Source organism: Klebsiella sp. MISC125, from assembly GCF_051131775.1.
GTDB lineage: Bacteria > Pseudomonadota > Gammaproteobacteria > Enterobacterales > Enterobacteriaceae > Klebsiella.
Genome location: NZ_CP180448.1, coordinates 3,378,349 through 3,609,034, shown reverse-complemented (window position 1 = coordinate 3,609,034; position 230,686 = coordinate 3,378,349). Strand labels below are relative to the sequence as shown.

Below are 230,686 nucleotides of genomic sequence, written 5' to 3'. Positions count from 1 at the left end.
AAGCTAAGTCAGTGCTGGGGTTTAATAAGTGGGCGTCGATTAACCACTACACCAAGTCCTTTGATTTTGACTGCGAAAACTGGCACGTCAGCAAGACATTTGCACTTATTGCCGATCACCTGAAGCTGGATAAAAAGCATCTGGAGTCCTATGACCTGCATATTCCGCAGGATACCTATCAGCAAGTTCGCGAGTATCTGGCCGGTTTGGATGGGCGTAAGGTGGTGATTAATATTTTTGCCGGGCATCAGGACCGCAGTTTGTCGCAGGAACAACTCGCGTCAATCATTGAAAAATTACGCTCAGAGTATCCTGATATAAACATTGTCTTGCTCGATCATCGCAATGAGATCCGTATTCCTTTGCCCGAAAAGGTGAGGGTGAATCCGTTTAAAACGCTGCACCATACTATGGCGCTGATTGCACAAGCTGATTTGGTTATCTCACCGGATACTTCCGTTGTGCATATGGCGGCGGCATGGAAAAAACCGCTGATCGCCATCTATAAAGATGTGCGCATGAACAATCGGCTTTGGGCTCCGGGCTATGACAACGCGCGGCAGATCATTGTCCAGTGCGGTAAGGTGCATCAGAAGCAGAACCTCGCCAGCCTGATTATGGCTGAGATTGATTCTGACCTGCTGCCACTGACGCCGGAGTGTGAACGAGTTGGCTAAGTGAGGGCGGAAACAGCCAGCAACAACGCGTCGCTGGCTGTTTTGGATTGACTAACTGTCGGTTTTTGACGTCTGCTTGTGGAACAGTTCGCGGAACACCGGATAGATATCCTCCGGGTCGCGGATATGTTGCATGGCAAAGTTCTCGAACGTTGACTGCAGGTGCTCATATTCGCGCCACAGCGTCTGATGCGCGCGTCGGGTTATCTCGATATAGCTGTAGTAACGCACTACCGGTAGAATTTTCTTCGCCAGCAATTCGTGACATAACGGCGAGTCATCAGCCCAGTTATCACCATCCGATGCTTGTGCGGCGTAGATATTCCACTGCCCCGGGTCGTAACGCTCCTTGACCACTTCATCCATCAATTTCAGGGCGCTGGAGACAATCGTGCCGCCGGTTTCCTGCGAATAAAAGAATTCGTGTTCATCGACCTCTTTAGCTTGCGTATGGTGGCGTATATAAACGACATCCACGTTTTTATAGGTCCGGCTGAGAAACAGATACAGCAGGATGTAAAAACGCTTGGCCATATCCTTGGTTGCCTGATCCATCGATCCGGAGACGTCCATCAGGCAGAACATCACCGCCTGGCTTGAAGGCTCTGGTCGCTTTTCATAGTTCTTGTAGCGTAGGTCAAAAGTGTCGATAAACGGTACGCGGTCGATTTTCGCCCGTAGCTCGGCAATCTCTTTACGCAGGCGTTCCTCTTCCAGCAGCTGTGCCGGTTCGCTTTTGCTGATGATATCCAGATCTTCTTCCAGCGCGTGCAGTTGCCGACGCTTACCCGCTGTCATTGCAGTACGCCGCGCCAGCGAGTTTTGCAGCGAGCGAACGACGCTGATATTAGCCGGTACCCCGTTGGCGGTATAACCTGCACGGTGGCTCTTAAACTCTGTCAGCTGCCGTTGCTGATTTTTTTTCAGGTTTGGCAGGGCCAGATCTTCAAATAACAGATCCAGATATTCATCTTTCGAAATCTGAAAGACGAATTCATCTTGTCCTTCGCCGTCGGCGCTGGCTTGTCCCTGACCGCTGCCACCACCGCCACCGCCGCCCTGTGGGCGTTCGATGCGGTCGTTTTGTACAAAGTGATCGTTACCCGGGTGCACGCGATTGCGCAGCCCGCCGCGACCCTGATGAAACATCGGCTCGTTAATATCGTCCGTTGGGATGGAGACGGACTCTCCGCTCTGAATATCAGTCACCGAGCGCTTATTGATGGCCTCGGAGATCGACTGTTTTATCTGCGCTTTATAACGGCGCAGAAAGCGCTGCCTGTTGACTGCGCTTTTGTTTTTCCCGTTCAGGCGTCGGTCTATGAACCAGGTCATATGCCCTCCTGTACTGCATTTGCCAACTGATGCCCTTGGTCATTCCGGCGGGAGCGTGTGCCCCGCAGCAGAATGTCACTGGGTATACGCAGTTTTATTAGCCCGGCAGTTATTGCCTGTCGGGCTGGTCTATCAGGATGATTTACGGACCCGCAGATACCATTCGCACAGCAGACGAACCTGCTTGCGGGTATAACCTTTCTCCATCATGCGGTCGACAAAATCATCGTGTTTCTTCTGCTCATCGGTTGACGTTTTCGCGTTGAAGGAAATAACCGGCAACAGCTCTTCGGTATTGGAGAACATTTTCTTCTCAATAACCGTGCGCAGTTTTTCGTAGCTGGTCCAGTTTGGATTACGCCCGCTGTTATGTGCTCTGGCGCGCAGCACAAAATTGACGATCTCGTTACGGAAGTCTTTCGGATTACTGATCCCGGCCGGCTTCTCGATTTTTTCCAGTTCCGCATTCAGCGACTCGCGGTCAAACAACTGACCGGTATCCGGGTCGCGATACTCCTGATCCTGAATCCAGAAGTCGGCGTAGGTGACATAACGGTCAAAAATGTTCTGCCCATACTCAGAATAGGATTCAAGGTAGGCAGTCTGGATCTCTTTACCGATAAACTCAGCGTATTTCGGGATCAGATAGCCTTTGAGGAACTCCAGGTAACGCTCGGATTGCTCCTGCGGGAACTGTTCGCGCTCGATTTGCTGTTCCAGGACGTAGAACAGATGTACCGGGTTAGCAGCGACCTCCGCGTGGTCGAAGTTGAATACCCGCGAAAGGATCTTAAAGGCGAAGCGGGTGGACAGGCCGTTCATCCCTTCGTCGACACCGGCATAATCGCGATACTCCTGGTAGGATTTCGCTTTCGGATCGGTATCTTTCAGGCTCTCGCCATCATAAACGCGCATTTTTGAGTAAATGCTCGAGTTTTCCGGCTCTTTCAGGCGCGACAGAATTGAGAAGCGCGATAGCGTTTCCAGGGTGCCTGGGGCGCAAGGCGCATGGGTCAGTTCACTGTTGTTAAGCAGTTTTTCGTAGATACGGATCTCTTCCGAGATGCGCAAGCAATAAGGTACCTTGACGATATACACACGGTCGAGGAAGGCCTCATTGTTTTTGTTATTACGGAAGGTAACCCATTCCGATTCGTTGGAGTGGGCAAGGATAATCCCGTTGAACGGCAGGGCTGAGATCCCTTCGGTCCCGTTATAGTTCCCTTCCTGAGTGGCGGTCAGCAGCGGATGCAGCACCTTAATTGGCGCTTTGAACATCTCCACAAACTCCATCAACCCCTGGTTGGCACGGCACAGGGCGCCGGAATAGCCGTAGGCATCCGGGTCATTCTGCGCGTAGTGTTCCAGCTTACGGATATCCACTTTCCCCACCAGCGCGGAGATATCCTGGTTGTTCTCGTCACCCGGCTCGGTTTTGGCGATGGCAACCTGTTCCAGTATGGATGGCCAGACTTTGACCACGCGGAATTTAGTGATATCGCCGCCGAAATCATGCAGACGTTTGGCCGCCCATGGCGACATGATAGTCCCCAGATAGCGGGTAGGCACGCCGTACTCTTTCTCAAGAATCTGCGCATCTTCCTGCGGATTAAAAAGGCACAGCGGGTGATCGTTAACCGGGCTGCGCTCCCCGTTGGCGCTCAGAACGTAAATCGGGACGCGCTGCATTAAGGACTTCAGGCGTTCGGCAAGCGATGATTTACCGCCGCCCACGGGTCCCAGCAGATACAGAATTTGTTTCTTCTCTTCCAGCCCCTGAGCGGCGTGTTTTAAGTAAGAAACAATCTGCTCAATGGCATCTTCCATACCGTAAAACTCTTCAAACGCCGGATAGCGTGCGACAACCCGGTTTGAAAAGAGACGGGATAGCCTGGGTTCCAGGGCCGTATCGACCATGACCGGCTCACCGATGGCCATCAGCAATCTTTCTGCTGCGTTAGCATAAGCACTGCGATCTTGCCGACAGATGGTAAGAAACTCCTGCAGTGTGAACTCTTCGTCCTTGGCAGCTTCATAACGCTGGCGATAGTGATCGAATATATTCATGGCATGCCGTCCTTTCGTATTTAGCACAGGTTGAGAGCCGTTCATATGAATAGTGGGAGCTCCCGGAAGAGGTAAGCCGCACAACGTTCACTGATTCTCCAGCAACCCTTATGCCAGGTTGGCGAAGTCTCTGGATAACGTGCCCCGCAATTACTTCTTCTAAATTAAAGCGTAGATGCATTTGGAAAACTTGCATGGCACAGAAAATCAATTTCAATGACATATCAATAACTCATCAAGAAAAGCGACGGCTTTACTCACGTCTTGTCAACGGGCGTCATCACGCTGTCATTTTGTTGTCAGCCTGCAGTCATCTGAGGATGAGAAATTAGTTAGTTTAGTGTAATGACAGGTAAAGAATTTGAGGCATGACGTTTACAACGTTAAACTGCCTGCGCTGATTATTTGACAACAGGAATATGGATCGTGACTAAAATCAAACTTCTGGCACTTGGTGTGTTGATTGTGACTTCAGCATCCGTCGTACACGCTGAAGGGAAGTTCACTTTGGGTGCGGGTGTGGGTGTCGTCGAACATCCTTACAAGCAGTACGATGCTGATGTTTACCCGGTGCCTGTTATTAATTATGAGAGCGATAACTTCTGGTTTCGTGGTTTAGGTGGTGGTTACTACCTGTGGAATGATACCAATGATAAGCTCTCGATTACCGCCTACTGGTCGCCGATGTACTTTAAGCCGGGTGATAGTGACAGCCAGCAAATGCGTCGCCTGGATAAACGTAAATCTACAGTGATGGCCGGGCTTTCTTACGAACACCATACACAGTACGGTTTCCTGCGTACCGCCCTGGCAGGCGATACGTTGGATAACAGTAACGGCATTGTGTGGGATCTGGCCTGGCTGTATCGCTATACCAACGGTAACCTGACGCTTACGCCGGGTATTGGCGTGGAGTGGAATAGCGACAATCAGAACGAGTACTACTATGGCGTTTCGAAGCATGAATCAGATCGCAGCGGTATGCGTAGCTACGATCCGGATAGCAGCTGGAACCCGTACCTGGAGCTGTCGGCAAACTATCGTTTCCTCGGCGACTGGAGCGTATACGGCGTTGCGCGCTATACCCGCCTGTCTGACGAAATCACCGATAGCCCGATGGTGGACAAATCCTGGAGCGGTGTGATTTCTACCGGGATCACTTACTCCTTCTGATTGTGCTTCTTTACAAGGCAATTCGTGCATCAAAACAGGGCGTAATGCCCTGTTTTGCATTACGGTGGTGCAATCAAACGACAGGAGGAATTTATGGCAGAAAGGACAATACGTTTTGGTGAGCATGATGCAGTCCCGGTAATTGGTCAGGGTACCTGGTATATGGGCGAAAATCAGGCGCTGCATGCTCAGGAGGTCGCTGCACTACGTGCGGGCATCGATCTGGGGCTGACGGTTATCGACACGGCGGAAATGTACGCTGATGGCGGTGCGGAAGAGGTGGTGAGCGAAGCGATTCGCGGGCAGCGTGACCGTGTAGTGCTGGTTTCCAAAGTCTATCCCTGGAATGCTGGTGGGCGCAAAATAGCCAGCGCCTGCGAAGCCAGCCTGCGCCGCCTGAATACCGACTATCTTGATCTGTATTTGCTGCACTGGCGCGGCGATTATTCATTGCAGGAAACGGTTGAAGGCATGGAAGCGCTGGTGGCGCAGGGGAAAATTCGTCGCTGGGGCGTGTCGAATCTCGATTACGATGATATGCAGCAGCTCTGGCAGACGGACGGTGGCGATCAGTGCGCGACCAATCAGGTGCTCTACCACCTGGCTTCCCGCGGTATCGAGCATGACCTGCTGCCGTGGTGCCAGCAGCAGCGGCTGCCGGTGATGGCCTACTGCCCGCTTGCTCAGGCCGGACGCCTGCGCAATGGACTTTTAAATCATACCGTTGTGAAAAATATCGCTGAAGTTCGAGGCGTCACCGCCGCACAAGTGCTGCTGGCGTGGGTGATTAGCCATCAGGGTGTGCTGGCTATCCCAAAAGCAGCAAGCATCGAGCACGTAGAGCAAAACGCTGCGGCGCTGGAAATTGTGCTCAGTGCCGAGGAGCTGGCGCTTCTGGATAAAGCCTATCCGGCACCGGGAAGAAAAACGCCGCTGGATATGGTTTAAAGAAAAACCCCGACTCAGCGGGGCTTAAGTACAGTAGGCCGGGCAAGGCGTTGGCCGCCGCCCGGTACAAATACAAGACTATCCAATCTGGATCTTAGCGTTTCACCACGCGAATGGTTTGCGCCAGGCGCGAAGGTTTCTCTTCGCTGGCCTTCTGTGGCTCGATCGCGCAGCAGCTTTCTACACAGACGAAGGTTTTATAACCATCGTCAGGCATATCGCCCATGCTGATAGAAAGCGCCGGTCCTGGGTTCCAGCCTACCACGTTGCTGTTATGGTGATGGATAACGTCGATGTTGCGGTTCAACGCGTCGTCATGAATTACGCTGCAGGCATCCGCATTCAGATAAACGCGGTCGGTACGGTCAGGGAACGTCTGTACGCCGTCGCTTAATACACCCTCTTCGGCATTATTGACTTTATCAACGTAACGATCGCCAAGGCCGCTCACTTTCACCGCGGCGATATCACCAACGTTGAAGTAGGTGTGCAGGGCGGAAGTGGTTTCAAATTCGCCGTGTGCTTCCAGCTCAATCTCACAGGTTTTACCCAGTTTGAAACGGGCTAATAGCGTGAATTCGTGCGGCCAGTACTGGCGAGTCGCATCGCTGCTTTGCAGTTCAAAGGTCAGCACCGCGCCGTTGTCGTCTTCTTTATGCGCTTTCAGCGTCCACGGCAGATTGCGCGCGAAGCCGTGTGAAGGCAGGCCTTGCTGTGCCGCTGGGCCAAACCACGGCCAGCAAATCGGCACGCCGCCGCGCAGGGCAACGCCATTTTTGAACGGTGTGTTACCGCTGAGCCACAGAACTTCTTCTTCTCCGGCAGGTCTCCAGGAGAGCAGGTGAGCGCCCTGGAGGGCAAAGGAGGCTTTAACCTGCGGATGGTCAACGACGATTAGCTCAAGGTCATCAAGCTGACGGCGGGAGAGGACAGGGGTAAGCTGTTCGATAATCGGGAGAGCAAAAATTTTATCAATCATTACGCAATCCTTTAATGCTCAGATAAAAAAAAGAGCGACCGAAGTCGCTCTTACAGATTACTTTCTCATCTCAACTTATTTGGAGATGTGAGCAATCAGGTCCAGAACCTTGTTGGAGTAACCCGTTTCGTTGTCGTACCAGGAAACCAGTTTCACAAAGTTGTCGTTCAGAGCGATACCTGCTTTAGCATCGAATACTGAAGTGCAAACTTCGCCGTTGAAATCGGTAGATACAACGTCGTCTTCGGTGTAGCCCAGAACGCCTTTCATTGCGCCTTCGGAAGCAGCTTTGATTGCTTTCTTAATTTCTTCGTAAGAAGCAGCTTTTTCCAGACGAACGGTCAGGTCAACAACAGATACGTTAGGAGTCGGAACGCGGAACGCCATACCGGTCAGTTTGCCATTCAGTTCTGGCAGTACTTTACCTACAGCTTTAGCAGCACCGGTAGAGGACGGGATGATGTTCTGAGCTGCGCCACGACCGCCGCGCCAGTCTTTGTGAGACGGGCCATCAACGGTTTTCTGAGTTGCGGTGGTCGCGTGAACGGTAGTCATCAGACCTTCGATGATACCGAAGTTGTCGTTGATAACTTTAGCCAGCGGAGCCAGGCAGTTAGTGGTGCAGGATGCGTTAGAAACGATGTCCTGGCCTTCGTATTTGTCAAAGTTAGCGCCTTTAACAAACATCGGAGTGTTGTCTTTGGACGGGCCAGTCAGAACGACTTTTTTCGCGCCAGCAGTGATGTGTTTACGAGCAGTCTCGTCAGTCAGGAACAGACCAGTTGCTTCAGCAACTACGTCAACGCCTACTTCGTTCCACTTCAGGTTAGCCGGATCACGCTCAGCGGTAACACGGATTTTTTTACCGTTAACGATCAGATGACCGTCTTTCACTTCAACGGTACCGTTGAAACGGCCGTGAGTGGAGTCATACTTCAGCATGTATGCCATGTAGTCAGCGTCTAACAGGTCGTTGATTGCAACGATCTCGATGTCAGAACGTTCCTGAGCAGCACGGAAAACAATGCGACCGATACGGCCAAAACCGTTGATACCTACTTTGATAGTCATATATTCCACCAGCTATTTGTTAGTGAATAAAAGGTTGCCTGTAAAATTACAAAAACCTTACGCAGCGTCAAGCGGAATCGTGTCAATCATTGCGACAAATCAATCCTCAGCATACCTTTGCGCGATTGATTTACCCCACTTTCCCTTTGAGCCCAATTCCATATGGGGGCTGCGCCCGGAATTTTAAAGGGCATTAAAGATAAAAACGTGATCTTAATCACAATTGCGTAGCTGCCTTTTGGCATCGCCTAAGTTTAGAACAAAAGTTCACGCTTCATTGTTAATATTTTGTTAGAATTGACGCGAAAAGTTGTCCTTTACACAGCGAGAAGCAAGCCAATGTCGAATAAACCCTCCTCGGACGAGCTCAAAAAAGATTTGAGCGAGATGCAGTTTTACGTGACGCAGAATCACGGTACTGAACCGCCGTTCACCGGGCGGCTACTCCACAACAAACGCGATGGCGTCTATCACTGCCTGGTGTGCGATGCAGCGCTGTTTCACTCGCAAACCAAGTATGATTCAGGCTGTGGTTGGCCGAGTTTTTATGAGCCAGTCAGCGAGGACGCGATCCGTTATCTAACGGACTACTCCCACGGTATGCAGCGCACTGAAATTCGCTGCGGAAAATGCGATGCTCATCTTGGACATGTGTTCCCGGACGGTCCGCAACCCACCGGCGAGCGTTTTTGTGTTAATTCGGCGTCTTTAAGCTTCACCAATGATGAAAATGGTGAGCAAATTAAAGGTTGAAAAACCGATTCAGCAAATTATTCCAAAGCGGGGCTGGCGGAAGATGGAAATTGAACAAATTATCGATAGCATGACGCCGGAAGTTTATCAGCGTCTGGCGACGGCAGTGGAGCTGGGGAAATGGCCGGATGGCGTGGCGTTAACGGCGGAGCAGAAGGAGAACAGTCTGCAACTGGTTATGCTCTGGCAGGCCCGACACAACGTTGAAGCGCAGCATATGACTATCGACACCAACGGACAAATGGTGATGAAGAGCAAGCAGCAGCTAAAGGTTGAGTTTGGCATTACGCCTGAACCGATTGCGACGTTTAAATCCTGATAGCCTGGCCCGGCTGTTGAACGCCGGGCGCTGAAGCGTAATGAGCGCCTGGCGTTACTTCTTATTCATCATTGCTTTCAGATCGGCAAATGGGTTGTATTTTGCTTCGCCGATGTCTTTCTGCGCATCTTCGCCCGCCACCACCGTGGAGCCATACTGATCGGCTTCAGTGTATTTGGAATGTTCATGGTCGTGGCAATACAGGCACAGCATCTCCCAGTTGCTACCATCTTCCGGGTTATTGGAGTGATCGTGGTCGATATGGTGCACCGTTAACTCACGCAGGTTCGAATAAACAAATTCGCGCGAACAGCGCCCGCAGACCCAGGGAAAAATTTTTAGCGCCTTTTCGCGATAACCGACTTCAAGACGGGCGTAGTTTTTGGGGATAAAAGCCATAAGACCCCATGCCTCCTATAGAAAATGAAAAACTGCGCCAATGTCTGGCGCAGCGGATGGTGATAATCATAACCTATTGTGCCTGGCATGGCACAGAGTCGATCAGTGCTTGATCCCTAACGTCTCTGCGAGCTGTTTCGCTAACTGGTTTTGATCGTCCGCGCCGTACTCCCAGAACATCGCGCCTCCCAGGCCCTTGCTCTTGATGTACTCCGCTTTGATAGCCACCGAGCGTGGGTTCTCGTAGGAGAGGGCGAACAGCGCTTTACCGTCAGCCGACTGCACCGACAACCACGGGACCTTCGCTTCATCATCCCAGTGCTGAGTAAAACGCTTCTGCGGATCGTTGATTAGCTTCGCCACAATGTCGTTGTATTTCACATAGGTATCTTTGGTCAGATCAAAGCCTAACGACTTGAACAGCTCAACTTGCTGTGCTTCGAAGTAAGGCTGCGTCGCCGGATTTTTCTGTGCATCAGGTTTGCTCCAGTCGATGCCCGGCTCGACGGCGCGTTTAGGCACCCGGCCATAGAAACCAATTCCCAGGTTCATCTGGCTCGGTTTTAGACCAGCGGCAAGATAGTTATTGACTACAAAATCGGCGCTGTATTTATCCGCCGCCGCCACCGTCGGCCACTGCGTCGAGTCATACAGGTTGGAGTTGAAGTACTGGGTGCCGTACGCCATGTCGTATGTCATCAGGTTGATGTAATCAAGCGACGGGGCAATCGCTTTCACATCCACCCAGCTTTTCGGACTCTCCGCGTTTGCGCCCACGGCAATGGTGACCAGCTTGTTATGCCCAAAGGCCGCCCGTAGCTCTTTCAGCAGGGCAGTAAAGTTATCCCGGTCGGCCGGTTGGCTGGCGACCAGCCCCCATGCGCCGTTGACCGGATACTCCCAGTCGAGGTCGATACCATCAAGACCATATTTTTCAACAATACCCTGTGCTGACTGAATAAATACCGCACGGGTCTCCTTCGTTGCCGCTGCGCCAGAGAAGCCGCGTGCCCCCCAGCCGCCGACGGAAAGCAGAACTTTCAGATTCGGATTCTGCTTACGCAATGTGGGAATTTTCTGCAAATCAGCCTGCACTTTCGGTGATAGCCAGATTTGATGCAGCTTGCTGGTGTCTTTTAGAGCGTCGTTGGTTTCGTCTTTTTCGTCGTTATAGACCAGACCAAACGAGTAGTTGAGATGGGTAATCTGGCGCACGTCCAGTTTATCGATATCGCCGCCGGGACCGGCAGTGACGTCACCACCGCCGTTAAAGTAGCCGACGGACATCAGTGAGTTAGCGGAAACAACGCTCGCGCAGAGCAGGGGTAATGCTGCCAACAAAGGCAAAAGTTTCATATCTGATCCTCTTTGACTAAAAAAGACATTAAAAACAAACACGCCACGGAAATGGCGTGGCGAAAAAACAACCTTAGCAGGCTAGCATCATCCACAGTACAAAACTGCGAAGGTGTTCACGGCTGTACGTATAAGCGCAGCGGCACGCCTGTCGATTTTTCTTTCTTCCAATCCTCCACCTTCATGTAGCACCCATTTCGCGGTATTTGTGATCTAAGTTGTGAAATGCAGATCATTATCTGTGTTTTAAAGATTTAATGTTGACCTTGAAGATATTGTGGTTAAGTATTGGTGCCACTGATGCAAACTAAACACAAAGGAAGACGCAATGAAAGCACTGGCAAGATTTGGTAAGGCCTTTGGCGGCTATAAGATGATTGAGGTTCCGGAACCGGTATGCGGTCCGGATGACGTAGTGATTGAAATCAAAGCGGCGGCCATCTGCGGCGCGGACATGAAGCATTACAATGTCGACAGCGGTTCCGACCAGTTCAACTCCGTTCGTGGCCATGAATTTGCGGGCAACATTGTGCGGGTGGGGGAAAAGGTCAAGGACTGGAAAGTTGGCCAGCGGGTGGTTTCTGACAACAGCGGACACGTCTGCGGCGTTTGTCCAGCCTGCGAACAAGGTGATTTTCTGTGTTGCACAGAAAAAGTGAATTTGGGTCTGGACAACAATACCTGGGGCGGTGGATTTTCGAAATACTGTCTGGTGCCGGGGGAAATCCTCAAAATTCACCGTCACGCGCTGTGGGAAATTCCGCAGGGCGTTGATTATGAAGAAGCGGCAGTGCTGGATCCCATCTGCAACGCCTACAAATCTATCGCCCAGCAATCTAAATTCCTTCCAGGCCAGGATGTGGTGGTCTTTGGTACCGGTCCATTGGGCCTCTTTTCGGTCCAAATGGCGCGCATTATGGGGGCCGTCAATATCGTGATGGTCGGGCTGGAAGAGGATGTTGCTGTACGCTTCCCGATCGCCAAAGAGCTGGGCGCGACAGCTGTTGTTAACGGTTCCACCGAAGATGTGGTCGCGCGCTGCCAGGAAATCTGCGGTAAAGACAATCTGGGGCTGGTCATCGAATGCTCCGGTGCCAATATCGCCCTTAAACAATCGATCGAAATGCTGCGCCCGAATGGTGAAGTCGTTCGCGTCGGCATGGGCTTTAAACCTCTCGATTTCTCCATCAACGACATCACTGCGTGGAACAAAAGCATCATTGGTCATATGGCCTATGACTCCACGTCCTGGCGCAACGCCATCCGCCTGCTGGCCAGCGGCGCGATCAAAGTTAAACCAATGATCACTCACCGTATCGGCCTGTCGCAATGGCGAGAAGGCTTTGACGCCATGGTCGATAAAACCGCGATTAAAGTGATCATGACTTACGACTTTGATGAATAACCCCATTTATTAAAGGAAGGTTCCCGGATGGAACAGATAGCAAAACCGCACTGCGGCGCCAGGCTGGACAGGCTGCCTGACTGTCGCTGGCACTCATCGATGTTTGCCATGGTCGCCTTTGGATTACTGGTGTGCTGGAGTAATGCCGTCGGCGGATTAATTCTCGCGCAGTTAAAAGAACTTGGCTGGACCGATAATTCCACCACCGCTACGTTTTCCGCCATTACCACGGCGGGAATGTTTCTCGGTGCGCTTGCCGGGGGAATTATCGGGGATAAAACCGGGCGCAAAAATGCCTTTATCCTGTATGAAGCGATTCATATTATCGCCATGGTCGTGGGGGCGTTTTCGCCAAATATGACCTTCCTTATTGCCTGCCGTTTTGTGATGGGGGTGGGATTAGGTGCGCTGTTGGTGACTCTGTTTGCCGGGTTCACCGAATATATGCCTGGCAGAAATCGCGGTACCTGGTCCAGTAGGGTCTCGTTTATCGGTAACTGGTCTTATCCGCTGTGCTCGCTGATTGCGATGGGACTGACGCCGTTAATCAGTGCTGAATGGAACTGGCGCGTGCAACTGCTGATCCCGGCGGTGCTATCGCTGATTGCCACCGCCATTGCCTGGCGCTGGTTCCCCGAGTCGCCTCGCTGGCTGGAGTCTCGTGGACGTTACGCGGAAGCCGAAAAAGTGATGCGGGCAATAGAAGAGGGCGTGGTTCAGCAGACCGGTAAGCCACTGCCGCCAGTGGTGATAGAAGATGACGGCAAGGCACCGCGCTCTGTTCCGTATTCGGCTTTATTAACCGGCGTATTACTCAAGCGCGTTATTTTAGGTTCCTTTGTTCTGATTGCCATGAACGTCGTGCAGTACACCTTAATTAACTGGCTGCCGACGATATTTATGACCCAGGGCATTAACCTGAAAGATTCCATTGTCTTAAATACCATGAGTATGTTTGGTGCGCCGTTTGGAATATTTATCGCCATGCTGGTGATGGATAAAATTCCCAGAAAGACCATGGGGGTGGGCTTATTAGTATTAATCGCCGTGCTGGGATATATCTACTCGCTGCAAACCAGCATGCTGCTGATTACGTTAATAGGCTTCTTCCTGATTACCTTTGTGTATATGTACGTTTGCTACGCCTCAGCGGTATATGTACCGGAAATATGGCCAACCGAAGCGAAACTGCGTGGCTCCGGACTGGCAAATGCGGTGGGGCGTATCAGCGGCATCGCTGCGCCTTACGCGGTCGCAGTATTGCTTAATAGTTACGGCGTGACGGGAGTGTTTGTACTGCTCGGGGCGGTCTCCATTATTGTCGCCATTGCCATCGCTACTATCGGAATTGAAACCAAAGGTGTCTCTGTCGAAAGTCTCGGTATTGATGCAGCCACCAGCAAATAATATTGATGGGAAAGAAAATGCAAAATTCAAAAGCAATATTAAAAACGCCCGGCACGATGAAGATTATCACCGCCGATATGCCGGTACCGAAAGAGCATGAAGTGCTGATTAAAATTGAATACGTCGGTATTTGCGGCTCAGATGTTCATGGTTTCGAATCGGGTCCTTTTATTCCGCCAAAAGACCCCAACCAGGAAATTGGCCTCGGGCACGAATGCGCGGGTACGGTGGTGGCGGTAGGGAGTAGGGTATCCAAATTTAAACCTGGCGACCGGGTCAATATTGAGCCCGGCGTGCCGTGCGGCCACTGTCGTTATTGTCTGGAAGGTAAATACAACATCTGCCCGGATGTCGATTTTATGGCTACCCAGCCAAATTATCGCGGTGCGCTAACCCACTATCTGTGTCACCCGGAGAGCTTCACCTACAAGCTGCCCGATAATATGGACACCATGGAAGGGGCGCTGGTAGAGCCTGCGGCGGTAGGGATGCATGCCGCGATGCTGGCGGATGTTAAACCAGGGAAGAAAATCGTCATTCTGGGGGCCGGTTGTATCGGTTTAATGACTCTGCAAGCCTGTAAGTGCATGGGGGCAACCGACATTGCGGTGGTGGATGTGCTGGAAAAACGCCTGGCCATGGCCGAGAAGCTTGGGGCGACGACCGTCATCAACGGGGCAAAAGAGGACACGGTAGTCCGCTGCCAGCAATTCTCAGGCGAAATGGGGGCCGATATTGTTTTTGAAACCGCCGGTTCAGCCATCACCGTTAAGCAGGCCCCTTATCTGGTGATGCGTGGCGGCAAAATCATGATTGTCGGCACGGTACCCGGTGATTCGGCGATTAATTTCCTCAAAATTAACCGTGAAGTCTCGATTCAGACCGTCTTTCGCTATGCCAACCGCTATCCGGTCACCATTGAGGCCATCTCCTCCGGTCGTTTCGATGTGAAGTCGATGGTGACGCATATTTACGATTATGAAGATGTTCAGCGCGCGTTTGATGAATCCGTTAATAACAAACGCGACATTATTAAAGGCGTTATTAAAGTTAATCATTAATTAATTGAAAAGGGAGAAATAACCATGCTAGCAGATATTAAATATTGGGAAAACGATGCCCAGAATAAACATTATGCTATTGCCCACTTTAACGTGTGGAATGCGGAAATGTTAATGGGGGTGATTGATGCGGCGGAAGAGTCGAAATCGCCGGTAATTATCTCGTTCGGCACCGGGTTTGTCGGCAATACCTCGTTTGAAGATTTTTCGCATATGATGGTTTCTATGGCGAAAAAGGCCTCGGTACCGGTCATTACCCACTGGGATCACGGACGCAGTATGGAGATTATCCATAACGCCTGGACCCACGGCATGAACTCGCTGATGCGTGATGCTTCCGCTTTTGATTTCGAAGAAAATATTCGCCTGACCAAAGAGGCGGTCGATTTCTTCCACCCGCTGGGTATTCCGGTCGAAGCAGAGCTGGGCCATGTGGGGAATGAAACGGTCTACGAAGAGGCGCTGGCCGGTTATCACTACACTGACCCAAGCCAGGCGGCTGAGTTTGTCGAGCGTACCGGCTGTGACTCGCTGGCGGTAGCGATTGGTAACCAGCACGGCGTCTACACCTCCGAACCGAAACTGAACTTTGACGTGGTTAAACGCGTGCGCCAGGCGGTATCCGTTCCGCTGGTGCTGCATGGTGCCTCCGGCATTAGCGATGCGGATATTAAGAAAGCCATTTCATTAGGCATTTCGAAAATCAATATTCACACCGAACTGTGCCAGGCCGCGATGGTGGCGGTGCAGGAGAACCAGGACCAGCCGTTCCTGCACGTAGAGCGTGAAGTACGTAAAGCCGTAAAAGAGCGCGCGCTGGAGAAAATCAAATTGTTTGGTTCAGACGGTAAAGCGGAATGACAATATGGATAAGATCGAGGTTATTTGTATAGGGGCGGCTATTGTTGATATTCCCTTGCAGCCGGTGAGTAAAAATATCTTTGATGTAGATTCTTATCCCTTAGAACGTATTGCCATGACCACCGGGGGAGACGCGATTAATGAAGCGACGATTATTTCTCGTCTCGGTCATCGTACTGCGTTAATAAGCCGGGTAGGTGACGATGCTGCGGGGCATTTTATTGTCGACCACTGCCGTCGGGAGAATATGGATATTCAGAGCCTGAAACAGGATGCGGATATTGATACTTCCATTAACGTGGGTTTAGTCACAGCCGATGGTGAACGCACCTTTGTCACCAACCGCAACGGCAGCCTGTGGAAACTGAATATTAACGATGTTGATTTTGACCGTTTCTCGCAGGCAAAGCTACTGTCGCTGGCAAGCATCTTTAATAGTCCCTTGCTGAACGGCAAAGCGTTAACGGCTATTTTCACTCAGGCGAAAGCGCATAAGCTCATTATCTGCGCCGATATGATTAAACCGCGGCTGAATGAAACCCTGGACGACATCCGTGAGGCGCTGAGCTACGTGGATTATCTGTTTCCCAATTTTGACGAGGCAAAACTGCTCACCGGGAAAGAGACGCTGGATGAAATCGCCGATAGTTTCCTGAGCTGCGGTGTGAAAACGGTAGTGATTAAAACCGGCAAGAGAGGCTGCTTTATCAAGCGTGCTGATATGAAAATGGAGGTCCCGGCGGTGTCGGGAATTACCGCCATCGACACCATCGGCGCGGGAGATAATTTCGCCTCGGGGTTTATCTCTGCGCTGCTTGAAGGCAAACCGCTTCGCGACTGCGCGCTGTTTGCCAACGCGACGGCGGCGATATCGGTACTCAGCGTGGGTGCCACGACGGGCGTGAAAAATAGAAAGCTGGTTGAACAACTTCTCGACGAATACGAAGGGTAATAGCGGCAGATGAAAATGATTCCTTTAGGCAGTACGGATATTACGCTCTCCCGCATGGGGCTGGGCACCTGGGCCATCGGCGGCGGTCCGGCATGGAATGGCGATCTTGATTTGCAGGTGTGTATCGACACCATTCTTGAAGCGCACCGTTGCGGCATTAATCTGATTGATACCGCGCCGGGCTACAACTTCGGTAATAGCGAAGTGATTGTTGGTCAGGCGCTGAAAAAGCTGCCGCGCGGCGAGATCGTTGTTGAAACCAAATGCGGCATTGTCTGGGAGCGGGAAGGCAGCCTGTTTAACAAAGTGGGCGACCGCCAGCTGTATAAAAACCTTACGCCTGAGTCGATTCGCGAAGAGGTGGACGCCAGCCTGCAACGGCTCGGTATCGACAGCATTGATATTTATATGACCCACTGGCAGTCGGTAGAGCCTTGCTTTACGCCCATTGCGGAAACCATGGATACGCTTAACGCGCTCAAGAAAGAGGGGAAAATCCGCTCTATTGGCGCGGCGAATGTGGATGCCGGGCATATCAAGGAGTATCTCAAGCACGGCGAGCTGGATATCATCCAGGCCAAGTACAGCATCCTTGATCGGGCGCTGGAAGCTGAACTGCTGCCGCTATGCCAGCAGAATGGCATCATCGTGCAGGTCTACTCACCGCTTGAGCAGGGGCTGTTAACCGGAACCATCACGCGGGATTATGTCCCTGGCGGTGCGCGGGCCAACAAAGTCTGGTTCCAGCGGGAAAATATGCTGCGGGTGATTGATATGCTCGAGCAGTGGCAGCCACTGTGCGATAAATATCGTTGCTCGATCCCGGCGCTGGCGCTGGCGTGGATTTTAAAGCAGAGTGATTTAATCACCCTGTTAAGCGGGGCGACGGCACCAGAGCAGGTACGTGAGAACGTCGAAGCCCTGACGATCTCGTTAACCGATGATGATTCATTATTGATGAGGCGAATGGCAGAGGCGTTGGATACGAAATAAGAGTGATGTTACTAACCTCTGTTTCTGTGTAAAAGAGTATTTAAATCTGTGATTCAGACATGTTCTTTTGAAAATAAACATAGCCTGTGAGATACTAAGGTCTTATTATTACTTTGCAGGAAACAGAGGTGTCATCGTGGCGGCAAAAGATAGAATTCAGGCCATTAAGCAAATGGTGGCTAATGATAAAAAAGTGGCGGTCTCTAATTTAAGCTCAATTTTTCAGGTGACTGAGGAAACCATTCGCCGCGATCTGGAAAAGCTCGAAGATGAAGGTTTTTTGACCCGAACGTATGGCGGGGCAGTATTAAATACTACTGCGTTGTCCGACAATATTCATTTTTATAAGCGCGCAAAGTCTTTCTTTGAAGAAAAACAGATTATTGCTCACAATGCATTACCGTTTATTAAAAATAAAACCACTATGGCTGCTGACTCCAGCAGTACCGCCATGGAATTATTAAAGCTGCTCAAGGAAAGAAACGACCTCACGTTATTAACCAACTCGGCGGAAGCATTTCATGAGCTTGCGCAGTCGGAAATTAAAGTGGTTTCTACCGGCGGTGAGCTGAATAAGAACACGCTATCGTTACAGGGGCGGATCACCAAAGAGATTATCAGCCGCTATCATGTTGATATCATGGTGATGAGCTGCAAAGGCCTGGACATGCAGAGCGGGGCACTTGACTCTAATGAAGCGGAGGCGGAAATCAAGAAAACGATGATCCGTCAGGCGACAGAAGTGGCCCTGTTGGTCGATCACTCTAAGTTCGATCGTAAAGCCTTTGTCCAGTTAGTCGATTTTAGTCATATTAATTATCTTATAACCAATAAGGCACCGGGTGCGGAGTGGATTGCATTTTGCAAAGAAAATAATATTCAACTTGTCTATTAACGTCAGGCTGGGTGGTATTATTTAAAATCGCATCGGGTTAATGCCAAAAATTAATGATGATGGATGGCGCGGCAAGTTTTACTCTGCCGCGATCGCCATACTTTATATTTTAGCTGAATTTGAGGCATCCAGATGGAACATTGTGACCCTATCGGCGCAAGATTAGATCGCTTACCCTTATCTCGATTTCATTTTCGTATTTTCGGCATTATTAGTTTCAGTTTATTAGTCACCGGTTTTCTTAGCTATTCCGGGAACGTGGTGCTGGCAAAATTAGTCAGCAACGGCTGGTCAAATAATTATCTTAATGCCGCATTTACCTCGGCGCTGATGTTCGGCTATTTTATCGGCTCGCTGACCGGCGGTTTTATTGGCGATTATCTTGGGCGGCGCAAAGCATTTCGCATTAACCTGCTGATTGTCGGGATCTCCGCAAGCGCGGCCTCTTTTGTCCCTAACATGTACTGGCTAATCTTTTTCCGCTGCCTGATGGGCACGGGAATGGGGGCGCTGATCATGGTCGGTTACGCCTCATTTACTGAATTTATTCCGCCCGCCGTTCGCGGCAAATGGTCCGCACGGTTGTCATTTGTTGGCAACTGGTCGCCGATGCTATCAGCGGCAATTGGCGTCGTGGTTATTGCTTTTTTAAGCTGGCGGATGATGTTCTTGCTCGGCGGAGTGGCAATGCTGCTGGCCTGGTATCTGTCCGGTAAGTATTTTATTGAATCTCCTCGCTGGCTGGCGGGAAAAGGGCAGCGAAGCGCCGCGGAAAAACATCTCCTGGAAGTGGAAGCGCAAATCGAGAAAGAGAAGAACATTATCTTGCCAGATTTCCAGAATAGCGAACTGAAGGCGGACGAGTACCCGGAAAGTGGTTCCTTCTGGCTATTGTTTAAAGGGCAGATGCTGCAACGCACGCTGGTGGCGATTACCGTGCTGATCGCGATGAATATTTCGCTTTATACCATTACGGTGTGGATCCCAACGATTTTTGTTAATTCGGGGATCGATGTGACAAAATCTATTTTAATGACGGCGATTATTATGATTGGCGCGCCGGTGGGGATTTTTATTGCCGCGCTGGTTATTGACCGTTTTCCGCGGCGATTATTTGGCTCATCGCTGCTGATTATTATTGCGCTGCTCGGTTATTTCTATTCAATACAAACCGAGGAGTGGGCCATTTTGAGCTATGGCCTGGTGATGATCTTTTTCCTCTACATGTACGTTTGTTTTGCCTCGGCGGTTTACGTGCCTGAACTGTGGCCGACGCATCTTCGGCTACGTGGTTCGGGCTTTGTGAACGCCGTAGGGCGAATTGTCGCGGTGTTTACGCCCTATGGTGTGGCCGTGTTGCTGACCCGCTATGGTTCAATCACCGTTTTCATTGTTCTCGGCGTGATGCTGGTGCTCTGCGCGCTAATTCTGTTTTGCTTTGGTATCGAAACGCGCAAAGTGTCGCTGGAGGAGATTTCGAGCATCGGGTGATGCTTTGCCGGTGTCCCGGAGGCGATGCCGCGCATCTGTCCGGGCTTGTATGATGACTCCATCAGAAAGAACCGGCCAGTTCTCTCTGATGGCGGTCCGGATGCCGTGTCCGGGCTTAGGCTTTCGCGCCTGTTCCGTAGATCTTTGCACCGGACTGCCGTTCTTTCTCATGTGATAAACCGGACAGTATCATGGACCGGCTTTCACCGGTAACCCGTATTCGCAAGGTTGGTTTCACTATGGAAAATGAACTGTACTTCATCGGCATTGATGTAGCCAAAGCTAAGCTCGATGTTGATATCCTGCGCCCTGATGGTCGACATCGCGGTAAAAAATTCGAAAATACGCCCTCCGGACATGAAGCGCTTGTCCGCTGGCTTCGCAGCCATGATGTGAACCATGCCCATGTCTGCATGGAGTCCACCAGTACCTACATGGAAGAGGCTGCCGCGTATCTGAGTGATGCCGGTTATACCGTCTCCATTATCAACCCCGCCCTGAGTGCCGCCTTCGCCCGTAGTGAAGGGTTGCGCAGTAAAACCGACAAAGTCGATGCCCGTATGCTGGCGCACTTCTGCCGGGAGAAACGTCCGTCAGCATGGGAGGCACCGCACCCGACAGAGCGAGCCCTGAAAGCGCTGGTGTTACGGCATCAGGCGCTGACAGAGATGCAGACGCAGGAGAAAAACCGTCAGGAAACAGCCCCGGAGGTCCAGTTAGCGAGCATCGATGTGCTCCTGGAGTGCCTGAGTGCTGAACTGAAACGTATCGAAAAACAGATAAAAGACCTGACGGACAACGACCCGGATATGAAGCAACGGCGGAAGCTGCTGAACAGCATCCCGGGTATCGGCGAGAAAACGGCGGCGGTCCTGCTGGCGTATACGGGACTGAAGCTGAGGTTTGCCACAGCGCGGCAGTTCGCCGCGTATGCAGGGCTGACGCCGGTGCAGCATGAGTCAGGCAGTAGCGTGATGCGGGCGAGCCGGATGAGTAAAGCGGGTCCGGTTCAGTTGCGCAGAGCATTATATATGCCAGCAATATCAGCGCTGTATCACACGGCGTGGGGAAAAGCGTTCAGAAAGAGACTGGAAGGGAATGGCAAACGCGCGAAAGTTATCATAGGGGCGATGATGCGCAAGCTGGCGCAGGTGGCGTACGGAGTGCTGAAGTCAGGGGAGCCGTTCGATGCGTCACAACATGGAATAGCGGTAGCGTAGGGACGAAAAGACTGCGGGAATAGAAAAACAGCACCCAGAGGGTGCTGTCGGTGGTGTGTCTGTCATCCAGAAACCGGAGAGAGCCCCGCAACTAAAAATGGTTGCCGATGCTCACAGTATCTACCAAAGCATGTGGGCCGGTAGCCCGGGCAAGGCGCTTTGCGCCGCCCCCGGGAGAAAGATCGCACGGTGTTAATATTGAGGTCTGACGCCGACAGGGTTACGCCTGAGTTTCTTCCCAGTCTGCCAGCGTATACAGCGTCGCGCCCGCCGCCGCCATTTCCATAAACGCGTGTGCGCTGTCCTGTAGCTGAATATTTACCCCGCGACAGCCGTCGGTAATCACGTTGACGGAATAGCCCAGATTCAGCGCATCAAGCACGGTAAACTTCACGCAGTAGTCGGTTGCCAGGCCAAGTACGGTTAGCTCGTCAATCCCGCGCTCGCGTAACCACGCGTCAAGCTGCGTTTTCTGCCGATGACCGTTATCAAAAAAGGCGCTGTAGCTATCAATGACCGGGTTTTCGCCTTTATGGAACACGGCGGCAATATCCTGCTGTTTAAGCAGCGGATGCAGCGCCGCGCCTTCGCTATTCTGGATGCAGTGATCCGGCCAGAAGGTTTGCGCCAGGCCATCAAGTTCGCCCTGGGTATAGGGTTCAACCTGATGCTGGCTGGCAAAGCTGCCGTGATTCGCCGGGTGCCAGTCCTGACTGGCGACCACCGTTTCACCTCTCGGCAGACTCCATTCAATAAGCCGATTGGCGATGTCCACCGTACTATCGCCCTGCGGGACGGCAAGCGCACCGCCGGCGCAAAAATCGTTCTGTAAATCGACCAGTAACAGCGCGCGCTGGGTCATGTGCATCTCCTTACTCATCGGGGGTCAGTTCGCCACGCAGGTTTTCCTGCATTGCGCTACGGATAGCCTCAACGTCCAGATTCTGGCTCAGTAAATAGTGTAGCTTGGTCAACGTGGCTTCAACGGTCATATCGAAACCGCTAATCACGCCTGCTTGCGCAAGGGCATTACCGGTGGCATAACCGCCCATATTCACTTTGCCGGACATACACTGAGTCAAATTTATCACCACGATGCCGCGCTGGCTGGCTTCGGTCAGCACCTGGATAAACTCGCCGTTTTGCGGAGCGTTACCTACACCATATGAGCGCAGAATGAGCGCCTTTACCGGCTGGAGCAGGAAGTTGCGTACCACATCGGCGGAAATACCGGGATAAATCGTTACCACGCCAATCGGCTGCGGGGTAATTGGGTGTACGATTAGCTCGCCCACGCCGTGCGGGGCCGGAGGCGTACCGAGGCGGCGGATATGGATCCCCGCTTCCAGCAGCGGCGCGAGGTTCGGCGACGCGAAGGCATTAAAACCATCGGCATGAGCTTTGGTGGTGCGGTTACCGCGATAGAGGCGGTTATTGAAGAACAACGACACTTCATTAATCGGGTAGTTGGCGGCGACGTACAGGGCGTTGAGCAGATTAATCTGTCCGTCAGAGCGCAGCTCGGCCAAAGGGATTTGTGACCCTGTCACAATGACTGGTTTACCCAGGTTTTCCAGCATGAATGACAGCGCCGAGGCGGTAAACGCCATGGTATCCGTGCCGTGCAGGATAACGAAGCCATCGTACTGGTCATAATGGTCACGAATGTCGTCAGCGATATGCTGCCAGTCCTCTGGCGTCATATCGGAAGAGTCCATCAGCGGGGCGTATTCGTGAATGGTGAAGTCCGGCATCTCCGGGCGGTGGAACTCGGGCATTAAAGCCAGCTGACGCTGTAAATGGCCGGAAACGGGAATGTAGCCGTGTTCAGAACGCTGCATACCAATGGTACCGCCGGTATAGGCAACGTAAATAGATTTCTTCTGCATAGCATCGCTTAGGTTATATATGGACCGGCGAAGTATATACCCGACACGCCGCAAGTTGCAGGGGCGTTGGCTGCTTTTGTGTGTAATGGATGAAGTGTAAAAATGCCGCCCCGTGATTGGGGCGGCAGAGGATTAACGTATATTGGCGCAGGTTAAACAGAACGCGTAACGGTTTTGCGGATCGTTGAATGCCGCCATCTTGTCGCTTTCCGCTTTCACCGCGTTAGCCGCAGCAGCCACGGGCGCAGGCAGATACGCTTGTACCGCTGCCGGCAGCGCCGCGCGGACCGAACCGGTCAGGCTATCTACCATCATTGAGAAGAAAGTGGGATCTTCCTGATAGTAATTGATATGCCACTGTTTCAGCTTCGCCAGCTCTGCAGCTTTCGCCACTGCGTCGTCGAAGTCGCCGAGGCCATCGACCAGGCCGTTAGCCTTCGCATCTTCACCCGTCCAGACGTGGCCCTGAGCGATTTGGTCAATTTTCTCAGGCGTGCTCTTACGCGCGGTCGCCACCAGGGTGATGAAGCGCTTATAGCCATTTTCGATGGTCAACTGCATCAGCTGCTGCACTTCTGGCGGCAGCGCTTTGGTGGTGGAGACGTCGGCCAGCGGTGAGGTTGCCACACCGTCGGTGTGTACGCCAATCGACCCGAGCGTATTCTCGACGGTATTAATCACCCCAAAGATACCGATGGAGCCGGTGAGGGTGCTTGGGTTCGCCACAATGTAATCCGCCGGGGTTGAGATCCAGTAACCGCCGGAAGCCGCCATACCTCCCATCGACACAACGACGGGTTTACCTGCCGCTTTTGCCGCAGCCAGCTCTTCGCGAATCACCTCTGAGGCACTGACGCTGCCGCCAGGGCTGTTGACCCGCAGCACGATAGCTTTAACTTTCGGATCCAGACGCGCGTCGCGGATCTGCGCAGCGGTCGTATCGCCACCAACGTTACCCGGCGTTTCTTCGCCATCCATTATCGCGCCGTTAGCAAAGATAACGGCGATCGCGGAGCCCTGATCGGCAGGCGTTTTCACCGTGTAATCGTAGTAGCTGATAGCGCTGTAGTTGTTATCCGCTTTGCTCCAGCCAAACTGCTTGGTCAGCGCTTTTTCCACATCCGTGGAGGTGCCCAGCTCATCAACCAGCTTGTTATCCAGCGCGTATTTTGCCGTGTCGCCATCGACTTTACGCAGTCCGTCAATCACGCCCTGAGCACCTGGGAACAGCTGCTGAGCGGTAATCTGGCGGTTGGCGGCGATGGTGGTGAGGTAGTTCTGCCACAGCTCGCCAATCCAGCGGCTGTCCGCTTCGCGGGCTGCCGGAGACATATCGTCGCGAATAAACGGTTCTACCGCTGATTTATAGGTGCCGACGCGGAACACGTGGGTAGAGACTTTGAGTTTGTCGAGCAGCGATTTGTAGTACAGACCGTTGGTGGCAAAGCCGTGCAGATCCACTTCGCCCTGCGGTGAGAGCCAGATTTTATTGGCGAAGCTAGCCAGATAGTACTGACCCTGGCTGTAGCTGCTGCCAACGGCATACACTGGCTTACCGCTGTCGCGGAATTCGCGCAGCGCTTTGCCGATATACTGCATCGACGGCTGATCGCCGCCAGCAAAATTCTTCAGATCCAGCACGATACCGGTGATGTTCCGGTCATCTTTCGCCTGACGAATGGTTTGCACAATATCGAACAGTGAGTTTTCCTGCAGACGATCGGAGCTGGCGCCAAACAGCTGACGACCAATAACCCCTAGTTTGCTGCTGGCCGAAGGTTTATCGACCACCACGCCGGTGATATCCATCAACAGCGCGCCGCGAGTGGTGTGCTCTGTTGTACTGCTGCTGAACTGGGCCCAGATGCCGACGCAGGCCAGCACCAGCACCAGGAAAACCACGTTCAGTGCGAGCTGGCGAATGAAGTTGAGTACTCGCCATGTCCATTTAAAAATTCCGGCGAGCAGTCGCCAAAGAGTTCGCATGTATTCTCCCTAAGCATTATCAAAAATGGGCGGACATCAGGGGCCGCCGCGTCTGGCTATCCTAAAGAGAGTGCCGACGGTTGTCAGCAGGAATCACCCGTTGGGCTGTAACAAAATCCTTGTGCATGTTAATTTTATGAAAAATCACATCACAGGAGTTATACAGATGGATGCTCTCGAACTACTGGTTAATCGCCGCAGCGCTTCACGTCTGACCGACCCGGCTCCGGCGGGTGAACAGCTGGAAAATATTCTCCGTGCAGGCCTGCGCGCGCCGGACCATGGGACGCTACAGCCGTGGCGATTCTTTATTATTGCCGATGAAGGGCGTGAGCGCTTTAGCCAGCTACTGGAAAAAGGTGCGGTGGCGGCAGGGGCAGATGAGAAGGCGATTGAAAAAGCCCGCAGCGCGCCGTTTCGTGCACCGCTGATTATTACCGTAGTGGCGCACTGTGAAGATCATCCAAAGGTGCCGAAATGGGAGCAGGAGATGTCGGCGGGCTGCGCGGTGATGGCCATGCAGATGGCGGCCGTCGCACAGGGCTTTAACGGTATCTGGCGCAGCGGTGCGTTAACCGAGAGCCCGGTGGTGCGTGAAGGATTTTCCTGCCGTGAGCAGGATAAAATAGTCGGTTTTCTCTATCTGGGCACGCCGCAGCTCAAAGCTTCAACCAACATAGCGCTGCCGGACACCGCGCCGTTTGTGACGCACTTCTGAGTCAGGCCGGGTGGCGGCTAGCGCCTGACCCGGCCTGTGCTTTAAGTCCGTAACCCGGACAAGGCGCATCAAGCGCCGCCTCCGGGGATCCAACGGCGACGAAGTTACTTCTGCTGTTTAGCGAATGTCCCGTAAACCCTCGTCCAATGCGGGCGGGGATATAAGGGGCCCTAACGTTGTTTTGCATCAAAATTTACCCACAAAAATACTGTATAAATAACCACTTTATTTCTGACGGTATTGAGATGAAGCGAGCGACCAAAGTACGCATTTACCCGACCGACGAACAGGCCGCATTCTTAAATGCGCAGTTCGGCGCGGTTCGGTTCGCGTATAATAAAGCCCTGCATATCTGCCGCCACCTGTACCAGCGTCACGGCATTTCTCTCAAACCAACACGCGATATAAAGCCGTTGCTGGCCGTGGCGAAAAAATCCCGCCGCTATGGCTGGCTCAAAGACTACGACTCCCTGGCGCTACAGCAAGCGGTGATCAATCTGGACAGGGCATTTGCTAATTTCTTTCAGAAGCGCGCTAAATTCCCTGCCTTCAAAAGCAAGCACGGCAGGCAATCCAGCTACCATCCCAACGGAAAGGTACTCACTGACGCTATCCAGTTGCCGAAAATCCCACCTGTCCGGGCGAAGGTCCACCGTGAGATTGTTGGTAAGGTTTCCAGCATCACCATCACCCGCAACGCAGCGGGCAAATACTACGCCTCAATACTTGCAGACGATGGACAGGAAGCGGCAGCAAAGCCGACTTATATCACCACCGTGGTGGGCTATGATTTGGGGCTATCGCACTATTTAATTGGCAATGACGGCGGCAAGGTGGCTAATCCTCGCCATCTGGTCAACGCATACCGCCGTTTACGCCGCGACAGCAAGGCGCTATCCCGCAAGAAATTGGGGAGCGCAAACCGCCGTAAGGCGCGCTTACGCCTTGCCGCGCAGCATGAGCGGGTAGCCAGTGCCCGCGCTGACTTCCAGCACAAACTTTCCAGACGAATTATCGACGAAAATCAAGCGGTGATTGTGGAAACGCTGAAGTCAGCAAACATGATGAAAAACCGTCGCCTTGCCCGTCATATCGGGGATGCTGCATGGTCCGGGTTTGTGGCGAAACTCGCCTACAAAGCGGAGTCGGCAGGAGTTCACCTGGTCAGACTGGATCAGTGGTTCGCCAGCTCGAAAACGTGCCATTGTTGCGGCTATAAGATGGTGGAAATGCCGCTGAAAGTACGCGAATGGACTTGCCCCGGCTGTCATGCTGACCATGACCGCGATATCAACGCGGCGATCAACATCCAGCGCAAGGGCATAACAGAATTAATGGCGGCAGGACTTGCCGTCAAAGCCCATCGAGGCTTGCGTCAGTCTGGCGTTGTGCCAGTGGCAGCCTGAGAAGTGGGAAGCCTCGCCGTTTACTGTGGGGAGTAGTCACCGAATTCGTCTTTCGCTTTCTGCAACTGTTGCTGGAAGGCCGGATTGGTATGCAGCGTGGCAACCACTGCTGAGCCGACAATCCGCGCCGCGTCTACGTCGCTCTGCCAGTGATAACCGCAAATGACCCGGCTCTCACCCAGCTCAAATCCGCGTTTAAGAATTTCGTTTTGCCGCTGTGGATTGACCTCAGCCAGCACCAGCGCCGTTGCCCAACCGATAGACGTATGCCCGGAAGGATAGGAACCATTTTTCGACAGCGCATCCTGCTCGGTGGTGTTGCAGGTGGCGACACCATAAAACGCAAATGGCCGAATGCGCATATACTTCTCTTTCGCGCCGCGCGTCGCCAGGTCACCAGCATCTTCAATCATATTGGTCAGTAACTTATGCAGCTCCGGCGCATCTTTCGCGGTGATGGGCGAGCCGAAGGCGCCGGAGAAGGCATTGGCCACGCCGCCGCCGCTCAGGTTTGCGTCTTCCACGGCTAATTTACCGCGCTCGGTGCCGCGCAGCAGACGGCCTTTTTCATACATTGCCTGATCGTTTAAAAACGCGATGCTTCCTACTTCCGGTGGCGGCGGCAGCAGCGCCAGGCTATCAATGGCCTGGGCATTGGTCAGATAGTAGAGATCGGGTTTAGTGGTGACGTCGTTACCGGCTGGAGCCAGGGCGAAAGCGTTAATGGAGAAGAAACTGGCCAGGCAAAGGGCGAGAACGCGCTTTTTCATTAAAATTTCCTTACGTTGTTATATGTCCAGATGAAACAGAATTATTTTTGTCACATTTCTGTCATCTTTTAGTAAAGGTTAAAATGGCGTTAAAAAAAGGGTTCTGTATCGCAAAATCGGTTTTTTGTCTGCTTAATGAGCAACTATGCGCGATTTAGGACTGTCGTACTTATCACCTTGGCATTTGGGCGCTACCATAGCGGGATTGCAATGACAGGAGATGTCCATGAGCGAGCAAGCTATTCGTTTAACGCAATACAGCCACGGAGCCGGTTGCGGGTGTAAAATTTCCCCTAAAGTGTTGGAAACGATTCTGCAGAGTGACCGGGCGAAGTTTATCGACCCGAACCTGCTGGTGGGCAATGAGACCAGCGATGATGCCGCCGTCTATGACCTCGGTAACGGCACGTCAATTGTCAGCACCACCGACTTTTTTATGCCGATCGTCGATAGCCCGTTCGACTTCGGACGCATTGCCGCGACCAACGCCATCAGCGATATTTTCGCGATGGGCGGTAAACCGATCATGGCGATTGCCATTCTCGGCTGGCCGATTAATACCCTGGCACCGGAAATCGCCCGTCAGGTCGTCGATGGCGGGCGCTTTGCCTGCCAGCAGGCGGGTATTGCCCTTGCGGGCGGCCACTCGATTGATGCCCCGGAACCTATTTTCGGCCTCGCGGTGACCGGCGTGGTGCCGACCGAGCGGGTAAAGAAAAACAGCACCGCTCAGGCCGGCTGCAAACTGTATCTCACTAAACCGCTGGGTATCGGCGTGCTGACTACCGCCGAGAAAAAATCGCTATTGAAGCCTGAGCATCAGGGGCTGGCGACGGAAACCATGTGCCAGATGAACCTCGTTGGTTCAGCGTTTGCCAACATTGAAGGCGTAAAAGCGATGACCGACGTCACCGGCTTTGGGCTGCTTGGCCACCTGAGCGAAGTGTGCCGTGGCGCGGGCGTGCAGGCGCAGCTAACTTACGCGGATATCCCGAAACTGCCTGGTGTGGAAGCGTATATTGCCGCGGGCGCGGTACCCGGCGGTACCGGGCGTAACTTTGCCAGCTACGGTCATCTGATGGGCGAAATGCCGCCAGAGTGGCGCGATTTGCTGTGCGACCCGCAAACCTCCGGCGGTCTGCTGCTGGCGGTAACGCCGGATGCGGAAGCTGAGGTTCAGGCCGCGGCGGCTGAGTATGGTATTACGCTTGCCGCCATCGGCGAGCTGGTCACCGCCCGCGGCGGTCGCCCAATGATCGAGATCCGTTGATTTCATGCGGCTGTTTATTGCGGAAAAACCAAGTCTCGGTCGCGCCATCGCTGAGGTGTTGCCAAAACCACATCGTAAAGGCGACGGCTACATTGAGTGCGGTAACGGACAGGTGGTCACCTGGTGTATCGGCCACCTGCTGGAGCAGGCGCAGCCTGACGTCTATGACGGGCGCTATGCGCGCTGGAACCTGCTCGACCTGCCCATCGTGCCTGAGAAGTGGCAGCTTCAACCCAAACCGTCTGTGACCAAACAGCTTAACGTGATTAAGCGCTTGCTCGGCGATGCCCAGGAAGTGATTCACGCGGGTGACCCGGACAGGGAAGGTCAACTGTTGGTAGATGAGGTACTGGATTATCTGCAGCTGGCGCCGGAAAAGCGCCAGCAGGTACAGCGCTGCCTGATTAACGACCTTAACCCGCAGGCGGTGGAGCGGGCGATAAATCGCCTGCGTGCCAACAGTGAATTTATTCCGCTGTGCGTCTCGGCGCTGGCCCGCGCCCGCGCCGACTGGTTGTACGGGATCAACATGACTCGTGCCTATACTATTCTCGGGCGTAACGCGGGTTATCAGGGCGTGTTATCCGTCGGGCGCGTGCAGACCCCGGTGCTTGGCCTGGTGGTGCGCCGCGATGAAGAGATTGAAAACTTCGTCGCTAAAGATTTCTTCGACGTGAAGGCGCATATCGTCACGCCGAAGGATGAACGCTTTGTCGCTAACTGGGTGCCAAGCGAAGCCTGTGAGTCATATCAGGACGAAGAGGGGCGCTTGCTCCATCGTCCGCTTGCCGAACACGTTGTTAAGCGCATTGAAGGCCAACCGGCGACGGTGACTGCTTATAACGACAAGCGGGATTCCGAGCCTGCGCCGCTACCGTTCTCGCTTTCCGCGCTACAGATTGAAGCCGCGAAGCGCTTTGGTTTTAGCGCGCAGAACGTGCTGGATATCTGCCAGAAGCTGTATGAAACCCACAAACTCATTACCTATCCGCGTTCGGATAGCCGCTATTTGCCGGAGGAGCATTTTGCCGGTCGTCATGCGGTGCTTAACGCCATTAGCGTGCACGCGGCAGACCTGCTACCGCAGCCGGTAGTGGACCCGGAGATCCGCAATCGCTGCTGGGATGATAAAAAGGTCGATGCGCACCATGCCATTATTCCCACCGCGCGCAGTTCGCAGGTTAAGCTCAGCGACAACGAGGAAAAGGTCTACGGCCTGGTTGCTCGTCAGTACCTGATGCAGTTTTGCCCGGATGCGGTGTTTCGCAAATGCCAGATCGATCTCGATATCGCCAACGGCAAATTTATCGCCAAAGCCCGTTTCCTGGCGGAAGCCGGTTGGCGAACGCTGCTGGGTAATAAAGAGCGCGATGAGGAAAACGACGGGACGCCGCTGCCGATAGTCGCGAAAAACGACGAGCTGCTGTGCGAAAAGGGCGAAGTCGTGGAGCGTCAGACTCAGCCGCCGCGTCATTTCACCGACGCGACGATCTTGTCGGCGATGACCGGGATAGCCCGCTTTGTGCAGGATAAGGATCTGAAGAAGATCCTGCGCGCGACTGACGGTCTGGGTACGGAGGCAACCCGCGCCGGGATTATCGAGCTGCTGTTTAAGCGCGGTTTCTTGACCAAGAAGGGGCGCTATATTCACTCAACCGAGGCCGGGAAGGCGCTGTTCCATTCGCTGCCCGAAATGGCAACCCGTCCGGATATGACTGCCCACTGGGAGTCGATCCTGACGCAAATCAGCGAAAAGCAGTGCCGCTATCAGGACTTTATGCAACCGCTGGTAGGCACGCTGTTCCAGCTTATCGACCAGGCGCGCAGTACCCCGGTTCGCCGCTTCCGCGGCATTGTCGCGCCGGGCGACGGCAAGAAGAAGAGCGCTCCGCGTAAACGTACGGCGAAAAAATCACGGCCAGCAGATGAGGCGGGCGGAGAGGCAACTGCGTGAGTTTTCTGCCCCGGGAAGGTGTAAATCGCCGGGGCGGAAAACAGAGACCAAAATAGCATCCAATTTGTAAAATGCCCCATTTTTAAATATTCACTTCCCTCAACTTCAAATTACTATTCTTAATGATATATTCTTCTCGTTAATATATTAAATGGTCGGTTTTCTATTGCCTGGGTTCTTATGTGTAGAATTAAAGGTTAGTCATTGCCAAATGCTTTAGTTTATTCTCAAAAACTTTATGATGGATTAGTATTTAGCGCTGACAAACTTTTTCTGGTCTATATAAACAGGGATGATAAATGATTATTGGAATAGATTTAGGTACAACAAACAGTTTGGTTGCGGTCTGGCAGGAGGGAAAAGCGGTATTAATTCCCAATGCGTTGGGTAAATTGCTCACCCCGAGCGTGGTGAGCGTCGATGATGACGGCATGGTGCTGGTGGGCGAAGCGGCCCGCGACCTGCAACTGGTGCGTCCGGCAAACTGCGCGGCGAACTTCAAGCGGATTATGGGCACCTCGCAGACCATTATGCTGGGGAAACAGGCGTTTCGCCCGGAGGAGCTTTCCTCACTGGTATTGCGTCAGCTAAAAGAAGATGCCGAGAATTTTTTGGGCGAACCGGTGACGGAGGCGGTGATTAGTGTTCCCGCCTACTTTAGTGACGTGCAGCGTAAAGCGACCAAAATCGCCGCCAGCATGGCCGGGTTGACCGTTGAGCGCTTAATTAACGAGCCGACTGCTGCCGCGCTGGCCTATGGCTTACACAATCAGGAAGATGAACATCAGTTTTTAGTCTTCGACCTGGGCGGCGGTACGTTCGACGTCTCTATTCTGGAATTATTCGACAATATTATGGAAGTGCGCGCCAGCGCCGGGGATAACTTCCTCGGCGGTGAGGATATCGTGGATATTCTGGTCGAGGCCTTTCGCCATCAGCAGGAATTCCCGGAAGAGATCGAATGGCGGGAGCCGACTCTACAACGGCAGCTACGAGTAGAAGCCGAACGGGTTAAGCGGGCACTGAGCCTGCGTGAAACGGCGGTTTTCAGCGTGGAAATCGAGAGTGAGCGTTATCAGTGGCAAATTACCGAGGCGGATTTTGAATTGCTGCTGGAATCTTTTTTCGCCCGCATTCGGGAACCTCTGGAAATGGCGATTCGCGATGCCCGACTGGATATCTCGCAGTTGGACCAGATTGTTCTGGTAGGCGGAACCACGCGGATGCCGCTAATTCGCAAGCTGGTGGCGCAGCTCTTTGGCCGCTTGCCTGCGATGCATCTGAACCCGGATGAAGTGATTGCCCAGGGAGCGGCGATTCAGGCTGCGCTCAAGGCTCGCAATCGTGAACTTGAGGATGTGGTGGTCACTGATGTTTGCCCTTACACCCTGGGCGTCGATACCTCAAGGTCGCTGGGTCACACGCGAGAGTCGGGCTACTTTGCGCCAATTATTGAGCGCAACCGTAGCATCCCCTGTAGTCGGGTGCGGAATTTTTATACCGTTAATGACGACCAGACTAATGTGGATTTTAAAATCTACCAGGGCGAGAGCCGGATGGTGGAGGACAATATCTTTCTGGCCGAAATGTCTATTGCCGTGCCGCCAAAACCGGCGGGGCAGGTGGAAATACAAGTTCGTTTTACCTACGATATTAACGGGCTGCTCGATGTTGATATTCATGTACCGTTAACCGGCAACCGCAGCAGTCTGCTTATTCAACAGCATCCGGGCACTTTGACGGAAGATCAGATCCAACAGTCGCAGGCCAAACTCAGCACGCTGAAAATTCACCCACGCGATGAACAGGCGAACCAGGCGCTGATGGCCCGTCTCGATCATCTCTATCAGTTGAGCCTTGGCGATGCACGTGAATGGGTCAGCGAGTGCTCGCGGAAGTTCAGCTATCTGTTGGAAAAGCAGGAAAACGATCAGATCATCGCCTTCCGCGAACAGGTTAATCAAATTCTCGACGGTATAGATACGGACCGCCTGCTATGAACTGCTGGCAAATATTAGGCCTGGAGCCGGGAACCGGGGCGCGCGAAATTAAGCGCCGCTTTGCGCAGTTGGTAAAGGTTAACCGCCCTGAGGACGATCCGGCTGTCTATCAGAGATTACGCGATGCCTACGAGCAGGCGCTGGCTTGTACGGATGATCACAGCTCGCAGCCACACGTTGAACCTTGCACTACCGCGGGCGTCAGACCGGTTGTTTTGCCGCGCGTCACGCCCGTTAGCCCACCACCTCCGGTTACCCGGGAGAATGGCTGGGCTGACGTGCTGGAGGCTCTGTTGGTGGAAAATAAACACCTCCCGGAAGCTGTCGACTTGCAGCTGGAGCGGGCGCTGGTGGATCTCGTCGCATTTGACCTGCAATCCCGGCTACAGTTTGAAACCACTCTGATGGCAAAGCTGGCGCGGGACCATCGTCCTTTGTTGATGCTGACGGCGGCGGAAAAGTTTAAATGGCATCTGGTGACGGATAAGGATGATACTGGTGCGCGAAACACCATTAATGACCATTGCCTGATCTATCGGCGCATTGAGCGGGATATTGCGCCGCTTTTCTTTAACGGCATGAGCTGCATTGAGGAAGTAGAGTGCGGCGAAAAGCTCTACGCTATTTTTGCCGCACTGGAGCACGATGCGCAAAGCCTGCAATGGTTTGATATCGCCGTACTGCTGAAAATAGCCGGGCTTGTGCTCTCTGCTGATTATCTGGGCATGATAAGTGAAAAAATCAGGTGGACGACGCAGACGGAGAAAATACAGAGAGCCCAAAGTTTAGATGAGGAAAAGTCGGTACTGGTCTGGAATCTGAATGAGCGATTCCGTGCTCTGGCATCTATTCATCAATCCGCGTATCAAAAAGTCGTGCGCGCGCTTCAGCTGGAATCGGATGGTTATCAAGTCTCGAAAGTCTTGTCTGCGCGTCTTAAAGCTGCTGAGCAGGGCGATATCGAAGCCTGTTTTTCCATCGGAAAAATGTATTACGGTGGTTTTGGCGTTCCGCAAGATGAGTCGCAGGCTATGCACTGGTATCTACGCGCCGCAGAGCAGGGACTGGCGCCCGCTCAGTATCATCTTGCCCAGCTTTATGAACGAAAACGTAATAACAACGCGGCGTTTCAATGGTACAGCAAGGCAGCGGAGCAAGGCCATGCGAGCGCGCAGTATGCGCTGGGTCGTTTATACACAGGCGGTTTTGGGGTCACCCGAAATCGTCAGCAGGGAATTTTATGGTTTTCCCGAGCGGCGGAACAGAATGATGATTATGCGCAATATGCGCTAGGCGTTATCTGTCTTGTCGGCGACGGTATCGACACGGATTGCCTGCGGGCATTTGGACTTTTTCGTCAGGCTGCGCTACAGGGGAATACCGCGGCGCAGCTTGAGCTGGCGCATCTGTATTACAATGGGCAAGCGGTAGAACGCGATGTGCAGCAGGCGCTGGTCTGGTATACCAAAGCCGCAGAGCAGAATAACGGCGACGCGCAATATTGGTTAGGTAAAATCTATAATGAAGGGGAATTAGCGCCCCCCGATCGTCAAAAAGCATTGACCTGGTACAGCAAAGCGGCGGAGCATGGATCTGGCGAGGCGATGTTTGAGCTGGGGTGTCTTTATTACCGCGGTGAACATATTGCCGCTGATATTGAGCAGGCGGTTCACTGGTTTTCGGAATCGGGTCAGCGGGGCGTGGCGCAAGCGGCATTTATCCTCGCAGAGATTTATGCCGCCGGCAAAGATGGTGTAAAAAAAGACCAAAATAATGCCTTCTACTGGTATGAAAAAGCGGCCAGATTAGGTTTCGTCCAGGCTCAGGGAAAATTTGCAGCGATGTATGCCCTCGGGACGGGTAAAGAGCAGAGCTATCTTGAGGCCTGGGCGTGGATCATTATTGCCGGAGGCGATAATCCCTATATCGATAAAGAAACCGTGCGGCAAAAATTATCCGCTGAGGAGATGACGGAAGCGCAAGCGATGGCTGCAAGGTATCGGCGGATATTTCAGCTTAAATAAAGATGAAAGAAGAAAAGGAGTTCTGAGATGACGTGCTGGGAAATATTAGGCCTGGAGCCAGGAGCAGAGCCTCGTGAAATTAAGCGCCGCTTTGCGCAGTTAGTGAAGGTCAATCGTCCGGAGGACGATCCGGTTGTCTATCAGAGGTTACGCGATGCCTACGAGCAGGCGCTATCTAGTGAAGAGAATCCAATTAGAGATGGCGATGTGTGGGACGATGAAGAGCCGGTGTCGAAGCGCGCCACGCCCACGCGTATTAGATTTCCGACAGTAAATATATCAGCCCGCATCCATCATCAAAATCCCATCGTGGTAAGCGCGACGCTAAGCTGGCAAAGCGTGCTTGACGATCTATTCTTAGTCAACGAGAGCAAGCCTCAGCAGGCTGAAGCCCAGTTAACTGAGGCTGTCGCCAGGCTTTCTTCTTCCGACCTGAAAGCACGTTTACAGTTTGAGGAACATCTGGCTTTAAATTTGAGTCGGGTATTTCGTCCTTTGCTGACGCTGGCGGCGGCAGAAAAATTTAAATGGTATTTGACATCCGGGGGCAATCATCAGGCTGCCTGCTGCGCGATTAATGACAAGCGTACGCTTTGGTTACTGAATGAAGCGGAAATTGCACCGCTGTTTTTTGCTGATATGTCGGCTATTGATGAAATTGAAAGCGGCGATCGGCTTAAACGTATTTATCAGAACTATGCTGATGATGCGGAAAACAGACCGTGGTTTGATGCAGCGGTATTAATGCAAATCGTCAGATACGATCTCTCCAGTGCATTTCTGGGTTTTATAGTTGAGAAGCTTGAATGGTCAGTTAAGCCAGATAAAAGCATTCGTTGCTGGTCGCTTTCTGAACGTTTTCACGCGTTAGAGATAATCCACCCGCTGGGGTATGAAAAACTGTGCGCTGCTATCAGCGCAGCCGACGGCGTTTACCATACATCGAAAACATCAGTGAGTTATGCCAAAGCGGCGGAGCAAAAGCATGCGATATCACGCTATAACCTCGGACTGCTCTATGAGCAGGGAGAAGATGTCGAACAGGATGATAATCGCGCTTTCTTCTGGTTCTCCTGTGCAGCAAAGCAGGGGCATGCCGATGCACAGCATTCATTAGGCGTTTGCTACCGCGAAGGTAAGGGGACAAATCAGGATTTTCAACAGGTTATATATTGGCTTATGAAGAGTGCAGTGCAAGAAAATGTCTATGCACAATACGATCTTGGTCGAATTTATATCTGCGAAACCTCGGATATGCAAGATTATGTAAAGGCATTTTATTGGTTCCAGAAAGCGGCGCAGCAGGGATTTGCTCATGCCCAAAACCATCTGGGTTGGTTGTATTATAACGAAACAACAGGCAGCCGAAATTACCAGCAGGCGTTGAGATGGTTCACTTTGGCCGCTGAGCAACATTGTGATGTTGCCCAATATAATCTAGGTATATTGTATCGTGATGGCCTGTCTGGCCCGATTAACTATCAATTGGCCTATGATTATTTTCTTAAAGCCGCACGGCAAGGATATGCACCTGCACAGAATGAAGTCGCAATGATGTATTATCACGGACGTGGCATTGAGCAAAATTATCAGATGGTTATTGAATGGTACTCCAAATCCGCAGAGCAAGGAGATGCTATTGCCCAATATAATCTTGGGCAGCTATACAGTGATGATGAAATAATGCAGCCAGATTATGCAAAGGCGCAATATTGGTTAATGCAATCGGCCGAGCAGGAATATGGCGATGCTCAGTTTAAATTAGGCTTTATGTATTTTGAAGAAACTGGAGTACCCCGAGATATACAGAAATCCATATTCTGGTTTACGGCTGCCGGGCAGCAGGAGAACGTTGATGCGGCAGTCATGCTGGGGAAGATCTACATGCGCGGGGAGGGTATAATAGGAAAAGATTACAGCTCCAGCTTATTTTGGTATGAAAAAGCCGCTAAGCTCAATCACGCAGGAGCTCAGGAGGTGGTTGCATTTATGTATGCTAACGGTTTTGGAACCGATACTAACTATATTTTGGCTTGGGTCTGGATAATTATTTCGTCGACTCCACATCCTGAAATAGATAAAGGCAAGATTCGTCGTAAATTATCCGCCAGAGAATTAGCTGAAGCGGAAGATATTGCTCATCAATATATTAGAAGATATCAGTTAAGGTAAATACGGTAATATCGAGGTATAGGTACTGAGCCATGGAAGGGAGGTTTGCAGGTATGACGTGCTGGGAAATATTAGGCCTGGAGCCGGGAGTCGAGCTGCGTGAAATTAAGCGGCGCTTTGCGCAATTAGTGAAGGTCAATCGTCCGGAGGACGATCCGCAGGCGTATCAGCGGCTACGTAACGCCTATGAAGCGGCGCTGAGCTGGGAAGAGGTGGACGATGTCTTTCCAGATGAAGAAGAACACACCGAACGGGATAATATCAATATTCGTCAAGATATTGTTGATATGCCTCAGCCACGAATACGAATCCAGCGCCGATCTCCGGGCGCGGTGAGCGCGTCTTTGAACTGGCAAAATGTTCTGGAGCGCCTGTTTCTGGCGAATGAAAAGCTCCCGGAAAATGCGCAGAAGCAGCTAGAAAGCGCTTTGAATGAACTCGAACTTCTGGACCTCAAATCGCGCATACGTTTTGAGGAGGCGTTGCTGGTCAACCTGCACCAGATATCGCGCCCGTTACTGGTATTAGCCGCGGCAAAAACCTTTCGCTGGCATCTGGTTGCGGGGGGCGCTCAGGCCAGTATCCAGACGGCGATAAACGAAGGCTGTATTCTGTATCGTAATATTGAAAAAGAGATTGCACCTTATTTCTTTGCCGAGATGTCGGCTATTGATGAAGTTGAATACGGCGATAAAATTAAAGATAGCTATTATTCCTTACGGGATAACGAGAAAAGTAAGAAGTGGTTTGATTTTGCGCTGCTGATGCAGATTGATCAGCTTTCGCTGTCGGTATCATTTTTACGTCAGCTCACAGAATTGGTTGAATGGTCATATAAACCGGATAAAGAACGCCGTGCGTGGTCTTTGTCCGACCGTTTTCATGCACTGGCGGCGGTGCATAAACAAAGTTATCGCAAGCTAATTAACGCGCTGAACGTACAGAATAATGGTTACGCATCATCAATGGTGGTTAGCAGTTATCTAAGCGCCGCAGAACAAGGCCATGTTTTCTCCTATAACAAGCTCGCACAAAAATATTATATTGGTGCTGATGTCGAAAAAGACGATACCCAGGCGGCGTACTGGTTTACCCGCGCGGCGGAGTCAGGGCATATTTCTGCCCAGCACAACCTTGGAACCCTGTATCGCGATGGCGTTGGCGTTGAGGCAAATACGCAACAAGCGTTTAAATGGTTTATGCAGGCCGCGCTGCAGGGCGATGACAAGTCGCAATATTCCGTGGGATTTATGTATAAGTCAGGTTCCGGTATTGAGCAGAATCAGATGTTGGCGTTTGAGTGGTATCTGAAAGCCGCTGAACAGGGACATAACTGGTCACAGCTTGAAGTGGCAAAGATGTTACGTAACGGGACGGGTGTTGAAGCGGATCTGGCTAAGGCTTTTGCTTGGTGCGTTAAAAGTGCAGAGAGTGGTTATGATTTCGCGCAAAGTGAACTGGGAATCATGTACTTTCATGGCTGGGGCGTCGCGCAGGATTATCACCAGGCCAGGGCGTGGTATATCAGGGCCGCTGACCAGGGTGAAAGCACCGCGCAACATAATCTGAGTATTCTCTACCGGGATGGGCTGGGGGTGGAAAAAGATCAGCAAAAATCGTTTGAATGGTGTTATCAATCGGCCATACAGGGCTTTGTTAATGCGCAAAATGAACTTGGGCATAAATATTATTACGGGCAGGGTATCCCGCAGAATTACACCCTGGCATATGAATGGTTTAGTAAAGCCGCTGAACAAAATGATTCTTGTGCGCAATTTTATCTTGGTGATATGCATCGGCTCGGGGAAATTACCAACAGCGATGCGAAACAGGCGTTTTATTGGCTAAGTCTCGCGGCCGAACAGAACTACAGCCATGCACAATTTGCCCTTGGGATGCTCTACCTTGATGGTGTTGGTGTGGAGCAAAACAGTCGTATGGCTTTTCATTATATCCATGCCTCTGCGTTGCAAGGGATCGCAGCAGCACAAAATAGAGTGGCCATTATGTTTGAGGATGGAGATGGTGTGAATCAGGATTCCCATCAGGCATGCAAATGGTACACGCTCGCGGCAGAACAGGGCGATAAGGATAGCCAGTTTAACCTTGCGCAGTTGTATAAAAATCACCTTTCTGATTATCGCCAGGCTGTTTACTGGTTTACGCAGGCCTTTGAACAAGGCGAGGATACCGATGCGGCATTTATGCTGCATAAGATCTATCTGGAAGGCGGCGAGGGCGTGGAGAAGGATGAGGAACAGGGCTTTACCTGGTGCGCGCGGGCGGCGCTCAGGGGGCACAAACAAGCTCAGGATGCGCTTTCTACGCTGTATCACCGTGGATGCGGGACCGAGAAAAGTAACGTCGATGCATGGGCATGGGCGCTTATTTATGGCCCGGCAGGGATGAAGTTGAGAATAAAGCGAGCGATGTCACCTGAGGAAATTGCAGAGGCGCAAGCGTTGGCAAAACAGTTAATCACGCAGTGTGGTCTGGAAAGCAGCTATTACCCATTGCCGTAAAGAAGTTTAGTAACAAAAAAGAAACGCCCCACCTGTTTCAGTGAGGCGTTATCGGTGTCTTAAATCACACCCTGAGCCAGCATGGCGTCAGCGACCTTCACGAAACCGGCGATATTCGCGCCGCGAACGTAGTTGGTCTGCTTCGCTTCACCGCCGTATTCCACACAGGCGTGGTGGATGTCCAGCATGATGTGGTGCAGACGCGCGTCAACTTTCTCCGCTTTCCAGCCCATGCGCGCGGCGTTCTGCGCCATTTCCAGGCCAGAGGTTGCCACGCCACCGGCGTTAGCCGCTTTACCCGGCGCGAACAGGACGCCCGCTTCGAGGAACAGGTCGGTTGCCGCGATAGTGGTTGGCATGTTGGCGCCTTCCGCGACGGCCTTCACGCCGTTAGCAATCAGCTGACGGGCAGCATCGACGTCCAGCTCGTTCTGCGTTGCGCACGGCAGCGCGATATCTGCCTGTACGCCCCACGGCTGCTTGCCTTCAAGATAGGTCAGGCCGAACTCGCGGGCGTAATCGGCTACGCGACCATGGCTGCGCTCTTTAATATCGATCAGGCGGGCCAGTTTTTCTTTGGTGAAGCCAGCTTCGTCAACCACGGTGCCGTTAGAGTCGGAAGCCGTAATAACACGCGCGCCAAGCTCCATCGCTTTCTCAATGGCATATTGCGCGACGTTGCCCGAGCCGGACACCGCGACGCGAGCGCCTTCAAAGCCTAAACCGTGGCGTTTCAGCATTGCTTCGGTAAAGTAGATCAGGCCGTAACCGGTTGCTTCCGGACGAATCAGGCTGCCGCCGAAGGAGAGGCCTTTACCAGTGAACACACAGGCGCTGTTGTTGGAGAGCTTGCGCATCATCCCGGCCATAAAGCCCACTTCACGACCGCCTACGCCGATATCACCTGCCGGAACGTCGGTATCCGGGCCAAGATGACGATACAGTTCGGTCATCAGCGCCTGGCAGAAACGCATCACTTCGCCATCGCTCTTGCCTTTAGGATCGAAGTCGCTACCGCCTTTACCGCCGCCCATAGGCAGGGTGGTCAGGGCGTTTTTGAAGGTTTGTTCAAAACCGAGGAATTTCAGAATCGACAGGTTTACCGATGGGTGGAAACGCATACCGCCCTTGTACGGGCCGATAGCGGAGTTGAACTGCACGCGCCATGCGCGGTTTACCTGAACCTGATTACGGTCATCAACCCAAACAACGCGGAACTGGATAGCACGCTCTGGTTCAACCAGACGTTCAAGCAAATTCAGCTGACGATAGCGCGGATTTTCCTCAAGGAAAGGCCACAGGGTAGTCATCACCTCGCGGACTGCCTGAGCAAATTCAGTTTGATTTGGATCGCGCTGTTGAACGCGGGCGAGAAAACCTTCCAGAGTGCACGTCTGATCCATTGATATAAGTTCCCCTTATGATTGTGATTGCATTTATTTATTATGATTCGGCTCTTGAAAAGGCCGATTTTCCGACTATACCACCGGTAATCGTTAGTTAAGCAAGGAAAAATTGTCCAGAAAGCAAAATTTATAATTAGGCTTTGGTCATAATCAAAAACGATGACAATAGCCTGACAAAATTAGCGGGAAAGGAGAGATGCACGTTGGGCGATAAAGGCTTCCAGCAGGGGGATGTCGGCTGGCGCAAGATTGAAGGTTAAGGCTTCCTGCGGCGAGCACCAGCGTAGCTGGCTGTGGTAGTGGGCTGTTGGCTCGCAGCTAAATTGCGGGACCCACCAGGCGTGAAGGTGAATCAGGCGGGCGGAGACTTCGCGCTGATGGCTGGCGATATAGCATTGCGGTTGGGCGACGATCCCGAGTTCTTCCTGAAGCTCACGGGTCAGCGCCTGAGCTTGTGTTTCGCCTGGCTCGACTTTACCACCGGCAAATTCCCACATCCCCGGCTGGTCGGCGTGCGCAGGCCGTTGTGCCAGCAAAATTTGCCCGTTGCGTTCGATAATGGCGGCAACAACATCAATGGTTTTTAGCATGTGAATCATCGCTCTGTGCGGGATAATGGCCTATTATCACCGCCTTCCTGCCGTTCAAACAACCCTAAACCCGCTGGAGAGACTCCGTGCTTGACCGCCATTTACATCCTCGACTTAAACCCGTGCTCAACGCCATCGCCGCGCTGCTGGATCGCCCTGCAATTTCTCCCGATGGCCTGACGTTGTTTGGTTTTGCGATTGGCGTGCTGGCGCTGCCGTTCCTGGCGCTGGGCTGGTATCAGGCGGCGCTGGCGGCGATAGTATTCAATCGCCTGCTGGACGGTTTAGACGGCGCGCTGGCCCGGCGGCGCGGGCTGACCGACGCGGGCGGCTTTCTGGATATTTCGCTCGATTTCCTGTTTTACGCGCTGGTGCCGTTTGGCTTTATCCTCGCCGACCCGACGCACAATGCGTTGGCGGGCGGCTGGCTGCTGTTTGCTTTTATCGGTACCGGCAGCAGCTTTCTGGCCTTTGCCGCGCTGGCGGCGAAGCATCAGATAGATAATCCAGGCTATGCCCATAAATCGTTTTATTATATTGGCGGACTAACGGAAGGGACGGAGACCATCGCGCTGTTTGTGCTGGGCTGCCTGTTTCCGGAATGGTTTGCCTGGTTGGCGTGGATTTTTGGCGCGCTGTGCTGGCTGACGACCTTTACGCGGGTGTGGAGTGGTTATGTCACACTTAAACAGGTGGGAGTTTAGTGAGCATGTTTGATGCCGGGCGGCGGGTTCACCGTCGTCTGCGGTCCGGTAGCCCGGACAGATGCGTAGCATCGCCTCCGGGAAATGTGTTGAGTCTGATTCGCTGGCGCTGTTTCCACCCGGCTCGCGCTGCGCTTAGCCGGGCTATGGGTTCTTACGACCTTTACGCGGGTGTCTGACTCTAAAAGAAAATGAGAGCGCTGGTGGTACGGCGAATCAGGAGTGAATTAGTTTGTAAGACTGGCCAGCACCAGGCCAAAACCTACTACAGCGCTAATAACTATCGTCAGGATTGCATTGCGCCATACGCGCCAGTGTTTGCCGAAAGTGTCGGGATCGGACTTATGTTTATACCAGGTTTGCCATGCAACAGCTACGGTGGCCACAATGGGTAAAACCACCATGAATGTCAGAATAAGATTCTCGATATAATCGGTATTAATGGTCAATTTCATCGTCCTTTGTTGTTAGCGTGCCGGGCAAATCCCTCGCCCGGCATCAAAACCACGATATCACTCCGGTTTGCGATCGCCAGTTTCAACCGGGTTTTTCGGATTACTGCTCCACTCGTACCAGCCGCCGTCGTACACCGAGACGTTTTGCCAGCCCATTGCCCGGGCGTACATAAACGTTTCTGAGGCGCGCCAGCCGGTGCCGCAGTAGAAAGAGACCTGCTGGCTTGGCAGAATATTCCATGATTTCCACATGGCGGCGATATCATCGGCGCTGCGCATGGTACCGTCAGGGTTATGGAAATCCTCCATATGGGTAGAGTCGCTTCCGGCGTGGCCCCAGCGGGCACCGGCAATCTCACCCATCGGCTTGATGTAGCTGTAGCCGCTGGTGGTGCCAATAAACTCCGGCCAGGAACGAATGCTTACCAGCGAAGCGTCCTGACGATGCAGAAGGGCGCGAGCCTGTTCGGTATTGAGCATCAGCTGTGGCTGACCCGGAATCGTCGTGCCGAAATCCGGCTCGGATTTCTGTTTCGGCGGCGTTCCGCGCTCGACCGGCAGCCCGGCATCGGACCAGGTTTTCCAGCCGCCATCGAGCAGGCGCACATCTTTTACCCCAGCATACAGCATGATCTGCGCCACGCGGGCTGCGGCATACACGTCTCGACCGTACAGAATCACCGTGGTGTCATGGCGAATACCGTGTTTTGCCAGCATCGCTTTAAGCTGCTCGTCGGAGACTTTATTCCACAGCGGCTCGCTTTCAACCTCGTTGGTGTCGATATAACCGGCACCCGGAATATGGTTGAGCAAATAAAACTTCGGCGCGCCCCAGGCGGCTTCAAACACCTTCCATTGTCCGGCAGGGGCGGCGGTCACCTTTTTACCCTGCTGAAGGTCGTGCAGCCACTGCGGATAAATCAGTTGCTCAAAATGCGGCAGCTTTTGCAGACGATCTGCCTGGCTCAGGGCATCGCCGAGCGTGCTGAGATGGGTAAATCCGGCGGACTGAAGCCGTGCTGCGACTTTGGCGTTGTCGTCCGCATTGCCGTACAGCGCAATCGGCGTTGCCGCCTGTAAATTATGTTGCTTAGCCCAGTCGCTGATTTGCTCGTCGCTCATGGCGCTAAGCCAGTTGGCGGAAAGATTCAGCGCCTGCGGCTCATGGCCTTGCGTGCCGTTGGCGTTTTGCGGCCAACCGTTATAGAAAGCGCTGAGACGGGTATCAATGGTGACGCCATTCTGCTGTTGCAGGGTGGAAAGCGCGAGCGTTGGCATGGTTTCAGCGGCGAGGGTGGAAGTAGCAGCAAGCCCCATCAGTAGGGCGAGTGCGGTCAATTGAGAAACACGTTTCATCGAAATGCCCGACAGTAGAAAATTGAGCGGCAATTCTCCGCGTTATCAGTGAATAATTCTTTGCGATAGCGCAGGCTTTCAATGCCAGAGGCTCATATGCAAACAGCGCCCCCCAATGGGAGTATCCTGGCTGTCATGGGTGACCAGTACCGCAGGGATCGCCAGACGTGTCAGTTCGTCGAATACCCACTGGCGAAAGTCGGCGCGTAGGTCAACGTCGAGGCGATTAAACGGTTCATCCAGCAGCAGCGCTCGCGGTCGGGCCAGCAGGGACCGCAGCAGGCTGACCCGCGCGCGCTGGCCGCCGGAAAGTGTCGCCGGATCGCGGGAATAGAAACCCGCCAGCCCGGCGCGCTCCAGCGCCTGTTCCACCTGCGTTTTTCGCTGCATCCCTTTAATGTCTGCAGGAAGCGCTAGCAGCAGATTTTGCCCCACACTGAAGTGGTCGAACAGCAGCGCGTCCTGAAACAAAATACCGATGCATCGCCGCTCGATTGGCAAATTATCGCAGCGCTGGTTATCCAGCCACAGTTCGCCGCAGGCGCGGAAATTCTCTTCCAGCACACCCACCATCCAGGCAAACAGGGTCGACTTTCCGCTACCGGATGGCCCCATCAGCGTCAGGACTTCACCGGGAACCACTGAAAAATCCACATTGTGCAGCAGCGACTGTTTATCGAGCTCCAGGGTTAAGTTTTTGACGGTCAACATTAGCGTAATCCTTGTCGATAGCGGCCCGTCAGCCAGGCCAGCAGGGCGGTGAGGGCAAAGAAAATCGCCGGTAAAAGAAGCTGCCATAACGCCTGGGCGGCGAGGGTTGCCGTATCGCCGCCGCTGCTCAGGGCCACGGCTTCGCTGGTGAGCGTTGGAATACGTCCGGCCCCCAGCCACAGAGTTGGCAGATATTGCGCGATGCTCACTGAAAAGCCAACCGCCAGCGCGGTCAACAAAGGGCGCGTTAGCGAGGGCAGAGTGACCAGCCAGAAAATGCGCCCCCGTTGCCAGCCGAGGGTTCGCGCAACCAGCACCGTGCGCGGGTCGAGACTACGCCACGCCGGGCGCAGGATAAACAGCATCCACGGCACCACCCACAGCAGATGTCCCCACAAAACGGTGAGCCACTCGCCGTCCAGCCATGCATACAGCGCCAGCTGATATTGCCCGTCCGCCAGCGGTAACGCGGGCAAAACCAGCGGTAGCCAAATCCATCCACTGACGCGGGAGGGGCCAAGCTCCAGCCATAGCAGGCAAATCACCGCTCCGATAAGCGCTGAGCATAGCCCCAACCATAAACTATTGCTGATGCTCTCGCTGACCGGCTGAGTATTTTGCGCGACGGCCGCGAGAAACAGGGCGCAGACCACGCCGCACAGTGGCAGGAAAATGGCGAACGTTTTCCCCGCCAGCGCTCGTGGCTGGGGTTGACGCATTCCCTCAACGCGCGGTATTCGCCGACGCCAGAGACGCCACGCGCCATATGCCCCGGTCGCCATAACGGCGAGGATCAACAGCAAGACCAGGCTGGTGATAGCGCCTTTGGCCTGCTGCGCATCATCGCCCTGGTTTAGCCATTGCCATGCCAGCACCGCCAGCGTCGGCGGGTTGCCGGGGCCGATCACCAGCGCGACGTCCACCACCGAAAGGCTCCAGGCGGTGGTCGCCAGCAGCACTATCGACAGCGACGGAAGCAGCATCGGTAAAACCAGCCATTTCAGACACTGCCAGCGACCATAACCGAGGCTTTTTAATACCGTGGCCTGCCCGGCCAGACGCTTCTCACCCAACAGGCCATAAACCACCCACAACAGAAAACCGCTCTCTTTAACCGCCATCGTCAGGCCCAGACCGATGCCGTAGCGGTCGACCGTGGGGGATAAAAAGGGGCAGAGGCGATAGAGCCAGCCGCCCTCGGCAAACAGCAGCAGAGCAGCGGTGGCGAAAGCGATGTGGGGTACCGCCAGCAGCAGCGGAAGCCTTCTCACCAGCCGTTGCCAGCCAGTCGATGGCCAGAGTGCGGCAACAACAGTGGCGGTGATAAGCAGCGCGCCGCCAACCGACAGCAGCGTCGAAACCAGAGTTGCCGTTAACGCCTGAGTGAACTGTGGATCGGCAAACAGCGCCTGCCAGCAGGAGAGGCGCAGTGCTGGCAGCGCCATCAGTGAAGCCGCAGGGAGCAGTGGTAAATAGATCAGCGCCACCGCTCCCCAGGTTAGCAGCGTTAGTGCGTACCGTAGCGGCGCAGCCATTCCTGCTCCAGCGCATCAACCCAGGCAGCGTGCGGTTCGCCCAGCATCGGCGGCATATTCTGCGGCACAACGGCGTTAAAGGCCTGGCGCTGAGTATCCGTTAAACTCGCCGGATCCAGCACGCTGGGGTCGCCCCATATTGCCGGGTCAGCTTTGCGCAGTTGCGCTTCGGGCGAGAGCAGGAAATTGGCGACCACTTTTGCGCCCGCCGTGGCGCGTGCGTTGGCTGGGATCGCCACAAAGTGGACGTTACCGAGCATGCCCTTCGTGAAGCCAAAACCGTAGCTGTCCTCTGGTAGTTCGCCGCTGGTTGCTTTTTGCTGCGCGTGAAGCGGGTTGAAGGTCAATGAAAGCTTAAGCGTACCGCTCGTCAGCATCGTATCCATACGGGCGGGCGAAGCCGGGAAGTCGCGGCCCTGACGCCACAGCAGAGGGTGAAGATGGTCGAGATACTGCCACAGCGGCGCGGTCACGGCGGCGAAGGTGGCCTCCTGCGGCGGCTGGCTCAGGGCATCGGGCTGTTGGGTCAGCGTCAGCAGCAGTTGTTCGAGAAAAGCGGTGCCGGTGAAATCTGGCGGGCGCGGATAGGTGACGCTGCCGGGATGCGCGGCGGCGAACGTCAGCAGTTCCTGCGCATTCTTGGGGGCATCAGGCGTTTGTGAGCGGCGGGCGATAAAGGTGAGCTGCGCGCCGCCCCACGGTGATTCCGCGCCGTCGGTGGGAATGGAGAAATCTTCACGTACCGGTTTTTGCGTATCGACAAAGCGCCAGTTGGGCAGCGTTTCCGCCCATTGAGTTTGCAGTAGATTTGCGCTTTTCAGAGTGCGGAAGTTTTCGCCGTTGACCCACAGCAGATCGATGGAACCACCTTGACTGCGCCCGGCCCGGGCTTCGGTCTGGATGCGTTTAACCGCGTCTGCGGCGTCGGCGATATGCACGATGCGCAGGTCGATGGCGTAATCACGCTTTACTTCGCCGCTGACCCAATCGAGATAGCGGTTGACCGCCGGATCTCCACCCCAGGCGTTAAACCATACCGTCTGACCGCGGGCTTCTTGTTGTGTGGATTGCCAGTTGGCGCTGGCGGTCAATGGAGAGAGCAATAGTAAAGCCAGGATCAACAAACTGCGCATAACCACTCCTTATGGTTTTGAATCGGTTGGGATCTGGCATAGCCCCTGTGCGGGGATCGCCATCGCCGAGTTAAAGCGCGCCGACAGGTTCTGTAAACCGATAAGCGCCGTGAGTTCGGTCAGCGCCTGGGCATCAAATTGCGCGGCCATTTTACTGCGCAGCGCATCGTTGACGACCGGAGGCGTCATGCTGGCGGCTTCGGCATACTCCAGTGCCAGCCGCTCACGCTCGCTGAACAATGCGCTGTTTCGCCAGTCGGCGACTGCCAGTAGCTTGTCACTGCTGCCGGTACGTTCCGCCAGCTTCATATTGGTAATATCAATACAAAACTCGCACAAGCAGAGTTGCGCAATGCGGGCGCTGACCAGCGATCGCAGTACCGGGTCGAGGGGTGAGCGTTTGCGCTCCAGATAGCCGACGAACATCGACACCAGGTAAAACACCAGCGGAATGCGCCCCCACCAGCGGATAGGGCTGAGTACTTCGCCGTAGTGGCGGCGGTGCAGCCAGGCCTGCGGGCGTAAGATCAGGGGAATTGACTTCAGGGGCGGTAAGCTCATCGTGAACTCCTCTTTTGCTGTTCAAGATAGAGGGCTTTTGCGACGACCACCACAATTGCCAGCGCAAATAGAATCGATAAACCGGTCACCAGCCAGAAGGTGCCGCCGGTGAGCAGGCTACCGGCCCAGGAGTAGACAATTGTCGCGGGTAGCTGGCCGACACCGGTGGCCAGCATAAAGTGGCGAAAGCGTATCGATGTGAGTCCGGCGGCGTAGCTCACCGGGTCGAAAGGGACGAACGGCAGCAGGCGGCAAATTAAGATGGTGTGTTTGCCGTAGCGGGTAAAAAAGCCATCCATACTCTGCAACACGCTTTTACCGGTGAGTTTCTCCACCACCTCGCGACCCAATACCCGGGCGATAAAAAAGCATAGCGCCGCGCCGGTCATGGAGCTCACCCACGAGAGCACGCCGCCCCAAAAGGCGCCGAACAGCGACGCGTTGGCGAAGGTGATCAGGAACGCGGGAAGCGGGGCGATGATAGCTTGCAGAACCATCAGTGCGAAGGAAACGAGCGCCGCCTGTGGACCCCAGGAGTCGATAAAGCGCTCAATCGCCTGCTGATCGAGTGTGGCAAAAGCCGCGAGGCTGTGCTGCATAAACGTATTTACGCCAGGTACCAGCCACCAGGCCAGCAGGGCGACGATCAGCACGATGCCGATCGCCGCCCGATAGTACGCGTTATAATTTTTCATCGTCAGCCTGTCGTTGTTCGGTATCGATTCGCCGGTAGCGGGCGTATCTTTTCGCCGCCTGTATCAGGGCAAATAAGGCCAGACCTGCGAGAGTCAGTTTAAGCACAAAGAGGAGCGTAATACCGTCGCGGAGAAGCTCGCTGGCCATCAGCGTATATATAAATATGCCGGGTAAGGTAGTGATGGCGGAAATAAAGGTAAATGACCAGAACGGAATAGCCGTCAGGCCATAGGCGTAATTTTGAATATTATAAGGGAATAACGGGATCAGCCGCGTCAGAATTAAAAAATCGGTTCCACTACGAGCGATACCTTTTTCGATTGCCTGAAATATCGCCGTCCGTCCGACATATTTTAACAGTAGATCGCGGCCCAGCCAGCGGGCAAACAGAAACGAAAGCGAAGAGGCGACGGTCGCGGCAAGCAGCGATAGTACGGTGCCCAGCAGCGGGCCAAAAATAATCCCTCCGGCAATAACCAAAATACTTCCTGGCATCAAACACAAGGTTGCGATAATAAACAGCAGAATATAGAGCGTATAGCCGAAGGTTCCGCTCTGAAGGATAACCTCGCGCAGATGATGAAAATGAGTCACCAGCTCGGTGAAACCCGACTGCTGAATAATACAGGCGACAATGCTCAATACGACCACAACAAAAAGCAGCTTATATTCTGCTTTATGACGGCTTCTTTTGCATTGGGTTCTCCTGTCTTGCGCGGGCAGTAAAAGTGCGCGCGACAGTATAATAGTTTGCCGCCGTTCACAATCTATTACCGCGGCTTTTTTGATATGGCTCAGGCTCTCCGGGGCAGAGAGCCTGATGCAGGGAGAGATTTACGGTTTGAAGGTTGCCCAAACCGGCGCGTGGTCGGACGGTTTTTCCATGCCACGAATCTCATAGTCAATGCCGGTTTCGATACAACGCTGCGCCAGCGGATTACTCGCCAGCAGCAGATCGATACGCAGGCCGCGGTTGTCATCAAAGCCCTTCGAGCGGTAATCGAACCACGAGAAATGCTCGTTGTCCTGCGGGTTGGCATGGCGGTATGTATCGACCAGACCCCAGCCCAACAGGCGCTCCATCCATTCACGCTCTTCCGGCAGGAACGAGCATTTACCGGTACGCAGCCAGCGCTTGCGGTTCTCTTCGCCGATACCGATATCCAAATCGGTGGGGCTGATATTCATATCGCCCATGATCAGCACCGGATTTTCTTTATTCAGCTCGGTATCCAGGTAGTTTTGTAGATTTTGATAAAACGCCGCTTTCGCCGGGAATTTGGTTTCATGATCGCGGCTTTCACCCTGCGGGAAGTAGCCGTTAATGACCGTGACGTTGCCAAATGGGGAAGGGACTTCCGCCATGATAATGCGGCGCTGGGCCTCTTCACCGTCGTTTGGGAAACCGCGACGCACGGAGACAGGCGTTTCTTTGGTCAGAAGCGCGACGCCGTAATGACCTTTCTGCCCATGATAAAAAACGTTGTAGCCAAGCTTCGCCACGTCTTCAAGCGGAAACATATCGTCGTGAACTTTGGTTTCCTGCAGGCCGATGACGTCGGGCTGGTGTTTGTCGATGATGGCGGCCAGCTGATGCGGGCGGGCACGCAGGCCGTTGATATTAAAGGAGACAAATTTCATAGTTGCTGCCACTGTGCAAGGTGAATAGTGCAGGGATGGTAGCAGAAATTCGCCGGTCTGGCTGCGCTTAGACGTTTTATCAATTTGCGCGTAAGACCTCGCCCAATCGGGGGGGGGATATAAGCGCGGTAACTGCGTAATTTTTGTTGACCTTCGTCAACATCGCTTATATTTTTCAGCGTATTTTATTAGCCCTATGAAACGCGCCTATAAATATCGATTCTATCCAACACCCGATCAGGTTGAGCTTTTGGCTCAAACGTTCGGGTGCGTGCGTTTTATCTATAACAGCATCCTTCGCTGGCGCACTGACGCGTACTATGAGCGCCAGGAGAAAATCGGCTATACGCAAGCCAGCACCCGCTTAACAGCACTGAAAAAGGAGCCAGAATTTGCCTGGCTCAACGACGTTTCCAGCGTGCCGCTACAGCAAGCCTTGCGCCACCAACAAGCCGGATTCTCAAACTTTTTCGCCGGACGTGCCAGATACCCGACATTCAAAAGCAAACGCCATAAACAAGCCGCTACGCTCACCGATGCTGCGTTTAAATACCGTGATGGCAAGTTGTACATGGCAAAGAGCAAAGCGCCTTTAGACGTGCGCTGGAGTCGCCCTTTGCCATTTGTCCCTTCCACGGTCACGATCAGCAAAGATACCGCCGGGCGGTACTTTGTTTCGTGCCTCTGCGAGTTTGAGCCTGTATCACTGCCGATCATCGCTTCCATGGTCGGCATTGATGTTGGTTTAAAAGATTTATTCGTCACCGATACCGGATTCAAGTCCGGCAATCCCCGCCATACCGCTAAATACGCGGCACGCCTGGCGCTACTCCAGCGCCGTTTAAGTAAAAAGGCCAAAGGCTCGAAAAATCGCGCCAAAGCCCGCTTAAAGGTGGCCCGACTCCACGCGAAAATTGCCGATTGCCGAATGGATGTCTTGCACAAGGCCACCCGCAAACTGATTAACGATAACCAAGTCGTTTGCGTCGAATCCCTCAAGGTGAAGAACATGCTCCGCAACCCGTCGCTATCTAAAGCGATAGCAGACGCAGGCTGGGGTGAGTTCACGCGCCAGCTGGCATATAAGGGCGAATGGGCCGGGCGTTCAGTGGTCGCAATCGACCCGTTTTTCCCGTCCTCAAAACGCTGTAGCTGTTGCGGTTTCACCCTGCAAAAGATGCCTCTTGATGTTCGTAAATGGCACTGCCCAGAATGCGGCGCAGACCATGATCGTGACGTTAACGCGGCCCGTAATATCAAAGCTGCCGGGCTGGCAGTGTTAGCCCACGGAGAGCCTGTAAATCCTGAATCGCATAAAGCGGCTTAGGTTCGGTTCCGTGAAGTGGGAATTCTCGCCCTTTAGGGCGGGGAGCAGTCAATCTGCCAATTGCTGTGGTCGGTAGCCCATAGCCTGTTTGCACAAACTGTGCACCATTCTGGAACGCGATGCGCCAAAAAAGGGCGAATATTACCGATAAATTTCGTAGAGGATCACAATTACAGAATTATATCTTACCTCTGCATAATCTTTCTTTTTTTTCCACTGCAAAAGGCTCGCGTGGCATTTTTATTCACTTTTTATGCATTTTGTGTGAATAAGTGACTTTTGTAACTTGTTGATATTTCGTTATTGACCTCGATTTATGCATTTTTTCCTCTGGCTGGCACGAACCGTGCAATCTACATTTACACCGTGATAACCATATTTATTAACATTATTTAAACTTTTTATTTACCGGAAGAGGTCGATATGTCTCAGTCAATTACGCGTAGCCACTTTGATGAATGGATGATGCCTGTTTACGCGCCAGCGGCTTTTATTCCGGTACGCGGCGAAGGTTCACGCCTGTGGGATCAGCAGGGGAAGGAGTATATCGATTTTGCCGGCGGTATTGCGGTTAATGCCCTCGGTCACGCGAATCCGCAACTAGTGAAGGCACTGACCGACCAGGCGGGGAAATTCTGGCATACCGGCAACGGCTATACCAATGAACCGGTATTGCGCCTGGCTAAACAGCTGATTGATGCCACCTTTGCCGACCGGGTCTTTTTCTGTAACTCGGGGGCTGAAGCCAACGAAGCGGCGCTCAAGCTGGCGCGTAAATACGCCCATGACCATTTCGGTAGCCAGAAAAGCGGCATCGTCGCGTTCAAAAATGCCTTCCATGGCCGCACGTTGTTCACCGTTTCCGCTGGCGGCCAGCCCGCCTATTCTCAGGACTTCGCGCCGTTGCCGCCGCAAATTCAGCACGCTATTTACAACGATCTTGATTCGGCAAAAGCGCTGATTAATGACGATACCTGCGCGGTGATTGTTGAGCCAATGCAGGGTGAAGGCGGCGTAGTGCCTGCCGATCCCCATTTCCTGCGCGGTCTGCGCGAGCTATGCGATGCGCATAACGCACTGCTGATTTTCGATGAAGTGCAGACTGGCGTCGGGCGCACCGGTGAGCTGTACGCCTATATGCACTATGGCGTCACGCCGGACGTGCTTTCGACCGCCAAAGCGCTGGGCGGCGGTTTCCCGATTGGCGCGCTGCTGGCTACGGAGCATTGCGCGAGCGTAATGACCGTCGGTACCCACGGCACCACCTACGGCGGCAACCCGCTGGCCTGCGCGGTGGCTGGAGAGGTGTTATCCATCGTCAATACCCCAGCCGTGCTCAACGGCGTTAAGCAGCGCCATCAGTGGTTCAGTGAACGACTCAACGCCATTAACGCGCGTTACGGCCTGTTTAAAGAGATCCGTGGTCTGGGGCTGCTGATTGGCTGCGTGCTGAAAGAGGAATATGCCGGGAAGGCAAAGGCTATCAGCAACCAGGCGGCGGAAGATGGGCTGATGATCCTGATTGCTGGTGCGAACGTGGTGCGCTTTGCGCCCGCACTAATTGTCAGTGAAGAAGAGGTTAACTGCGGGCTGGATCGCTTTGAGCTGGCCTGCAAACACTTTCTTGCGGGGGTCTCATCATGATGGTGATCCGTCCTGTTGAAAAAGGGGATCTGCCGGGGTTGATGACCCTGGCGGGCGAGACCGGCGGCGGCCTGACGTCGCTTCCGGCTGACGAGGCAACGCTTGCTGCGCGGATTGAGCGCTCGCAGATGACCTGGCGCGGTGAGCTGCCGAAAAGTGAACAGGGCTATGTGTTCGTACTTGAGGATTGCACCAGCGGCGCGGTAGCGGGGATTTGCGCTATCGAGGTTGCCGTTGGGCTGAACGATCCCTGGTACAACTACCGCGTCGGGACCCAGGTCCATGCTTCGAAAGAGCTTAACGTCTATAACGCCTTGCCGACGCTGTTTCTCAGTAACGACCATACCGGCAGCAGCGAACTGTGTACGCTGTTTCTCGACCCGAAATGGCGCAAAGAGGGCAACGGCTACCTGCTGTCGAAATCGCGCTTTTTGTTTATGGCCGCGTTCCGCGAGCGCTTCAACGAAAAAGTGGTGGCGGAGATGCGTGGGGTTATCGATGAGCATGGCTATTCGCCGTTCTGGGAAAGCCTCGGCAAACGTTTCTTTGCGATGGAATTTTCCCGCGCTGATTACCTGTGCGGCACCGGACAAAAGGCATTTATTGCCGCGCTGATGCCGAAGCATCCGCTGTACATCGACTTTCTATCCGATGAGGCGCGCGCGGTGATCGGCGAGGTCCATCCGCAAACGGCCCCGGCCCGTGCGGTGCTGGAGAAAGAGGGCTTCCGCTATCTTAATTACGTCGACATCTTCGACGGCGGTCCGACGCTGGAGTGTGAAATTAACCGCGTCAGGGCTATCCGCAAAAGTCGGCTGGTCACCGTCGCAGAAGGAGAGCCAGCGCCTGGAGAGTGGCCAGTGTGTCTGGTCGCCAATGAGCAATATCAGCAGTTTCGCGCCATGTTAGTTCACGCCGACCCGGAAACCGATCGCTTAATGTTAAGCGCGCGCGAACTCGATGCCCTGAAATGCCACGTCGGCGACCCGGTCAGACTGGTTCGCCTGTGCCCCGAGGAGAAAAAATCATGAGTTTATGGATTAATGGCGATTGGCAAAGCGGTCGCGGCCCGGCCCGAACTAAAAACAATCCGGTGAGCCAGGCGCTGCTGTGGGAGGGTAATGATGCGGATACCGAGCAGGTTACGCTGGCGGTGAGCGCTGCCCGTCAGGCGTTTCCGGCCTGGGCGCGTCAGCCCTTCGCTACGCGTCGGACGATAGCGGAAAAGTTTGCCGCGCTGCTGGAGGCGAACAAGACGGAATTAACGGCGATCATTGCTCAGGAGACCGGCAAGCCGCGCTGGGAAGCGGCAACGGAAATCACTGCGATGATCAATAAAGTGGCTATTTCAGTGAGTGCTTATCATAGCCGTACGGGAGAGGCACAGACCGCGATGGCCGACGGAGCCGCGACGCTGCGCCACCGTCCGCATGGCGTACTGGCAGTGTTTGGCCCCTATAATTTTCCCGGACATCTGCCTAACGGGCATATTGTTCCGGCGCTGCTGGCGGGCAATACCGTGGTTTTTAAACCCAGTGAGCTGACCCCGCAGAGCGGTGAGGCGGTGGTAAAACTGTGGGCCGAGGCGGGCCTGCCGCCGGGCGTGCTTAACCTGCTGCAGGGCGGCCGTGAAACCGGCGAGGCCCTGAGCGGGCAGGCGGATATCGACGGCCTGCTGTTTACTGGCAGCTCGCATACTGGTTTCCAACTGCATAAACAGTTGGCGGGCCAGCCGGAAAAAATTCTCGCCCTCGAAATGGGCGGCAATAATCCGCTAATTGTCGATGAGCCGCAGGATATCGACGCCGCTGTCCATCTGACGATCCAGTCGGCGTTTATTACCGCCGGACAGCGCTGCACCTGCGCGCGTCGTCTGCTGGTTAAACGCGGTGAGGCGGGCGATGCGTTTCTGCAACGGCTTGTGACAGTGTCACAAAAACTCATCCCCGATGCGTGGGATGCTGACCCACAGCCGTTCCTCGGTGGGTTAATTTCAGCGCAGGCGGCGCAAAAGGTCCATCAGGCGTGGCTGGCGCATGTGGCAAACGGTGGCAAGACGCTGCTGGAGCCGCGCTTGCTGCAGGCCGGAACGTCCCTGCTGACGCCCGGCATCGTCGAGATGAGCGAGGTGGCGCAGGTGGCTGATGAAGAGGTGTTCGGCCCGCTGCTTTGTGTCTGGCGTTATGACGACTTTGACGAGGCGATTACCCTTGCCAACGCGACCCGATTTGGGCTCTCGTGCGGGCTAATCTCCGCTGAACGCGAGAAGTTTGACCGTCTGCTGCTGGAGGCGCGGGCCGGGATTGTTAACTGGAACAAACCGCTGACCGGAGCTGCCAGCACCGCGCCGTTTGGCGGCACCGGCGCTTCCGGCAACCATCGCCCTGGTGCCTGGTATGCCGCAGACTATTGCGCCTGGCCGATGGCGAGCCTGGAGTCACCGGATTTGTCGCTACCGGCAACGCTAAGCCCTGGGCTGGATTTCCAGCAGGAGCCAACCCAATGAAAGCCTGGGAAGTGAACTTTGATGGGCTGCCGGGTCTGACCCACCACTATGCGGGATTATCGTTTGGAAACGAAGCCTCGACCAAACATCGCTATCGGGTATCGAACCCGCACCTGGCAGCGAAGCAGGGGCTAAAGAAGATGAAAGCCCTTGCTGACGCGGGCTATCCGCAGGCGCTGATCCCGCCGCAGGAGCGACCAAATTTGCCACTGCTCCGCCAGATTGGCTTTACCGGCAACGATGAACAGGTGCTGGAAAAAGCGGCGTGCCAGGCCCCCGATCTATTGTCCTCGGTCAGCTCCGCCTCATCGATGTGGGTGGCGAACGCCGCCACGGTCTCGCCGTCCGCTGATTCCCTGGACGGGCGGGTGCATCTGACCGTCGCCAATCTGAATGATAAATTCCACCGCGCCAGCGAAGCGCCGACCACCGAAGCGCTGCTGCAGGCTATTTTCCCTGATGAACAGCACTTTGCGGTACACGGTGCGCTGCCTCAGGTCTCGCTGTTCGGCGACGAGGGGGCGGCAAACCATAATCGCCTCGGCGGCGAATATGGTGCGCCGGGCGTGCAGCTGTTTATTTATGGTCGCCAGCAAGGGGGCGAAAGCCACCCGCAGCGCTACCCGGCGCGGCAGACGCTGGAGGCCAGCCAGGCTGTTGCCCGCCTGAACCAGGTTAATCCCCGGCAGGTGATTTTCGCCCGGCAAAATCCGGCGGTGATCGATAAAGGCGTTTTTCATAATGACGTCATCGCGGTGAGCAATCAGCAGGTATTGTTCTGCCACGAGCAGGCGTTTGTTGATCAGCCGCAGCTGCTGCAACAGCTGGCGCAGCAGGTTCCTGGATTTACGCCTCTCGTCGTATCGGCAAGCCAGGTATCGGTCGAAGACGCGGTGGCAACCTATCTGTTCAACAGCCAACTGCTGAGTAAAGCGCAAGGCGGAATGCGGCTGATTCTGCCGCAGGAGGCGCAAGAACACGAAGGTGTCTGGCGCTATCTTAACCAGCTGGTGGCTGAGGATAACCCCATTGACGAGCTACAGGTCTACGATCTGCGTGAAAGCATGGCCAACGGCGGTGGCCCCGCCTGCCTGCGCTTGCGGGTGGTACTGAACGAAAGCGAGCTGAAGGCAGTCAATCCGGCGGTCATGATGAACGACGGGCTGTTCGTGACGCTTAATGACTGGGTGGACCGCTACTACCGCGATCGTCTGACTCAGGCGGATCTTGCCGACCCGCAGTTGCTGCGCGAAGGGCGTGAGGCGCTGGATCGCTTAACGCAAATCCTGCGCCTCGGCTCGGTCTATCCGTTCCAGCAATAAGGAGGCGTTGTGGATGACTTTCTCGCATTAACCCTGGCGGGGCGTTTGCCCCACCATTTTCATGGCCAAACCGCGCACTTTCGCTGGCACTGGCTTGACTGCGGTATTTTGCAGCTTATCCCCCATGAGTCCTGCGATCGTTCGCTGGTGCTGTCAGCCGGGCTTCACGGTAATGAAACCGCACCGGTTGAAATCACTGATTTACTGCTGCGTCAGCTATTTCGCGGAGAGCTACCGCTACGCTGGCGGCTGCTGGTGATCCTCGGTAATCCACCGGCTTTGCGAGCGAACAAGCGCTATGTGCACAGTGATATCAACCGTATGTTTGGTGAGCGCTGGCGAGCGTTTAGTCCCAGTGATGAAACCGCTCGCGCCAGGCAGTTAGAACGTGCAGTGACGCGGTTTTATGCCGCAAGCCCGGGGGAACGCTGGCATTTGGATTTACACACCGCCATTCGCGGCTCGCTCCATCCTCGATTTGGCGTGCTTCCGGCGCGGGATAAACCGTGGGATGACGATTTTCTGCGCTGGCTGGGCGCGGCGGGTCTGGAAGCGCTGGTGTTTCATCAGCAACCGGGCGGCACCTTTACCCATTTCAGCTGTGAACGTTTTGCTGCGCTTTCCTGTACGCTGGAGTTAGGCAAGGCGTTACCGTTTGGCGACAACGATCTGAATCAGTTTGCTGCGACCCAACATGCGTTGGCACGTCTACTGGCGGGGGATATGACGCTGGAGGAGGGGCAAACGCCGCTGCGCTACCGGGTGATACAGCAAATCACCCGCAGCAGCGAACTGTTTCGACTGCATATGTCGGCGCAGACGCTCAACTTCACGTCGTTCACCGCCGGTACGCTGCTGGCCGAAGATGGCGATATCCGCTACGTGGTGGAAAGAGCGCAGGAATATGTGCTGTTTCCCAACCCTGGCGTTGCTTTTGGCCAGCGGGCCGGGCTGATGCTGGAGCGGTTCTAGATATTCCGTCGTCCGGTCGGGCGGCGGGGTATTGCGTAATTGGCTTTCCGCCTTAATCTTATTTTTTTGTGCGCTGAAGATTGATTGCAGATTATTCCTGGTTAAATGCTTTGTTTTTAATCTTTGCTGATTTATAATCTCCATAATTTCTCGATAAAACAGCCTGTTAATTATTTATCCTTGCAATTATCTCCTTATTTTTCATATTTTCTCCACAATTGGCGAGAAAATGTTTTTTACACTTTCATTGTTTTACGCTTGCTCTGACTAATTGACGATAAACGTCGTAAAGTTTATCTCGTCAACACGGCAACGCGCCGTAAGAATAACGCAAAGTAAGGATTGAACTATGAAGAAGATTACTGCACTGTTTGTTGCCTCTACTCTGGCTCTGGGCGCGGCTAACCTGGCTCACGCGGCAGACGCTACCGCCACTCCAACCGACAGCAAGCCGATGATGCATCATAAAGGCAAAGGCGGCCCGCACGAAATGATGTTCAAAGGTCTGAACCTGACCGATGCGCAGAAAACGCAAATTCGCGACATCATGAAAGGCCAGCGTGAAAATATGAAGCGCCCGTCTCTGGATGAACGCCGTGCGATGCATGAACTGGTCGCCAGCGACACCTTCGATAAAGCAAAGGCGGAAGCGCAGATTGATAAGATGGAAGCCCAGCACAAAGAGATGGCGCTGGCCCGTCTGGAAACCCAGAACAAGATTTACAACATTCTGACGCCGGAACAGAAAAAACAGTTTAATGCCAATTTTGAGAAGCATCTGACAGAACGTAAAGCGCCTGAAGGTAAAATGCCTGCACCAGCTGAATAACTCAGCGCGCTGACTTAAGACCGCCGGTCTTGCCCAATAATGCCAACAGGCTTTGGGCAGGGCCGGCGGTTTTTTCTTTATATATAGCCGGTTAACCGAAAAATGCCCGGTTAGTTAAACCCGATTTACCCCACAGGGTCGAGTGTGTCAGGATAGATACCCTTGGTATCATTGCAGGTGCATGCAAAATATTAATGCTGCCTGCTATTTTATGGATTTAACATATGGAAATGTATATCGGTCTGGCCATTATCGTTGTGGTACTCGTCTGGGTCGTCATGACCTATAACCGCTTTATCTCCCTGCGGCGTTTCAAAGATGAGGCCTGGAGCGGCATTGCCGTACAGCTCAAACGTCGTCACGACCTGGCGCCTAATCTGCTAAGCCTGGTGAAACGCTATGCGCAGCATGAAAAGGAACTGCTGGAAGAGATATCCCGCCAGCGTGGCGAACTGGTGGGCAATACTCGTCAGATAGCGGATAACGAGCGCAGCTACGCTGGCACGATTGGGCGCATATTTGCGCTCGGCGAAGCTTATCCTGAGCTCAGAGCCAGCGAAAACTTTCTCTCCCTGCAACAATCCCTCAGCGAAATAGAAGAGCAGTTGCAAATGGCTCGCCGCTACTTCAACGGTACGGTACGCGATTTCAATATTCTGGTGGAGTCTTTCCCCAGTCTGCTGCTGGCGCGGCTGTTTAATTTTAAAACAGAATTGTTTTTTGAACTGGACTCTCCCGAAGAGGCCAAATCGCCTCGGATGGAGTGATTGCATGTTCAATTTGTCCACCCGCCTGCTGCGCGTTCTCGGGCTGCTGCTGTCTTTGGCCAGCCCTGCCATATTCGCTTCAGATAACGTGATTATTCTCAAGGATGCCTCCCAACTCCCGACAGGCGCGATCCCGGCGTATGAACATATTCTTTCTTTCGACTCCCGGGCGCGTTTTAACCCCGATGGCAGCATGGAGATGCAAGAAAATATTAAGGTGCTTGCGCTGGGAAAAGAGATCCGTCGGGGAATTTTTCGCACGCTGCCCCTGACCTGGAATCGTCAGGACGGCAAGATTTTCAGCGTCGATTATGAGATTAAATCGGTTTCGCGCGATGGTGAATATGAGCTCTATAGCCTTGATAAAGAGGCCAAAACGCTGACGTTGCGTATTGGGAGTGCACAACAAACCCTCAGGCCGGGGATCTACAATTATGAGATTCGCTATCAGATCAGTAACCATTTCAGCCGCTTTCCCGAGTGGGATGAGCTTTACTGGAACGTGACGGGAAATGACTGGGCCTGGCCGATAACCAGGGCCAGCTTTCGTCTGGAGCTGCCGGGAGCAGCCGATAATCTCAATGTAGATTCCAAAGACGCCAGGCTGCGTTCTATTGACGTGTATACCGGATTCGCAGGGGCCAAGGAGCACAATGCGGAAGTTCTGCCCGACGGTAGCGTGCGTACTCTGCGACCGCTGGCAAAAGGGGAAGGGCTGACCGTTGTCTATACCTGGCCGCGGGCGATTCTTGCTGCCGCTCCGGCACCGGAAGCCGCGTTGCCGCTGGTGCATCTCCTTATTCCGACGCTGAAGACCAGTGTGATATGGCTGCCGTTGCTGATGATGGCGTTGTACTACGGCCTTTGGTGGCGGAAACACGTGACCAAAGCAGGACTGAGGAAGCCGCCGGTCGTACCGCTCTTTTCGCTGCCTGCCGGGATGTCGCCGGGCTATCTGCGTTTTCTCATCCGGCGTAAATATGATGATATTGCTTTTAGTAGCGACCTTTTGGGGCTGGTAGCGAAGCGCGGGATGGCGGTGAAGGGGGACGAAAATCAATCCCATAGTCCCTGGCTTTCAGACTCGGGCGGAAAACAGGTGCTGACTCGTTTGCCCGTTGAGGGGAACAGCCGCTTAAACAGCGATGACCTGCAGCTATTAAGCACGCTATTTAAAGGTAAAAGAAAGAATATCGACCTCAGCGTGGCCCATCAGAAGTCGATGCAGAATGGCCGCGATCGGCAGGATAAACGCTGTGAAGCGCTACGCCCTAAACTGTTTCGCAAGTGGGCGCAACCGCTGCGACGCTGCATCTATATTGCACTGCTGATACCGGTGATTTGCGGTATCTGGGTTAACGTTGAAGTTGCGCTGCTCACCATCCCGGCGGCGCTCTTTATGCTGATCGGCGCAACGATGTTGACGTTTCTGCTGCGCTTTTTATGCCATCCGCGGGAAATGTGGCGCGCCTGGGGGGCGGGGCTGCTATTTTTTGCTGTCATCTTTGGTCCTTTCGCGACGCTGGGGGGAGGGCTTTTTCTCTTCGGGATATTGCCTGTAACCCAGCTTCCTGCCGGTTATATCGGCGCGCTGCTGGCCGCGATCGTGCTATGCATTTTTGCCGGCTGGAAAACGCCTCGTTATACGCAACAGGGGCTGGATGAGCTGGCGATCGCCAAAGGGTTGCAACTGTATCTCGGTACCGCTGAAAAGCATCGTTATCAGATTATCTATCCGCCCGCACAGATGATTACCCACTTTGAAGAGCTGCTGCCGGTTGCGCTGGCGCTCGGGGTGGGGAAAACCTGGGCCGATACCTTTGCGCACTATCTGAGCAGTACCGGCGCAATGTCGGCGGCGTTTGCCAGCGCCGACTGGGGGAGCGTAAGTCACTTCAGCGAGTCCTGCCGAACGTCTTCGATGCCAACGCCCAGCAGCAGTTCAGGATCTGGCTCATCAGGCTCGAGCTACAGCGGTTCGGGATCTTCCGGCGGCGGCTCGTCCGGCGGTGGTTCGGGCGGTGGAGGCGGTGGCGGCTGGTAAATGCGGGGAAATAGCCCCGGCATAAACCGGGGTTTAAACTCCGCTCATAGCGGATGAAGCTTATAGCTGCCGCTGAGCAGCGGTTTGCACAATATTTTATAACCGTCATGATCAAATTTGGCCGACAGGCGCGTTAACGCTGACGCTTGCGGTAGAGAATCGACGGCACCCAGCCACAGCCAGTTGTGAATGATGTGATATTGCGTCATGTCGCCACTGCTTTCTTCCAGTGCGACCGCGCCGGGCCACGGCCAGCATACCAACTGCATTTTTTGCATATTTTCACGCAGTCGTTGATGGTGCGCGTCTGTGCTTTCTTTACCACAGCAGGCACCCGCGCAGCGGCCCAGCGCGGAACGAAAGCAGGCGCGGCCACGGTTGAGCGGTTCCAGCCCCATAAGCCCGTAACAGAGGCGATGTTCATCGGCGATTTTTTGCAGCGCCTGGAGCGCTGCGCGGCGGTTTGCAAACAGACCATAGAGATCGTTTTGCTGTGAGAAATCCAGTTCGCTCGCGTAGACCACCTGCGGGCGGGAGTCCGTCAGACGTAACGAACACAGCTGGCGGTTTTGCCGCAGGCGTTTATTAAACAAAGGCTGCTGCTCTTTGATGAGCTGCGCTTCTAATAATAAAGCGCCGAGTTCGCCCGCCGTGCGTTGCCAGGTAATACGCCGCGCCTGGCGTAGCATTGCGGCTTCGTTCGGTGTGCGCAGGTGAGACAGCACCCGACTGCGGATATTGACGCTTTTCCCGATATAAAGCGGCAGAGTCTCGCTTTCACCGTGAAACAGGTACACCCCTGGCTGCTTTGGCAGCGCTTCAAGCCATGGACGCAGGTGTTCGGGATATTCATAAATTGCTGCCGCTTCAAATTCGAGACGCGGTGCGGATTGCCTTCTTGCCACTATCACTCCTGATGCTGTTTATTTATCCAGTATAGCAGTTGCAATAAAAGGCGAGAAGGGCAAAAAACAACCCCGACCTGAGCCGGGGTGAAAGGAGAGGGGCGTTACTTTTTCCAGAAGTCGTCGAAAACGGTAATCGGCGGCCGACGTTTATGTTCGGTTTTGAGATACCAGCCTTCGATGGTTTTGGCGATTTTCTCGTCCAATGTTTTGCCTTCCAGATAGTCGTCAATGTTGTCGTAGGTCACGCCCAGCGCCACTTCGTCCGGCAGGGAGGGGCGATCGTCTTCAAGATCGGCGGTCGGCAGTTTTTTATACAGATGTTCCGGACAGCCTAACTGCGCCAGCAGCTGTTTGCCCTGACGTTTGTTGAGACGGAAAATGGGGTTAATGTCGGTACCACCATCACCGTATTTGGTGAAGAATCCAGTAATCGCTTCCGCAGCATGGTCGGTCCCGACCACCACGCCGTGGGTCATCCCCGCAATACTGTACTGCGCCTTCATACGTTCACGGGCTTTTTCATTGCCGCGAACAAAGTCGCTAAGTTCGATGCCCGTTTCACGCAGTGCCTGTTCGCTGGCCAGCACAGCGCCTTTAATATTGACCGTTAATACGCGATCCGGCTGAATAAAGGCGATGGCATCCTGGCAATCCTGCTCATCCGCCTGCACGCCGTAGGGCAAACGGACGGCAATAAATTGCAGGCTGCTATCGCCCGTTTCGGCACGCAGGTCGTTGATGGCCATCTGGCACAGTTTGCCGGTCAGCGTTGAGTCCTGTCCGCCGCTGATGCCAAGAACCAGTGATTTAATAAAAGGATACGTTTGCAGGTAAGACTTGAGAAAGTCTACGCTGCGGCGTATCTCGCCTTCGACATCGATCTGGGGTTTTGCGCCCAGCGCCTGAATAATTTCTTGTTGTAGCGTCATCGCGCCCTCCGGGAAGTGAATCTGTTTGGCAATCAGCAAGGGTTTAAGCTACCTCTTTGACGGTAAAACGACAAGGATCACAGTTTTGAGTGACGCAAAAGCATGCAACCTCAAGGACATAGCTTTTATTATTGGAAAGCTCTTAATTTTTGCTCATTTCCACCTTCGGCTTGAAAAATAACGATATTTATTCCAGGCTTATTAACACGCCAAAAAAAAGAGGATGGTATATGAACAAGAATTTTGCAGGATTTCTGGGCGCAGCAGCAGTATTGACCATGCTGGCAGGGTGTACGGCCTATGACCGTACCAAAGATCAGTTCACGCAGCCGGTGGTTAAAGACGTTAAAAAAGGTATGACCCGTGCTCAGGTAACGCAAATTGCCGGTAAACCTTCATCTGAAGTCACCATGATTCATGCGCGTGGTACCTGCCAGACATACATCCTGGGTCAACGCGATGGTAAAATTGAAACCTATTTTGTTGCCTTAGACGATACGGGACACGTTATCAATTCTGGCTATCAGACCTGCGCAGAGTACGACACGGATCCGCGCAACAGCAAGTAAGATACCGCCGTATTGCTGATTTCTACGTAAGCCCGACCAGTGGTCGGGCTTTTTTATGATTTGTCATGCTTATTTAATTGCGCGAATTATTTGAGGGAAATGTGAGGGTAGTCAAAACGTAAGGTCAATGAGAGACAATTTTGTTCAAGGAGGAATTATCCTGCTGCCAGGTGATGCCGTATACTCAATGCATAAACAATACTAATTGAAAGAAAACATGTCTTACCCGGCTCTCAGGCATCAGGATGCAGAGAGCGCAGGTCACACACATTGAGGAAGCGTTCATGGAAAAGAAACATATCTACCTATTTTGTTCCGCCGGGATGTCTACATCGCTGCTGGTTTCTAAAATGCGCGCTCAGGCCGAGAAATACGAAGTGCCGGTCGTTATTGAAGCATTCCCGGAAACGCTGGCCGGTGAAAAAGGGCCTGAAGCCGATGTCGTACTATTAGGCCCGCAGATCTCTTATATGCTGCCAGATATTCAACGTTTACTGCCAAATAAACCCGTGGAAGTCATTGACTCGGTTTTATACGGTAAGATCGATGGTTTAGGTGTTTTGAAAGCGGCCGTTGCGGCCATTAAGAAAGCTGCTGCACAATAATTTTATTTTAAAACTCGACATATTTCGGATAGCAATGCTAACAACTTCGTAGGGGTAGTTTTAGCCACTTTGCTGTCCGGAGTATCGAGAGTTTATTTTCCCGTCAAAGAGTAATTTCATCCATCATCGCCGTAATAATTATATTACGGCCTTAAAGGGTATTTATTATGAGTAAAGTGATTGATTCGCTTGAAAAGGTACTCCTTCCTTTTGCGGTCAGAATAGGAAGACAACCTCACGTCAATGCAATTAAGAACGGCTTTATTAAGTTAATGCCATTGACGCTAGCTGGGGCAATGTTTGTTCTAATTAACAACGTATTTCTGAGCTTTGGCGACGGCTCTTTCTTTTATTCAATGGGCATTCGTCTGGATGCTTCTACAATTGAAACCCTCAACGGTTTTAAAGCTATCGGCGGTAACGTTTATAACGGTACGCTGGGTATTATGTCGTTGATGGCGCCTTTCTTTATCGGTTCCGCGTTAGCTGAAGAGCGTAAAGTGGACCCGATGGCGGCAGGCTTACTGGCCGTCGCGGCATTTATGACCGTTACGCCTTATAGCGTGGGTGAAGCCTACGCCGTTGGCGCTAACTGGTTAGGCGGCGCTAATATTATTTCGGGTATCGTGATCGGCCTGGTCGTTGCCGAGATGTTCACCTTCATCGTTCATCGTAATTGGGTGATTACGCTGCCATCCAGCGTACCGGCTTCGGTTTCCCGCTCATTCTCGGCGGTCATTCCTGCCTTTATTATCCTGTCGATCATGGGGATTATCTCCTGGGCGCTGACCCACTGGGGCACTAACTTCCACCAGATCATCATGGATACCATCTCCACGCCGCTGGCCTCAATGGGTGCCGTCGTTGGCTGGGCGTATGTGATTTTCACCTCGCTGCTGTGGTTCTTCGGTGTACACGGTTCGCTGGCGCTGTCGGCGCTGGATAGCGGAATCATGACGCCGTGGGCGCTGGAAAACATCGCCACCTACCAGCAGTACGGTTCTGTCGAAGCCGCGCTGGCAGCAGGTAAGAGTTTCCATATGTGGGCCAAGCCGATGCTTGATTCCTACATCTTCCTTGGCGGTACCGGTGCGACTCTGGGCTTAATCATCGCTATCTTCATCGCTTCACGTCGTGAGGATCATCGTCAGGTTGCGAAGCTGGCGCTGCCGTCAGGCATCTTCCAGATTAACGAGCCAATCCTGTTCGGTCTGCCGATTATTATGAACCCGGTGATGTTTATCCCGTTCATTCTGATTCAGCCTCTGCTGGCGGCTATCACCATGACCGCTTACACCCTGGGTATCATCCCGCCGATTACCAACATCGCGCCGTGGACCATGCCGACCGGTTTAGGTGCCTTCTTTAACACTAACGGCAGCGTTGCTGCACTGTTACTCGCACTTTTCAACCTGGGTATAGCCACGCTGGTCTACCTGCCGTTTGTGATAATTTCCAACAAAGCGCAGGGCGTCATTGAGCAGGAAGAGAGCGAAGAAGATATCGCTAACGCACTGAAATTCTAATATCGAGCGGTGCGGGAGGTTTCCCGTACCGCCTGAGCAACGAGGGAATGATTATGTTTGATCTGGATAATATCGCAGCAGAAGACACGCCGATAAACGACCTCGAAGAGGTGGTGATGGGGTTGATTATCAACTCCGGGCAAGCACGCAGCCTGGCCTATGCCGCACTGAAGCAGGCGAAAAAGGGTGACTTCGATGCAGCGAAAACCATGATGGAGCAGTCAAGGGTGGCGCTGAGCGAAGCGCATCTTGTACAGACGCAGCTGATCGAGAGCGATGAGGGTGAAGGCAAAGTGAAGGTGAGCCTGGTGCTGGTTCATGCGCAGGATCATCTAATGACCTCAATGCTGGCTCGTGAGTTGGTTGCCGAATTGATTGAGCTGCACGAGAAGGTACAATAGGTCATCGACACGATGAGGCAACCAAAGATGATGACCACTGAAATCAGTACCGCCCGGGAGCAACAACTGTTCAACGGCAAAAACTTTCATGTGGTCATTTATAACAAAACGGAGAGCGTGAGCGGGCTTCACCAGCATGATTATTACGAGTACACCATCGTTTTAACCGGCCGCTATTATCAGGTCATTAATGGTAAGCGGGTGCTGCTGGAGCGCGGGGATTTTGTCTTCATCCCGATGGGGTCGCATCACCAGAGTTTTTATGAATTTGGCGCGACACGCATTCTTAACGTCGGCATTAGCAAAAGTTTCTTTGAGAAACACTATCTGCCGCTGATACCGTTTGGTGTGGTTGCTTCTCAGGTCTACGGCGTCAAAAGTACTTTTCTCAGTTACATTGAGTCGGTTATTGCATCGCTGAATTTTCGCGAAACTGAATTTGACGAATTTATCGAACTGGTCTCGTTTTACACCCTTAATCGTTTACGGCATTACCGCGAGGAACCCGTGGAAGATGTGATTCCGCAATGGTTGAAAAATGCCGTCGAGGGGATGCACGATAATCTTAAGTTTGGCGAGTGCGCACTGGAAAATATGGTTGAGCTCTCCGGAAAAACTCAGGAGTACTTAACCCGAGCGACCCAACGTTATTATGCAAAAACGCCGATGCAGATAATTAATGATATTCGTATCAACTTCGCCAAGAAACAGTTAGAGATAACCAACTACTCGGTGACCGATATTGCCTATGAGTCGGGGTACAGTAGCCCAAGTTTGTTTATTAAAACATTCAAAAAGCTGACTTCATTTACTCCCAGCAGCTATCGGAAACACCTCACCAGTATTAATTAAGCGGGCGCGGAATATTCCGCGCGGTCTAAATATTCAAGTTAACTGTCCGTATTTAAACGGAGAGTGGGGTACGTATATGCGTAGTCCACAAGGGAGAAAATAATGAGCCAGAAATTGAAAGTCGTGACTATCGGTGGCGGCAGCAGCTATACCCCGGAATTACTGGAAGGGTTCCTGAAACGTTATCATGAACTGCCAATTACCGAACTGTGGCTGGTGGACGTCGCAGAAGGGCAGGAAAAGCTCGATATTATCCACGCCCTGTGCCAGCGCATGGTGGAAAAAGCCGGCGTGCCGATGAAAGTCTATAAAACCCTCGATCGCCGCGCGGCGCTGGAAGGGGCGGATTTCGTGACCACCCAACTGCGCGTTGGCCAACTGAAGGCGCGTGAGAAAGACGAACGCATTCCGCTGAGCCATGGTTATTTAGGCCAGGAAACCAACGGGGCGGGCGGTTTGTTTAAAGGCCTGCGCACTATTCCGGTCATTTTTGACATCGTAAAGGATGTGCAGGAAGTCTGCCCTAACGCCTGGGTGATTAACTTTACCAACCCGGCAGGTATGGTGACCGAAGCGGTCTATCGCCACACCGGCTTTAAGCGCTTTATCGGCGTGTGCAATATTCCAATCGGCATGAAGATGTTTATCACCGACGTGCTGAAGCTGAGCCCGAGCGATGAGCTGAACATCGATCTGTTTGGTCTGAATCATCTGGTGTTTGTCCGAGACGTGCTGGTTAACGGCGTTTCGCGCTTTGACGAACTGCTGGACGGCGTGGCTTCCGGTCGCCTGACCGCAAACTCAGTGAAAAATATCTTTGATTTGCCGTTTAGCGAAGGGCTGATTCGCTCACTGCGCCTGATTCCGTGCTCCTATCTGCTCTACTACTTCAAGCCAAAAGAGATGCTGGCGATTGAAATGGGTGAGTACTATAAAGGCGGTGCGCGCGCACAGGTTGTGCAGAAAGTTGAGAAACAGCTGTTCGAGCTGTATAAAAATCCGGATCTGAACATCAAACCGAAAGAGCTGGAGCAGCGCGGCGGGGCATACTACTCAGACGCAGCCTGTGAAGTGATCAATGCCATCTACAATGATAAGCAGGCCGAGCACTACGTGAACGTGCCGCATCATGGCCACATTGATAACATCCCGGCCGACTGGGCGGTGGAAATGACCTGCACGTTGGGCCGTGATGGCGCGAAACCGACACCGCGCATCACGCATTTCGATGAGAAAGTGCTGGGGCTGATTTACACCATTAAGGGTTTTGAAGTGGCGGCCAGCGAAGCGGCAATCAGCGGCAAGCTGGATGATGTCCTGCTGGCGCTTAACCTGAGCCCGCTGATCCACTCCGATCGTGATGCCGAAAAGCTGGCACGGGAGATGATCCTCGCGCACGAGCAATGGCTGCCAAACTTTGCGGCGACTATCGAAAAACTGAAACAATAAAGGGAGCGGCTCATGGAACGCGTGTTGATCGTGAATGCCGATGATTTTGGCCTCAGCAAGGGGCAAAACTACGGTATTGTCGAAGCTTGCAAAAATGGTCTGGTAACCTCCACGACGGCACTGGTCAACGGCGCGGCGATCAGCCACGCCGCCCAGCTCAGCCGCTGTGTACCGGAGCTGGCGGTCGGAATGCACTTTGTCCTGACGCTGGGCGAACCGTTGTCGGCGATGCCGGGCTTAACCCGCGAAGGGCGTCTGGGTAAGTGGATTTGGCAGATGGCGGAAGAGGATAGCCTGCCGCTTGATGAAATCGCGCACGAGCTGGAGTGCCAGTATCGCCGGTTTGTCGAGCTGTTTGGCTATGAGCCGACGCATATTGATAGCCATCACCACGTGCATATGATTGCGCAGATCTACCCCATCGTGGCGGCGTTTGCACGTGAGAAGGGCGTGGCGATGCGTATCGATCGCCAGCTAGCGACCCTTTCCGGGCTGGAGCAGGATGCAGCGCGCAGCAGCGAGGGATTTGCCAGTGAATTTTATGGTGAAGCCGTTTGTGAAGGGTTGTTTTTGCAAACTCTGGAAGCATCCATCCAGCGTGACGAAAAGTCGCTGGAAGTGATGTGCCACCCGGCTTTTGTCGATAACACCATTATGGGCAGCGCTTATTGTTACCCGCGTCTGACCGAGCTGGACGTGCTGACATCTGATTCGCTGAAGTACGCGATAGCCGAACGCGGCTATCGGCTCGGAACCTATCGCGACGTATGACAGGTAAAGAGGCCCGGCATTTATGCCGGGCCTGAGACTGATGACAAACCAGGTTTAAAGATTGTGCTTGCGTTTCCGCCGGGCGGCGGCTGACGCCTTGCCCGGCCTACAAAACCCACAGTATCAATAAATTGTGCATTCTTCGTAGGCCCGGTAAGGCGCTAGCCGCCACCGGGCAATTCCAGCCATGGGCACTTTGTCAGCAATCTGAGGCCCGGCATTTATGCTGGGCCTTGTTTTTTATGCAGGAATTGCGGCGATTTTAGCGCTTCTTGGCCACACCCGATGTGCCGCCATCAGGGTAATCAGTTCATCCATGGATTTGCCATCTATCGCGTCCGTTTCAACAATCCCTTCTTCACCCTGACTGGCGACCTGAAGCGACGTTTTACACGGTCTGGCATCACCTGCCAGCAGAATCGGCTTCAGATGTTTGTAGCCTTCCAGCAGGTAATAGTGGAAATCACCGTTGTTGCTCAGGCTTTGCAGATCGCCGCCGGGAACGATGACCGCATCTACGGTTAATGAAGGCGACCCGGCAAAAGTCCCGGCAACCGGCAGAGTGGTACCATCGTCGGCCTTCACCTCACCCATACGGGAATAGAGTAGTTTGGCATGCACCCCCTTTGCCTTGAGCGCTTTCAGCAGCACCAACAGCTCTTTGGCGACCGGACGATCGTTAAGTAACACCGCCACCACACGACCCTTCACGTCTCCACTGGGAATAGCGTACAAGCTCAGGGTAGGGTCCTTTTTCAGGCCATTAACATCCGGCGGCGGCGTGATGCTACGTTGGTCGTCAGTGAGTTCGATACCGAGATTTTTACCCACAGCCTGAGCCAGCTGCAGGTCGATATGCGCCAGTTGATCGACAACCCTCTCGCGGATCCACTCCCTGACGACTTTGCTCAGCTCAAAACTAAAAGCGTCGATAATATGCTGCTGCTCAAGTGGCGTCTGGCTGCGCCAGAACAGTAGAGGCTGAGAGTAGTATTCGCCGAACGACGGGCTGCGCTGGCGAATTTTTTCGCCGTCTACCCGCTCGGCGTAGGATTCGAATCCTCCGCGTTTAGCGGCTGGCGGCGTCTCGCGAGGCCAGTTATCGTTGATTGAGTTAGGTTCATAGTTTGCCGGGTTGGTATCAATATCCATGCGATGCATACCGTCGCGCTGGAAATTATGATACGGGCAGGTGGGCTTATTAATAGGAATCTCATGGAAATTAGGCCCGCCAAGACGGCTAATCTGCGTATCGGTATAGGAAAATAAACGGCCCTGAAGCAGCGGATCGTTGCTGAAATCTATCCCCGGCACGATGTGCCCGGGATGAAACGCAGCCTGTTCATTTTCGGCAAAGAAATTATCCGGGTTGCGATTGAGGACCATTTTCCCGACCCGTTGAACAGGGACCAGCGCTTCCGGGATAAGCTTGGTGGGGTCCAGCAGATCGAAGTCATAGGCAAACTCATCCTCCTCGGGGATGAGCTGTAGCCCCAGTTCATACTCGGGGAAATCTCCCGCTTCAATAGCTTCCCATAAATCGCGACGATGGAAATCAGGATCGCGACCTGTCAGCTTCTGCGACTCATCCCACACCAGAGAGGCCTTGCCCGCTACTGGTTTCCAGTGAAAACGTACAAAGGTTGCTTTGCCTTCGGCATTTATCAGGCGGAAGGTATGGATACCGAACCCTTCCATCGTGCGATAGCTGCGGGGTAAACCGCGATCGGACATCGCCCACATTACGTTGTGCAGCGTTTCTGGCTGTAGTGATACGTAGTCCCAAAAGGTGTCATGTGCACTTTGCCCTTGCGGGACGGCCCAATGAGGTTCCGGTTTTACCGCATGGACGAAATCAGGGAATTTGAGCGCGTCCTGGATAAAGAAGATGGGGGTGTTATTGCCGACCAGATCAAAAATGCCCTCGTCGGTATAGAACTTGGTGGCGAAACCGCGAATGTCGCGCACCGTATCGGCGGACCCTGCACCGCCCTGGACAGTAGAAAAGCGCACGAACACCGGGGTTTTCTTCTCCGGGTCGGAGAGAAAATCGGCTTTGGTGATGTCGCTCAGGTTTCTATAGGGCTGAAAGTAGCCGTGCGCTGCGGAGCCTCGGGCGTGGACGATCCTCTCGGGGATGCGTTCATGGTCAAAATGGGTAATTTTCTCGCGCAGGATAAAATCTTCCAGCAGCGTGGGGCCACGTTTGCCCGCACGCAGCGAGTTTTGATCGTCAGCGATACGTACGCCCTGGTTGGTGGTGAGCGCAAAATCCTCGCCGCCTTTACGGTGATTATCCAGCGCGTCAAGCTTACCGCTATGCGTATTCGGGGCTTTTATACTGCCAGGCGCGGTCGGCTCTTCACCCGGAGCGGTGGGGTGCGGCGTGGGTCGCCAGTTCTGGTCATTGGGTGCTAAAGAATCGAGACCTGGTTTCGCTTCCCGGTCATCGTGAACCGGTGACTGGTGGGTTTGTGGTTTATGGTGTTTCTCTGACATTGCTCGCTCCTGTTTTCATTACTGAAAATGGTCGTTGCTGAACCAAAACCCTTCTAACTATAGAACATCTGTTCCAGCAGATTTTATTCCAGGACTTTTACCTTTTAAGGATAATAAGCAGGGGGCGACGAAAGGGGGCGCTTTCAGCTATGATAGGGGTTTATGTTTCCCGCTTTGTTTAGTGAATCTATTTGTGATGAAACCACATCGCCAACAAAATCGTCAGGTCATTAGCTACGTGCCTCGAGTGGAGCCAGCGCCGCCGGAACACGCCGTCAAAATGGACGGTTATCGCGATGTCTGGGTGCTGCGCAATAAGTACGTCGCCTTTGTGCTGGTGGACGAACATTTTCGCCGTTCACCGCCGTTTAACGTGCCGGAAGCGGCGCAGCGCTGGGCGGAGCAGATGAGGCAGGAAGGCGAGATAGATGCCTGAGGGCGCGCGCTAAAACAAAAAAACCGCTGAGGTCATCAGCGGTTTTTTATCTCTGAAGGCTTTATGGCCCTCTCAGATTAGCGGTGGGCCAGTTCGGCATCCTCTTCGCTATCAAGAATGGTTTTGTCGGTTTGACGCAGCCACTGGCTGGTCAGGGTACCGGCGGTCATTGAACCGCTGACGTTCAGCGCGGTACGACCCATATCAATCAGTGGTTCAACTGAAATTAACAGCGCCACCAGCGTCACCGGCAGACCCATTGCCGGCAGAACGATCAGCGCAGCAAAGGTTGCGCCGCCGCCAACGCCCGCAACGCCTGCGGAACTGACGGTGACAATGCCCACCAGGGTGGCAATCCATAGCGGATCGAACGGGTTGATACCGACGGTCGGAGCGACCATGACTGCCAACATTGCCGGGTAAAGACCCGCACAACCGTTCTGACCAATGGTCGCGCCGAATGATGCTGAGAAGCTGGCGATAGATTCTGGTACCCCCAGTCGGCGGGTTTGCGCTTCGACGTTCAGCGGAATAGACGCTGCGCTGGAACGACTGGTGAAGGCGAAGGTCAGCACCGGCCACACTTTGCGGAAGTACTTCAGCGGGCTCACGCCGTTCACTGCCAGCAGCAGGCCATGCACCACGAACATAATGCCCAGGCCGAGATAGGAGGCGATAACGAAGCTGCCGAGCTTGATGATGTCCTGCAAGTTAGAGCCAGCAACCACTTTGGTCATCAGCGCCAGCACACCATACGGCGTTAACTGCATAACCAGACGCACTAACTTCATAACCCAGCTTTGCAGCGTGTCGATGGCGGTGAGCACGCGCTGGCCTTTGGCAACGTCATCTTTCAGCAACTTCAGCGCCGCGACGCCCAGGAAGGCCGCAAAGATAACCACGCTGATAATCGACGTTGGGTTCGCGCCGGTCAGATCGGCAAACGGGTTCTTCGGTACGAAAGAGAGGATCAGCTGCGGGACGCTCAGGTCCGCCACTTTACCGGCATAGTTGCTCTGAATGGCGTTAAGACGAGCGGTTTCCGCGCTGCCTTGCACCAGCCCTTCAGCGGTCAGGCCAAACAGATTGGTAACCAGAACACCGACCAGTGCTGCAATCAGCGTGGTGAAAAGCAGGGTGCCAATGCTCAAAAAGCTGATTTTACCCAGCTGTGAAGCGTTATGCAGACGGGCGACCGCGCTCAGGATAGAGGCGAAGACCAGCGGCATAACGATCATTTGCAGCAGTTGAACATAGCCGTTGCCGACGATATTGAACCACTGGATAGAATCCTTCAGCACCTGGCTGTCGGAACCATAGATAAATTGCAGCGCCAGGCCGAAAATAACGCCGATAACCAGACCGACCAGTACTTTTTTAGCGAGGCTCCACTGTTTGTGGCGGGTTTGAGCCAGCGCCAACAGCAAAACCGCGAACACGATAACGTTCGCTATTAATGGAAAATTCATCCCCGTTCTCCTGATATCTTTTTTACCGGGTTGGTCAATAACCAACTCTTATGACGGCAAGGGTAGCAGAAGGCGTTATTCGTTACTTATATTCAAATGGAATTGATTATAACTAAATGGATAATTCGCTTGTTTATTGTCCTGCCTGGTGACTAATAAATCGATTAAAGGTGGTTTGCAGCGTGTTAATCATGCTTGATGACCAGCGCACGGCGCTATTATCGGCAAAAGTCTGCGGCATCCACACCGCATAGATGAAGAGCGCCATACACAGCGCGCGCTCTAGCTGGTTGCCTTTACGTGGTGCGAGGATAGGTAAGCGAAAGCGCCAGCGGCATGGCCAAAGCAGCGGCACTCCCGCAGGAGTCAGCATGTCGGCAAGGATATGGCTGAGATAGCCCAGCACCAGCCCCTGGACAGCGTCCGCCGGGATTATCCAGCCATCGGGCACTTTTAACGAGAACAGCGCAAGAGCGCCGAAGACTACCAGCAGGCTATGGGTGAAGCCGCGATGACCAAAGGCGCGGGCTATCGGTTTTGAAATCCAGCGTAAACGCTGCCCGAGAAATGACTTAGGGTGATCGATGTCGGGCAGCAGGCAGGTCAAAATTGCGGAAGGGACAATATGCCACCAGTCCCCCTGGGCCAGAACGGGGGTTAATTCCGCGTTTTTCGCAAATACCGCACAGGCGATAGAAAAGAGAAGGTGACCTTCCGCCGTCATGATAAGAAACCCTAAACTGTCAATTCATACAGTATAGGGTTTTTATACAGTGTGCGGAAGAGGTGACGGTGTAACTCTTTGTCACAAAACCATCAACGTGCCAGCCAGCCTCCGTCAACCGCCAGAGTATAGCCACTGACGTAATCTGCTGCCTTAGAGGCGAGGAATACCACCGGCCCTTGCAGGTCATCCGGAACGCCCCAGCGCCCGGCAGGAATGCGGTCGAGGATCTCTTTATTGCGCTCGGCATCATCACGTAATTGCTGAGTGTTGTTGGTCGCCATATATCCCGGCGCGATGGCGTTAACGTTGATGCGATGTCCCGCCCATTCATTAGCCATCAAGCGAGTAATGCCGAGAACGCCGCTTTTTGAGGCAGTATATGAAGGCACTCTAATGCCGCCCTGAAAGGAGAGCATTGAGGCGATGTTAATAATTTTTCCGCCATCGCCTTGCTGAATAAACTGCCGGGCGACCGCTTGCGAAAGAAAAAAGACCGATTTCAGATTCAGATTCAGGACGTCATCCCAATCTTTTTCTGAAAAATCGAGTGCATCGGTGCGGCGGATTGTGCCAGCGTTGTTGACCAGAATATCGACTCTGCCCATCGCAGCAACGGCCTGAGTGACAATCGAGCCAATCTCATCCTGGTGACTCAAATCGGCCTGGATAGCTGTGAAGCGTCGGCCCAACGCCTGAACCTTTTCCGCCGTTTCATGGGGAATTCTACGATTGACCCCGACGATATCGCACCCGGCCTGCGCAAGGCCCAGCGTCATGCCCTGGCCGAGCCCGGTATCACAACCCGTTACGATAGCGACCTTACCCGTAAGGTCAAAGGCGTTCAGTACCATATGCACCTCTGTATGCTGATTTCATGCGTTAAATAACGCCATTGAGGACAAGCATAGAGGGAGGAGGAAGAAAAAACAATTAAAAATGAAACGGTGTTTTAATTTTGTGATAATGGGATAGGGATACCATCCCATTATCACCGGATGGCTTAACCGAGCAGGTCGGTCAGGGTGAGGGATTTCAGGCTCGTTAGCTTCACATCGGCCAGCACAAAGCGAGGATCGCGGCTATTCTCTTCTTCAGGCACGACAATAGAGCGCATCCGCGCCGCTTTGCTGGCAATCATGCCGTTGACAGAATCTTCCAGCGCCACGCAGTTCAGCGGGCTGACGCCAAGTTTTTCCGCACAGTTCAGATAAACCTGTGGATGCGGTTTGCTGAACGGCAGCATTTCGGCGGAAGCGAGTGCATCAAACTGGTCGCGCAGTTCAAACATGGTGAGGACTTTTTCCAGCATCCGCAGCGGCGATGCTGAGGCCAGGCCGATTTTCAGCCCCTGCGCTTTACACATCGCCACCGCTTCCCGCGCGCCGGGCAGGAGCGGGCGCGCTTCTTCAACCAGTTGGATAGCGCGGTTGATAATTCGCGCGGTCACTTCGGCGCGATCCGGGCCTTTCCACGGCTGCTGGGCAAACCACAGATCGACGACTAAATCGATGCGTAGCCCCAGAATATCGGGCATTTCACTGCGGCGGCTAATATCCACTCCGAGGCTTGCAATCACCTCCAGCTCTGCCTTATCCCATAGCGGTTCGGAATCAATCAGTAATCCATCCATATCAAAAATTGCGGCATGAATCTGTCGCCTGGCTGACATAAGTCCCTCTCCTGTAGCGTAAGTAGATAACGAATTGGCACTCATGGTATATCATACCGCGCATTATTGGGCGAAATTCGCCGACGAAGGTAGACTTAGAGCGTATACCACCAGGCGTTATTGGCGCAGCCAATTTGGACACGGACAGCGCGCAGAAACCGGAGCGTACATGAAGTACGTGAGGATTTTGAGCACTGCCCTGGTCCAAAGTGGCAAGTGAAATAGCCTGAGATAGGTTCTTAGAGTGGCTAGAGCGTCTTAACAAGGGGAACCCATGACGTATCAACAAGCTGGACGCATTGCAGTACTTAAACGTATTTTGGGGTGGGTGGTGTTTATTCCGGCAGTTATCTCGACGCTGATTTCGGTGCTGAAGTTTATGTACGAGCACAGCGAGAAAAAGCCGGGGATTGATGCGGTGATGATGGATTTTGCGCACGTGATGATCGAGATGATGCGCTTCAATACGCCGTTCCTGAATTTCTTTTGGTACAACTCGCCGCTCCCGGACTTTAAGCACGGCATGAATATCGGCTTCTGGATTATCTATATCCTGATCTTTGTCGGGATGGCGCTGCAGGCATCCGGCGCGCGGATGAGCCGTCAGGCGAAGTTTCTGCGTGAGGGGGTTGAGGATCAGCTGATTCTTGAGCAGGCCAAGGGGGCGGAAGGGCTGACGCGCGAGCAGATCGCCGAACGTGTCGTGGTGCCGCGTCATACTATTCTGGTGCAGTATTTCCCGCTGTACGTGCTGCCGGTGATTACCATCGTGATCGGCTACTTCTTCTTTTCTTTACTCGGTTTCCTGTAATCAGATAGCCCGGCGAGTTTGCCGGGCTATCTGCATTATTGGGCAGGCAGCGCGCGCGGCTTGCCCTGGTTATCCACCGCAACGTAGATAAACAGCGCTTCGGTTGCCTTGTAGCGTTGGCCGATTGGCTCAGACGACACTTTCTTTACCCATACTTCCATATTGATGGTCACCGAGGTATTGCCGCGCTTCACGCAGTCGGCGTAGCAACACACCACATCGCCGACCGCGACCGGACGTAAAAAGGTCATGCCGTCGACGCGCACGGTCACCACGCGACCATGGGCAATTTCTTTCGCCATAATGGCGCCGCCGATATCCATTTGCGACATCAACCAGCCGCCAAAAATATCGCCGTTGGCGTTGGTGTCCGCTGGCATCGCCAGGGTGCGTAAAACCAATTCGCCCTTCGGCGCGAGATCTGTTGTTGTCATTCGGTACTCTGTACTCGTCAAAGATGATCAGGCGCGATGCTACTATGAAAAGGGCGTGGAGAGAATAGGGGGAATACGCCCGCCAGTGCGGGCGTAGAGGTTTAGAAGGAGAGCGTGACGCCAGCGTAGTACGCACGACCCGGTTCGTTGTAGGTTGAGGCACCTTCGTTTTCGCGATAAAGCTGCTTATCGAACAGGTTGCTGATCCCGGCATTCAGGCGTAAATCTTTCATCAGCTGATAGTTACCGCCAATTCCGACGACGGAATAGGAACCGACTTCGTTGGTTGCCAGTACGCCGTTTTCATTGCGAATTTCCGCATATTCACGCGGCTTCTGCCGGCCGTACATCGTCCAGTTGACGTTGGCCGAGAGCTTGCTGTTAATCTGCCAGTCGACCATGGTGTTGATGGTATATTTTGGAATAACGGACAGCGGGTTACCGGTATCTTTATTTTCCGATTTGATCATATAGGTGGCGTTGGTGCGCCAGTTGAGTGTATCGGCAATCACCGGCACCAGCAGGGTCCCTTCGAGGCCTTCAACGACCGCTTTACCGCCGTTTTCCCATTGCAGGATATTCGCTCCGGTAGCGGTATTACCCAGCACCTCGGTGCCGGAGACGATTTTATTTTTGTAATCATTACGGAACCAGGTGATACCGGCATTATAACCGTTCAGATTAAACTCAAGACCGATCTCTTTGTTGATGCTGATTTCGGGATCGAGATCCGGGTTGCCCAAAAGATAGCAGTTGCCATTGGCAATACTTATCGGGCAGCCGTTTCCGCGCGTAGAGAGCAGATAACCTTCGCTGGCTTGATACAGGTTCGGTGCTTTAAATTCCCGGGCAATACCTGCTTTGACCTTAAACATATCGCCCAGATCCTGCGACAGGTTCAGGCTCGGACTCCAGTTGCCGCCGAAGTCATTGTGGTAGTCAAAGCGCAGGCCCGGAATAATATTGGTGCCTGGGGTCGCTTCAATATTGTCTTCGAGATAGATACCGGTCAGCGTAGCGCTGTTTTTAGGGCTGCGTTGTGAAGGATCGCCGGAAACTCCGGGGAGATAATCCGTCGTCGTGGTGGCCTGCATTGAGGCCGGATCGTTTAGCTCGTCGTGATTCCACTCCATCCCCAGGGTAAGGGTCTGTTCAGCCAGCCAGTTGAATGGAAGGTTCACCTCAGCGGTTGAGCGCCACGATTCCAGGCGGCTGGTATCATAGACATCGCTATTGATCATTCCTTCTACGCGGCCGGTAGTGCCTTCCTGCATACGGGTATTGTTGGTTTTTTCGTAATAGACGCCCGCTTTAGACTGGCCCCAATCCCAGATGCCGTTATAGGTCAGGCCCCAGGTCTGGCGATACATGCGGTTTGTTTCCTGGCCGTATAGCGTATCGATCAGACCATTTGGGCTCATGTTGCTGTTGCTGTACTGCGTATCACCGGCGTAGATGTTGCCCTGGCGGCTATAGGCATAGCTGAAATCGACAATCTGTTGTGGTGTTACTTTCCATGACAGCAGGGCGTTAATATCTTTATTGCGCACGCCTTCGCGGCCTGCGGCATAAGAGCCATTTTGCGCGCTATTGATGTCCCAGGCATCCGGCTCGGTTTTGTTGATATTGCCATACAGACGCATCGTCAGGGCATCCCCGGCCAGCGGTCCGTTAAGGTTAAAGTTAGCCCGGTTGGTGGAACCTTCTTTATTATTTTCCGGCTGATTGGTATAGAGCGAGAGTGAGCCATGCCAGTCGTTGGTCGGGCGCTTGGTGATGATATTGACCACGCCGCCTGCTGCCCCTGATCCATAGCGAGCAGCCGCGGGGCCGCGCAGAACTTCGATGCGCTCGACCATTTCCGGCGGAACCCAGTTGCTGTCGCCGCGGGTATCGCGCTCGCCGCGCCAGCTATAGCGCACCGAGTTTCTCGAACTGACGGGCACACCATCGATAAGAATCAGCGTGTTTTCCGGCCCCATGCCGCGAATATCAATCTGTCGGTTGTTGCCGCGGCTGCCGCTGGCGCTGTTGCCGGTCAGGTTAACGCCGGGCATTTTACGAATGATTTCAGACAGATCGTTAACCGGCGGATCTTTAGCAATATCTTCTGCGGTGATAATCGAGACGCCCGGCTGCTGCTTTAGCGCTTCTTCCGCGGTTCCCCGAACCACCATCGTTTCGGTATCCAATTCAGCCTCTTCGGCGAAAGCCCCTGGGCTAAGCAAACCAGCGATGGCCAGGGCCAGGGGAGTGGCGATGTGATTTTTCTGCGATCTCATTTTAAATATCCATATCAAGTCATGAAAAATTGAGATCGAGAATATCAATGATAATTATTATCATTACAATTGCGAGGGGCGAATCTCCATGATATCCTCACAATTGCCGCAACTTTCCAGCATCTGGTAGATATCGTGAAGGAGTCGGTAAGGTTTACCGTACCGACTTGCTGGGATGTTCCTGGCCTGAAGAGATTATTTGCCCATTGTTTTATCGGTTTTCTGTTGCTGATACCACGCGGGAAGTTCTGCCAGACTAATACCCGTCGGCACATAGCCCTGTTTCAGACAGGCGACCCGCTGCGCGCGATAAATGCTGGTATATCCTGAAACCAGCCAGGCGACAGCGCAGGCTAGCGCAGCGTAAATGTCGATTTCAGAACCAAACAATTCGATTGCCATCAGCGTCGATGCTATAGGGGTGTTAGCTGCCCCAGCGAAGACGGCGACAAAGCCAATCCCGGCCAGAAAGCTCACCGGCATATGTAGCAGCGGAGCCAGCGCATTGCCAAGCGTCGCGCCGATATAAAATAGCGGCGTCACTTCTCCGCCTTTAAAACCGCTCCCTAAAGAGGTCACGGTGAAAACCAGTTTGCCGAGAAAATCCCACGGAGCTAGTGGATGCTGAAAGGCATCCACAATCACCGGTATGCCGAGGCCAATATAGCGATCGCCATGAAACAGCCAGACGGCAGCAACAATGAACAAACCGCCGGTAAACGGGCGCATTGGCGCATAGCGAACATATTTTTTCATTAACCCGCCAATGAAATGCGTGCTGTCAGCGAAAACGCGCGCCGCCAGGCCAAAGCAGCAACCCGCGATAACCATTGCCGCCAGGGTCCAAAGGGTGAGGGGTGGAATGCTGGAAACGATATAGTGGGTGTGTTGCACCCCCCACATGATCCCGACCCGATCGGCGACGATTGCGGCGACCAGACACGGGAATATGGCGGTGTAGTTCATCCTTCCGATGGCCAGCACTTCCAGCCCAAATAGCGCTCCGGCGAGCGGAGTGCCGAAAATTGAGGCGAAACCGGCGCTGATCCCGGCCATGAGCACCGTCCGTCGCGTATCGTCGTTGAGGCGAAAAATGGGCGTAAATTGATCGGCAATCGAGGCTCCCATCTGTACCGCAGTCCCTTCACGGCCCACGGACGCCCCGCACAGGTGCGATATCACGGTGCCGAAAAAGACCAGCGGTGCCATACGCAGGGGGATCACACATTTAGGATCGTGGACTTCTTCCAGAATGAGATTGTTACCGGCCTCCACGCGGGTGCCGTAGTGCAGATAAATCCAGCCGACGGCAAAGCCCGCGATCGGCAGCAGCCAGATAAGCCAGCGATGCGTTTCACGCGTTGCAGTAGCCCATTCAAGGGAGAAAAGAAAGAAAGCCGATGCCGTACCCGCCAGGACGGCGATGATAAAGGCGAGAAACAGCCATTTCCCGAGGAAGAAAAACAGGGTGAGTTGTGAAAATCGGGGTGCACGCATCGTTATTTCCTTAGAAGGTTAACCTTCCCGGACGCGGTGCCTGCAATACAGATATGCCTGCCCATTCCCGGTCCGGGAATAAAAAGCAGGCATCATTAGCCACATGGCGGTTCAAGAGGGAATGCCATCCTCTATACGAAATATCTTACGGCATGAACCGTTTCAGCTGAAGTTTTTTATGCGTTGTATATAAAAAGAGAGGAGAAGGCGGCACGCAGGGAATTGTGCGTGCCGAAGCGAACTTAGTGATTGTCGTCCTGCGGCATATGGCGATAGATGTAAACGCCGCTTAGCAGGGTGAACACCAGCGTCATAGCGGTTAAACCGAAGACTTTAAAGTTGACCCAGATATTCTGCGGCAACCAGAAGGCGATGTAGATATTCGCCAAACCGCAAAGAATGAAGAATACCGCCCAGGCCAGATTCAGACGCGACCAGACCTGCTGCGGTAACGTCAGCTCTTTACCCAGCATGCGCTGGATTAGCGGCTTTTTCATTACCCACTGGCTAAACAGTAGAGCGCCAGCGAACAGAACGTAGATGACCGTGACCTTCCATTTTATAAACTCATCGTTATGGAAGAAAATGGTCAGGCCACCGAAAAATGCGACCAGGACAAAGGTAATCAGCGCCATTTTCTCGACTTTGCGATAGCGCACCCAGCTGTAAATCAGCACGATGGCGGTAGCGATAATCAGCGCGGTCGTTGCGGCGTAGATATCGTAGAGCTTGTAGAATGCGAAGAAGACTACCAGCGGTAAAAAATCCAGAAACTGCTTCATACATCGATTCCGTCGTTCAGAATGGGCCGGGAGCGCCCGACCCAGATTAAGTTAGTTGCGAATAAGCATATACAAGCGGAATAAATAGATCAGCAACAATGCGGATATCAGGTTGCTGATGGTATTTATCACGATTGCGCCAACGTTTGGCGTCAGTACGGCAAAGCTGGATGCAAACAGCAGAAGTAGGGTTTTCGCCAGCAGCCAGCCGATTATCGCGGGTGCAACCAGGCGAATATTGGCCCATGCCAGACGCATACTGCTGCGCAGGGCGCTGAAAACACCCATTTTGTCCTGAACCAGCATAATTGGCGCGAATGAAAGGACGATCGCCAGCAGCACGCCAGGCACCACCACCAGCATCATCCCCATTTGCACGACAAAAGTCGTGAGCAGGATCAGCAGCAGCAGCTTTGGCAGCACTGGCGCAGAAGCACCAATCGCACGTAAGGCACTAACGCGTTGACCTGAGGAGATCATCTGAATCATCAGCAGAACGCCGCCCGCAAGGATCGCATTGCCCACCAGTCCAGAGAATGTAGAGGCTGCCGAAGCTCGTAGCAGGACCTGCTGCTGTTCCGGCGTCATACTTTGCACCAGCTCGAACAACCCGACGCTACCCGTCAGGCTATCGCCTTCGCTCAGAATCGATAATTGCTCCTCACTGGGTGAAAAGGCATGGCCAAGTACTACCGTAATAAGCGCGCACAACAATGCAATCAGCAAAATAGTGACGAACTGATTACGGAAAAAGTTTCCGGTGTCACGGTAGACGGACTTCGCCGTGATAGACATGCATTCTCCTTGAGTCTTGCAGGTGTTAACTAGCCGGCGATTGTACCGCAAATCGTGCCTGGGTAGCAGTCTCTGCTCCTGCGCGCTAAGTATATCTTTGTAAATAGAAGGCACAATCAGCGGTCCATCGCCTTGGCTCCAGTAAAAACAGAAAATTGATACAGTATGTTTATCGCTAGTTATATGAAAAAAGTGAAAATTAATCTGGATCAATAAATGTTAAATTTCCCGACTTTGTGTGATCTATGTTGGATCAAACATACTTCATTGTAGGTATATTCTTGCGCTGAATAACCATAATGAGGAAGTGGATATGAAAAAGTTAGCAGCGGCATTTGTTATTCTCGGCACTCTCTCCAGCAGCAGCGTCTGGGCGCATGAAGCTGGTGAATTTTTTATTCGCGCAGGTTCGGCAACGGTAAGGCCAACGGAAGGGGCGGGCGGTACATTGGGAAGCCTGGGGGGATTTAGCGTCAGCAATAACACGCAGCTCGGCCTGACCTTCACCTATATGGCAACCGATAATATCGGGGTTGAGCTGCTGGCCGCGACGCCGTTCCGTCATAAGGTAGGCACCGCAGCAACCGGTAATATTGCCACCGTTCACCATTTACCGCCGACCTTAATGGCGCAGTGGTACTTTGGCGATTCGAGCAGCAAGCTGCGTCCATATGTTGGTGTGGGTATCAACTACACCACCTTCTTTGACGAAGGTGTGAACGACAATGGTAAAAATCAGGGGATTTCCGATCTGAGTCTGAAAGATTCCTGGGGTGCTGCGGGTCAGGTCGGTATGGATTACCTGATTAACCGTGACTGGCTGATTAACATGTCGGTGTGGTACATGGATATCGACACCACCGCGAGCTATAAACTGGGCGAGGCTCGCCAGCATGACAGCGTGCGCCTGGATCCGTGGGTGTTTATGTTCTCCGCGGGCTACCGGTTCTAAAGTTTTTCGGCAGAGCTGGTCGCTGTATGACCAGCTCTTGGTATTCTATTCTGTAATAATTATTCCGCGAACGGTTTGGCTTGATAGTGACTTACTATGAAAGGATACATTGGCCTGCGTACATCGTTTTAACAAGATCTACTCATTGCCCCATTTATTGAGGAAGTTCGCGATATCATCAATACGCTGCTCATTGATCCCTGCTTGAATGGCCATTTCTCCCTGTGCTTCCTCACTGATTTCTTCGTTGTTCATCAAGCGAGTGATCAACAATTGAAAATAGCGAGCCAATGGCTCACGTTCTGACTCGCTCACTGGCTCTGCGGATTCGGTCGAATACTCATCGGCAATGTCATAATATTTCAGTGGTACTTCATCGTTCATCAGTTGCTCCAGATTTAACGCTAATGTCAGTTGCTGCCTACCTCTTAGGCCTGAATAATATCATTGCTGTGTCATTTTATCTTGTAGGCGGCCGGGAAAACGAAAAATTGCCTTCGGTGAGACTAACGAGCCAGAGGACGTTACCGTGTCACGCTATCGTGTGAGTACTAAGTAGTGGTACCTCATCTAACATTTTACGTGTTTACTTACATCAAGCCCTGTACGAAAGGTTATTCCCTTTAAAGAGGAAGGGTAATTCATAGATATAAATGGCATGATTAAAGAGTATGTAACCACATGATTTTTTTAATTAAAAAGTCAGGTGGTAACTCTGGATGAGAAATATCTTGTCGCCATGCCATATATTCTTAAATAAAGCAAATTGACTTGTTTTAATAATTCCTCATGCACTATGATGCCCATGTCCTTATATGTGTTTTTTCAATTCATGGTGCATAATGAGTAATTTATTTCTATTACTAGTTTCCATATTGCTTTTGTTTGTTTCTGTATATAACGGGATGGCTTATTTTAATGAAATCAGAAGGCGACGCGCGGTGTTTCGTTGCTTTTATACCTCTGGCGATCGCGACTCTAAGACATAAATTTTTTTCTTTTCATAAGTACGCTTAGGAATCTATTGAGTTCTTTGTTACTTTGTATTTTAAAGTCATGCATGACATTTTTTTTATGAGAAAAAACGGTTTTATAGTTAATTTTTAATTCCTGCGCTATTTCCAGTTGATTAAGCCCAAGGCTGAGGGCATGAACAACTTTTGACTGGGCTTGGGTAATCGATTTACATGGGCAGTTAATACAGCGCATAGCCTCATTTGAGGGATGCTCTTCATTCTTAGATGTGACCACCCTGTCAATACCTGATTTGATTTTATTTCTAATGGTGGGGATTGAGTCGGACTTATATAAAAACAAACTCTCCTTAATGCAATTAGGCAGTTCCTTTCTGATGCATTCAATTTTCCGTTCCTGAAGAATGCATAGCAAAGTTTTGCCACTTGTATATTTTAATTCATCATGGCATAGAAATATTTCCCCTGGCTCCATTTCAGTGAATATTATATGAGCCTGCGCGATGGAATCTTGGGTGTAGTCGTCTTCAAAGGTGAGCGATTCCCCTGAAGCAATAGTTTCCTGTAGCAACTGTCTGATGGCATGGTTGGTGTAGGTATTTTTAGTATTAATTAAAACATTAATCATATTTTTAGATTCACACGGTTATCAAAATACATATCTCAAATTAAAATAGAGAGAGCAGCATCAATACCCATGCTCTCAGTAATGTATTAGAGTTAAAATATTTAATTAAGATATTGCAGACGCTTAAGAAAATCAATATCTGTAAATAAAATGAGATTTCTGGTATTTTTTATGAGAAAAGTCTTATTTTTCAATGTGGTGTTTAAGATTTCATTGTTTTTTATTTTATGATTTTTTATTTATTTTTATCGTGCACAAAAAGCTTAGTATTGCCGTTGGGGTACTGATAAAATAGCGCTATGTGATGATTTAATGAAGATATTGTCAATAGAGATGAGAGATGAGAAATGTGATATTTAATAACATGGTGGAATGGATTGAGGCCCGGCTTGCTATTAACCCATCCGTTGATGATATTGCTCATGGAATAGGGTGTTCTCGTCGTTCTGTGTACAATGTTTTCCAGGAGTACGGCGGACTACCTGTTGGGAAATATATCAGAATGCGTAGAATGACGCTTGCTGCGGGGAAATTAAAGCTAACCCGACAATCTATATCATCGATCGCATATCTATTGAATTATGACTCCCATCAAACATTTTCTCGGGAGTTTAAAAAGACTTTCGGTCTTCAGCCCAGAGAGTACAGGGCTTCAAAATTTTGGGATATGACCTTATTGTTTCAGAGAATAGTATCTGAGAGGGGTGGGTTAACAACACCTTACCTGTGTATTCTTGAGGAACAAACGTTTACCGGATATGGATTTAACTATTTGCTATGTCCTACAAGCGATATCTCTTCAAGGAAAGAGATCACCAGGCGAAAAGTAGCTGGAAGAGTATCCTGTGGGGAAGAGAATCTTTACATCCTTTCTGATTTTTCCCCCTCAATGGATAATGACTTTAAAATCAGGGTGAATGGGTTTATCGGTGCACCTTTGACTCAGCGGAACACTCTGTTTCGAGATGTGAAAGTCGTCAAGGGGGGGTTGTATCTTAGATTCGACTTTAATGGCTCATGGTCGGATTTTACCTTTCTTTCAAATAACGTATATATGAAGTTCCTCCCGGAGTTAGGGCTATATCGACGTGAAGGCTATGACATCGAACATTTTATCTCTCAAAAAGGTGCTTTGTTTGAAAACGAGTGGCCTGTTTACACCCTTCAGTATTATGTCCCTGTCGAGTATATCTCGCTAGCACCAAGCATCTGAAAAGGGCGAATTGACGCTGTTTTTACCAATAGTAATCTCGTCATTAACAGAGGGGCTGGTTAAGACAACTGGTGCGCAAGGTGTGTCAGCTATCATAAAAAAAGCCCGCACAAGTGCGGGCAAAAATACTGGAAGCAATGTGAGCAATGTCGTACCGAATACCTGAGTTGTTTACTCAACTATTCGGTAATGAGAAAGATAATATTTCTCATTTAAGATATCAACCCCAACTTTTGTGCGGAAGCGCTTTTTTTTAATCGACGATAAAAACTGTGCGTTTCTGGCTGTCATCCTGTGGCCAGACCGTGGCAACGTCATGAAGCCGCCGTGCAGTGGTGGCAATGGTAAATCTCCCGGCGACCGAGGCCTGCAGCATTTTCCCGGTCGCCGCCAGCAGTTGTGGCATGGACAGGCTACCAATCCCGCTGCCCATCAGTTGCAACGGTGCAGAGCGTAATACCGCGCCGCTGAGCGTGATATCGGCGGCGGCAAGTGAACCGACCTGAACAAAGCGTACCGGCGCCTTCCCTGGACTATGCTTTGCCAGCGCAGGGAGCAACAGTTCAGCACTGTGACCCCACAGGTAATCGACGACGACATCAATCTGCTGCGCTGCCAGCTCCGCAAACTGCGACCGTACGGTGGCATCATCTTCGCTTAAGTTGACTATTTTATCGGCCCCGAGGGAGGCGAGCTTTAACGCGTTGCGCCCGGTGGCAATCACCTTTTTAGCCCCCAGAAAGCGGGCGACTTGTACCGCCAGCTGTCCGGCGCTACCGGTCGCACCGTTGATAAGCACCGTTTCTCCGGCCTTGAGATCCGCGCGCTTGACCAGCGCCGCCCATGCCGATATGCCTGGATTAGCCATTGCGGCGGCGGTAACGTCGTCCAGATCATCCGGCAGCGGCAGGCAGTGGTTTAGCGCGACCGGTGCCCACTGTGCCATGCTGCCCCATGGCGCGGTGGGGAAGGCGAAATAAACTCGCTGACCGTCAGGCAATGTTCCGGCGCCATCAATCCCGACGCCGAAAGGCAGGCGGCCATCGAAACTGTAATGTTTGCCGGAGGCCCGGCTTTTCACGACATGGCTGATAGCGCAGGCACGCACTTTGACCAACGCCTCATGTTCAGTGGGCTGCGGGTCGCTAAAATCGGCCCAAATCGGGCCTTGTTGCAGGTCAAAAACGACGGCTGCTTTCATAGTATTCTCTCCTGGGATGATTATGTGTAAAATGCACATATCAGTTAACGGCACTATACCCGGTTAAATAATATATGCAACATGCACATAATAATTACGACATCAGCGAGTTTCACGGTGCGCTGCTCGACATCATCAGCGTGATGAACCAGCCGGTGCGCGATGAGCAGATACTGCAGGCTGCTGGGGTTCAGCTTGATCAGATCCTCTTCCCGCTGCTGGTGGCGGTAGGGCGCAGGGGGCCGGTGGGGGTCGTGGAACTGGCGGATAGTCTCGGGCGCGATTACACCACCGTCAGTCGGCAGGTGAAGAAACTGGAAGCGCAAGGGCTGGCGCGAAAGCAGCCAAACGCCAAAGACCGGCGGATTAGCGAAGTCACGCTTAGCGAAGCGGGTCAGGCAATGATCGAACGTATTTCGGTTGCAAGAACGCGGCTGATGAATCAAGTGCTGGCGGGATGGGCGCAAGAGGATGTGATGGCGCTGTTTCGTCTGACGCGCAAGTACGCAGACAGCTTACAGCAGAAATAACCGCCCGGCGCAGTGCCGGGCGGCAGGCGTGCTTAGGCCGCTTTGGTGGCGGCTTTGAGGCTCTGCACAAAGGTCTTCAGTTCAGACAGCATAGCCTGCGGGTCGTTAACGTTACGCTCAATGATTTTGACGATCGCAGAACCGGAAATCGCCCCGGCAGCGCCGGCATCAATCGCGGCGGTGACCTGCTCCGGCGCGGAGATACCAAAGCCCTGCAGCGGTGGCGCAGCGTTATATTCGGCCAGCTTTTCAATCAAATGATGCAGCGGCAGCGCGGCGCGGTTTTCCGCGCCGGTCACCCCCGCACGAGACAGCAGATAGGTATAGCCGCGACCGTAGGAAGCAATCTGGCGCAGCAGGTCGTCATCGGCATTTGGCGGGCAGATGAAAATTGGCGCGATATTATGGCGCAATGCGGCCTGGCGGAACGGTGCCGACTCTTCGACCGGTACATCGGCTACCAGCACTGAATCAACGCCCGCGCGTTCGCATGCGGCATAAAATTCATCAATGCCAGGGCTAAACACCAGGTTTGCGTACATCAGCAGGCCGATCGGGATGGTCGGGTGCTTTTGACGAATTGCCGCCAGCATTTCAAAACATTGTGCTGGCGTGACGCCTGCGGCAAATGCGCGCAGGGCTGCGCCCTGAATGGTTGGGCCGTCCGCCAGCGGGTCGGAGAATGGGATACCCAGCTCCAGCGCATCGGCACCCGCTTCAATCAGCGTATCAATAATTTTCAGCGATTGTTCCGGGTTAGGGTCGCCGAGCGTCACGAAGGGAACAAATGCGCCTTCCTGGCGAGCTTTCAGTTGTGCAAACAGCGTCTCGTAACGTTCCATCAGATTTCCCCTCGCGCTTTCAGAATATCGTGTACGGTGAAGATGTCTTTATCGCCGCGACCGGAGAGGTTAACCACCAGCAGCTGCTCTTTTTCCGGGTTCTCACGCATCATTTTCAGCGCGTGCGCCAGGGCGTGGGATGATTCTAGCGCCGGGATAATCCCTTCATGACGGGAAAGTTCTTTAAAGGCATCCAGCGCCTCATCATCGGTAATCGATACGTAGTCGGCGCGACCAATGCTGTTCAGATAAGCGTGCTGCGGGCCGACAGACGGGAAGTCCAGTCCAGCGGAAATGGAGTAGGACTCCTCAATTTGCCCGTCCTCGGTCTGCATCATCGGCGATTTCATACCGAAGTAGATACCAACGCGCCCGTGCTTCAGCGGTGCGCCGTGTTCGCCGGATTCGATCCCGTGACCCGCCGGTTCCACGCCAATCAGGCCGACAGTGGTTTCGTCGATAAAGTCGGCGAACATGCCGATAGCGTTAGAACCGCCGCCGACGCAGGCGATAACCGCATCCGGCAGGCGACCTTCTTTCTCAAGAATCTGTACTTTGGTCTCTTCGCCAATCATGCGCTGGAATTCACGCACGATGGTTGGGAACGGGTGCGGGCCGGCGGCGGTCCCGAGCATATAGTGGGCTTTTTCATAGCTGCCGGACCAGTCACGCAGCGCCTCGTTACAGGCATCTTTTAGCGTTGATGAGCCGCTATGTACCGGGATCACTTCTGCACCCATCAGGCGCATACGGAAGACGTTCGGCGACTGGCGCTCGATATCTTTTGCGCCCATATAAATGCGGCATTTGAGGCCGAGCAGGGCGCTGGCGAGGGCAGAGGCTACGCCGTGCTGACCCGCGCCGGTTTCGGCAATAATTTCCGTTTTGCCCATCCGTTTTGCCAACAGCGCCTGACCGAGCACCTGGTTGGTTTTATGCGCGCCGCCGTGCAGCAGGTCTTCACGCTTCAGATACAGCGTGGTACGGGTACCTTCAGTGAGGTTACGGCATTTGGTCAGCGCGGTCGGGCGACCGGCGTAGTTTTTCAGCAGGTCGGTAAATTCGGCCTGAAATGCCGGGTCTTTCTGCGCGCTAACGAACGCTTCTTCAAGCTGGCGCAGGGCGGGCATCAGGATCTGCGGAACGTACATTCCGCCGAATTCGCCAAAATAGGGGTTCAGTAAAGTACTCATTGTTGCTCCTTAATATGCGCGCAGCGTTTGAAACACCGAGGCCAGTTTGCTGGCATCTTTAATACCCGGCTGTGACTCCACGCCTGAATTAAAATCGAGTCCGGCACAACCGCTTTTGGCGGCTTCTACACAGTTATCGGCGCCGAGGCCGCCTGCTAACAGCACGTTACGCAGGTCCTGACCTTGCAGCAAAGACCAGTCGAAACGCTGACCGGTGCCGCCCTGGCCGTTATCAAAAACGTATTTATCGACATGGTTCAGATTGCGTTGCGGCAGCGTTTCGCCAACGCTGAGGGCTTTCCATATTTGCACTTTGGCCGGTAACTCGGCGCGCAGGGCATCGATATAGCTCTGGTCTTCACCACCGTGCAACTGGACGGCGGCTAAGTTTAGGCTTTCAACGCGGGCGGCAACCTCTGCCACCGGCGCATTGCGAAATACGCCGACGTAGCTCAGGGGAGCGCTATCAATAACCGCTTTCGCCTGGGCTTCATTTACCGCTCGCGGCGAGGTGGGGACGAAAATCAGTCCGCCGTATACGGCGCCGGATTCATACGCTACCTGGGCATCCTGCGGACGGGTGAGGCCGCAGACCTTATTTTCGCCGAGCAGCACGCGTTTCACTGCGGTGTTCAGATCGTCGTGTTCCATCAGCGCTGAACCAATCAGGAAGCCATTGGCGAAGTGGCTCAGTTCACGCACTTCGGCATAAGTATGGATGCCGGATTCGCTGATCACCGTGACGTCATGGCCGAGTCGTGGTGCCAGCGTGCGGGTGCGGTTGAGGTCAATCGACATATCGCGCAGGTCGCGGTTGTTGATACCGACCACTTTGGCCTTCAGCGCGATGGCGCGTTCCAGCTCTTCTTCATTACTGACTTCGGTCAACACGCCCATATTCAGGCTGTGCGCGACGGCGGCGAGCTGGCGATATTGTTCATCATCAAGCACCGAGAGCATCAGCAGGCAGGCATCGGCCTGATAGTAGCGCGCCAGGTAAATCTGGTAAGGATCGATGGTGAAATCCTTACACAGAATCGGCTGCGGCGCGATTTTGCTGACAATTGGCAGAAAATCGAAGCTGCCCTGGAAATATTTCTCATCGCACAGCACCGAAATAGCCGATGCGTAGTGCTTGTAGACCCCGGCGATGGTCGCCGGGTCAAAATCTTCACGAATCAAACCTTTTGACGGCGAGGCCTTTTTGCACTCGAGAATAAACGCGGTGCGGGTACCGGCAAGGGCATCGTAAAAATTGCGCTGCGTCGGCACGACGTCATTTTGAAAGCTGGCTAACGGTTGTTGTTGTTTGCGGGCTTCTACCCAAATCGCTTTGTCGGCCACGATTTTTGCTAAAACGGTCTGCATTATTTACCCTCTTGCCGCTAATGCGGTCACTTTGTCATAGGCCGCTCCGCTGCGCAGGACCTCGATGACGTGCTGTGCGTTGGCCTTCAGATCTTCGTGCCCATGTAAACGCATCAACATGGCGACGTTGGCGGCGACGGCGGCTTCGTGAGCGGCTTCACCTTTACCTTGTAGTAAGCGTGTCAGAATGTCACGGTTTTCTTCCGGCGTGCCGCCAGCCAACTGTTCCTGATGGTAAGGCGTCAGGCCAAAGTCGGCGGCGGTCAGCTGATAGCTCTTGATTTCGCCGTTGTTCAGTTCAGCGACCACCGTCGGCGCGTGGAGCGACACTTCGTCCATGCCGCCGCTGTGGACCACGGCAGCACGCTGATAGCCCAGTACGCGCAGGGTTTCCGCAATCGGCAGCACCAGTTCCGGGCTATAAACGCCAATCAGCGCCAGCGGCGGATGCGCCGGGTTGATCAGCGGCCCCAGCACGTTAAACAAGGTGCGGGTCTTGAGCTGCTGACGGACCGGCATCGCGTGACGGAATCCTGTGTGATACTTCGGTGCGAACAGGAAACAGACGCCCATCTCATCCAGTGCCTGGCGAGATTTATCGGCATTCATATCGAGATTAATACCGAAGGCTGCCAGCAGGTCAGATGAGCCTGATTTACTTGAAACGCTGCGATTGCCATGTTTCGCTACTTTCAGGCCGCAGGCGGCGGCAACAAAGGCGCTGGCGGTCGAAATATTGATGCTGTTGCTGCCGTCGCCGCCGGTACCAACGATATCGGCAAACAGGTAATCAGGGCGCGGGAACGGCGCGGCGTTTTCCAGCAGCGCGGTAGCGGCCCCGGCAATTTCCTGCGGATGCTCACCGCGCACTTTCATACTGACCAGCGCAGCGGCCAGTTGCTCGGGCTTGACTTCGCCGCGCACTACTGCGGAGAACAGCTGATGGCTCTCCTGCTGGCTCAGGGTCTCGGCCTGATACAGTTTTTCCAGAATTGGCTGGATAGTGTTGGTCTGCTCCAGCTTTTGCAACGCCCATGCCAGCGTTTGCTCCAGCAGGCGTGCGCCCTGGGTAGTCAGAATCGACTCAGGATGGAACTGGAAACCGCAGACGCGATCTGCGTCGTGGCGCACCGCCATCACCATGCCGTTAAAGTTGGCGTTGATCGTCAACCCTGCCGGGATATTGCTGCCGACCAGCGAGTGGTAGCGCGCAACCGGCAGTGGGTTAGTCAACCCGGCAAACATCGCCTGACCATCATGTTCAATGCTTGATGCTTTACCGTGGAGGATTTCACCAGCCTGCCCGACGTAACCGCCGTAAGCTTCGACAATGGCCTGATGACCGAGGCAGATGCCGATAATCGGCAGCTTACCACGCAGTCTGGTCAGCAGTTCCGGCATGCAGCCTGCTTCGCTCGGCGTGCCCGGACCGGGAGAAAGCATCAATACCGGATTTTTCATGGTGCCGATGCGCTCAATCAGCGCCTGCGCCGGGACTGAGTTGCGGTAAATCACCACGTTATGGCCGTTCGAACGCAATTGGTCTGCCAGGTTATAGGTAAATGAATCGATATTATCGAGCAGCAGAATGTCGGCCATTAGAAAATCTCCTTCGCGTGATGGGCCTGGGCGATAGCGCGCAGCACCGCGCGAGCTTTATTACGGGTTTCATCCGCTTCAGATTGGGGAACGGAGTCGAGCACGATACCGGCACCGGCCTGTACCGTGGCGATGCCATCCTGCACGTAAGCAGAACGAATCACGATGCAGGTATCGAGGTCGCCGTGGGCGGTAAAGTAACCCACCGCGCCGCCGTAGCTGCCGCGGCGTTTGCCTTCAGCGGCGGCGATAAGCTGCATTGCGCGCACTTTAGGCGCACCGCTCAACGTGCCCATATTCATACAGGCGCGATAGGCGTGGAGCACGTCGAGATCGTTGCGCAGCTCGCCAACCACGCGGGAGACGAGGTGCATCACAAAGGAGTAGCGGTCGACTTTGGTTAAGTCGGCCACGTAGCGGCTGCCAGGCGTGCAGATGCGGGCGAGGTCGTTACGCGCCAGGTCAACCAGCATCAGGTGTTCGGAAAGCTCTTTGTGATCGGTGCGCATCTCAAGCTCAATGCGGCTGTCGAGATCGCGGTCTAGCGAACCGTCGGTACGGCGACCGCGCGGGCGGGTTCCGGCAATCGGGTAGATCTCAATCTGGCGGCTGACAGCGTCATATTTCAGCGAGCTTTCCGGCGATGCGCCGAACAGGGTGAAATCGTTATCCTGCATAAAGAACATATACGGGCTGGGGTTGCTCTTCTTCAGCACATCGTAAGCGGCGAGCGGCGACGGGCAGGGCAGCGAGAAACGGCGCGATGGCACCACCTGGAAAATTTCACCCGCGCGGATGGCGCGCTGCATTTTACGCACTACGGCACCGTACTCTTCATCACTCTGATCGCAGTCGCAGCGCATTTCGGCAACTGTTGTCACCGGCAGCGGCGCGGGCGGCTCATTCAATTGCTGACGAAGCTGGGCGATGCGCTGTAGCAGACGCTGTTTTTCATTTTCCAGCGGGGTGAACAGACTCGCCTGGATGCGGGTGTTTTTAGTCTGATGGTCGATAACCAGCAGCGTTTCCGCCAGATAGAAACAGTAATCCGGGCAGGCGGTATCGCTTTCCAGCGGCGGCAGGTTTTCGAAGCCGGCGACGAGGTCATAAGCAAACAGCCCGCCGAAGAACATGGCTTCGCGCTCGTCCTGCGGCACGGTAACCAGCTCTTGCAACAGGCGGAAAGTGTCAAATACCGATAATGAACATAAGCGGGCGTCTTCATCAAGCAGTGCGCTGACAGGAGGGAATGTTAACACCCGCCCATTTGGCTGGCGCTGATTATCAATACCCGAAGGCAGAGTGTTATCCAGCAAATCCAGCAGCGCTGTGCCGTTAGCGGAGAGTGCCTGAATAGTGACAGTGTCACCTAGCGCGGTAATGCGCAGCGCGCTATCCACCAGCAGCAGGCTCTTTAAATCATCCTTACTGTCGATATCCGCGGATTCCAGCAGCAGGGTGGCCGGACGCGCACCGCATAGCTGGTGGAATAACGCCGTCGGGTTTTCCCGATAGATGGCGTCGCTGGTGAGAAGCTCGAGTGCCGGTTTTGATATTTGCATTATTGTTCTCGCCTGTTCGGTATAATAATTTGTCCAATAAAAAGCCCGCTCATTGGCGGGCCGGGTATCTGTATGCTGAGTGCAAAACGCGATCACGCCGCCCGATAACAGGAGCTACGCCACCAGCCGTGCAGAGTGATAAATTGCGTTTTCATCGTTGATACCCCTTCATGTGAACTTGCGTACTAGTTAACTAGTCCGGAGGTGTAAAGTCAACCCCTGTTTGCAGATTTTATCGGTGAGTCGGTATGATGATGCGCCTGGTGAGATTATCAATAATTTGAATCACCGAAACGCAGCCAACTTTCCTGTCACTTAAAGTATGACGGGTACAGGTTTATGTCCAGCAGGAGTCATCTTGAGCAACACCAACTACGCAGTGATTTACGACCTGCACAGCCATACCATCGCCTCCGACGGGCGACTGACTCCACAAGAACTTGTTCATCGCGCCCACCAGATGCGCGTTGGCACCCTGGCGATTACCGATCATGATACCGTGGCGGCAATACCCGCCGCCAAAGCGGAAATTGAACGTGCAGGTTTACCGCTAACGTTGATAAATGGCGTGGAGATTTCCACGCTGTGGGAAAACCACGAGATTCATATTGTCGGGCTGAATATTGATATTACCCATCCGGCGATGACCGCGTTACTTGATGAACAGAAAGCGCGCCGCCAGCTGCGGGCTCAGCTGATTGCAGAACGGCTGGATAAAGCTCGGATCCCCGGTGCCTGGGAAGGGGCGCTGAAACTGGCCGACGGCGGGGCGGTGACGCGCGGCCATTTCGCCCGTTTTTTGGTCGAAGGGGGTTATGCGAACAACATTGCTGACGTCTTTAAGAAATATCTCGCGCGTGGGAAAACCGGTTACGTTCCGCCACAGTGGTGTACAATAAAACAAGCGATTGATGTCATTCATCATTCTGGCGGCAAAGCGGTTATTGCCCATCCTGGGCGCTACGACCTCTCTGCCAAGTGGCTGAAAAGATTGTTAGCCCATTTTAGTGAGCAGGGCGGCGATGCGATGGAAGTCGCTCAATGCCAGCAGGCACCGCATGAGCGCGCACAGCTTGCTGCTTACGCCGTGCAGTTTGGCCTTCTCGCCTCCCAGGGGTCTGATTTCCATCAGCCTTGTCCGTGGATCGAGCTGGGCCGTAAACTTTGGCTACCCGCTGGCGTAGAAGGGATCTGGCGCAGTTGGGAAGTGGCCGTAGAACAAAATTGAGAGGGAAGTATGAGCCAGTTTTTTTATGTCCATCCGGAAAACCCGCAGGCGCGGTTGATAAACCAGGCGGTGGAAATTGTGCGTAAAGGCGGGGTTATCGTATATCCGACTGACTCTGGTTACGCATTAGGCTGCAAAATCGAAGATAAAGGTGCGATGGAGCGGATTTGTCGTATCCGTGATTTGCCAAACGGCCATAACTTTACCCTGATGTGCCGCGATCTATCCGAGCTGTCGACCTATTCATTCGTTGATAACGTGGCGTTCCGGTTGATTAAAAACAACACGCCGGGTAACTACACCTTCATCCTCAAAGGGACCAAAGAGGTGCCGCGTCGTTTGCTGCAGGAAAAGCGTAAAACTATCGGTATGCGCGTGCCGTCGAACCCGATTGCGCAGATGCTGCTGGAAACTCTCGGCGAGCCGATGCTCTCAACCTCACTGATGCTGCCGGGAAGCGAGTTTACCGAATCTGACCCGGAAGAGATCAAAGATCGCCTTGAGAAACAGGTGGATCTGATTATTCACGGCGGCTATCTGGGCCAGCAGCCGACCACGGTTATCGATCTTACCGAAGATGCGCCGGTGGTGGTGCGTGAAGGCGTAGGGGATGTGAAGCCGTTCTTGTAATCTCCCAATTGTTCCACGGAAGGAATAGTGATGAAATGGATATTGATGTGTCGGTTTTTTCTTTTGCTATGGCTGTTCAGTGCTCCGTTCAGCCATGCGCGTTCAGATATTTTATCCCCCTCGACAGAAGCTATTTCTCTGTTTGACGTCCAGGCCACTATGCGCCCGGACGGCGTGCTGGATGTGCAAGAAAACATTCACTTCCAGGCGCGCAACAGGCAGATTAAACACGGTTTTTTTCGCGATCTTCCGCGCATGTGGGTGCGACCGGACGGTAACGCGGCCCTGCTGACGTATCATGTTATCGGCGTGACCCGTGACGGCAAACCTGAACCCTGGCAGCTTCGCTGGCGCAGGGGGACCATGAGAATCGTCGTGGGGGATGAACAGACTCTTCTGCCGGAAGGCGACTATCGCTACCAGGTGCACTATCAGGTCAGCAACGCGTTTATTCGCGATGGCGATGATGACGTGCTTATCTGGAACGTCACCGGCGATAGCTGGTCGTTCGAAATATACCAGGTTCGCTTCGCGCTGCAGCTGGCGGATGCTCAAGGGGATCCGTTTAAGCATATCGACTTTTTTACCGGCGATTATGGCGAAAGGTTAAAAAATGGCCACCTTCTGCCGGGCGGGCACATTGAGTCCCGCGAACCCTTCTACCAGCAGGATTTTACCGTACTCTATCGCTGGCCTCGTGCGCTGTTGCCTGATGCCGCAGAGCCGCAGGCGACTCATCTTCTCCCGCATCTTTTTATCCCCACGCTATCGTCGTTGATCGTCTGGATCCCCTGCGGGTTGTTGGCGGGTTATTTCTTATTTTTATGGCTACGCAGGCCGCGCTTTACTCCGGTTGACGTGCCGGAGCTGACGTCAATGTCCACGGAGTTTTCGCCCGGTTATCTGCGCATGGCGGCAAAGCAGACTTATGACGATAAAGGCTTTTGCGCTGATGTGACTAACCTGATTGTGAAGGGGCGGGTGGCGCTGGAGAGTGTGTCGGGTGACAAAACGCAGCAATGCCTGGTGAGGGTTCATTCGGGGGCGAGCAGAAAAAGCGATATACCGACCCAGGAAGAGCAGCTATTGATGGATCTGTTGTTCCGCAAGGGCGATAAGGTGGTGCTCAAAGGGCGCTACAATAGAACGCTGCGTAAAGCTTTTATTCGGATGGAGAAACATTATCGTCAGCAGCATAAGGGCGCGGGATATCGGCCTTTGAGCTTCCTGTTGTGTGGGATTGTGGCGATATTTGCGACTCAGGCTCTTGCTAATGCACAGAGTCCGGGCTGGACGGCCAGAACCTTAACTGCGGATTGTTTTGCGGGCCTTTTCTTCGTTCTTCCGCTTCTCTTTAGCGGCGTTAACCTGGTGGTTGAGAGCGATCTCGGCAAACCGATTCGCAAGAGTTTACTGGCAACGTTGTTCTTTCCGCTTATCGGTGGTGGCCTGATTTTTCTGCTTCTATGGGCAAAAATGGGTTTTTCGCTCTTTCAATGGTATATGCCCGCCGGATACTTCAGCGCCTGGTGCCTGACCGGCTATATCACCGCGCTGGGCTTTTGCTTGCTTCCACAGCTTACGCAATCAGGCCAGCAGCGCTTTGCCCGGGCCAGGGGGGTAATCCACTATCTGGAACGCCTGGAGGCCGCGACGTACAGCGGACGACGGCGCAAAGGCGAGTCCCGTTATCTGGATATTTCATTGCTTAGCTGGGCGGTGGCCGCAGGGTTGGGTAAGGAGTGGGCCAATCGCCTGGCTCCATCCCTGGCGGCGGCGATTAAGACGCCGGAGATAGCCAGATCCGGGATGTTGTTGTCCTTACAGGCGCATTTGAGCAGTGGGGCCTCCAGCGTTTCTGGTTTCGGCAGCGGCGGAGGATTTTCCGGCGGCGGTGCAGGAGGGGGCGGCGGAGGTGGATGGTAATATTTTCCCCGATACTCTGTAGCTGTCTTTTTTTCTTGAATGGAATGTGTGTATTTTTATCGACAGGTTAATAATGAAAACTATTAATTATAATAGGTGCGCAATTAAATATTATGTGTGTTTTTATGATGCAGTAGCAGTGGATTTAAAATTAACCTGAACCGTGATTTTTTATGAAATGACAGGGGCCTTAAGCCCCTTCATGATTAAATGTATATACCCGTCATACTTCAAGTTGCATGTGTGTTGGCTGCGTCAGTTCATCCCAGTCACTTACTTCAGTAAGCTCCTGGGGATTAATGAGAGGCTCCTGCCTCTCACCGGAGGCCAGCCTTCGGCTGGTCAAATTCGTTCCCGACGAATTTGTCACTTCCTTGCCGCGTACTCGGCCTTCGGGGCCAGCGCAAGCGCTGTTCAAGGCATGAGTGCTTTGTCCTGCAACTCGAATTATTTAGGGTATAGATTGTGACTTTATTGTGATTATGTATCGTCTGAACCAGCGTGGGCTGAGTCAACGCAAGGAATGACGGTATGCTGAGTCATGTTGAGCAACGATTCAATTTCAGAGAGTTTGTTTCTTAGTTTTACCGGTGATGGCATATTTCTTAATGAAAGAATGCAAATATCACCTTGTGCAACCACCATGTTTATGTCGGAAATTTTGATTATCATTTCATCGTTATTGCATGTTCTTATTTTGGCGTAACACACATCACGAAGTTTGAGGTGTTCAATGTTTTTCATTTTCAAAACTCATTTTTAAAATTAGACCGGGTATATGAGCTCATTCCAGACTTTTTGTTTTTAATTGAATAATGAATCCCAAAGGGGGTAAAACGAAATGTGAATTGAGAATAATCCTAAAAATTATAAATGGCAATACAATCATTAGTGTTATTGATGAAACAGGCCGCAACCGAGCAGGCGCTGACCCGCAATGATGAACTTCAACGCCTCTATGTCCCGAAAGCCTGATGACCGGCCTTTCCGGCCACAGGAAAATCCGTCAGCATGAATCATAATTGATAAGGTTTGTTTGTATCCTGGTGGAAAAGCACGGCCACATGAAACGCAAAGAAGCATTCATCTTAAAGTTCGTGTACCATGTTCGCCCACGCGAGAGGGCATGTCTCAATTTTGGCCGTTAAAACGACGCAGAACATGATATGCCTGGATGCAAAATATATATACAGAACATGGTGTTAGATCATAATTTTGATAGCGTCATGTTTTTCGAAGTATACCAGACGCCTGGGAAGGCGACACCTTAAGGATGCTCAATGAGCGAGAAATTACAAAAAGTGCTGGCCCGCGCTGGCCACGGCTCCCGCCGTGAAATTGAATCTAAAATCGAAGCTGGCCGCGTCAGCGTCGATGGCAAAATCGCTACTCTCGGCGATCGCGTTGAAATTGTCCCTGGTTTAAAAATTCGTATCGATGGTCACCTGATTTCGGTGAAAGAGTCTGCGGAACAAATCTGTCGCGTGCTGGCGTACTACAAGCCAGAAGGCGAGCTGTGTACCCGTAACGACCCGGAAGGTCGTCCGACGGTATTCGATCGTCTGCCAAAACTGCGCGGCGCGCGCTGGATTGCCGTGGGTCGTCTGGATGTAAATACCTGCGGTCTGCTGCTGTTCACCACCGACGGTGAACTGGCAAACCGCCTGATGCATCCGAGCCGTGAAGTTGAACGCGAATACGCCGTGCGCGTGTTTGGTCAGGTTGATGAAGATAAGCTTCGTCAACTGTCTCGTGGCGTACAGCTGGAAGACGGTCCGGCGGCGTTTAAAACCATCAAATTCACCGGCGGTGAAGGGATTAACCAGTGGTACAACGTGACGCTGACCGAAGGGCGTAACCGTGAAGTTCGCCGCTTGTGGGAAGCCGTTGGCGTACAGGTTAGCCGTCTGATCCGCGTTCGTTATGGCGATATTCCGCTGCCGAAGGGCCTGCCTCGCGGCGGCTATACCGAGCTGGATCTGGCGCAAACCAACTACCTGCGCGAGCTGGTGGAGTTGACGCCGGAAACCACTTCAAAAGTGGCGGTCGAGAAAGATCGTCGTCGCATGAAAGCGAACCAAATTCGTCGTGCGGTCAAGCGCCACAGCCAGGTCGGCAATAACAATAATAGCCGGCGCTCCAGCAGCCGTAATAACGGTAACGGTTAATGACTTTCGTTCCGGCGGGTAACCGCCGGAATTTTCGCTTTATTTTCTCCTGCCTGTGATATCTTTCACACTTCTGCATAAAGACAAAAAACGGGAAATTCCCGGACAAATAACGCAAAGCGCTGTGCCAGCCAACGCCATATACTGACGCCACTGATTACATAAACGGGTAGCCAAAAATGGATACAGCAGGAAAACTATCGGCAAGCTATGTGGTTATCGGCGTGAAAGAAAAAATAGGCTACGGCTTTGGTGACTTTGCCTCTAATTTATCATTCGGCTTTGTTTCACTTTTCTTATTATATTTCTATACTAACATTTACGGCATTAGCGCAGTGCAGGCGAGTTTGATTTTTGTTATTGCTCGCGTTATTGATGCTGTTTTTAATATCTTGATTGGTTTTGCTATCGATAAAACGCATAGCCGCTACGGCAAATTACGTCCGTGGTTATTATATGGATCAATACCGCTCGGTTTTTTAACCGTATTGTGTTTTGTGCCTTTTGGTGGCGAGGCGAAATTCTATTTTGCGTTGATCTCTTATACTATTTATTGTCTGGCATATACGGCGGTGAACACGCCATACTCAGCGTTAACCAACCGTTTGACTCAGCATGAAGCGTCCCGCTCATCGCTGTCGGTATACCGCTTTGTATTGGCGATTGTCGGCTATCTGATTGTTTCAACTACCGCGGATATGCTGATTTCACCGTTTGACGATAAGCAGTTGGGCTACGTTTTTGCGGTCTCTTGCTTCGCTCTGCTGGCGACTTTTTTGTTTCTTGCCTGCTTTGGGATGACTAAAGAACGGGTAGGTGAAGAAGAGGAGACGCCTGCGCCGACGTTAAGGGAAATGCTCCGCGCGGTGGCAGGTAACACACCGCTGATTAACCTGTCGCTGTTTACCGTCTTTTTCTATATTGCCTATACCGTATGGATGGCGATAGCGATCTACTTTATTAAATATATTATCGGTAATGAAGGGTTTACCTCAACCTTCTTTATGATTCAGTCAGCGGCCTATATCGTGGGTACCGTTATTTCGGAAAAAGTCATTGCGCTGATCGGTAAGAAGAAAATGACGCTGGTTGCGCTGCTGATTGGTATCTTCGGTGTGCTAATGCAATATTTTATTGCCGGCGACAATATCTGGCTGATCATGACCGGGGTATGCTTGTACAGTATTACGTTAGGGATGGGGTTTGTTTCCATGTGGTCAATGATTGCCGATACCGTTGAATATGCTGAGTGGCATCATGGTGTGCGGACTGAAGGCGCAATTTATGGCTTCTTTAATTTTATCACCAAAATAGCGATGGCGATTGGCGGCGGCTGCGCAGGGTGGATGCTGGATTATTATCATTATGATGCTGGCAATATTTCGAGCAGCGCAATCAATGGCATTAATATTTTGATGACGTTATTTCCCGGTGCGATGTTTGCGCTAAGCGCAATATTTGTCGCCTGCTATTCGCTGGATGAAAAAACCTATCGCGATATTGTGCAAAAAATCAGCCTGCGTAAACAACAGAACGCGCTTTAACCTCAGGGAGCCAGAGAGATGAATAACGATTTTAACACGACACTCGCCGTGATGAGCGTAGAAGACAAAGTGGCGCTGCTGACAGGTAGCGGCCTGTGGCGCACGGCTTCTCTACCACAGCATGGTATTGCAGATATCGTCATGACGGACGGTACTTACGGCGTTCGTTACAGCAGTGCGCAAATTGATGGCCGTGAAAAGTGGAGCATGGATGACTTTATCTCGGTCATCACCCAGACCGCAGACCAGGCCAGCGCAGAAGAATCTGCAGCGAAGGGGGGCAGTGAAGCGCTTTTCAGCGCCTCGCTCCCGGCAACCTGCTTTCCGAATGGCTCCAGCCTGGCCTGTAGTTGGGATGTGGAGCTGGTTCATCAGATGGGGCAAGCGCTGGGGACAGAGTGTCAGCAGATGGGCGTTGGGATCCTGCTTGGCCCGGGCATCAACATTCGTCGCACTCCGCTGGCGGGCCGCGGCTATGAATATTACGCCGAAGACCCGGTAGTCAGCGGCGACATCGCCGCGGCGCTGATTAACGGCCTGCAACAGGAGGGGGTTGGTGCCAGCCTGAAGCACTTTGCAGCGAATAACTCGGAGTACCGCCGCACGGAAATGGACTCGATTATTGAAGAACGGGCGCTGCGCGAAATCTATCTGGCGGGTTTCCAGCGCGCGATTAAGAAATCCCAGCCGTGGACGGTGATGTCCTCTTACAATCGCCTTAACGGGGTGCAGACGTCCCAGGACCCGTTTTTGCTCACCCAGGTACTACGCGATGAGTGGGGATATGACGGCCTGGTGATGTCCGACTGGTACGGGATCAAGGACCGTCCGGCCTCGCTGATGGCGGGCAACGACCTGGCGATGCCGGAAACCCGACGCGATAAACAAACGTTGCTGGCGGCGATTGAATCAGGCGAGGTGCCGATGGCAGTCGTGGATCGCGCCTGTTGGCGAATGTTGGCGCTGCTGGATAAAGTCCAGCGTCATCGTCGTCCGCAAACGCGCGCTGATTTTCCGGCGCACCATGCGCTGGCGCAACAACTGGCAGCCGAATCTATCGTCTTGCTGAAAAATGAAGATGATCTGCTGCCGCTGCGCTCAGGGAAGACGCCACGCATCGCGGTGCTGGGTAAGCCGGCGCAGGAGCCGGTGATTCAGGGCTCCGGATGCGCAACCACTGTGCCGTATCTACTGGATCGTCCGCTGGATGAAATTTTTGACCTCGCCGGGGATGATTTTAGCGTCTCCTGGGCGGTGGGTGCCCCGGACGATCTGCGCTGTGATGAACAGGCTTTGGCACAGGCCCGCGCCGTTGCGCAGGAGGCGGATGTGGCGGTGATCTTTGTCAGCACCGCCGTCGGTGAAGATGGCGAGAATGGCGATCGTCAGGACCTGAATATTCTGCCGGTTCATGAGCGGCTGATCCGGGAAGTGGCGGCGGTCCAGCCAAATGTGGTGGTGGTGCTGGCCAACAGCGATGCGGTCGTCATGCCATGGCTTGGTGAGTGTAAAGCGCTGCTGGAAACTTTCTTCGCCGGGCAGGGCATGGGCCGCGCGGTGGCGGAAATTCTTTTCGGCCAGCGTAACCCGTGCGGTAAATTAACCGTGACGGTTCCCAATTCGCTGGAAGAGACCCCCGCATGGCTGCACTATCCGGGAGAGAATCTACGTCATCACTACGGAGAAGGGCTTTTTGTCGGCTATCGTTACTACGATAAACGCCGCCTGACTCCGCTGTTTCCGTTTGGTTTTGGCTTAAGCTATACCCGATTTGTTTACGATAATATCGCGCTCTCAGCCTCCCGATTAGGGGAAAATGAGACCCTCAGCGTTTCGTTTGATCTGACCAACTGCGGAGCATTCGCCGGTAAAGAGGTTGTTCAGCTATATGTGAGTGCGCCTGACGGGGAACTGATTCGTGAAGTGCAGGCATTGAAGGCGTTCAGTAAAGTGGAACTGGCCGCAGGGGAAACTCGTCGCGTGAGCCTGCAACTGCCTGTTGCCGAGCTGGCCTGTTACCACCCATGCCTTGAAGATTGGGTGGTGACGCCGGGTCTCTGGAAGCTCCGCGTTGGTAGCTCATCCCGCGACCTGCCGCTCTGTGCTGAAATGACAGTGGACTGTCCGCCGCGCTATGTGCCGCTACGCGATGATAATTCGCTCCAGCAACTGATCCAACAGCCGGAGGCCTTTGCCCGCGTGGTGAATCTGATCGCTGATAAGAGCCCGTTGCCGGTGGATCAGGTGCGTGAAAAGCTGATTCGACTGGCTCCGGATCTGTTCTGCGGGTTGCTGATCGCGTTGACTGAATTCTTAGCATTGGATATCGATCGTGATGAGCTCAATGCCGTGCTGGCGGGGCGTAATTAACGGCTAACGACAGGAGATTGCGCATGTTCCCTTTTTCAGTCACTCATTCTCGCGCAGTGATGCAAACCGGACGGCAAACGGTAAACAGCGGCTATGAGCTGATTGCTTTTGACGCAGAGAAGCTGAACGTGTTTGCCGCCGAGGTGCGTTACTGCGAACCTCACTGGCATCCGGCTCCGGAGCTGATTACCGTGCTGGCGGGGCGCTTTACGGTCTCCGTGGGGCAGCAATGCGTGGAGCTGGCGCAGGGGGATATGCTGTATATCAACGCTGAAGAAGTGCACTCGCTTAGCGCGGAGGAGACGGGAAGCCAACTGGTGACCGTACAGTTTTCTCCCGGCCTGTTTGATGAGTTACATCCTTCTCCACTGCTGAGTTGGTGCACTTCCGGGCAGGTTTATTCGTCAACTGACAACGACGTACATCGACGCCTGGCGGCATTACTGGAGCGGTTGATTGATAACCACCCGCCGTTTCAACGCATCGCGGCGATTTATCTGTTATTAGATGCGATAGTGACCGCCGGGAAGCCGACGCAACATGCGGAAAGTACGCTGCGTGAAGAGGCGATGATCAAGAAAGGTATTGATTTTATTAATCAGCATTTTGACCAACCGCTGACCCTGAGCGAAGTCGCCAGCCATAGCGGGATGAGCTACTCATGGTTTTCGCGGCTGTTTAAAAAGGTCAGTCGGCATAATTTCAAAGAGTATCTGACGCTGGTACGGCTGAATAAAGCCCGCACCTTACTGCGCGACACCCGAACGCCAATCACCGATATCAGCCACAGCTGCGGCTTTCAGGAGCATAAATACCTGATTGCCGCATTTAATAAATACTGTGGGGTGACGCCGACCGAATATCGTAAACGCTTTGTCTCGCGGCAAAACATTCTCGAAAGCGAACTGGCTATGGGGGAAGATTGCCTGTGCCTGCCGCTTAATTATGCGTTGCTTGAACGGCTGACGCTTAGTAATCGATCCCCATCTGCGCCTTAATTCCGGCATCAAACGCGTGCTTAACAGGGCGCAATTCGCTGACGGTATCGGCCAGTTCGGTAATTTCACGATGGCAACCGCGACCGGTAATAATGACCGTTTGATGCGCAGGACGGTTGCGCAGGGCAGTCAGCACGTCTTCCAGCGGCAGGTAGTCATAGGCCACCATGTAGGTTAGCTCGTCCAGTAAAACGAGATCCAGGCTTTCATCGGTCAGCATTCTGCGCCCATGTTCCCAGACGGCGAGGCAGGCGGCTGTGTCGCTTTCACGATCCTGAGTATTCCAGGTGAAGCCGGTGGCCATCACCTGAAATTCAACGCCGTGCGGTTCAAGCAGATTGCGCTCGCCGTTCGGCCAGGTGCCTTTAATAAACTGCACAACACCGGCCTTTTTGCCATGCCCGACGGCGCGGGTAACGGTGCCAAAAGCAGCGGTAGTTTTGCCTTTACCGTTGCCGGTAAACACAATCACAATGCCGCGTTCTTCCTGGGCTGACGCCACACGGGCATCGACCTTATCTTTTACCCGCTGCTGGCGTTCACGGTAGCGTTCATCACTCATTGTGCGATTCCTGGTTTGCGGCCCGGTTGGGCGTCAAAAGTCATTCCCGTCTTGCGACGGCTGTCGTCGCCCATCAGCCACAGATAAACCGGCATGATATCGGCAGGCGTTTTCAATTTTTGCGGATCTTCGGTTGGGAAAGCATTGGCGCGCATTTTGGTGCGCGTGCCGCCAGGATTGATGCAGTTAACCCGCAGATGGCGGCTTTGATACTCCTCAGCCAGCACCTGCATCATGCCTTCGGTGGCAAATTTGGACGCCGCATAAGCACCCCAGTTCGCTCGCCCCTGACGACCCACGCTGGAGGAGGTGAAGACCAGTGAACCGGACTCAGATTTGAGTAATAAAGGAAGCAATGCCTGAGTGAGCATAAAGGTGCCATTTACGTTCACCTGCATAACCTGCTGCCATACGTCCGGCTTTTGTTCATCCATTGGGCAGATATCGCCCAACAGACCCGCGTTGTGCAGGACGCCGTCGAGACGCGGGTGATGAATAGCAATCTTCTGCGCCAACTGCTGGCACTCCTGCGGCGTGCAGGTCAACAGGTCAAGCGTGAACCATGGGGCAGGAATACCTCCTGCTTGCTGAATCTCTTGTGCGACGCGACGCAGCTTCTCTTCATTACGGCCAACCAGGATCACGCTGGCGCTGTAGCGGGCATAGGTCAGGGCGGCTTCACGGCCAATGCCGTCGCTGGCGCCGGTAACCAGGATGATGCGGTCCTGTAACAGGTGACGTTGCGGTTGATAATGCACGGCGACTCCTCGGGCGATCTGCTGACGATCGCGCTGGCTATTCGGTATCTTACTTTTGCGCTTTATGCCTGAAAGCGCCTGCTATTGCAATCAGCGAAACGGAAAGTCTTCGCGGAATTAATATCTTGCAACGATTTCATCGTCGCTGAAAAAAACAGGAATGCGCCTCGCATGCGACGCAAAGCACAAAGACTTCTCGCAGATGGCTGATGTACACTGTGCGTCAACGTCAGTGCTTTACACAAGGTGAAAACGTGGAATTACTTGCTCAATATGGCCTGTTTTTGGCCAAAATCGCGACCATTGTTGTCGCTATTGCGGTTGTCGTCGCCATTATTGTTAACCTGACTCAGCGCAAAAGGCAGCGCGGTGAGCTCCGGGTGACCAATCTTAGCGAGCAATATAAGGAGATGAAGGAAGAGCTGGCGGTTTCATTGCTCGACGGCCCACAGCAAAAACTGTGGCACAAAGGGCAAAAGAAAAAGCTTAAGCAGGAAGCAAAAGCGGCAAAGGCGCGCGCGAAGTTGGGCACGGCAGAGCCAGAAGGCAAGCCGCGCGTTTGGGTGCTGGATTTTAAAGGCAGTATGGATGCTCACGAAGTTAGCAGCCTGCGTGAAGAAATTACCGCGGTGCTGGCAGCGGTGAAAGCGCGGGATCAGGTCGTTATTCGCCTGGAAAGCCCCGGCGGCGTGGTGCATGGCTATGGTCTTGCCGCTTCGCAGCTGCAGCGCCTTCGTGATAAACAGATCCCGTTAACGGTAGCGGTAGATAAAGTAGCGGCCAGCGGTGGCTACATGATGGCCTGCGTGGCAAATAAAATCGTCTCTGCGCCGTTTGCCATTCTTGGTTCTATTGGCGTCGTGGCGCAGATCCCTAATATCAACCGCTTCCTGAAAAACAAAGATATCGACATTGAGCTGCATACGGCCGGACAGTACAAACGTACCCTGACGATGCTGGGCGAAAATACCGAAGAAGGGCGACAGAAATTCCGCGAAGACCTGAACGATACGCATCGGCTGTTCAAAGATTTTGTTCACCAGATGCGTCCCTCGTTGGATATTGAGCAGGTGGCGACCGGCGAACATTGGTACGGTACTCAGGCGCTGGAAAAAGGCCTGGTGGACGAAGTGGAAACCAGTGATGAACTGCTGCTGGGACTGATGGATAAGCACGAGGTCATCAGCGTGCGTTATCAACAACGTAAGAAGATGCTCGACCGCTTTACCGGCAGCGCGGCTGAAAGTGCCGACAAACTGCTGCTACGATGGTGGCAACGCGGACAAAAACCGCTGATGTAAACAAAACAACGCGAGGCTCACGCCTCGCGTTGTCGTATTAGCCCGGCAGGTAATGGTTAATCTGCCAGGTGATATTTATCAGACAGCTCATGTGCGAGGTATTTGAACATATTAAATACCGCCGTACTTTTTGCCGTTGGCAGACCCTGCTCATCAAGATAAAACTCGCCGCTGAATACCAGCACGCCGTTACGCTGAACGACGTCGGTAGCCTCGATCCCGGCTAACGTATCCTCATGTTCGCGAATGAGTTTATTGGCTTTTTCAAGCAGCGTCTGGCGATCGATGGGTTGGGTTGTACCTTGCATAAATGCCTCCTGTGGTTCTTCGCCGGTAGTCTACGCCGCGCGGCGGCGAGGGGCAAATTTTCCATTAATCTTGTTGGGGGAACCGCAGAGGCCTAATAAACATCAGTTTAGTGGCGGGATTTGCTTTTGCATGCTAATAAAGTTGCGTAACGAATTTTATCAGGTACAGTGTGACGCTTTCAGCGATCTGGTAGCAGATTTGCTTGACATTCGGCCAAAAATTATTCGTGCTATGTCGCCTGGCAAGATAAAGCCAGCAAACTCAGCAATCTGGTTTTATGGATGTGAAACCAATGCAAAGGGTTGATATCCATCGACAACGACGCAACATTAGGTTGTGACGTGTCGCCAGTGGATGGTGAATCAATGTGCGATGTATTCCTGGATGAATCAAATTAGGTAAAGGTGAATATGGGTAAAGCTCTCGTTATCGTTGAGTCCCCGGCAAAAGCCAAAACGATCAATAAGTATCTGGGTAATGACTACGTGGTGAAATCCAGCGTCGGTCATATCCGCGATTTGCCGACCAGTGGCTCAGCTTCCAAAAAGAGCGCCGACTCTACCGCCACCAAAGGGGCTAAAAAGCCTAAGAAGGATGAACGTGGTGCTCTGGTCAATCGTATGGGCGTGGACCCGTGGCATGACTGGGATGCGCACTATGAAATACTTCCGGGTAAAGAAAAGGTCGTCGCGGAACTCAAACAGTTGGCAGAAAAAGCCGACCACATCTACCTCGCAACCGACCTTGACCGCGAAGGGGAAGCCATTGCATGGCACCTGCGGGAAGTTATCGGTGGTGATGAGCAGCGCTATAGTCGCGTGGTGTTCAATGAGATCACCAAAAATGCTATCCGTCAGGCTTTTGAAAAGCCGGGCGAACTGAATATTGACCGTGTTAACGCCCAGCAGGCGCGTCGTTTTATGGACCGCGTTGTGGGTTACATGGTGTCTCCACTGTTGTGGAAAAAAATTGCTCGTGGTCTGTCCGCAGGCCGCGTTCAGTCCGTTGCCGTACGTCTGGTTGTTGAGCGCGAACGCGAAATTAAAGCGTTTGTTCCGGAAGAGTTCTGGGAAATTGACGCCAACACCACCACGCCTGGCGGCGACGCGCTGGCGTTGCAGGTAACGCATAAAGCCGACAAGCCATTCCGTCCGGTCAATCGTGACGAAACCATGGCGGCGGTCAGCCAGCTGGAAAAAGCGGGTTATAGCGTCCTTGAGCGCGAAGACAAGCCAACCAGCAGCAAGCCTGGCGCACCATTTATTACCTCCACTCTACAGCAGGCGGCCAGCACGCGTCTGGGCTTCGGGGTGAAGAAAACCATGATGATGGCGCAGCGTTTGTATGAAGCGGGCTACATCACCTACATGCGTACTGACTCCACCAACCTGAGTCAGGATGCAGTAAATATGGTTCGTGATTATATTGGCGATAATTTCGGCAAGAAATACCTGCCGGAAAACGCCAATCAGTACACCAGCAAAGAGAATTCGCAGGAAGCGCACGAAGCGATTCGTCCTTCCGACGTGAACGTGGTGGCGGAATCGCTGAAAGATATGGAAGCGGATGCGCAGAAACTGTATCAACTGATCTGGCGCCAGTTTGTCGCCTGTCAGATGACGCCTGCGCAATACGATTCCACCACGCTGACCGTAAAAGCGGGTGATTTTAAGCTCAAGGCGCGCGGTCGTACGCTGCGCTTTGATGGCTGGACGAAAGTGATGCCAGCGCTGCGTAAAGGCGATGAAGACAGGGTTCTGCCGGTGGTTAAACAGGGCGATAGCTTAAGCCTGGTTGAACTGCTCCCGGCACAGCACTTTACCAAACCGCCTGCGCGCTTTAGCGAAGCTTCTTTGGTTAAAGAGCTGGAAAAACGCGGTATCGGCCGTCCGTCCACCTATGCGTCGATCATTTCGACCATTCAGGATCGCGGTTATGTGCGCAGTGAAAACCGTCGTTTCTACGCAGAGAAAATGGGTGAGATCGTTACCGATCGTCTGGAAGCCAACTTCCGCGAGCTGATGAACTACGACTTTACCGCGCAGATGGAAAACAGTCTTGACCAGGTGGCTAACCACGAAGCCGAGTGGAAGAAGGTACTCGATAGCTTCTTCGGCGACTTCACCAACCAGCTGGAAAAAGCAGAAAAAGCCCCTGAAGATGGCGGTATGCAGCCGAACCAGATGGTGCTGACCAGCATCGACTGTCCGACCTGTAGCCGTCAGATGGGCATCCGTACCGCGACGACCGGCGTCTTCCTGGGTTGCTCAGGCTATGCGCTGTCGCCGAAAGAGCGCTGTAAGACCACCATCAACCTGGTGCCGGAAAACGAAGTGCTGAACGTGCTGGAAGGTGATGACGCCGAAACCAACGCGTTGCGCGCCAAACGTCGCTGCCAGAAATGCGGCACGGCGATGGACAGCTACCTCATCGATCCGAAGCGTAAACTGCACGTCTGCGGTAATAACCCGACCTGCGATGGCTACGAGATCGAAGAGGGCGAGTTCCGTATCAAGGGCTATGATGGTCCGATCGTTGAGTGTGAAAAATGTGGTTCCGAAATGCACCTGAAGATGGGGCGTTTTGGTAAGTACATGGCTTGTACCAACGATGAGTGTAAAAATACGCGTAAGATCCTGCGTAACGGGGAAGTGGCACCACCGAAAGAAGATCCGGTTCCGCTGCCAGAACTCCCGTGCGAGAAATCAGACGCTTACTTTGTGTTGCGTGATGGCGCAGCAGGTGTTTTCCTGGCTGCGAACACCTTCCCTAAATCGCGTGAAACTCGCGCGCCGTTAGTGGAGGAGTTGTATCGCTTCCGCGATCGTCTGGCTGAGAAACTGCGTTACCTGGCCGATGCGCCGCAGCAGGATCCGGAAGGCAACAAAACAATGGTGCGTTTTAGCCGTAAGACTAAGCAACAGTACGTTGCTTCAGAGAAAGACGGTAAAGCGACAGGCTGGTCAGCCTTCTATATTGATGGCAAATGGACTGAAGCGAAGAAGTAAGCGCTATGACCGCTAAGAAGGGCCGCATCGCGGCCCTTTTTTAACATCACAGGTCACTGATCTACAACATTTAATCCTGTATTTTCCCCGCCTTATAACCGGCTTATTATTTTTCGTTAGTATCTATACACTGTAGATATAAATGATATAGTGGTTATAGCTAATCTCTTTTTTATTATCAAATCGTCTTATACATCATCGTTTTCAGGATGCGTTGTGGCGCCAGCATGGCGAGTCGCAGGGATGGTAGGGTATTGCTTGCCTGCCAGGAAGTCGCCTGAACGTAAAATGTATTAAGCGGGTTCATTTTACGCGTTATCGGATATCAGCCATGAAACTACAGCAGCTCCGCTACATCGTTGAGGTTGTTAACCATAATCTGAACGTCTCCTCTACTGCCGAAGGGCTGTATACCTCACAGCCAGGCATCAGCAAGCAGGTCCGCATGCTGGAAGATGAGCTAGGAATTCAGATTTTCGCCCGCAGCGGCAAACATTTAACTCAGGTGACTCCCGCCGGGCAGGAGATCATCCGCATTGCTCGTGAAGTATTGTCAAAAGTGGATGCGATAAAGTCGGTCGCCGGTGAACACACCTGGCCTGATAAAGGTTCGCTGTACGTTGCGACCACTCATACTCAGGCTCGCTACGCGCTCCCGGGAGTGATTAAAGGGTTTATCGAGCGCTATCCGCGCGTCTCATTGCACATGCATCAGGGCTCGCCAACGCAGATCGCTGAGGCCGTCTCGAAAGGTAATGCTGACTTTGCGATCGCGACCGAAGCGCTGCATCTCTATGATGATTTAGTCATGCTGCCGTGCTATCACTGGAACCGCTCCGTGGTTGTGACGCCGGAGCACCCGCTGGCTTCCCGAGGTTCGGTATCTATCGAGGAACTGGCGCAGTATCCGCTGGTGACCTACACCTTCGGGTTTACCGGTCGTTCCGAGCTGGACACTGCTTTTAACCGTGCCGGGTTGACGCCACGCATTGTCTTTACCGCAACCGATGCTGATGTAATAAAAACTTACGTGCGCCTGGGCCTTGGGGTAGGGGTTATTGCCAGCATGGCAGTCGATCCTGTCTCCGATCCGGATCTGGTCAAACTTGATGCCAACGATATTTTCAGCCACAGCACGACTAAAATCGGCTTCCGTCGCAGCACCTTCCTGCGAAGCTATATGTATGATTTTATTCAACGTTTCGCCCCACATCTGACGCGTGATGTCGTCGATACCGCTGTGGCATTGCGTTCAAATGAAGATATTGAAGCGATGTTCAAAGATATTAAGTTACCGGAAAAATAAGCGTATAAATAATAATGGCATCCTCAAGGGGATGCCAAATCCTATGATGGCCTATAATTGAATATCTAAACCTCGTCTGAATCACAATTTTTGCTAACTCATCCTACCACATTTGCAAATATACCCGTCGCGATCAAAGTATTGATGAAATTTATCTTCCGAGAGGCAAATTCACTGGATTAATACTGAATCCATAATTAAGATTTATCTGTACTTAGTTGTTATTAACGATTGGTGGTGAAAAAATGATTAGTGATATCGATTATATGAAGTATGCGATGTCACAGGAACGTGACAAGACTGAGATAGATCCGGTTTTGAGAAGTAAGGCCTGGAGCGCCGTTATCCTTGGGCTTGCGATGTTCTGGAGCGTCATTGCTCTGGTTGTCTGCAACGTGTGGTTACTTAACTAGAGCACATTTCCAGTCAAATTGATTGTGTCTTTTTTATGACAAACTGGATTTGAGAACTATTTCCATTCGATAAAATAACAGTCATAAGGAGTATATATTTTTTGCCTTTTTGGTCTCTCTCTATAAATTTACTCTGCTGAACTAATCGTCAAAATAGTGGCGATTAGTTCTTCTTTTGTACTCGTGTACTAATACAACTCCGCAGTAATAAAACGCACCTCATTCAAACCTTCTCAATATTTTTAGCACCCATTATTCAAAATTTCTGTCTTGATGCGTTTCATCGATTTTAGCAATTTGGGTTGTTATCAAAATGTTACGTCAAAGATGTGTTATCTTTAATAATGTCCCTGAGGAGGATCAGGGCTTGCTATCCCTATGTTAAGGAGGAGCTATGTCGTCAACCCTACGAGCCGCCAGCAAGGAAACCTTACAGGTTAATGATAAGACCTGGCATTACTACAGCTTACCGCTGGCCGCCAAAGAATTGGGCGATCTGTCACGTTTACCTAAATCGCTCAAAGTACTACTGGAGAACCTTCTGCGCTGGCAGGACGGTGATTCGGTAACCGCCGAAGATATTCACGCCCTGGCCGGATGGCTGAAAAATGCTCATGCTGATCGAGAGATCGCCTACCGACCGGCACGTGTGCTGATGCAGGATTTTACCGGTGTTCCCGCAGTGGTGGATCTGGCAGCGATGCGTGAAGCGGTAAAACGCCTGGGAGGCGATACCGCCAAAGTGAATCCGCTCTCTCCCGTCGATCTGGTCATTGACCACTCGGTGACGGTAGACCGCTTTGGCGATGATGATGCATTTGAAGAGAACGTCCGTCTTGAGATGGAGCGTAACCACGAACGCTACGTATTTTTGCGCTGGGGACAGCAGGCGTTCAGCCGCTTTAGCGTGGTGCCGCCGGGCACCGGGATTTGCCACCAGGTTAACCTTGAGTACCTTGGCAAGGCGGTATGGAGTGAAGAGCAAAACGGCGAATGGGTGGCGTACCCGGATACCCTGGTCGGGACCGACTCGCATACTACGATGATCAATGGCCTCGGCGTACTGGGGTGGGGCGTTGGCGGCATCGAAGCGGAAGCCGCGATGCTGGGGCAGCCTGTCTCCATGCTGATCCCGGATGTTGTCGGTTTCAAGCTGAGCGGCAAGCTGCGTGAAGGTATCACCGCCACCGACCTGGTACTAACCGTGACGCAAATGCTGCGCAAACACGGCGTAGTGGGTAAATTTGTCGAGTTCTACGGAGATGGACTTGATTCACTACCTCTGGCAGACCGTGCCACCATCGCTAATATGTCGCCGGAGTACGGCGCGACATGCGGTTTCTTCCCTATTGATGCCGTCACGTTGAGCTATATGCGCCTGACCGGGCGCAGCGAAGAGCAGGTGGCGCTGGTGGAAGCCTATGCGAAAGCGCAGGGGATGTGGCGACAGCCAGGGGATGAACCGGTCTTCACCAGCTCTCTGGCGCTGGATATGGGGACCGTAGAAGCTAGCCTGGCAGGGCCGAAGCGCCCGCAGGATCGCGTTGCTCTGGGTGATGTCCCTAAAGCTTTTGCCGCCAGCGCCGAGCTGGAAGTTAACCATGCGCAGAAAGACAAACGGCCCATCGACTATACGTTGAACGGACAGCAATATTCGCTGCCGGATGGTGCGGTGGCGATTGCCGCGATTACCTCATGTACCAACACTTCTAACCCCAGCGTGTTGATGGCCGCCGGCCTGCTGGCAAAAAATGCTGTCGAGCGGGGACTAAAGCCGCAGCCGTGGGTGAAGGCCTCGCTGGCGCCGGGTTCGAAAGTGGTCTCCGACTATCTGGCCCACGCAAAGTTGACGCCATATCTTGATGAGCTGGGCTTTAACCTGGTGGGGTATGGTTGTACTACCTGTATCGGTAACTCCGGGCCGTTGCCGGATCCGATTGAGCGCGCAATCAAACAGGGCGATTTGACCGTCGGGGCCGTGCTTTCCGGTAACCGTAACTTTGAAGGCCGAATTCATCCGCTGGTGAAAACTAACTGGCTGGCCTCGCCACCCCTGGTTGTAGCTTACGCGCTGGCGGGCAATATGAACCTCGACCTGACCCGCGATCCGTTGGGCATCGGCAAAGACGGTCAGCCCGTGTATCTGAAAGATATCTGGCCAAGTGGAGCCGAAGTCGCGCGTGCGGTTGAGCAGGTTTCGACGGAGATGTTCCATAAGGAGTACGCCGAGGTGTTTGAAGGGACGCCCGAATGGCGGTCGATAAAAGTCGATCGCTCTGATACCTACGACTGGCAGGATGACTCAACCTATATTCGCCTGTCGCCGTTCTTTGACGACATGGGCGTTGAACCCAAACCGGTAGAAGACATTCATGGCGCGCGCATTTTGGCGATGCTGGGTGACTCAGTGACGACTGACCACATTTCACCGGCGGGTAGCATCAAAGCCGATAGCCCGGCGGGTCGTTACCTGCAAAATCATGGCGTTGAACGCACCGATTTTAACTCCTACGGTTCGCGACGCGGAAACCACGAGGTGATGATGCGCGGTACGTTTGCCAATATCCGTATTCGCAACGAAATGGTGCCCGGAGTGGAAGGAGGGATGACGCGCCATCTTCCCGATAGTGAACCTGTCGCGATTTATGATGCGGCAATGTTGTACAAAGATGAAGGCACGCCGCTGGCGGTGATCGCCGGGAAAGAGTATGGCTCAGGCTCCAGCCGCGACTGGGCAGCGAAAGGACCGCGTCTACTTGGCGTCAGGGTGGTTATTGCCGAATCTTTTGAGCGTATCCACCGCTCGAACCTGATTGGGATGGGGATATTGCCGTTAGAATTCCCGCAGGGTGTTACGCGTAAAACGCTGGGACTCACTGGTGAGGAGAGGATCGATATCAGCAACCTGCAATCACTGCAGCCGGGGATGACGGTTCCGGTGACCCTAACCCGAGCAGATGGCAAACTGGACGTTATAGACTGCCGCTGTCGTATCGATACCGCCACTGAGCTGACGTACTACCAGAACGATGGCATTTTGCATTATGTCATTCGCAATATGCTATAAACCTCGATGCTTTAAACAAAGAGGGCCAGCGTATGCTGGCCCTGAATTTTTCTGCCCGGATTATTTATTGAGCAAGTGCCCCATTTTGGCGGCTTTCGTATCCAGATAGTGCGCATTTTTCGGGTTACGACCCACGATCAGCGGTACGCGTTCAACAATGTTGATGCCTGCTTCGGTCAGAATTTCGACTTTCTTCGGATTGTTGGTTAACAGGCGCACTTGATCGACGTTGAGCAACTTAAACATATCGGCGCACAGCGTGAAGTCGCGCTCATCGGCGGCAAAACCGAGCTGATGGTTAGCTTCGACCGTGTCATAACCCTGATCCTGTAAAGCATAGGCGCGGATTTTGTTCAGCAGGCCAATATTGCGCCCTTCCTGACGGTGATATAGCAGGATGCCGCGGCCCTCTTCGGCAATATGCGACAATGCCGCTTCTAGCTGAAACCCGCAATCACAACGCAGACTAAAAAGGGCATCGCCCGTTAAGCACTCTGAATGTACGCGAGCCAGAACGGGGATCTGCCCCGAGATATCGCCAAAAACCAGGGCAACATGATCCTGCCCGGTTGCCAGTTCTTCAAAACCCACCATGAGAAAATCGCCCCATGGGGTTGGCAGTTTGGCTTCTGCCACACGTTTAAGCTGCATGTGATTCTCCAGATTCTATCAGCACCTGACTGTGCTTCTGTTTGCCGCTATTTTGCCACAACGGCGTGACGTTCTCCTAATTGCGCACGGCTGCTTGCGTGCAAAGCGCACAAACGAACCACTTTCCGTTATGATATCCAGGTCAATGATAAGGAGACGAGATGCTGTTGATTGCCAGACGAACCGCCGTTGGCGCGGCGCTGTTATTGGTTATGCCTGTTGTAGTCTGGATTTCCGGCTGGAAATGGCATCCAGGGTTGCCGGAAGGGGTGATGAAGCTGTTGTATTGGGTGACCGAAACGGTGACTCAACCCTGGGGCGTTATTACCCATGTTATCCTGTGCGGCTGGTTCCTGTGGTGCCTGCGTTTTCGTCTACGGGCGGCAATCGTGCTGTTTCTGATTCTGGCGGCTGCAATTTTGATCGGGCAGGGCATGAAATCCTGGATTAAAGATCGCGTGCAGGAGCCTCGACCCTTCGTCATTTGGCTGGAAAAGACGCAACAAGTGCCAGTGAATCAATTCTACGCATTGAAACGTAAAGATCGCGCTAAACTGGTGCATGAGCAGCTAGCGCAAGAGCAGCAAATTCCTAAATTTCTGCGTAAGCACTGGCAGAAAGAGACTGGATTCGCTTTCCCATCCGGTCACACGATGTTTGCCGCCAGTTGGGCATTACTCGGCGTTGGTTTGCTGTGGCCGCGGCGTCGTTGGGTCACTCTGGCGCTACTGCTAACATGGGCCACTGCGGTGATGGGCAGCCGCCTGGCGCTTGGTATGCACTGGCCGCTGGACTTGATCGTGGCAACCGTGATTTCCTGGCTGCTGGTTACCCTGGCGACCTGGCTTACGCAACGGTTTTGTGGTCCGCTATCGCCGCCGGGAGAAGAGGCTCAGGACATTAAAAAAAGGGCTGCAGCACCGGAGTAATGTTGATTTTACCGCCATCAGGCCGCATATCCTGTACTGGCGTTGTGCATTTCCATTTCACCGCTGCGGCGAAAATGATACTTTATAGGGCTGAACGCGGGATTTTTTCGCGCAACCCACATAACGGGAAGTAATGTGAAATATTTACTCATTTTCTTACTGGTGTTAGCGATCTTTGTCATTTCAGTGACGCTGGGTGCGCAAAATGACCAGGTAGTCACTTTCAATTATTTGCTCGCGCAGGGTGAATTCCGGATTTCGACACTGCTGGCCGTCCTGTTTGCTGCTGGTTTTGCTATTGGTTGGCTGATTTGCGGCCTTTTCTGGCTGCGCGTTCGCGTCTCGCTGGCGCGTGCTGAACGTAGAATCAAGCGTCTGGAACACCAGATCGCGCCAACCAGCGCTACACCTGCGCAAGCCGGTGTTCCCGCAGTGAAGGAATAATCATTTATGTTGGAGTTGTTGTTTCTGCTTTTGCCCGTTGCCGCTGCCTACGGTTGGTATATGGGGCGCAGAAGTGCACAACAGTCCAAACAGGACGATGCGAGCCGTCTGTCACGTGATTATGTGGCGGGGGTCAACTTCCTGCTGAGCAATCAGCAGGATAAAGCCGTTGATCTGTTCCTCGATATGCTGAAAGAGGATACCGGTACCGTTGAAGCCCACCTGACGCTTGGTAACCTGTTCCGCTCCCGCGGCGAGGTTGACCGGGCCATTCGCATTCACCAAAGCCTGATGGAAAGCGCTTCGTTGACGTATGACCAGCGACTGCTGGCCGTACAGCAACTCGGTCGCGACTACATGGCCGCTGGTCTGTATGACCGTGCGGAAAGCATGTTTAAACAGCTGGTGGATGAAACCGATTTTCGTCTCGGCGCCTTGCAACAGCTGCTGCAAATTTATCAGGCAACCAGCGACTGGCAGTCCGCTATCGAAATGGCAGAACGTCTGGTTAAGCTGGGCAAAGATAAACATCGCGGCGAAATTGCCAATTTTTGGTGTGAGCTTGCCTTACAGCAAATGGCGGGTAACGATCTGGATAAGGCCATGACGTTACTGAAAAAAGGTGCCGCTGCCGATCGTAATAGCGCTCGCGTCTCCATTATGATGGGCCGGGTATGGATGGAAAAGGGCGATTATGCCAAAGCGGTAGAGAGCCTGGAGCGCGTCATCGAGCAGGACAAAGAACTGGTCGGCGAAACGTTAGATATGCTGCAAACCTGTTACCAGCAGCTGGGCAAAACCGATGAGTGGGAAGCGTTTTTGCGCCGCTGCGCAGAAGAAAATACCGGGGCGACCGCTGACTTAATGCTGGCGCAAATCCTTGAACAGCGGGAAGGTATGGAGTCGGCGCAAAACTACGTCACGCGTCAGCTGGAGCGACATCCGACGATGCGCGTGTTCCATAAGCTGATTGACTACCATATCAACGAGGCTGAAGAGGGGCGGGCGAAAGAGAGCCTGGGCGTTTTACGCCAGATGGTCGGTGAACAGGTTCGCAGTAAGCCGCGATACCGCTGCCAGAAATGTGGTTTTACCGCCCATACCCTGTACTGGCACTGTCCATCCTGTCGCTCATGGGCAACAATTAAGCCAATTCGCGGCCTTGATGGGCAGTAGATTAAAAAAAATCCGCATTTTAGTTACAACATACTAGGGTGTTTTTATTCTCCATTTCCTTTGGCATCGGAAGTAAACCCGCCTGGCAGGGCGGGAAATACAACCTGTCATTTTCGCCTCATCGCAGGTAGAATGCTGCCCGTTTACCTTTTTTGCGCCACACTGGCGCCCATCAACAATTAAGGTCCGGTCATGACGTCTACTGCTACATCTTCTTCCCGCGTTGTCACATCCTCTCCCATTGTTGTTGCTCTCGATTATGATAACCGTGATAAAGCGCTGGCATTTGTCGACCGCATCGACCCACGCGACTGCCGACTGAAGGTTGGCAAAGAGATGTTTACTCTGCTGGGGCCGGAGTTTGTCCGCTGTCTGCACCAGCGTGGTTTTGAGGTTTTCCTCGACCTGAAATTTCACGATATTCCAAATACCACGGCGCGGGCGGTCGCTGCTGCGGCAGAACTCGGCGTCTGGATGGTCAACGTTCATGCCTCCGGCGGCGCGCGCATGATGACCGCCGCACGTGAAGCCTTGCTACCATTTGGTAATGATGCGCCGCTGCTGATCGCGGTGACCGTATTAACCAGTATGGAAGCCAGCGACCTACAGGATCTGGGCATTACGCTTTCCCCAGCCGATTATGCCGCGAAGCTGGCGGCGCTGACCCAGAACTGTGGCCTGGATGGCGTTGTTTGTTCAGCACAGGAAGCGGTGCGCTTCAAACGGGAACTAGGTCAGGCATTTAAGCTGGTGACGCCAGGCATTCGTCCGCAAGGCAGCGATGCAGGCGATCAGCGGAGGATCATGACGCCGGAACAGGCGCTGGCCGCTGGTGTTGATTATATGGTCATTGGTCGCCCGGTGACTCAGTCTGCCGATCCGGCCGCCACGCTAAGTAGTATTAATGCATCATTGAACAAGGGGGCGTGATGAGCGATTCCAACAGTCGTCTGGTGTATTCGACGGACACCGGGCGTATTGATGAGCCCAAACAGGTACAAGAGCGTGCGAAAGGTGATGGCATTGTGCGCATTCAGCGCCAGACCAGCGGTCGCAAAGGCAAAGGCGTGTGCTTGATTACAGGTATCGATGAAAACGACGAGGCGCTGGCTAAGTTGGCTGCTGAACTGAAAAAGAAATGTGGCTGCGGCGGTTCAGTGAAGGATGGCGTGATTGAGATTCAGGGCGATAAGCGTGATTTACTCAAATCGCTTCTGGAAGCCAAAGGAATGAGGGTTAAGCTTGCTGGCGGTTAATCAATAAATAAGGCCGCGATAAATATCGCGGCCTTAAATTTTGCTGCTGTACTAGTCAGTTACTATATTTTTATTCTCTTTAATCCAATATATATTATTTACCAACCTGGTGGCCAATAATACCGCCGACTGCGGCGCCGCCCAGCGTACCCAGGGTGCTACCGTCAGTTAACACTGCACCACCGATTGCGCCGGCACCCGCACCGATAGCGGTGTTACGATCGCGTTTAGACCAGTTAGAACAAGCGCTCAGAGACATTGCAACGGTTATTGCCAGGACCGCAGCGGCCATTTTTTTGTTCATTGAAGTCATCATAATTTTCTCCTGAATAATCTATTCACGGATACAACTTCCTATAAGCATAGCTTGTTACTCCTGCTTAAGGAGTATTCCATGAAGCTGAGTTGCGCAGGTGTTACTCTAATCACGCAGGTGATAGTCACTTCCTGTTATATCGCTAACATTAATTTTACTTTCTATAAAATTTTCAGGGAGGTAAAAAGTCTTAATTCAGGTGTCAGAAAAGTCTCAGACGAAGCATGAGCCGGGTATTTACCCGGCAGAGTGAGGAGTTGCAGCGAAATAGGGAGTTAGGGGTGATTAACGATATCGACGATTAACCCGCACGCAGCCAGCCGATCGCGAACGGCATCGTTTAGGTTGTCGTCGGTAATAATGCGATTAAATCGTTCTACAGGGCCTAGCGGATAGGGGTGAACGACGCTGAACTTCGAGCTGTCGCTTAGCACAATCGCTTCACAGCCTTTTTCCAGCACCGCGTTGACGACATCGGCGCGCATCATATCCCGGCCGGTAAACCCGGTTTCAGCTTGCCAGCCATCGATACCAATAAAGGCCTTGCTGAAGTGAACTTGTTGAATGAACTGCCGCGTCAGTGGGCCAACCATACTTTCGCTGCGTTTTTGGTAAATCCCCCCCAGTAGAATGACTTCTCCGGGCGTCTCTTTAAGCAGGTGAGCGATATAGCTACTGACGGTGATGATGGTGATATCGCCACGCTCAGCAAGCGTACGGGCAAGCAGGGCGTTGCAGCTGCCGTTTTCGATAAACACCGTCTCGCCGGAAGAAACAAGCTTAGCGGCTCGCGTAGCCAGCTCTCGTTTAATAGAAAAGTTGGTCATCATGCGAGTTTCCACATCTTCGCTATCCAGAGGAACAGCGAAACCATGGGTACGTCGCAGATAGCTCTGCTTTTCCAGTAAATTCAAATCCTGGCGAATAGTGACTTCAGAGACACCGGTCATCTTCGCGAGATCGGACACGCTCATACGGCCTTTATCAATGACCATTTGCAAAATACTTTGTTGTCGGGCGTTCATAGCAACATCACAGTTAAAGGGCTATTTGAGGCTGACAATCGGCGCTGAACGGCCGACCGCGGCGATAAAGGTTTTTAGATTTCCCACGGCGCTTTAGTTTGGCCGGGCTTGGCTTCCTGTTCGTCACTAGAAAGCGCCTGCAGTTCAGCTTTTAGAATTTCCAGATTATGAATGGCGGAGTGATAATCTCCGGCAACCAGGATATCCAGCACGGTATCAATACGTTGGGCGAGCAGGCGGGCATTCAGATCTGACATGGCGTAATCCTGGTTACAAATGTGAATAAAATCAATGATGCTAAAAACGGATGAAAAAGAGAAGCGAAAAAAACTCACAACCTAACTCATCTACTGTTATTAGCGGAAAACGCGCAGGAAAACAACGGGAAGGGCCAGGATGCGGCTCCGAACGGGAGCCGCACAGAGCAGTCTATCAGGCGGCAGGACGCGCAATCACACTGCGGGTTTCCATGCGAACTTCGGCAATCGTGACGTCGATTACGTCGGTCACTTTGTAGGCGACTTCACCTTTAATCTGCACGGTACCATTTTCCTGGCTGCAAACCAGTTCATCGCGAACGGCGTGCAGGAACGGAGCCGGGATAAAGGCGACAGCACCGTTATCGACCAGACGCACGCGCATTCCACCGCGGCTGACATCAATGATTTCAGCTGCAAAACGCGTATCGGTTCCGGCTTTTGGGCTCAGATAACGGGCGTATAGCCAGTCTCCGACATCGCGCTCCGCCATGCGGTTAAGACGACGGCGGTCCGCCATCTGTACCGCAACGTCATCCTGTGGACGCGCAATGGTTTCCCCTTTGATAACCGCTTTCAGCAGACGATGGTTGATCATGTCGCCGTACTTACGGATCGGAGAGGTCCAGGTCGCGTAAGCTTCGAGGCCCAGACCGAAATGAGGTCCCGGCTCGGTGCTAATTTCCGCGAACGACTGGAAGCGACGAATGCGGCTGTCGAGGAAGCCAGACGGCTGTGCGTCCAGCTCGCGACGCAGCTTGCAGAAGCCTTCGAGCGTCAGTACTTCCACCGGGTCAACGTGCACATCGTGCGTCTTCAGCAGCGCAGCCAGTTGCTCGGTGTTTGCCGGATCAAAACCGGTATGGACGTTATAGACGCCGAAACCGAGTTTATCGCGCAACACGCGGGCAGCGCAGATATTGGCGGCAATCATCGACTCTTCAACAATGCGGTTGGCGATACGACGTGGTTCGGCAACGATATCCAGCACTTCACCTTTCTCACCCAGCACAAAGCGGTAGTCCGGGCGGTCTTTAAACACCAGCGCGTGGGTTTTACGCCATTCGCTACGGCGTAGGCAGACATCCTGCAGCAGTTTGATTTGCTGAGCGATAGCATCGCTCTCTGGCTGCCAGCTGCCGTTATTTTCCAGCCAGTCGGAAACATCATCGTAAGCCAGTTTCGCTTTGGACATGATGGTGGCAGTGAAGAATTCGATATCATCTTCAATGGTACCGTCATCAGCCAGAATCATACGGCAGGCCAGAACCGGACGAACTTCGTTGGCGCGCAGGGAACACAGGTCGTCAGACAGCTCGCGCGGCAGCATTGGGATATTGAACCCCGGCAGATAGTTGGTAAAGGCACGAATTTTCGCCGCGTTGTCCAGCTTGCTGCCTTCAGCAATCCAGGCGGTCGGATCGGCGATAGCGACGGTCAGGTGCAGTTTACCGTCCGCGGCAAGCTCTGCGTACAGGGCATCGTCCATATCTTCGGTGCTGGCGCTGTCGATGGTCACAAAAGTCAGAGCCGTTAGGTCGCGGCGCTCCAGACCTTCGTCGAGCATTTCAGTTGCTACGCCATCCGGCGCTTCTTTTTCCAGATTGTGGCGCGCGAGGGTAACCCACCACGGTACAAAATGGTCATCGCCATAGGTGATGAACTGGGTCAGCTCGGCATAGAAGCCGCGATCGCCTTTCAGTGGATGACGGCGCATTTCAGCTACGGCCCAGTCACCCTCTTTAAAATCATGCTCAACGCCGCGAACGGCCCGGCAGGGAATGGCATCTTTCAGCAGCGGATGATCAGGAACGATGGAAAGACGGTCATCTTTCTTATGAACTTTACCGACAAAACGCGTCAGAAAAGGCTCAACCAGCTCTTCCGGCTCAGCGCTTTCGCGTTCTTTTTCAGTATTGACCACGGCAATAATACGGTCGCCGTGCATCACTTTTTTCATTTGCGGTGGCGGAATAAAATAGCTTTTCTGCGAGTCGACTTCCAGGAAGCCAAAGCCTTTTTCCGTCCCCTTAACGACCCCTTCAACGCGCGGAGTCTGGGAATGCAGTTGCTGTTTAAGCTGCGCTAGCAGCGGGTTGTCCTGAAACATAATTTCTTATTTTCGTGGCTAAAAGAGCGGCTGACATTTTTACGCGAATATGCCTGCCTCAGCAAGCGCTGTTTCAGCATTTTACGTCTGCTGACACACATTCCCGAGGGCGATTTTTAGTCGATTCATCCAACCGCACAGCCCGCACCAGGCAAGAAGGTCGATAGCCGAAGTGCGAGAGAGTCCGTATTCAATAAGGGGAGTTAGCTGGGCGGCGCTGAAGCGGTCTGGGGCTCGGGTCAAAAGCTGGACGGCCTGTAAAATGACGCGTTCCTGGGGATGTTGCTGCCCCCATGCCTGAGCGTCTGCCTCATGGCCACGCAAAGCCTCAATAAGGTCTGGCAAATCCGGACATCGTGCGACCCAGGCGTTAAAGCAGCTGGTGCTACCGTTAATGCGTGCGGTTATCAGCGCCACCTGACTGACAAACTGTTGCGCGTCGCTGAGATGTGTCAGAACTTGTTCCAGCACACTAAGAGGTGGCTCCTGTGTCGCCAGCAGCGGTGCCAGTTCGAACAAACCGGGATGCTTCTGCCAGTCAGCTAACAGCGATTGACGCTCATCATTGGCGTAGTGTAAATCTGAATCGTCCAGGCCCGGCTGCCAGTCGACATCACTCGCGGCAAAAAGCGCTTCTGGCGCATCTTCCTGCTGCGGCATGCCGGGTATCCAGCGAACCGGATAACCTAATGCGGCCTGGAATGCGGCGATAGCGCGGGCCTGAAAGCCGACAAAGCCAACAATCTGATTGATCAGAATAATATCGCGGCTGGTCAAGCCCACCTCATCCAACTGACTGCGGGATAGCGCGTTAATAACCGAAGGCGAACTGGCAAGCTGGCGAGCATATTGCGTGATCTGTGCCAGACGACGGTTGCTCTCTCGCGAAGAGTCCGGGCCGGGAAGCGGTGCCAGGCGGGCAGCATAGTGGTTACACAGGCGCTGTACGCCGTAAACCTGTGCCACGGTCAGCGCAGTACTTAGCCGGTCGTAGGCATTAAATGTTTGCAAGCGGCTCACAACCACTGTCGTCGGGAAGAAGGCATCGGCTAACTGACGGGCAGGCGCTATCCAACGCGCATGCGCCTGGAAAAGATCTTCGGGCAGAGTCAGGTCGAGTAGAAAGCGATCTTCGACATGGGCGGCTTCAGGGACGAGCGGCAATACATCCACCGGGCAGATTGTTGACTGGGTCTCATGATACCAGTGGTTTTTGCCGTTAACGCGGCGTTGCTCCATGGGGGATCCTTGTTCGGTATGTGGCAAACCACCGTTTCGCGGTTGCGCTATGCTGAACTATCCTGGCTTAACCCCGGAGCGGGAGAAAATATTGATACGTGCTAACAAATAGCGGATTGGAATAACAAAAGAAAAGTGCGGGGGAAAGCACCCTCCTCACGGACGCGAGGAGGGCAAAGAACTTATTTCAGTTCCAGCTCGTTCATTGCGGCGATGCTGAAACCACCGTCAACGTGAACGACTTCACCGGAGATGCCTGCAGACAGGTCGGAGCACAGGAATGCTGCGCTGTTACCCACGTCTTCAGTGGTGACGGTGCGGCGGATCGGGGTGACCGCTTCGCAGTGCGCCAGCATCTTACGGAAATCTTTAATGCCGGAAGCGGCCAGAGTACGAATCGGACCGGCAGAGATAGCGTTAACGCGAACGCCTTCCGGACCCATAGCGTTCGCCATGTAACGAACGTTAGCTTCGAGGGACGCTTTCGCCAGACCCATTACGTTGTAGTTCGGGATCGCGCGCTCTGCGCCCAGGTAGGACAGCGTCAGCAGGGCGGAGCCCGGGTTCAGCATACCGCGGCAGGCTTTAGCCATCGCCACAAAGCTGTAGGCGCTGATATCGTGGGCGATTTTGAAGCCTTCACGAGTGACCGCGTTAACATAATCGCCGTCCAACTGATCCGCCGGAGCGAAGCCGATAGAGTGTACGAAACCGTCGAACTTCGGCCATACTTTTTCCAGCTCGGTGAACAGAGATTCAATGCTCTCATCTTCAGCCACGTCGCACGGCAGTACGATGTTGGAACCCAGTGCCGCAGCAAATTCTTCCACACGACCTTTCAGTTTTTCGTTCTGATAGGTGAACGCCAGTTCAGCCCCTTCACGGTGCATTGCTTGCGCAATACCGTAGGCGATGGACAGTTTGCTGGCAAGGCCAGTCAACAGAATGCGCTTACCGGAAAGAAAACCCATAGCTTTAATCCTTATCGTTATTGCGTATTTTTACTTTAACAATCATTTGGTTAGCGTTGTTATTTCAAAATAACTCAAATTTAGCCGGGAATTATATCCCACTGACGACCCCTTGTGTCACGATATTTTTCTGTCGTCCCTTACGCCTTATCACGTAAGGGTTACCGTGCATACAAGAGAGTATACCCTCTGATATGACAGACATCCGTTGTTAGCGGCGTTCAATCTCGGCCAGTAAAAGCCGGGCATCCGCAGATTGCGGGAGCAGCTCTCCCGGCGACTCGCCGTGCCACCAGATCCCTGAACCGGCTGTACAGGTCTTGCCAGCCAGTTGCCAGCGACCTTGCAGCACCCAGGCGATACCTTCCGCGCCGGGCTGCTGTTGCTCTGCGACAACCGTGACCTGAGCGGCGGCGCGCGAGCGCTGAGTCATGATATTGAAATCCAGGCCGCGTCCGGAAATGCCCTCGCTGACGAGGGGCCATTCTCCGGCAAAAGCCCACGGTTGCCATAATTCAAGGCGCTGCGCGATGTTGTCGCCGTGCAGCCACAGCGGCTGCCCTTCAAGAAGGGTAATCACCCGGTCAACCTCAGGAAAGAGGGAAAACGGCCCATCGTTACTCAGGGTGGCAATACTGGCGCGCCAGATAAAAGGCGCATCAGGCGAGGGGAGGCTGACAATTTCTCGAGTTTCGCCGCCGCCGTTTTTCCACGGCGTCACGGGTAAAGAGGAAAACTGAACCGGAATAATCATCGTATTGTACGCCTCGGATTATTTGCCGTCTTTACGCCAGGCGTCGGCCGTGAGCGCCTCGCCAAAATGCCCGGCGATAAGACGTTTGGTCAGGTCATGCAGCGGCGAGGCCAGTACATCTGCGGTGCTGCCACGTTCGACCACTTCCCCCTGATGCATCACTAAAACCTGATCGCTGATATGTTTCATCATCCCCAGATGCTGGGTGACGTAGATATAGGAGATACCCTGTTTTTCCTGTAACTCCAGCATCAGATTGATTAACTGTGAACGCATCGACATATCCAGCGACGCCAGCGCCTCATCGCAAATAATCACCTTCGGGCGCAGAATTAGCGCGCGGGCCAGACCGAGGCGCTGTTTTTGCCCTGGCGCCAGCATATGCGGATAGTAACTCACATGGTCCGGCAGCAACCCGACCATACGGAGCGTTTCGATAATCTGCTTTTGTCGTGCTTCTGGCTCGAGGTCAGTATTCAGACGCAGCGGAAAATCGAGAATTTGAGAAATTCGCTGCCGTGGGTTGAGTGAAGTCGACGGGTCCTGAAAGATCATGCGAATCTGTTGGCTACGATAAGAGTAATCGCCGAATTCCAGCTGATGGTCATCAATCAGCAGTTCGCCGGTGCTGGGCTCGACCATTCCGGCAAGCATTTTCGCCAGCGTTGATTTCCCTGAGCCGTTCTCGCCAATAATGGCCAGGGTCTGGCGTTCACGCAGGGTAAAGCTCAGCGGCTTGACCGCGTCCACGGTTTGTCGATGAAACCAGCCGGTACGGTAGCGAAAGGTCTTACTCAGATTGCGCACTTCAAGCAATGTTTCGACCATTTCACTCTTTCTCCATGTTCAGCGGGAAATGACAGGCGTAGAGATGGTTACGCACGCCCACCAGCCGGGGCGTTTCGATGCATTCACGCTGGGCATAGGGGCAACGCGGGCCGAGGCGGCAGCCGATCGGTAACTGTTCAAGCAATGGGATCGCCCCGGGCATGGTGTTGAGCCTGCTCTTATGCGGCAAGGCGCTACCGAAATCCGGGATTGCGCGAATCAGCGCCTGGGTATACGGGTGATGGGGGATGGTCACCAGCTCTTCGCTGGGAGCGCTCTCTACTGTCTGCCCGCAGTACATGACGTTAATTTTGTCTGCCCATTTACTAAGCATCTGCATATCGTGGCTGATCAGCAAAATGGTGGTGTTGTTGTTCTGATTGAGCCGCGTCAGCAGGCGGATGATTTGCGCCTGGGTCGTCGGTTCCATGGCGTTGGTTGGCTCATCGGCGATCAGCAACCGCGGCTGGTTTGCCAGCGCGATAGCAATCATCACCTTCTGGCACTCGCCGTCAGTGAGTTCGTAGGGAAAGCTGCGCATGGCGTCTTTATGATCTTTAATCCCCACGCGGTGTAACAGCTCGATGACGCGACGCTTACGCCAGCCCAGGCGCTGCCACCAGCGACCTTTAAAGGTCCAGCCGGGGATGTTTTGCTTCAGTTGTTGGCCGATACGTTCAGAAGGATCAAGACAGGATTGCGGCTCCTGAAAAATCATCGATACGTTGTGGCCCACCAGCTTGCGGCGTTCACGGTTCGAGAGGCGCAGCAGGTCGATATCATCGAAGCGCATACGGTCAGCGGTCACCCGCCAGTTATCTTTGGTGACGCCGCAAATTGCTTTGGCGATTAAGCTTTTTCCCGACCCAGATTCTCCGACCAGACCGCGAATTTCACCCTCTGCCAGGGTCAGGCTAACGCGATCGACGGCTTTGACCCAGCCTTCGTTGGTCTTGAATTCGATGGTTAAATTACGGATATCAAGTAACGGCATTATTCCACCCCGGCGATGATTGCGCGGCGGATCCCATCGCCCAGCAGGTTAACCAGCAGGACGCTTAGCATGATTGCCGCCCCCGGCAGCATCACCGTCCACGGCGCGACGTAAATCAGCTCCAGCGCGTCGCCGAGCATTGCTCCCCATTCCGGAGAGGGGAGCTGAGCGCCGAGGTCGAGGAAGCCCAGTGCAGCGATATCCAGAATGGCCATCGACAGCGCGCGGGTAATCTCAGTGACCAGGCCGGAGGTAATATTCGGCAGCACCGCAAACCATAAAATGTTCAGCGTCGACGCGCCGTCGAGGCGGGCGGCGATGACGTACTCTTTTTCCAGCTCGTCATGCACCATGCTGTAAACCGAACGAACCATACGGGGCAGCAGCGCCAGCCAGACGGCGAACATGGCGTGGCTGAGGTGCGGCCCGGCAAAGGCGACGACGATTATCGCCAACAGCAGGGACGGGATCGACAGCAGAGTGTCGAGGATATGGTTCATGATGGCTGAGCGCAGGCCGTGAGTAGAGCCGGCAATCACGCCCAGCACCAGACCCAGCAGGGTGGCGCCAAGGGTCACCACAAACGCGCCGCCTACCGTTGGTGCCGCCCCGCTTAGCAGTCGGCTGAGGACGTCACGGCCAAGATCGTCCGTGCCGAGGAAGAATGAGACTTCGCCGTAGCGCGACCACGACGGCGGCAATAGCTGATAGCCAAGAAATTGTTGGTCGATGCCATACGGAGCGAACCAACTGCCGAAAACGCATAACAGCACTAACGCCGCGCAGCCGTACAGACCCACCATCGCGGTCGTATCGCCATAAAATTTTCGCCATACGGTGCGCAGCGCGCCGGGCGGGCGCTTCTCCAGATAAACGCTATCGTAGGGCATACCATTCCTTATGTTTCAGTGGGTTAGCCATAGCACCCAAAATATCGGATATCACGTTCACAATGATCACTAGCGCGCCAATGACCATCACCCCCGCCGAAATCGCCGCGTAATCCTGTTGACGAATGGCGTTGATCAGCCAGCGGCCAAGACCCGGCCAGCTAAAGACCATTTCGGTAATCATCGCTAGCGTCAGCATGGTGGAAAACTGTAAACCCAGGCGCGGGATCACTGGCGGCAGGGCGTTGTGCAGCACGTGGCGGTGCAAAATGGTGCGCCGTGAAACGCCACGAGTCGCTGCGGCTTTGACATAGTTAGTGTCGTAGACTTCGCTGGTGCTGATACGCATCAGGCGGATCACTTCGGTAGTCGGCGCCACCGCGAGGGTGAGCACTGGCAGCACCATATGACGCGCGGCGCTGACGATCATTTCATGACGCCACGGCGAATCAGAAAGCCAGGCGTCAATCAGCGCAAAACCGGTGACTGTTTTGACTTCATACAGCAGGTCGAAGCGCCCTGATACCGGGAACCAGCCTAACGTCAGAGAGAAGAACAGGGTCAGCAGCAGCGCCAGCCAGAAGACCGGAATAGAAAAGCCCATCAGCGCCAGGGCGCTAATCAGGGTGTCCGGCCATTTATTACGCATAATCCCTGCCAGCATACCGACGGGAATGCCGACTAACAGCGCGAAGCCGAAGGCGAGGATGCACAGCTCCATGGTGGCCGGGAAAACCTCTTTGAGCTGCTCGGAGATCAGTTGACCGTTGATGCTGGAGACGCCGAAATCCCAGTGCAGTACTCCTTCAAACCAGAACAACCAGGCGTTCCACAGCGAAGCGCCCTGTAGCGGGGCGTGCGGCGTGAAATAGCTCAGACTAAAGCCGACGAAGGTCAGCAGAAAGAGCGTAATCAGCAGCAACAGGAAGCGGCGCAGGGTAAAAATAATCATGGTTTTTTCACCTCGTCTTCTTTCTCGCGCGAGACGCCCGCAAAGGAAGCATTGCCAAACGGGCTCAGTACCAGGCCTCTCATATCGTAACGGTAAGCCTGTAAACGCAGCGAAGAAGCCAACGGCAGTACTGGCAGTTCGTTGGCGAGAATATGCTGCGCCTCTTTATAGGCTTCAATACGCGATGCCAGCTGCTGCGAGGTCAGCGCTTTTTGCAGCACTTCATCGAACTCGCGGTTACACCAGTGAGCGTAGTTGGTTTGCGAGGTAATCGCCGCACAGCTCAGCAGCGGGCGGAAAAAACTGTCCGGATCGTTGCTGTCCGTTGCCCAGCCAGAGAGCGTTAGATCGTGGTTCATATCCATCAATCTTGCCTCCTGGAAGCGACCTTCAACCGGCACGATAATCACCTTTACGCCGATCTGCGCCATATCCGCCTGAATAAGCTCGGCGGTTTTCAGCGGGCTGGGGTTCCAGGCTTGCGAACTGGTTGGCACCCACAGTTTGAGGGTTAGCTTTTCCAGCCCCAGCGCTTTCAGTTGGGCGCGCGCTTTCGCTGGATTGTATTCGGTAATCTTGGCGTCATTATCGTAGGCCCAGGAGGCGCGTGGCAGCATCGACGCTGCGGTTTCTGCCGTGCCGTAGTAGATCGATTGCATCAGACGCTGGTTATTAATCGCCAGCGCCAGCGCATGACGCACTTCCGGGTTATCGAGCGGTGGTTTCGCAGTGTTAAACGCCAGCCAGGCGATATTCATCCCAGGACGCAGGGTCAAACGCAGTCGCGGATCGTCACGCAAAATTGAGAGCTGGCTGGCGGCGGGCCAGGCCAGCACGTCGCACTCGCCGGTGAGCAATTTCGACAGGCGACCTGTCCCGCCGGAACCGAGATCGACGACAACCTGCGGCATCAACGGCATGCCGCGCCAGTAGGCTGAATGGCGCTGTAGCCTGATGTACTGGCCACTACGATACTCTTCCAACTGGAACGGACCGGTGCCGACTGGCTGGCGGTCAATCAGCTCCTGACGATCGCCCTGCGCCAGCTTCGCGGCATATTCCGCCGACATGACCGAGGCGTAGTGGGTTGCCAGGTGCCAAAGGAACGAGGCGTCCGGGCGTTTCAGGCGAAATTCGACGGTCTGGTTATCCAGCTTACGCACGCTTTCAACGCTGTCAGCGAACTGCAGGCTGTCGAAATAAGGGAAGCTGCTGCCGTTGACGTTATGCCACGGATGGTCGCGATTAAAAATGCGCCCGAAGGTGAAAATAACGTCATCGGCATTGAAGTTGCGGGTGGGTTTGAACCAGGCGGTGGTCTGGAATGGCACGTTGTTGCGCAGATGGAAACGGTAGGTCGCGCCGTTATCCAGTACCTCCCAGCTTTCCGCTAGCTCAGGCACCAGACGGTAAGTATAAGGGTCGACATCAAGCAGGCGGTCGTAGAGCTGGGCGGCCAGCGTGTCGACAATCAGTCCGCTGCTGACCTTTTGCGGATTAAAAGTATTGACCTGACCGCTGACGCAATAAACAAAGCCGCTATCACGGATATCGGCGTGAGCAGGCAGCGCTGGCGCGGCAAAGGCCTGTCCGCACAGCATAGAGACGGCTGCCAGGAGAGATGACAATTTCAGGCGCATAGTATCTTTTTGATTATAGAGAAAGGCTCTATCTTATTAATATTAAATAACATTTACCACCACCTTAATTGCTTATGGAGATAATGTAAGCGATGGTTGCGTTGGTTATTTGGCCAACTAATTCAAATTTAAACCGCTTATTAACTTCGAGTATACCTCTTAAATCACCCTGCGTTTGGCGTCAGGCGAGCGAAGGTATTATGAAAAGAGATTCATATGTCCCACGGGGCGCGGGCACCCTGATTTTTGCCACATGGTATCTTTTTATTAGCGGTTTCTCCAGTTAGCCGTGTTTCCACCGCGGCTGGGCAGGGAGGGCTACAGCGGAAGGAGTTGGTTATATCGCGCGATATAATCTTTGGGGGTAATTTCAAACTCATCACCGTCGTGATGGGTGGCAACATAGGTTCGCAGTACCAGACCACTTTTTTTCTGCGTAATTTCCCAGCCTTGCTGGCGATAGGAATCCTCGGTTGAACGGATACACAGGTCTGAAAAGATCATCATGACCGACAGCGCAGGGGCCTTATGGCCTTTCATAGTATGGATTAAGCTGACGTGCGCGGCATAGCGGCTAAGTGTCGAGGAATTAACCGGAATCATCTGTATTTTCAGTCCGTTGAATGGTCATGGCGCAGATGATAATTCACATTGAAGCATCTTGCTAGTTACAAATAATTAACCATTAATGCATCGATAATTTAGTGACGGCGTCACTTATTTTTCTAATCCTGCGTTCGGTTCAGAGCTGGTGCTTCTTAAGCAACGCCCGTAGCTGGTGGTAGGTGAGACCGAGCAATTCCGCTGCCTGTTTCTGATTGTATTTTGCCTGCTCCAGGCTCATCTCCAGCAGGCTCTTTTCTTGCTGGTGCTGGAAGCTACGCAAATCGAGCGGCAGCGCAGGCCCGGCGTTATTTTTTTCTGCGACGACCGGTGAGGTTTGCCGTTGGTGGAAGGGATTAATGATGATGTTATCCAGCTCGCTGTCGCTGCTGCCATGGCGGTAGACCGAGCGCTCAACCACATTTTTCAATTCGCGAATATTTCCTGGCCAGCGGTAGTTTTGCAGCGTTTCCGTCGCCCGCTCGCTAAAGCCGGGAAATAGCGGAAGCCCGAGCTCGCGGCACATCTGGATAGCAAACTGCCTGGCGAGCAGCATGATATCGCTGTGCCGCTCGCGCAGCGGCGGCAGTTGCACCACATCGAAGGCCAGCCTGTCGAGAAGGTCGGCGCGAAACAGTCCTTCTTCTACCATTAGCGGCAGGTCGGCATTGGTTGCGCACACCAGGCGAACGTTAACCTGCAGCGGCTGGCTGCCGCCAACGCGCTCCAGCTCGCCATATTCAATCACCCGCAGCAGTTTTTCCTGCACCAGCATCGGCGCGGTTGCCAGTTCATCAAGAAACAGGGTGCCGCCATCAGCACGTTCAAAACGCCCCGGATGGCGCTTGCTGGCGCCGGTAAACGCTCCGGCCTCGTGGCCGAACAGCTCGGAGTCGAGCAGGTTTTCATTGAGCGCGGCGCAATTCAGCGAGATAAACGGCCCCTGCCAGCGGGAAGAGAGGAAGTGCAGGCGGCTGGCGATAAGCTCTTTACCGGTACCGCGCTCGCCGATCACCAGCACTGGTTTATCCAGCGGTGCCAGCCGTGAGACCTGCTCCAGCACCTCAAGAAAGCTGTTGGCTTCGCCGAGCAGGTTGTCCTTGTATTCCGCCATGATGAATTTCGCCATTTAGTAGTGTGATTCACTAAATCACTTTAGCAATCCACTGTGCAGATAACAACCTCATCTTTTAAAATCAATGAGATAAAAAGTTGGCACGCCATTTGTATTAATCATTGCACAGGCCGATGCCTGACACCAAGAACTATGAGGATTGAAATTATGGGTATTTTTTCTCGTTTTGCCGACATCGTGAATGCCAACATCAACTCCCTGCTGGAGAAAGCGGAAGACCCGCAGAAGCTGGTTCGACTGATGATTCAGGAGATGGAGGACACGCTGGTTGAAGTCCGTTCGACCTCGGCGCGCGCGCTGGCTGAAAAGAAACAACTGAGTCGTCGTATTGAGCAGGCCGTCGCCCAGCAGGGTGAATGGCAGGACAAAGCTGAACTGGCGTTACGTAAAGAGAAAGATGACCTGGCTCGCGCTGCGCTTATCGAAAAACAGAAGCTGACCGATCTTATTGGTAGCCTTGAACATGAAGCGCAGCTGGTTGATGAAACCCTGACGCGGATGAAAAAAGAGATCGGCGAGCTGGAAAACAAACTGAGCGAAACCCGCGCACGTCAGCAGGCGTTGATGCTGCGTCATCAGGCTGCCAACTCTTCCCGCGACGTTCGTCGTCAGCTGGATAGCGGCAAGATTGATGAGGCGATGGCGCGTTTTGAATCGTTTGAACGCCGTATCGATCATATGGAAGCCGAAGCGGAAAGCCATCGTTTTGGCAAAGACAAATCGCTGGATCAGCAGTTCGCCGACCTGAAAGCGGACGATGAAATCAGCGAGCAGCTGGCGGCGCTGAAAGCCAAAATGAATCAAAATAACCAGTAATCGTTTTTGGGCGGCACCGAGATGTGCCGCTGCCACCTGCAAGGAGTCGACATGAGCATGCTTTTTCTCGCCATCCCTTTGACGTTGTTTGTGCTGTTTGTTTTGCCGGTCTGGCTTTGGCTGCACTACAACAATCGCACCGCCAGCGGCAGCTTATCGCAGAACGAACAGCAGCGTCTGTTGCAACTGACCGATGACGCTAAGCGGATGCGCGAGCGTATTCAGGCGCTGGAAGCCATTCTTGATGCTGAGCATCCGAACTGGAGAGACCAATAATGGGCGGACTGGATTTGAGTAAAAAACTGTGGCGCATTCCGCAGCGCGGCATGGTGAAAGGGGTTTGCGCCGGTATCGCGGAGTATCTGGACGTGCCGGTGAAGCTGGTGCGCCTGATTACCGTGCTGGCAATGATTTTTGGCCTGTTCCTGTTTGTGGTCGTGGCCTACATTATTCTCTCATTCGCGTTGGATCCGATGCCGGAAAGCGAACTGAATGGTGAAAAAATGCCGAGCAGTGGAGAACTGTTGGCTGCCGCAGATAAGGAACTGGCGGCGGGGGAGCGTCGTTTACGTGAAATGGAACGTTACGTCACCTCCGATACCTTTTCGCTGCGCAGTCGTTTTCGCCAGCTGTAACTGAACGTGAGGTTAATGATGAACATGAAATGGCAGCAGGCAGGGCAAAAAGTGAAACCAGGTCTGAAATTCGCGGGCAAGCTGGTTCTGCTGACCGCGCTGCGTTATGGCCCGGCCGGCGTTGCTGGCTGGGCGGTTAAATCCGTCGCCCGTCGGCCGCTAAAAATGTTGCTGGCGGTGGTTCTGGAGCCGATATTGAGCCGCGCCGCAGCCAGGTTTTCCAAACGCTATACTAATCATCATGGTTAACCACAGAATCGTATAATTCATGTAACACTCAGGCTACAAACGACTTGTTTATTTGCGGCAGCTCACAAATACGATTTTTGGGGCTGCTAAAATCCTTTTTTGTCCCCCCGTGAACCCTCCCATCTGATTGACAGCTTATTTTTCATGGAGTAGTCTCCTTTTTCGTGGGACCGCTACCATGGAAAATTAAAGTGAACACAGAAATCCAAAAAATCCTGACAGAAGTTTATGGGGAAACATTTTTAGAGCATCATTCACAGGCTCTAAGTGAGCGTATTAATAAATCACGATTATTAATAAAAAAACAGCGCAAGCAGGGTTGGGATGAAGGAGATGTCGTACTTATTACGTACGCCGATCAATTCCGCAGTCAGGAGAAAAAACCGCTCCCGACTTTCAATCAGTTTTATGCAAAATGGTTAGAATCTATTTTTTCTCATGTCCATCTTTTGCCATTTTATCCCTGGTCATCAGATGATGGATTCTCAGTGATTGATTATCACCAGGTTGCCAGTGAAACTGGTGAATGGTGCGATATAAATGTACTGAACCAACGTAGCCGATTAATGTTTGATTTTGTTTGTAATCATATGTCGGCCAAAAGTGAGTGGTTTAAAAACTATTTACAGCAAGCTCCTGGGTTTGAAGATTTCTTTATTGACGTTGCTCCTGAGACCGATCTCAGTGCGGTAACCCGTCCGCGAGCGCTGCCGCTGTTGACGCCTTTTATTATGCAGGATAATTCGGTTCGTCATCTCTGGACGACCTTCAGCGAAGACCAGGTCGATCTGAACTACCGCAGCCCTGAAGTGCTGCTGGCCATGGTCGATGTGCTGCTGGCCTATCTTGAACAGGGGGCCGATTATATCCGCCTGGACGCGGTTGGGTTTATGTGGAAAGAGCCGGGTACCACCTGTATCCACCTGGATAAAACGCACCAGTTAATCAAGTTATTAAGGGCTATCTCCGATGAAGTGGCTCCGGGTACGATTATCATCACCGAAACCAATGTTCCACACAAAGACAACATCTCTTATTTGGGCAATGGCCATGACGAAGCTCATATGGTCTATCAGTTTTCGCTGCCTCCGTTAGTATTGCACGCCGTGCAGCGGCAGGATGTGCGAGTACTGTGCGACTGGGCGCAGTCATTAATCTTGCCATCGAATAAAACGACCTGGTTTAACTTTCTCGCCTCACATGATGGCATTGGGTTGAACCCGCTTCGCGGCCTGCTGCCGGAAGAGGAAATCGTGCAACTGGTTGAGTCGTTGCAGCAAGAGGGGGCGTTGGTTAACTGGAAAAATAACCCGGACGGCACGCGCAGCCCTTATGAAATCAACGTCACCTATATGGATGCGCTTAGTGGTCGTAACAGCAGCGACGATGAGCGCATTGCCCGCTTTACTCTTGCGCACGCGATCTTATTAAGCTTTCCTGGGGTACCCGCGATTTATATTCAAAGCATATTGGGTTCGCGTAATGACTATGACGGTGTAGAGCAACAGGGATATAATCGAGCTATCAATCGCAAGAAATATTTAATCGATGAAATTGAAACTGAAATAAAAAACGACGATACATTGCGTTATGCTATTTATCATAAGCTATCGCATCTTGTTATGCTTCGTCGAAATAATAAAGCCTTTCATCCTGACAGCCACTTTTCCATCAATTATCTTTCGCCTTGCGTCATGCAAATTATTCGTGAGGCAGATATCGGTGAATCCATCGTGGCATTGTTTAACGTCAGCGATAGCAAACAGAGTGTAAATATAGATCAGATAAATGGACTCGATCTGATAGGTGGTGAAAATATAACGGATAAGCATGTCATGTTGTCTCCGTGGCAGGTTATGTGGATTAAAAAATAAAAAGGAATATCTAATGCTTAAATCAAAGATTGTGCTGATATCAGCACTGGTTTCCTGCGCCCTGATTTCCGGGTGTAAAGATGAAGATAAATCCAACGTCTCCATCGAATTTATGCATTCCTCTGTGGAACAGGAACGTCAGGCGGTTATTACAAAACTGATTGAACGTTTCGAAAAAGAAAACCCTGGCATCACGGTGAAGCAGGTTCCGGTGGAAGAGGATGCCTACAACACCAAGGTCATCACGCTGGCGCGAAGCGGTTCATTACCTGAGGTGATCGAGACCAGCCACGACTACGCCAAGGTAATGGATAAAGAGCAGCTTATTGACCGCAATGCGGTGAAAGACGTTATCCAGAAAGTGGGGGAAGGTGCGTTCTACGACGGCGTGCTGCGTATTGTTCGCACTGAAGATGGTAGCGCATGGACGGGCGTACCGGTCAGCGCCTGGATTGGCGGTATCTGGTATCGCAAAGATGTGCTGACTAAGGCCGGGCTTGAAGAGCCGAAAAACTGGCAGCAACTGCTGACGGTGGCGCAAAAACTTAACGATCCGAGCAATAAAAAATATGGCATCGCATTACCCACCGCTGAGAGCGTCCTGACAGAGCAGTCCTTCTCGCAATTTGCGTTGTCGAACCAGGCCAACGTTTTTAATGCCGAGGGCAAGATCACCCTCGATACGCCGGAAATGACTCAGGCGCTGGGGTATTACCGCTCGCTGGCCGAGAACACGATGCCGGGTTCTAACGACATTATGGAAGTGAAAGACGCCTTTATGAACGGCACCGCGCCGATGGCTATCTATTCCACCTATATCCTCCCGGCGGTCATCAAAGAGGGCGATCCGAAGAACGTTGGCTTTATGGTCCCGACGGAAAAAAATTCGGCGGTTTACGGCATGCTGACTTCGCTCACCATCACCAATGGGCAGAAAACAGAAGAGACGGAAGCCGCTGAAAAATTTGTCACCTTTATGGAGCAGGCCAACAACATTGCCGACTGGGTGCTGATGTCGCCGGGGGCTGCGCTGCCGGTTAACAAGGCGGTCGTGAATACGCCGGCCTGGAAAGGAAACGATGTCATTAATGCGCTGGGGGAATTGCCAGCACAACTCATCGCAGAACTGCCCAATATTCAGGTGTTTGGCGCGGTAGGGGACAAGAATTTTACCCGTATGGGCGATGTGACGGGTTCAGGTGTGGTAAGCAAGATGGTTCATGACGTCACGGTAGGCAAAGCCGACCTTTCTACGACGATCAATGGCAGCCAGAAAAAACTCGATGAACTTGTTGAACAGCGTTAATGCGGAAGTGGAATGGTGTGATGAATAGGTTATTTTCTGGTCGTTCCGATATGCCATTTGCCATGCTGCTGTTGGCTCCCAGCTTGTTGCTGCTGGGAGGCCTGGTGGCCTGGCCGATGATCTCGAATATCGAAATCAGCTTTTTGCGTTTGCCGCTTAATCCGAGCATCGATTCCACGTTTGTCGGGCTGAGCAACTATATTCGCATTCTCTCCGATCCTGGATTCTGGCACTCGCTATGGATGACGGTCTGGTATACCGCGCTGGTCGTGGCCGGCAGTACGGTGCTGGGGTTGGGCGTGGCGATGTTCTTTAACCGCGAATTTCGCCTGCGCAAAACGGCGCGCTCGCTGGTGATTCTCTCCTACGTGACGCCTTCCATTTCGCTGGTGTTTGCCTGGAAGTACATGTTCAACAACGGCTACGGCATTGTGAACTACCTCGGCGTGGATCTGCTTCATCTCTACGATCAGGCGCCGTTGTGGTTCGATAATCCGGGCAGCAGTTTTGTTCTGGTGGTGCTGTTCGCCATTTGGCGCTACTTCCCTTATGCCTTTATCTCATTTCTGGCGATTTTACAGACCATCGATAAATCGCTGTATGAGGCGGCGGAGATGGACGGCGCGAATGCCTGGCAGCGGTTTCGTATTGTCACGCTGCCCGCGATCATGCCGGTGCTGGCCACCGTGGTCACGCTGCGCACCATCTGGATGTTCTATATGTTCGCCGACGTTTATCTGCTGACGACTAAAGTCGATATTCTCGGGGTGTATCTCTACAAAACAGCGTTTGCATTTAACGACTTAGGCAAAGCGGCGGCCATTTCCGTGGTCCTCTTCGTCATCATTTTCGCTGTTATCCTGCTGACCAGAAAACGGGTGAACCTCAATGGCAACAAATAAGCGCACGCTCGGCCGTATCGGCTTTTACTGCGGGTTAATTGTCTTTTTGGTCATCACGCTGTTTCCGTTTTTTGTGATGCTGATGACCTCGTTTAAGAGCGCCAAAGAGGCGATCTCCCTGCATCCAACGCTATTACCGCAGCACTGGACGCTGGAGCATTACGTCGACATTTTTAACCCGTTGATTTTTCCGTTTGTTGATTACTTCCGCAACAGCATGGTGGTGTCAGTCGTTTCATCCGTGGTGGCCGTGTTTCTGGGCATTCTCGGGGCATATGCACTCTCCCGCCTGCGTTTCAAGGGGCGGATGACCATCAACGCCAGTTTTTACACGGTCTATATGTTCTCGGGCATTTTGCTGGTGGTGCCGCTGTTCAAGATCATCACTGCGCTGGGAATTTACGACACCGAAATGGCGCTCATCATCACCATGGTGACGCAGACGCTGCCGACGGCGGTGTTTATGCTGAAGAGCTATTTCGACACCATCCCGGATGAGATTGAAGAGGCGGCAATGATGGATGGCCTTAACCGACTGCAAATCATTTTCCGCATTACCGTGCCGTTGGCGATGTCGGGGCTGGTATCGGTCTTCGTCTACTGCTTTATGGTGGCCTGGAACGACTATCTGTTCGCCTCGATTTTCCTTTCCAGCGCCAGCAATTTCACACTCCCGGTTGGCCTGAACGCGCTGTTCAGCACGCCTGACTATATCTGGGGACGCATGATGGCCGCATCGCTGGTAACCGCGCTACCGGTGGTCATTATGTACGCACTTTCTGAACGTTTTATTAAAAGTGGTTTGACCGCTGGCGGCGTGAAGGGCTAAAGCGGCCGATTTTAATTAAGGAGTTATGAATGAAAAAGTTAGTGGCAACTGAACCGCGCGTTGCGGCATTAGTGGAATATGAAGACAGAGCCGTGTCAGCGAGCGAAGTGAAAATCCGCGTCCGGTTCGGTGCGCCGAAACATGGTACTGAAGTTGTGGATTTCCGCGGCGTCAGCCCGTTTATTGATGAAGATTTCAACGCCGAGTGGCAGATGTTTATGCCGCGTCCAGAAGGCGCGCCGCGCGGTATCGAATTTGGTAAGTTCCAGTTAGGCAACATGGTGGTAGGCGACATCATCGAATGCGGCAGCGACGTGACTGACTACGCTATCGGCGACAGCGTATGTGGCTACGGACCGTTGTCTGAAACGGTGATTTTCAACGCGGTGAATAATTACAAACTGCGCAAAATGCCGGAAGGCAGCTCCTGGAAAAACGCGGTCTGCTACGACCCGGCGCAGTTTGCCATGAGCGGCGTGCGCGATGCGAACGTACGCGTTGGGGATTTTGTGGTTATTGTCGGACTGGGCGCCATTGGTCAGATTGCGGTGCAGCTGGCGAAAAAAGCGGGCGCATCGGTGGTGATCGGCGTTGACCCGATTACCCATCGTTGCGATATCGCCCGTCGCCACGGCGCGGATTTCTGCCTGAATCCTATCGGTACTGACGTGGGGATGGAAATTAAGAAGCTGACCGGCAAGCAGGGCGCTGATGTGATCATCGAAACCAGCGGCTACCCGGACGCGCTGCAATCAGCGCTTCGCGGCCTGGCCTACGGCGGCACCATCTCCTATGTGGCCTTCGCTAAACCCTTCGCTGCCGGGTTTAACCTCGGGCGTGAAGCGCACTTCAACAACGCGAAAATTGTTTTCGCCCGCGCATGCAGCGAGCCGAATCCGGACTATCCGCGCTGGAGCCGCAAGCGTATCGAAAACACCTGCTGGGAACTGCTGATGAACGGATACCTCGATTGTGAAGAGATTATCGATCCGATTGTCACCTTTACCCACAGTCCGGAAAGCTACATGGAGTATGTCGACCAGCATCCGGAAAAGAGCATCAAAATGGGCGTGACGTTTTAATTTCAAAGGAATGAATAAGATGAAAATTGGTACTCAGAATCAGGCATTCTTCCCGGAAAATATTCTGGAAAAATTCCGCTATATCAAAGAAATGGGCTTCGACGGCTTTGAAATCGACGGCAAACTGTTAGTGAATAATCTTGACGAAGTGAAAGCGGCGATTAAAGAAACCGGCCTGCCGGTCACTACCGCCTGCGGCGGCTACGACGGCTGGATCGGTGATTTTATCGAAGAGCGTCGTCTGAATGGCTTGCAGCAAATCGAGCGCATTCTGGAAGCGCTGGCGGAAGTGGGCGGCAAGGGCATTATTGTCCCGGCTGCATGGGGCATGTTCACTTTCCGCTTACCGCCGATGGTTTCGCCACGTAGCCTGGCCGGTGACCGCAAAGCGGTGAACGACTCGCTGCGCTTTCTTGATGAAGTGGCGGAACGCACCGGTACCGTCGTGTATCTGGAGCCGCTCAACCGCTATCAGGATCACATGATCAACACTCTCGCCGACGCTCGTCGTTATATCGAGGAAAACGACCTGAAGCATGTGCAGATCATCGGCGATTTCTATCACATGAATATCGAAGAAGACGATATGGCGCAGTCGCTGCACGACAACCGCGATCTGCTCGGGCATATACATATCGCCGATAACCACCGCTATCAGCCGGGTACCGGCACCCTGGATTTCGCCGCGCTGTTCGACCAGTTGCGGCAGGACAACTACCAGGGTTACGTGGTGTATGAGGGACGGGTAAGGGCAGATAACCTGCCGGAAGCCTACCGCCAGTCGCTGGCCTGGCTGCGCACCTGCTAAGAGGATTTCCGTGAAAAGTGCAATGACAAGCTCTCCGCTACGCGTCGCCATTATTGGTGCCGGGCAGGTAGCGGATAAAGTTCATGCTTCGTACTACTGCACCCGCGACGATCTGGAACTGGTGGCTGTCTGTGACAGCCGCCTGTCTCAGGCCCAGGCGTTGGCAGATAAATACGGTAATGCGCAGGCATGGGATGACCTTGAGGCAATGTTACGCGACGTGAAGCCGGATATTGTCAGCGTCTGCTCGCCTAACCGTTTTCATTATGAACACACACTGCTGGCGCTGGAGGCTGGTTGTCATGTGATGTGTGAGAAGCCGCCAGCCATGACGCCGGAGCAGGCCCTTGAGATGTGCAATACCGCCCGGCGAGTGGGTAAGGTGCTGGCTTATGATTTTCACCATCGCTTTGCGCTTGATACACAACTGCTTCGCGAACAGGTCGTGGCGGGCGTACTGGGGGAGATTTACGTCACTAATGCTCGTGCGCTGCGGCGCTGCGGCGTGCCCGGTTGGGGCGTGTTTACCAATAAAGAGCTACAGGGCGGCGGGCCGCTGATCGACCTTGGTGTTCACATGCTGGATGCGGCGATGTACGTGCTGGGCTTTCCCCGTGTAAAAAATGTCTTCGCTCACAGCTTCCAGAAGATTGGCACCCGCAAAAATAGCGGTCAGTTCGGCGAGTGGGATCCCGCGACTTATACCGTGGAAGATTCACTATTTGGCACCATTGAATTTCACAATGGCGGCATTTTGCGTCTCGAAACCTCCTTTGCGCTGAATATCCCCGAACAATCGATTATGAACGTGAACTTTTGCGGCGATAAAGCGGGGGCAACCTTGTTCCCGGCGCAGGTTTATAACGATCGTGATGGTGAGCTCAACGTGCTGTGCCAGCGTGAACAAGCGGATGACAACCGTCATTTTCGCAGTATGGAAGCCTTCGTGAAACATGTTCAGGGAGAACCGGTCACGATCGCTGACGCCGAGCAGGGGCTGGTGATTCAACAACTGGTGGCGGCGCTTTATCAATCCGCAGAAACAGGGATGTGTGTGGAACTATGACTAAGCCTGTAATGTTAACCGATCCGGTTTTTTGCCCGCATAGCCTGAATAAATTCGCCTCTCTGATGGCGTCAGGCAATGGCTATATGGGCATTCGCGCGTGCCACGAAGAAGATTACACGCAACAGACGCGCGGCATGTTTCTGGCCGGACTTTATCATCGGGCAGGAAAAAATGAGATCAACGAACTGGTCAATCTACCGGACGTGATCGGCGTGGATATTGTCCTGAACGGCGAGATCTTTTCTCTGCTGAGCGGCACCATTGAAAGCTGGCAGCGCCACGTCGATTTTGCGACCGGGGAACTGCGGCGAACAATTCTCTGGCGATCGCCCGGCGGCGCGCGTTTTGCGATTGAGAGCCGACGTTTTGCCTCGGCGGAGCAACTGCCGCTGTTGGCTATGACGGTGGTGATTACCCCGCTGGACGGTGAGGCGACGATTTCGCTATCGACCGGAATTGACGCTACCACGACCAATCACGGTCGCCAGCATCTGGATGAAATTCAGGTCAGAGTGTTCGGGCAGCATCTTCTTCAGGGGATCTATACCACTCAGGATGGCCGCCATGACGTTGCGATTTCGTCTTATTGTTGTGTGAAAGGCGATGTGCAGCGCTGCTTTACGGCGAAAGAGCGTCGTTTACTGCAACACAACAGCGCGCAGGTCAACGCGGGGCAAAGCCTGACGCTGGAGAAGCTCACCTGGATCGATTGGCGCAGCGAGCAGTCTCTTTCTGTGGAGAGCTGGAGTCGCCAGGGCCTGCGTCGGCTGGAAGCTTGCGCTGAACGCGGTTACGACGCGCTATTTGCGGAGTCGGCGGCGAACTGGCAGGCATGGTGGCAGCGTCGTCGCGTTCAGGTTGTGAGCCACAATAGCGCCGATCAGCAGGCGCTGGATTATGCGCTTTATCACTTGCGCATCATGACTCCAGCGCATGATGAACGTAGCAGCATTGGCGCGAAGGGCATCACCGGGGAGGGCTATAAAGGGCACATTTTCTGGGATACCGAAGTCTTTTTGCTGCCGTTTCATCTGTTCACCGAGCCAGATATTGCCCGAAATCTACTGCGCTATCGCTGGCATAACCTGCCGGGCGCACGGGAAAAAGCCAGGAAGAACGGCTGGCAGGGCGCGCTGTTTCCCTGGGAAAGCGCGCGCAGCGGCAGGGAAGAGACCCCGGAATTTGCCGCCATCAACATCCGAACCGGATTACGGCAAAAAGTGGCTTCCGCGCTGGCTGAACACCATCTGGTTGCAGATATTGCCTGGGCCGTGGTTGCTTACTGGCAGGCGACCGGAGACCGGGCGTTTGTGTCTCGTGAAGGCATGGCGCTGCTGTTAGATACTGCGAGGTTCTGGATTAGCCGCGCGGTTGAGGTCAACGGACGTCTGGAAATTCATGATGTCATCGGTCCTGATGAATATACCGAGCATGTGAATAACAACGCGTTTACCAACTATATGGCCTGGAACAACGTCGCGCAGGCTCTGCATTTTGCCCGCGAACTGGGGATGGCTGACGAAGCGTTTATGCAACGCGCTGAACATTTTTTGCAGCACCTGTGGCGGCCGGAAGTTCAGGCGGATGGCGTGTTGCCGCAGGATGATTCATTTCTCAGCAAGCCGGTTATCGATTTATCGTCCTATAAGGCGAAGGCCGGCAAGCAGACCATTCTGCTTGATTACTCGCGCGCTGAAGTTAACGAGATGCAAATTCTCAAACAGGCGGATGTGGTGATGCTGACCTACATGTTGCCGGAGGCGTTTACGCCGGAAATTTGTCGGGCAAACCTGCATTTTTATGAACCACGTACCATTCATGACTCCTCTTTAAGCAAAGCGATCCACGGTATTGTGGCCGCCCGCTGCGGCGACCCGGAACAGGGTTACCGGTTCTGGCGCGACGGGACGCTTATCGATCTCGGCGACGATCCGCACAGCTGTGATGATGGTATTCACGCGGCGGCCACCGGGGCCATCTGGCTGGGCGCGATCCAGGGATTTGCGGGCGTCAGCGTGCGCTACGGGGAGTTGCATCTGAACCCGTCGCTGCCTGGGGCGTGGCAGCGGCTCTCGTTTCCGTTGCGCTGGCAGGGATGCGACATGTTTATCTCCATAGATAGCGGCACGATTTGCATGGATAGCTCCGCGCCGGTCACGCTGTGGCTCAATGGTCACCGGGTTGTCGTTGACGGTGAGAAGGTATTGAAGTTGAGTGACTTTATTTTATCCACAATTGGGACCGCTACCAGGGAGGGCGAATGAATGAAACCACAGGCCATTATTTTTGATTTAGACGGGGTGATCACCGACACCGCGCATTTGCATTTCCTCGCCTGGAAGCAGATAGCCGACGAGATTGGCATTGTTATTGATGAAGCGTTCAACGACAGCCTGAAGGGCATCAGCCGGGGGGAATCGCTGCAACGTATTCTGCGTTTTGGCGGCAAAGAGGGGGCGTTTAGCGCTGACGACTGTGCGCAACTGGCAGCACGAAAAAATGCGCTGTACGTGCACTCACTGCGTGAACTGACTGCCCAGTCGGTGCTGCCAGGCATTCGGGAACTGCTTTGTACGCTGCGCGAACAACAGGTATTGGTCGGTCTTGCCTCGGTTTCGCTCAACGCTCCGGCCATTTTATGTGCGCTGAATTTGACGGATTTTTTTGATTTTTGCGCCGATGCGTCGCAAATCACCCGTTCGAAGCCGGATCCGGAAATATTTCTGGCCGCCTGTAAAGGGCTGGGGGTCAGGCCTGAAGCCTGTATTGGGATCGAAGATGCGCAGGCGGGTATCGATGCTATCAACGCCAGCGGCATGCTGTCAGTCGGGGTGGGCGAGGCTTTAGCCGGGGCGGATTTGCATCTTCCGGTAACTGAATTTCTGACGTGGCCGTGCTTATCGGCTTTCTGGCAAAACGAAAAGTAAGGGAATCAATATGGCACAGCTTTCGTTGCAACATATACAAAAAATATACGATAACCAGGTGCATGTGGTTAAAGACTTTAACCTGGAAATTGAAGACAAAGAGTTCATTGTTTTTGTTGGTCCGTCGGGCTGCGGGAAATCCACCACGCTGCGCATGATTGCGGGGCTGGAAGAGATCAGCGCGGGCGATCTGCTGATTGACGGTAAACGGATGAACGATGTTCCGGCGAAGGCGCGTAACATTGCGATGGTCTTTCAGAACTACGCGTTATATCCGCACATGACCGTCTATGACAACATGGCATTTGGCCTGAAAATGCAGAAAATCAGCGCTGCGGTTATTGAGGAGCGCGTCAGCTGGGCGGCGCAGATCCTTGGCCTGCGTGAATACCTGAAGCGCAAACCCGGCGCGTTATCCGGCGGCCAGCGCCAGCGCGTGGCGCTTGGGCGAGCGATCGTTCGCGAAGCGGGCGTATTCCTGATGGATGAACCGCTCTCTAACCTCGATGCAAAACTGCGTGTTCAGATGCGGGCGGAGATTAGCAAGCTGCACCAGAAGCTGAATACCACCATGATTTATGTGACTCACGACCAAACCGAAGCCATGACTATGGCGACGCGCATTGTCATCATGAAAGATGGAATCGTGCAGCAGGTTGGCGCGCCGAAGACCGTCTATAACCACCCGGCAAATATGTTTGTCGCTGGATTTATCGGCTCGCCGGCAATGAACTTTATCCGTGGCGCTATTGATGGAAATCAATTTGTTACCGAAACGTTGAAGCTAACGATCCCACAGGACAAATTAGCCGTACTGAATGCGCAAAAATATATGCATAAAGCGGTGGTGATGGGTATTCGTCCGGAGGATGTACACCCTGAACAACGTGAAAATAACAGCGTCGCGGCGCATATCAGTGTAGCAGAATTAACCGGTGCTGAATTTATGTTATATACCACTGTAGGGGGGCACGAGCTGGTTGTCCGTGCCGGAGCAATGAATGATTATCACGCAGGAGAAAATATCAATATCCATTTTGATATGGATAAATGTCATTTCTTTGATACCGATAGTGAAGCTGTAATTCAATAAATATAAATGCCGGGAATTATCCCGGCGTGCATGTGTCTTTTATTTTTTTAAAGGATCTAAAATGAATACCTTACTAAGCCGTGCTGCGCTCATTATGTGCGCAGGAATGGCCTGTGCGCAGGCTGCTGAAAATAACGACTGGCATTTTAATGTTGGCGCAATGTATGAAAGTGAAAACGTTGAAGGGCAGGCGGAAGATATGGATGGGCTGTCTGAACCCTCCATTTGGTTTAATGCCTCACGAGGTCCGTGGAAAATTGCCGTTGCGTATTATCAGGAAGGCCCGGTTGATTATAGCAACGGTACCCGTGGTACTTATTTCGACCGTCCGGAGCTGGAGATTCGTTATCAAATTTTCGGTGATGATGATTTTACCCTCGGTTTAACCGGTGGTTTTCGTAATTATGGCTATCATTTCCAGGATGAACACGGCGATGACGCAGGCACGGCAAATATGCAGCGCTGGAAGATTCAACCAGACTGGGATATCAAGCTGAGTGATGACTGGCGCTTTGGCGGTTGGTTTGCGATGTATCAATTTGCCAATGATTTGGATAAGACCGGCTATGCCGATAGTCGCGTAGAAACGGAAACCGGCTTTACCTATAAAATTGATGATACTTTCTCCGTGGTCGCCAACTATTATCTGGAACGCGGATTTAATATGGATACATCGCGCAATAACGGCGAGTTTTCTACCCAGGAGATCCGCGCTTATTTGCCTATCGCACTCGGCGATACAACGTTGACGCCGTACACCCGTATCGGTTTGGATCGCTGGACCAACTGGGACTGGCAGGACGATCCTGAGCGTGAGGGGCATAACTTCAACCGCGTTGGGATGCTCTATGCCTATGATTTTCAGAATGGTTTATCGATGTCACTGGAATATGCTTTCGAGTGGGAAAACCATGATGAGGGCGATAACGATAAATTCCATTATGCAGGCGTAGGTATCAACTACGCCTTCTGAGTTATCAAGGGGCGGGTTTGCCCCTTTTTTATCTGGCGGCCTCAGGTAATAGCATATGCGTCGCCACCGTAATGTTTTGCGGCATGTTTTTTCCGGCGATCAGCTTAAATAACAGGCCACAGCTTTGTTCGCCTAGCTCCTGCGTTGGTACGTCAATCCCTCCCGGGGCGGGCGTAAGAATAAACGACAGCATTTCATTACTGTAGCCCACGACGGCAAGCTGATCGGGGATGGTAATATTCTTTTCAGCCGCCGCACGATATAAACTCATCAGTTTTAAGCTATCCGTTGCGAAAACCGCATCGGGCAGACGATGGCTGAGTAATTCCCGGGCGGCGGAAAGCGCCGTATCATGCGTGTAACCCCCATCGACAATCCACTCATCATGGAGTTCAAGGTGGTGGGCGCTCAGGCTGTGCTTATATCCATTAACTCGATCAATGGAAACATGGTAATCCAGCGGCGCATGCAGACAGGCAATATGCTGATGACCGCTATTAATTAACGCGTTGGTCAATTCAATACTGTCACGATAGTTATCGGTATCAACTGAATAAACATTTTGGTATTGGCCTTCAACTTTACCAATCACGACAACCGGAATATCGTATTTATCCAGACGGGAAAAAAATGATTCATCGGCGGGTGAGCTCAGCATAATAATGCCTTTAATCATTTTTTGTTTTATCTTGCTTTCACATTTTTGCAGATCGTCTTCCGCGCTGTGCGAAGTTTGCAATATAACGTCAAAGCCTTCATCTTCTGCTTTTGCCGTAATCGCATGCAGCACTTCTGAGAAAAAAGGGTTACCGGCGGTAGTTTTAGTCGAGCGGGTCGAAATAACCATGATGGCATCAAAGCCTGAAGAGGTCAGCGCTCGAGCAAGTTTATTCGGTTGATACTGGAGTTCGTCGATCGCGCGCAATACTTTTTCTCGCGCTTCTGGAGAAATATTGGTTTGCTTATTAAGCACCCGCGATACCGTCGATTTTGATACGCCAGCCACGCGCGCGATATCGTAAATGGTAGGAGACATATTCTTTGGACTCCGTGCGTAAGTTAATGCCGCATATCTTATGAAGTTAGTTTGCTAATGACAATACAAGAGCGCCGATCGCCAACAATAAGCGTTAAGCCGGGCGGTGCAGCAGTTTTCTAAACGTCGCGGATGGCGTATGTTATGAGTGCCTAAAAACTCAACATATCAGGATGATAAAATGCTACGAAAACTACTTCTGGGTTTAGCTCTGGCCGTCGCCTTACCGGTGTCTGCGGCGGAGCATTGGATAGATGTTCGCGTTCCGCAGCAGTATCAAAAAGAACACGTCGAAGGGGCGATTAACATCCCGCTGGCTGATATAAAAACGCGGATTGCGAGTGAAGTTCCGGATAAAAACGATACCATTAAAGTCTATTGCAACGTCGGGCGACAATCGGGTCAGGCCCAGCAGATGCTGACCGAGATGGGCTACACTCAGGTAGTTAATGCGGGTGGCCTTAATCAGATAGATATGCCGAAAAGCGCCAGTAAGTAATCTTCAGCCCCGCGGTCGCGGGGCTAATGCAAGCCATTGATAATTAGCCGTATAGCCCCCATATTATTCTCTCTCTCGTTCTTCAGGCACAACAGGATGGCGATGAAGCGACTCAAAACTGAATTCAATGCGCTGGTTAATCGTGGGGTTGATCGGCATCTCCGTCTGGCCGTTACCGGCCTTAGCCGCAGCGGTAAGACCGCTTTTATCACCGCGCTGGTCAACCAACTGCTGAATATTCACACCGGGGCGCGTCTACCGCTACTTAGCGCGGTCAGAGAGGAGCGTCTGCTCGGCGTCAAGCGCGTACCGCAGCGGGACTTTGGCATTCCGCGCTTCACCTATGACGAAGGGCTGGCCCAGCTGTATGGTCAGCCGCCGGTCTGGCCAACGCCCACCCGCGGCGTCAGCGAAATTCGCCTGGCGCTGCGCTATCGTTCCAACGATTCGTTGTTACGCCACTTTAAAGAGACCTCAACGCTGTATCTGGAAATCGTCGATTATCCCGGCGAGTGGCTGCTGGACCTGCCGATGCTGGCCCAGGACTATCTCACCTGGTCACGACAGATGACCGGGCTATTGCAAGGGCAGAGGGCAGAATGGTCGACGCGTTGGCGGCAGCTTTGTGAAGGGCTGGATCCGCTGGCTCCGGCCGATGAAACCCGTCTGGCGGAGATTGCCAGCGCGTGGACCGATTATCTGCACACCTGTAAACGCGAAGGGATGCACTTTATTCAGCCCGGGCGCTTTGTGCTGCCCGGCGAAATGGCCGGCGCGCCTGCGCTGCAATTTTTCCCCTGGCCGGATGTTGATGCGACTGGGGAGGCCAGGTTGGCCCAGGCGGACAAACACACCAATGCCGGGATGTTGCGCGAGCGCTTTAAATACTACTGCGAGAAAGTCGTCAAAGGTTTCTATAAAGACCATTTTCTGCGCTTCGATCGGCAGATTGTGCTGGTGGACTGCCTGCAACCGCTCAATAGCGGGCCACAGGCGTTCAACGATATGCGCCTGGCGCTGACGCAGCTGATGCAAAGTTTTCACTATGGTCAGCGCACGCTGTTCCGCCGCTTGTTCTCGCCAGTTATCGATAAGCTGCTGTTTGCGGCCACCAAAGCCGATCACGTGACCGTCGATCAGCACAGTAATATGGTGTCGCTGCTGCAACAGCTGATTCAGGACGCGTGGCAAAACGCGGCGTTCGAGGGGATCAGTATGGATTGCCTGGGGCTGGCGTCGATTCAGGCGACCCAGAGCGGGCTTATCGAGGTGAACGGCGAAAAGATCCCTGCGCTGCGGGGTAACCGGTTGAGCGATGGCCAACCGTTGACCGTTTATCCCGGCGAGGTGCCCGCACGTCTGCCGGGCCAGGTATTCTGGGAGAAACAGGGCTTTCAGTTTGAAAACTTCCGTCCGCAGGTGATGGATGTTGATAAGCCGCTGCCGCATATTCGCCTCGATGCGGCGCTGGAATTTTTAATTGGAGATAAATTGCGATGACCGAACCGTTAAAACCGCGTATCGATTTCGACGGCCCGCTGGAGGTGGAAAAGGCGCAAATTCTCAAATCCGCCCGCGCTTTTGATGACGTGGATGCCGGGAAGTTTGCTCCGGCGCGCCTTGATGTCGTGGAAGAAGAAGAGGGCGCGGCGGAAGCAGTTGTTGAATCAGTTCTGCGGCCCAAACGTAGCCTGTGGCGGAAAATGGTCAGCGCCGGGTTGACTATTTTCGGCGTGAGCGTGGTCGCGCAGGGCGTGCAGTGGACAATGACCGCCTGGCAGACGCAGGACTGGATCGCGCTTGGCGGTTGCGCTGCCGGGGCGCTGATTATTGGCGCTGGCGTCGGTTCAGTCGCGACCGAATGGCGGCGTCTGCGGCGGCTGCGTCAACGAGCACACGAACGCGATGAGGCGCGGGATTTGATGCACAGCCATGCGGTTGGCAAAGGGCGTGCGTTTTGTGAAAAACTCGCGCAGCAGGCAGGGCTGGATCAATCGCATCCGGCGCTACAGCGCTGGTATGCGGCGATCCACGAGACGCAGAACGATCGCGAAGTGGTCAGCCTGTATGCGCAGATCGTGCAACCAGTGCTTGATGCCCAGGCACGGCGCGAAATCAGCCGCTCGGCGGCGGAATCGACGTTGATGATTGCCGTCAGCCCGCTGGCGCTGGTGGATATGGCCTTTATCGCCTGGCGTAACTTACGCCTGATCAACCGCATCGCCACGCTGTACGGCATTGAGCTGGGCTACTACAGCCGTCTGCGCCTGTTCCGTCTGGTGCTGCTGAATATCGCTTTTGCCGGAGCCAGCGAGGTGGTGCGGGAAGTGGGGATGGACTGGATGTCGCAGGATCTGGCGGCCAGGCTGTCGGCGCGCGCGGCCCAGGGCATTGGTGCCGGACTGCTGACCGCGCGGCTGGGGATCAAAGCGATGGAACTCTGTCGCCCGCTGCCGTGGATCGCCGATGATAAGCCGCGGCTGGGTGATTTTCGTCGCGAGCTGATTGGTCAACTGAAAGATACCTTACAGAAGAGTAAAAACAGTCCGGAGAAATAGGCATTTTGGGCATTCCCGGCTAGCAGATAGCTGTGAATCCGTAGCCCCGGTAAGGCGCTAGCCGCTACCGGGGAGAGAATCAGACGCTGCGCGCGTTGTTTCCCGGTGGCGGTGCTGGCGCACCTGTCCGGGCTACCGTCCAGCACTACGTCACCGGGGATTGATCCTGACCACACTCATCTTGTAACCACTCACTAAAGGCGAGAAAACGCGGGCGCGAGCGGTTCTCTTGCGGGCAAATCAGGTCATATCCAAACGGCGAGGGCACCTTTTCCTCGCTCAATGCCACCAGCTTACCGCTGTCGAGCAGAGGTTGAATCAGCGTCTGACGGCCCATCATCACCCCTAAACCGTTCTCCGCCATCTGAATCGCGATGGAGTGGTTATTCACGGCGTAATAACGCCCCTCAAAAGGTAAATTCGTCCCCGTTTGCTGACACCATAATCGCCACTCGCTGAACTGATCCTGGACATCCGTCGATTCAGACGCGTGGATCCAGAGCACTCCTGACGATGCTCCTGCGCTCAGTGGTTGATGTTGACGCTGATATTCCGGCGAGCACACCGGGAGCAGGTTCTCACCCATCAACCGCTCTTGATAGAGATCGGGATACTGGGTCGCGCCGTAGTAAATAGCCAGATCCACACGCTCTTCGTTAAAGTCCATTACTCCGGCCCGCACGCGAAACTGTAAGTTCAACCCCGGCCACTGCGCCTGAAAGCGCGGCAGGCGCGGCATCAACCACAAATGCGCCAGCGTCGGTGCGATGCCAACATGCAGCGTCCCGCGCAGATCCTGTTCGCGAATATCTTCGATTTCATCATTAATGGCGCGCAGCGAGTGGCTTAGCGTGGTCAGCAGGCGCTTGCCTTCTTCGGTTAGCGCCAGCTTACGCGTCAGCCGGATAAACAGGCGAAAGCCGATGTGCATCTCCAGTTTGCGAATTCGGTGGCTCACCGCTCCCTGGGTGAGGTTCATTTCGTGTGCTGCGAGGGTAAAGCTAAGGTGGCGCGCGGTCACTTCAAAGGTTTGTAGTAGCGCAAGAATACTTTGTTGCTCCAGCATGGTCACTCTCCGTTATGCATTAATCATATTCATGCATGAGCCATTTTATTTCGTTTGTTCCGCCAGTTATGACGGTTTTAAATAGTTATACCCTATATCAAATGGAGATATACCATGTTAGGACTCAAAATTGTGGTGATTGGCGGCGGTTCCAGCTATACCCCGGAACTGATCGAAGGTTTACTTAAACGGCACGCTGAGATGCCGGTTAAGACGCTGTGGCTGGTCGACATTGAAGACGGCAAAGAAAAGGTGGAAATTATCGCCGGGCTGGCGCGGCGAATGATTGCCAAAGCGGGTTTGTCTATTGAAGTGGTGGCGACGCTTGACCGCGAAAGCGCCTTGCAGGGCGCGAATTTTGTCTGCTCGCAGTTCCGTGCCGGGTGCCTGGATGCGCGCATCAGCGACGAGCGCATCTCGTTAAAATATGGCCTGATTGGCCAGGAGACCAACGGGCTGGGCGGTTTTGCCAATGCCTGCCGGACAATCCCGATTGCTCTGGAGATTGCGGCAGATATGGAACGCCTGTGCCCGGACGCCTGGCTGCTGAACTTCACCAACCCATCGGGCATGGTGACGGAGGCGGTGCTGCGTCATAGCAAAATTAAAGCCGTGGGCCTGTGCAACGTGCCGGTGATTATGCAAAAGGGCGTCGCACAGCTGCTTAATTGCGCCAACGAAAATGATTTCATCATGCAGGTTGCGGGCCTGAACCACTTCATCTTCGTGCGGCAGATTCTGCATAAAGGCAAAGAGTGGCTGCCGGAAGCCATTGCGCAGATTAGTGCAGGTAACGATCCGCTGGTACCGCGCAATATTCCGCCGTTCCGCTGGCCGCAGCATCTGCTACAAGGACTGGGGATGATCCCCTGCGCCTATCTGCGTTATTACTATATGAAGGACGACATGTTGCGCCAGGAGCTGGCGGAGGCTGACGGGGAAGGGACGCGCGGAGAAGTTGTTAAACTACTGGAAAAAGAGCTGTTCGCCCAGTACAGCGACCCGAATCTGGCGGTAAAACCGAAGGCACTGGAAGGGCGCGGCGGGCAATACTATTCTGAAGCGGCCTGTGAATTGATGAACGGTATTTATAATGACAAGCGCATTATTATGCACGTTAACACGCGTAACAACGGCGCGATTAACGGCCTGCCGGACGACTGTGCGGTTGAAGTGAGCTCGTTAATTACCGCTTCCGGCCCGCAGCCGCTGAATGTGGCGTCCTTCCCGGAAGATACGCTACGCCTGCTGCAACTGATGAAGTCTTTCGAGCGGCTAACCATCGAAGCGGCGATAACGGGTAACCGGCATACCGCCTGGCGCGCGCTGGTGCTGAACCCGCTGATCGTCAGCGGTGAGAAGCTTGAACAGGCGCTGGACGAGGTTATCGAACATAACCGGAAGCTGATGCCCGCTTTTCACCCACAGTAATTCTGAGGGGGCGATGATGCCCCCAAACTGCTCATTGTAATCCCTTAACGAAGCGTCTATTGTGCGAAAATGTTAAACAAGGACATGATGACAACCGCACGTTATGGAAAAACGTAATCCTCCCTGGCTGCGATTCACTCCGGGCAGAGCGTTGCCGCGCTGGTATCGCTTTATCGCCAGGCTATTGAGCCATTTCTACTACGCTTCGATCGACTTTATTGACGAGCGTGGCCACCGTGTTTTACCGCTGGACGACGCTATTCCCACAATTCTGCTTGTCAGCCACCGTAATGGGGCGACCGACGGGTGGGTGGTTAGCCCACTGTTGCCGCATGGCCAGTTTCTTGCCTCCGTTCAACTGCTGCGATCGCGTTTTTTGCGCCTGTTGTTTACCGGCATTCCGGTTGTGCGCGACAAGGATCGCGTTCGCTACGGTTTTAGCCGGACGCAGGCGGGAAACCCGGTGCTGCACGCTATTGCCCATATAAAGCAGGGCGGCAGTCTGGTTATCTTTCCGGAAGGCACCAGCGAATGGAGCTATGCACCACAACCTTATCAGCCGGGAACCGTGAAAATCATTCGCCGACTGTTGCAGGAAGGCCAGCGCTTTCGGGTGATCCCGGTAGGGAGTTTCTACCAGGCTCCGGATCGCTTTGGTTCGCGGGTCGAGCTGCTGGTTGGCGAAGCGCTGGTATTTCCCGCGCGGGAAGATAAGTCCCAGGAGGCCTGGGAAACTGAAATCTCTGAATGTGTGAGTAATGCGTTGAATCAGGTTTCGGTCAACTGCGACAGCGAGGCGACCATGGCAGACGCCGAAAGCTATGCCCACCAGCGGCGGCATAGCGAATCCTGGGCGTTGGCTTTTAAACGAACGGCAAGCGGAACGCATGCTGAAAAACCATCTGATAAGCGGCATCGGCAAAGAAACATTTGGGCCTGCGCGCTGCAACTGCCGTTTGTGCTGGTACTTTTTCCGGTTCTGCTCTGCGCCTGGTGGGTTGGCAGACAGGCCGACGGGCGCAATACGGTGGCCTTTTTTCGTCTGGCGAGCGGTTTTGCCGCCTCGCTGCTGTGGCTGCCCTGTTTGATTGTGCTGGGTATTATCTTTCCCTGGCTGTGGCTGCTTTATACAGCGGCTTACCTGGGGTGGCGGCAACGTTCGGTTTGGGGGGAGGAAAACGTTTGAGCCTGATAAAGAATACCCATTTTGTCGGTTTGGCTTCCCGGAACCGTCCGGGTTATGGGGTCTACTTAGCCCTGATCGCCTTGATTTGCGGGTTGGGGATTTTTTCCGCCTGGCAACTGCGTGACCCCCAATTTATTGCGCCGGTAATCGCCTGCGTGGTGGTTTGGCTGCTGTTGCTGCAATCAATGCGTTCGTCGTCGCGCTGGCGCAGCTGGATTGGCGTACTGCAGTTTGCCGCCAGCTGGCTGGTTTTCCCTCTGTTTAAGGCGATTCAGCTGGCGATGCCGCGCTCAATGGACGTATGGCTGCTGGCGGGCGATCGTTGGCTATTCGGTAGCGGATTGACTGAACGGCTGCTCGGCTGGGAGAGGGTCTGGTTAAGTGAGGTAATGAGCCTGTGCTACCTCTCGTTCTATTTCATTATTCTGCTGCCGGTGCTGTTTTGCGCTTTCCGTCGCCATGAACTTGCCAGCCGTGGTTTCTTCTATGGCCTGATGCTGATGTATCTCTTTGGATTTATCGGCTATCTGCTGGTGCCCGCCGCCGGGCCTTATCTTGCCTTTCCGGACGTTTTCTCCTACCCGCCGCAAGGCGGCGCGCTGACCGCGCTGCTGGTTTCGCTGGTGGCGAGTGGCGGAACGGGTATGGACGTTTTTCCCAGCCTGCACTGCGGGATTAGTCTCTATGTGTTTGGTTATCTGCTTTTACAGCGTCGCTATTTTTGCGCGCTGTTGCTGTCGCCGCTGGTGATGGGGTTGATCCTGGCGACGCTCTATCTGCGCTTTCACTACGGTATCGATCTGATTTTTGGTGCTCTGCTGGCATTTCTGGTGCTGGTATGGCTGCGCCGCTGCGGCTTCTTCAGCCGTAACAACATGATAAGGAAGGCATAATGCTAACGGAAGACTCGATGATTTTTACCTTTCACGATCCGCACGCCAGCGAACTGGCGCTGAGCGGGGGGAAGGGCGCCAACCTCGCGCGTCTGACCGCAGGGGGCCTGCCGGTGCCGCCCGGTCTGATTGTGTCGGCTTCTGCTTATCAACTGTTTCTGGCGCCGCTAAGAGAGCAAATCCAGATGCTACTGCAACAATATGACGATTTCGGCATATGCAGCCGCGAAATTCAGGCGCTTATTCGTCGACAAGCTTTGCCGGAAGCGCTACGCACGGCGGTAACGCAACGGCTGGACGCGCTTGGTGCGAAGGACTGGAACGTTGCCGTGCGCTCTTCAGCGACGTTTGAAGATCTGCCCGGCGCGGCTTTCGCCGGACAGCACGATACCTTGCTCAATATGCGCGGTGCTGATGCGATCCTCAACGCGGTGCGCGAATGCTACGTTTCGTTATGGCATGAACACGCCATGCGCTATCGCGCGCATCTGCAACTCGTTCACCTCGACGCCGCGATGGCGGTGGTGATCCAGCAGATGGTGGAGATGACGGAAAGCGATGCGGCCGGTGTGGCCTTTTCCATCGATCCGGTACGCGGCGAGCTGGAGCAAGTGTTGATTAACGCTTGCTTTGGATTAGGCGAGAGCGTTGTCGGCGGCGAGCGGGAGGTGGATGAATACCGCGTTGCCATGCCGCAGGGAGAAGTCACGGAACGTCGTATCGGACAAAAAACGACGATTTTGCTGAAAGACAGCCAGGGCGTACACGATGTGGTCCTGCCCGCATCCCGGCAATCGCAGAGTTCGCTTAGCGATGAACAATGTCTGACGGTGGCGAGCGTCGCCCGGCAGGCTCAGGCGTTTTTTGGTTTTCCCCAGGATATTGAATGGGCATTTTCCGGCGCTTCGTTCTATCTGCTGCAATCCCGTCCGGTCACGTTCGTGCCGGAACGCTGGACGCGCGATGAATCCGCTGAACGCTTCCCTAACGCGGTAACGCCGTTGACCTGGGATCTGGTAGAGGAAGGTTTCCATGAATCGCTCAACTTCTCTTTTTCCCTGATGGGCCTGCCTGGTTTTGGGGGGAAATGGTTTGCGGTAAAAGAGTGCTATGTCTATGGCAACCAGAATGCGGTGGAGCTGTATGCTGGCAGAATGCCCGGTGGCATTAGTTCGCTGGAGCAGCTGCGAGCGGCTCTGCCGACCCTGGCAAAGCGCTATGCCTGGGTGCAGGAGTTGCCGATCTGCTGGATGCGCGATCTGGATACCTATCTGCTGGCAATCGGTGCGCTAATGCGCGAGCCGTTGGCTAGCTACACGCTGGCGCAGTGCTGGGATTATCTGCTGCGGGTACGCGATGCGGGTAAACGTTATTTCCTGCCAAATATTGCTATTTCCCTGACCCAGCGCACCTTGTATGCCGTGCTCTACCAGATCCTGCAAATGTCGATGTCTGCGGCAGAGGCCAAATCGATGTTCGATCTGTTGCTGTCGGTCGCTGAGACTAAAACCGGGCAAGTTAACGCCGAACTGTGGGCGCTATCGCGGCAGGTTCGTAACGAGCCTGAGCTGCTGCGGGAGTTCGCCGACACCCCGTCGCTGGCGCTTGTTTCACGTCTTAGCGCGTATCCTGCGTTTGATACTGACTTCAACCAGTTCCTGCAACGCCACGGCCATCGCGAGCTGGATTTCGACGCTTATTATCCGACCTGGCTTGAAGCGCCGCATATTGTATTGGATCAGCTAAAAATGCTGGTGGAGCTGCCGGACGATGATTTGGCGGCGCAGGCGCTTAACGGCAAGCTGGCGGCTTCAGCGGCGCAGCACGCCTGGCTGGCTCAGGTGCCGGAAGATCTGCGTTACTTTGTTGAAGAGGTGACTCGCCTGGCGCGCGTTTATACCTGGCTGGACGACCTTGAGCATTATCAGACCACGCGTCTGACGCTGCCGTTCCGCAGCGGCGTGCGCGAGATGGGGGAGCGGCTGACGGCGGCGGGTATTCTGCAACAAGCGGATGATCTCTATTTCGCGTCATTCGCCGATCTTGACGCTGCGGTGGCGCAGAACGCTTTCGAAGATCTGGCCGCGCAGGTGCACGCCAATAAGTCTGCCTGGCAGGCGGCGAAACAGCGCAGTCCGTCATGGAATCTTGGCGAAGATGATGCGATCCCCGAATTGCGGCAGGGTGAGGGATTACAGGGGATGGCTGGTAGCCCTGGCGAGGTGGAAGGTGAGGTCTTTCTGGTTCATGGGCCGGAGGAGTTTGCCGCGTTTCCCAAAGGCGCGATTCTGGTGGCTCGCACGACTAATCCTGCATGGACCTCGCTGTTTTATCGCGCGAGCGGAGTGATCACCGAAAGCGGCGGACCGTTGTCACATGGGGCTGTCACCGCGCGGGAGTTGCAGCTTCCGGCAGTGATGAGCGTGCGCGGGGTCATGACGCTGCTGGAGAATGGGATGCGGGTCAGGGTGAACGGAAGAACGGGAGTGGTCGATATTTTGCGTTAACGGAGCGGTTCGATGATGCTGCCCTCAAACCAGCATAAGGTACCTTGCCGGTTTGAGGGCTGATGACTCGTCTGAACGATTCTGGTCATGTGTCCGCTCTGAACGTATAACTTTACGGCAGAAAGGCCATTTTTCCGCCATACTGTCAATAATTGTTGACAGCTATCTTCACGCCAGCAAATAACTGTCCTATTATTCATCCGTCATTGGCCTTTTTAGGGTGAAAACTCCTATGCGTCTTGAAGTCTTTTGTGAAGACCGTCTTGGTCTGACCCGTGAATTACTCGATTTATTGGTGCTGCGTGGTATCGATCTGCGCGGTATCGATATCGACCCTATTGGCCGAATTTATCTCAATTTTGCCGAACTGGAGTTTGCCAACTTCAGCAGCCTGATGGCGGAAATTCGCCGTATTGCTGGAGTGACAGATGTGCGTACCGTGCCGTGGATGCCATCAGAACGTGAACATCTCGCACTTAGCGCACTGCTGGTGGCGATGCCGGAACCGGTGCTGTCTCTGGATACCAGGGGGAAAGTTGAACTGGCTAACCCGGCCAGCTGTCAGCTGTTTGCCCAGAGCCAGGACAAACTGCGCAGCCATCCGGTCGCGCAACTGATCACTGATTTTAACGTGCAGCGCTGGCTGGAAAATAGCCCGCAGGAATCGCATGCTGAGCATGTGGTGGTTAACGGACAGAATTTCCTGCTGGAAATCACCCCGGTCTATCTGGAAGGTGAGCACGGCGAGCGAGTGCTGACCGGTGCGGTGGCAATGCTGCGTTCAACGGTCCGCATGGGCCGACAGCTGCAAACCATGACCATTCAGGATACCAGTGCCTTTAGTCAGATCCTCGCCGTTGGTCCAAAAATGCGCCATGTCGTGGAGCAGGCCCGCAAGCTGGCAATGCTTAGCGCGCCGCTGCTGATCGTTGGCGATACCGGTACCGGCAAAGATCTGCTGGCTCAAGCCTGTCATCTGGCCAGCCCGCGCGCGGGAAAACCCTATCTGGCGCTGAACTGCGGCTCTATTCCGGAAGATGCGGTGGAAAGCGAGCTGTTTGGCGATGCGATTCAGGGTAAAAAAGGTTTCTTCGAGCAGGCGAACGGCGGCTCGGTGCTGCTGGATGAGATCGGTGAGATGTCGCCGAGAATGCAGACCAAACTGTTGCGTTTCCTCAACGATGGTACCTTCCGCCGGGTTGGCGAAGATCATGAGGTTCATGTCGACGTACGCGTGATCTGCGCCACCCAGAAAAACCTGGTGGAGCTGGTGCAGAAAGGGCTGTTCCGTGAAGATCTTTATTATCGTCTCAACGTTCTGACCCTGTATCTGCCGCCGCTACGCGACTGCCCGCAGGATATCATGCCGTTGACCGAACTGTTCGTCGCGCGCTTTGCCGATGAGCAGGGGATCCCTCGTCCTAAACTCTCTGCTGATTTAAATAGCGTATTGACGCGCTATAGCTGGCCGGGCAACGTGCGCCAGCTCAAGAACGCGGTTTATCGCGCGCTGACGCAGCTGGACGGTTTTGAACTGCGTCCGCAGGATATTCTGTTACCGGATCACGATGTGGCCTCCTTGCCTGTGGGCGAAGAAGCGATGGAAGGTTCGCTGGATGACATCACTCGCCGCTTTGAGCGCTCTGTGCTCACCCAGCTTTATCGCAACTTCCCCAGCACGCGTAAACTGGCTAAACGCCTTGGCGTCTCGCACACCGCGATCGCCAATAAACTGCGCGAGTATGGCCTGAGCCAGAAGAAAAACGACGACTAATCCTCACCACCGGCTGCTTGCGCAGCCGATTAGCGTTTCCAAAAAAGGGAGGGTTCTTCCCGTAGCATGATCTTGTATATACTCCGCTTTTACTCTTTTTCTCTCAGGAATACGCATGTGGATTTCGCGTAGTCACTTCTTTCAGTGGATGAAATTGCTGGCGCTCTCCGGTGCGCTCTCCTTTATTCTGTTCTGGTTTCATCTCCCCGCAGCGCTGCTGCTGGGGCCGATGATTGCCGGGATTACTCTTAGCCTTCGCGGCGCAGAAATTCGCGTACCCCGCCCGTTTTTTATTGCTGCCCAGGCGATTATTGGCTGCATGATTGCCCGCAGCCTCACGCCCTCGATCTTTGGCGTTCTGTTGGCAAACTGGGCGCTGGTGCTGCTGATTCTTTTTTCCACGCTCGCCATTAGCGCGCTGGCAGGATGGCTGTTGGTGCGTTATAGCGCGTTACCTGGTGCCACCGGCGCGTGGGGAAGCTCGCCGGGCGGCGCGTCGGCGATGGTGGTTATGGCTCAGGATTACGGTGCCGATGTTCGGCTGGTGGCGTTGATGCAGTACCTGCGGGTGCTGTTCGTCGCCGGGGCCGCGGCGCTGGTCGTTCGCGTCGCTCTCGGCGGCGATGCTCAGGAGATGACCCAGCAGGTTATCTGGTTTCCTCCGATAAGCTGGCAGCTTCCGCTCACGCTATTATTGACCGCGGCGGCAGGGTGGCTGGGTCTGCGGTTGCGCTTTCCGTCGGGGGCGATGCTCTTTCCGATGTTGCTCGGCGCGCTGGTGCAGGGAGAGGGCTGGCTGGTACTCGAACTCCCGGAATGGCTGTTGGCGCTGGCCTATGCCGCCATTGGCTGGAGCGTTGGTCTAAAGTTTAATAAACAGATTTTCTTGCTGGCGCTGAAAACCTTACCGCAGATCCTGGCGTCGATTGTTGGCTTGATTCTGTTGTGTGCGCTGATGGCTTTTGGATTAACGCAGGTTCTGCCGCTGGATTTTATGACTGCTTATCTGGCAACCAGTCCCGGCGGGCTGGATACGGTGGCGATTATTGCTGCAGGTACGCGGGCGGATATGTCTTTTATAATGGCGATGCAGACGCTGCGTCTGTTCACCATCTTGCTGACCGGTCCGGCGATTGCACGTTTTATCTCCCGCTATGCGGCGCGGGAATAAAAAAGCCCCCGATCAACGAGGGCTCAAGGTGCTAGCTGTGTTATTACGCTTTCAGCGCGGCCAGAGCGGCGTCGTAGTCCGGCTCTTCGGTGATTTCATTCACCAGTTGGCTGTAAACAACCTGGTCGTTTTCATCAATGACGACCACAGCGCGCGCCGCCAGACCGGCCAGCGGGCCTGCGGAGATAGCGACACCGTAGTCGGCCAGGAACTGCGCGCCGCGCAGGGTGGACAGCGTGACAACGTTGTTCAGGCCTTCAGCGCCGCAGAAGCGAGACTGGGCGAACGGCAGGTCGGCGGAGATGCACAGCACTACGGTGTTGTCCAGTTCAGACGCCAGTTGGTTAAACTTACGTACCGATGCCGCGCAAACGCCGGTATCGATGCTTGGGAAAATGTTCAGCACTTTACGTTTGCCTGCGAACTGGCTCAGCGCGACGTCAGAGAGATCTTTGGCGACCAGCGTAAACGGCTGCGCTTTAGCGCCTGCCTGCGGAATGGTGCCTTGAACAGAAACGGGGTTGCCCTGGAAATGCACGGTTTGTGACATGGTTATCTTCCTGTTTACATATAGTTAACGTTCTGGCTAGTGTATGACATCAGTCATCAGCACGGCAAATCCTTTTAATATTTACCTGCGAGGTTCAGGGAATGCGAAATCTGCGAGTCTATGAAGAAGCCTGGCCGTTACATACTCCTTTTGTGATCGCCCGCGGCAGCCGCAGCGAGGCCAAAGTGGTGGTGGTGGAGATCGAAGAAAATGGCGTGAAAGGCGTGGGGGAATGCACGCCTTACCCCCGCTACGGCGAGAGTATCGCCTCGGTGATGGCGCAGATTATGACGATTGGCGAACAGATTGAACGCGGCATCTCGCGTGAGCAGATCCAAAACCTGCTCCCCCCGGGAGCCGCGCGTAATGCCGTCGATTGCGCGCTCTGGGATTGGCAAGCGCGCAGTGCGGGTAAGAGCATTGCTCAGCAGTCAGGCGTAATGCTGCCCAACCGGGTGGTCACCGCGCAAACGGTGGTCATTGGTACGCCAGAGCAGATGGCAGCCAGCGCGGCAGCGCTGTGGCAGAAAGGGGCCACGTTGCTGAAAGTGAAGCTAGATGATCATCTGATTAGCGAACGGCTGATAGCGATTCGCGAAGCGGTGCCGCAGGCGACGTTAATTGTTGATGCTAACGAGGCATGGCGTAGCGATGGTCTGGCTGAGCGTTGTCAGCTTCTGGCGGATATCGGCGTGGCGATGCTGGAGCAGCCGCTTCCGGCGGGGGACGATGCGGCGCTGGAGAATTTTATTCATCCGTTGCCTGTTTGTGCTGATGAAAGCTGCCATACCCGCGACAGCCTCGCGGCGTTACGTGGTCGCTACGAAATGGTCAATATTAAACTCGATAAGACCGGCGGCCTGACCGAAGCGTTGCTGTTGGCGGAGGAGGCGGAGCGACAGGGATTTGCGCGGATGCTGGGCTGTATGCTGTGTACCTCGCGAGCCATTAGCGCCGCGTTGCCACTGGTGCCGCTGGCCCGTTTTGCCGATCTTGATGGCCCAACCTGGCTGGCGGTCGATGTTGAGCCGGCGCTGCATTTCAGCACCGGCGTACTTCATCTTTGAGGATGCCAGTGCAGCAGGTTAATCATTGCCGACAGGTATTTGTCCGTGGCCTCGTCGGCGGATATTGGCGGAAATTCGGCGGTAATGCACGGCAGGCCGATATCGGCGCACCAGCTGCCAAAGGAGCCGGGCGTTTCATAGCCGACGCTGCCCACCAGCGGCAAAGTAAAGGCATCGGCGAGCCAGCGTCCCAGCTCGCTGTGGCCGGGATCTTCAATGCAGGCCAGCGGATCGTGAAATGAAACGACCCAGGCGGGATGGATCTGGTGGATCAGCTCGCACAGCGCCTGGGTTTCTGGCTCTGAACCGGGCTTTTCGCCAGTGAGCAGAACCACATCACGCTGCTCTGCCGCGCTGTTCCAGCGGTAAACCGTTTCGCCTTCCTTCCAGTTCGCCGCCGGAAAATTTCGGTTCAGGTCGATTCCACGTGCGTTGGCGCGTAACCCTAGCTGACAGCCGTCGGGATTCACCGCCAGCACCACATGATGACGGCGCAGCTCCGGTTTGAGCGTGCGTAACGCGCAGGAGAGGGTGACGATTGATGAGTTTTCATCGCCGTGGGTGCCGGCAAGAATTAAACCGCTGCGGCTATCGGCCAGCGGTGCAGGGAACCACAGCAGCGGTGCGCCGAGATGAGACTGGCCGTAGCGCTGGGTTCCCGGCGGAAAAGCGCCGCGTTGAGGGCGAGGACGAGAAACGGGCATAGGGCATCCTGTTATCAGGTTATTTTGAGCAGTGTTGTGTAAAACCGTCCCGGAATCAAACAGTTTCCTGCGATCGAGAAATCAGCATATATGTCAATTTTCTATCACAAGCTGTTTGCAATTTCAGGTGATGAAACAAATAATTATCGCACTGCCAGCTCTGGTTTTTTTATTTTAAAGGGGATCTTATGAAGTATCCTGTCACATTGACATGCGGCGCGCTGTGGTTAGCCAGCGTCTCTTCTCTTGCCTGGGCGGCGGATGTCCCTCCGGGCACCGTATTAGCTGAAAAACAGATGCTGGTGCGGCACATTAAAGATGAACCCGCCACATTAGATCCCGCTAAAGCCGTGGGCCTGCCAGAAATTCAGGTGATCCGCGATCTCTTTGAAGGTTTAGTCAATCAGGATGCGAAAGGCAACCTGATTCCTGGCGTGGCGACTCGCTGGCAGAGCAATGATAACCGCGTCTGGACCTTCACCCTGCGTGACAACGCCCGCTGGTCTGACGGCACGCCGGTGACGGCAGAGGATTTTGTCTATAGCTGGCGGCGGCTGGTGGACCCAAAAACGACTTCGCCATTCGCCTGGTTTGCCGCTCTGGCGGGCATCAGCAACGCGCAAAATATTATTGATGGTAAAGCTGCGCCGGATAGCCTCGGCGTCACCGCGGTGGATGCGCGGACCCTGCGCGTGCAGCTGGATAAACCGCTGCCGTGGTTCAGCAATCTGGCGGCCAGTTTCGCCTTTTATCCTGTGCAGAAAGCCAATGTGGAAAGCGGTGATAACTGGACGCGCCCGGGTAATCTGGTCGGTAACGGCGCGTATGTTTTAAAAGATCGCGTGGTGAATGAAAAGCTGGTGGTGGTTCCCAATACGCACTATTGGGATAACGCCAAAACTGTTATTCAGCAGGTTACGTTTGTGCCGATCAACCAGGAATCGGCGGCGACCAAGCGCTATCTGGCGGGCGATATCGATATCACTGAGTCATTCCCGAAAAACCTGTATCAGAAGCTGCTGAAGGACATCCCGGGACAGGTCTATACCCCGCCGCAGCTGGGGACTTATTACTATGCGTTTAACACGCAGAAGGGGCCAACTGCCGATGAGCGCGTGCGCCTGGCGCTGAGCATGACGATTGACCGTCGTCTGATGGCAGAGAAAATTCTGGGAACCGGCGAGAAACCGGCCTGGCGCTTTACCCCGGATGTCACAGCAGGCTTCACTCCGCAGCCGGTGCAAATAGAGAGTATGAGTCAGGCCGAGCTGAATGCTCAGGCGAAAGCGCTGCTGCAGGCGGCGGGCTACGGCCCAAACCGCCCGCTGAAGCTGACTCTGCTGTATAACACCTCGGAAAATCATCAGAAAATCGCTATCGCGGTGGCGTCGATGTGGAAGAAAAACCTTGGCGTTGATGTGAAGCTGCAAAATCAGGAGTGGAAGACCTATATCGACAGTCGAAATACCGGGAATTTCGATGTGATCCGCGCCTCGTGGGTAGGGGATTACAACGAACCGTCGACTTTCCTGTCGCTACTGACCTCAACCCACAGCGGCAATATTTCCCGCTTTAACGATCCGGCCTATGACAAGATCCTGACCCAGGCAGCGCTGGAAAACTCGGAAAAAGCGCGTAACGATGATTACAACTCAGCGGAAAAAATCATTATGGCGAAAGCGCCTATCGCGCCGATTTATCAATACACCAACGGGCGTCTGATTAAACCGTGGTTGAAAGGATATCCGATAACCAACCCGGAAGATGTGGCATACAGCCGCACGATGTATATCGAGAAGCACTGATGACAAACCAGTTTTAAAGATTGTGCTCGCGTTTCTGCCGGGCGTCGGCTGACGCCTTGCCCGGCCTACAAAACCCACAATATCAATAAATTGTGCATTTTTCGTAGGCCCGGTAAGGCGCTAGCCGCCACTGGGCAATTCCAGCCAGGTGCACTTTGTCAGCAATCTGAAGCACTGATAAGTGCACCACCGTAAAACCCGCAACTGGCGCTGTTTTCAGCGCCAGCCTGTCTTTTCTGATTATCTCTTGTCGTCACCTGGTCACGTTCGTTTTATTCAACAGGAGGACTGTAGCGTTGTTACTGCTGCAACAATTCGGCAAATTTCGCCAGCCATTGCGGGTGCGCTGGCCAGGCAGGGGCGGTGACCAAATTGCCATCGACGTGCGCCTGATCGATGCCGATGTCGGCATAATGACCACCGCTGAGCCGTACTTCCGGTGCACAGGCCGGGTAGGCGCTGCAGGTGCGTCCTTTTAGTATCCCTGCTGCGGCCAGCAGTTGGGGACCGTGGCAAACTGCGGCAATCGGTTTACGTGCAGCATCAAACGCCTGTACCAGTTTGAGTACTTCATCATTCAATCGTAGGTATTCAGGCGCGCGTCCACCGGGGATCAGCAGAGCGTCATAATCCTGTTCCTTCGCTGCGCTGAAATCGGCGTTGAGAATAAAACGATGACCAGGCTTCTCGCTATAAGTCTGGGCACCGTCAAAATCATGTATTGCAGTCATAATGTAGTCGCCTGTGATTTTGTCAGGGCAGACTGCATCAACCTGATGACCAATCATCTGCAATGCCTGAAATGGCACCATCGTTTCGTAGTCTTCAGCATAATCGCCGACCAGCATTAGAATTTTCTTACTCATCATAACCACTCCCATGTGAATTAGGTGTCTAAGATATAGCCTGGTAGAAGAGGGAATGCGAACCGTAGTTGGCGCAATATTGCCAGCTGAACAGAGTCTCTATAAAAATAAAGCTTGCTATCAATTGTTATCTGTGCGATCAATAGGGGGTTGGTTTGGTACACAGACCTAAAAATAAAGCGGTTTAGTAAAGCAGTTCTCATCTCAAGCGTTATCCATAGATAATCCTTTTTTCGAGCCTCCTTATCGTTATTAATTAAATTCTGTGATGCGAACTTTTTCGCCGTAAGGCGCTGATTATTGAGGTAATATTTATGTCTGAGAAGATGACTGGTTTAGTAAAATGGTTTAACGAAAGCAAAGGTTTTGGTTTTATTTCTCCACTGGATGGCAGTAAGGATGTCTTTGTACATTTTTCTGCACTTCAGGGTGATGGTTTCAAAACCTTATTTGAAGGGCAGAAAGTTGATTTCTCTATCGAGAATGGCGCCAAAGGTCCTGCTGCTGCAAATGTCATTTTGCGCGATTAATAATTTTCTAAAATCTTTTGAACCTGCGACAACGATGACGGTCTAAGCCCGAGTAGACAGGTTTACAAGAGAGTAGTAAAGGGTATATTGAAGCAGACGGTGCCAGTGTACCCATTTAAAATGATCGAAAGTGTATGAGAGATACGACATCCCGAATACACTTAATATTTCTGTATTAAATTTTACTTAACGTTACGTGCCGAAGGCACATTAAAAAACAAACAACATCCAAAAGATCGCTGGTGCAGTATAGATTTTAATCCGAAGAGTTTCGGGTTTATCTTTAAGAATTAATGACAATGATGTCTTTGTTATTATCGACCATTCAGAACAATGCTTTTTGCGTTGTCATTGAAAACCAGGAAAGCGTTTTCAGTTGAATATGGCTAAATGTCCCTGCGGTAGTGAATGTTGTAGCAAATAGAGGCTAACATCATGACTGACCACATTCATTTCAGGTGCCCATGCTGTCATGGGTCACAGTACAGAACATCGGCTTACGATGTGTCTGCAACAAATCCGTTTGGCGCGAAATGTATCTTTTGTAAATCTTCAATGATTACACTCGATAACATCGCCATACATATTTCTAAAAACTCAGCATCGCTGGAGTTAAGGAAATAAATCGGCCCCGAAAGGGGCCTTTTGACGTCTATAGTGCCATATCTTTTTCCGTCTCGATTAGTCATTAATTCCTTGTAATACACCAATCAGCTCCACACCCAAGTGTAACTTTCTGTATTTATTTGTGTTTTTTATGGTCGAATTTCCTGCGCCTGGCTTTTGGGGTTGTTTAAATTTAAATACAATCGTGGTTTTTTATTTTGTCCTGATATGAGTAAATACTGAGTTGCGCAATTTTTACGAAAACATTATGACGTTCTATAATTGTGCTGATTGAAACTTATCAGGTATTTCTATGCACATTTTACCACCTGTTCGCCCGGAAGAGAGTATCCAACGCTTGACGGCACTGCTGGAGCCGATTGCCGAAAAAATGAAAGTAGTGCCGCGGAAACGCATCACCTGGACGCACAAAAATCAACCTCAGTTGTACCTTTTTCAGGAAGGCGAGCTTTCGATACTCAGGGCATCAGACGGCCTGCTAATTGTCACCGTTTACAACCCACATCTGTTTGGCATCGCTGAAATGATCCAGCCGGTGCGCGGCCATCAATTGCGGGCGGAAACTGAATCGACAATCCTGCGCGTCGATGCGCAAAAAGCGATGGAGGCCTTTCGTCAGCACGGCGTATGGGAAGATGTCGCCTCATTGTTGTCGTATCATACGGCCTATCTTTTTTATCGTGATGCCCTAGTGGTACAGCAACGAACCTATGCCGTCATTCGCAATCATTTAATAGAAATGAGCCTGCTCCCGGAGGGAGCTCGAATGCGCGTATCTATTCTTGATTATATTCAGGAACGCACACATTTATCCCGAAGTAGTGTATTAAATGTGCTTTCTGCGTTAAAAAGTGGTAACTACATCGTTTTTAAACGCGGTGGTTATTTGATTGAATTGAATAATTTACCTGAGCGTTTTTAGGTTGGTTGGTTTGTCCAAAATTAAATAATAAAGCGGTTATCATTGCTGCATTTATATTCTATTGTAGGCCCACTTAATTCTTAAGTATCTCATTTATTCGACAACGGGTCGACACCAGGATTTTTATGAAAAAGACGCTTATTACGTTAATTATTGCTAATGCTTTTACCGCGACCACTGCTTTTGCTGCTGCGCAGGAGGGAACCTGGTATGCGGGTTCTAAATTTGGCTGGTCGCATTATGGTGACTCAAGCTCCGATCATTCTGTCGATGTAGACCGTGATAACGTCGGCGGCGGTGTGTTTACCGGTTATCAGATTAACCCGTGGCTGGCGGTAGAAGGTGGGTATGATTATTTAGGTAATATGGGGATCAACGGTCGCCATGGTGCATCCGGTTCGCAGATGAAAAGTCAGGGATTGCAGCTCTCATTGAAAGCCAGCTACGGCCTGACCAGCGATTGGGATCTCTATGGCCGCGCAGGGCTGATGGGCTATCGCGCGGAGTCTGACGTGAATGGCCATAACCGTTTTGATACCGGCGTGCGTCCGGTGGTGGCGATTGGTACTGAGTATGCCTTTAACAACAATTGGTCGGGGCGTCTGGAGTATCAGTGGGTTAACAATGTGGGCAACGAAAACCAGATTGGCATGAGCAGCGATGTGAGCTCCGTGATGGCTGGCGTCAGCTATCGATTTGGTCAGTAAATTCAACGGCCTGGAAAGAGCCCCCTTATTGCTAATAAGGGGGCTCTTTTTTATCCCTGAGTGAGTGATTGCAGAGAGTCGTTCATCTTCTGTAACCCGGCGATATTCTGCTCTTTCAGATAGTAGTTATTCATTAAGCGCATTTGATCCAATTTTGTCAGCGAAGCATAAACCCGATACGTCTGGCTATGGACATCAAAAATATCGTTAGTTTTCACATCTAACAGATAATCTGTTTTTAAACTGAATGATACATTATCAATGATTTGCTTATTTTTCTGATGCAGCATCGTTGTCGCAACCGGGTCGCTGGCTATTGGATTGTTTTGCACGACGGGGATGTGTAACGCATCTATTTTAGTTAAGGTTTTGGGAGGCTGTGAACTACAGGCCGTTAGCATTGTAGCCAGCATAACAAGGGAGAGCTTACGCATGGTATTTCCTGGTATAAATAATGGTCATGCTTATTATCTTTTTTACCTGGAACTCTGCGAGAGATTATTTGTTTAATTTAAAATTATAAGCGTGCGGGTGGTGGAAGGAACCCGTGATTTCACGGGTTCTGCATAGCGCATACTAAACCACATTATGTTAGTGATTGAGGAATCGTACTCATTGCGAACGTGAGGATTTTCTCACCATCAAATGATGCGTAAGGCAAACTTTCGATCACTGCAATTTCTTGTTCCGAATTCAATGAGTTCATGAATTCTGGGATCTTATATTGAATATGCGGAGCGATCAAAACGCCGTCATAGGCAGGTGCTACGCTAAAGAAATTCTCAACACCAACGGCACTGATTAAGAGATCTAAACTCTGAGTATCGGCTATTTTTTGCATTTTTCTGGCAATAATTCCTGCCGTTTCGCCGAACAGGCAACATATTAATAACTTTTTCACAATTTAATCCTCGGTGAGATACCGAAGCTACATTATTCCTCCATGGCTGATGAAAATGCGCGATACGTCAATATTCTAATACTAATTGATTAGACGGCATCTTCACTATCACAGAAGCCAGAAACAAAAGCTTCTGTGATGTTGTGAATGATCGGATATGGCTATTGGGTTACTTTTTTTTGCGTGAAATCACGAAGCGATCGTCAACGCGCGTGAGCTTTGCTCCATTGGTACAGTGCTCAATGGCAAAATTAAAAAACTCATCAGAGTCGAGTTCAAAATCCAGTTCGATTTTAATGGCTTCACTGGATTGCAGAAGTTGCTTTGCCTGTTCCAAATCACTGGCCTTGACTATTCCCATCTCTTCACCTCGTTTTAGCGCTGGTGGCGTCCGGGCTTCATCTTACGGCCTAAGTTTTACAATCATGCGACACTGGCGTTTTATTTCTGCGAGATAAGTTTTTCGGCCTTACGTAACACGATCACCATCGCTTCAGGAGACCCGATAGCGATGGTAGCCAGTGCAATCTTAATCAACGTTAGTGAAGTAGTCTCGTGCGACTGCCTCAACGTTCTTTGCATCAATGCCCGTCTTCTCCGTGATCGAGGCAATGAACGGCTTGAACTTCTCTGTCATCACATGGCCACCGTCCCAATGAGCGACGTAGAAGCGGCACTGATAGCGATAAAAGTGGAGAGTGGTGTCTCCTAACGTGTAATACATAAGAATCTCCCGTTCAGTATGTCGGATGGATCGCCACAATTTGTGAGCAAAGAGCCGATTGGCAAATTCTATCCTCCTCCCAATTGACCGAAATTTCCAGAGAGCAATACAAACCATCGGGAATACGTATAGGGGCCCCTACACAATATCGACGATATGATTAGCGTACGGATGCTAAATTCTCCACAACTTCAATGTGTTCACGTTAATGCCCTGCATGTGGCTTGATTAACGCCATTGAAGTATTGATACTGTATATAAATACAGTATATGCAGGTGAGTTTATCATGATGTTCTACAAGCCGGTTGAATTGCGTCAGGTCATATCAATACCGTTGTTTAGCGATCTTGTCCCGTGTGGGTTTCCCAGCCCGGCGCAGGATTATATTGAGAAGGGGATTGATCTCAACGAGCTTTGTATCAGCCATCCTGCGGCGACCTATTTTGTGATGGCGACAGGCATGTCGATGGTTGATGCCGGTATTTATGAGGGTTCGCTACTGGTGGTGGATCGCAGCCTGAAAGCAACGCATGGCGATATCATCATTGCCTCGTTGGCCGGTGAATACACGGTCAAACGCCTCTGCACGCATCCCGTGATGCAATTGATGCCGATGAACCCTGATTTTCCTCCGATTGAACTACACGATGGTGGTGAAGAGCTGGAGATTTTTGGCGTCGTCACGTTCAGCATTAATCGGTTTCGCTAATGTTTGCCCTGGTAGATGTGAATTCATTTTACGCCAGCTGTGAAATGGCCTTTCGCCCCGATTTGCGCGGGCGTCCGGTGGTGGTATTAAGCAATAATGATGGCTGCGTGATTGCCCGAAATAGCGAAGCTAAACGGCTTGAGATCCCCATGGGCGCGCCGTATTTCAAAGTGAAATCTCAGTTTGAGCGTTACCAGATCGCGGTATTTAGCAGTAACTACGCACTGTATGGCGATATGTCGCACCGTGTAATGACCCTTCTTGAAGAGCTGGCCCCATCAGTTCACCAATATTCCATTGATGAAGCATTTGTGAATCTCACCGGGCTTAATCGTCCAGGGGAACTCGAGGCATTTGGTCGCCACGTGCGAACGACATTACTCCAGTGCACTGGCTTGACGGTAGGTGTGGGAATTGGGCCGACTAAAACACTGGCTAAGCTGGCTAATTATGCAGCGAAAAGATGGCCGCAAACCGGAGGCGTTGTTGATCTCTCTTTGTTGGCCAGGCAGCGAAAACTGCTGGCTCAGGTTGAGGTCAGCGAGATCTGGGGCGTTGGTCGACGAATAGCGAAAAAGCTCAATGATATGGGCATTAAAACGGCGCTTCAGCTTGCTGAAACGCCCGCGTCGCTTATCAGAAAACATTTTAGCGTCGTGCTGGAGCGCACAGTGCGAGAGTTGTGCGGCGAGCCTTGTCTTGAACCGGAAGAGTTTATGCCGACGAGGCAGCAAATCATCTGCTCGCGTTCGTTTAGCCAAAAGGTGAGCGAATATGAACCGATGCGTGAAGCAATATGCAGCCATGCGGTTCGCGCCGCCGAGAAGCTCCGTGCAGATCATCAATATTGCCGCTATGTTTCCGCCTTTATTAAAACCAGCCCGTTTGCAGGTAATGAAGTCTATTATGGTAAAGATGCCGGGACCAAAATCCAGATCCCAACGCAGGATAGCCGGGATATCGTCGCTGCGGCGATAAAGTGTCTGGATGCCATCTGGCGGGAGGGGTATCGGTTTCAAAAGTGTGGCGTAATGCTGGGCGACTTCTTTAGCCAGGGGGTGGCTCAGTTGAGCTTGTTTGATGACTATCGGCCGCGAGCCAATAGCGAGCAGCTCATGACGGTACTCGATCACGTTAACCAACGAGGAAAAGGGCGTCTCTGGTTTGCCGCTCAGGGAATAGAGCGTGCTTGGGAGATGAAGCGAAACATGCTATCTCCGGCCTACACCACCCGTTTTAGCGATCTGATGCGGGTGAAACTGTAGACCGGATAGATTCCCCGAAGACGGCGCTGAAGCGCCTGTAACGACGGGGCATAATGTCGACACGGCGTGGCGGTTTCCCGGAGGCGCTGCTGCGCACCTGTCCTGGCTACCGGTCCGTACTGGCTGTGGTTTTTATTGCTTGCCCGGCGATTTCCCTGGTTACAGAACCTTGCTTATTTTAGGCCAGCCAGCTCATCGGCGGTCAGCGCTAAAGTTTGCGTCATCCCGCTCTCGGCAGATTGCACCGCGGCTTCCAGTACTGCCATCACGGCGAGCGCTTCTAATGGTGATACCGGGTTGTTGATTTTCCCGGTCAGCGCATCACGGACGTGAATATAGTACTGACGCTGGTCGCCCTGCGGTGTACTGATTTCCTGGGTTTGGAGATCGGCATCGTAAACCACCAGACTATCGTCGTCGTGGCCCCAATCTTCGCTGCCAGGAACCACACCTGCCAGTAATTGACTCTCCTGCTGGTCCGCTTTTTGTTTGACCACGCTGCCTTTATCGCCATGAATGGTAAAGCGCGATACGCCGCCGGCCACCAGCATGCTGCAGTGCAGAATCACTTTATGCTGCGGATAATTCAGCACCACATGCGCCCAATCGTTAATTTGCGCACCATCGCGCAGGGTCGCGATATTTCCCTGTACGGATTGCGGCAGGCCAAACAGCTGCAGCGCCTGGTCAATCATATGCGGGCCTAAATCAAACCACAGGCCGCTGCCCGGCACATTCTGCTCGCGCCAGCGAACGCGGACTTCCGGGCGGAAGCGGTCGAAATGCGATTCAAAATGTTTAACCTTACCGATAAGTCCCTGCTCGATAACCTGCTTAACGCCGAGATAATCACTGTCCCAGCGGCGGTTATGGAACACCGACAGCACTCGCTGTTTCTCTTGCGCAAGCGCAATCAGCTCGCGGGCTTCCTGCATATCGAGCGTAAACGGTTTGTCGACCACCACGTGCTTACCAGAGTTTAAGGCCAGCCGGGCGAGCGGGGCGTGGGTCGCGTTTGGGGAGGCAATGACCACCAGATCGATATCCGGATGCTGAATAGCCTCTTCAGGTGAGGCAATTACGGTCACATTCGGCAAATCGCGCTTCACTTTTTCTTCATCGCGGGAAGCGACAATCGCCAGATTCAGGCCGTCAACGGATTGGATCAGCGGCGCATGGAAGGTTTTGCCGACAAAACCATAGCCAATCAGGGCGATATTGATGTTCTTAGCGTTATTCATAAGCGTCTCCGCGTCATTACGCATCAGCGATGTTGAGGTGTATTGAGCCGTTATCCTTCAACTCTTTCCACGGACGGTCGAGAAAGAGCTGATGGATATCGGTGAGTTCAGCGACCAGCCAGGGTTCGCAGTGGTTCAGTTTCATATGGTCGGCGACCAGCCAGTGTTCAGCGCTGGCCGCCAGCATGGCGCGCTTCACCTGGGCATCGGCTTCCTGGCTGGCGCTCAGGCCAAGTTCGGCATGAAGCGCGCAGGCGCCAAGAATGGCGATATCCGCACGATAGCGTTCGAGCAGCGACAGGGTGGCGTGACCGGCAAACAGGCGCTGTTGCATATCCCATTTTCCACCCAGCAGAATAAGCTGAATATCCGGGCGATCGCTGAAGTGCTGGGCAATGTCCAGAGAATGGGTAATGACCGTCATGGGGCCGGTTACCTGGCTCGCGACGGCCAGTACCGTGCTGCCTGCGTCAAGAAACAGAGTCGATCCGCTGGGGATCTTCTCAGCCACCATTTTGCCCAGGCGCTGTTTGGTATCCGCGAGCAGAGCGTTTCTGCTTTGGCGGTTCATCAACGAGAGATTCAGGGCGATAGCGCCGCCGTGATTCTTCTGTGCGAGGCCCTGTTTTTCGAGATCGGTAAGGTCGCGGCGCAGGGTATCCGCAGAAACCTGCAGCTTATCTACCAGCTCGCTGATAGTGACTTCACCCTTTTCGCTAAGAATATCAAGCAGGTATTTTTGCCTGGCCGTTTTATGCATCTTTTAAATTCCGCAAAATGCTGCAATAACTCGCATAATACAGCATTTTGCGGCAAAAGAAATCGGGATGATGCGGAGGTTAGTTCAGCGCAATGCGCGCCACGCTGTCAGGGCCTTTGGTTGTGTTATCCTCGTTGAAATCCTGCTTGATGGTGACGTAAAGCGTGTTGCCGTCAGGAGAAATCAGCAGGCTGTTCGGATGGCTATCGAAAGACCATGTATTTTTCAGCGCATAGCTGGTGGCGTCGAGTTGTAATACCTTTTTCGACTCGCGCTGGCTGATATAAATTTCATTGCGTTTGGCGTTGAATTTGATCCCCAGCGCATCACCCTCAAGACGTTTAATCACTTTGCCCGTACGCTCATCAAACACCAGCGTCGTTTTCGCTTTTGAATCGTCAGTCACGAACAGGCGGCCAGTCGCCGGATCTTCCGCCATGTTGAGGAACAGGTACTCTTTGCCGTCGCCCGGAGTCCAGCGTTTTTCAATTTTATTGGTGGCCGGATTAATCACCAGAATTTCGCCGCCGCCGTTAGCCGCATAGATGCGTTTGGTTAGCGGAGAGTAGATGATCCCGGTCACCCATTTGCCGGCTTTTTCAATCTGGGTTTTCAAAGTCATGGTTTTCGCGTCAACCACGGAAATGTAGCCGGGATCGGTCACGCGGCCGATGTAGAGTTGATTGTCGTGAAACAGAACTTCCCGCGCGCCAACGGGATCTCCATCTTTGTCCTTGCCCTCGAACATCAGGCGTTGCAGTACTTTCCCACTATGGGCATCCACTTTTGACACGCCGCCGTCCAGCGAGTTAGTGGTGTAGAAAACCTGACCGTTATCATCGACCGCCATACCAAAGTTTTTGAGATCGGTATGGGTTTCGACCGTGGTGGTCAGCGTTGTCGGGTCAAGTCGGTAGAGCATGCCGCCGTTAACGTCTTTGAACCCCTGAGCGCTGGCAACAAACAGGGCATTTTGCCCAGGTATCAGAGCCAACTCATATAAACCATCCCCCAGTTGACGCTGGACCAGAGGTGATGTGGTTTTTTGGTGGACGGCGGCAGTGGCTGGTGGCGATGTCTCTGCCATGGCCTGCAACGTGGTCAGGGTCAATGCCGTAACCAGCGCAGCGGAAAGCGTGGTTTTATGCGGGCTGAACAACGATTTCATTCTGAACTCCATCATTGGGTTTACGTGCTCTAAGGCAGAGCAACGTCGCTAAAACAAGAATGAGAATCATAATCATTTGTTTGGGTTGAGCAAATTGGCTAACGGAGTGGGAGGGGGGAGAGCGCTGATTTCTAAGACCCTGGATGGGTATTTTTCAGCGGTAGTGAGTGGGAATGCGGGGTGGGGAGAGGCTAATACATTGATTTGATGTAAGTATACATTTCCTTACAGTTAACTTACAAAACACTATGAGTTTAATAAAACAAATAATTATCATTTCCATTCTCAATTGTTGCTGTTTCACGTTATTTGTGGCGCTAAACCTCATGGAATAGAGGGCTATTTCATCAGCGCTGCCGGCGCAACAGCTGCATTCACAAGAATAATTCCTGATGGAAAAAAGTTATGTTTCTCAATGGCAAGGGAAGTTCAGGGCACGCATCCATAAACAAAATAGTAAAACCGTTCACCGTTTCGCTGCTGGCGTTGGCCGTACACGCGTTTATTCACCCTGCCCAGGCAGCAGAAAATACTCAGCAGAATATGGTGGTGTACGGCAGTACTGAAAATACCGCGGATGACCCGCAGGATTACGCCGCGAAAACCACGCGTGCGGGCACCAAAATGCTGCTGGCACCGCGTGATGTGCCGCAGTCTGTCAGCATCGTTACCCAGCAGCGTATGAAGGATCAAAACCTGCAAACTATCGATGATGTACTGACCAACGCGACCGGCGTGTCATCGCAGGAAATCGACAGCGAACGTTCGTATTACTACTCTCGCGGCTTTGAAATCACCAGTTTCTCCTACGACGATATCCCCACCTCGCTGGGCGATGCGTGGAATTACGGCGATGCGGCGGAAGATACCGCTATTTACGATCGTATTGAAATTGTACGTGGCGCAACCGGGCTGATGACCGGAGCAGGCGATCCCGGCGCGACGGTGAATATGGTGCGCAAAAAAGCCGACAGCAAAACTGTAACCGGCAACGTCAGCGCCAGTTACGGGAGCTGGAACAAGCAGCGCTATGTCGGCGATTTCTCGACACCACTCAACGCCGACGGCAGCGTACGCGGACGGGTGATTGCTGGTTATCAGGATCAGGATAGCTGGCTGGATCGCTATCATAAGACCAAAAAGTTTCTTTACGGCGTCGTGGATGCAGATTTAACGGACAGGACAACGTTGTCGCTGGGCTGGGATTACCAAAAAACCAATACCGGTAATCCAACGTGGGGCGGGCTACCGAGCCTGTATAGCGACGGCTCGCGCACCCATTATGATCGCAGCACCAATACGGCAGCCGACTGGACGCGCTACGCTGTCGAATCGCGCAAGGTGTTTGCCAATCTGACCCACGACTGGGATAACGGCTGGTCATTGCGTTTCAACGGTACTCATGGCGAGCAGACGTTTAACGACACCTTGCTGTACGTGATGGGTAACCCCGATGCGACCACCGGTGAAGGTACCACCGGCTGGGGCAGTAAAGACCGCGGCAAACGGACCCTTGACTCTTTTGATACCTACGCCAGCGGGCCGTTTAATTTATTTGGCCGCCAGCATCAGCTTATGGCCGGGGCCAGCTACAGCCGACAGCACAACGCGAGCTATAGCCAGGATGGGCCGATGGATAGCGACCAGATGGGCATCTTTAATAACAACTGGAACGGCAGCGTCGCTCAGCCGGAATGGGGTGACTGGTATCTTAATGCCGATGATATTGTGCGGCAGAAATCAGCCTATACCGCCGCGCGTTTCTCTCTGGCCGATCCGCTGTCGCTCATTCTTGGCGCTCGCTATACGCAGTACAGCGCTAACGGCAGCAGTGGCGATATGCGCAAATACAACATGACGCCATACGGCGGCGTGGTCTACGACATCACGGAAAGTTTGTCGGCCTACGCCAGCTATACGTCAATATTCTCGCCACAAACTAAACGATCCGCTGATGGGGCATGGCTGTCGCCAATCACCGGCAAGAACTACGAAACCGGGCTAAAAGCCGACTGGATGGATAGCCGATTAACCACCAACTTCGCCATTTTCCGCATCGAGCAGGAGAACGCGTCGGAAGCCATCAGCGGGGTCTTTGTCAATGGCTCCAGCGAACAGGCTTATCGCGCGACAAAAGGCGCGGTGAGTAAGGGGGCGGAGTTTGAAGTTAATGGCGCGGTGACGGACAACATGCAAATGACCTTCAGCGCCACCCGCTACGTCGCTACTGATAGCAGCGGCCGCTACAACAGTTTCGCCCCGCAAACACAGCTCAAACTGTTTACCCGCTACCGTGTTCCGGTGCTGCCTGAACTGACCGTCGGCGGCGGTGCAACCTGGCAAAATCGGGTTTATAAGGATGTGACCGGCCCGGATGGTGAAACGCAGCGTCTGTATCAGGGCAGCTATCCGCTGGTTAACCTGTTTGCGCAATACCAGTTAACGAAGCAACTGACCGTGCAGGCGAACGTCAATAACTTGTTCGATCGTGAATATTACTCGTATCTGGATGATTCGGCGGTTTATGGCGAACCCCGTAACGTTTCGGTGAATATGAACTACACGTTTTGAAAATTTGCCCAGCCGATACTGACTATCTGCAAAGGTGGGTAACCTGGTTGGGCGTTTAAAAGCGGGTGGGTAAATGGTGAATGGCGATCAGTTTGCCATTTTCCAACTGGATATAGTTGCCCTTTTTAAGCTCAGCCAGCATTTTCATAATACTGCTGCGTGATAATCGGGTGCGGTCAAGAATGTACTGATAAGCAGCGGTACTGGCACGAATTTCGTCAGCTTCCTGAATGAGCATCAGTAACTGATAGCGTAAAATATCAAAGCTGGTAGGTGCCGTCAGCATTTCGTTATAAATGAAAAGCTTGTTAGTCACGAACATGACGTGTTTAGCTAAAAGATCCCAAACTTGTTTTTCTTCAACCAACGCCATTACTTGCTCATAAGGAAGGGTGGCGATTTCAGATTCCGTCATCGTACGTAGATGAAGATGTTCGGATAACGGTACGGTAAAACCCAATGCCAGTGGGGCGGAGAGAATACCGAGCGAGAATGCATCTTCATTACGAGCGAGCAGAAGACTCCCTTTGCGTACAAAATGGCACAGTGGCTCTGCGCTGCGGCGAAAAAAAAGTTTGCGGCCTTTAGCCATCGTGCGGAAATCCTCATCGCAAGTCACCGCGGCAAGAAGACGCGTTAGATGCGGGGAGGGAATTTTGATATCGGTGTGACGATCGTGCGCTGTCATAGATTTTTCTGGTTAATCTGATATGACATTAAATCTAGCAGAACATTGTCGTTGGACAACATAATGCCCGTTGAGAGAAAACGTTAGTACTTCATCGGGATGCCCTGTTTTATCTGTAAAAGAATGCCTCGCTCGGTCGTAATGTAGCTCCCCTTTTTTAGTTCAGCGAGGATCTTCATAATGCTGCTGCGAGAAAGAAACGTACGCGACTGGATATAATTTGCCGCCGTAATAGTGTGGCGAATTTCCTCGGATTCCTGCATCAATTCATACAGCTGAGAACGTATAATCGCGTACGAAGTTGGTGCCGAAATGCGCGTGCAGTGATCGTAAACCCTTCCCGCTGTGTAAATTAACAGATGTGACAGACTCTCCCATAAATCTCTTTCGGCAATAATTGTGTTTGCTGTAAATAAAGACAGGCAGGCAATGCGGGAAGGCTCCATCGTTTGCATATAAAGATAGTCAGCAGCCGCAAGCTGATTGCTTAAACCAAAAACATAAGGAGCTGATTCCGAGTTCATCATGAAGCCATCTCGGGTGCGAAAAAGGGCAATACTTCCCGAAAGCAACAAGTAACATTTGCGGGAGCTATCATTCTCATAGTTAATTTTTTGTCTTGTATATGTTTCAAATATGTTGGATTCAGGTTTGAGTTGGTTGATCAGGTTTTCAATATGCTGATTAGGTTTAAAGGTTAAAGCATTGTACATACTTGTTTTCACTGTTTTTATACCGTCAGATACGTTTAACTCTCTGCTGGGAGAACGTTGTGCATGAATATGCCGATTCATTTGAGACCGAAATTATGTGCCAATATGTAGCAGGGAGTGAATATCCCTGTCGGTGTAAAATTACACCGAAAAATCACTTGAGTTGATGTGTGTATTTATATCAATATTTAAAGCAGTAGTAATGATGTTGGGTTTTTTAATATTGATTCATTACGGGTTGATATCTCCTGTTTAATGTTTTTTATGGTAAGCATATTCTCATGCGTTACCTCCGACATAATGACTATTTACATACTAATATGATGAAGTAATGGAATTTCTGTGAAATATGAACTGATGAGACATACATCTAATGTTTTATTCACAGGAATATACTTAACCAAGTAAGGAGTATCACAATGAATAATAAAATAATGATCGCCGCATTCGCCGTTAGCGCCGCTTTGTCCGCAGTAAACGTTTATGCTGCTGACGGTACAATCAACTTCACCGGTGAAATTATTGACCAGGCCTGTACTGTTGATATCGGCAGTGGCAACACGATGACCGTTGACCTTGGTCGCGTAGCCCGGACTTCTTTCCAGAGTACAGGAGATGAGTCTGATTCAACGAAGTTCACGATTAAATTAATCAACTGCCCAGCTTCCGTTAGCTCGGCGAAAGTGAAATTCGATGGCGCGAATGACTTAAGCAATAGTGATTTGTTGGCTGTGACTCAGGGGGCTGCCGCGGCAACGGGGGTCGCCGTCAAATTGATGACAGCGGATAAAAGCCTGCAGGGCCTGAACCAGGTCAATAGCTATAGCTATCCGCTGGTCACAACGGCTGATAACAACCTCGATTTCTATGCGTCCTACCAGGCAACTCAGGCGGTTGTTACCGCCGGTACGGCTAACGCAGTAGCTAACTTTACCGTTAACTATAACTAATTCTTTAGCGTCAAACGGGGCCGATATTCGGCCCTTACTGTCCGGAGTATTCAATGAAGTTTTTTACTGGCGTCATGATGAGCACGCTGTTAATGGCAACTATCACCTCAATATCTTACGCAGGGGTGATTATCGGCGGGACGCGCGTCATTTACGCGGGTGATAAAAAAGAGGCATCATTAAGTATTACGAACCCTGACGATTTACCCTATCTGATCCAATCCTGGATAGAGCCGCCATCCACCAGTGGAGGTAAAGCGCCTTTTATTATTACGCCACCGTTGTATCGGCTGGATAAAAAACAGCAAAACGTTATGCGCATCGTACTGACCGGAAATTTAGCGCAGGATAAAGAATCTATGTTCTGGCTGAATATTAAGTCTATTCCGTCTGTCGCACCTCGGGATAACACTTTACAGGTGGCTGTCAAAACAAGAATAAAACTCATTTATCGTCCCTCCGCTCTAAATAAATCAGGCCCGGAAGAACAGGCGGATAAATTGAAATGGCAAAGAACGGGTGATCGCATTCTGGTGACCAATTCAACGCCTTACTATATGAATTTTAATGAAATAAAAGTGGGGGCGTCAAAAATTGATGATGTGACATTTGTCGCACCTGGTTCAACCAGTTCGTACAGGTTGCCCTCCGGCGGAACCTCGACACAGGTTGAATTCAAAATTATTAATGACTATGGCGGAATTGGAGTGACGCATGTCGCCAGGTTATAAATAAAATGATCAGACGATAGCGGAAATAAAAATGATAAAAGCTATCGCAAGGGAGTTAATGCTAATGAAAGCACTGAAGCAAATATCTATATATTATCCTTCATTCATGGCGGTTTGGATCTCGCTGGTATCGTCATCAATGTGGAATAGTGCGCAGGGCCGTGATTTCTTTAACTCGGCACTTCTTGAAATTGATAATCCCGCGATGAAAGGGGCCGATCTTTCGGCGTTTGAAAGCGGCGCTCAGGCACCGGGTACCTATCATGTTGATGTGATTATTAATGATAGTCAGGTTGATACTCGGGATATTGTGTTTTATACCGTCAAAGACGGAGGCGGGGAGGTGGTGCTTGAACCCTGCCTGACGGTTGAACAGCTGCGGAGCTATGGTGTGAAAACGGCACAATTCCCCGCTTTGTCAGGAAAAGGAGAGTGTGCAAATCTCTCTGCAATACCGCAGGCCAGTTCTGAGTTTCTATTTAATACGCAAAAACTACGGTTAAGTGTTCCACAAGCGGCGCTATCACCGGTAGCCCGAGGTTATGTTTCTCCGGAACTCTGGGATGAAGGAATTAATGCCGTCATGCTGAACTATATGTTCAGCGGAGCTAACAATTGGGCGCGCAATCAGGATAAAAACAGCAACAATCAATATGCCAATTTGCGTCCCGGTATTAATGTTGGCCCATGGCGCCTGCGTAACTATACGACCTGGAATCGAGACAGCCAGGGAACGAATAAGTGGGACACGGTTTATAGTTATGCGCAGCGTAATATTATTGCGTTAAAAGCGCAGCTAACGCTGGGTGATAGTACGGCACCCGCCGATATTTTCGATAGCATGCCGTTTCGTGGTGGCCAGTTAGCTTCCGATGATGACATGCTGCCGGAGTCGATGAGCGGCTATGCGCCGGTGGTCCGCGGGATTGCGAGGACTCACGCGCAGGTGATTATTCGTCAAAATAGCTACGTTATTTATCAAAACTATGTTGCACCGGGCGCGTTTGAAATTAGTGATATGTATTCCACCGGCGGCTCTGGCGATCTGAATGTCACAATTAAAGAAGCTGATGGCAGCGAGCAGAATTTTACCGTTCCCTATGCTTCGCTGCCGTTATTACAGCGCGAAGGACGAATCAAATATGCTCTTACCGCCGGGCAGTACCGTTCTTATGATAGCCAAGTCGATAAAACACCTTTTGGCCAGATGACGGGAATTTTGGGGCTGGCTGGCGGATTAACGATCTATGGCGGCTTACAGGAGTCATCGAAATATCAGTCTATTGCCGGCGGACTAGGGAAGAATCTCGGAGAGGTCGGGGCGATATCCAGCGATGTGACGCAGGCCTGGTCGCATCCTCAAGGGCAAGAAAAGCAATCCGGTCAGTCGTGGCGAATGCGCTATAGCAAAAATATCGTGGCAACCGGGACCAACTTCGCGATTGCGGGCTATCGCTACTCCACCGGTGGTTATTACGGCATGCAGGAGGTTCTGGATTCCTGGGGCAATAGCAATGCGCTGCGTGAACAGCGGCGCAATAGAATGGAAGTGACGCTGAGCCAGGCGCTGGGCGAACGTGCCGGTTCATTTATGATGAGCGCGGTGCGCGAAGATTACTGGCGCACCAACCGTTCCGCCTCTTCGGTTAGCGCTGGTTATAACAACTCCTGGCAAGGGATTAGCTATGGAATTAACTGGACGTGGAGCAAAAATGGTGGAACCTCTGGCGGGCGAACCCAGGACTCGCAGAGTTCAGAGCAGATTATTTCACTCAACATCAGCATACCGTTACAGCGCTTTGCCAGCAGCGCCTGGGCAAATTATGCCCTCAATACCAGTAAGAATGGCGGAACAACGCACACCGTCGGAATAAATGGCATGGCTCTGGAAGGAAACGCGCTGAACTGGAGCGTTCAGCAGGGCTATGGTACTGATGATGTCGGTTACAACGGCAGCGCAAACGCTGACTATCGGGGAACCTACAGCGAAGTGACGACGGGGTTCAGTTACGACCAAAACAGTGAACGGCTGAATTATGGTCTGGCGGGAGGCATCCTGGCTCATGCTGATGGTGTCACGCTATCGCAACCGTTGGGCGAAACGAATGTCCTGGTGAAAGCCCCGGGCGCAACTGGCGTGGGGGTTAATAATCAGAATGGTGCGAAAACGGATTTTCGCGGATATACCGTGACAAATAACGTTTCACCTTACCGTAAGAATGATATTGGTCTGAATACTGCTACGTTACCGGATAACGTTGATCTGGATATTACTAATAAAACCGTCATTCCGACGCGTGGCGCGGTGGTGCGAGCAGACTATGTTGCCAACGTGGGAATGCGGGCATTGTTGACGCTCAAACAAATTAACCAGCAGCCCGTGCCATTTGGCGCGCTGGTCAGCCTCAAAGGAAATGAGGGGCGTAGCGCCATCCTTGATGAAGGAGGGCAGGTTTATCTGACGGGATTGCCGCCGCAAGGTGAGTTAATTGTTGTCTGGGGACAAGATAATTCGCAGTGCTGCCGGGTGAATTATTCATTGGCTGGAGAGAGTAGCGTCAGCGGAATCAGCATGGCAGAGTTTACCTGTCATTAAGTTTTATACCCTAAATAGTTCGAGTTTCAGGCAGGCGGCAAGCAAGAGAGTCCCGATGAGCTTACTCAAGTAAGTGATTCGGGTGAACGCGCGTAGCCAACGCACATGCAACTTGAAGTATGACGGGTATATTGGCCTGAAGTCGATGAGTATTTCTATGGATAAATTAATACGCTTTATTATTTTTATATTAAGCTTTACGGCTTTTACCTGCCCGGCGGTAACTTGTGAGGTATTACTTGCACAGATAAATACCGTCGGTTTTGGTACGGTTAATGTCCAGCGTGATACCCCTCCGGGGGCGACTATTGCTTCAACGGTATCGCCGGGCTATGCGCAAGCTAGAATTACTTCTGATACCGGGGAATCTTGCCCAGGGAATTATTCTATGGTGTATTTGTCTGGTATCGAGTCGTCAATTAGTGGGGTCTATAAAACAAATCTGGATGGCGTAGGGATAAAAATTAACGGTATGCCCGGCGATTTTAGTTTACCTCCGGTGACGCCGAATTATGTTTTTCATCTTGGTTATTATACGGTGTCGCTGGTGAAAACAGGAAATATAACGCCTGGTTTGTTAACGCCGGGATTAATTGCCCAGGCCTGGTTTGGCACTCCGGGAAGTTACTTTACGAAAATATCATTGGATGCAAACTCACAAGTAAATGTGCTCAGTTGCTCTATTTCGAGCCAGGTATTGAATTTTGATCTGGGTTCCGTCAGTGCCGCAGAATTTGGCTCTGCAGCTGGGTTTACACCTTCACATACGGACACGCAGAATTTAGGGCTTAACTGCAATCCGGGTGTCAATATTAACGTTGAGCTTAAAGGCGTACAAAACCCTGATGCCAGTGCTAATGCCAGCGTATTGGCATTAACCGGGCAGGGGGGAGATAACGTCGCAGATGGCGTCGGAGTGCAACTGCTTTATAACAATGTCCCGATACAGTTAAACAATCGACTGATGTTAAAACAGTCACCTGGCGGGCTGGAAAGCTTCCCGATTATGGCGCGCTATTACCAAACTAAATCGCTGGTGAAAGCAGGCGAGGCAAATACCACTGCAACGCTGGATATGACTTATCAGTAGGAGGGGAAATGATAACTAAGTTAAAATATTTGCTCCCGGGTCTGATCTTTATTTCCGCTACAGCTTTCGGGGGCGATCCGGTTGCGTTGAATATCAAAGGTAAGATTGTTGCAGCACCTTGCCAGATCAGCAGCGATAGTATCGCAAGAACCGTCCCGTTGACGGGCGCTCAGGGTGTTCAGTCCTCATCTCTGTATACGCCGGGTTCAGCCACAGACTGGGTCTTCTTTGATTTTAATATTGAACGCTGCCCGGCGGGAACGGTAAAAGCCACGATGCAGTTATCCGGCAATGCCGATAGCGCCGGGCCGGATGATCTCTACCAGAATGCTGGCAGCGCAGGCAATATAGCGATTCAGCTGCAAACAGCGGACGGCCAGCCGTTAGGGAAAGATAAAACAGTCAGCGGCATTATTATCAATAATGAGTATCGCTACCATCTACGTGCCCGAGCATTTAGTTCGCAAGGGAACGTTACACCTGGAACAATTAGTGCGGTGGTTACTGCGACGTTTACCTGGCAATAAAGGATTGTCATGCTTTTCTGTATGCTTTTTTGTAAAACGGCAGTCGCTGTTATTTCAGTGACAACAATCGTCTGGTTGATGCTCGATATACTATCACCTATAAATTAGAGATCGAAGTGACGATATTGAATATTTTCATCAAAAATGATAACTACTTTTTTAGGGTAGGGTTTAGTAAGTTAATGGAAAGTCTCTTTCCCGATGTGTTATTTAATATGCACGTAATAAACGATGTTGATAATGAGGTCATCGTTGATGCTGATATTATGGCGCTGAATTTGTGCCGGGGAGAAGAGTTTGTTTGCCACCCGGAATTATTGAATCGCCGGGTGGGTTTACTTATCGGTTTGGTTGATAAGCGGTTCATGCGTCCGGGAGGGGCTTTGCCATTATGTCTGCAGAATATGGTCTTTATTCAGCAGGATGAACAGATAAATCGAATTATGACAAAAATAAAACGGATTCACCTGCTGATGCAAGCGCCATCGATGGATAAACCTGATGTGCGGTGTTGTGAATGTCGTCATCGGAAACTTTCCCCACAGCAGAAAAAAGTTGCCGCAGCATTACATGAAGGTCTGCCGGTAAGTGATATCGCGCGAAAACTCGCGCTTTGCACTAAGACGGTCTTCTCCCATAAAAGAATAATTATGTCTAAATTCAATTTACGCAATGATTTGGACCTTTTGCTGCTGCTGAAATATTTGCAAATGAAAGATTGTTTAGACATACGCGTTGAATATAACCAAAATAATTCGAGTTGCAGGAAGGCGGCGACGCAGTGACAAATTCGTCGGGAACGAATTTGACCAGTCAAAGACTGGCCTCCGGTGAGAGGCAGGAGCCTCTCATTAATCCCCAGGAGCTTACTGAAGTAAGTGACTGGGGTGAGCGAGGAAAGCCAACGCACAAGCAACTTGAAGTATGACGGGTATAAACTTGCAAAATACACATTCTCATCTATCTTTGTTGTGCTTACGACTATGGAGGATTAAAGCATGTGTACCCATTTGCACGATAACGCTCGTCAGTACGCAGAAGAGAAAAAATGAACGGCTCCCGCTAGCCTGCCATCCCGCCAGCCTGTTTTTTGGCGGTGGCTTATAACGCGGGTTAGGCACAGCATCGCAAAGCACATCCACAACCCGCCGACGGCGGGTTCTTTTTTCCTCCCCTCCGTTTTACCAGCGAATTCAGCAGCATGCCTTGATTAACTCTTGCGTAACCGTAGTGTAAGGCTAGACTACGGAAATGTGCATGAGTTTACGGAGGTCCAGTGGACGCCATTAAGGGATCGGAACTGAACGTGCCGGATGCCGTTTTTGCATGGGTATTCGACGGGCAGGGCGGCGTTAAACCGCTGGCCGACAGCGATACCATCGATAAAGAGCATCCTTGCTGGCTGCATCTCAATTATACCCATGTTGATAGCGCGGAATGGCTGGCCTCAACGCCGCTGCTGCCCAATAACGTACGTGATGCGCTATCCGGGGAGAGCACTCGTCCCCGGGTCACGCGGATTGGTGATGGGGCGCTGATCACGCTGCGTTGTATCAACGGCAGTACCGATGAGCGGCCAGACCAGCTGGTGGCAATGCGCCTTTATATGGATGAGCGTTTAATCGTCTCGACCCGGCAGCGTAAAGTCCTGGCGCTGGACGATGTGCTTGGCGATTTACGAGAGGGTAATGGTCCGACAGACGGCGGCAGCTGGCTGGTAGACGTTTGCGATGCTCTGACCGATCATGCGAGCGAGTTTATCGAGCAGCTTCACGACCGCATTATCGATCTGGAAGATGACCTCCTGGATCAGCAGGTGCCGCCGCGCGGTTTTCTGGCGCTGTTGCGTAAACAGCTTATCGTCATGCGCCGCTATATGGCGCCGCAGCGGGATGTCTATGCAAGGCTTGCCAGCGAACGTCTGCCGTGGCTAACCGATGACCAGCGGCGGCGGATGCAGGATATTGCCGAGCGCCTGGGACGCGGGCTTGATGAGATTGATAGCTGCATTGCTCGCACGGCGATTATGAGCGATGAGATAGCGCAGATTATGCAGGAGTCGCTATCGCGCAGAACCTACACGATGTCGCTGATGGCGATGGTCTTTCTACCCAGCACCTTTTTAACCGGGCTGTTTGGCGTCAACCTCGGCGGCATTCCAGGCAACAGCTGGCATATGGGTTTTTCTATTTTTTGCATAATGTTAGTTGTTCTCATTGGCGGTGTTACATGGTGGTTGCATCGTAGTAAATGGCTGTAAAGAATCGCCTTTTTTCATAATGATGATAGTGAAAACCCGGCAATGTTTGAGCGAAATCAATAAACCACCTACCCATTCAGGGCAATATCTCTCTCGCAGGTGAATGCAACGTCAAGCGATGGGCGTTGCGCTCCATATTGTCTTACTTCCTTTTTTGAATTACTGCATAGCACAATTGATTCGTACGACGCCGACTTTAATGAGTCGGCTTTTTTTTGCGCTCTGTTTGTCAGCTTCTACGCTTAATTGGTGTACCCGCCCATAACCGGGAGTCAATATGCGTTATCAGCCACTGAACTCAATACCTATCTCACCTGAACCTAACGACCCGGTTCCGGTGCCCGATCCCAGACCGCGACCGCATCCGTTACCTGATCCTCCGCCTGACGATGAACCGATTAAATTGTCGCATCGCGAGCGGAGATCTGCGAGGATACGCGCCAGCAGATTGTCCGCCCTTTAATGTAATGCGAGAAATAATTGTGACCGCTTTTTCTACTCTGAATGTTTTGCCCGCCGCCCAGCTAGATAACCTGAATGAACTGGGATATCTCTCGATGACTCCGGTTCAGGCGGCGGCTTTGCCCGCGATTTTGGCCGGTAAAGATGTGCGCGTGCAGGCGAAAACCGGCAGCGGTAAAACGGCGGCATTTGGCCTCGGATTACTCCAGCACGTTGATGCGTCGCTGTTCCTGACGCAGTCGTTGGTGTTGTGCCCGACGCGTGAACTGGCGGATCAGGTCGCAGGTGAACTGCGCCGTCTGGCGCGCTTCCTGCCAAACATTAAAATTTTAACCTTGTGCGGCGGGCAGCCTTTTGGCGCGCAGCGTGATTCGCTACAGCATTCGCCGCATATTATCGTTGCCACACCGGGGCGTTTACTCGATCACCTGCAAAAAGGCACCGTGTCGCTGGATGCCCTGCAAACGCTGGTGATGGATGAGGCAGACCGCATGCTGGATATGGGGTTTAGCGACGCCATTGACGAAGTGATCCGCTTTGCTCCGGCTTCGCGCCAGACGTTGCTGTTTTCTGCCACCTGGCCGCAAGCTATCGCGGCGATTAGCGGTCGCGTACAGAACAATCCGCAGACCATTGAAATTGATGCCGTTGATGCCATTCCGGCTATCGAACAACAGTTCTTTGAAACTTCGCAACACGGTAAAATCGCGCTGCTGCAAAAGCTACTGAGTCAGCATCAGCCTGCCTCATGCGTGGTGTTCTGTAATACTAAAAAAGATTGTCAGGCCGTTTGCGATTCCCTGAATGCTGCCGGACAAAGTGCATTGTCGCTGCATGGCGATCTTGAACAGCGCGATCGTGACCAGACGCTGGTGCGTTTTGCCAACGGCAGCTCGCGTGTACTGGTGGCGACAGATGTTGCCGCTCGCGGATTAGATATCAAGTCGCTGGAGCTGGTGGTGAACTACGAACTGGCCTGGGATCCGGAAGTTCACGTGCATCGTATTGGTCGTACTGCCCGTGCCGGTGAAAGTGGTCTGGCAATCAGCCTCTGCGCGCCGGAAGAGGCGCAGCGCGCGAATATTCTCGCAGAAATGCTGCAAATAAAGCTGAACTGGATGAACGGTCCGGTAAATAGCAACATTGTGCCGCTACAGGCGGAAATGGCGACGTTGTGTATTGATGGCGGTAAAAAGGCCAAGATGCGCGCGGGCGATGTGCTGGGAGCGTTAACGGGTGATATCGGTCTTGATGGTGCGGACATCGGTAAAATCAACGTCCATCCGGCGCATGTTTACGTTGCCGTTCGTCAGGGCGTGGCGCATAAGGCGTTTAAGCAACTGCAAAACGGTAAAATCAAAGGTAAAGCCTGCCGGGTTCGTCTGCTGAAATAAGCGTTGAAAACGCGTCTCAGGCAGTGGCCTGAGACGCTCGTCATTATTTAACTTCCACCACGTTCAGACGCAGCTCATCGAGCTGTGCTTCGTCTTCTTCCGGTTGCCAGCCCGCAGGCTGCATCGGGATCTCTTCGCGATCGAATGCCAGATCGCCGCCGTCAACTACCGCCGAACCGTGGTTAATCCCTTTAAAGTCGAAAAGGTTGGTATCGCTGAGGTGAGATGGCACCACGTTTTGCATCGCGCTGAACATCGTTTCGATGCGTCCCGGATAGCGTTTATCCCAGTCGCGTAGCATATCACCAATCACCTGACGCTGAAGGTTAGGCTGTGAACCGCACAGGTTACACGGAATGATCGGGAACTCTTTCGCCTGAGAGAAGCGCTCGATATCTTTTTCGCGGCAGTAGGCCAGCGGGCGGATAACGATATGCTTGCCATCATCGCTCATCAGCTTCGGCGGCATGCTTTTCATCTTCCCACCGTAGAACATATTGAGGAACAGCGTTTGTAAGATGTCGTCGCGGTGGTGGCCCAGGGCGATTTTGGTCGCGCCCAGCTCCGTGGCAGTACGATAGAGGATTCCGCGGCGCAGACGAGAGCACAGCGAGCAGGTGGTTTTGCCTTCCGGGATTTTTTCTTTAACGATGCCGTAGGTGTTCTCTTCAACAATTTTGTATTCAACACCCAACTGCTCAAGATATTCCGGCAGGATATGCGCTGGGAAGCCCGGCTGTTTTTGATCGAGGTTTACCGCGACCAGCGAGAAGGAAATCGGCGCGCTTCTTTGCAGATTACGCAGGATTTCCAGCATAGTGTAGCTGTCTTTGCCACCGGAAAGGCAGACCATAATACGGTCGCCTTCCTCAATCATATTGAAATCGGCGATAGCCTCACCGACGTTGCGACGCAGGCGCTTTTGCAGCTTGTCGATGTTGTATTTTTCTTTCTTGCTAATTTCTTGATTTTGCAGCATTTAATAGTGGCTCAATTCATAGTGTGGCATACGTACCCTGACAGCGGTTGGCTGAGGATAACGATGAATTCGGTCTAACATCTACTCATTTGCATTTAGGTTGTAGAAAGGCGGCAAGCCAGGGCGGCTTGAGGGCGAAATGAACATCGCCAGCGCGTCTACACCTGAATGATGATGAGTAAAAAGTGTGGCGTGTATGGTACGGATTAGCGAGGAATATGTCAGCACATTTAAGGCAATTTAATCCGCCGGGAGTAAATATAGCAGGGCTTTGTGGCGTAGGTAAAACCGGCAGGCATCAGGCGATCCCTGCCGCAGGCGATTATTTAGCGCAATAGACGCGCGCTTCACGCGGGGTATAAATACCCAGAGTCACGAAACCCAGCAGGCCATTAACAAAAGTCTGTTGAACTTCGGTACGGACGACTTTGTCCGCGCCGCCGCACACTTTAGCTGCGTCGATTTGTTTGGCCTGGCCAATTCCGCTAACAAAGAAGTGGTGGGTGGTGACCTGCTGAGGCTGAACGGTAACGCCAGGATTTACCGTAAAGCTCTGCTGGGCGCAGCCAGAAATAGCGGCTGCGGCTAAAACTACCATCATTAACTTTTTCATATCATCCCTATAATTGTTGTATAACAAACCCTCAGTGGGGAGAGGGATTTTATACAGCAAAAAGAGAAAGTAACAACTTACTAAATTTAATAGCAGGTTAAAAATAGTCATAATATCAGCCGATATATACCCTAAATAATTCGAGTTGCTTAAAGGCGGCAAGGGAGTGAGTCCCCGGGAGCATAGATAACTATGTGACCGGGGTGAGCGACAAATCTGCCGGGAGCAGATTTGAACGTCGCTTGCGACGGCCCGTAAGGGCGAGGCCCATGGATGGGCCGAGTAATCCGCAGCCAACACATAAGCAACTTGAAGTATGACGGGTATAACGATAATTCACGGCTTAGGGTGCGGAATAAAGACAAAAAGCCCGCACGATGGCGGGCTAAGAGGGTTAACGCACGACCAGCACCGAACACTCGGCGTGGCGCACGACAGCGGCAGCGTTAGAACCCAGCAGATAGGTAGTAATATCCGGGCGATGCGATGAAATAATCACCAGGTCTGCGGGTAGCGATTTCGCCATCGCGAGGATTTTATCCTTCGGCGAACCTTCCGTAATGTGGAAATGGATGCGGTCTTCCGGGATATTAAACTTACTCACAATTTCCTTCAGCCGCGATTCAGATTCCGCTTTCAGGTCATCCATCGCAGGTAGCTCAGCGGTGTAGGCCATTCCCAGCGAAGCGTAATAGGGCAGGGAGGGAATGACGGTCAGGAAATGCACCTCGGCATCATCGATTCTGGCTTCTGCTTCAACATGCTTGATAACGCGGTCAGTTAATTCTGTATCGGAAATATCGATGGGCACAAGAATCATTCTGTTCATAAAACCTCCTGTTTAAGTAACCACTAAAAGTGTAGGCCATCCAGGCGATTATTGTACATTGACCACACTCACACTTTTACTATCAGGTGCAGCGGCGTTCGGTAAATTTACCTTTGATGACGCCATCGTAAAAACGACCTTTAGAAACAACTTGCAGGAAATTACGGTAAATACGCGGCGGGACACCGATATACTGCAGCGTTTGGTTATCGCGAAAGCGTATTTCAAGAATGCCAGAGGACTCGTCGTAGGCGATGGAGGTGATTCGGGAAGATTTTACGGGCTGATGATTCATAACGGGCGTCCTCTACGGCTACTGCAGTTCTTGATAGCAATATATCATTCATCGAACGACTATTTTAAGGCATTAGATATATTGTTTTGATTTGACTGAGGCTGTTGGAGGGGTAAGAGAAGGAGGGAGCCCGCCGTTACCGGCGGGCCTTAACATTAGAACTGGTAAACCAGGCCCAATGCTACAACGTCATCAGTAGAGATGCCTCTGTTAGAATAGAAGCTGTCGTCTTCGTCCAGCAGGTTGATTTTGTAATCAACGTAGGTAGACATATTACGGTTGAAGTAATAGGTTGCGCCGATATCAGCATATTTCACCAGGTCTTTGTCGCCATCGGTATTGCTCAGGTCTTTACCTTTAGACATCAGGAAAGAAACTGCCGGGCGCAGACCGAAGTCGAACTGATACTGAGCGGTCACTTCAAAGTTCTGCGTTTTGTTCGCGACGCCGTTACCGTTGCCGTACGGAGTCATGTTGCGAGTTTCTGAATACATGGTTGCCAGATAGATGTTGTTGGCATCATATTTCAGGCCAGTCGTCCATGCTTCAGCTTTGTCGCCTCCGGCAGTGGTCTGGGTCATCTGATCGTTGGTACGATCAGAAGAGGTGTAAGCGGCAGCGGCGCTAATACCCATACCGAAATCATAAGAAGTAGACAGACCAAAGCCGTCGCCATTCGCGTTGCGCACGCTGCGGTCGCCGTTGTTGGTGCCTTCGCCGCTACCGGCGTTTTCATTTTTACCCTGATACTGCAGGGCGAAGTTCAGACCGTTAACCAGACCGAAGAAGTCATTGTTACGGTAGGTTGCTACGCCGTTGGCGCGGCCAGCCATGAAGTTGTCAGCCTGAGAGTAGGAGTCGCCACCGAACTCTGGCAGCATATCGGTCCAACCTTCTACGTCGTACAGCACGCCATAGTTACGGCCGTAATCGAATGAACCGTAGTTAGCGAATTTCAGACCAGCAAACGCCAGACGGGTCCAGGACTGGTTGTCAGCCCCTTCGGTGTTGTTCGCCTGGACGTTGTATTCCCACTGGCCGTAACCGGTCAGTTGATCGTTAATCTGGGTTTCGCCTTTGAAGCCAAGACGAACGTAAGACTGATCGCCATTTTTAGAAGAGTCATCAGAGAAATAATGCAGACCGTCTACCTTGCCATAGAGGTCTAGTTTATTTCCGTCTTTATTATAAATCTCAGCGGAATGAGCAGCGCCAGCAGCTAATAATGCCGGGATAACGAGGGCCAGTACTTTTCTTTTCATTTAGACAATCCTTTAGCTGTTTTTGTTTTAGCTTCCTCAAGGGAAGTGAACTCATGCTAAAGGAGCGAATTAATATATGGTAAGTATCAATTGTTACGATATAAGTAAAATCTAAAACAAATAATACGAATGAAATGATGATAATTATAGTGAATACTTTCACTGAAAGTATATAAAATAAAAATTATACACGTCAATATTAATGTCGTATTATCCGCCCGTTATATGCCTTTATTGTCATCCAAAAATTTTTTTGCTGCCGTCCGTTCCTGAGAATGGTTTTTATTGGTCGGTTAAATGACAAGCCCGAATTGATATTCGGGCTTTTTTTATATGCTGAAAAAACGTCCGCGGTTTAACTTTCCGTCGCTGGCTTTTCCGCCTTACCGGCCAGCTGCGCGAGGAAGTCGTAGCGTTTTTGCAGATCTTTTGTTGCATCCTTCCACAACTGCTCCGCCACTTCCGGCTGCTGTGCATTCAGGCGACGGAAGCGCTGCTCGTTAAGCAACGTTTCTGCTAACGCATCTGACGGTGGACGGGAGTCAAGCGCCAGCGGAAGTTTACCCTCATCAGCACGACGCGGATCAAAGCGGTACAGCGGCCAGAATCCGGTTGCGGTCAACTGGCGCATCTGGTCGTGACTCAGGGCCAGATCGTAACCGTGCTCCTCGCAAGGACTGTAGGCGATAATCAGCGACGGTCCCGGATAAGCCTCTGCTTCCTGAATCGCTTTCACCGTCTGGTTAAGCTGAGCACCCAGTGAAATCTGCGCGACGTACACATGGCCGTACATCATCATGCTCACGCCGAGATCTTTACGCGATTTGCGCTTACCGTGCTCACCAAACTTAGTGACCGCGCCCAGTGGGGTAGCCTTCGAGGCCTGGCCGCCGGTATTGGAGTAGCATTGGGTATCGAGCACCAGAATATTGACGTTTTCGGTCAGGCTCAGCACGTGGTCAAGACCGCCAAAGCCGATATCATAGGCCCAGCCGTCGCCGCCGATCAGCCAGATGGATTTCTCTACCAGCGCATCGGCGTCTGTTAACAGTTCCTTCGCACCCTCTTCATTTGCCAGAACCTTACGCAGTTCGGCAACCTGTTCACGGCGCACCTCAGGCGTAGCTTCTGCATGCAGCGCGTCGTTCAGCTCTGCCGGAAGCTTACCGGAAAACTCTGACAGCAGACGCATAACGCGCTGACGATGCTGATCGACGGTAAGGCGGAAGCCTAAGCCAAATTCGGCGTTATCCTCGAACAACGAGTTGGCCCACGCCGGGCCGCGACCGTTGGCATCGGTGGTGTAGGGTGTGGAAGGCAGGTTGCCGCCATAAATAGATGAACAGCCCGTAGCGTTGGCGATTAACATTCTATCGCCGTACAGCTGAGTCAGCAGTTTGATATACGGCGTTTCGCCGCAGCCGGAACAGGCCCCGGAGTATTCGAACAGCGGGCTAATCAGCTGCGACGTTCGGATATCAATACGTTCCAGCTTGCTGCGGTCAATTTCCGGCAGATTGAGGAAGTAGTCATAGTTCACTTTCTCTTCTTCAACATGCTCAAGGCGCGACATCATATTGATGGCCTTGATTTCCGGATTTTGCCGGTCTTTCGCCGGGCACACTTCGACGCACAGATTACAACCGGTGCAATCTTCCGGCGCCACCTGCAATACATATTTCTGCCCGCGCATATCGCGGGACTTCACATCCAGAGAGTGCAGGCTGGCCGGAGCGTTTTCCATCGCTTCCGGGGAGATAACTTTAGCGCGAATAGCCGAGTGCGGGCAGGCGGCGACACAGTGGTTACACTGAGTACAAAGCTCCTCTTTCCAGATCGGGATCTCTTCGGCGATGTTGCGTTTTTCCCAACGTGTAGTGCCCATCGGCCAGGTGCCATCCGGTGGTAGAGCGGAAACCGGCAGCGCATCGCCGAGTCCGGCCAGCATCGCGGCGGTCACCGTTTTGACAAAGTCTGGCGCGGCATCGGACACCACAGGCGGGCGATTCGGGCTGTTGCCATCGACCGGCTGTAACGGCACTTCCGCCAGCGACTCGCGGGCCATCGCCAGCGCCTGCCAGTTGCGTTCGACCAGTTCCTGACCTTTGCTGCTGTAGCTTTTGGCGATAGCGCCCTGCAATTCCGCCAGCGCGCTATCGCCCGGCAGAATTTGTGTCAGATGGAAAAACGCCATCTGCATAACGGTGTTAATACGCGCGCCGAGGCTGCATTCGCGGGCGATTTTTGCCGCATTGACGATATAGAACCGCGCTTTTTTCTGATTCAACGTCGCCTGCACTTCCTGCGGCAGACGAGACCAGGCTTCATCAGCGCTGTAAGGTGTGTTGAGCAGGAAAATGCCGCCAGGCTTCAGACGTTCGACCATCTGATACTTGTCGATAAACTGGAGCTGATGACAGCCGACGAAGTCCGCCTGTGAAATCAGATAAGAAGAACGAATCGGCTTCTCGCTAACGCGCAGGTGTGAAACCGTCAGGCCGCCGGCTTTTTTTGAGTCATAGACGAAATAGCCCTGCGAGAACCACGGCGTTGAGTTGCCGATAATCTTGATATTATTTTTGGTGGCCGAGACGCTGCCGTCGCTGCCGAGTCCGTAGAACAACGCTTCCAGCTTGGCTTCCGACGGCAGGGTATTTTCCACCAGCGGCAGGGAAAGGTTGGTAACGTCGTCATAGATGCCGACGGTAAAGCGCGGTTTCGGTTTGGCGGCGCTCAGTTCGTTGAAGATCGCCAGTACGCACTCCGGGCCGAACTCTTTGGAGGACAGCCCATAACGACCGCCGATGGTGCGCGGCAGAGTTTCGCGCTCGCCGCGATTGAAGGCTTCCGCCAGGGCGGTCATCACGTCGAGATACAGCGGTTCTGCCTGAGCCCCAGGTTCTTTAGTGCGGTCCAGAACTGCGACGGCGCGGGCGCTTTCCGGCAGGGCTTCCAACAGATGAGCGGCGGAGAAGGGGCGGTAAAGACGCACTTTCAGCACGCCGACTTTTTCGCCACGGTTCAGCAGTTCTTCAACCACTTCTTCACAGGTACCAATGGCTGAGCCCATGATCACAATGACGCGTTCTGCCTGCGGATGGCCGTAGAACTCAAACGGCTTGTACTGGCGTCCGGTGGCGGCGGCGAAATCGTTCATGGCGGTTTCGACATGATCGTAGACCGCGTCGTACCACGGGTTAGTTGCTTCGCGGGATTGGAAGTAAGTATCCGGGTTGGCGGAGGTACCGCGGATCACTGGATGTTCCGGATTCAGCGCGCGCTGGCGATGTTCGTCAATTTTATCCTGCGGCAGCAGGCTACGAAGGGTATCGTCGGAAAGCGGGGCGATTTTATTGATTTCGTGCGAGGTGCGAAAACCATCGAAGAAATGAATAAATGGTACCCGGCTTTGCAGTGTGGCGATATGCGAAATCAGGGCAAAATCTTGCGCTTCCTGGACGCTGCTGGCGCAGAGCATCGCGCAGCCGGTCTGGCGCACTGCCATCACATCAGAGTGATCGCCGAAGATAGAGAGCGCGTGGGTTGCCACAGTACGGGCAGCGACGTGCAGAACAAACGGCATCAGTTGGCCTGCCAGTTTGTACAGCGTCGGGATCATCAGCAGTAAACCCTGCGATGAAGTAAAAGAGGTCGAGAGGGCGCCGGTTTGCAGCGCCCCATGTACGGCACCAATTGCCCCGGCTTCCGACTGCATTTCGACGACGCGGGGAACGTCGCCCCAGACGTTTTTCAGCCCGTTACCAGCCCAGGCGTCCGCCTGTTCCGCCATCGTGGAGCTGGGCGTAATCGGGTAGATGGCGATAACTTCACTGGTGCGAAACGCGACTGAGGCGGCTGCACCATTACCGTCGATAGTGATCATATTCAATACTCACATTGCTTAATGTTTGATAAATATAAAATTTATGCTCAAGGACACGCCCTGAGCATTTGCTTATGTTTTTCTTGCAACCCGACATCAGCGCAACCTTACAGGATTCTTATCAATTCATTTTTGACGAGCGCTGTGTTACCCCGTTTGCGACTGCTTGTTTTAGTATAGACGCCAAAGAACCAGGCTTTTTTGATCTCCAGGCGCTACAAAATCCATAAGTTAGATAAATTAGTTCAGCTTGAGCATAGAGACTCGCGTATGGACGACACCCTACACCAAAATTGAGTGCGCCATTTTTCCATAAGTAGCAATGTTGCCGATTTCCGTTCGGCACCAGGAAGATGATGAAGCGTGGACATTGATGATAATTACCTGTAGGTAATTTTATGAGTATTTGCTATATTTTGCCCATCTGATGGTAAATGACGTTAAAATCGCTCCTATGGACAAATACGAAACCCGGCGGCAACGCCTGCTCTATATCCGCGATAATTTATGTGGCGGAAAAGCCGTTGATGTGGCCCGAACCATTGGTCGGGAGCCTTCTTATGTCTCACGGATGCTCTACCCCGAAGGTAAGAAGCAAAAGAAAAGGATAGCTGACGAGATGGTCGAACTTATTGAATCTTCATTCAATCTGCCGCGTGGATGGATGGACGGTATTACCGGGAGTATTGATAGCGTGAGCGAACGAGTGGAAAATTCACCACAGATACAATACGTTATTGAAGTTCTGGATGCACAAGCCAGTGCCGGACCCGGTTGTATTGTCTCAAGTGAAGTTGATGAAACCGTCAGCAGTATCACCTATGACTCCGTCGGCGCGCTCAGGCTTTTTGGTAACCGGCCCGCAGAGCATATCAAAGTGATCACGGTATCCGGCGATAGCATGTCAGGCACGATTGAAACTGGCGATTACATCTTTATTGATGTATCGAAAGATTACTTCGAAGGTGACGGCATCTATGTCTTCTCATTTAAAGGCGCGGTGCTGGTAAAACGTCTCCAGTTCACTGCCGATGGCCTGCTTGTGCATTCAGATAACAGCAAATATGCCGACTGGACGATTGGCGAAAGCCATGAACAATATCTGAAAATTATCGGCCGCGTTATCTATAGCCACAGCGTTAAACGCTTCGTGTAAATGCAGCCATCTGCACGTCAGGCGTGCAGATGCGTCGTGTCAAAGTCTTGTTGAGAATGTTCCACGGGCTCCGCTATCAGGGTTGCTTAGGCCATCGCATAGGCAACACTTGCACTCTTCCATCTCCTTTACGACTTTCCCGTCAAATGAGTTACACATAAAAATCCCTTTTTTTCATGCAATTACAATTTTTAATAGAAAAATATACCCAGGGGTATTTATTTTTAAGTAACCTTAAGGTATCTTTATTTCATCAACACGATTTACCTCAATCATCCTGATGATGAGATACAACGATTCAGTAATGAATCTACGTGGCTGAAAAGCCAGTTTCCTCAAATAATGAACTTTGGGATGGGGTTTTCAATAAGGCTCTCTTAAGCGAATGTCTCCGCTATGACCGTACCACCAAAGATCATTAAGGAGGCCTTTATGTCCCGTCGAACCGCGTTTAAGGGTTCTGCAGCGGGCCGACGCCGTGAACGTCGCTCGCACTTGCAAAATCCTGAAACCCTCACTGCAGACGTTCTGCATCGACCGACGCCTGGTCGCGCTCAGATTCAGGCCAAAGGAGTACATCATACGCCGGACTCTATTGATAACGCTGTGCCTATAAAATTTATTGCTCAGGATGTCATCTGGCAACGTGAAGAATACAAACGCCAAATTGAGCGAGCGGCAATTATTTATCAACAAGAGTTCGGGCATAAATATATAGAATCCGCTGATTATCTTTGCCATCGGGCGATCTATGCACTTGGTTTACAAAAAAGAAAGAAAATAACGGCGAGATAATCGTAGTGTAAGTATGAAAAATTATTCTGCACTTCGGTATTCATCATCACTCACAGTGAAAGAAGGGAGGATAAATGTCTGATCCTGTTTCCGGTACATCGCTAGTTGTTGCTGGTGGATTAATGGGAGCTGGTATGTTTGGGTTGGTAACAGGTATTGATTATGGCGTTGTTTTTGGGGCTTTTGCTGGTGCGGTATTTTATGTGGCAACTGCGGTAAATATTACCCGCTTTAGATTGGCCGCTTATTTCATGACTTCCTTTATTGTTGGTGTCCTGGGAGCCGGGTTAATCGGGACGAAACTGGCATCCTGGACAGGGTATAGTGAAAGGCCATTAGACGCGCTGGGCGCGGTGCTGATATCTGCACTTATTATTAAGATCCTCACGTTTCTGAATAATCAAGAACTAACCGATTTGTACAAAATATTAACCCGGCATAATAATGAGCGTCCGAATGGAAAATGACCTTCCTGCGCTGGTTAATTCAGTTCTCTGCGCTTTTATTACCCTGAATTTGATGTTTTATCGCCGTGCACAGCTCAGGAGATATCGGCCATGGGTATCGTGTACAGCATATTTACTCGTGATTACCTATGCCAGCATACCGTTTCGCTATTTGTTCGGATTATATGAGTCAACCCACTGGTTGGTTGTTGTAGTCAATTTTTTCGTTTTTATGGCCGTATTTCGTGCGAAAGGGAATATTGCACATTTAATCGACATACCCTAAATAATTCGAGTTGCAGGAAGGCGGCGACGCAGGGAATCCCCAGGAGCTTACTCCGGTAAGTGACTGGGGTGAGCGAGGAAAGCCAACGCACATGCAACTTGAAGTATGACGGGTATAAATGAGGCATGTATGAACAAAGATGACATTTTTAAAACCATTTTGGATAAGGAGGGCGGTTATGTAAATCATCCGGATGATAAAGGTGGGGCGACAAACTGGGGAATTACTCAGGTGACCGCCCGGGCCCATGGCTATGATGGCGATATGCGAAAGCTGACGCGTCAGCGAGCGCTGGATATTCTCAATGCTGACTACTGGATTGCGCCCCGGTTTGATCAGGTTGCTGACATATCTGCCACTATCGCTGAAAAGTTGTGTGATGCCGGTGTCAATATGGGACCGTCATTACCGAGCAAGTGGCTTCAACGATGGCTAAATGCTTTTAATCATCGCGGAATGCTCTATCCGGATCTCATATCGGATGGAGTTATTGGCCCCAGAACCTTAAATGCGTTGAGTCTTTACCTTATCCGCAGAGGGAAAGAGGGAGAGAACGTATTACTTCGAGCACTGAATTGTAGCCAGGGACAGTATTATCTGGAGCTGGTTGAAAAGTATGATTCCAATGAATCATTTGTATATGGCTGGTTGAAGGCGAGAATAGCTATGTAATATTTAATGACGAACCTCTGAATGCGATTAACTCAAATGTTTTACTACTATAATTAGTACCGTAACTGTTACCTGGAGAAAATAAATGTATACATCTAATGATTTAACTCTTTCAATGTTTTACTCATCCACTGTTGTTGAGGAAACAGGGAATAAAATTGTAACGCTCACTGTTCAAACTGTTGGGCCATCCGCGGAGATTCTACAAATCAGTAAGCTGCATTGCATTACTGATGAAAACAAAACGAAGCATTATAGTATTGGCGAGCAGTTCATTGCTAATGGCTCCGATCCTCTTCTGACTTCGATCGAAAGCTGGTGCCGTGATAACTCAGCAACTTTAATTCAAGAGTTAATGCTTGAAGTTATGGAGTTTATTTTTAGTAATATTAACCAAAATGCGACGTGGATTGGGCAGTATGGCATGAAGATTTTTGAAAATGAACCAGTAACAAAACGCATCCCTGATAGCGTATTGCATAATGGCAGCTCCGAAAACTCATAATAAATTAACAGGGAAAATAGTTTTGGTTTTAAAACGTGATAATTATGATGCATAACAATAAGTCATAATTAAACAAACTGATTTTTATAAAGTGCATTCTAAAATTTAAATATCAATAATGGAGATATTATTATGGCTTTTGCTCTGCCTAATGGCTCGACCGTTTTTGTTGGCTCCGGCCTGAGTAATCCAGTTTCAGTCAGTACGGTTTCTAATGCCGAAGGGGCTATTTTTACCGTTGCTGAAAATCATAACCTTAAGGTTGATGATGTCGTGCTTATTTCTTCGGGATGGGGACTTATCGATGGTTTAGTTGCCAGAATCACTGCGCAAACAACGAATAGCGTAACCATTTCGGTTGTTAACTCTAGCGACAGGAATTTTTTCCCTGCTCATGCCGGTAGCGGGAAATTACAGAAAATCACTGAGTGGACTGAGATTCCACAGATTACGGAAGTTGCGCAATCAGGTGGTGAACAGCAGTATGCACAGGTACAGTTTCTGGCAGACGATCGCCAGCGTAATATTGGTACTTTTAAGGCGGCTAAAAATCAAACCTTCACGTTAGCCCATGATGCTTCATTAGCAATCTACAACGTGTTGAGCATGGCGGATCGTTATGGCCAAATTTTACCGCTACGCATGTTTGTTCCGAATGCGAAAGAGTACCGCTATTGGTCCGGTGTTCCGTCGTTTGATCCGCAACCGGTGACGGCTGTGAATAGTGTTGAAACCGTACAAGTCGCGTTTTCCATTCACTCGCGGGATATTACCTTCTACAAATCGGAAGATTAATCATTTTCCTTATCTGCAGAACACAAAATAAATTCGATTAGGCTCCTGCGGGAGCCTTTTTTAAGGGTACTTATGAGCGCTATCTTCAAATTACAACCTAAACCTGTTTTTAAAGCGGATGTCATTATTCCCCGTGCTGGTGAAGACGACGGAGTACTGAATTTTACATTTAAGCATCGGCCAATAAAAGAGCTGGCAGAACTTGAAAATATTGACGAGAAAACCGCCAGTGATTTTTTACTGGAGATCGTCGACGACTGGGCATTATCTGAACCCTGTACGCGAGAAAATATGGCAACACTGATAGATAACTATCCGGGGGCGGTTAAAGCAATAATGACCACCTATTATCAGGAGCTGACGGGGAATCGCGAAAAAAACTGATTGCGGTTGCCTCTGCATTCTATACGCCTGAACCATCAGCGGATGAGCTTAGCGCATTCGGTCTGACAGCCGAAGACTATGACGATGTTGTTATCAACGTCTGGCCTGATATCTGGCCTGCATTTGTGGTTTTTCGCGCGGCCAGCACGCAGTGGCGCACCAGCCCGGGAGGGGTCATCGGTCTGGATTATAATGTCCTAGCATGGCTCATGAGGGTTTATGATGTAGCTGACGAGGTAACCGCAATAAACGATCTTCAGATAATGGAACGGGTGGCGTTGAATATCCTGAATAAACTACAGAACTAGTTAGGATTTTCATCGGAAGGATGTTCTATTTATTAATCAAATTAAATCAGGCTATCGCCTGGTTTATTCTTTCAGGAGAAAGTCAATGGCGGGTGATACAACAATAACACTGCGCATGAATAACAGTGAGCTGGAAAAAAGCAACCGACTTCTGGATCAATATCAACAGAAAGTCACTGTTGCCAGCCGTAAAAGTGAAGAGTTTAATAAGACTTTTCGTGCTGCAACAGATATCCAGAAAAAGCATACGGATGGCCTGAAACGGTTAATGCAGACGTTACCCTTTCCTCCAGCCAGAATGGGGCCAATACTTCAGGATATGGTAAAGAAATCTGAGGATGAGACCTACAATATCACGTCAGGACCTAAGAGTTACTGGGATTCATTAACAGGGATGGGCAGTATTCCAAAAGTCGCGGCGGGTAATGCGTTAATACCTTTCCTACCGGGCACAGAGAGAGAAGATAATTCCGGCAATAGTAAGAAAGATGTGGGTAAGAGTGATTGGCTCGGCGGTTTAATGTCAGGAGCCAAAGAGGCATGGGATAAATTCCTTAAGGATGGAGAAAACGTTCATGGCAAGCTTAAGGATTTAGCTAAAGACGCTTTTAGCTCAATGGGAAACTCGCTGGTGGAATATATAACTACAGGAAAGGCGAATTTTAGTGATTTCCTGATGACCTTTCTGAAAGGGACTCTGAAGATGCTTAGCCAATTATTGTTGGTAAAAGCCATGCAGGCTTCCTTTAACGCGATGTCGAATTCCGGCATCGGTTGGGTAGCATCCATCGGTAAAGTTTTCACTGGCCATTCCGGAGGCGGATATACCGGAGACGGTGGTAAATATGAGCCAAGAGGGATTGTTCATGGCGGCGAATTTGTTTTTACCAAAGAGGCGACCTCGGCGATAGGGATTGGCAATCTTTACGCCATGATGCGCGGCGCGCAGGGGTATGCGGGCGGCGGTTATGTGGGAACGGCATCGATGCAAGGACTGGGTTCTTCTGGTGCTGGGCCACTTACTATTCAGACCTCAGTACTTATTCAGAATCAGAGTTCAGAACCGCAATCGACCGACAATAATGGCGCGGTTAATCGCGCCTGGCAGCAGACTATCGACCGTTCAGTTCGTGCTGGCGTGGCGAATGAATTGAGGCCGGGTGGCCTTATTTGGAATGCAAATCACGCGCGTTAATTTTTTGATTCCCGGAGATGATATGGCAATAGAAACTTTTACCTGGCGAACGCAAATACAAGCGGGTTTGCAAGGAGATTTTAATTTTAACGTCCGTGAGGCTAGTTTTGGTGATGGCTACCAGCAGATCGTGGGCGATGGTATTCATTCTGAAAAACAAACTTGGCCGGTGACATTAACTGGCGAAAAGGAAGAGATATTAGCGGTACTCGATTTTATGCGCCGCCATGTAACGAAGTCGTTTATCTGGGATTCACCAACGGGTGAATCTGGACTTTATCGCGTCAGCCCCGACTCATTAAAGCTTTCACCATTATCAAGTCAGGTCATGACGGTAACCGCCACATTTAACCAGGCATATGCACCATGATTACAGCTGATTATCAAAAACTTGAACCAGGGAATGAAATACGCTTGCTGGAGATTGATGGTAGCGTCTTTGGAATGGATGACGTCTTATATTTTCACGGACACAGTATCGCTCATAGTGAGTCCGAAATTCTGGCTGCGGGCGGCGATGAGTCTCGTTTACCTGCCAAACCCATTTGGTGGCAAGGAAATGAATATATGCCATGGCCTTGTATTATTGAAGGTATTGAGTCTACCACCAGCGGTCGGGACGCGCAGCCATCGCTTAAGGTGGCAAATATTGATGCCTCAATTACTGCTCTGTGTCTTTATTACGATGATCTGGTTCAGGCGAAGGTTACGGTACACGATACTTTGGCAAAATATCTTGATGCACGTAATTTTCCTGAGGGGAATGCGGCTGCCGATCCCACGCAGGAAAAAAGAAAGGTCTTTTTTATTGATGCCAAAAGTGAAGAAACGAATGAAGCGATTGAGTTCACTCTTGCCAGCCCAATGGATTTGCAAGGGATCATGATCCCAACTCGCCAGCTACATTCTATCTGTACCTGGTGTATCAGAAACAAATACCGCAGTGGTGATGGCTGTGATTATACCGGTCAGCGATATTTTGATAAAAATAATATATCTGTTACCGACCCGGCGCTGGATGTCTGCAACGGTACTTTATCAGCCTGTAAATTACGCTTTGGTGAAGGCAACGAGCTACCTTTTGGAGGTTTCCCCGGCACGTCTTTAATTCGGAGTTAATATGCGCCAGAAGGTTATCAGGGCTATTAAGGAGCATGCCCGGCAGGAGTATCCTCGTGAGTGCTGCGGTGCGATTGCGCAAAGAGGAAGAGTAGAACGCTATTTTCCTTGCCGTAATATTGCTGACGATCCACAAGAGCATTTTGTCCTTGCGCCGGAGGATTATGCTCAGACAGAGGATTGGGGTACCGTCACGGGGATTGTGCACAGCCACCCTGATGCTACGACCCAGCCAAGCGAATTGGATAAGGCTCAGTGTGACGCGATGTTGTTACCCTGGCATATCTTTAGCTGGCCGGAAGGCGATTTCCGCACGATTTATCCTCGGGGGGAACTGCCGCTACTGGAGCGCCCGTTTGTTCTTGGTCACTATGATTGCTGGGGGCTGGTAATGAGTTATTTTCGCCAGCAGCATGGTGTTGAGTTGACGGATTACCGGGTGGATTATCCGTGGTGGGAAGATGATTACCCTGATAACTTTTACCATGATTGCTGGTATGAATGCGGATTTCGCGAGTTTTCTGGCCCGCTGCAACCCGGTGATATGATTATCATGCAGGTGCAGGCGAATAAGTGGAATCACGCAGGTATTCTGCTGGAGGGTAATATGCTACTACATCATCTGTATGGTCACTTGAGTCAGCGGGTACCTTACGGTGGATACTGGCAGGAAAGAACGGTGAAGGTTTTTCGTTATAACAGATCGAGTTGAATGCTTGAATAGCGATAATGAGTTGTGAATGCCTCTTTTATTTTAAATCATAGCATGCCTGTTTATTTAATTAATATCTGATCTTCGAATTGGTGGGTTAGAGATAATTTTCATGCTCAATGCTAGCATATATGAAATTGCATATATAATGTTTATTATATTCATGGTGGGATGAGATTTATGTTTTTATTTTTAATAACGCAAAGCTAAAACTACAGACCGAGGGAGTATCTATGCAAGAACGTATGGTCAGGATCGAACTGGGCGGCATTTTGGGTAAAAAGTTCGGGAAATCGCATTGTCGGATGGTAGCGACAACCTCCGAAGCGATACGCGCCTTATGTTATACTATAAATGGATTTGAGAAATTCATGAACAACAGTAAGGCAATGGGCTTAACATATGCAGTGTTTAAAGGAAAGGAGAATATTAGAGAAGATGATGTACCTTTCCCAATAAATGATAACGTAGTACGGATTGTTCCCGTGGTTATTGGTAGTAAAAAAGCTGGTGTATTACAAACGATATTAGGTGTGGCTTTGATTGCGATCGCTTCAATCGCGACAATGGGCGCTGGAGGCATATTTGCTGCCATTGCTGCTGGCTCCGGTTGGGGTAGCGTCGCAATGCTGGGGGCTTCAATGGCACTTGGCGGCGTTCTTCAGATGCTCTCACCTCAGGTTCCCGGATTAGCCAGCCAACAATCCCCTGAAAATAAAGCCTCTTACGCCTTCGGTGGTGTGACAAATACCACTGCGCAGGGATATCCGGTGCCGCTGTTATACGGCAAGCGGCTTATCGGCGGTGCAATTATTACCGCTGGGATTTATGTAGAAGACCAGCAGTAAAATATAAAACCTCTCTCTTTCCTGGCCACCTTTAGGTGGCTTTTTTTATGGACATAATATCTATGACACAGCACCTCATTAAAGGGCGCAAGGGCGGGAGTTCGAGTCCGCGTACCCCAACGGAACAGCCAGATGATTTACAATCCGTAGCAAAAGCCAAAATTCTTATGGCGTTGGGCGAGGGCGAGTTTGCTGGCGCACTTACCGCAAAGGATATTTACCTTGATGGAACGCCGCTGGAAAATTCCGACGGTTCACAAAATTTTAGCGGTGTGGTATGGGAATTTCGCTCTGGTACTCAGGCACAGAATTATATTCAGGGGATCCCTGGTTCAGAAAATGAAATTAACGTAGGTACGGAAATATCCAGTAAAACGGCCTGGACCCATTCTTTTAGTAATACTCAGCTTTCTGCCGTGCGTCTGCGCTTAAAATGGCCATCTTTATTTAAACAAGAAGATAACGGCGATCTGATGGGTAACTCCGTGAGCTACGCTGTCGATTTGCAAACTGACGGAGGCACCTGGCAAACGGTACTGGAAAGCGCGGTTACCGGCAAAACCTCTTCCGGTTATGAACGATGCCATCGAATTGATTTACCTCGGGCTAATACGGGCTGGGTTTTGCGCCTGCGTAAGGTCACAGAAGACGTCAGTACCTCAAAAATTGGCGATGTCATGACGTTGCAAAGCTATGCTGAGATTCTCGACGCAAAATTACGTTATCCCAATACGGCCCTGCTTTACGTTGAATTTGATTCCCGTCAGTTCAATGGTTCTATCCCCAAAATTGCCTGTAGTCCTCGCGGGCGCGTTATTCGCGTTCCTGACAATTACGACCCGGAAACCCGACAATATTCGGGTATCTGGACGGGAGCGTTTAAATGGGCATGGACAGATAACCCAGCATGGATTTTTTACGATCTGATCGTTACCGATCGTTTTGGTCTGGGAAACCGTCTTACCTCAGAAAATATCGATAAATGGACGTTGTATCAGGTTGCCCGTTATTGCGACGAACCTGTGCCTGACGGTAAGGGCGGTGATGGCACCGAGCCGCGCTATCTTTGTAACGTCTATATTCAGGATCGCAACGATGCCTATACGGTGTTACGTGATTTTGCGGCTATTTTCCGCGGCATGACCTGCTGGAGTGGCGATCAGGTGATAGCGCTGGCGGATATGCCTCGCGATATTGACTACACCTACACCAGAGCTAACGTGATTAATGGTCGTTTTCAATATGCCAGCAGCAGTAGCAAAACGCGCTATACCAACGCGCTGGTTTCCTGGTCCGATCCTGAGAACGAATATGCTGATGCGATGGAACCGGTTTTTGAGCAGCCGCTGGTGGCTCGCTATGGCTTCAATCAGCTTGAACTGACGGCGATTGGCTGTACCCGTCAGTCGGAAGCTAACCGTAAAGGGCGCTGGGGGATCCTGACCAACAATAAAGATCGCGTAGTGACGTTTTCGGTCGGACTGGACGGTAATATTCCGCAACCCGGTTATGTCATTGCGGTGGCGGACGAAATGTTGGCGGGTAAAGTCAACGGTGGTCGCACTAGTAAAGTGGATGGCTGCGTCATTACGCTCGATCGTAAAACGGATGCAAAAACTGGCGATAGGCTGTTGATGAACCTGCCGTCAGGCGTGACGCAAAGCCGGACTATTCAGGATGTCGATGGGGATATTGTCACCGTTACTACCGAATATACTGAAGTACCGGAAACAGAATGCGTATGGGCTGTTGAATCTGACTCTCTGAAGGTTCAGCAATATCGGGTTGTGAGTGTTAAAGATAATAACGATAGTACATTCACTATTTCTGCAGCCGCTCACGATCCTGATAAATATGCGAGGATTGATACCGGCGCGGTTATCGACAGTCGACCGATCAGCGTTATTCCCCCGGGAAATCAAAGTGCGCCAGCTAATATCGTCGTTGAGTCCTATTCGGTGGTTAATCAGGGGATGAGTGTTGAAACGCTGCAGGTTCATTGGTCTGCGGTAAAAAACGCCATTTCCTACGAAGCGCAGTGGCGCCGCAATGAAGGCAACTGGGTTAATATTCCTCGTAGTTCCGTGTCATCTTTTGATGTTGTGGGTATTTACGCCGGGCGCTATACCGTGCGAGTGCGCGCTATTAATGCGGCTGAGGTTTCCAGCGGCTGGGCGTATTCTGAAGAGAAAATGCTGACCGGAAAGATCGGTATGCCTTCTGCGCCTATCGCCCTGACAACCACATCGCTGATGCATGGTGTTGAACTGAATTGGGCGTTTCCGGACGGTGCCGGTGATACCCAGAAAACGGAGTTGCAGTATAGCCCTAATCCGAACGGCAGTGGGGCGATGGCGCTGTCTGACGTGGCGTATCCGGGCAAAACGTATCAGCAGATGGGTCTGCAGATTGCCGCAACGTTCTGGTACCGGGTGCGTATTGTCGATCGTCTGGGTAACGAAAGCCCCTGGACAAGTTGGGTTCAGGGGCAGGCCAGCGATGACATTAGCGAATATTACGACCAGTTGACGGATGCTATTAAGGACACACCTGCCTGGCAGGAAGTCCAGCGGGATATTGGAGAGGCCCACGAAGAGCTGACGAAAGCCGCCGACGCTATTCGTGAGGAAGTCGCGCAGCAGGTTACCGATATTAACCAGAGTATTGATGAGACCGTCGCGGAGATCGGTAAACAGGTTGACGGGCAGATAGAGTCGGTCAATAAGTCAATAACGGAGAATATCGATCTCGTCAATCAGACGCTCAGTGACAATATCTCGGCAGTGAACAAGAGTATTACTGATGCTGTGACTGATATTAATACGTCCATTGACCAGCAGATAACTGACGTCAACAAAACCCTGACCGAGGGGGATGCCGCGTTAAAATCCCAGCTGCAGACGGTTGAAAACAGCCTGAAACAGTCCATTGCCCAGGCGAATACGGGCTGGGACAAAGCGGTAAAACAGGAGACCGCCGACCGTATAGCAGACGTCAACGCGAAAGCCGCGCAGGCAGCAGACCAGCTGCTGAATGAAAAAATTGAGCGCGTCGCCGCCATTGATACCCTGCAGACCATTATTCAGGATGGCGACGAGTCACTGGCCCGTCAGATTTCTGAAATTTCCGCCGGTAGTGGCCAACAGTTTGATTCGTTCAACATCTGGTACTTCGATAAAGACAACGAAGGGTGGACCGAGGACGATGCCGGTCAGGTGCCGATGCAAATTACGGATGACGGCTGGCTGAAAGCGTCGAACAGTAACTCATCCTGCCGCTCGCCCAACGGACAAAAAATCCCGTCCTCCTCTTATCGCACCATCATGCTGCGTATTAAACGCGTGGGTAACCCGGTCTGGAAAGGTCGGCTTTACTGGATTGGTGCAGATGAGCAGGGCTGGAGTGATTCCCGTTCGGTAAGTATCGCGGAGCAGGAGTTTGATGGCGATGGTATCAGCATGGTGGCCATCCCCGATGTGAACTGGAATGCGTCAGGCATGGTCCGCCGTTTTCGTCTCGATCTGGCCCAGGGGCAGAATGCGGACAACTATTTCCTGATCCACTGGATATCGGTCGGACGACCGGCACCGGCGGCGAGTACGGCGGCGTTACGCAATGAGGAGATGGCCCGTACCCAGGCCGATGAAGCGGAGGTGCTGAAGCGCTCCACCCTGGCGGCGCAGATAAGAGGAACGACAGACAGTAACAGCCTGAGCGATTTACGCTCCGGCCTGCTGTATCAGGAAATGAACGCGCGGATCACCGCCGACCGGGCTGAAGTCGTGGCGCGGGAGTCCCTCCAGACGCAGTTCAACGACAATAAATCAACCGTGGCAGAGGAGCTGAGTTCCCTGTCGACTGCGCAGGGCGCACAGGCCAGCAAAATCAGCGGGCTGGAAACCACGCTAGGGAAAAAAGCCGACGCCAGCGCCCTGCAGTCACTGACGCAAAAAGTGGAACAGCAGGGCACCACGCTCACTTCTCAGGGCAGTTCGCTGACCTCACTGACGAACCGCGTGGGGAAAGCCGAATCGGGCGTGGCGGCAAACAGCAGTGCCATTACTGGCCTGCAGTCCAGCGTCAGCCAGCAGGATAAAACGCTGACCAGCCAGAGCCAGGCGATCACAAAGCTGCAAAACGACCTGACAACGACCAACGCGAATGTGAATAAAAAGGCTGATGCGAGCGCCGTCACGGCTTTAACTAACCGGGTCACCGCGACGGAAGGAAGCCTGACCACTCAGTCTGGCCAGCTGACGATGCTGAAAAACTCCCTGGCTGACGGGAGCCTGATTAGCAACGGCGGAATGGATGTGGATCTGTCGTTCTGGGAGAACTCCGGGACCGGTTCGGCATTCACTTACGATTCAGGTGAAAAAGCCCTGAGAACGACCACCGGCTCCATTCGTGTTGCCAACGTGACGCGTATCCCCGTCGAGGCCGATACCATTCTGACCGTGTCTTTTGAGTACAGGACATCGGAAACGGTTAACAGCATATCGTCTGATACTGTCGGCGTGATAACGGATTTAGGAAATCCGGTTGGGTGGTTGTCCTCTGTGTCGCCCTGGCTGAGTGGGGTGACGACCAGCTGGCAGACGAAAAGCGTTGAACTGACCATTCCGGCCAGTTTTACCGGAAATTATGTCTATCTGCGATTTGCCGTTGGCGGCTGGGCACCGGCTACCAGTGCGCGTCTCTATATCCGTAAAGTCGATGTTTTCTCTTCGACCGGCGTGTCGAAGAAGGCAAATGCTTCAGCAGTGACTGACCTGACCAGCCGGGTTGATACGGCGGAAGGCAAGCTGACCAGCCAGAGCAGCGCGATCACAAAGCTGCAGAATGACCTGACAACGACTAACACGAATGTGAGCAAAAAGGCGGATCAGAGCGCCCTGACGTCACTGACCGGTCGGGTGGAGAAAACGGAAAGCGGCCTGATGGCGGCAAACAGCAACATCACCGGCTTAACTTCGGCTATCAGGGCTGTGGGTGCTGCCGGGGATGACTTAATCCCTAACCCCACGTTTGATTCTGACTATGACCGCATGGGTTTACCCGTGGTGGAGTCGTCGGCATCCGGCGTTCCTGCGAACAGCCCTTATGCGTATGTTGCCAAACTGACCTCACGCGACCATCTTCCAAAGATGAACAACATTCCGGCGACTGCCGGTGATGTGATTGAAATATCGGCGCTGGTTGCCTGTGGTGCTGGTACGGCTGCATTCAATTTGTATGTGGCCTCAGCGTATTCTCCCTCGGGTGGTATTGCTGCCGCAAACTCGGGAGGTTCGGTTTCTGCGACGGCAGGTAAAACCTGGGTGCGAACCACCTGGCGCTGGACCGTCACCGCAGCGGTTGCGGCGAAGGGCTATTTCAGACCGTTCCTGCAGATTAACCAGAGTTCACCCTTTGGCACCATCTGGTATGCGACCGACTGGCACTGCCGGAACATCACGGCGGCAGCGAAGGCCCAGAGTACAGCTGATGCCACGGCGTCTGCTGTTGATTCTCTTACGACGACAGTGACTCAGCAGGGGAATACGCTCACCAGCATCGGGACCCGGACCACGACGCTGGAAAACGGGTTGAAAACGACGAATGCCAACGTCAGCAATAAGGCGGATGCGGCTGCGCTGCAGACGTTGCAGAACACGGTAACGGAACAGGGTAAAACGCTGACAAGCCAGAGCAGCAGCCTGACGAAGCTCGATAACACCCTCAGTACAACGCAAAATGATGTTGCTGCTATGCAGGATGATGCTGTGGCCAGCGTCGCCGTTGTGGGTAACATGCTCGTTAATAGTGGTTTTGAATTAGGGAGCAACCGCTGGACAGTCTCTGGCCCGGCGACATTTACCACGGCATCGGCTCCGCATAGCGGTAGCAGGATAGTGCGTTGTGGCGAAGGTAAAGCGGCGATTTCTCAGCGCATCAATGTAAAAGCTGACCGGACCTACAGGATCGGTGTATTCACCCGTCGTAACGGGGCGGCAGTTACGGCAGACCAGTCGTATCACAAACTGAGAATTGGTGATACCAGCGGTTCGATTCTTTCTGCGGTGAATTTTATTACGCCGGATCTACCGACGGGATCTACCTGGACAGACATTAACGGTTCCTGGAAAGCGTCTTCAGATATGATTGTTGAGGCTGCGATCTGGTCGTCATTGTCTGCCGGTGAAATATACTTCGATGATTTTTATGTCGTTGATATTACGGACGAGAGCAGCATTGCGGCTAATGCGGGTGCAATCAGTAATCTGACAAGCAGGGTCAGCAATGCCGAAGGGACACTGACCAGCCAGAGCAGCAGCATCACGAAACTGACGAACGACCTGGCCACGACAAATGCGAACGTCAATAAAAAGGCGGATGCGAGCGCGCTGCAGACGCTGCAGAACACGGTAACGGAGCAGGGTAAGACCCTGACCAGCCAGAGCAGCAGTATCACCAGTCTTCAGAACGGACTTTCTACCGCCAACCAGAACATCACGAAGAAGGCCGACGCGTCAGCCGTCACCTCGTTAAGTAACCGGGTTACCGAAGCTGAAGGGAAGCTGACCAGCCAGAGCAACAGCATCACGCAGCTTCAGGCATCACTGATATCCGGTAGTCTGATTGCTAACGGGGGGATGGAATCTGACCTCTCGCTATGGGTGGACTCCGGCACTGGCTCCGCGTTTACGTATGATGCCGGGGAAAAGGCGCTGAGAACGACGACAGGCTCCATTCGTGTGGCCAACCAGACCCGCATCCCGGTTGAACCCGACACGAAATTAACCGTTACGTTTGAGTTTAAATCCTCTGAGGCAATGTCGAACATTACCTCTGACACCGTCGGGGTGATTTCTGATCTGAATAATCCGACCGACTGGCTGGCATCCACTACGGCCTGGCTAAAAGGAGTCACGACGGCCTGGCAGACGAAAAGTATTGAGCTGACCATCCCGGCAGATTTTAGCAATAATTTTGTCTATCTCCGGTTCGCTGCGGGTAGCTGGGCACCGTCCACCAGTGCGCGACTGTTTGTCCGTCGTGTTGTCGTGTTTTCCTCAAATGGTGTGGCCGGTAAAGCGGACGCCAGTGTAGTAAATGACCTGTCGTCAAAAGTCACTCAGCAAGGCAATACGCTGACCAGCCAGGGCAGCGCGATCACTAAGCTGCAAAACGACCTGACAACGACCAACGCGAACGTGACGAAGAAGGCTGACGCCACTGCCTTAAACGCGTTATCTAATCGGGTAACGCAGACGGAAAAGGATATCAGCAGCCAGGCAGACAGCATTACCAGCCTGAACAGCTCGCTGAATATTAATGCCCGTAAAGGCTCAAACCCGTGGCTGGACGGAACGTTTGAAACCTACGATGCAAACCACAATCTGGGCGGGTCAGCGCGGGTGGTTAGTGGAATTAGTTACTCCGGTGGCAAATGCATGCGTGTTACGCGCGCCCCGAACACAAACGGCAATAGCGACGACATGATCGGTTCGCGTCTGGCCATTCGCGATACAGCAGTATTCAGGGTTGAATTCTGGGCGATGATGCCTTCCAGTGAAAACCCGTCAAGTGGGTGGATCACGGCGGTCGGCCTCAATGTGCAAAATGATGCGGGCGCTAACTCATGGCTGGGAGCTGCCAATGTCAGCGAGTCCGCGCTGGGCGGTCGTGACAGGTGGGTTAAATTTTCCGGTTATGCAAAAGCCACAGCGATAGGCGCGACCCGTGCCGTAGTATGGGTCTCGACCCGTGGTGCGAACGGTAGTAATACGCCGGGTTATAATCTGTATATCGACGACATGGTTATCACAGATGCAACCGATGCCTACAATGCCCAGAGTACCGCCGATACCACAGCGTCTGCTGTTGATTCTCTGACGACGAAAGTCACTCAGCAGGGCGATACGCTGTCCAGCATTGGAACCCGGACCACGGCGCTGGAGAACGGGCTGAAGACAACGGATACCAACGTCAGTAAAAAGGCGGATGCGAGTGCCGTGCAGACCCTGCAGAATACGGTCACGCAGCAGGGGAAAGATATTACGTCGGCGAACAGCGCCATTACCAAGCTGACCAGTGACCTGTCGACGACGAACGCCAACGTCAACAAGAAAGCAGATGCGAGTGCGCTGACGGCCCTGCAAAATACGGTGACAGAGCAGGGGAAAACCCTGAATAGTCAGAGCAGCAGCATCACATCCCTGAATAACAGCATTACTACTGCACAGCAGGATGCTGATGCGGCAAAATCGATACCGAATAACATGCTGGCGAATAACTCATTTGAGCGTGGGTTTACTGGCTGGAGTAACTCGGGCTGGAGCACACTGGCGGCGCAGAATCCGAAGTCCGGGAAGTACATTATCCAGGCAACTAAGACTTCCAGCGGTTCAACAGCCTGTGACCAGTTGGTGAATCTGACCGGAGGGCGGACGTATCGTGTCGGTGCATGGGTTCGTACATCAGGTGACATGGCCATCAGTAACGCGAACAACACCAAAATCAGTATTCGCAACAGTACCGGACCGTTGAAGGATATTCCGCTAACAGCCAGCATCGGAACAGCCTGGACGCTGATTAGTGCAGACTATAAGCCCTCGGCTGATTCGGCGCTGACTGTTTCACTACGAACCGCGTTGTCGGCGGGTTATCTATATGTGGACGACGTATTCTGCATTGATGTCAGTGATGAAGTGGCGAACACTGCGAACTCTTCGGCTCTTACCGCCCTGAATACCCTTGTTGAAAAAAATGAGGATCTAATTAAGGCTCAGAGTAAGAAAGTTGATGGACTTGATGCTGATTTAGGGAATAAAGCAAGTGCCAAGGCGTTGGACTCACTCACTGCCACAGTGATAGAAACGAATAAATTGCTTTCTGCTAAAGCTGAAGAACTGAAAACCTTGGATGCTACGGTAGATACACTGGATGGGAAGGTAAGCAGTTCAGTACAGGAGCAAAAAACGGCCCTCGCCGAAACAAATGACAAAGTTAACTCACTGTATTCGATTAAGGTTGAGACGAATAACGGGAAGAAGGTGGGGGCCGGTATCGTGCTGGGCAGCGATGGTTCCACAAGCGACATGATCCTCTATGCCGACCGTTTCTCGCTGTTTAACCGCACCAGCAAAACCTCTGTGCCGGTGATGATTGCGGAAGGTAATGAGCTGTACATCGATAGTGCACGGATTAAAAATGGCACAATAGATATTGGGAAAATCACCGAACGACTTTCATCTACTAATTATGTAACTGGAAAAAGCGGCTGGAGTATTACCAAAAATGGTGGCAGTGAATTCAATAACGTTATTGTTCGTGGTGAAATCCAGGCTGATACAGGCACATTAAACAATGTCGTTATAAATGAGAGTTGTAATATCCTCGGTACCGTAAGAGCTAATAAGATTATTGGAGATGTAGGATCATGGGCTATCAATATTTCTCAGCATCGTTCTCATCGTTTTCCGAAGGCGCAGTGGATTTGGTTTGATTTACTCGCTGTAGATCGTCAGCCATTTGAGCAGAGAGTGCAGCTTTTAGGGGCACTCCGGCAGGATGATTCTATAAAAGTGTATGGCGGCGGAACTCTGACAGCAGGTATGGAGTTCACCAGTTATGGTAGTGGTTCATTGAGTATGGGCAAACTGGGATATTGTATTTTGATGTGGGGAGCTGGTGATACTTCTGGTGGCGGTCCGATGACCTGTGCACTTTCTATTGATGGTGTTATATACAAACAGGAAAATGAAAGTATGGAAATCCAGTCAATGGACTTTGTTGTTCCGGCCGGTACAGGCGAGACAGTTGTTCGTTATGGGTATTATTTGGACAGAAATGGCGGCATGAATGGTGTGATTTTGTCACGCTTCCATGCGTTTGTTATGCGCAATTCAAATATTATTCGGGGTATTTCCAGTAATTAAACCACTCTGCTTTGCGTCAGATTGAATCCTCTGCGCATCTGGGCTCGCAGTAGTTAATTTAGCAACCTGAAATGAGACCCAAATAGCGCCCTTACCATGGCTTCATGGTGAGGGCGTTTTGCGATCTGAGTCAGTAGCCGCAAACTGGTTAGCTAACGTCAGGCGCATCAATCCATTCATCGAGAATCTGAATAAACGCGGCTATTTCATCATGATGGTAAAGATACACATCCAGCTTTTGCGCCGCTTGTCTGGCATGGGGAGTAAACTCGCTGTTGCTGACCACCATGGCCAGCAGGCAATCGTAGAATTGTTTAGCGGCGAAGACTTCCTGAATCGCTTTATTGCCAACTTTTCCCTGATAGTGTTTACACTGGACCGCCAGCCGACATCCCCGGTAATCGACCAGAATATCCAGACCGTGGTCGCCGCTGCCGCGAGTCACCTGGCAGGCGGCACCTGCTTTTTCAAAACAGCTGGCAACAAAATGCTCATAGTCGATTCCGCTTAAATGGGGGCTATAGCCTGGCGTATGCGGTTCGGGCATTTCGTCGACCACGCGCATGATCTCGCGCCTCACTATGCGTTCGAACTGCCCGGGTAAAGTGAACGCGCGATAGCTCACGCGACCAGACCCCCATACTGACTCCGCCGGGTTGTTGTCCGGCCATAGCTGATTAAGCTGCTGCTGGTGTTGTTCAATCCAGTGGTTCAGGTCGTATTTAATGACGTGTTCGAAGAAGTATTCCAGCTCGCTAAACCACTTTTCATAGTGCTCAACACCATAATCGTCGGTAACGGTCAACGTACGTTCTTTACGCTTCAGCGTATTCAGATGCGATGAATAAAGGGGAGGCAGCGCATGCGTCAGCAAATAAGCGGCAAACGCACCAGCAACCATCTCTTCTTTGGCACGCTGAAAAAAGAGGCTTGAACGCGTGAGTTGGCTATTTTTTTCGATCCAGGTTATGGCATCATCGCCCCGAAACGCGACCTCACACGCTTCCTGCCAACGATCTTCCAACTGATACTGTTTGATAAAAGGTAAAAGTGAGATCCTGAATGTCGTAAGTTCGTCTCTGGTTTTATCTGCTTCAGATTTAAACAAATTGCGTAACATGGCGATCCTGAATTTTTACGTGCGCGTAATCATGCGCTCATTCTGCAACGCGTCGGCTACTTAAGAAATATCTCAACGTATATTTTCACGATACCCCCTATTTATTAGTGGGGCCGATTGCTTGCAGGCTTTCTCGATAAGATCAACCTTTGCGCAAAAAAATTGCTAGAAAATGTTAATACGGCGCATAAATACGTACTTTGCCTCTCGACGCCGCTCGCTGTGCTGCCTATTATTCTTGGGTTTGTTCATTTTCAGATGTATCTGAGGGGAGAGAGAATGCGAGCAGCTTTTTTAGTCGGATGTGCCGCGTTGTTACTGTCGGCGTGTAGCAGTAACGATGAACCTGTTCAGCAGGCAACAGCGGCGCACGTATCACCAGGGATGCGTGCTGCGATGAGCAGCAGCGGTGAGGCAAACTGCGCGATGGTCGGCGGCTCGTTATCGGTGGCCCGCCAGCTTGATGGCTCAGCTATCGGCATGTGCGCATTGCCAAACGGCAAGCGCTGCAGCGAGCAGGCGCTGGCAGGCGGAAGCTGCGGTAACTATTAATTCACCAGGTCGGCGAGTTTGTATACCAGCGTTTGATCGGCGGTGGCCAGCGTGAGCTGATTTTCCGTCAGGTCGACCTGTGCGCCTTCGCGCAGCATTTTACCGAGCGTAGCATCCAGCGAATTCAACTGCGGATCCGCGCATAACATCCGGGTCATTGCCAGCTCTTCAACCTTCAGCGCGCCGTCAGAGACTTTGCCCGTGCCGCTGAAACGGTTGCACATATTACCTGAAACGAACATCTTGCCAGTTATCGGCATCTTTTCGCCGAAGCTCAGCTCTAGCGGCTTATCTCCTGCTTTCAGCGGCTGCCCGTTGACGCTTGTTAGCACGAAACGATGGTGCTGAAGCTGCTCCGCTCCGGTCGACACCTTACTGTTATAGACGCAGCCCGATAGCAGCATTCCCGCCGCCAGCAGTGCAGCAAATTTGTTCATTTAATCTCCAAAAATATTTATCACATCAATAAATGAAGGGGATTGTAACTGTATCGCAGGCGATTTCTGTGGGGATTATCTGAATGTGCCCCCCGTGAGAGGGGAGCACAAAAGGGAAAGGAAAATCAGACCAGCGCGTTCGGGCAGGTTTCGCCAGCATCCACCTGACGCAGATTGTCGAGGGTAGTTTGCGAAATACTGATCAACGCTTCTGCGGTCAGAAACGCCTGGTGGCCGGTAAACAGCACGTTGTGGCAGGCGGAGAGACGGCGGAAAACATCGTCCTGAATAACGTCGTTAGACTTATCTTCAAAGAACAGATCGCGTTCGTTCTCATACACGTCCATCCCCAGTGCGCCAATTTTCTGGTGCTTCAGGGCGTCAATCGCTGCCTGAGAGTCGATCAGCGCACCGCGACTGGTATTGATGATCATCACGCCATCTTTCATCTGATCAAAAGCGGCATGGTTCAGCAGATGATAGTTTTCATCCGTCAGCGGGCAGTGCAGGGAGATAACATCGGACTCTCTGTACAGCGTCTCAAGATCGACATACTCAACCCCCATATCCAGCGCGGCGGCGCTTGGGTAGGGATCAAATGCCAGCAGGCGCATACCGAAGCCTTTAAGAATGCGCAGCGCGGCGACGCCGATTTTACCGGTGCCGATAACCCCTGCGGTTTTACCGTGCATGGTGAAACCGGTCAGCCCTTCCAGAGAGAAGTTAGCGTCGCGGGTACGCTGATAGGCGCGGTGAATGCGGCGGTTCAGCGACATCATCATGCCGATAGCATGCTCTGCGACCGCTTCTGGCGAGTAGGCCGGAACGCGCACCACGCGCAGCCCCAACTCTTTGGCGGCATCGAGGTCAACGTTGTTGAACCCGGCGCAGCGCAGGGCGATGTACTTCACACCGTGGGCTTTAAGTTCTTCAAGCACCGGGCGGCTACCGTCATCGTTAACGAAAATACATACCGCTTCGCAGCCGTTGGCAGTTTTCGCGGTCTTTTCGGTTAGCAGGAAGTCAAAAAATTCAAGTTCAAAGCCGTATGCATCATTAACATGCTGCAGATACTTCTTGTCGTACTGCTTCGTACTATACACAGCGATTTTCATAAGACTTTTCTCCAGTGATAATACCGTCACGGTAGCATAATTAAAATAATCTTACAAATACTCAAAATTAGTTTAATTATCAGGTTATAGTGATAATTCTAGAGCATATCGGCAGGTTCAGGAATCTCTTTGAAAGATAATGTTTTTTACCAGATATTAAGACTGAATGCCCCAGGGATCAGCAGCATTAGCGGCCAGAGCAAACCGGAACTGACGTTAGCGAGCTGAAAATGCCAGTGAGAAGTGCCGCTGGCGCCGGTCACCAGCGGGACGGTGGCGCGCAGCGGGGAGAGAAAACGGCCAAAAAAGACCGCCCATGCGCCGTGACGACGCAGAAACAGCTGGCCACGGGCCAGACGCTCGGCATTAAGCCAGCGAATGCGATGCAGATGGTGTCGGTAGCGACGTCCTGCCAGCCACGAGAGCCAGAATCCGCCGATTGCGCCGAGGCTGGCGCTAAGCCACATTAGCAAGAAATGCCCGACGCTGGCGGAGGCCAGGGTACCAAACAGCAGTAGCCCGGAGGTGCCCGGTATCAGCAGCGAGATAACGGCGCAGGATTTCGTGAAAGTCAGCAGGAAAACCATCAGCAATACCAATGAATAATGGCGCTGAGCGTGCTCCACCAGCGAGATAATCAACTCCACAGGATCGCCCGTTTGTGATTGCAGATGTTAATCAGTGTCGCAGGGGAAAACTAAACATCGGCTCAATAGCTTGCTGGAGAATCACGCGACGGCGACTACGCTTAAACGGGACGGAAACTTTAACTCGCAGGTCGAACGTGCCACAATAACGGCCTCTCGGCTTTTACTTATTTTGAATCAGGATATTAGCTGCCCATGAAGGGTAAATATAAAGCCGCCATCGCGCTATTATTAGCACTCGTGTTGCTACCGCTGGCTTTGTTGTTGACGCTCACCCATTGGGTCCCCACGCTGGCGGGGATCTGGCTGCCTGCCGGAACCCGGATCGCCCTGAATGACAGTCCACGCCTGACGCGCACCTCGCTGCGTATCCCCGATCTGCGCTATCTGGTGGGCGACTGCGAAATCGCTCGCGTCACTAATGCCGAGCTGTCCCGTCCCAGCCGCTGGCGTTTACATATCACTGAGCTGGACGTTAACAGCGCCTGTCTGAACAAGCTGCCGGAGAGCGAAGCCGCTCCCGGTGCGCCGAAAACCCTCGCCGAATGGCAATCGATGCTTCCTTATAGCTGGCTGACAATTGAAAACCTGCGCCTGTCGCCGTGGGAAAAATGGCAAGGGCGGCTGGTGATGTCGCTCACGCCAGAGCAGCAGGATATTGGCTATGCCGGAAAAGAGATTTCTGTTCAGGCGCGGCTGCGCGGCCAGGCGCTGACGGTCAGCAACTTTTCCGCGCGTTTAGTGGAAGATCAGGCCCCGGTGAAGTTGGTGGGCGAGTTTCATATGCCGCTGGTGCCGGACGGTTTCCCGGTCGATGGCCACCTGTTCAGCACCTTCGAGTTTGCGCAAGCGCCTGGCTTGGTGGATGCTGAACTCGAGTGGCAAGAGAATCGCGGACAGCTGTTGGTCACGCCGCGCGGTGAAGTGGAGCCAATGCTTGACCTGCCGTGGGAAATTACGCCCGATCGTATCGCCATCAGCGATGGCCGCTGGCACACCGAATACGCCGGTAATGCGCTGAGCGGTCGCGTCGCGCTGTCGGTAGGCAACTGGCAGCAGGGTACCGAGCAGATGCAGGTGAGCGGGCGGCTGAACGTGCTGACTCAGGGTCAGGCCGGTAAGGGTAACGCGGTGCTGAATATTGGCCCCGGTAAGTTGAGCATGGATAACAGCGACATGCCGCTCCAGTTGACCGGTGAGGCCAAGCTCGGCGATCTGATTTTTTATGCCAAACTGCCCGCGCAGTTGAGTGGTCCGCTCACCGCGCCGGTGCTCGATTTTCATCCCGGCGCGCTGCTGCGTTCGCGCGGGCGAGTGATTGATTCGCTCAATATTGATGAGATCCGCTGGCCGCTGGCGGGCGTTAAAGTGACCCAACAGGGCGTGGATGGTCGCTTGCAGGCCATTCTGCGCGCCCACGAGCAGGAGATGGGCGACTTTACGCTGCATCTTGACGGTCAGGCCGACAACTTTATGCCCGACCGCGGTCGCTGGCAGTGGCGCTATTGGGGCGAGGGCCATTTTACGCCGATGCAGGCGCGCTGGGATGTCAAAGGCGCAGGGGAGTGGACCGACAGCGCCATCGTGCTCAACAGCTTGTCTACGGGCTTCGATAAGCTGCAATACGGCTCCATGCTGGTCAGCACGCCGCGTTTGACGCTGGAAGAGCCGATCCACTGGCTGCGCGATGAACAGCACCCGAAACTGACCGGGGCGCTGTCGCTGGACGCCGGAAAAACCACCTTTAGCGGCGGCAGCGAATTACCGCCCTCGACGCTCAAATTTAACGTCGATGGGCGCGACCCGACCTGGTTTCAGTTCAACGGTTCATTGCATGCGCAAAGCATTGGTCCGGTGCGCGTTACCGGGCGCTGGGACGGCGAACGACTGCGTGGACAGGCGTGGTGGCCAAAACAGTCTTTAACCGTGTTCCAGCCGCTGGTGCCGCCAGAGTGGAAAATGAAGCTGCGCGAAGGCGAGTTGTACGCTCAGGTGGCGTTCTCTGCCGCCGCCGATCAGGGTTTTGAAGCGGGCGGGCACGGCGTCCTGAAAGGCGGTAGCGCCTGGATGCCGGATAACCAGATTAACGGCGTCGATTTCGTTCTGCCATTCCGCTTTAGTGAAGGTACCTGGCAGCTCGGTACCCGTCATCCGGTATCGCTGCGCATTGGGGAAATCGTCAACCAGTTCACTTCGCGTAATCTGACGGCGGATCTCCAGGGCTCTTACCCGTGGAGCGAAGACGCCCCGTTGCAGCTCAGCAACGTCAGCGTCGATATACTCGGCGGCAAGCTGACCATGCAGCAGTTGCGGATGCCGCAGCATGATCCGGCGCTGCTGCGTCTGCAAAATATCTCCAGCAGCGAACTGGTTAGTGCTATCAAAGTGAAGCAGTTTGCGGTTTCCGGACCGTTTAACGGTGCGCTGCCGCTGTGGCTGAATAACGATAAATGGATAATCAAGGACGGCTGGTTCAATAATCCGGGGCCGATGACAATGCGCCTGGATAAAGACACCGCGGACGCGCTGGTGGCCGACAACGTCTCCGCCGGGGCGGCGATAAACTGGCTGCGCTATATGGAAGTCGCCACCTCGTGGACGCGCATCAACCTCGATAACCTTGGCGTACTGACGCTGAAGGCGACGATTAGCGGCACCAGCCGGGTAGAGGGCAAAAGCAACACGGTGCACTTAAACTATTCCCATGAAGAGAATATTTTTGACCTGTGGCGCAGCTTGCGTTTTGGCGACAATTTGCAAGCGTGGCTTGAACAAAATGCCAGGCTGCCCGCGCAGCGCTGTCAGGACAGTAACACCTGTAAGGAACAACAATAATGATCAAACTACTCACCGCCTTTCTGGCGACCATGCTGCTGGCGGGCTGTACGCCGCGCATTGAGATTGCGGCGTCAAAGGAGCCGATCACCATCAATATGAATGTCAAAATTGAGCATGAAATTCATATCAAGGTGGATAAAGATGTTGAGAATCTGCTCAAATCGCGTAGCGATCTGTTCTGAGGCGATGATGAGAAAACGACTGTTAACTGCGACGCTGGCGCTCGTGTTATTCAGCACTCAGGCACTGGCTTTAACCTTGAACGAAGCTCGCCAGCAGGGGCGGGTAGGCGAAACCCTCAACGGCTATCTTGAACCGCTGCGACAGGATAAAGAAACCCTGGCGTTGGTTAAACAGATTAATGCTGCGCGCAGTGAGAGCTATCAGCAGCTGGCGGATGACAACAATCTGCCAGTGGATCAGGTAGCGAAAATGGCCGGGCAAAAACTAGTCGCCAGGGCGCAACCGGGGGAATATGTGCAGGGCCTTAACGGCAAATGGCTGAAAAAATAGCTAACGGCAACGCTTGCGATACTCCCCGGGCGAGATGCCGAAGCGTTGTTTAAAGGCGGTGGAAAAGTGGCTATGATCGCTGAAACCCCAGCTATAGCCAATCCCCGCCAGCTTTTCGTCATCATGTGCGCTTTGCAGCGCGCGGGCGCACAGATCGAGCCGACGATTCTTAATGTACTGCGCGACTACCAGCCCTTTTTCAGCAAACAGCCGATACAGACTACGTACCGACATCCCGGTTTCACTGGCCAGCCACTCCGGGCGCAGGTGTTCCGCCTGAATTGACTCATCGATTAAATCCATGATTTTGCGAAACTGCTTATCGCGCCGCGATGGCTGAGCCTCCTGATGATGCAGCATCGGACGCAGCAGGCAGACAATCGCCTCCAGCGCCGCTTCGCTTTCGCTTGCCGACAGCTCGGGGCTATTCATACTTTCTCGCAGCAGACGCTGGCTTAGCTGAACCATCGGCAGGCTTTTTGCCAGCCGGGTGGCAATGCAGATTTCGCTGCCGCGCAGTTGCTGTTCGAGCAGCGTTCTTGGTAATAACAAGGAGGCCTGACGCGAGGTCTGCTGCCAGACAATCGAGCACGGACGGGAAGCATCAATCAGCGTGATATCACCGGTTTCGAGTAGCGCCTGACGACCATCCTGCTCGACGGTCGCCTGGCCGGAAAGCTGGAAAACGGTATAAAACCAGGCGTCATTGTCGCGCTTAATTTCTTGCCGGGTACGATAAAGGTTGATGCCGCGAGCGGTAACGGTACTGACTTTCAGGCTGCCCGCATAGCTGGCGTCTATCTCACCGTGAAAATTATCATCCAGCGGACGGGCGGCGAATTGCCCGCAGACTTGATTGATTTTTGCTAACCAATGCTGGTAATCCTGCCCACGATTTGCCGTACTCATCGCGAATCCTTTGTAATAATAATGTTTTTGTATTGTTGCATTTATGGTTCTGGAGGCAAGGGCCGGAGGCGGAGTATATGAAAGAACTATTACCTGTGGCACATTTTCTGTCCGCGTAATCGGCTTAATTGCGGAGCCTGTCACAGCGGCACAAGCGAATGTCACAGAGAAAAAAGCGCGAATGGCGACCCCGACTTAGACTGAAACCACTATCCGCGAACAATAAGGAAGGGGTATGTCCACATCACAGGTCGCGCTACTTGCCAGCGTGCAGCAGTTTTTAGACAGACAGCATGGTTTGTACCTCGATGGTGCGCAGCAGGCGGCAGAGAGTGAAAAGCGCTTAACCGTCTGGAACCCGGCCACCGGGCAGGCCATCGCCAGCACGGCGGATGCCAATGCCGCAGACGTTGATCGCGCGGTGATGTCTGCGTGGCGTGCGTTTGTCTCCCGCAGCTGGGCCGGGCGCACGCCCGCGGACCGCGAACGCATATTGCTGCGCTTTGCCGATCTGGTTGAACAGCATGGCGAAGAACTGGCGCAACTGGAGACCCTTGAACAGGGTAAATCAATCAACATTTCTCGCGCCTTTGAAGTGGGCTGCACCCTGAACTGGATGCGCTATACCGCCGGGCTGACCACTAAGATCAGCGGCCGCACGCTTGACGTGTCGATTCCGTTTCCGCAGGGGGCGCGCTATCAGGCGTGGACGAAAAAAGAGCCGATTGGCGTCGTGGCCGGGATCGTGCCGTGGAACTTCCCGTTGATGATTGGCATGTGGAAAGTGATGCCCGCGCTGGCGGCTGGCTGCTCTATTGTCATTAAACCGTCGGAAACTACGCCGCTGACCCTGCTGCGCGTGGCGGAACTGGCAACGGAAGCGGGCGTGCCGGATGGCGTGTTCAACGTGGTCACCGGTAGCGGTGCCGAATGCGGCGCAGCGTTAACCTCGCACCCGCAAGTGGCGAAGGTGAGCTTTACCGGCTCGACTGCCACCGGTAAACAGATTGCCCGCGTGGCCGCCGACCGCCTGACCCGCGTAACCCTGGAATTAGGCGGTAAAAACCCGGCTATCGTACTCAAAGATGCCGATCCCCAGTGGGTGATCGAAGGGTTGATGACCGGTAGCTTCCTCAACCAAGGGCAAGTTTGCGCCGCTAGCTCACGGATTTACATCGAAGCGCCGCTGTTCGATACGCTGGTGAATGGTTTCGAACAAGCGGTGAAATCGATGCAGGTGGGACCTGGCATGCTGGAGAGCAGCCAGATAAACCCGGTGGTGTCGAAGGCGCACTGCGCCAAAGTGGCGGCGTATCTCGACGAAGCCCGCCAGCAGAACGCGGAACTGATCAGCGGCAGCGTTGGCCCTGACGCGCAGGGTTTCTACATACCGCCGACGCTGGTGATTAACCCGGATGCTAACCTGCGCCTCACTCGTGAAGAGGTGTTTGGCCCGGTGGTCAACCTGGTGCGCGTTGCCGACGGTGAAGAAGCGCTACGGCTGGCCAACGACAGCGATTTCGGCCTGACCGCCAGCGTGTGGACGCGTGATTTGACTCAGGCGCTGAACTATACCGACCGTCTACAGGCGGGAACAGTGTGGGTTAACAGCCATACGTTGATTGACGCCAACCTGCCGTTTGGCGGCATGAAGCAGTCCGGTACCGGACGCGATTTTGGCCCTGACTGGCTGAATGACTGGTGCGAAACGAAATCGGTTTGCGTGCGGTATTAGCGGTATTTTTCCCGGTGGTGGCTAACGCCCTACCGGGGCTACGGCCCTGCGTGGGTGTGGTAGTTCGGACAGGTGCGATCATCAGGATAGTCGCCGTATCTCGCTCTTCGACGCCATCACCATGACATAAAAATATTAATGTCTGATATAAAATCGATAATTTCAGTTATGTCTTAATTCTCCGTATTTTTATCGCCTCTTCATTTTTCGGAGGCGATTATGCCGCTCGTTATTTATATCTTCACCCTCAGCGCGTTTGCGCTGGGTTTAGCTGAATTTGTACCCATCGGACTGACTGACGTGATGGCAAACGGATTAGGCGTGAGCATTGAACAGAGCGGTGGTGCGGTGACGGCCTATGCGCTGGGTGCCACCGTGGCCGCACCGGTTCTCACCGCGCTTACCGCGTCCTGGAGTCGTAAAAATGTGATGCTGGTGACCGCCGTGGTTTTCACGCTGGGAAGTTTCGCCGCGGCCTTTGCCGCCAATCTGACGCTGCTGTTGGCGGCGCGGTTTATCGCCGGACTGGGCCATGGACTGTTTCTCGCCGTCGCGTCAAGCACCGCCGCACGTCTGGCGGGCCCGAAAAAGGCCGGTAGCGCCGTGGCGGTAGTGTTCGGCGGATTCACGCTTGCCATGGCTATTGGCGTGCCGGCCAGCACCGTTCTGGCCGGTGTGGTGCCCTGGCGTTATGTAATGGCAGCGATTGGCCTCTTTGGTGCGATTGGCTTCTTTGGGCTGCTGTTTGGTATGAAAGATGCGCTGGCTACGCCAAAAAATGCGCAAGGCAATTCTGCGCTCAGTCATCTTGCCACGATGCTTAATCCCACCTTGCTGGCCGGGGCGCTAGTAACAGTACTGGCCTACGGCGGCTCGTTTACCGCCTATACCTATATTGCGCCACTTCTGACGACGAAAACCGGCGTGACGACGGCAACGGTCAGTATATTCATGCTGATCTACGGTGTGATGGCGGCGTTGGGTAATATCCTCGGTGGCAAAATGACTGATGCACTTGGCGTTAATCGCGCCTCGGTACTGATTGTGTTGGGGATCATTATCGTCACGGCGGGAATGTGGCTATTCAGTGGTTCGCTCT

210 protein-coding genes, 1 pseudogene, 1 riboswitch and 1 other annotated feature (2 of these 213 running past the window's edge) are annotated in these 230,686 nt (G+C 52.7%); of the genes and pseudogenes, 126 read left to right on the top strand and 85 right to left on the bottom strand.

Going from position 1 to position 230,686, the window contains the following annotated elements:
• Positions 1-677: the 3' portion of a glycosyltransferase family 9 protein gene (locus ACMYSL_RS17110; RefSeq protein ID WP_304260925.1), read on the top strand. Its footprint begins 493 nt before the window's first position; 677 of the gene's 1,170 nt are visible here — the last part of the coding sequence; its start codon lies off the left edge, out of view; its stop codon occupies positions 675-677.
• A gap of 51 nt (positions 678-728) precedes the next feature.
• On the opposite strand, the gene ACMYSL_RS17105 is transcribed toward ACMYSL_RS17110, so the two are convergent.
• Both ACMYSL_RS17105 and yeaG read right to left on the bottom strand, forming a co-directional pair.
• Positions 729-2,012, bottom strand: coding sequence for a YeaH/YhbH family protein (locus ACMYSL_RS17105; RefSeq protein ID WP_434659168.1), 1,284 nt, complete (start codon positions 2,010-2,012; stop codon positions 729-731).
• Positions 2,013-2,144: 132 nt separating this feature from the next.
• Positions 2,145-4,079, bottom strand: a complete 1,935-nt coding sequence (gene yeaG, locus ACMYSL_RS17100) for a protein kinase YeaG (RefSeq protein ID WP_181482625.1) — start codon at positions 4,077-4,079, stop codon at positions 2,145-2,147.
• Between the two features lie 426 nt (positions 4,080-4,505).
• Here yeaG and ACMYSL_RS17095 point away from each other — a divergent pair, with 426 nt between their 5' ends.
• Positions 4,506-5,252, top strand: coding sequence for a MipA/OmpV family protein (locus ACMYSL_RS17095; protein ID WP_182238022.1), 747 nt, complete (start codon positions 4,506-4,508; stop codon positions 5,250-5,252).
• 93 nt (positions 5,253-5,345) lie between these two features.
• Positions 5,346-6,200: an aldo/keto reductase gene (locus ACMYSL_RS17090; protein ID WP_434659166.1), complete on the top strand. Its 855-nt coding sequence runs from the start codon at positions 5,346-5,348 to the stop codon at positions 6,198-6,200.
• 94 nt (positions 6,201-6,294) lie between these two features.
• On the opposite strand, the gene ACMYSL_RS17085 is transcribed toward ACMYSL_RS17090, so the two are convergent.
• Complete coding sequence (locus ACMYSL_RS17085; RefSeq protein ID WP_434659164.1) at positions 6,295-7,179, bottom strand: D-hexose-6-phosphate mutarotase; 885 nt, start codon at positions 7,177-7,179, stop codon at positions 6,295-6,297.
• Positions 7,180-7,254: 75 nt separating this feature from the next.
• Entirely contained in the window at positions 7,255-8,250 is a 996-nt protein-coding gene (gene gapA, locus ACMYSL_RS17080; protein WP_110273585.1) for a glyceraldehyde-3-phosphate dehydrogenase, read from the bottom strand.
• A gap of 339 nt (positions 8,251-8,589) precedes the next feature.
• Here gapA and msrB point away from each other — a divergent pair, with 339 nt between their 5' ends.
• Positions 8,590-9,003: a peptide-methionine (R)-S-oxide reductase MsrB gene (gene msrB / locus ACMYSL_RS17075; RefSeq protein ID WP_182238028.1), complete on the top strand. Its 414-nt coding sequence runs from the start codon at positions 8,590-8,592 to the stop codon at positions 9,001-9,003.
• Positions 9,004-9,046: 43 nt separating this feature from the next.
• On the top strand, positions 9,047-9,322 hold the full coding sequence (locus ACMYSL_RS17070; protein WP_110273659.1) for a YeaC family protein: 276 nt from the start codon (positions 9,047-9,049) through the stop codon (positions 9,320-9,322).
• 54 nt (positions 9,323-9,376) lie between these two features.
• Here ACMYSL_RS17070 and yajD read toward each other — a convergent pair whose 3' ends face one another.
• Both yajD and ACMYSL_RS17060 read right to left on the bottom strand, forming a co-directional pair.
• Positions 9,377-9,721, bottom strand: coding sequence for an HNH nuclease YajD (gene yajD, locus ACMYSL_RS17065; protein ID WP_112217055.1), 345 nt, complete (start codon positions 9,719-9,721; stop codon positions 9,377-9,379).
• Between the two features lie 102 nt (positions 9,722-9,823).
• Positions 9,824-11,077 (bottom strand): glycoside hydrolase family 18 protein, encoded by a 1,254-nt coding sequence (locus ACMYSL_RS17060; RefSeq protein WP_434659163.1) that lies wholly within the window; start codon positions 11,075-11,077, stop codon positions 9,824-9,826.
• A gap of 328 nt (positions 11,078-11,405) precedes the next feature.
• On the opposite strand from ACMYSL_RS17060, the gene ACMYSL_RS17055 reads away from it, so the two are divergent.
• The 9 genes from ACMYSL_RS17055 (at position 11,406) to ACMYSL_RS17015 (ending at position 21,362) form a co-directional block, all read left to right on the top strand.
• Positions 11,406-12,482, top strand: coding sequence for a zinc-binding dehydrogenase (locus tag ACMYSL_RS17055; protein ID WP_112217053.1), 1,077 nt, complete (start codon positions 11,406-11,408; stop codon positions 12,480-12,482).
• A gap of 27 nt (positions 12,483-12,509) precedes the next feature.
• Entirely contained in the window at positions 12,510-13,889 is a 1,380-nt protein-coding gene (locus tag ACMYSL_RS17050) for an MFS transporter (protein WP_142515113.1), read from the top strand.
• A 17-nt stretch (positions 13,890-13,906) separates the two neighbouring features.
• A complete protein-coding gene (locus ACMYSL_RS17045; protein WP_434659162.1) occupies positions 13,907-14,950 on the top strand; it encodes an NAD(P)-dependent alcohol dehydrogenase in 1,044 nt (347 codons plus the stop codon).
• A gap of 24 nt (positions 14,951-14,974) precedes the next feature.
• The gene (locus ACMYSL_RS17040) at positions 14,975-15,811 is read left to right on the top strand and encodes a ketose-bisphosphate aldolase (RefSeq protein ID WP_096757304.1); all 837 of its coding nucleotides are present in this window, start codon (positions 14,975-14,977) and stop codon (positions 15,809-15,811) included.
• Positions 15,812-15,815: 4 nt separating this feature from the next.
• On the top strand, positions 15,816-16,763 hold the full coding sequence (locus ACMYSL_RS17035; protein WP_434659161.1) for a carbohydrate kinase family protein: 948 nt from the start codon (positions 15,816-15,818) through the stop codon (positions 16,761-16,763).
• A 9-nt stretch (positions 16,764-16,772) separates the two neighbouring features.
• The gene (ydjG, locus tag ACMYSL_RS17030; protein WP_434659160.1) at positions 16,773-17,756 is read left to right on the top strand and encodes an NADH-dependent methylglyoxal reductase; all 984 of its coding nucleotides are present in this window, start codon (positions 16,773-16,775) and stop codon (positions 17,754-17,756) included.
• A gap of 136 nt (positions 17,757-17,892) precedes the next feature.
• A complete protein-coding gene (locus ACMYSL_RS17025) occupies positions 17,893-18,651 on the top strand; it encodes a DeoR/GlpR family DNA-binding transcription regulator (protein ID WP_110273574.1) in 759 nt (252 codons plus the stop codon).
• A gap of 132 nt (positions 18,652-18,783) precedes the next feature.
• Positions 18,784-20,142 carry an MFS transporter gene (locus tag ACMYSL_RS17020; RefSeq protein ID WP_304258389.1) on the top strand — a complete coding sequence of 453 codons (1,359 nt, stop codon included), beginning with the start codon at positions 18,784-18,786 and terminating at the stop codon, positions 20,140-20,142.
• A 239-nt stretch (positions 20,143-20,381) separates the two neighbouring features.
• Positions 20,382-21,362, top strand: coding sequence for an IS110 family transposase (locus ACMYSL_RS17015; RefSeq protein WP_434663922.1), 981 nt, complete (start codon positions 20,382-20,384; stop codon positions 21,360-21,362).
• 220 nt (positions 21,363-21,582) lie between these two features.
• On the opposite strand, the gene pncA is transcribed toward ACMYSL_RS17015, so the two are convergent.
• The 3 genes from pncA to sppA form a co-directional block, all read right to left on the bottom strand.
• The gene (gene pncA / locus ACMYSL_RS17010) at positions 21,583-22,224 is read right to left on the bottom strand and encodes a bifunctional nicotinamidase/pyrazinamidase (RefSeq protein ID WP_434659159.1); all 642 of its coding nucleotides are present in this window, start codon (positions 22,222-22,224) and stop codon (positions 21,583-21,585) included.
• A 10-nt stretch (positions 22,225-22,234) separates the two neighbouring features.
• The gene (ansA, locus tag ACMYSL_RS17005) at positions 22,235-23,251 is read right to left on the bottom strand and encodes an asparaginase (RefSeq protein WP_182238040.1); all 1,017 of its coding nucleotides are present in this window, start codon (positions 23,249-23,251) and stop codon (positions 22,235-22,237) included.
• 132 nt (positions 23,252-23,383) lie between these two features.
• Positions 23,384-25,237, bottom strand: a complete 1,854-nt coding sequence (gene sppA / locus ACMYSL_RS17000; RefSeq protein WP_434659158.1) for a signal peptide peptidase SppA — start codon at positions 25,235-25,237, stop codon at positions 23,384-23,386.
• A 166-nt stretch (positions 25,238-25,403) separates the two neighbouring features.
• Between sppA and ACMYSL_RS16995 the strand changes: the two genes are divergently transcribed.
• Together ACMYSL_RS16995 and ACMYSL_RS16990 are read left to right on the top strand one after the other, a co-directional pair.
• Positions 25,404-25,955 carry an NAD(P)H nitroreductase gene (locus ACMYSL_RS16995; protein WP_434659157.1) on the top strand — a complete coding sequence of 184 codons (552 nt, stop codon included), beginning with the start codon at positions 25,404-25,406 and terminating at the stop codon, positions 25,953-25,955.
• Positions 25,956-26,200: 245 nt separating this feature from the next.
• Positions 26,201-27,361, top strand: coding sequence for an RNA-guided endonuclease TnpB family protein (locus tag ACMYSL_RS16990; RefSeq protein ID WP_434659156.1), 1,161 nt, complete (start codon positions 26,201-26,203; stop codon positions 27,359-27,361).
• A 20-nt stretch (positions 27,362-27,381) separates the two neighbouring features.
• On the opposite strand, the gene phoC is transcribed toward ACMYSL_RS16990, so the two are convergent.
• Complete coding sequence (gene phoC, locus ACMYSL_RS16985; RefSeq protein WP_434659155.1) at positions 27,382-28,131, bottom strand: acid phosphatase PhoC; 750 nt, start codon at positions 28,129-28,131, stop codon at positions 27,382-27,384.
• A 226-nt stretch (positions 28,132-28,357) separates the two neighbouring features.
• Here phoC and selD point away from each other — a divergent pair, with 226 nt between their 5' ends.
• The 6 genes from selD (at position 28,358) to ACMYSL_RS16955 (ending at position 40,073) form a co-directional block, all read left to right on the top strand.
• Entirely contained in the window at positions 28,358-29,401 is a 1,044-nt protein-coding gene (selD, locus tag ACMYSL_RS16980) for a selenide, water dikinase SelD (protein WP_434659154.1), read from the top strand.
• A 4-nt stretch (positions 29,402-29,405) separates the two neighbouring features.
• Positions 29,406-31,355, top strand: a complete 1,950-nt coding sequence (locus tag ACMYSL_RS16975; RefSeq protein ID WP_434659153.1) for a DNA topoisomerase III — start codon at positions 29,406-29,408, stop codon at positions 31,353-31,355.
• A 299-nt stretch (positions 31,356-31,654) separates the two neighbouring features.
• Positions 31,655-33,355 (top strand): Hsp70 family protein, encoded by a 1,701-nt coding sequence (locus ACMYSL_RS16970; RefSeq protein ID WP_434659152.1) that lies wholly within the window; start codon positions 31,655-31,657, stop codon positions 33,353-33,355.
• The gene (locus tag ACMYSL_RS16965) at positions 33,352-35,379 is read left to right on the top strand and encodes a hypothetical protein (protein ID WP_434659151.1); all 2,028 of its coding nucleotides are present in this window, start codon (positions 33,352-33,354) and stop codon (positions 35,377-35,379) included. Before ACMYSL_RS16970 ends, ACMYSL_RS16965 begins: the two co-directional genes overlap by 4 nt.
• A 27-nt stretch (positions 35,380-35,406) precedes the next feature.
• On the top strand, positions 35,407-37,551 hold the full coding sequence (locus ACMYSL_RS16960; protein WP_434659150.1) for a hypothetical protein: 2,145 nt from the start codon (positions 35,407-35,409) through the stop codon (positions 37,549-37,551).
• Between the two features lie 53 nt (positions 37,552-37,604).
• Positions 37,605-40,073 carry a J domain-containing protein gene (locus ACMYSL_RS16955; protein WP_434659149.1) on the top strand — a complete coding sequence of 823 codons (2,469 nt, stop codon included), beginning with the start codon at positions 37,605-37,607 and terminating at the stop codon, positions 40,071-40,073.
• Between the two features lie 59 nt (positions 40,074-40,132).
• On the opposite strand, the gene gdhA is transcribed toward ACMYSL_RS16955, so the two are convergent.
• Together gdhA and ACMYSL_RS16945 are read right to left on the bottom strand one after the other, a co-directional pair.
• Complete coding sequence (gdhA, locus tag ACMYSL_RS16950; protein ID WP_110273561.1) at positions 40,133-41,476, bottom strand: NADP-specific glutamate dehydrogenase; 1,344 nt, start codon at positions 41,474-41,476, stop codon at positions 40,133-40,135.
• A gap of 182 nt (positions 41,477-41,658) precedes the next feature.
• Positions 41,659-42,069, bottom strand: coding sequence for a pyrimidine (deoxy)nucleoside triphosphate diphosphatase (locus ACMYSL_RS16945; RefSeq protein WP_182238067.1), 411 nt, complete (start codon positions 42,067-42,069; stop codon positions 41,659-41,661).
• A gap of 86 nt (positions 42,070-42,155) precedes the next feature.
• Here ACMYSL_RS16945 and ACMYSL_RS16940 point away from each other — a divergent pair, with 86 nt between their 5' ends.
• On the top strand, positions 42,156-42,773 hold the full coding sequence (locus ACMYSL_RS16940; RefSeq protein WP_182238069.1) for a CDP-alcohol phosphatidyltransferase family protein: 618 nt from the start codon (positions 42,156-42,158) through the stop codon (positions 42,771-42,773).
• Positions 42,774-43,000: 227 nt separating this feature from the next.
• Here ACMYSL_RS16940 and ACMYSL_RS16935 read toward each other — a convergent pair whose 3' ends face one another.
• The 9 genes from ACMYSL_RS16935 to xthA form a co-directional block, all read right to left on the bottom strand.
• Complete coding sequence (locus ACMYSL_RS16935; RefSeq protein ID WP_434659148.1) at positions 43,001-43,228, bottom strand: hypothetical protein; 228 nt, start codon at positions 43,226-43,228, stop codon at positions 43,001-43,003.
• Positions 43,229-43,285: 57 nt separating this feature from the next.
• Positions 43,286-44,584, bottom strand: coding sequence for a sulfurtransferase (locus ACMYSL_RS16930; protein WP_434659147.1), 1,299 nt, complete (start codon positions 44,582-44,584; stop codon positions 43,286-43,288).
• 78 nt (positions 44,585-44,662) lie between these two features.
• The gene (locus ACMYSL_RS16925) at positions 44,663-45,295 is read right to left on the bottom strand and encodes an ATP-binding cassette domain-containing protein (protein ID WP_434659146.1); all 633 of its coding nucleotides are present in this window, start codon (positions 45,293-45,295) and stop codon (positions 44,663-44,665) included.
• Positions 45,295-46,830 (bottom strand): ABC transporter permease subunit, encoded by a 1,536-nt coding sequence (locus ACMYSL_RS16920; RefSeq protein WP_434659145.1) that lies wholly within the window; start codon positions 46,828-46,830, stop codon positions 45,295-45,297. The genes ACMYSL_RS16925 and ACMYSL_RS16920 overlap by 1 nt, the downstream gene beginning before the upstream one ends.
• Entirely contained in the window at positions 46,803-47,963 is a 1,161-nt protein-coding gene (locus tag ACMYSL_RS16915) for an ABC transporter substrate-binding protein (RefSeq protein WP_304258424.1), read from the bottom strand. The genes ACMYSL_RS16920 and ACMYSL_RS16915 overlap by 28 nt, the downstream gene beginning before the upstream one ends.
• Positions 47,964-47,972: 9 nt before the next feature.
• A complete protein-coding gene (locus ACMYSL_RS16910; RefSeq protein ID WP_182238079.1) occupies positions 47,973-48,524 on the bottom strand; it encodes a carboxymuconolactone decarboxylase family protein in 552 nt (183 codons plus the stop codon).
• On the bottom strand, positions 48,521-49,219 hold the full coding sequence (locus tag ACMYSL_RS16905) for a TVP38/TMEM64 family protein (RefSeq protein WP_181482591.1): 699 nt from the start codon (positions 49,217-49,219) through the stop codon (positions 48,521-48,523). Before ACMYSL_RS16905 ends, ACMYSL_RS16910 begins: the two co-directional genes overlap by 4 nt.
• Positions 49,206-49,856: a TVP38/TMEM64 family protein gene (locus ACMYSL_RS16900; RefSeq protein ID WP_434664128.1), complete on the bottom strand. Its 651-nt coding sequence runs from the start codon at positions 49,854-49,856 to the stop codon at positions 49,206-49,208. Before ACMYSL_RS16900 ends, ACMYSL_RS16905 begins: the two co-directional genes overlap by 14 nt.
• A gap of 198 nt (positions 49,857-50,054) precedes the next feature.
• Complete coding sequence (gene xthA, locus ACMYSL_RS16895; RefSeq protein ID WP_434659144.1) at positions 50,055-50,861, bottom strand: exodeoxyribonuclease III; 807 nt, start codon at positions 50,859-50,861, stop codon at positions 50,055-50,057.
• Positions 50,862-51,057: 196 nt separating this feature from the next.
• On the opposite strand from xthA, the gene ACMYSL_RS16890 reads away from it, so the two are divergent.
• The 9 genes from ACMYSL_RS16890 (at position 51,058) to ACMYSL_RS16850 (ending at position 62,272) form a co-directional block, all read left to right on the top strand.
• The gene (locus ACMYSL_RS16890) at positions 51,058-52,188 is read left to right on the top strand and encodes an RNA-guided endonuclease InsQ/TnpB family protein (RefSeq protein WP_434659143.1); all 1,131 of its coding nucleotides are present in this window, start codon (positions 51,058-51,060) and stop codon (positions 52,186-52,188) included.
• A 423-nt stretch (positions 52,189-52,611) separates the two neighbouring features.
• Positions 52,612-53,832, top strand: coding sequence for a succinylornithine/acetylornithine transaminase (gene astC / locus ACMYSL_RS16885; protein ID WP_434659142.1), 1,221 nt, complete (start codon positions 52,612-52,614; stop codon positions 53,830-53,832).
• The gene (gene astA / locus ACMYSL_RS16880) at positions 53,829-54,863 is read left to right on the top strand and encodes an arginine N-succinyltransferase (RefSeq protein WP_434659141.1); all 1,035 of its coding nucleotides are present in this window, start codon (positions 53,829-53,831) and stop codon (positions 54,861-54,863) included. Before astC ends, astA begins: the two co-directional genes overlap by 4 nt.
• Positions 54,860-56,338 (top strand): succinylglutamate-semialdehyde dehydrogenase, encoded by a 1,479-nt coding sequence (gene astD / locus ACMYSL_RS16875; protein ID WP_434659140.1) that lies wholly within the window; start codon positions 54,860-54,862, stop codon positions 56,336-56,338. Before astA ends, astD begins: the two co-directional genes overlap by 4 nt.
• The gene (gene astB, locus ACMYSL_RS16870) at positions 56,335-57,660 is read left to right on the top strand and encodes an N-succinylarginine dihydrolase (protein ID WP_434659139.1); all 1,326 of its coding nucleotides are present in this window, start codon (positions 56,335-56,337) and stop codon (positions 57,658-57,660) included. The genes astD and astB overlap by 4 nt, the downstream gene beginning before the upstream one ends.
• Before the next feature lie 9 nt (positions 57,661-57,669).
• Positions 57,670-58,632 (top strand): succinylglutamate desuccinylase, encoded by a 963-nt coding sequence (gene astE, locus ACMYSL_RS16865; protein WP_434659138.1) that lies wholly within the window; start codon positions 57,670-57,672, stop codon positions 58,630-58,632.
• A gap of 349 nt (positions 58,633-58,981) precedes the next feature.
• Positions 58,982-59,461, top strand: a complete 480-nt coding sequence (gene spy, locus ACMYSL_RS16860) for an ATP-independent periplasmic protein-refolding chaperone Spy (protein WP_110273546.1) — start codon at positions 58,982-58,984, stop codon at positions 59,459-59,461.
• A gap of 224 nt (positions 59,462-59,685) precedes the next feature.
• Positions 59,686-60,228, top strand: coding sequence for a LemA family protein (locus tag ACMYSL_RS16855; protein ID WP_304258454.1), 543 nt, complete (start codon positions 59,686-59,688; stop codon positions 60,226-60,228).
• A gap of 4 nt (positions 60,229-60,232) precedes the next feature.
• Positions 60,233-62,272, top strand: coding sequence for a DUF2207 domain-containing protein (locus tag ACMYSL_RS16850; protein WP_434659137.1), 2,040 nt, complete (start codon positions 60,233-60,235; stop codon positions 62,270-62,272).
• Positions 62,273-62,316: 44 nt separating this feature from the next.
• On the opposite strand, the gene cho is transcribed toward ACMYSL_RS16850, so the two are convergent.
• Both cho and nadE read right to left on the bottom strand, forming a co-directional pair.
• On the bottom strand, positions 62,317-63,177 hold the full coding sequence (gene cho, locus ACMYSL_RS16845) for an excinuclease Cho (RefSeq protein ID WP_434659136.1): 861 nt from the start codon (positions 63,175-63,177) through the stop codon (positions 62,317-62,319).
• A 104-nt stretch (positions 63,178-63,281) separates the two neighbouring features.
• Positions 63,282-64,109, bottom strand: coding sequence for an ammonia-dependent NAD(+) synthetase (nadE, locus tag ACMYSL_RS16840; protein WP_434659135.1), 828 nt, complete (start codon positions 64,107-64,109; stop codon positions 63,282-63,284).
• A 230-nt stretch (positions 64,110-64,339) separates the two neighbouring features.
• Here nadE and osmE point away from each other — a divergent pair, with 230 nt between their 5' ends.
• The 8 genes and pseudogenes from osmE to chbG all read left to right on the top strand — a co-directional run bounded on the left by osmE (position 64,340) and on the right by chbG (position 70,282).
• Entirely contained in the window at positions 64,340-64,678 is a 339-nt protein-coding gene (gene osmE / locus ACMYSL_RS16835; RefSeq protein ID WP_110273541.1) for an osmotically-inducible lipoprotein OsmE, read from the top strand.
• A 284-nt stretch (positions 64,679-64,962) separates the two neighbouring features.
• A complete protein-coding gene (locus tag ACMYSL_RS16830) occupies positions 64,963-65,283 on the top strand; it encodes a PTS sugar transporter subunit IIB (protein WP_142514216.1) in 321 nt (106 codons plus the stop codon).
• A 77-nt stretch (positions 65,284-65,360) separates the two neighbouring features.
• Positions 65,361-65,438: pseudogene (locus ACMYSL_RS16825) on the top strand (hypothetical protein); the annotation flags it as partial.
• Positions 65,439-65,450: 12 nt separating this feature from the next.
• Positions 65,451-66,809, top strand: coding sequence for a PTS N,N'-diacetylchitobiose transporter subunit IIC (chbC, locus tag ACMYSL_RS16820; RefSeq protein WP_181482579.1), 1,359 nt, complete (start codon positions 65,451-65,453; stop codon positions 66,807-66,809).
• Positions 66,810-66,862: 53 nt separating this feature from the next.
• Positions 66,863-67,210 carry a PTS N,N'-diacetylchitobiose transporter subunit IIA gene (gene chbA / locus ACMYSL_RS16815; RefSeq protein WP_110273657.1) on the top strand — a complete coding sequence of 116 codons (348 nt, stop codon included), beginning with the start codon at positions 66,863-66,865 and terminating at the stop codon, positions 67,208-67,210.
• Between the two features lie 27 nt (positions 67,211-67,237).
• On the top strand, positions 67,238-68,062 hold the full coding sequence (gene chbR / locus ACMYSL_RS16810) for a transcriptional regulator ChbR (RefSeq protein WP_112216770.1): 825 nt from the start codon (positions 67,238-67,240) through the stop codon (positions 68,060-68,062).
• Positions 68,063-68,164: 102 nt separating this feature from the next.
• Positions 68,165-69,511, top strand: a complete 1,347-nt coding sequence (locus tag ACMYSL_RS16805; RefSeq protein WP_112216771.1) for a 6-phospho-beta-glucosidase — start codon at positions 68,165-68,167, stop codon at positions 69,509-69,511.
• A 12-nt stretch (positions 69,512-69,523) separates the two neighbouring features.
• Complete coding sequence (chbG, locus tag ACMYSL_RS16800) at positions 69,524-70,282, top strand: chitin disaccharide deacetylase (protein WP_182238108.1); 759 nt, start codon at positions 69,524-69,526, stop codon at positions 70,280-70,282.
• A 240-nt stretch (positions 70,283-70,522) separates the two neighbouring features.
• On the opposite strand, the gene katE is transcribed toward chbG, so the two are convergent.
• On the bottom strand, positions 70,523-72,781 hold the full coding sequence (gene katE, locus ACMYSL_RS16795; RefSeq protein ID WP_434659134.1) for a catalase HPII: 2,259 nt from the start codon (positions 72,779-72,781) through the stop codon (positions 70,523-70,525).
• Between the two features lie 196 nt (positions 72,782-72,977).
• Here katE and cedA point away from each other — a divergent pair, with 196 nt between their 5' ends.
• Positions 72,978-73,217: a cell division activator CedA gene (cedA, locus tag ACMYSL_RS16790; RefSeq protein WP_249421912.1), complete on the top strand. Its 240-nt coding sequence runs from the start codon at positions 72,978-72,980 to the stop codon at positions 73,215-73,217.
• A 77-nt stretch (positions 73,218-73,294) separates the two neighbouring features.
• On the opposite strand, the gene ACMYSL_RS16785 is transcribed toward cedA, so the two are convergent.
• From ACMYSL_RS16785 to hxpB, 4 genes are all read right to left on the bottom strand, one after another.
• Positions 73,295-74,686, bottom strand: coding sequence for an L-cystine transporter (locus ACMYSL_RS16785; protein ID WP_142514219.1), 1,392 nt, complete (start codon positions 74,684-74,686; stop codon positions 73,295-73,297).
• Between the two features lie 133 nt (positions 74,687-74,819).
• Positions 74,820-75,410, bottom strand: coding sequence for a metal-dependent hydrolase (locus ACMYSL_RS16780; protein WP_112216774.1), 591 nt, complete (start codon positions 75,408-75,410; stop codon positions 74,820-74,822).
• Positions 75,411-75,502: 92 nt separating this feature from the next.
• A complete protein-coding gene (kduD, locus tag ACMYSL_RS16775; RefSeq protein ID WP_434659133.1) occupies positions 75,503-76,264 on the bottom strand; it encodes a 2-dehydro-3-deoxy-D-gluconate 5-dehydrogenase KduD in 762 nt (253 codons plus the stop codon).
• Between the two features lie 149 nt (positions 76,265-76,413).
• Positions 76,414-77,082: a hexitol phosphatase HxpB gene (gene hxpB / locus ACMYSL_RS16770; protein ID WP_182238112.1), complete on the bottom strand. Its 669-nt coding sequence runs from the start codon at positions 77,080-77,082 to the stop codon at positions 76,414-76,416.
• A 274-nt stretch (positions 77,083-77,356) separates the two neighbouring features.
• Here hxpB and ACMYSL_RS16765 point away from each other — a divergent pair, with 274 nt between their 5' ends.
• The gene (locus ACMYSL_RS16765; RefSeq protein WP_434659132.1) at positions 77,357-77,893 is read left to right on the top strand and encodes a YniB family protein; all 537 of its coding nucleotides are present in this window, start codon (positions 77,357-77,359) and stop codon (positions 77,891-77,893) included.
• A gap of 35 nt (positions 77,894-77,928) precedes the next feature.
• Here ACMYSL_RS16765 and yciA read toward each other — a convergent pair whose 3' ends face one another.
• The 5 genes from yciA to ACMYSL_RS16740 form a co-directional block, all read right to left on the bottom strand.
• Positions 77,929-78,327 (bottom strand): acyl-CoA thioester hydrolase YciA, encoded by a 399-nt coding sequence (gene yciA / locus ACMYSL_RS16760; protein WP_181482571.1) that lies wholly within the window; start codon positions 78,325-78,327, stop codon positions 77,929-77,931.
• 101 nt (positions 78,328-78,428) lie between these two features.
• Complete coding sequence (locus tag ACMYSL_RS16755; protein ID WP_434659131.1) at positions 78,429-80,609, bottom strand: TonB-dependent siderophore receptor; 2,181 nt, start codon at positions 80,607-80,609, stop codon at positions 78,429-78,431.
• A gap of 195 nt (positions 80,610-80,804) precedes the next feature.
• On the bottom strand, positions 80,805-82,106 hold the full coding sequence (locus ACMYSL_RS16750; protein ID WP_434659130.1) for a voltage-gated chloride channel family protein: 1,302 nt from the start codon (positions 82,104-82,106) through the stop codon (positions 80,805-80,807).
• A gap of 79 nt (positions 82,107-82,185) precedes the next feature.
• A riboswitch (Fluoride riboswitch) is annotated at positions 82,186-82,247 on the bottom strand.
• A gap of 101 nt (positions 82,248-82,348) precedes the next feature.
• Complete coding sequence (locus ACMYSL_RS16745) at positions 82,349-82,888, bottom strand: septation protein A (protein WP_110273526.1); 540 nt, start codon at positions 82,886-82,888, stop codon at positions 82,349-82,351.
• 51 nt (positions 82,889-82,939) lie between these two features.
• Positions 82,940-83,683 carry a YciC family protein gene (locus ACMYSL_RS16740; protein WP_434659129.1) on the bottom strand — a complete coding sequence of 248 codons (744 nt, stop codon included), beginning with the start codon at positions 83,681-83,683 and terminating at the stop codon, positions 82,940-82,942.
• A gap of 313 nt (positions 83,684-83,996) precedes the next feature.
• Between ACMYSL_RS16740 and ompW the strand changes: the two genes are divergently transcribed.
• Positions 83,997-84,635 (top strand): outer membrane protein OmpW, encoded by a 639-nt coding sequence (ompW, locus tag ACMYSL_RS16735; RefSeq protein ID WP_304258479.1) that lies wholly within the window; start codon positions 83,997-83,999, stop codon positions 84,633-84,635.
• A 138-nt stretch (positions 84,636-84,773) separates the two neighbouring features.
• On the opposite strand, the gene ACMYSL_RS16730 is transcribed toward ompW, so the two are convergent.
• Positions 84,774-85,019, bottom strand: coding sequence for a YmjA family protein (locus ACMYSL_RS16730; RefSeq protein ID WP_112216783.1), 246 nt, complete (start codon positions 85,017-85,019; stop codon positions 84,774-84,776).
• 431 nt (positions 85,020-85,450) lie between these two features.
• Between ACMYSL_RS16730 and ACMYSL_RS16725 the strand changes: the two genes are divergently transcribed.
• A complete protein-coding gene (locus ACMYSL_RS16725; RefSeq protein WP_434659128.1) occupies positions 85,451-85,624 on the top strand; it encodes a small membrane protein in 174 nt (57 codons plus the stop codon).
• Here ACMYSL_RS16725 and ACMYSL_RS16720 read toward each other — a convergent pair.
• Positions 85,614-86,237, bottom strand: coding sequence for a helix-turn-helix transcriptional regulator (locus ACMYSL_RS16720; RefSeq protein ID WP_434659127.1), 624 nt, complete (start codon positions 86,235-86,237; stop codon positions 85,614-85,616). The genes ACMYSL_RS16725 and ACMYSL_RS16720 overlap by 11 nt on opposite strands.
• 340 nt (positions 86,238-86,577) lie before the next feature.
• Here ACMYSL_RS16720 and ACMYSL_RS16715 point away from each other — a divergent pair, with 340 nt between their 5' ends.
• On the top strand, positions 86,578-87,450 hold the full coding sequence (locus ACMYSL_RS16715; protein WP_434659126.1) for a helix-turn-helix domain-containing protein: 873 nt from the start codon (positions 86,578-86,580) through the stop codon (positions 87,448-87,450).
• A gap of 253 nt (positions 87,451-87,703) precedes the next feature.
• Here the strand turns inward: ACMYSL_RS16715 and ACMYSL_RS16710 are convergent, their stop codons facing one another.
• Entirely contained in the window at positions 87,704-88,651 is a 948-nt protein-coding gene (locus tag ACMYSL_RS16710) for a quinone oxidoreductase family protein (RefSeq protein ID WP_434659125.1), read from the bottom strand.
• A 74-nt stretch (positions 88,652-88,725) separates the two neighbouring features.
• Here ACMYSL_RS16710 and ACMYSL_RS16705 point away from each other — a divergent pair, with 74 nt between their 5' ends.
• Complete coding sequence (locus tag ACMYSL_RS16705; RefSeq protein WP_434659124.1) at positions 88,726-89,181, top strand: MarR family winged helix-turn-helix transcriptional regulator; 456 nt, start codon at positions 88,726-88,728, stop codon at positions 89,179-89,181.
• A 32-nt stretch (positions 89,182-89,213) separates the two neighbouring features.
• On the opposite strand, the gene trpA is transcribed toward ACMYSL_RS16705, so the two are convergent.
• Genes trpA through ACMYSL_RS16680 form a run of 5 tightly spaced genes read right to left on the bottom strand, consistent with a single transcriptional unit; the run spans position 89,214 to position 95,745 of the window.
• Positions 89,214-90,023, bottom strand: coding sequence for a tryptophan synthase subunit alpha (gene trpA, locus ACMYSL_RS16700; RefSeq protein WP_112216786.1), 810 nt, complete (start codon positions 90,021-90,023; stop codon positions 89,214-89,216).
• Positions 90,023-91,216 (bottom strand): tryptophan synthase subunit beta, encoded by a 1,194-nt coding sequence (trpB, locus tag ACMYSL_RS16695; protein WP_304258486.1) that lies wholly within the window; start codon positions 91,214-91,216, stop codon positions 90,023-90,025. The genes trpA and trpB overlap by 1 nt, the downstream gene beginning before the upstream one ends.
• A 9-nt stretch (positions 91,217-91,225) precedes the next feature.
• Complete coding sequence (trpCF, locus tag ACMYSL_RS16690; RefSeq protein ID WP_182238129.1) at positions 91,226-92,584, bottom strand: bifunctional indole-3-glycerol-phosphate synthase TrpC/phosphoribosylanthranilate isomerase TrpF; 1,359 nt, start codon at positions 92,582-92,584, stop codon at positions 91,226-91,228.
• A 3-nt stretch (positions 92,585-92,587) separates the two neighbouring features.
• Complete coding sequence (gene trpD / locus ACMYSL_RS16685; protein ID WP_181482516.1) at positions 92,588-94,183, bottom strand: bifunctional anthranilate synthase glutamate amidotransferase component TrpG/anthranilate phosphoribosyltransferase TrpD; 1,596 nt, start codon at positions 94,181-94,183, stop codon at positions 92,588-92,590.
• On the bottom strand, positions 94,183-95,745 hold the full coding sequence (locus ACMYSL_RS16680) for an anthranilate synthase component 1 (protein ID WP_434659123.1): 1,563 nt from the start codon (positions 95,743-95,745) through the stop codon (positions 94,183-94,185). The genes trpD and ACMYSL_RS16680 overlap by 1 nt, the downstream gene beginning before the upstream one ends.
• Before the next feature lie 35 nt (positions 95,746-95,780).
• Positions 95,781-95,876, bottom strand: a sequence feature (Trp leader region).
• 227 nt (positions 95,877-96,103) lie between these two features.
• Here ACMYSL_RS16680 and rnm point away from each other — a divergent pair.
• Genes rnm through ACMYSL_RS16665 form a run of 3 tightly spaced genes read left to right on the top strand, consistent with a single transcriptional unit; the run spans position 96,104 to position 99,529 of the window.
• Positions 96,104-96,973, top strand: coding sequence for an RNase RNM (gene rnm / locus ACMYSL_RS16675; RefSeq protein WP_434659122.1), 870 nt, complete (start codon positions 96,104-96,106; stop codon positions 96,971-96,973).
• A gap of 9 nt (positions 96,974-96,982) precedes the next feature.
• Positions 96,983-97,603, top strand: coding sequence for an L-threonylcarbamoyladenylate synthase (locus tag ACMYSL_RS16670; RefSeq protein WP_110273510.1), 621 nt, complete (start codon positions 96,983-96,985; stop codon positions 97,601-97,603).
• 30 nt (positions 97,604-97,633) lie between these two features.
• The gene (locus ACMYSL_RS16665) at positions 97,634-99,529 is read left to right on the top strand and encodes a DUF2207 domain-containing protein (RefSeq protein ID WP_434659121.1); all 1,896 of its coding nucleotides are present in this window, start codon (positions 97,634-97,636) and stop codon (positions 99,527-99,529) included.
• Positions 99,530-100,009: 480 nt separating this feature from the next.
• On the opposite strand, the gene ACMYSL_RS16660 is transcribed toward ACMYSL_RS16665, so the two are convergent.
• Positions 100,010-100,273, bottom strand: a complete 264-nt coding sequence (locus tag ACMYSL_RS16660) for a hypothetical protein (protein WP_181482510.1) — start codon at positions 100,271-100,273, stop codon at positions 100,010-100,012.
• A gap of 536 nt (positions 100,274-100,809) precedes the next feature.
• On the opposite strand from ACMYSL_RS16660, the gene rluB reads away from it, so the two are divergent.
• The 4 genes from rluB (at position 100,810) to ACMYSL_RS16640 (ending at position 106,609) form a co-directional block, all read left to right on the top strand.
• On the top strand, positions 100,810-101,697 hold the full coding sequence (gene rluB / locus ACMYSL_RS16655) for a 23S rRNA pseudouridine(2605) synthase RluB (RefSeq protein ID WP_110273507.1): 888 nt from the start codon (positions 100,810-100,812) through the stop codon (positions 101,695-101,697).
• 179 nt (positions 101,698-101,876) lie between these two features.
• Positions 101,877-103,241 (top strand): MFS transporter, encoded by a 1,365-nt coding sequence (locus tag ACMYSL_RS16650; protein ID WP_182238138.1) that lies wholly within the window; start codon positions 101,877-101,879, stop codon positions 103,239-103,241.
• Positions 103,242-103,259: 18 nt separating this feature from the next.
• Positions 103,260-105,611 carry a beta-glucosidase gene (locus tag ACMYSL_RS16645; protein ID WP_434659120.1) on the top strand — a complete coding sequence of 784 codons (2,352 nt, stop codon included), beginning with the start codon at positions 103,260-103,262 and terminating at the stop codon, positions 105,609-105,611.
• Positions 105,612-105,634: 23 nt separating this feature from the next.
• Complete coding sequence (locus ACMYSL_RS16640; RefSeq protein ID WP_182238142.1) at positions 105,635-106,609, top strand: helix-turn-helix transcriptional regulator; 975 nt, start codon at positions 105,635-105,637, stop codon at positions 106,607-106,609.
• Here ACMYSL_RS16640 and cobO read toward each other — a convergent pair.
• The gene (gene cobO / locus ACMYSL_RS16635; RefSeq protein WP_182238145.1) at positions 106,581-107,171 is read right to left on the bottom strand and encodes a cob(I)yrinic acid a,c-diamide adenosyltransferase; all 591 of its coding nucleotides are present in this window, start codon (positions 107,169-107,171) and stop codon (positions 106,581-106,583) included. The two genes, ACMYSL_RS16640 and cobO, sit on opposite strands and share 29 nt — an antisense overlap.
• The gene (locus tag ACMYSL_RS16630; RefSeq protein ID WP_434659119.1) at positions 107,168-107,929 is read right to left on the bottom strand and encodes a YciK family oxidoreductase; all 762 of its coding nucleotides are present in this window, start codon (positions 107,927-107,929) and stop codon (positions 107,168-107,170) included. Before ACMYSL_RS16630 ends, cobO begins: the two co-directional genes overlap by 4 nt.
• 254 nt (positions 107,930-108,183) lie before the next feature.
• On the opposite strand from ACMYSL_RS16630, the gene sohB reads away from it, so the two are divergent.
• Complete coding sequence (gene sohB / locus ACMYSL_RS16625) at positions 108,184-109,230, top strand: protease SohB (protein ID WP_434659118.1); 1,047 nt, start codon at positions 108,184-108,186, stop codon at positions 109,228-109,230.
• A 56-nt stretch (positions 109,231-109,286) separates the two neighbouring features.
• Here sohB and ACMYSL_RS16620 read toward each other — a convergent pair whose 3' ends face one another.
• Positions 109,287-109,538 (bottom strand): YciN family protein, encoded by a 252-nt coding sequence (locus ACMYSL_RS16620; protein WP_004101388.1) that lies wholly within the window; start codon positions 109,536-109,538, stop codon positions 109,287-109,289.
• Positions 109,539-109,949: 411 nt separating this feature from the next.
• Between ACMYSL_RS16620 and topA the strand changes: the two genes are divergently transcribed.
• The 4 genes from topA to acnA all read left to right on the top strand — a co-directional run bounded on the left by topA (position 109,950) and on the right by acnA (position 117,333).
• Positions 109,950-112,547 carry a type I DNA topoisomerase gene (gene topA, locus ACMYSL_RS16615; RefSeq protein ID WP_434659117.1) on the top strand — a complete coding sequence of 866 codons (2,598 nt, stop codon included), beginning with the start codon at positions 109,950-109,952 and terminating at the stop codon, positions 112,545-112,547.
• A gap of 331 nt (positions 112,548-112,878) precedes the next feature.
• Entirely contained in the window at positions 112,879-113,853 is a 975-nt protein-coding gene (gene cysB, locus ACMYSL_RS16610) for an HTH-type transcriptional regulator CysB (RefSeq protein WP_110273501.1), read from the top strand.
• A gap of 245 nt (positions 113,854-114,098) precedes the next feature.
• Positions 114,099-114,266, top strand: a complete 168-nt coding sequence (locus ACMYSL_RS16605) for a YmiA family putative membrane protein (RefSeq protein WP_110273500.1) — start codon at positions 114,099-114,101, stop codon at positions 114,264-114,266.
• A gap of 394 nt (positions 114,267-114,660) precedes the next feature.
• Complete coding sequence (acnA, locus tag ACMYSL_RS16600) at positions 114,661-117,333, top strand: aconitate hydratase AcnA (protein ID WP_304258512.1); 2,673 nt, start codon at positions 114,661-114,663, stop codon at positions 117,331-117,333.
• A gap of 60 nt (positions 117,334-117,393) precedes the next feature.
• On the opposite strand, the gene ribA is transcribed toward acnA, so the two are convergent.
• On the bottom strand, positions 117,394-117,984 hold the full coding sequence (gene ribA, locus ACMYSL_RS16595) for a GTP cyclohydrolase II (RefSeq protein ID WP_110273498.1): 591 nt from the start codon (positions 117,982-117,984) through the stop codon (positions 117,394-117,396).
• A gap of 161 nt (positions 117,985-118,145) precedes the next feature.
• On the opposite strand from ribA, the gene pgpB reads away from it, so the two are divergent.
• The 5 genes from pgpB to yciH all read left to right on the top strand — a co-directional run bounded on the left by pgpB (position 118,146) and on the right by yciH (position 121,789).
• Entirely contained in the window at positions 118,146-118,913 is a 768-nt protein-coding gene (gene pgpB, locus ACMYSL_RS16590; protein WP_181482502.1) for a phosphatidylglycerophosphatase B, read from the top strand.
• Positions 118,914-119,048: 135 nt separating this feature from the next.
• A complete protein-coding gene (locus ACMYSL_RS16585) occupies positions 119,049-119,357 on the top strand; it encodes a LapA family protein (protein ID WP_110273496.1) in 309 nt (102 codons plus the stop codon).
• A 6-nt stretch (positions 119,358-119,363) separates the two neighbouring features.
• A complete protein-coding gene (lapB, locus tag ACMYSL_RS16580) occupies positions 119,364-120,533 on the top strand; it encodes a lipopolysaccharide assembly protein LapB (RefSeq protein WP_181482501.1) in 1,170 nt (389 codons plus the stop codon).
• Between the two features lie 192 nt (positions 120,534-120,725).
• Positions 120,726-121,463 carry an orotidine-5'-phosphate decarboxylase gene (pyrF, locus tag ACMYSL_RS16575; protein ID WP_304258521.1) on the top strand — a complete coding sequence of 246 codons (738 nt, stop codon included), beginning with the start codon at positions 120,726-120,728 and terminating at the stop codon, positions 121,461-121,463.
• Entirely contained in the window at positions 121,463-121,789 is a 327-nt protein-coding gene (yciH, locus tag ACMYSL_RS16570) for a stress response translation initiation inhibitor YciH (protein WP_304258523.1), read from the top strand. The genes pyrF and yciH overlap by 1 nt, the downstream gene beginning before the upstream one ends.
• 94 nt (positions 121,790-121,883) lie before the next feature.
• Here the strand turns inward: yciH and osmB are convergent, their stop codons facing one another.
• The 14 genes from osmB to pspF all read right to left on the bottom strand — a co-directional run bounded on the left by osmB (position 121,884) and on the right by pspF (position 135,497).
• The gene (gene osmB / locus ACMYSL_RS16565) at positions 121,884-122,102 is read right to left on the bottom strand and encodes an osmotically-inducible lipoprotein OsmB (RefSeq protein WP_434664125.1); all 219 of its coding nucleotides are present in this window, start codon (positions 122,100-122,102) and stop codon (positions 121,884-121,886) included.
• A gap of 278 nt (positions 122,103-122,380) precedes the next feature.
• Positions 122,381-123,130, bottom strand: coding sequence for a DNA-binding transcriptional regulator YciT (gene yciT, locus ACMYSL_RS16560; RefSeq protein ID WP_304258525.1), 750 nt, complete (start codon positions 123,128-123,130; stop codon positions 122,381-122,383).
• A 74-nt stretch (positions 123,131-123,204) separates the two neighbouring features.
• Entirely contained in the window at positions 123,205-123,387 is a 183-nt protein-coding gene (locus tag ACMYSL_RS16555; protein WP_182238156.1) for a YciZ family protein, read from the bottom strand.
• Positions 123,388-123,562: 175 nt separating this feature from the next.
• A complete protein-coding gene (locus ACMYSL_RS16550; protein WP_434659116.1) occupies positions 123,563-125,497 on the bottom strand; it encodes an exoribonuclease II in 1,935 nt (644 codons plus the stop codon).
• 81 nt (positions 125,498-125,578) lie between these two features.
• Entirely contained in the window at positions 125,579-126,736 is a 1,158-nt protein-coding gene (locus ACMYSL_RS16545) for a carboxymuconolactone decarboxylase family protein (protein WP_304258529.1), read from the bottom strand.
• A 182-nt stretch (positions 126,737-126,918) separates the two neighbouring features.
• Entirely contained in the window at positions 126,919-127,707 is a 789-nt protein-coding gene (fabI, locus tag ACMYSL_RS16540; protein ID WP_112216491.1) for an enoyl-ACP reductase FabI, read from the bottom strand.
• A gap of 211 nt (positions 127,708-127,918) precedes the next feature.
• Positions 127,919-128,461 carry a HutD/Ves family protein gene (locus tag ACMYSL_RS16535; protein WP_112216492.1) on the bottom strand — a complete coding sequence of 181 codons (543 nt, stop codon included), beginning with the start codon at positions 128,459-128,461 and terminating at the stop codon, positions 127,919-127,921.
• A gap of 18 nt (positions 128,462-128,479) precedes the next feature.
• Complete coding sequence (gene sapF / locus ACMYSL_RS16530; protein WP_110273484.1) at positions 128,480-129,289, bottom strand: putrescine export ABC transporter ATP-binding protein SapF; 810 nt, start codon at positions 129,287-129,289, stop codon at positions 128,480-128,482.
• A gap of 1 nt (position 129,290) precedes the next feature.
• Positions 129,291-130,283 (bottom strand): putrescine export ABC transporter ATP-binding protein SapD, encoded by a 993-nt coding sequence (gene sapD, locus ACMYSL_RS16525; RefSeq protein WP_181482494.1) that lies wholly within the window; start codon positions 130,281-130,283, stop codon positions 129,291-129,293.
• Positions 130,283-131,173 carry a putrescine export ABC transporter permease SapC gene (sapC, locus tag ACMYSL_RS16520; RefSeq protein WP_181482493.1) on the bottom strand — a complete coding sequence of 297 codons (891 nt, stop codon included), beginning with the start codon at positions 131,171-131,173 and terminating at the stop codon, positions 130,283-130,285. The genes sapD and sapC overlap by 1 nt, the downstream gene beginning before the upstream one ends.
• A complete protein-coding gene (sapB, locus tag ACMYSL_RS16515) occupies positions 131,160-132,125 on the bottom strand; it encodes a putrescine export ABC transporter permease SapB (RefSeq protein ID WP_112216495.1) in 966 nt (321 codons plus the stop codon). The genes sapC and sapB overlap by 14 nt, the downstream gene beginning before the upstream one ends.
• Positions 132,122-133,765: an ABC transporter substrate-binding protein SapA gene (sapA, locus tag ACMYSL_RS16510; protein ID WP_434659115.1), complete on the bottom strand. Its 1,644-nt coding sequence runs from the start codon at positions 133,763-133,765 to the stop codon at positions 132,122-132,124. The genes sapB and sapA overlap by 4 nt, the downstream gene beginning before the upstream one ends.
• Positions 133,766-134,083: 318 nt before the next feature.
• Complete coding sequence (locus tag ACMYSL_RS16505) at positions 134,084-134,368, bottom strand: hypothetical protein (RefSeq protein WP_434659114.1); 285 nt, start codon at positions 134,366-134,368, stop codon at positions 134,084-134,086.
• A 139-nt stretch (positions 134,369-134,507) separates the two neighbouring features.
• The gene (gene pspF / locus ACMYSL_RS16500; protein WP_182238171.1) at positions 134,508-135,497 is read right to left on the bottom strand and encodes a phage shock protein operon transcriptional activator; all 990 of its coding nucleotides are present in this window, start codon (positions 135,495-135,497) and stop codon (positions 134,508-134,510) included.
• Between the two features lie 153 nt (positions 135,498-135,650).
• Between pspF and pspA the strand changes: the two genes are divergently transcribed.
• The 15 genes from pspA (at position 135,651) to ACMYSL_RS16425 (ending at position 150,066) form a co-directional block, all read left to right on the top strand.
• Entirely contained in the window at positions 135,651-136,319 is a 669-nt protein-coding gene (gene pspA, locus ACMYSL_RS16495) for a phage shock protein PspA (protein ID WP_112216498.1), read from the top strand.
• A 51-nt stretch (positions 136,320-136,370) separates the two neighbouring features.
• Positions 136,371-136,595, top strand: a complete 225-nt coding sequence (gene pspB / locus ACMYSL_RS16490; protein WP_110273477.1) for an envelope stress response membrane protein PspB — start codon at positions 136,371-136,373, stop codon at positions 136,593-136,595.
• The gene (gene pspC, locus ACMYSL_RS16485) at positions 136,595-136,954 is read left to right on the top strand and encodes an envelope stress response membrane protein PspC (RefSeq protein ID WP_182238173.1); all 360 of its coding nucleotides are present in this window, start codon (positions 136,595-136,597) and stop codon (positions 136,952-136,954) included. The genes pspB and pspC overlap by 1 nt, the downstream gene beginning before the upstream one ends.
• Before the next feature lie 18 nt (positions 136,955-136,972).
• A complete protein-coding gene (gene pspD / locus ACMYSL_RS16480; protein WP_434664123.1) occupies positions 136,973-137,203 on the top strand; it encodes a phage shock protein PspD in 231 nt (76 codons plus the stop codon).
• A 164-nt stretch (positions 137,204-137,367) separates the two neighbouring features.
• A complete protein-coding gene (locus ACMYSL_RS16475) occupies positions 137,368-139,077 on the top strand; it encodes a sugar phosphorylase (RefSeq protein ID WP_434659113.1) in 1,710 nt (569 codons plus the stop codon).
• Positions 139,078-139,090: 13 nt separating this feature from the next.
• Positions 139,091-140,383, top strand: coding sequence for an ABC transporter substrate-binding protein (locus ACMYSL_RS16470; protein ID WP_434659112.1), 1,293 nt, complete (start codon positions 139,091-139,093; stop codon positions 140,381-140,383).
• Positions 140,384-140,403: 20 nt separating this feature from the next.
• Positions 140,404-141,285 carry a carbohydrate ABC transporter permease gene (locus ACMYSL_RS16465; RefSeq protein WP_434659111.1) on the top strand — a complete coding sequence of 294 codons (882 nt, stop codon included), beginning with the start codon at positions 140,404-140,406 and terminating at the stop codon, positions 141,283-141,285.
• Positions 141,272-142,114 (top strand): carbohydrate ABC transporter permease, encoded by an 843-nt coding sequence (locus tag ACMYSL_RS16460; protein WP_434659110.1) that lies wholly within the window; start codon positions 141,272-141,274, stop codon positions 142,112-142,114. Before ACMYSL_RS16465 ends, ACMYSL_RS16460 begins: the two co-directional genes overlap by 14 nt.
• A gap of 29 nt (positions 142,115-142,143) precedes the next feature.
• Positions 142,144-143,196, top strand: a complete 1,053-nt coding sequence (locus ACMYSL_RS16455; RefSeq protein ID WP_434659109.1) for a zinc-dependent alcohol dehydrogenase — start codon at positions 142,144-142,146, stop codon at positions 143,194-143,196.
• A gap of 19 nt (positions 143,197-143,215) precedes the next feature.
• Positions 143,216-144,004, top strand: coding sequence for a sugar phosphate isomerase/epimerase family protein (locus tag ACMYSL_RS16450; RefSeq protein ID WP_434659108.1), 789 nt, complete (start codon positions 143,216-143,218; stop codon positions 144,002-144,004).
• A 10-nt stretch (positions 144,005-144,014) separates the two neighbouring features.
• Positions 144,015-145,070, top strand: a complete 1,056-nt coding sequence (locus ACMYSL_RS16445; protein WP_434659107.1) for a Gfo/Idh/MocA family protein — start codon at positions 144,015-144,017, stop codon at positions 145,068-145,070.
• Positions 145,067-147,337 carry a glycoside hydrolase family 65 protein gene (locus tag ACMYSL_RS16440; protein ID WP_434659106.1) on the top strand — a complete coding sequence of 757 codons (2,271 nt, stop codon included), beginning with the start codon at positions 145,067-145,069 and terminating at the stop codon, positions 147,335-147,337. The genes ACMYSL_RS16445 and ACMYSL_RS16440 overlap by 4 nt, the downstream gene beginning before the upstream one ends.
• Positions 147,338-148,000, top strand: a complete 663-nt coding sequence (pgmB, locus tag ACMYSL_RS16435) for a beta-phosphoglucomutase (RefSeq protein WP_434659105.1) — start codon at positions 147,338-147,340, stop codon at positions 147,998-148,000. It abuts the gene before it with no gap.
• Positions 148,001-148,010: 10 nt separating this feature from the next.
• Positions 148,011-149,093 (top strand): ABC transporter ATP-binding protein, encoded by a 1,083-nt coding sequence (locus ACMYSL_RS16430; protein WP_434659104.1) that lies wholly within the window; start codon positions 148,011-148,013, stop codon positions 149,091-149,093.
• Positions 149,094-149,154: 61 nt separating this feature from the next.
• Complete coding sequence (locus ACMYSL_RS16425) at positions 149,155-150,066, top strand: OmpG family monomeric porin (protein WP_434659103.1); 912 nt, start codon at positions 149,155-149,157, stop codon at positions 150,064-150,066.
• Positions 150,067-150,094: 28 nt separating this feature from the next.
• On the opposite strand, the gene ACMYSL_RS16420 is transcribed toward ACMYSL_RS16425, so the two are convergent.
• Complete coding sequence (locus ACMYSL_RS16420; RefSeq protein WP_434659102.1) at positions 150,095-151,102, bottom strand: LacI family DNA-binding transcriptional regulator; 1,008 nt, start codon at positions 151,100-151,102, stop codon at positions 150,095-150,097.
• Positions 151,103-151,283: 181 nt separating this feature from the next.
• On the opposite strand from ACMYSL_RS16420, the gene pspE reads away from it, so the two are divergent.
• The 3 genes from pspE to ACMYSL_RS16405 all read left to right on the top strand — a co-directional run bounded on the left by pspE (position 151,284) and on the right by ACMYSL_RS16405 (position 154,159).
• A complete protein-coding gene (gene pspE, locus ACMYSL_RS16415; protein WP_181482487.1) occupies positions 151,284-151,601 on the top strand; it encodes a thiosulfate sulfurtransferase PspE in 318 nt (105 codons plus the stop codon).
• 102 nt (positions 151,602-151,703) lie between these two features.
• A complete protein-coding gene (locus ACMYSL_RS16410; RefSeq protein ID WP_434659101.1) occupies positions 151,704-153,101 on the top strand; it encodes a YcjX family protein in 1,398 nt (465 codons plus the stop codon).
• A complete protein-coding gene (locus ACMYSL_RS16405) occupies positions 153,098-154,159 on the top strand; it encodes a TIGR01620 family protein (RefSeq protein ID WP_434659100.1) in 1,062 nt (353 codons plus the stop codon). Before ACMYSL_RS16410 ends, ACMYSL_RS16405 begins: the two co-directional genes overlap by 4 nt.
• Before the next feature lie 145 nt (positions 154,160-154,304).
• Here the strand turns inward: ACMYSL_RS16405 and ACMYSL_RS16400 are convergent, their stop codons facing one another.
• Complete coding sequence (locus tag ACMYSL_RS16400; protein WP_434664120.1) at positions 154,305-155,180, bottom strand: LysR substrate-binding domain-containing protein; 876 nt, start codon at positions 155,178-155,180, stop codon at positions 154,305-154,307.
• A gap of 159 nt (positions 155,181-155,339) precedes the next feature.
• Here ACMYSL_RS16400 and ACMYSL_RS16395 point away from each other — a divergent pair, with 159 nt between their 5' ends.
• The 6 genes from ACMYSL_RS16395 (at position 155,340) to ACMYSL_RS16370 (ending at position 164,187) form a co-directional block, all read left to right on the top strand.
• Positions 155,340-156,656 (top strand): 6-phospho-beta-glucosidase, encoded by a 1,317-nt coding sequence (locus ACMYSL_RS16395; protein ID WP_434659099.1) that lies wholly within the window; start codon positions 155,340-155,342, stop codon positions 156,654-156,656.
• A 103-nt stretch (positions 156,657-156,759) separates the two neighbouring features.
• Positions 156,760-157,842 carry a hypothetical protein gene (locus ACMYSL_RS16390; RefSeq protein WP_434659098.1) on the top strand — a complete coding sequence of 361 codons (1,083 nt, stop codon included), beginning with the start codon at positions 156,760-156,762 and terminating at the stop codon, positions 157,840-157,842.
• The gene (locus ACMYSL_RS16385) at positions 157,839-158,735 is read left to right on the top strand and encodes a phosphatase PAP2 family protein (protein ID WP_434659097.1); all 897 of its coding nucleotides are present in this window, start codon (positions 157,839-157,841) and stop codon (positions 158,733-158,735) included. Before ACMYSL_RS16390 ends, ACMYSL_RS16385 begins: the two co-directional genes overlap by 4 nt.
• Positions 158,735-161,242, top strand: a complete 2,508-nt coding sequence (locus ACMYSL_RS16380; RefSeq protein ID WP_434659096.1) for a PEP/pyruvate-binding domain-containing protein — start codon at positions 158,735-158,737, stop codon at positions 161,240-161,242. The genes ACMYSL_RS16385 and ACMYSL_RS16380 overlap by 1 nt, the downstream gene beginning before the upstream one ends.
• Before the next feature lie 232 nt (positions 161,243-161,474).
• Complete coding sequence (gene tyrR / locus ACMYSL_RS16375) at positions 161,475-163,016, top strand: transcriptional regulator TyrR (protein WP_182238189.1); 1,542 nt, start codon at positions 161,475-161,477, stop codon at positions 163,014-163,016.
• 115 nt (positions 163,017-163,131) lie between these two features.
• Positions 163,132-164,187, top strand: a complete 1,056-nt coding sequence (locus tag ACMYSL_RS16370) for an AbrB family transcriptional regulator (RefSeq protein ID WP_434659095.1) — start codon at positions 163,132-163,134, stop codon at positions 164,185-164,187.
• A 43-nt stretch (positions 164,188-164,230) separates the two neighbouring features.
• Here ACMYSL_RS16370 and tpx read toward each other — a convergent pair whose 3' ends face one another.
• Positions 164,231-164,737 carry a thiol peroxidase gene (gene tpx, locus ACMYSL_RS16365; RefSeq protein WP_139538013.1) on the bottom strand — a complete coding sequence of 169 codons (507 nt, stop codon included), beginning with the start codon at positions 164,735-164,737 and terminating at the stop codon, positions 164,231-164,233.
• Between the two features lie 101 nt (positions 164,738-164,838).
• On the opposite strand from tpx, the gene ycjG reads away from it, so the two are divergent.
• Complete coding sequence (gene ycjG / locus ACMYSL_RS16360; protein ID WP_434659094.1) at positions 164,839-165,804, top strand: L-Ala-D/L-Glu epimerase; 966 nt, start codon at positions 164,839-164,841, stop codon at positions 165,802-165,804.
• On the opposite strand, the gene mpaA is transcribed toward ycjG, so the two are convergent.
• Positions 165,795-166,508 (bottom strand): murein tripeptide amidase MpaA, encoded by a 714-nt coding sequence (gene mpaA / locus ACMYSL_RS16355; protein WP_182238196.1) that lies wholly within the window; start codon positions 166,506-166,508, stop codon positions 165,795-165,797. The genes ycjG and mpaA overlap by 10 nt on opposite strands.
• A 188-nt stretch (positions 166,509-166,696) precedes the next feature.
• On the opposite strand from mpaA, the gene ACMYSL_RS16350 reads away from it, so the two are divergent.
• Complete coding sequence (locus ACMYSL_RS16350; RefSeq protein WP_434659093.1) at positions 166,697-168,313, top strand: peptide ABC transporter substrate-binding protein; 1,617 nt, start codon at positions 166,697-166,699, stop codon at positions 168,311-168,313.
• A 299-nt stretch (positions 168,314-168,612) separates the two neighbouring features.
• Here the strand turns inward: ACMYSL_RS16350 and ACMYSL_RS16345 are convergent, their stop codons facing one another.
• Complete coding sequence (locus tag ACMYSL_RS16345; protein ID WP_304260932.1) at positions 168,613-169,179, bottom strand: DJ-1/PfpI family protein; 567 nt, start codon at positions 169,177-169,179, stop codon at positions 168,613-168,615.
• Positions 169,180-169,493: 314 nt separating this feature from the next.
• On the opposite strand from ACMYSL_RS16345, the gene cspE reads away from it, so the two are divergent.
• The 4 genes from cspE to ACMYSL_RS16325 all read left to right on the top strand — a co-directional run bounded on the left by cspE (position 169,494) and on the right by ACMYSL_RS16325 (position 171,965).
• Positions 169,494-169,709, top strand: coding sequence for a transcription antiterminator/RNA stability regulator CspE (gene cspE / locus ACMYSL_RS16340; protein WP_110273456.1), 216 nt, complete (start codon positions 169,494-169,496; stop codon positions 169,707-169,709).
• Between the two features lie 435 nt (positions 169,710-170,144).
• Entirely contained in the window at positions 170,145-170,333 is a 189-nt protein-coding gene (ymcF, locus tag ACMYSL_RS16335; RefSeq protein ID WP_142514262.1) for a cold shock small protein YmcF, read from the top strand.
• 295 nt (positions 170,334-170,628) lie between these two features.
• Complete coding sequence (locus ACMYSL_RS16330; RefSeq protein WP_182238200.1) at positions 170,629-171,258, top strand: helix-turn-helix domain-containing protein; 630 nt, start codon at positions 170,629-170,631, stop codon at positions 171,256-171,258.
• 125 nt (positions 171,259-171,383) lie between these two features.
• Complete coding sequence (locus tag ACMYSL_RS16325) at positions 171,384-171,965, top strand: outer membrane beta-barrel protein (protein ID WP_181482472.1); 582 nt, start codon at positions 171,384-171,386, stop codon at positions 171,963-171,965.
• A gap of 50 nt (positions 171,966-172,015) precedes the next feature.
• On the opposite strand, the gene ACMYSL_RS16320 is transcribed toward ACMYSL_RS16325, so the two are convergent.
• The 4 genes from ACMYSL_RS16320 to ACMYSL_RS16305 form a co-directional block, all read right to left on the bottom strand.
• Complete coding sequence (locus tag ACMYSL_RS16320; protein WP_182238202.1) at positions 172,016-172,399, bottom strand: hypothetical protein; 384 nt, start codon at positions 172,397-172,399, stop codon at positions 172,016-172,018.
• A gap of 152 nt (positions 172,400-172,551) precedes the next feature.
• Complete coding sequence (locus ACMYSL_RS16315) at positions 172,552-172,866, bottom strand: PTS sugar transporter subunit IIB (RefSeq protein WP_434659092.1); 315 nt, start codon at positions 172,864-172,866, stop codon at positions 172,552-172,554.
• Positions 172,867-173,035: 169 nt separating this feature from the next.
• Positions 173,036-173,227 carry a hypothetical protein gene (locus ACMYSL_RS16310; RefSeq protein WP_434659091.1) on the bottom strand — a complete coding sequence of 64 codons (192 nt, stop codon included), beginning with the start codon at positions 173,225-173,227 and terminating at the stop codon, positions 173,036-173,038.
• Between the two features lie 168 nt (positions 173,228-173,395).
• The gene (locus tag ACMYSL_RS16305; RefSeq protein ID WP_110273449.1) at positions 173,396-173,590 is read right to left on the bottom strand and encodes a hypothetical protein; all 195 of its coding nucleotides are present in this window, start codon (positions 173,588-173,590) and stop codon (positions 173,396-173,398) included.
• 287 nt (positions 173,591-173,877) lie between these two features.
• On the opposite strand from ACMYSL_RS16305, the gene umuD reads away from it, so the two are divergent.
• The gene (gene umuD, locus ACMYSL_RS16300) at positions 173,878-174,300 is read left to right on the top strand and encodes a translesion error-prone DNA polymerase V autoproteolytic subunit (RefSeq protein WP_181482470.1); all 423 of its coding nucleotides are present in this window, start codon (positions 173,878-173,880) and stop codon (positions 174,298-174,300) included.
• Positions 174,300-175,565 (top strand): translesion error-prone DNA polymerase V subunit UmuC, encoded by a 1,266-nt coding sequence (umuC, locus tag ACMYSL_RS16295; protein ID WP_434659090.1) that lies wholly within the window; start codon positions 174,300-174,302, stop codon positions 175,563-175,565. Before umuD ends, umuC begins: the two co-directional genes overlap by 1 nt.
• A 173-nt stretch (positions 175,566-175,738) precedes the next feature.
• Here umuC and ACMYSL_RS16290 read toward each other — a convergent pair whose 3' ends face one another.
• The 3 genes from ACMYSL_RS16290 to ACMYSL_RS16280 form a co-directional block, all read right to left on the bottom strand.
• On the bottom strand, positions 175,739-176,830 hold the full coding sequence (locus tag ACMYSL_RS16290) for an oxidoreductase (RefSeq protein ID WP_434659089.1): 1,092 nt from the start codon (positions 176,828-176,830) through the stop codon (positions 175,739-175,741).
• Positions 176,823-177,566, bottom strand: a complete 744-nt coding sequence (locus ACMYSL_RS16285) for a DeoR/GlpR family DNA-binding transcription regulator (RefSeq protein ID WP_181482467.1) — start codon at positions 177,564-177,566, stop codon at positions 176,823-176,825. The genes ACMYSL_RS16290 and ACMYSL_RS16285 overlap by 8 nt, the downstream gene beginning before the upstream one ends.
• 79 nt (positions 177,567-177,645) lie before the next feature.
• Complete coding sequence (locus ACMYSL_RS16280) at positions 177,646-178,734, bottom strand: YncE family protein (protein WP_434659088.1); 1,089 nt, start codon at positions 178,732-178,734, stop codon at positions 177,646-177,648.
• A gap of 405 nt (positions 178,735-179,139) precedes the next feature.
• Between ACMYSL_RS16280 and fhuE the strand changes: the two genes are divergently transcribed.
• On the top strand, positions 179,140-181,305 hold the full coding sequence (fhuE, locus tag ACMYSL_RS16275) for a ferric-rhodotorulic acid/ferric-coprogen receptor FhuE (protein WP_434659087.1): 2,166 nt from the start codon (positions 179,140-179,142) through the stop codon (positions 181,303-181,305).
• A 55-nt stretch (positions 181,306-181,360) separates the two neighbouring features.
• Here the strand turns inward: fhuE and ACMYSL_RS16270 are convergent, their stop codons facing one another.
• Positions 181,361-181,897, bottom strand: a complete 537-nt coding sequence (locus ACMYSL_RS16270; RefSeq protein WP_434659086.1) for a helix-turn-helix domain-containing protein — start codon at positions 181,895-181,897, stop codon at positions 181,361-181,363.
• 179 nt (positions 181,898-182,076) lie between these two features.
• Positions 182,077-182,706 carry a helix-turn-helix domain-containing protein gene (locus ACMYSL_RS16265; RefSeq protein ID WP_434659085.1) on the bottom strand — a complete coding sequence of 210 codons (630 nt, stop codon included), beginning with the start codon at positions 182,704-182,706 and terminating at the stop codon, positions 182,077-182,079.
• A 419-nt stretch (positions 182,707-183,125) separates the two neighbouring features.
• Between ACMYSL_RS16265 and ACMYSL_RS16260 the strand changes: the two genes are divergently transcribed.
• The 9 genes from ACMYSL_RS16260 to dbpA all read left to right on the top strand — a co-directional run bounded on the left by ACMYSL_RS16260 (position 183,126) and on the right by dbpA (position 192,716).
• A complete protein-coding gene (locus ACMYSL_RS16260) occupies positions 183,126-183,656 on the top strand; it encodes a fimbrial protein (RefSeq protein WP_182238218.1) in 531 nt (176 codons plus the stop codon).
• A gap of 53 nt (positions 183,657-183,709) precedes the next feature.
• Positions 183,710-184,387 carry a fimbrial biogenesis chaperone gene (locus tag ACMYSL_RS16255; RefSeq protein WP_434659084.1) on the top strand — a complete coding sequence of 226 codons (678 nt, stop codon included), beginning with the start codon at positions 183,710-183,712 and terminating at the stop codon, positions 184,385-184,387.
• A gap of 64 nt (positions 184,388-184,451) precedes the next feature.
• Positions 184,452-186,983, top strand: a complete 2,532-nt coding sequence (locus tag ACMYSL_RS16250) for a fimbria/pilus outer membrane usher protein (protein ID WP_434659083.1) — start codon at positions 184,452-184,454, stop codon at positions 186,981-186,983.
• 157 nt (positions 186,984-187,140) lie between these two features.
• Positions 187,141-188,073 (top strand): fimbrial protein, encoded by a 933-nt coding sequence (locus ACMYSL_RS16245; RefSeq protein ID WP_434659082.1) that lies wholly within the window; start codon positions 187,141-187,143, stop codon positions 188,071-188,073.
• 8 nt (positions 188,074-188,081) lie between these two features.
• Positions 188,082-188,600: a fimbrial protein gene (locus tag ACMYSL_RS16240; RefSeq protein WP_142514275.1), complete on the top strand. Its 519-nt coding sequence runs from the start codon at positions 188,082-188,084 to the stop codon at positions 188,598-188,600.
• A gap of 182 nt (positions 188,601-188,782) precedes the next feature.
• A complete protein-coding gene (locus ACMYSL_RS16235) occupies positions 188,783-189,385 on the top strand; it encodes a helix-turn-helix transcriptional regulator (protein WP_434659081.1) in 603 nt (200 codons plus the stop codon).
• 491 nt (positions 189,386-189,876) lie between these two features.
• A complete protein-coding gene (zntB, locus tag ACMYSL_RS16230; RefSeq protein ID WP_110273443.1) occupies positions 189,877-190,860 on the top strand; it encodes a zinc transporter ZntB in 984 nt (327 codons plus the stop codon).
• 277 nt (positions 190,861-191,137) lie between these two features.
• Positions 191,138-191,323, top strand: a complete 186-nt coding sequence (gene ynaL / locus ACMYSL_RS16225) for a proline-rich small protein YnaL (RefSeq protein ID WP_275944523.1) — start codon at positions 191,138-191,140, stop codon at positions 191,321-191,323.
• 19 nt (positions 191,324-191,342) lie between these two features.
• Positions 191,343-192,716 (top strand): ATP-dependent RNA helicase DbpA, encoded by a 1,374-nt coding sequence (gene dbpA, locus ACMYSL_RS16220; RefSeq protein ID WP_434659080.1) that lies wholly within the window; start codon positions 191,343-191,345, stop codon positions 192,714-192,716.
• A 43-nt stretch (positions 192,717-192,759) separates the two neighbouring features.
• On the opposite strand, the gene ttcA is transcribed toward dbpA, so the two are convergent.
• From ttcA to nifJ, 6 genes are all read right to left on the bottom strand, one after another.
• Positions 192,760-193,695 (bottom strand): tRNA 2-thiocytidine(32) synthetase TtcA, encoded by a 936-nt coding sequence (gene ttcA / locus ACMYSL_RS16215; RefSeq protein ID WP_434659079.1) that lies wholly within the window; start codon positions 193,693-193,695, stop codon positions 192,760-192,762.
• Positions 193,696-194,017: 322 nt separating this feature from the next.
• A complete protein-coding gene (locus tag ACMYSL_RS16210) occupies positions 194,018-194,308 on the bottom strand; it encodes a Bor family protein (protein WP_304258601.1) in 291 nt (96 codons plus the stop codon).
• A 394-nt stretch (positions 194,309-194,702) separates the two neighbouring features.
• A complete protein-coding gene (uspF, locus tag ACMYSL_RS16205) occupies positions 194,703-195,137 on the bottom strand; it encodes a universal stress protein UspF (protein ID WP_110273437.1) in 435 nt (144 codons plus the stop codon).
• Between the two features lie 82 nt (positions 195,138-195,219).
• Complete coding sequence (locus ACMYSL_RS16200) at positions 195,220-195,432, bottom strand: KTSC domain-containing protein (RefSeq protein ID WP_434659078.1); 213 nt, start codon at positions 195,430-195,432, stop codon at positions 195,220-195,222.
• A 155-nt stretch (positions 195,433-195,587) separates the two neighbouring features.
• On the bottom strand, positions 195,588-196,694 hold the full coding sequence (ompC, locus tag ACMYSL_RS16195) for a porin OmpC (protein WP_434659077.1): 1,107 nt from the start codon (positions 196,692-196,694) through the stop codon (positions 195,588-195,590).
• Positions 196,695-197,049: 355 nt separating this feature from the next.
• Positions 197,050-200,577, bottom strand: coding sequence for a pyruvate:ferredoxin (flavodoxin) oxidoreductase (nifJ, locus tag ACMYSL_RS16190; protein ID WP_434659076.1), 3,528 nt, complete (start codon positions 200,575-200,577; stop codon positions 197,050-197,052).
• A gap of 454 nt (positions 200,578-201,031) precedes the next feature.
• Here nifJ and ACMYSL_RS16185 point away from each other — a divergent pair, with 454 nt between their 5' ends.
• The 15 genes from ACMYSL_RS16185 to gpJ all read left to right on the top strand — a co-directional run bounded on the left by ACMYSL_RS16185 (position 201,032) and on the right by gpJ (position 219,721).
• Positions 201,032-201,733 (top strand): S24 family peptidase, encoded by a 702-nt coding sequence (locus tag ACMYSL_RS16185; RefSeq protein WP_434659075.1) that lies wholly within the window; start codon positions 201,032-201,034, stop codon positions 201,731-201,733.
• Between the two features lie 432 nt (positions 201,734-202,165).
• The gene (locus ACMYSL_RS16180; RefSeq protein ID WP_142514280.1) at positions 202,166-202,528 is read left to right on the top strand and encodes an antitermination protein; all 363 of its coding nucleotides are present in this window, start codon (positions 202,166-202,168) and stop codon (positions 202,526-202,528) included.
• A 74-nt stretch (positions 202,529-202,602) separates the two neighbouring features.
• Complete coding sequence (locus ACMYSL_RS16175) at positions 202,603-202,995, top strand: phage holin family protein (RefSeq protein WP_139538035.1); 393 nt, start codon at positions 202,603-202,605, stop codon at positions 202,993-202,995.
• A complete protein-coding gene (locus tag ACMYSL_RS16170; protein WP_434659074.1) occupies positions 202,985-203,260 on the top strand; it encodes a phage holin family protein in 276 nt (91 codons plus the stop codon). Before ACMYSL_RS16175 ends, ACMYSL_RS16170 begins: the two co-directional genes overlap by 11 nt.
• 129 nt (positions 203,261-203,389) lie before the next feature.
• On the top strand, positions 203,390-203,932 hold the full coding sequence (locus ACMYSL_RS16165; protein WP_434659073.1) for a glycoside hydrolase family 108 protein: 543 nt from the start codon (positions 203,390-203,392) through the stop codon (positions 203,930-203,932).
• A gap of 85 nt (positions 203,933-204,017) precedes the next feature.
• The gene (locus ACMYSL_RS16160; protein WP_287859104.1) at positions 204,018-204,437 is read left to right on the top strand and encodes a hypothetical protein; all 420 of its coding nucleotides are present in this window, start codon (positions 204,018-204,020) and stop codon (positions 204,435-204,437) included.
• Positions 204,438-204,569: 132 nt separating this feature from the next.
• Entirely contained in the window at positions 204,570-205,232 is a 663-nt protein-coding gene (locus ACMYSL_RS16155; protein WP_110273427.1) for a phage tail protein, read from the top strand.
• Between the two features lie 72 nt (positions 205,233-205,304).
• On the top strand, positions 205,305-205,616 hold the full coding sequence (locus tag ACMYSL_RS16150) for a phage tail assembly chaperone (protein ID WP_434659072.1): 312 nt from the start codon (positions 205,305-205,307) through the stop codon (positions 205,614-205,616).
• Positions 205,613-205,924 carry a DUF1799 domain-containing protein gene (locus tag ACMYSL_RS16145; RefSeq protein WP_328592369.1) on the top strand — a complete coding sequence of 104 codons (312 nt, stop codon included), beginning with the start codon at positions 205,613-205,615 and terminating at the stop codon, positions 205,922-205,924. Before ACMYSL_RS16150 ends, ACMYSL_RS16145 begins: the two co-directional genes overlap by 4 nt.
• Positions 205,925-206,009: 85 nt before the next feature.
• On the top strand, positions 206,010-207,119 hold the full coding sequence (locus tag ACMYSL_RS16140; protein ID WP_434659071.1) for a phage tail tape measure protein: 1,110 nt from the start codon (positions 206,010-206,012) through the stop codon (positions 207,117-207,119).
• 22 nt (positions 207,120-207,141) lie between these two features.
• A complete protein-coding gene (locus ACMYSL_RS16135) occupies positions 207,142-207,489 on the top strand; it encodes a phage tail protein (RefSeq protein ID WP_434659070.1) in 348 nt (115 codons plus the stop codon).
• Positions 207,486-208,238, top strand: a complete 753-nt coding sequence (locus tag ACMYSL_RS16130; RefSeq protein WP_434659069.1) for a phage minor tail protein L — start codon at positions 207,486-207,488, stop codon at positions 208,236-208,238. Before ACMYSL_RS16135 ends, ACMYSL_RS16130 begins: the two co-directional genes overlap by 4 nt.
• 1 nt (position 208,239) lies before the next feature.
• Positions 208,240-208,950 carry a C40 family peptidase gene (locus tag ACMYSL_RS16125; RefSeq protein WP_434659068.1) on the top strand — a complete coding sequence of 237 codons (711 nt, stop codon included), beginning with the start codon at positions 208,240-208,242 and terminating at the stop codon, positions 208,948-208,950.
• Positions 208,951-209,183: 233 nt separating this feature from the next.
• On the top strand, positions 209,184-209,798 hold the full coding sequence (locus ACMYSL_RS16120) for a tail assembly protein (RefSeq protein WP_434659067.1): 615 nt from the start codon (positions 209,184-209,186) through the stop codon (positions 209,796-209,798).
• A 62-nt stretch (positions 209,799-209,860) separates the two neighbouring features.
• On the top strand, positions 209,861-219,721 hold the full coding sequence (gene gpJ, locus ACMYSL_RS16115; RefSeq protein ID WP_434659066.1) for a TipJ family phage tail tip protein: 9,861 nt from the start codon (positions 209,861-209,863) through the stop codon (positions 219,719-219,721).
• Between the two features lie 148 nt (positions 219,722-219,869).
• Here the strand turns inward: gpJ and ACMYSL_RS16110 are convergent, their stop codons facing one another.
• Positions 219,870-220,841, bottom strand: a complete 972-nt coding sequence (locus ACMYSL_RS16110; RefSeq protein ID WP_434659065.1) for a restriction endonuclease — start codon at positions 220,839-220,841, stop codon at positions 219,870-219,872.
• A 279-nt stretch (positions 220,842-221,120) separates the two neighbouring features.
• Between ACMYSL_RS16110 and ACMYSL_RS16105 the strand changes: the two genes are divergently transcribed.
• Entirely contained in the window at positions 221,121-221,393 is a 273-nt protein-coding gene (locus ACMYSL_RS16105) for a putative hemolysin (protein ID WP_139538049.1), read from the top strand.
• Here the strand turns inward: ACMYSL_RS16105 and hslJ are convergent.
• The 3 genes from hslJ to ACMYSL_RS16090 all read right to left on the bottom strand — a co-directional run bounded on the left by hslJ (position 221,390) and on the right by ACMYSL_RS16090 (position 223,592).
• Positions 221,390-221,830 (bottom strand): heat shock protein HslJ, encoded by a 441-nt coding sequence (hslJ, locus tag ACMYSL_RS16100; RefSeq protein ID WP_182238258.1) that lies wholly within the window; start codon positions 221,828-221,830, stop codon positions 221,390-221,392. The genes ACMYSL_RS16105 and hslJ overlap by 4 nt on opposite strands.
• Before the next feature lie 125 nt (positions 221,831-221,955).
• Positions 221,956-222,945, bottom strand: a complete 990-nt coding sequence (locus ACMYSL_RS16095) for a 2-hydroxyacid dehydrogenase (protein WP_110273415.1) — start codon at positions 222,943-222,945, stop codon at positions 221,956-221,958.
• A gap of 146 nt (positions 222,946-223,091) precedes the next feature.
• Positions 223,092-223,592, bottom strand: coding sequence for a DedA family protein (locus ACMYSL_RS16090; protein ID WP_182238260.1), 501 nt, complete (start codon positions 223,590-223,592; stop codon positions 223,092-223,094).
• Positions 223,593-223,787: 195 nt separating this feature from the next.
• Between ACMYSL_RS16090 and ACMYSL_RS16085 the strand changes: the two genes are divergently transcribed.
• From ACMYSL_RS16085 to ACMYSL_RS16075, 3 genes are read left to right on the top strand one after another with little or no spacing between them, the layout of a single operon-like run.
• Complete coding sequence (locus ACMYSL_RS16085; RefSeq protein ID WP_434659064.1) at positions 223,788-226,427, top strand: YdbH family protein; 2,640 nt, start codon at positions 223,788-223,790, stop codon at positions 226,425-226,427.
• Complete coding sequence (locus ACMYSL_RS16080; protein WP_110273412.1) at positions 226,427-226,612, top strand: YnbE family lipoprotein; 186 nt, start codon at positions 226,427-226,429, stop codon at positions 226,610-226,612. Before ACMYSL_RS16085 ends, ACMYSL_RS16080 begins: the two co-directional genes overlap by 1 nt.
• Before the next feature lie 7 nt (positions 226,613-226,619).
• Complete coding sequence (locus ACMYSL_RS16075; RefSeq protein WP_110273411.1) at positions 226,620-226,943, top strand: YdbL family protein; 324 nt, start codon at positions 226,620-226,622, stop codon at positions 226,941-226,943.
• Here the strand turns inward: ACMYSL_RS16075 and feaR are convergent, their stop codons facing one another.
• Positions 226,944-227,852, bottom strand: coding sequence for a transcriptional regulator FeaR (gene feaR / locus ACMYSL_RS16070; RefSeq protein WP_142467379.1), 909 nt, complete (start codon positions 227,850-227,852; stop codon positions 226,944-226,946).
• A 235-nt stretch (positions 227,853-228,087) separates the two neighbouring features.
• On the opposite strand from feaR, the gene ACMYSL_RS16065 reads away from it, so the two are divergent.
• Both ACMYSL_RS16065 and ACMYSL_RS16060 read left to right on the top strand, forming a co-directional pair.
• Positions 228,088-229,587, top strand: a complete 1,500-nt coding sequence (locus tag ACMYSL_RS16065) for an aldehyde dehydrogenase family protein (RefSeq protein ID WP_434659063.1) — start codon at positions 228,088-228,090, stop codon at positions 229,585-229,587.
• Between the two features lie 219 nt (positions 229,588-229,806).
• Positions 229,807-230,686: the 5' portion of an MFS transporter gene (locus ACMYSL_RS16060; RefSeq protein ID WP_182238267.1), read on the top strand. 311 nt of this gene lie beyond the right edge of the window; 880 of the gene's 1,191 nt are visible here — the first part of the coding sequence; it begins with the start codon at positions 229,807-229,809; the stop codon falls past the right edge of the window.

Coding starts and splice junctions, on each gene's coding strand:
- ACMYSL_RS16160 (WP_287859104.1), top strand. CDS start 204,018: ATGTATACATCTAATGATTTAACTCTTTCAATGTTTTACTCATCCACT.
- phoC (WP_434659155.1), bottom strand. CDS start 28,131: ATGAAAAAGCGCGTTCTCGCCCTTTGCCTGGCCAGTTTCTTCTCCATT.
- xthA (WP_434659144.1), bottom strand. CDS start 50,861: ATGAAATTTGTCTCCTTTAATATCAACGGCCTGCGTGCCCGCCCGCAT.
- gpJ (WP_434659066.1), top strand. CDS start 209,861: ATGACACAGCACCTCATTAAAGGGCGCAAGGGCGGGAGTTCGAGTCCG.
- ACMYSL_RS16550 (WP_434659116.1), bottom strand. CDS start 125,497: ATGTTTCAGGACAACCCGCTGCTAGCGCAGCTTAAACAGCAACTGCAT.
- mpaA (WP_182238196.1), bottom strand. CDS start 166,508: ATGCCCGTTTCTCGTCCTCGCCCTCAACGCGGCGCTTTTCCGCCGGGA.
- yciH (WP_304258523.1), top strand. CDS start 121,463: ATGAGCGATTCCAACAGTCGTCTGGTGTATTCGACGGACACCGGGCGT.
- acnA (WP_304258512.1), top strand. CDS start 114,661: ATGTCGTCAACCCTACGAGCCGCCAGCAAGGAAACCTTACAGGTTAAT.
- ACMYSL_RS16995 (WP_434659157.1), top strand. CDS start 25,404: ATGGATGCTCTCGAACTACTGGTTAATCGCCGCAGCGCTTCACGTCTG.
- ACMYSL_RS16925 (WP_434659146.1), bottom strand. CDS start 45,295: ATGTTGACCGTCAAAAACTTAACCCTGGAGCTCGATAAACAGTCGCTG.
- ACMYSL_RS17090 (WP_434659166.1), top strand. CDS start 5,346: ATGGCAGAAAGGACAATACGTTTTGGTGAGCATGATGCAGTCCCGGTA.
- hslJ (WP_182238258.1), bottom strand. CDS start 221,830: ATGAACAAATTTGCTGCACTGCTGGCGGCGGGAATGCTGCTATCGGGC.
- ACMYSL_RS16640 (WP_182238142.1), top strand. CDS start 105,635: ATGTTCCCTTTTTCAGTCACTCATTCTCGCGCAGTGATGCAAACCGGA.
- cysB (WP_110273501.1), top strand. CDS start 112,879: ATGAAACTACAGCAGCTCCGCTACATCGTTGAGGTTGTTAACCATAAT.
- kduD (WP_434659133.1), bottom strand. CDS start 76,264: ATGGTACTGAACGCCTTTGACCTTACGGGTAAGGTCGCTATCGTAACG.
- osmE (WP_110273541.1), top strand. CDS start 64,340: ATGAACAAGAATTTTGCAGGATTTCTGGGCGCAGCAGCAGTATTGACC.
- trpD (WP_181482516.1), bottom strand. CDS start 94,183: ATGGCCGACATTCTGCTGCTCGATAATATCGATTCATTTACCTATAAC.
- trpB (WP_304258486.1), bottom strand. CDS start 91,216: ATGAGTACTTTACTGAACCCCTATTTTGGCGAATTCGGCGGAATGTAC.
- cobO (WP_182238145.1), bottom strand. CDS start 107,171: ATGAGTGATGAACGCTACCGTGAACGCCAGCAGCGGGTAAAAGATAAG.
- ACMYSL_RS16915 (WP_304258424.1), bottom strand. CDS start 47,963: ATGCGCAGTTTGTTGATCCTGGCTTTACTATTGCTCTCTCCATTGACC.
- ACMYSL_RS16605 (WP_110273500.1), top strand. CDS start 114,099: ATGATTAGTGATATCGATTATATGAAGTATGCGATGTCACAGGAACGT.
- ACMYSL_RS16850 (WP_434659137.1), top strand. CDS start 60,233: ATGTTCAATTTGTCCACCCGCCTGCTGCGCGTTCTCGGGCTGCTGCTG.
- ACMYSL_RS16260 (WP_182238218.1), top strand. CDS start 183,126: ATGAATAATAAAATAATGATCGCCGCATTCGCCGTTAGCGCCGCTTTG.
- ACMYSL_RS16105 (WP_139538049.1), top strand. CDS start 221,121: ATGCGAGCAGCTTTTTTAGTCGGATGTGCCGCGTTGTTACTGTCGGCG.
- ACMYSL_RS16970 (WP_434659152.1), top strand. CDS start 31,655: ATGATTATTGGAATAGATTTAGGTACAACAAACAGTTTGGTTGCGGTC.
- umuC (WP_434659090.1), top strand. CDS start 174,300: ATGTTTGCCCTGGTAGATGTGAATTCATTTTACGCCAGCTGTGAAATG.
- ACMYSL_RS16170 (WP_434659074.1), top strand. CDS start 202,985: ATGGAAAATGACCTTCCTGCGCTGGTTAATTCAGTTCTCTGCGCTTTT.
- nifJ (WP_434659076.1), bottom strand. CDS start 200,577: ATGATCACTATCGACGGTAATGGTGCAGCCGCCTCAGTCGCGTTTCGC.
- ACMYSL_RS17060 (WP_434659163.1), bottom strand. CDS start 11,077: ATGAAACTTTTGCCTTTGTTGGCAGCATTACCCCTGCTCTGCGCGAGC.
- ACMYSL_RS16310 (WP_434659091.1), bottom strand. CDS start 173,227: ATGGGAATAGTCAAGGCCAGTGATTTGGAACAGGCAAAGCAACTTCTG.
- ACMYSL_RS16650 (WP_182238138.1), top strand. CDS start 101,877: ATGGATACAGCAGGAAAACTATCGGCAAGCTATGTGGTTATCGGCGTG.
- pspA (WP_112216498.1), top strand. CDS start 135,651: ATGGGTATTTTTTCTCGTTTTGCCGACATCGTGAATGCCAACATCAAC.
- ACMYSL_RS16545 (WP_304258529.1), bottom strand. CDS start 126,736: ATGGAGCAACGCCGCGTTAACGGCAAAAACCACTGGTATCATGAGACC.
- ribA (WP_110273498.1), bottom strand. CDS start 117,984: ATGCAGCTTAAACGTGTGGCAGAAGCCAAACTGCCAACCCCATGGGGC.
- ACMYSL_RS16155 (WP_110273427.1), top strand. CDS start 204,570: ATGGCTTTTGCTCTGCCTAATGGCTCGACCGTTTTTGTTGGCTCCGGC.
- ACMYSL_RS16740 (WP_434659129.1), bottom strand. CDS start 83,683: ATGTCTATCACGGCGAAGTCCGTCTACCGTGACACCGGAAACTTTTTC.
- nadE (WP_434659135.1), bottom strand. CDS start 64,109: ATGACGCTACAACAAGAAATTATTCAGGCGCTGGGCGCAAAACCCCAG.
- ACMYSL_RS16265 (WP_434659085.1), bottom strand. CDS start 182,706: ATGTACAATGCTTTAACCTTTAAACCTAATCAGCATATTGAAAACCTG.
- pgmB (WP_434659105.1), top strand. CDS start 147,338: ATGAAACCACAGGCCATTATTTTTGATTTAGACGGGGTGATCACCGAC.
- astB (WP_434659139.1), top strand. CDS start 56,335: ATGAAAGCCTGGGAAGTGAACTTTGATGGGCTGCCGGGTCTGACCCAC.
- ACMYSL_RS16285 (WP_181482467.1), bottom strand. CDS start 177,566: ATGCATAAAACGGCCAGGCAAAAATACCTGCTTGATATTCTTAGCGAA.
- pgpB (WP_181482502.1), top strand. CDS start 118,146: ATGCTGTTGATTGCCAGACGAACCGCCGTTGGCGCGGCGCTGTTATTG.
- ACMYSL_RS16210 (WP_304258601.1), bottom strand. CDS start 194,308: ATGAAAAAGTTAATGATGGTAGTTTTAGCCGCAGCCGCTATTTCTGGC.
- ACMYSL_RS16465 (WP_434659111.1), top strand. CDS start 140,404: ATGAATAGGTTATTTTCTGGTCGTTCCGATATGCCATTTGCCATGCTG.
- ACMYSL_RS16095 (WP_110273415.1), bottom strand. CDS start 222,945: ATGAAAATCGCTGTGTATAGTACGAAGCAGTACGACAAGAAGTATCTG.
- ACMYSL_RS16305 (WP_110273449.1), bottom strand. CDS start 173,590: ATGTATTACACGTTAGGAGACACCACTCTCCACTTTTATCGCTATCAG.
- gapA (WP_110273585.1), bottom strand. CDS start 8,250: ATGACTATCAAAGTAGGTATCAACGGTTTTGGCCGTATCGGTCGCATT.
- ACMYSL_RS16805 (WP_112216771.1), top strand. CDS start 68,165: ATGAGCCAGAAATTGAAAGTCGTGACTATCGGTGGCGGCAGCAGCTAT.
- umuD (WP_181482470.1), top strand. CDS start 173,878: ATGATGTTCTACAAGCCGGTTGAATTGCGTCAGGTCATATCAATACCG.
- ycjG (WP_434659094.1), top strand. CDS start 164,839: ATGCGAAATCTGCGAGTCTATGAAGAAGCCTGGCCGTTACATACTCCT.
- tyrR (WP_182238189.1), top strand. CDS start 161,475: ATGCGTCTTGAAGTCTTTTGTGAAGACCGTCTTGGTCTGACCCGTGAA.
- ompW (WP_304258479.1), top strand. CDS start 83,997: ATGAAAAAGTTAGCAGCGGCATTTGTTATTCTCGGCACTCTCTCCAGC.
- ACMYSL_RS17045 (WP_434659162.1), top strand. CDS start 13,907: ATGCAAAATTCAAAAGCAATATTAAAAACGCCCGGCACGATGAAGATT.
- pspC (WP_182238173.1), top strand. CDS start 136,595: ATGGGCGGACTGGATTTGAGTAAAAAACTGTGGCGCATTCCGCAGCGC.
- ACMYSL_RS16460 (WP_434659110.1), top strand. CDS start 141,272: ATGGCAACAAATAAGCGCACGCTCGGCCGTATCGGCTTTTACTGCGGG.
- ACMYSL_RS16345 (WP_304260932.1), bottom strand. CDS start 169,179: ATGAGTAAGAAAATTCTAATGCTGGTCGGCGATTATGCTGAAGACTAC.
- rluB (WP_110273507.1), top strand. CDS start 100,810: ATGAGCGAGAAATTACAAAAAGTGCTGGCCCGCGCTGGCCACGGCTCC.
- ACMYSL_RS16470 (WP_434659112.1), top strand. CDS start 139,091: ATGCTTAAATCAAAGATTGTGCTGATATCAGCACTGGTTTCCTGCGCC.
- ACMYSL_RS16910 (WP_182238079.1), bottom strand. CDS start 48,524: ATGAGCTTACCGCCCCTGAAGTCAATTCCCCTGATCTTACGCCCGCAG.
- sapA (WP_434659115.1), bottom strand. CDS start 133,765: ATGCGCCTGAAATTGTCATCTCTCCTGGCAGCCGTCTCTATGCTGTGC.
- astA (WP_434659141.1), top strand. CDS start 53,829: ATGATGGTGATCCGTCCTGTTGAAAAAGGGGATCTGCCGGGGTTGATG.
- ACMYSL_RS16320 (WP_182238202.1), bottom strand. CDS start 172,399: ATGCGTAAGCTCTCCCTTGTTATGCTGGCTACAATGCTAACGGCCTGT.
- spy (WP_110273546.1), top strand. CDS start 58,982: ATGAAGAAGATTACTGCACTGTTTGTTGCCTCTACTCTGGCTCTGGGC.
- ACMYSL_RS16185 (WP_434659075.1), top strand. CDS start 201,032: ATGGACAAATACGAAACCCGGCGGCAACGCCTGCTCTATATCCGCGAT.
- ACMYSL_RS16455 (WP_434659109.1), top strand. CDS start 142,144: ATGAAAAAGTTAGTGGCAACTGAACCGCGCGTTGCGGCATTAGTGGAA.
- ACMYSL_RS16395 (WP_434659099.1), top strand. CDS start 155,340: ATGTTAGGACTCAAAATTGTGGTGATTGGCGGCGGTTCCAGCTATACC.
- cspE (WP_110273456.1), top strand. CDS start 169,494: ATGTCTGAGAAGATGACTGGTTTAGTAAAATGGTTTAACGAAAGCAAA.
- ACMYSL_RS17055 (WP_112217053.1), top strand. CDS start 11,406: ATGAAAGCACTGGCAAGATTTGGTAAGGCCTTTGGCGGCTATAAGATG.
- trpA (WP_112216786.1), bottom strand. CDS start 90,023: ATGGAACGTTACGAGACGCTGTTTGCACAACTGAAAGCTCGCCAGGAA.
- ACMYSL_RS16705 (WP_434659124.1), top strand. CDS start 88,726: ATGCAACATGCACATAATAATTACGACATCAGCGAGTTTCACGGTGCG.
- ACMYSL_RS16905 (WP_181482591.1), bottom strand. CDS start 49,219: ATGAAAAATTATAACGCGTACTATCGGGCGGCGATCGGCATCGTGCTG.
- ACMYSL_RS16405 (WP_434659100.1), top strand. CDS start 153,098: ATGACCGAACCGTTAAAACCGCGTATCGATTTCGACGGCCCGCTGGAG.
- cedA (WP_249421912.1), top strand. CDS start 72,978: ATGAAACCACATCGCCAACAAAATCGTCAGGTCATTAGCTACGTGCCT.
- ACMYSL_RS16240 (WP_142514275.1), top strand. CDS start 188,082: ATGATAACTAAGTTAAAATATTTGCTCCCGGGTCTGATCTTTATTTCC.
- ACMYSL_RS16620 (WP_004101388.1), bottom strand. CDS start 109,538: ATGCAAGGTACAACCCAACCCATCGATCGCCAGACGCTGCTTGAAAAA.
- ydjG (WP_434659160.1), top strand. CDS start 16,773: ATGAAAATGATTCCTTTAGGCAGTACGGATATTACGCTCTCCCGCATG.
- ACMYSL_RS16235 (WP_434659081.1), top strand. CDS start 188,783: ATGGAAAGTCTCTTTCCCGATGTGTTATTTAATATGCACGTAATAAAC.
- pspD (WP_434664123.1), top strand. CDS start 136,973: ATGAACATGAAATGGCAGCAGGCAGGGCAAAAAGTGAAACCAGGTCTG.
- ACMYSL_RS16975 (WP_434659153.1), top strand. CDS start 29,406: ATGCGGCTGTTTATTGCGGAAAAACCAAGTCTCGGTCGCGCCATCGCT.
- ACMYSL_RS17015 (WP_434663922.1), top strand. CDS start 20,382: ATGGAAAATGAACTGTACTTCATCGGCATTGATGTAGCCAAAGCTAAG.
- ACMYSL_RS16730 (WP_112216783.1), bottom strand. CDS start 85,019: ATGAACGATGAAGTACCACTGAAATATTATGACATTGCCGATGAGTAT.
- ACMYSL_RS16440 (WP_434659106.1), top strand. CDS start 145,067: ATGACTAAGCCTGTAATGTTAACCGATCCGGTTTTTTGCCCGCATAGC.
- ACMYSL_RS16830 (WP_142514216.1), top strand. CDS start 64,963: ATGGAAAAGAAACATATCTACCTATTTTGTTCCGCCGGGATGTCTACA.
- sapC (WP_181482493.1), bottom strand. CDS start 131,173: ATGCCCTACGATAGCGTTTATCTGGAGAAGCGCCCGCCCGGCGCGCTG.
- ACMYSL_RS16535 (WP_112216492.1), bottom strand. CDS start 128,461: ATGATTATTCCGGTTCAGTTTTCCTCTTTACCCGTGACGCCGTGGAAA.
- hxpB (WP_182238112.1), bottom strand. CDS start 77,082: ATGTCAGCCAGGCGACAGATTCATGCCGCAATTTTTGATATGGATGGA.
- yajD (WP_112217055.1), bottom strand. CDS start 9,721: ATGGCTTTTATCCCCAAAAACTACGCCCGTCTTGAAGTCGGTTATCGC.
- ACMYSL_RS16745 (WP_110273526.1), bottom strand. CDS start 82,888: ATGAAGCAGTTTCTGGATTTTTTACCGCTGGTAGTCTTCTTCGCATTC.
- ACMYSL_RS16270 (WP_434659086.1), bottom strand. CDS start 181,897: ATGGCTAAAGGCCGCAAACTTTTTTTTCGCCGCAGCGCAGAGCCACTG.
- ACMYSL_RS16665 (WP_434659121.1), top strand. CDS start 97,634: ATGAAATGGATATTGATGTGTCGGTTTTTTCTTTTGCTATGGCTGTTC.
- ACMYSL_RS16290 (WP_434659089.1), bottom strand. CDS start 176,830: ATGCGTAATGACGCGGAGACGCTTATGAATAACGCTAAGAACATCAAT.
- ACMYSL_RS16120 (WP_434659067.1), top strand. CDS start 209,184: ATGCAAGAACGTATGGTCAGGATCGAACTGGGCGGCATTTTGGGTAAA.
- pspE (WP_181482487.1), top strand. CDS start 151,284: ATGCTACGAAAACTACTTCTGGGTTTAGCTCTGGCCGTCGCCTTACCG.
- ACMYSL_RS16165 (WP_434659073.1), top strand. CDS start 203,390: ATGAACAAAGATGACATTTTTAAAACCATTTTGGATAAGGAGGGCGGT.
- ACMYSL_RS16255 (WP_434659084.1), top strand. CDS start 183,710: ATGAAGTTTTTTACTGGCGTCATGATGAGCACGCTGTTAATGGCAACT.
- ACMYSL_RS16765 (WP_434659132.1), top strand. CDS start 77,357: ATGACGTATCAACAAGCTGGACGCATTGCAGTACTTAAACGTATTTTG.
- ACMYSL_RS16250 (WP_434659083.1), top strand. CDS start 184,452: ATGAAAGCACTGAAGCAAATATCTATATATTATCCTTCATTCATGGCG.
- ACMYSL_RS17050 (WP_142515113.1), top strand. CDS start 12,510: ATGGAACAGATAGCAAAACCGCACTGCGGCGCCAGGCTGGACAGGCTG.
- ACMYSL_RS16245 (WP_434659082.1), top strand. CDS start 187,141: ATGGATAAATTAATACGCTTTATTATTTTTATATTAAGCTTTACGGCT.
- ACMYSL_RS16855 (WP_304258454.1), top strand. CDS start 59,686: ATGGAAATGTATATCGGTCTGGCCATTATCGTTGTGGTACTCGTCTGG.
- ACMYSL_RS16955 (WP_434659149.1), top strand. CDS start 37,605: ATGACGTGCTGGGAAATATTAGGCCTGGAGCCGGGAGTCGAGCTGCGT.
- ACMYSL_RS16140 (WP_434659071.1), top strand. CDS start 206,010: ATGGCGGGTGATACAACAATAACACTGCGCATGAATAACAGTGAGCTG.
- ACMYSL_RS16420 (WP_434659102.1), bottom strand. CDS start 151,102: ATGTCTCCTACCATTTACGATATCGCGCGCGTGGCTGGCGTATCAAAA.
- ACMYSL_RS16325 (WP_181482472.1), top strand. CDS start 171,384: ATGAAAAAGACGCTTATTACGTTAATTATTGCTAATGCTTTTACCGCG.
- ACMYSL_RS16930 (WP_434659147.1), bottom strand. CDS start 44,584: ATGAAACGTGTTTCTCAATTGACCGCACTCGCCCTACTGATGGGGCTT.
- chbA (WP_110273657.1), top strand. CDS start 66,863: ATGTTTGATCTGGATAATATCGCAGCAGAAGACACGCCGATAAACGAC.
- ACMYSL_RS16750 (WP_434659130.1), bottom strand. CDS start 82,106: ATGCGTGCACCCCGATTTTCACAACTCACCCTGTTTTTCTTCCTCGGG.
- ACMYSL_RS16780 (WP_112216774.1), bottom strand. CDS start 75,410: ATGACGGCGGAAGGTCACCTTCTCTTTTCTATCGCCTGTGCGGTATTT.
- uspF (WP_110273437.1), bottom strand. CDS start 195,137: ATGAACAGAATGATTCTTGTGCCCATCGATATTTCCGATACAGAATTA.
- trpCF (WP_182238129.1), bottom strand. CDS start 92,584: ATGCAGACCGTTTTAGCAAAAATCGTGGCCGACAAAGCGATTTGGGTA.
- topA (WP_434659117.1), top strand. CDS start 109,950: ATGGGTAAAGCTCTCGTTATCGTTGAGTCCCCGGCAAAAGCCAAAACG.
- ACMYSL_RS16135 (WP_434659070.1), top strand. CDS start 207,142: ATGGCAATAGAAACTTTTACCTGGCGAACGCAAATACAAGCGGGTTTG.
- ACMYSL_RS17035 (WP_434659161.1), top strand. CDS start 15,816: ATGGATAAGATCGAGGTTATTTGTATAGGGGCGGCTATTGTTGATATT.
- ACMYSL_RS16555 (WP_182238156.1), bottom strand. CDS start 123,387: ATGTCAGATCTGAATGCCCGCCTGCTCGCCCAACGTATTGATACCGTG.
- ACMYSL_RS16330 (WP_182238200.1), top strand. CDS start 170,629: ATGCACATTTTACCACCTGTTCGCCCGGAAGAGAGTATCCAACGCTTG.
- ACMYSL_RS16725 (WP_434659128.1), top strand. CDS start 85,451: ATGTGTTTTTTCAATTCATGGTGCATAATGAGTAATTTATTTCTATTA.
- ACMYSL_RS16200 (WP_434659078.1), bottom strand. CDS start 195,432: ATGAATCATCAGCCCGTAAAATCTTCCCGAATCACCTCCATCGCCTAC.
- sppA (WP_434659158.1), bottom strand. CDS start 25,237: ATGCGAACTCTTTGGCGACTGCTCGCCGGAATTTTTAAATGGACATGG.
- ACMYSL_RS16715 (WP_434659126.1), top strand. CDS start 86,578: ATGAGAAATGTGATATTTAATAACATGGTGGAATGGATTGAGGCCCGG.
- ACMYSL_RS16990 (WP_434659156.1), top strand. CDS start 26,201: ATGAAGCGAGCGACCAAAGTACGCATTTACCCGACCGACGAACAGGCC.
- ompC (WP_434659077.1), bottom strand. CDS start 196,694: ATGAAAAGAAAAGTACTGGCCCTCGTTATCCCGGCATTATTAGCTGCT.
- katE (WP_434659134.1), bottom strand. CDS start 72,781: ATGTCAGAGAAACACCATAAACCACAAACCCACCAGTCACCGGTTCAC.
- ACMYSL_RS16180 (WP_142514280.1), top strand. CDS start 202,166: ATGTCCCGTCGAACCGCGTTTAAGGGTTCTGCAGCGGGCCGACGCCGT.
- gdhA (WP_110273561.1), bottom strand. CDS start 41,476: ATGGATCAGACGTGCACTCTGGAAGGTTTTCTCGCCCGCGTTCAACAG.
- sapF (WP_110273484.1), bottom strand. CDS start 129,289: ATGGTCGAAACATTGCTTGAAGTGCGCAATCTGAGTAAGACCTTTCGC.
- ACMYSL_RS17085 (WP_434659164.1), bottom strand. CDS start 7,179: ATGATTGATAAAATTTTTGCTCTCCCGATTATCGAACAGCTTACCCCT.
- lapB (WP_181482501.1), top strand. CDS start 119,364: ATGTTGGAGTTGTTGTTTCTGCTTTTGCCCGTTGCCGCTGCCTACGGT.
- ACMYSL_RS16350 (WP_434659093.1), top strand. CDS start 166,697: ATGAAGTATCCTGTCACATTGACATGCGGCGCGCTGTGGTTAGCCAGC.
- ACMYSL_RS16670 (WP_110273510.1), top strand. CDS start 96,983: ATGAGCCAGTTTTTTTATGTCCATCCGGAAAACCCGCAGGCGCGGTTG.
- ymcF (WP_142514262.1), top strand. CDS start 170,145: ATGACTGACCACATTCATTTCAGGTGCCCATGCTGTCATGGGTCACAG.
- ACMYSL_RS16430 (WP_434659104.1), top strand. CDS start 148,011: ATGGCACAGCTTTCGTTGCAACATATACAAAAAATATACGATAACCAG.
- ACMYSL_RS16175 (WP_139538035.1), top strand. CDS start 202,603: ATGTCTGATCCTGTTTCCGGTACATCGCTAGTTGTTGCTGGTGGATTA.
- ACMYSL_RS17070 (WP_110273659.1), top strand. CDS start 9,047: ATGGAAATTGAACAAATTATCGATAGCATGACGCCGGAAGTTTATCAG.
- yciA (WP_181482571.1), bottom strand. CDS start 78,327: ATGACAACAACAGATCTCGCGCCGAAGGGCGAATTGGTTTTACGCACC.
- astD (WP_434659140.1), top strand. CDS start 54,860: ATGAGTTTATGGATTAATGGCGATTGGCAAAGCGGTCGCGGCCCGGCC.
- yciT (WP_304258525.1), bottom strand. CDS start 123,130: ATGAACGCCCGACAACAAAGTATTTTGCAAATGGTCATTGATAAAGGC.
- ACMYSL_RS16110 (WP_434659065.1), bottom strand. CDS start 220,841: ATGTTACGCAATTTGTTTAAATCTGAAGCAGATAAAACCAGAGACGAA.
- ACMYSL_RS16370 (WP_434659095.1), top strand. CDS start 163,132: ATGTGGATTTCGCGTAGTCACTTCTTTCAGTGGATGAAATTGCTGGCG.
- ACMYSL_RS16755 (WP_434659131.1), bottom strand. CDS start 80,609: ATGAGATCGCAGAAAAATCACATCGCCACTCCCCTGGCCCTGGCCATC.
- ynaL (WP_275944523.1), top strand. CDS start 191,138: ATGCGTTATCAGCCACTGAACTCAATACCTATCTCACCTGAACCTAAC.
- msrB (WP_182238028.1), top strand. CDS start 8,590: ATGTCGAATAAACCCTCCTCGGACGAGCTCAAAAAAGATTTGAGCGAG.
- ACMYSL_RS16890 (WP_434659143.1), top strand. CDS start 51,058: ATGAAACGCGCCTATAAATATCGATTCTATCCAACACCCGATCAGGTT.
- ACMYSL_RS16720 (WP_434659127.1), bottom strand. CDS start 86,237: ATGATTAATGTTTTAATTAATACTAAAAATACCTACACCAACCATGCC.
- chbR (WP_112216770.1), top strand. CDS start 67,238: ATGATGACCACTGAAATCAGTACCGCCCGGGAGCAACAACTGTTCAAC.
- chbG (WP_182238108.1), top strand. CDS start 69,524: ATGGAACGCGTGTTGATCGTGAATGCCGATGATTTTGGCCTCAGCAAG.
- ACMYSL_RS16785 (WP_142514219.1), bottom strand. CDS start 74,686: ATGAATTTTCCATTAATAGCGAACGTTATCGTGTTCGCGGTTTTGCTG.
- ACMYSL_RS16390 (WP_434659098.1), top strand. CDS start 156,760: ATGGAAAAACGTAATCCTCCCTGGCTGCGATTCACTCCGGGCAGAGCG.
- fhuE (WP_434659087.1), top strand. CDS start 179,140: ATGTTTCTCAATGGCAAGGGAAGTTCAGGGCACGCATCCATAAACAAA.
- ACMYSL_RS16965 (WP_434659151.1), top strand. CDS start 33,352: ATGAACTGCTGGCAAATATTAGGCCTGGAGCCGGGAACCGGGGCGCGC.
- ACMYSL_RS17105 (WP_434659168.1), bottom strand. CDS start 2,012: ATGACCTGGTTCATAGACCGACGCCTGAACGGGAAAAACAAAAGCGCA.
- ACMYSL_RS16935 (WP_434659148.1), bottom strand. CDS start 43,228: ATGAAATTGACCATTAATACCGATTATATCGAGAATCTTATTCTGACA.
- chbC (WP_181482579.1), top strand. CDS start 65,451: ATGAGTAAAGTGATTGATTCGCTTGAAAAGGTACTCCTTCCTTTTGCG.
- ACMYSL_RS16920 (WP_434659145.1), bottom strand. CDS start 46,830: ATGGCTGCGCCGCTACGGTACGCACTAACGCTGCTAACCTGGGGAGCG.
- ACMYSL_RS16660 (WP_181482510.1), bottom strand. CDS start 100,273: ATGAAAAACATTGAACACCTCAAACTTCGTGATGTGTGTTACGCCAAA.
- ACMYSL_RS16075 (WP_110273411.1), top strand. CDS start 226,620: ATGAGAAAACGACTGTTAACTGCGACGCTGGCGCTCGTGTTATTCAGC.
- ACMYSL_RS16080 (WP_110273412.1), top strand. CDS start 226,427: ATGATCAAACTACTCACCGCCTTTCTGGCGACCATGCTGCTGGCGGGC.
- ACMYSL_RS16085 (WP_434659064.1), top strand. CDS start 223,788: ATGAAGGGTAAATATAAAGCCGCCATCGCGCTATTATTAGCACTCGTG.
- ACMYSL_RS16280 (WP_434659088.1), bottom strand. CDS start 178,734: ATGAAATCGTTGTTCAGCCCGCATAAAACCACGCTTTCCGCTGCGCTG.
- sapD (WP_181482494.1), bottom strand. CDS start 130,283: ATGCCGTTACTTGATATCCGTAATTTAACCATCGAATTCAAGACCAAC.
- ACMYSL_RS16380 (WP_434659096.1), top strand. CDS start 158,735: ATGCTAACGGAAGACTCGATGATTTTTACCTTTCACGATCCGCACGCC.
- ACMYSL_RS16125 (WP_434659068.1), top strand. CDS start 208,240: ATGCGCCAGAAGGTTATCAGGGCTATTAAGGAGCATGCCCGGCAGGAG.
- ACMYSL_RS16065 (WP_434659063.1), top strand. CDS start 228,088: ATGTCCACATCACAGGTCGCGCTACTTGCCAGCGTGCAGCAGTTTTTA.
- pspF (WP_182238171.1), bottom strand. CDS start 135,497: ATGGCGAAATTCATCATGGCGGAATACAAGGACAACCTGCTCGGCGAA.
- ACMYSL_RS17020 (WP_304258389.1), top strand. CDS start 18,784: ATGGAACATTGTGACCCTATCGGCGCAAGATTAGATCGCTTACCCTTA.
- astC (WP_434659142.1), top strand. CDS start 52,612: ATGTCTCAGTCAATTACGCGTAGCCACTTTGATGAATGGATGATGCCT.
- osmB (WP_434664125.1), bottom strand. CDS start 122,102: ATGACTTCAATGAACAAAAAAATGGCCGCTGCGGTCCTGGCAATAACC.
- ansA (WP_182238040.1), bottom strand. CDS start 23,251: ATGCAGAAGAAATCTATTTACGTTGCCTATACCGGCGGTACCATTGGT.
- ACMYSL_RS16410 (WP_434659101.1), top strand. CDS start 151,704: ATGAAGCGACTCAAAACTGAATTCAATGCGCTGGTTAATCGTGGGGTT.
- ACMYSL_RS16645 (WP_434659120.1), top strand. CDS start 103,260: ATGAATAACGATTTTAACACGACACTCGCCGTGATGAGCGTAGAAGAC.
- tpx (WP_139538013.1), bottom strand. CDS start 164,737: ATGTCACAAACCGTGCATTTCCAGGGCAACCCCGTTTCTGTTCAAGGC.
- pspB (WP_110273477.1), top strand. CDS start 136,371: ATGAGCATGCTTTTTCTCGCCATCCCTTTGACGTTGTTTGTGCTGTTT.
- ACMYSL_RS16505 (WP_434659114.1), bottom strand. CDS start 134,368: ATGATTCCGGTTAATTCCTCGACACTTAGCCGCTATGCCGCGCACGTC.
- pncA (WP_434659159.1), bottom strand. CDS start 22,224: ATGACCCAGCGCGCGCTGTTACTGGTCGATTTACAGAACGATTTTTGC.
- ACMYSL_RS16425 (WP_434659103.1), top strand. CDS start 149,155: ATGAATACCTTACTAAGCCGTGCTGCGCTCATTATGTGCGCAGGAATG.
- fabI (WP_112216491.1), bottom strand. CDS start 127,707: ATGGGTTTTCTTTCCGGTAAGCGCATTCTGTTGACTGGCCTTGCCAGC.
- yeaG (WP_181482625.1), bottom strand. CDS start 4,079: ATGAATATATTCGATCACTATCGCCAGCGTTATGAAGCTGCCAAGGAC.
- ACMYSL_RS16710 (WP_434659125.1), bottom strand. CDS start 88,651: ATGAAAGCAGCCGTCGTTTTTGACCTGCAACAAGGCCCGATTTGGGCC.
- ACMYSL_RS16130 (WP_434659069.1), top strand. CDS start 207,486: ATGATTACAGCTGATTATCAAAAACTTGAACCAGGGAATGAAATACGC.
- ACMYSL_RS16450 (WP_434659108.1), top strand. CDS start 143,216: ATGAAAATTGGTACTCAGAATCAGGCATTCTTCCCGGAAAATATTCTG.
- ttcA (WP_434659079.1), bottom strand. CDS start 193,695: ATGCTGCAAAATCAAGAAATTAGCAAGAAAGAAAAATACAACATCGAC.
- ACMYSL_RS16960 (WP_434659150.1), top strand. CDS start 35,407: ATGACGTGCTGGGAAATATTAGGCCTGGAGCCAGGAGCAGAGCCTCGT.
- ACMYSL_RS16680 (WP_434659123.1), bottom strand. CDS start 95,745: ATGCAAATATCAAAACCGGCACTCGAGCTTCTCACCAGCGACGCCATC.
- selD (WP_434659154.1), top strand. CDS start 28,358: ATGAGCGAGCAAGCTATTCGTTTAACGCAATACAGCCACGGAGCCGGT.
- ACMYSL_RS16945 (WP_182238067.1), bottom strand. CDS start 42,069: ATGCTAAAAACCATTGATGTTGTTGCCGCCATTATCGAACGCAACGGG.
- feaR (WP_142467379.1), bottom strand. CDS start 227,852: ATGAGTACGGCAAATCGTGGGCAGGATTACCAGCATTGGTTAGCAAAA.
- sapB (WP_112216495.1), bottom strand. CDS start 132,125: ATGATTATTTTTACCCTGCGCCGCTTCCTGTTGCTGCTGATTACGCTC.
- ACMYSL_RS17040 (WP_096757304.1), top strand. CDS start 14,975: ATGCTAGCAGATATTAAATATTGGGAAAACGATGCCCAGAATAAACAT.
- ACMYSL_RS16150 (WP_434659072.1), top strand. CDS start 205,305: ATGAGCGCTATCTTCAAATTACAACCTAAACCTGTTTTTAAAGCGGAT.
- pyrF (WP_304258521.1), top strand. CDS start 120,726: ATGACGTCTACTGCTACATCTTCTTCCCGCGTTGTCACATCCTCTCCC.